Annotated in this window: 206 protein-coding genes and 6 pseudogenes (2 of these 212 only partly in view); 125 read left to right on the top strand and 87 right to left on the bottom strand. The window is 58.0% G+C overall.

Annotated features, from left to right (window positions below):
• On the top strand, positions 1 to 687 hold the 3' portion of the coding sequence (locus AC3ITY_RS25010; protein ID WP_489305624.1) for an IclR family transcriptional regulator. It extends 117 nt beyond the left edge of the window; 687 of the gene's 804 nt are visible here — the last part of the coding sequence; its start codon lies beyond the left edge, outside the window; its stop codon occupies positions 685 to 687.
• On the opposite strand, the gene AC3ITY_RS25005 is transcribed toward AC3ITY_RS25010, so the two are convergent.
• Positions 684 to 1736: an NAD(P)-dependent alcohol dehydrogenase gene (locus AC3ITY_RS25005; protein ID WP_489305622.1), complete on the bottom strand. Its 1053-nt coding sequence runs from the start codon at positions 1734 to 1736 to the stop codon at positions 684 to 686. The genes AC3ITY_RS25010 and AC3ITY_RS25005 overlap by 4 nt on opposite strands.
• A 203-nt stretch (positions 1737 to 1939) precedes the next feature.
• Here AC3ITY_RS25005 and AC3ITY_RS25000 point away from each other — a divergent pair, with 203 nt between their 5' ends.
• Positions 1940 to 2830, top strand: a complete 891-nt coding sequence (locus tag AC3ITY_RS25000; protein WP_489305620.1) for an AraC family transcriptional regulator — start codon at positions 1940 to 1942, stop codon at positions 2828 to 2830.
• A gap of 154 nt (positions 2831 to 2984) precedes the next feature.
• Here AC3ITY_RS25000 and AC3ITY_RS24995 read toward each other — a convergent pair whose 3' ends face one another.
• Positions 2985 to 4649, bottom strand: a complete 1665-nt coding sequence (locus tag AC3ITY_RS24995) for an electron transfer flavoprotein-ubiquinone oxidoreductase (protein ID WP_489305618.1) — start codon at positions 4647 to 4649, stop codon at positions 2985 to 2987.
• A gap of 548 nt (positions 4650 to 5197) precedes the next feature.
• On the opposite strand from AC3ITY_RS24995, the gene AC3ITY_RS24990 reads away from it, so the two are divergent.
• The 13 genes from AC3ITY_RS24990 to csrA all read left to right on the top strand — a co-directional run bounded on the left by AC3ITY_RS24990 (position 5198) and on the right by csrA (position 16596).
• Positions 5198 to 5947, top strand: a complete 750-nt coding sequence (locus AC3ITY_RS24990; RefSeq protein ID WP_007945693.1) for an electron transfer flavoprotein subunit beta/FixA family protein — start codon at positions 5198 to 5200, stop codon at positions 5945 to 5947.
• Positions 5948 to 5949: 2 nt separating this feature from the next.
• Positions 5950 to 6879, top strand: a complete 930-nt coding sequence (locus AC3ITY_RS24985) for an electron transfer flavoprotein subunit alpha/FixB family protein (protein WP_489305616.1) — start codon at positions 5950 to 5952, stop codon at positions 6877 to 6879.
• Positions 6880 to 7073: 194 nt separating this feature from the next.
• Positions 7074 to 7913, top strand: a complete 840-nt coding sequence (locus AC3ITY_RS24980; RefSeq protein WP_489305615.1) for a substrate-binding periplasmic protein — start codon at positions 7074 to 7076, stop codon at positions 7911 to 7913.
• Between the two features lie 9 nt (positions 7914 to 7922).
• Positions 7923 to 8279 (top strand): DUF4398 domain-containing protein, encoded by a 357-nt coding sequence (locus AC3ITY_RS24975; RefSeq protein WP_489305613.1) that lies wholly within the window; start codon positions 7923 to 7925, stop codon positions 8277 to 8279.
• Complete coding sequence (locus AC3ITY_RS24970) at positions 8276 to 9088, top strand: OmpA family protein (RefSeq protein ID WP_489305611.1); 813 nt, start codon at positions 8276 to 8278, stop codon at positions 9086 to 9088. The genes AC3ITY_RS24975 and AC3ITY_RS24970 overlap by 4 nt, the downstream gene beginning before the upstream one ends.
• Before the next feature lie 200 nt (positions 9089 to 9288).
• On the top strand, positions 9289 to 10728 hold the full coding sequence (locus AC3ITY_RS24965) for an aminotransferase-like domain-containing protein (RefSeq protein ID WP_008050371.1): 1440 nt from the start codon (positions 9289 to 9291) through the stop codon (positions 10726 to 10728).
• 80 nt (positions 10729 to 10808) lie between these two features.
• Positions 10809 to 11288, top strand: coding sequence for a translation initiation factor 2 (locus AC3ITY_RS24960; RefSeq protein WP_489305610.1), 480 nt, complete (start codon positions 10809 to 10811; stop codon positions 11286 to 11288).
• A gap of 166 nt (positions 11289 to 11454) precedes the next feature.
• A complete protein-coding gene (locus AC3ITY_RS24955; protein WP_223543541.1) occupies positions 11455 to 11709 on the top strand; it encodes a YkgJ family cysteine cluster protein in 255 nt (84 codons plus the stop codon).
• A gap of 96 nt (positions 11710 to 11805) precedes the next feature.
• On the top strand, positions 11806 to 12411 hold the full coding sequence (locus AC3ITY_RS24950; RefSeq protein ID WP_489305608.1) for an START domain-containing protein: 606 nt from the start codon (positions 11806 to 11808) through the stop codon (positions 12409 to 12411).
• A gap of 337 nt (positions 12412 to 12748) precedes the next feature.
• On the top strand, positions 12749 to 14842 hold the full coding sequence (locus AC3ITY_RS24945; RefSeq protein WP_489305606.1) for an LTA synthase family protein: 2094 nt from the start codon (positions 12749 to 12751) through the stop codon (positions 14840 to 14842).
• A gap of 201 nt (positions 14843 to 15043) precedes the next feature.
• Positions 15044 to 15859 (top strand): SDR family oxidoreductase, encoded by an 816-nt coding sequence (locus AC3ITY_RS24940; RefSeq protein WP_489305604.1) that lies wholly within the window; start codon positions 15044 to 15046, stop codon positions 15857 to 15859.
• 64 nt (positions 15860 to 15923) lie between these two features.
• Positions 15924 to 16256: a YnfA family protein gene (locus AC3ITY_RS24935; protein ID WP_008004345.1), complete on the top strand. Its 333-nt coding sequence runs from the start codon at positions 15924 to 15926 to the stop codon at positions 16254 to 16256.
• A 154-nt stretch (positions 16257 to 16410) separates the two neighbouring features.
• Positions 16411 to 16596 (top strand): carbon storage regulator CsrA, encoded by a 186-nt coding sequence (gene csrA, locus AC3ITY_RS24930; RefSeq protein ID WP_223456207.1) that lies wholly within the window; start codon positions 16411 to 16413, stop codon positions 16594 to 16596.
• Positions 16597 to 16601: 5 nt separating this feature from the next.
• Here the strand turns inward: csrA and AC3ITY_RS24925 are convergent, their stop codons facing one another.
• The 5 genes from AC3ITY_RS24925 to mnmC all read right to left on the bottom strand — a co-directional run bounded on the left by AC3ITY_RS24925 (position 16602) and on the right by mnmC (position 23971).
• Positions 16602 to 16829 (bottom strand): YheU family protein, encoded by a 228-nt coding sequence (locus AC3ITY_RS24925; protein WP_008017754.1) that lies wholly within the window; start codon positions 16827 to 16829, stop codon positions 16602 to 16604.
• A gap of 138 nt (positions 16830 to 16967) precedes the next feature.
• A complete protein-coding gene (locus AC3ITY_RS24920; protein WP_489305601.1) occupies positions 16968 to 18158 on the bottom strand; it encodes an osmoprotectant NAGGN system M42 family peptidase in 1191 nt (396 codons plus the stop codon).
• Between the two features lie 138 nt (positions 18159 to 18296).
• Complete coding sequence (ngg, locus tag AC3ITY_RS24915) at positions 18297 to 20045, bottom strand: N-acetylglutaminylglutamine synthetase (RefSeq protein WP_489305599.1); 1749 nt, start codon at positions 20043 to 20045, stop codon at positions 18297 to 18299.
• Positions 20046 to 20048: 3 nt separating this feature from the next.
• On the bottom strand, positions 20049 to 21821 hold the full coding sequence (locus AC3ITY_RS24910) for an N-acetylglutaminylglutamine amidotransferase (RefSeq protein ID WP_489305597.1): 1773 nt from the start codon (positions 21819 to 21821) through the stop codon (positions 20049 to 20051).
• 170 nt (positions 21822 to 21991) lie between these two features.
• Complete coding sequence (gene mnmC, locus AC3ITY_RS24905) at positions 21992 to 23971, bottom strand: bifunctional tRNA (5-methylaminomethyl-2-thiouridine)(34)-methyltransferase MnmC2/FAD-dependent 5-carboxymethylaminomethyl-2-thiouridine(34) oxidoreductase MnmC1 (RefSeq protein WP_489305595.1); 1980 nt, start codon at positions 23969 to 23971, stop codon at positions 21992 to 21994.
• 329 nt (positions 23972 to 24300) lie between these two features.
• Here mnmC and pap point away from each other — a divergent pair, with 329 nt between their 5' ends.
• The 3 genes from pap to AC3ITY_RS24890 all read left to right on the top strand — a co-directional run bounded on the left by pap (position 24301) and on the right by AC3ITY_RS24890 (position 28254).
• The gene (gene pap / locus AC3ITY_RS24900) at positions 24301 to 25824 is read left to right on the top strand and encodes a polyphosphate:AMP phosphotransferase (protein WP_489305593.1); all 1524 of its coding nucleotides are present in this window, start codon (positions 24301 to 24303) and stop codon (positions 25822 to 25824) included.
• 102 nt (positions 25825 to 25926) lie between these two features.
• Complete coding sequence (locus AC3ITY_RS24895) at positions 25927 to 27111, top strand: thiolase family protein (RefSeq protein WP_489305591.1); 1185 nt, start codon at positions 25927 to 25929, stop codon at positions 27109 to 27111.
• A gap of 183 nt (positions 27112 to 27294) precedes the next feature.
• Positions 27295 to 28254, top strand: coding sequence for a DMT family transporter (locus AC3ITY_RS24890; protein ID WP_489305589.1), 960 nt, complete (start codon positions 27295 to 27297; stop codon positions 28252 to 28254).
• A gap of 130 nt (positions 28255 to 28384) precedes the next feature.
• Here AC3ITY_RS24890 and AC3ITY_RS24885 read toward each other — a convergent pair whose 3' ends face one another.
• Entirely contained in the window at positions 28385 to 29779 is a 1395-nt protein-coding gene (locus AC3ITY_RS24885) for a class II fumarate hydratase (protein WP_489305587.1), read from the bottom strand.
• Positions 29780 to 29970: 191 nt separating this feature from the next.
• Between AC3ITY_RS24885 and AC3ITY_RS24880 the strand changes: the two genes are divergently transcribed.
• From AC3ITY_RS24880 to AC3ITY_RS24860, 5 genes are all read left to right on the top strand, one after another.
• Positions 29971 to 30495: a DUF2059 domain-containing protein gene (locus tag AC3ITY_RS24880; RefSeq protein WP_489305585.1), complete on the top strand. Its 525-nt coding sequence runs from the start codon at positions 29971 to 29973 to the stop codon at positions 30493 to 30495.
• A 12-nt stretch (positions 30496 to 30507) separates the two neighbouring features.
• Positions 30508 to 30807 (top strand): BolA family protein, encoded by a 300-nt coding sequence (locus AC3ITY_RS24875; RefSeq protein ID WP_090457159.1) that lies wholly within the window; start codon positions 30508 to 30510, stop codon positions 30805 to 30807.
• Between the two features lie 102 nt (positions 30808 to 30909).
• Positions 30910 to 31851 carry an oxygen-dependent tRNA uridine(34) hydroxylase TrhO gene (gene trhO / locus AC3ITY_RS24870; RefSeq protein ID WP_046042587.1) on the top strand — a complete coding sequence of 314 codons (942 nt, stop codon included), beginning with the start codon at positions 30910 to 30912 and terminating at the stop codon, positions 31849 to 31851.
• A gap of 36 nt (positions 31852 to 31887) precedes the next feature.
• Entirely contained in the window at positions 31888 to 32490 is a 603-nt protein-coding gene (locus tag AC3ITY_RS24865; RefSeq protein WP_489310990.1) for a DsbA family protein, read from the top strand.
• Complete coding sequence (locus tag AC3ITY_RS24860; protein ID WP_489305582.1) at positions 32483 to 34300, top strand: ABC transporter ATP-binding protein; 1818 nt, start codon at positions 32483 to 32485, stop codon at positions 34298 to 34300. The genes AC3ITY_RS24865 and AC3ITY_RS24860 overlap by 8 nt, the downstream gene beginning before the upstream one ends.
• Before the next feature lie 2 nt (positions 34301 to 34302).
• Here the strand turns inward: AC3ITY_RS24860 and AC3ITY_RS24855 are convergent, their stop codons facing one another.
• Positions 34303 to 39009 (bottom strand): hypothetical protein, encoded by a 4707-nt coding sequence (locus AC3ITY_RS24855; RefSeq protein ID WP_489305580.1) that lies wholly within the window; start codon positions 39007 to 39009, stop codon positions 34303 to 34305.
• A gap of 112 nt (positions 39010 to 39121) precedes the next feature.
• On the opposite strand from AC3ITY_RS24855, the gene AC3ITY_RS24850 reads away from it, so the two are divergent.
• Both AC3ITY_RS24850 and AC3ITY_RS24845 read left to right on the top strand, forming a co-directional pair.
• Positions 39122 to 41581 carry an EAL domain-containing protein gene (locus tag AC3ITY_RS24850; protein WP_489305578.1) on the top strand — a complete coding sequence of 820 codons (2460 nt, stop codon included), beginning with the start codon at positions 39122 to 39124 and terminating at the stop codon, positions 41579 to 41581.
• A gap of 76 nt (positions 41582 to 41657) precedes the next feature.
• Positions 41658 to 42419, top strand: a complete 762-nt coding sequence (locus tag AC3ITY_RS24845; RefSeq protein WP_489305576.1) for an iron-containing redox enzyme family protein — start codon at positions 41658 to 41660, stop codon at positions 42417 to 42419.
• Positions 42420 to 42557: 138 nt separating this feature from the next.
• Here AC3ITY_RS24845 and AC3ITY_RS24840 read toward each other — a convergent pair whose 3' ends face one another.
• The 5 genes from AC3ITY_RS24840 to AC3ITY_RS24820 form a co-directional block, all read right to left on the bottom strand.
• Complete coding sequence (locus AC3ITY_RS24840; protein WP_489305575.1) at positions 42558 to 43484, bottom strand: GGDEF domain-containing protein; 927 nt, start codon at positions 43482 to 43484, stop codon at positions 42558 to 42560.
• Between the two features lie 367 nt (positions 43485 to 43851).
• Positions 43852 to 44592, bottom strand: coding sequence for a YciK family oxidoreductase (locus tag AC3ITY_RS24835; protein ID WP_007999919.1), 741 nt, complete (start codon positions 44590 to 44592; stop codon positions 43852 to 43854).
• A 162-nt stretch (positions 44593 to 44754) separates the two neighbouring features.
• Positions 44755 to 45426 carry an N-acetylmuramic acid 6-phosphate phosphatase MupP gene (gene mupP / locus AC3ITY_RS24830; protein WP_007999922.1) on the bottom strand — a complete coding sequence of 224 codons (672 nt, stop codon included), beginning with the start codon at positions 45424 to 45426 and terminating at the stop codon, positions 44755 to 44757.
• 4 nt (positions 45427 to 45430) lie between these two features.
• On the bottom strand, positions 45431 to 46129 hold the full coding sequence (gene ubiG, locus AC3ITY_RS24825) for a bifunctional 2-polyprenyl-6-hydroxyphenol methylase/3-demethylubiquinol 3-O-methyltransferase UbiG (RefSeq protein WP_489305573.1): 699 nt from the start codon (positions 46127 to 46129) through the stop codon (positions 45431 to 45433).
• Positions 46130 to 46187: 58 nt separating this feature from the next.
• The gene (locus AC3ITY_RS24820) at positions 46188 to 47522 is read right to left on the bottom strand and encodes a TRZ/ATZ family hydrolase (protein WP_489305572.1); all 1335 of its coding nucleotides are present in this window, start codon (positions 47520 to 47522) and stop codon (positions 46188 to 46190) included.
• 108 nt (positions 47523 to 47630) lie between these two features.
• Here AC3ITY_RS24820 and mtnA point away from each other — a divergent pair, with 108 nt between their 5' ends.
• The 25 genes and pseudogenes from mtnA to AC3ITY_RS24695 all read left to right on the top strand — a co-directional run bounded on the left by mtnA (position 47631) and on the right by AC3ITY_RS24695 (position 79362).
• Positions 47631 to 48707 (top strand): S-methyl-5-thioribose-1-phosphate isomerase, encoded by a 1077-nt coding sequence (mtnA, locus tag AC3ITY_RS24815; protein WP_489305571.1) that lies wholly within the window; start codon positions 47631 to 47633, stop codon positions 48705 to 48707.
• Between the two features lie 364 nt (positions 48708 to 49071).
• Positions 49072 to 51726 carry a DNA gyrase subunit A gene (gyrA, locus tag AC3ITY_RS24810; protein WP_056727165.1) on the top strand — a complete coding sequence of 885 codons (2655 nt, stop codon included), beginning with the start codon at positions 49072 to 49074 and terminating at the stop codon, positions 51724 to 51726.
• Positions 51727 to 51818: 92 nt separating this feature from the next.
• Positions 51819 to 51899, top strand: a pseudogene (locus AC3ITY_RS24805) (outer membrane lipoprotein carrier protein LolA); the annotation flags it as partial.
• Positions 51900 to 51927: 28 nt separating this feature from the next.
• Complete coding sequence (gene serC / locus AC3ITY_RS24800) at positions 51928 to 53013, top strand: 3-phosphoserine/phosphohydroxythreonine transaminase (RefSeq protein WP_489305569.1); 1086 nt, start codon at positions 51928 to 51930, stop codon at positions 53011 to 53013.
• On the top strand, positions 53013 to 54107 hold the full coding sequence (gene pheA / locus AC3ITY_RS24795) for a prephenate dehydratase (protein ID WP_007939916.1): 1095 nt from the start codon (positions 53013 to 53015) through the stop codon (positions 54105 to 54107). Before serC ends, pheA begins: the two co-directional genes overlap by 1 nt.
• A gap of 13 nt (positions 54108 to 54120) precedes the next feature.
• A complete protein-coding gene (hisC, locus tag AC3ITY_RS24790) occupies positions 54121 to 55233 on the top strand; it encodes a histidinol-phosphate transaminase (RefSeq protein WP_489305567.1) in 1113 nt (370 codons plus the stop codon).
• A gap of 28 nt (positions 55234 to 55261) precedes the next feature.
• Entirely contained in the window at positions 55262 to 57469 is a 2208-nt protein-coding gene (locus tag AC3ITY_RS24785; RefSeq protein ID WP_489310988.1) for a bifunctional prephenate dehydrogenase/3-phosphoshikimate 1-carboxyvinyltransferase, read from the top strand.
• Entirely contained in the window at positions 57466 to 58155 is a 690-nt protein-coding gene (cmk, locus tag AC3ITY_RS24780) for a (d)CMP kinase (protein WP_007985391.1), read from the top strand. The genes AC3ITY_RS24785 and cmk overlap by 4 nt, the downstream gene beginning before the upstream one ends.
• 120 nt (positions 58156 to 58275) lie before the next feature.
• Complete coding sequence (rpsA, locus tag AC3ITY_RS24775; protein ID WP_007973639.1) at positions 58276 to 59967, top strand: 30S ribosomal protein S1; 1692 nt, start codon at positions 58276 to 58278, stop codon at positions 59965 to 59967.
• Between the two features lie 374 nt (positions 59968 to 60341).
• The gene (gene ihfB, locus AC3ITY_RS24770; protein WP_489305566.1) at positions 60342 to 60644 is read left to right on the top strand and encodes an integration host factor subunit beta; all 303 of its coding nucleotides are present in this window, start codon (positions 60342 to 60344) and stop codon (positions 60642 to 60644) included.
• Between the two features lie 253 nt (positions 60645 to 60897).
• Positions 60898 to 61941, top strand: a complete 1044-nt coding sequence (locus tag AC3ITY_RS24765; RefSeq protein ID WP_489305564.1) for an LPS O-antigen chain length determinant protein WzzB — start codon at positions 60898 to 60900, stop codon at positions 61939 to 61941.
• A 471-nt stretch (positions 61942 to 62412) separates the two neighbouring features.
• On the top strand, positions 62413 to 63690 hold the full coding sequence (tviB, locus tag AC3ITY_RS24760) for a Vi polysaccharide biosynthesis UDP-N-acetylglucosamine C-6 dehydrogenase TviB (RefSeq protein WP_489305562.1): 1278 nt from the start codon (positions 62413 to 62415) through the stop codon (positions 63688 to 63690).
• 63 nt (positions 63691 to 63753) lie between these two features.
• Complete coding sequence (locus AC3ITY_RS24755) at positions 63754 to 64803, top strand: NAD-dependent epimerase/dehydratase family protein (protein WP_489305560.1); 1050 nt, start codon at positions 63754 to 63756, stop codon at positions 64801 to 64803.
• A gap of 5 nt (positions 64804 to 64808) precedes the next feature.
• A complete protein-coding gene (locus AC3ITY_RS24750; protein WP_489305558.1) occupies positions 64809 to 66032 on the top strand; it encodes an oligosaccharide flippase family protein in 1224 nt (407 codons plus the stop codon).
• Positions 66033 to 66255: 223 nt separating this feature from the next.
• Positions 66256 to 67359: a hypothetical protein gene (locus tag AC3ITY_RS24745; RefSeq protein ID WP_489305557.1), complete on the top strand. Its 1104-nt coding sequence runs from the start codon at positions 66256 to 66258 to the stop codon at positions 67357 to 67359.
• 34 nt (positions 67360 to 67393) lie between these two features.
• Positions 67394 to 69319, top strand: coding sequence for an asparagine synthase (glutamine-hydrolyzing) (gene asnB, locus AC3ITY_RS24740; RefSeq protein ID WP_489305555.1), 1926 nt, complete (start codon positions 67394 to 67396; stop codon positions 69317 to 69319).
• 24 nt (positions 69320 to 69343) lie between these two features.
• Positions 69344 to 70480, top strand: a complete 1137-nt coding sequence (locus AC3ITY_RS24735; RefSeq protein WP_489305553.1) for a glycosyltransferase family 4 protein — start codon at positions 69344 to 69346, stop codon at positions 70478 to 70480.
• A 3-nt stretch (positions 70481 to 70483) separates the two neighbouring features.
• Entirely contained in the window at positions 70484 to 71728 is a 1245-nt protein-coding gene (locus tag AC3ITY_RS24730) for a glycosyltransferase family 4 protein (protein WP_489305552.1), read from the top strand.
• Entirely contained in the window at positions 71725 to 72582 is an 858-nt protein-coding gene (locus AC3ITY_RS24725) for a dTDP-4-dehydrorhamnose reductase family protein (protein WP_223456233.1), read from the top strand. Before AC3ITY_RS24730 ends, AC3ITY_RS24725 begins: the two co-directional genes overlap by 4 nt.
• Before the next feature lie 33 nt (positions 72583 to 72615).
• The gene (locus AC3ITY_RS24720) at positions 72616 to 73626 is read left to right on the top strand and encodes a polysaccharide biosynthesis protein (protein ID WP_223456234.1); all 1011 of its coding nucleotides are present in this window, start codon (positions 72616 to 72618) and stop codon (positions 73624 to 73626) included.
• The gene (gene wecB, locus AC3ITY_RS24715) at positions 73619 to 74746 is read left to right on the top strand and encodes a non-hydrolyzing UDP-N-acetylglucosamine 2-epimerase (protein ID WP_108215425.1); all 1128 of its coding nucleotides are present in this window, start codon (positions 73619 to 73621) and stop codon (positions 74744 to 74746) included. The genes AC3ITY_RS24720 and wecB overlap by 8 nt, the downstream gene beginning before the upstream one ends.
• A 19-nt stretch (positions 74747 to 74765) precedes the next feature.
• Positions 74766 to 75728 carry a UDP-glucose 4-epimerase family protein gene (locus AC3ITY_RS24710; RefSeq protein ID WP_489305549.1) on the top strand — a complete coding sequence of 321 codons (963 nt, stop codon included), beginning with the start codon at positions 74766 to 74768 and terminating at the stop codon, positions 75726 to 75728.
• 64 nt (positions 75729 to 75792) lie between these two features.
• Positions 75793 to 76818 carry an MraY family glycosyltransferase gene (locus AC3ITY_RS24705; protein ID WP_489305547.1) on the top strand — a complete coding sequence of 342 codons (1026 nt, stop codon included), beginning with the start codon at positions 75793 to 75795 and terminating at the stop codon, positions 76816 to 76818.
• 101 nt (positions 76819 to 76919) lie between these two features.
• A complete protein-coding gene (locus tag AC3ITY_RS24700; protein ID WP_489305545.1) occupies positions 76920 to 78914 on the top strand; it encodes a polysaccharide biosynthesis protein in 1995 nt (664 codons plus the stop codon).
• Positions 78915 to 79026: 112 nt separating this feature from the next.
• Positions 79027 to 79362 carry a ComEA family DNA-binding protein gene (locus AC3ITY_RS24695; RefSeq protein WP_489305544.1) on the top strand — a complete coding sequence of 112 codons (336 nt, stop codon included), beginning with the start codon at positions 79027 to 79029 and terminating at the stop codon, positions 79360 to 79362.
• Positions 79363 to 79484: 122 nt separating this feature from the next.
• Here AC3ITY_RS24695 and AC3ITY_RS24690 read toward each other — a convergent pair whose 3' ends face one another.
• Entirely contained in the window at positions 79485 to 81251 is a 1767-nt protein-coding gene (locus AC3ITY_RS24690) for a calcium-binding protein (protein WP_489305543.1), read from the bottom strand.
• A gap of 271 nt (positions 81252 to 81522) precedes the next feature.
• Here AC3ITY_RS24690 and AC3ITY_RS24685 point away from each other — a divergent pair, with 271 nt between their 5' ends.
• From AC3ITY_RS24685 to AC3ITY_RS24675, 3 genes are read left to right on the top strand one after another with little or no spacing between them, the layout of a single operon-like run.
• Positions 81523 to 83268, top strand: coding sequence for a type I secretion system permease/ATPase (locus AC3ITY_RS24685; RefSeq protein ID WP_489305541.1), 1746 nt, complete (start codon positions 81523 to 81525; stop codon positions 83266 to 83268).
• Positions 83269 to 83281: 13 nt separating this feature from the next.
• The gene (locus AC3ITY_RS24680) at positions 83282 to 84604 is read left to right on the top strand and encodes an HlyD family type I secretion periplasmic adaptor subunit (protein ID WP_489305539.1); all 1323 of its coding nucleotides are present in this window, start codon (positions 83282 to 83284) and stop codon (positions 84602 to 84604) included.
• Positions 84601 to 85986 carry a TolC family outer membrane protein gene (locus tag AC3ITY_RS24675; protein ID WP_489305538.1) on the top strand — a complete coding sequence of 462 codons (1386 nt, stop codon included), beginning with the start codon at positions 84601 to 84603 and terminating at the stop codon, positions 85984 to 85986. The genes AC3ITY_RS24680 and AC3ITY_RS24675 overlap by 4 nt, the downstream gene beginning before the upstream one ends.
• Before the next feature lie 91 nt (positions 85987 to 86077).
• Here the strand turns inward: AC3ITY_RS24675 and AC3ITY_RS24670 are convergent, their stop codons facing one another.
• A complete protein-coding gene (locus AC3ITY_RS24670; RefSeq protein WP_489305536.1) occupies positions 86078 to 87364 on the bottom strand; it encodes a GNVR domain-containing protein in 1287 nt (428 codons plus the stop codon).
• Positions 87365 to 87646: 282 nt separating this feature from the next.
• On the opposite strand from AC3ITY_RS24670, the pseudogene AC3ITY_RS24665 reads away from it, so the two are divergent.
• From AC3ITY_RS24665 to AC3ITY_RS24630, 8 genes and pseudogenes are all read left to right on the top strand, one after another.
• Positions 87647 to 87823 (top strand): annotated as a pseudogene (locus tag AC3ITY_RS24665) (SDR family NAD(P)-dependent oxidoreductase); the annotation flags it as partial.
• Between the two features lie 279 nt (positions 87824 to 88102).
• Positions 88103 to 88381 carry a hypothetical protein gene (locus AC3ITY_RS24660; RefSeq protein WP_489305535.1) on the top strand — a complete coding sequence of 93 codons (279 nt, stop codon included), beginning with the start codon at positions 88103 to 88105 and terminating at the stop codon, positions 88379 to 88381.
• A gap of 145 nt (positions 88382 to 88526) precedes the next feature.
• Entirely contained in the window at positions 88527 to 88823 is a 297-nt protein-coding gene (gene ihfB, locus AC3ITY_RS24655) for an integration host factor subunit beta (protein ID WP_108215432.1), read from the top strand.
• Between the two features lie 27 nt (positions 88824 to 88850).
• Positions 88851 to 89090, top strand: a complete 240-nt coding sequence (locus tag AC3ITY_RS24650) for a DUF1049 domain-containing protein (protein ID WP_489305533.1) — start codon at positions 88851 to 88853, stop codon at positions 89088 to 89090.
• A 612-nt stretch (positions 89091 to 89702) separates the two neighbouring features.
• A pseudogene (locus tag AC3ITY_RS24645) lies at positions 89703 to 89822 on the top strand (UDP-N-acetylglucosamine 2-epimerase (non-hydrolyzing)); the annotation flags it as partial.
• 193 nt (positions 89823 to 90015) lie between these two features.
• Entirely contained in the window at positions 90016 to 92010 is a 1995-nt protein-coding gene (locus AC3ITY_RS24640; protein ID WP_489305532.1) for a polysaccharide biosynthesis protein, read from the top strand.
• Between the two features lie 168 nt (positions 92011 to 92178).
• Complete coding sequence (locus AC3ITY_RS24635; RefSeq protein ID WP_489305530.1) at positions 92179 to 93156, top strand: NAD-dependent epimerase/dehydratase family protein; 978 nt, start codon at positions 92179 to 92181, stop codon at positions 93154 to 93156.
• Entirely contained in the window at positions 93153 to 94271 is a 1119-nt protein-coding gene (locus AC3ITY_RS24630) for a glycosyltransferase (protein ID WP_489305528.1), read from the top strand. The genes AC3ITY_RS24635 and AC3ITY_RS24630 overlap by 4 nt, the downstream gene beginning before the upstream one ends.
• An 8-nt stretch (positions 94272 to 94279) precedes the next feature.
• Here the strand turns inward: AC3ITY_RS24630 and AC3ITY_RS24625 are convergent, their stop codons facing one another.
• The 3 genes from AC3ITY_RS24625 to AC3ITY_RS24615 are packed head-to-tail and all read right to left on the bottom strand — an operon-like array spanning position 94280 to position 98245.
• Complete coding sequence (locus tag AC3ITY_RS24625) at positions 94280 to 95977, bottom strand: hypothetical protein (protein ID WP_489305527.1); 1698 nt, start codon at positions 95975 to 95977, stop codon at positions 94280 to 94282.
• Positions 95974 to 96885: a glycosyltransferase gene (locus AC3ITY_RS24620; RefSeq protein WP_489305526.1), complete on the bottom strand. Its 912-nt coding sequence runs from the start codon at positions 96883 to 96885 to the stop codon at positions 95974 to 95976. Before AC3ITY_RS24620 ends, AC3ITY_RS24625 begins: the two co-directional genes overlap by 4 nt.
• Before the next feature lie 10 nt (positions 96886 to 96895).
• Entirely contained in the window at positions 96896 to 98245 is a 1350-nt protein-coding gene (locus AC3ITY_RS24615; RefSeq protein ID WP_489305525.1) for a lipopolysaccharide biosynthesis protein, read from the bottom strand.
• A 608-nt stretch (positions 98246 to 98853) separates the two neighbouring features.
• On the opposite strand from AC3ITY_RS24615, the pseudogene AC3ITY_RS24610 reads away from it, so the two are divergent.
• The 3 genes and pseudogenes from AC3ITY_RS24610 to fabF all read left to right on the top strand — a co-directional run bounded on the left by AC3ITY_RS24610 (position 98854) and on the right by fabF (position 101497).
• Positions 98854 to 99190: pseudogene (locus tag AC3ITY_RS24610) on the top strand (ComEA family DNA-binding protein).
• 207 nt (positions 99191 to 99397) lie between these two features.
• A complete protein-coding gene (locus AC3ITY_RS24605) occupies positions 99398 to 100192 on the top strand; it encodes an SDR family NAD(P)-dependent oxidoreductase (protein WP_489305524.1) in 795 nt (264 codons plus the stop codon).
• Positions 100193 to 100222: 30 nt separating this feature from the next.
• Positions 100223 to 101497, top strand: coding sequence for a beta-ketoacyl-ACP synthase II (gene fabF / locus AC3ITY_RS24600; protein ID WP_489305522.1), 1275 nt, complete (start codon positions 100223 to 100225; stop codon positions 101495 to 101497).
• Here the strand turns inward: fabF and AC3ITY_RS24595 are convergent.
• From AC3ITY_RS24595 to rfbB, 6 genes are all read right to left on the bottom strand, one after another.
• On the bottom strand, positions 101494 to 102051 hold the full coding sequence (locus tag AC3ITY_RS24595) for a TetR/AcrR family transcriptional regulator (RefSeq protein ID WP_489305520.1): 558 nt from the start codon (positions 102049 to 102051) through the stop codon (positions 101494 to 101496). The genes fabF and AC3ITY_RS24595 overlap by 4 nt on opposite strands.
• A 166-nt stretch (positions 102052 to 102217) precedes the next feature.
• Positions 102218 to 102385, bottom strand: coding sequence for a DUF2897 family protein (locus AC3ITY_RS24590; RefSeq protein ID WP_007985427.1), 168 nt, complete (start codon positions 102383 to 102385; stop codon positions 102218 to 102220).
• A 140-nt stretch (positions 102386 to 102525) separates the two neighbouring features.
• Positions 102526 to 103890, bottom strand: coding sequence for an ethanolamine permease (eat, locus tag AC3ITY_RS24585; RefSeq protein ID WP_489305518.1), 1365 nt, complete (start codon positions 103888 to 103890; stop codon positions 102526 to 102528).
• A gap of 259 nt (positions 103891 to 104149) precedes the next feature.
• The gene (gene rfbD, locus AC3ITY_RS24580) at positions 104150 to 105019 is read right to left on the bottom strand and encodes a dTDP-4-dehydrorhamnose reductase (RefSeq protein WP_489305517.1); all 870 of its coding nucleotides are present in this window, start codon (positions 105017 to 105019) and stop codon (positions 104150 to 104152) included.
• Between the two features lie 46 nt (positions 105020 to 105065).
• The gene (rfbA, locus tag AC3ITY_RS24575; RefSeq protein ID WP_150726263.1) at positions 105066 to 105941 is read right to left on the bottom strand and encodes a glucose-1-phosphate thymidylyltransferase RfbA; all 876 of its coding nucleotides are present in this window, start codon (positions 105939 to 105941) and stop codon (positions 105066 to 105068) included.
• Positions 105938 to 107020, bottom strand: coding sequence for a dTDP-glucose 4,6-dehydratase (gene rfbB, locus AC3ITY_RS24570; protein ID WP_489305516.1), 1083 nt, complete (start codon positions 107018 to 107020; stop codon positions 105938 to 105940). The genes rfbA and rfbB overlap by 4 nt, the downstream gene beginning before the upstream one ends.
• A gap of 343 nt (positions 107021 to 107363) precedes the next feature.
• On the opposite strand from rfbB, the gene kdpF reads away from it, so the two are divergent.
• The 6 genes from kdpF to AC3ITY_RS24540 all read left to right on the top strand — a co-directional run bounded on the left by kdpF (position 107364) and on the right by AC3ITY_RS24540 (position 115461).
• On the top strand, positions 107364 to 107453 hold the full coding sequence (gene kdpF, locus AC3ITY_RS24565) for a K(+)-transporting ATPase subunit F (protein WP_007899818.1): 90 nt from the start codon (positions 107364 to 107366) through the stop codon (positions 107451 to 107453).
• An 8-nt stretch (positions 107454 to 107461) separates the two neighbouring features.
• Positions 107462 to 109156 carry a potassium-transporting ATPase subunit KdpA gene (gene kdpA, locus AC3ITY_RS24560; protein ID WP_489305515.1) on the top strand — a complete coding sequence of 565 codons (1695 nt, stop codon included), beginning with the start codon at positions 107462 to 107464 and terminating at the stop codon, positions 109154 to 109156.
• A gap of 10 nt (positions 109157 to 109166) precedes the next feature.
• Complete coding sequence (gene kdpB, locus AC3ITY_RS24555) at positions 109167 to 111233, top strand: potassium-transporting ATPase subunit KdpB (RefSeq protein WP_489305513.1); 2067 nt, start codon at positions 109167 to 109169, stop codon at positions 111231 to 111233.
• A gap of 152 nt (positions 111234 to 111385) precedes the next feature.
• Positions 111386 to 111931 carry a potassium-transporting ATPase subunit KdpC gene (gene kdpC, locus AC3ITY_RS24550; RefSeq protein ID WP_489305512.1) on the top strand — a complete coding sequence of 182 codons (546 nt, stop codon included), beginning with the start codon at positions 111386 to 111388 and terminating at the stop codon, positions 111929 to 111931.
• 131 nt (positions 111932 to 112062) lie between these two features.
• Entirely contained in the window at positions 112063 to 114714 is a 2652-nt protein-coding gene (locus AC3ITY_RS24545; protein WP_489305510.1) for a DUF4118 domain-containing protein, read from the top strand.
• Between the two features lie 48 nt (positions 114715 to 114762).
• Positions 114763 to 115461, top strand: coding sequence for a response regulator (locus tag AC3ITY_RS24540; protein WP_489305509.1), 699 nt, complete (start codon positions 114763 to 114765; stop codon positions 115459 to 115461).
• 166 nt (positions 115462 to 115627) lie between these two features.
• Here AC3ITY_RS24540 and AC3ITY_RS24535 read toward each other — a convergent pair whose 3' ends face one another.
• Complete coding sequence (locus AC3ITY_RS24535) at positions 115628 to 116665, bottom strand: patatin-like phospholipase family protein (protein ID WP_489305507.1); 1038 nt, start codon at positions 116663 to 116665, stop codon at positions 115628 to 115630.
• A 221-nt stretch (positions 116666 to 116886) separates the two neighbouring features.
• Between AC3ITY_RS24535 and AC3ITY_RS24530 the strand changes: the two genes are divergently transcribed.
• The 3 genes from AC3ITY_RS24530 to AC3ITY_RS24520 all read left to right on the top strand — a co-directional run bounded on the left by AC3ITY_RS24530 (position 116887) and on the right by AC3ITY_RS24520 (position 119006).
• Positions 116887 to 117165 carry a hypothetical protein gene (locus AC3ITY_RS24530; protein ID WP_008000319.1) on the top strand — a complete coding sequence of 93 codons (279 nt, stop codon included), beginning with the start codon at positions 116887 to 116889 and terminating at the stop codon, positions 117163 to 117165.
• Positions 117166 to 117265: 100 nt separating this feature from the next.
• The gene (locus tag AC3ITY_RS24525; RefSeq protein ID WP_489305506.1) at positions 117266 to 118024 is read left to right on the top strand and encodes a CHAD domain-containing protein; all 759 of its coding nucleotides are present in this window, start codon (positions 117266 to 117268) and stop codon (positions 118022 to 118024) included.
• Positions 118025 to 118208: 184 nt separating this feature from the next.
• Positions 118209 to 119006: an acyl-CoA thioesterase gene (locus tag AC3ITY_RS24520; protein WP_489305505.1), complete on the top strand. Its 798-nt coding sequence runs from the start codon at positions 118209 to 118211 to the stop codon at positions 119004 to 119006.
• Here AC3ITY_RS24520 and AC3ITY_RS24515 read toward each other — a convergent pair whose 3' ends face one another.
• On the bottom strand, positions 119007 to 119372 hold the full coding sequence (locus AC3ITY_RS24515) for a terminase (RefSeq protein WP_489305503.1): 366 nt from the start codon (positions 119370 to 119372) through the stop codon (positions 119007 to 119009).
• 288 nt (positions 119373 to 119660) lie between these two features.
• Positions 119661 to 120467 carry a TatD family hydrolase gene (locus AC3ITY_RS24510; protein WP_489305502.1) on the bottom strand — a complete coding sequence of 269 codons (807 nt, stop codon included), beginning with the start codon at positions 120465 to 120467 and terminating at the stop codon, positions 119661 to 119663.
• A gap of 237 nt (positions 120468 to 120704) precedes the next feature.
• Here AC3ITY_RS24510 and AC3ITY_RS24505 point away from each other — a divergent pair, with 237 nt between their 5' ends.
• The 3 genes from AC3ITY_RS24505 to AC3ITY_RS24495 all read left to right on the top strand — a co-directional run bounded on the left by AC3ITY_RS24505 (position 120705) and on the right by AC3ITY_RS24495 (position 123219).
• Entirely contained in the window at positions 120705 to 122126 is a 1422-nt protein-coding gene (locus AC3ITY_RS24505; RefSeq protein ID WP_489305501.1) for an MltF family protein, read from the top strand.
• A gap of 103 nt (positions 122127 to 122229) precedes the next feature.
• Positions 122230 to 122664 (top strand): DoxX family protein, encoded by a 435-nt coding sequence (locus AC3ITY_RS24500; RefSeq protein ID WP_046042643.1) that lies wholly within the window; start codon positions 122230 to 122232, stop codon positions 122662 to 122664.
• 246 nt (positions 122665 to 122910) lie between these two features.
• On the top strand, positions 122911 to 123219 hold the full coding sequence (locus AC3ITY_RS24495; RefSeq protein WP_046043367.1) for a hypothetical protein: 309 nt from the start codon (positions 122911 to 122913) through the stop codon (positions 123217 to 123219).
• A gap of 3 nt (positions 123220 to 123222) precedes the next feature.
• Here the strand turns inward: AC3ITY_RS24495 and greB are convergent, their stop codons facing one another.
• From greB to AC3ITY_RS24480, 3 genes are read right to left on the bottom strand one after another with little or no spacing between them, the layout of a single operon-like run.
• Positions 123223 to 123720, bottom strand: a complete 498-nt coding sequence (gene greB / locus AC3ITY_RS24490; RefSeq protein WP_007973570.1) for a transcription elongation factor GreB — start codon at positions 123718 to 123720, stop codon at positions 123223 to 123225.
• 34 nt (positions 123721 to 123754) lie between these two features.
• On the bottom strand, positions 123755 to 126259 hold the full coding sequence (locus AC3ITY_RS24485; RefSeq protein WP_489305499.1) for an ABC transporter permease: 2505 nt from the start codon (positions 126257 to 126259) through the stop codon (positions 123755 to 123757).
• Positions 126259 to 126942 carry an ABC transporter ATP-binding protein gene (locus AC3ITY_RS24480; RefSeq protein ID WP_489305498.1) on the bottom strand — a complete coding sequence of 228 codons (684 nt, stop codon included), beginning with the start codon at positions 126940 to 126942 and terminating at the stop codon, positions 126259 to 126261. The genes AC3ITY_RS24485 and AC3ITY_RS24480 overlap by 1 nt, the downstream gene beginning before the upstream one ends.
• 10 nt (positions 126943 to 126952) lie before the next feature.
• On the opposite strand from AC3ITY_RS24480, the gene AC3ITY_RS24475 reads away from it, so the two are divergent.
• The 3 genes from AC3ITY_RS24475 to AC3ITY_RS24465 all read left to right on the top strand — a co-directional run bounded on the left by AC3ITY_RS24475 (position 126953) and on the right by AC3ITY_RS24465 (position 129658).
• Complete coding sequence (locus AC3ITY_RS24475) at positions 126953 to 127558, top strand: arylesterase (RefSeq protein WP_008049055.1); 606 nt, start codon at positions 126953 to 126955, stop codon at positions 127556 to 127558.
• A gap of 55 nt (positions 127559 to 127613) precedes the next feature.
• Positions 127614 to 127907 (top strand): hypothetical protein, encoded by a 294-nt coding sequence (locus AC3ITY_RS24470; protein ID WP_003226812.1) that lies wholly within the window; start codon positions 127614 to 127616, stop codon positions 127905 to 127907.
• 776 nt (positions 127908 to 128683) lie between these two features.
• The gene (locus AC3ITY_RS24465; protein ID WP_489305497.1) at positions 128684 to 129658 is read left to right on the top strand and encodes a L,D-transpeptidase family protein; all 975 of its coding nucleotides are present in this window, start codon (positions 128684 to 128686) and stop codon (positions 129656 to 129658) included.
• A gap of 123 nt (positions 129659 to 129781) precedes the next feature.
• On the opposite strand, the gene oprI is transcribed toward AC3ITY_RS24465, so the two are convergent.
• A complete protein-coding gene (gene oprI / locus AC3ITY_RS24460) occupies positions 129782 to 130033 on the bottom strand; it encodes an outer membrane lipoprotei OprI (RefSeq protein WP_003199355.1) in 252 nt (83 codons plus the stop codon).
• Positions 130034 to 130673: 640 nt separating this feature from the next.
• Between oprI and AC3ITY_RS24455 the strand changes: the two genes are divergently transcribed.
• Positions 130674 to 130961, top strand: coding sequence for a GNAT family N-acetyltransferase (locus AC3ITY_RS24455; protein WP_007973562.1), 288 nt, complete (start codon positions 130674 to 130676; stop codon positions 130959 to 130961).
• Positions 130962 to 131032: 71 nt separating this feature from the next.
• Here the strand turns inward: AC3ITY_RS24455 and AC3ITY_RS24450 are convergent, their stop codons facing one another.
• Entirely contained in the window at positions 131033 to 132109 is a 1077-nt protein-coding gene (locus AC3ITY_RS24450) for a 3-deoxy-7-phosphoheptulonate synthase (protein WP_489305495.1), read from the bottom strand.
• A 187-nt stretch (positions 132110 to 132296) separates the two neighbouring features.
• The gene (locus tag AC3ITY_RS24445; protein ID WP_347908105.1) at positions 132297 to 132740 is read right to left on the bottom strand and encodes a PilZ domain-containing protein; all 444 of its coding nucleotides are present in this window, start codon (positions 132738 to 132740) and stop codon (positions 132297 to 132299) included.
• Here AC3ITY_RS24445 and AC3ITY_RS24440 point away from each other — a divergent pair.
• The 5 genes from AC3ITY_RS24440 to cysB all read left to right on the top strand — a co-directional run bounded on the left by AC3ITY_RS24440 (position 132739) and on the right by cysB (position 136693).
• Positions 132739 to 133125: a thioredoxin family protein gene (locus tag AC3ITY_RS24440; protein WP_150726281.1), complete on the top strand. Its 387-nt coding sequence runs from the start codon at positions 132739 to 132741 to the stop codon at positions 133123 to 133125. The genes AC3ITY_RS24445 and AC3ITY_RS24440 overlap by 2 nt on opposite strands.
• Positions 133122 to 134075 (top strand): putative 2-dehydropantoate 2-reductase, encoded by a 954-nt coding sequence (locus tag AC3ITY_RS24435; RefSeq protein ID WP_489305493.1) that lies wholly within the window; start codon positions 133122 to 133124, stop codon positions 134073 to 134075. Before AC3ITY_RS24440 ends, AC3ITY_RS24435 begins: the two co-directional genes overlap by 4 nt.
• A gap of 25 nt (positions 134076 to 134100) precedes the next feature.
• Positions 134101 to 135006, top strand: coding sequence for a 5'-nucleotidase (locus AC3ITY_RS24430; protein WP_489305492.1), 906 nt, complete (start codon positions 134101 to 134103; stop codon positions 135004 to 135006).
• A gap of 95 nt (positions 135007 to 135101) precedes the next feature.
• Complete coding sequence (locus AC3ITY_RS24425) at positions 135102 to 135605, top strand: universal stress protein (protein WP_056727114.1); 504 nt, start codon at positions 135102 to 135104, stop codon at positions 135603 to 135605.
• Positions 135606 to 135718: 113 nt separating this feature from the next.
• Entirely contained in the window at positions 135719 to 136693 is a 975-nt protein-coding gene (gene cysB, locus AC3ITY_RS24420) for an HTH-type transcriptional regulator CysB (protein ID WP_007998136.1), read from the top strand.
• Positions 136694 to 136709: 16 nt separating this feature from the next.
• On the opposite strand, the gene AC3ITY_RS24415 is transcribed toward cysB, so the two are convergent.
• The gene (locus tag AC3ITY_RS24415) at positions 136710 to 137192 is read right to left on the bottom strand and encodes a GreA/GreB family elongation factor (protein WP_223456276.1); all 483 of its coding nucleotides are present in this window, start codon (positions 137190 to 137192) and stop codon (positions 136710 to 136712) included.
• A 2-nt stretch (positions 137193 to 137194) separates the two neighbouring features.
• Positions 137195 to 137605: a hypothetical protein gene (locus AC3ITY_RS24410; protein ID WP_489305491.1), complete on the bottom strand. Its 411-nt coding sequence runs from the start codon at positions 137603 to 137605 to the stop codon at positions 137195 to 137197.
• 124 nt (positions 137606 to 137729) lie between these two features.
• Here AC3ITY_RS24410 and earP point away from each other — a divergent pair, with 124 nt between their 5' ends.
• Both earP and AC3ITY_RS24400 read left to right on the top strand, forming a co-directional pair.
• The gene (earP, locus tag AC3ITY_RS24405) at positions 137730 to 138872 is read left to right on the top strand and encodes an elongation factor P maturation arginine rhamnosyltransferase EarP (protein WP_489305490.1); all 1143 of its coding nucleotides are present in this window, start codon (positions 137730 to 137732) and stop codon (positions 138870 to 138872) included.
• Between the two features lie 48 nt (positions 138873 to 138920).
• A complete protein-coding gene (locus AC3ITY_RS24400) occupies positions 138921 to 139490 on the top strand; it encodes an elongation factor P (protein ID WP_007943632.1) in 570 nt (189 codons plus the stop codon).
• Positions 139491 to 139667: 177 nt separating this feature from the next.
• Here AC3ITY_RS24400 and AC3ITY_RS24395 read toward each other — a convergent pair whose 3' ends face one another.
• The 4 genes from AC3ITY_RS24395 to AC3ITY_RS24380 form a co-directional block, all read right to left on the bottom strand.
• Complete coding sequence (locus tag AC3ITY_RS24395; RefSeq protein WP_489305489.1) at positions 139668 to 140684, bottom strand: alpha/beta hydrolase; 1017 nt, start codon at positions 140682 to 140684, stop codon at positions 139668 to 139670.
• Positions 140685 to 140718: 34 nt separating this feature from the next.
• Positions 140719 to 141138 carry an organic hydroperoxide resistance protein gene (locus AC3ITY_RS24390; RefSeq protein ID WP_046031808.1) on the bottom strand — a complete coding sequence of 140 codons (420 nt, stop codon included), beginning with the start codon at positions 141136 to 141138 and terminating at the stop codon, positions 140719 to 140721.
• Positions 141139 to 141405: 267 nt separating this feature from the next.
• Positions 141406 to 141870 carry a MarR family winged helix-turn-helix transcriptional regulator gene (locus AC3ITY_RS24385; RefSeq protein WP_489305488.1) on the bottom strand — a complete coding sequence of 155 codons (465 nt, stop codon included), beginning with the start codon at positions 141868 to 141870 and terminating at the stop codon, positions 141406 to 141408.
• Positions 141871 to 141937: 67 nt separating this feature from the next.
• Positions 141938 to 142894 carry a LysR family transcriptional regulator gene (locus AC3ITY_RS24380; RefSeq protein ID WP_489305487.1) on the bottom strand — a complete coding sequence of 319 codons (957 nt, stop codon included), beginning with the start codon at positions 142892 to 142894 and terminating at the stop codon, positions 141938 to 141940.
• 111 nt (positions 142895 to 143005) lie between these two features.
• On the opposite strand from AC3ITY_RS24380, the gene AC3ITY_RS24375 reads away from it, so the two are divergent.
• A complete protein-coding gene (locus AC3ITY_RS24375; RefSeq protein ID WP_489305486.1) occupies positions 143006 to 143755 on the top strand; it encodes a sulfite exporter TauE/SafE family protein in 750 nt (249 codons plus the stop codon).
• On the opposite strand, the gene AC3ITY_RS24370 is transcribed toward AC3ITY_RS24375, so the two are convergent.
• Complete coding sequence (locus AC3ITY_RS24370) at positions 143745 to 144599, bottom strand: LysR substrate-binding domain-containing protein (RefSeq protein ID WP_489305485.1); 855 nt, start codon at positions 144597 to 144599, stop codon at positions 143745 to 143747. The genes AC3ITY_RS24375 and AC3ITY_RS24370 overlap by 11 nt on opposite strands.
• Before the next feature lie 95 nt (positions 144600 to 144694).
• Here AC3ITY_RS24370 and AC3ITY_RS24365 point away from each other — a divergent pair, with 95 nt between their 5' ends.
• Together AC3ITY_RS24365 and AC3ITY_RS24360 are read left to right on the top strand one after the other, a co-directional pair.
• Positions 144695 to 144910 carry a DUF1127 domain-containing protein gene (locus AC3ITY_RS24365; protein ID WP_007983517.1) on the top strand — a complete coding sequence of 72 codons (216 nt, stop codon included), beginning with the start codon at positions 144695 to 144697 and terminating at the stop codon, positions 144908 to 144910.
• Positions 144911 to 144974: 64 nt separating this feature from the next.
• Positions 144975 to 146204, top strand: a complete 1230-nt coding sequence (locus tag AC3ITY_RS24360) for a winged helix-turn-helix domain-containing protein (protein ID WP_489305484.1) — start codon at positions 144975 to 144977, stop codon at positions 146202 to 146204.
• A 101-nt stretch (positions 146205 to 146305) separates the two neighbouring features.
• Here the strand turns inward: AC3ITY_RS24360 and AC3ITY_RS24355 are convergent, their stop codons facing one another.
• Complete coding sequence (locus AC3ITY_RS24355) at positions 146306 to 147652, bottom strand: class II 3-deoxy-7-phosphoheptulonate synthase (RefSeq protein WP_489305483.1); 1347 nt, start codon at positions 147650 to 147652, stop codon at positions 146306 to 146308.
• Between the two features lie 150 nt (positions 147653 to 147802).
• Between AC3ITY_RS24355 and AC3ITY_RS24350 the strand changes: the two genes are divergently transcribed.
• Positions 147803 to 148558: a spermidine synthase gene (locus AC3ITY_RS24350; protein ID WP_108229894.1), complete on the top strand. Its 756-nt coding sequence runs from the start codon at positions 147803 to 147805 to the stop codon at positions 148556 to 148558.
• A gap of 47 nt (positions 148559 to 148605) precedes the next feature.
• Here the strand turns inward: AC3ITY_RS24350 and AC3ITY_RS24345 are convergent, their stop codons facing one another.
• On the bottom strand, positions 148606 to 149397 hold the full coding sequence (locus tag AC3ITY_RS24345; RefSeq protein WP_489305481.1) for a crotonase/enoyl-CoA hydratase family protein: 792 nt from the start codon (positions 149395 to 149397) through the stop codon (positions 148606 to 148608).
• Between the two features lie 422 nt (positions 149398 to 149819).
• On the opposite strand from AC3ITY_RS24345, the gene AC3ITY_RS24340 reads away from it, so the two are divergent.
• Positions 149820 to 151493, top strand: a complete 1674-nt coding sequence (locus tag AC3ITY_RS24340; protein WP_150726297.1) for a DEAD/DEAH box helicase — start codon at positions 149820 to 149822, stop codon at positions 151491 to 151493.
• Between the two features lie 186 nt (positions 151494 to 151679).
• Here the strand turns inward: AC3ITY_RS24340 and AC3ITY_RS24335 are convergent, their stop codons facing one another.
• The gene (locus AC3ITY_RS24335) at positions 151680 to 152447 is read right to left on the bottom strand and encodes a DODA-type extradiol aromatic ring-opening family dioxygenase (protein ID WP_489305480.1); all 768 of its coding nucleotides are present in this window, start codon (positions 152445 to 152447) and stop codon (positions 151680 to 151682) included.
• Positions 152448 to 152549: 102 nt separating this feature from the next.
• Here AC3ITY_RS24335 and AC3ITY_RS24330 point away from each other — a divergent pair, with 102 nt between their 5' ends.
• Positions 152550 to 153206, top strand: a complete 657-nt coding sequence (locus AC3ITY_RS24330; protein WP_489305478.1) for a thiopurine S-methyltransferase — start codon at positions 152550 to 152552, stop codon at positions 153204 to 153206.
• A 185-nt stretch (positions 153207 to 153391) separates the two neighbouring features.
• On the opposite strand, the gene htpX is transcribed toward AC3ITY_RS24330, so the two are convergent.
• Together htpX and AC3ITY_RS24320 are read right to left on the bottom strand one after the other, a co-directional pair.
• The gene (gene htpX, locus AC3ITY_RS24325) at positions 153392 to 154282 is read right to left on the bottom strand and encodes a protease HtpX (protein ID WP_007973520.1); all 891 of its coding nucleotides are present in this window, start codon (positions 154280 to 154282) and stop codon (positions 153392 to 153394) included.
• 317 nt (positions 154283 to 154599) lie between these two features.
• Positions 154600 to 155811 (bottom strand): pyridoxal phosphate-dependent aminotransferase, encoded by a 1212-nt coding sequence (locus AC3ITY_RS24320; RefSeq protein ID WP_007973513.1) that lies wholly within the window; start codon positions 155809 to 155811, stop codon positions 154600 to 154602.
• A gap of 226 nt (positions 155812 to 156037) precedes the next feature.
• On the opposite strand from AC3ITY_RS24320, the gene msrB reads away from it, so the two are divergent.
• From msrB to AC3ITY_RS24305, 3 genes are all read left to right on the top strand, one after another.
• Positions 156038 to 156433 carry a peptide-methionine (R)-S-oxide reductase MsrB gene (msrB, locus tag AC3ITY_RS24315; RefSeq protein ID WP_223456290.1) on the top strand — a complete coding sequence of 132 codons (396 nt, stop codon included), beginning with the start codon at positions 156038 to 156040 and terminating at the stop codon, positions 156431 to 156433.
• Between the two features lie 102 nt (positions 156434 to 156535).
• Entirely contained in the window at positions 156536 to 157021 is a 486-nt protein-coding gene (locus tag AC3ITY_RS24310; RefSeq protein WP_056727098.1) for a glutathione peroxidase, read from the top strand.
• Positions 157018 to 157479, top strand: coding sequence for a MarR family winged helix-turn-helix transcriptional regulator (locus tag AC3ITY_RS24305; RefSeq protein ID WP_489305476.1), 462 nt, complete (start codon positions 157018 to 157020; stop codon positions 157477 to 157479). The genes AC3ITY_RS24310 and AC3ITY_RS24305 overlap by 4 nt, the downstream gene beginning before the upstream one ends.
• Here the strand turns inward: AC3ITY_RS24305 and AC3ITY_RS24300 are convergent.
• Positions 157463 to 159826, bottom strand: a complete 2364-nt coding sequence (locus AC3ITY_RS24300) for a hybrid sensor histidine kinase/response regulator (RefSeq protein WP_489305475.1) — start codon at positions 159824 to 159826, stop codon at positions 157463 to 157465. The genes AC3ITY_RS24305 and AC3ITY_RS24300 overlap by 17 nt on opposite strands.
• Before the next feature lie 124 nt (positions 159827 to 159950).
• On the opposite strand from AC3ITY_RS24300, the gene AC3ITY_RS24295 reads away from it, so the two are divergent.
• Positions 159951 to 160841, top strand: coding sequence for an ATP-binding protein (locus AC3ITY_RS24295; protein WP_489305474.1), 891 nt, complete (start codon positions 159951 to 159953; stop codon positions 160839 to 160841).
• Positions 160838 to 161320 carry a GAF domain-containing protein gene (locus AC3ITY_RS24290; RefSeq protein ID WP_008002666.1) on the top strand — a complete coding sequence of 161 codons (483 nt, stop codon included), beginning with the start codon at positions 160838 to 160840 and terminating at the stop codon, positions 161318 to 161320. The genes AC3ITY_RS24295 and AC3ITY_RS24290 overlap by 4 nt, the downstream gene beginning before the upstream one ends.
• Here the strand turns inward: AC3ITY_RS24290 and AC3ITY_RS24285 are convergent, their stop codons facing one another.
• From AC3ITY_RS24285 to AC3ITY_RS24250, 8 genes are all read right to left on the bottom strand, one after another.
• Positions 161321 to 161506: a hypothetical protein gene (locus tag AC3ITY_RS24285; protein WP_489305472.1), complete on the bottom strand. Its 186-nt coding sequence runs from the start codon at positions 161504 to 161506 to the stop codon at positions 161321 to 161323.
• A gap of 6 nt (positions 161507 to 161512) precedes the next feature.
• A complete protein-coding gene (locus AC3ITY_RS24280) occupies positions 161513 to 165154 on the bottom strand; it encodes a transporter substrate-binding domain-containing protein (RefSeq protein ID WP_489305470.1) in 3642 nt (1213 codons plus the stop codon).
• An 8-nt stretch (positions 165155 to 165162) separates the two neighbouring features.
• Positions 165163 to 165789, bottom strand: coding sequence for a response regulator transcription factor (locus AC3ITY_RS24275; RefSeq protein WP_008002663.1), 627 nt, complete (start codon positions 165787 to 165789; stop codon positions 165163 to 165165).
• A gap of 246 nt (positions 165790 to 166035) precedes the next feature.
• The gene (locus AC3ITY_RS24270) at positions 166036 to 166428 is read right to left on the bottom strand and encodes a response regulator (RefSeq protein ID WP_489305468.1); all 393 of its coding nucleotides are present in this window, start codon (positions 166426 to 166428) and stop codon (positions 166036 to 166038) included.
• A 178-nt stretch (positions 166429 to 166606) separates the two neighbouring features.
• Positions 166607 to 167935, bottom strand: coding sequence for a deoxyguanosinetriphosphate triphosphohydrolase (locus AC3ITY_RS24265; protein WP_489305467.1), 1329 nt, complete (start codon positions 167933 to 167935; stop codon positions 166607 to 166609).
• 215 nt (positions 167936 to 168150) lie between these two features.
• Positions 168151 to 168495 carry a hypothetical protein gene (locus AC3ITY_RS24260; RefSeq protein WP_489305465.1) on the bottom strand — a complete coding sequence of 115 codons (345 nt, stop codon included), beginning with the start codon at positions 168493 to 168495 and terminating at the stop codon, positions 168151 to 168153.
• Entirely contained in the window at positions 168492 to 168881 is a 390-nt protein-coding gene (locus AC3ITY_RS24255; protein ID WP_489305463.1) for a phage holin family protein, read from the bottom strand. Before AC3ITY_RS24255 ends, AC3ITY_RS24260 begins: the two co-directional genes overlap by 4 nt.
• Position 168882: 1 nt before the next feature.
• Entirely contained in the window at positions 168883 to 169197 is a 315-nt protein-coding gene (locus tag AC3ITY_RS24250; protein ID WP_489305461.1) for an ElaB/YgaM/YqjD family protein, read from the bottom strand.
• Between the two features lie 328 nt (positions 169198 to 169525).
• Here AC3ITY_RS24250 and AC3ITY_RS24245 point away from each other — a divergent pair, with 328 nt between their 5' ends.
• The 4 genes from AC3ITY_RS24245 to AC3ITY_RS24230 all read left to right on the top strand — a co-directional run bounded on the left by AC3ITY_RS24245 (position 169526) and on the right by AC3ITY_RS24230 (position 172528).
• On the top strand, positions 169526 to 170734 hold the full coding sequence (locus AC3ITY_RS24245) for an ammonium transporter (protein WP_489305459.1): 1209 nt from the start codon (positions 169526 to 169528) through the stop codon (positions 170732 to 170734).
• A gap of 105 nt (positions 170735 to 170839) precedes the next feature.
• Positions 170840 to 171076, top strand: coding sequence for a glutaredoxin family protein (locus tag AC3ITY_RS24240; RefSeq protein WP_489305457.1), 237 nt, complete (start codon positions 170840 to 170842; stop codon positions 171074 to 171076).
• A gap of 172 nt (positions 171077 to 171248) precedes the next feature.
• Positions 171249 to 171566 carry a hypothetical protein gene (locus AC3ITY_RS24235; protein WP_008020364.1) on the top strand — a complete coding sequence of 106 codons (318 nt, stop codon included), beginning with the start codon at positions 171249 to 171251 and terminating at the stop codon, positions 171564 to 171566.
• Between the two features lie 71 nt (positions 171567 to 171637).
• Entirely contained in the window at positions 171638 to 172528 is an 891-nt protein-coding gene (locus AC3ITY_RS24230) for a pseudouridine synthase (protein ID WP_489305455.1), read from the top strand.
• Between the two features lie 84 nt (positions 172529 to 172612).
• Here AC3ITY_RS24230 and AC3ITY_RS24225 read toward each other — a convergent pair whose 3' ends face one another.
• A complete protein-coding gene (locus AC3ITY_RS24225) occupies positions 172613 to 172834 on the bottom strand; it encodes a YgdI/YgdR family lipoprotein (protein WP_090457042.1) in 222 nt (73 codons plus the stop codon).
• A 76-nt stretch (positions 172835 to 172910) separates the two neighbouring features.
• Positions 172911 to 173513 (bottom strand): molybdenum cofactor guanylyltransferase MobA, encoded by a 603-nt coding sequence (gene mobA, locus AC3ITY_RS24220; RefSeq protein ID WP_489305453.1) that lies wholly within the window; start codon positions 173511 to 173513, stop codon positions 172911 to 172913.
• A gap of 81 nt (positions 173514 to 173594) precedes the next feature.
• On the opposite strand from mobA, the gene moaB reads away from it, so the two are divergent.
• Together moaB and AC3ITY_RS24210 are read left to right on the top strand one after the other, a co-directional pair.
• Positions 173595 to 174134 carry a molybdenum cofactor biosynthesis protein B gene (gene moaB, locus AC3ITY_RS24215; RefSeq protein WP_489305452.1) on the top strand — a complete coding sequence of 180 codons (540 nt, stop codon included), beginning with the start codon at positions 173595 to 173597 and terminating at the stop codon, positions 174132 to 174134.
• Positions 174118 to 175344: a molybdopterin molybdotransferase MoeA gene (locus tag AC3ITY_RS24210; RefSeq protein WP_489305450.1), complete on the top strand. Its 1227-nt coding sequence runs from the start codon at positions 174118 to 174120 to the stop codon at positions 175342 to 175344. Before moaB ends, AC3ITY_RS24210 begins: the two co-directional genes overlap by 17 nt.
• Positions 175345 to 175408: 64 nt before the next feature.
• Here AC3ITY_RS24210 and AC3ITY_RS24205 read toward each other — a convergent pair whose 3' ends face one another.
• From AC3ITY_RS24205 to AC3ITY_RS24190, 4 genes are all read right to left on the bottom strand, one after another.
• Entirely contained in the window at positions 175409 to 175723 is a 315-nt protein-coding gene (locus tag AC3ITY_RS24205; protein ID WP_223449143.1) for a hypothetical protein, read from the bottom strand.
• 295 nt (positions 175724 to 176018) lie between these two features.
• Complete coding sequence (locus AC3ITY_RS24200; protein ID WP_489305448.1) at positions 176019 to 176678, bottom strand: response regulator transcription factor; 660 nt, start codon at positions 176676 to 176678, stop codon at positions 176019 to 176021.
• Positions 176675 to 177568: a sensor histidine kinase gene (locus AC3ITY_RS24195; protein WP_489310986.1), complete on the bottom strand. Its 894-nt coding sequence runs from the start codon at positions 177566 to 177568 to the stop codon at positions 176675 to 176677. Before AC3ITY_RS24195 ends, AC3ITY_RS24200 begins: the two co-directional genes overlap by 4 nt.
• Before the next feature lie 501 nt (positions 177569 to 178069).
• A complete protein-coding gene (locus AC3ITY_RS24190) occupies positions 178070 to 178540 on the bottom strand; it encodes a hypothetical protein (protein ID WP_489305447.1) in 471 nt (156 codons plus the stop codon).
• A gap of 464 nt (positions 178541 to 179004) precedes the next feature.
• Between AC3ITY_RS24190 and AC3ITY_RS24185 the strand changes: the two genes are divergently transcribed.
• Both AC3ITY_RS24185 and AC3ITY_RS24180 read left to right on the top strand, forming a co-directional pair.
• Positions 179005 to 179940, top strand: a complete 936-nt coding sequence (locus AC3ITY_RS24185; protein WP_489305446.1) for a chemotaxis protein CheV — start codon at positions 179005 to 179007, stop codon at positions 179938 to 179940.
• A 98-nt stretch (positions 179941 to 180038) separates the two neighbouring features.
• Positions 180039 to 180845 (top strand): MOSC domain-containing protein, encoded by an 807-nt coding sequence (locus tag AC3ITY_RS24180; RefSeq protein ID WP_489305445.1) that lies wholly within the window; start codon positions 180039 to 180041, stop codon positions 180843 to 180845.
• A gap of 84 nt (positions 180846 to 180929) precedes the next feature.
• On the opposite strand, the gene ppnP is transcribed toward AC3ITY_RS24180, so the two are convergent.
• From ppnP to AC3ITY_RS24140, 8 genes are all read right to left on the bottom strand, one after another.
• Entirely contained in the window at positions 180930 to 181214 is a 285-nt protein-coding gene (gene ppnP, locus AC3ITY_RS24175; RefSeq protein ID WP_007940055.1) for a pyrimidine/purine nucleoside phosphorylase, read from the bottom strand.
• Between the two features lie 69 nt (positions 181215 to 181283).
• Positions 181284 to 181826 (bottom strand): 3'-5' exonuclease, encoded by a 543-nt coding sequence (locus tag AC3ITY_RS24170; protein ID WP_223456895.1) that lies wholly within the window; start codon positions 181824 to 181826, stop codon positions 181284 to 181286.
• 71 nt (positions 181827 to 181897) lie between these two features.
• A complete protein-coding gene (locus AC3ITY_RS24165; RefSeq protein WP_489305444.1) occupies positions 181898 to 183859 on the bottom strand; it encodes an acetyl/propionyl/methylcrotonyl-CoA carboxylase subunit alpha in 1962 nt (653 codons plus the stop codon).
• A 121-nt stretch (positions 183860 to 183980) separates the two neighbouring features.
• Positions 183981 to 184778 carry an enoyl-CoA hydratase/isomerase family protein gene (locus tag AC3ITY_RS24160; protein ID WP_489305442.1) on the bottom strand — a complete coding sequence of 266 codons (798 nt, stop codon included), beginning with the start codon at positions 184776 to 184778 and terminating at the stop codon, positions 183981 to 183983.
• Positions 184775 to 185932, bottom strand: a complete 1158-nt coding sequence (gene atuD / locus AC3ITY_RS24155) for a citronellyl-CoA dehydrogenase (RefSeq protein WP_489305441.1) — start codon at positions 185930 to 185932, stop codon at positions 184775 to 184777. The genes AC3ITY_RS24160 and atuD overlap by 4 nt, the downstream gene beginning before the upstream one ends.
• A 24-nt stretch (positions 185933 to 185956) precedes the next feature.
• Entirely contained in the window at positions 185957 to 187573 is a 1617-nt protein-coding gene (gene atuC, locus AC3ITY_RS24150; protein ID WP_489305440.1) for a geranyl-CoA carboxylase subunit beta, read from the bottom strand.
• A 3-nt stretch (positions 187574 to 187576) separates the two neighbouring features.
• Positions 187577 to 188446: an SDR family oxidoreductase gene (locus AC3ITY_RS24145; RefSeq protein ID WP_489305439.1), complete on the bottom strand. Its 870-nt coding sequence runs from the start codon at positions 188444 to 188446 to the stop codon at positions 187577 to 187579.
• A gap of 12 nt (positions 188447 to 188458) precedes the next feature.
• Positions 188459 to 190261 (bottom strand): acyclic terpene utilization AtuA family protein, encoded by a 1803-nt coding sequence (locus AC3ITY_RS24140; RefSeq protein ID WP_489305437.1) that lies wholly within the window; start codon positions 190259 to 190261, stop codon positions 188459 to 188461.
• A 177-nt stretch (positions 190262 to 190438) separates the two neighbouring features.
• On the opposite strand from AC3ITY_RS24140, the gene AC3ITY_RS24135 reads away from it, so the two are divergent.
• The 4 genes from AC3ITY_RS24135 (at position 190439) to AC3ITY_RS24120 (ending at position 196103) form a co-directional block, all read left to right on the top strand.
• Positions 190439 to 191065 carry a TetR/AcrR family transcriptional regulator gene (locus AC3ITY_RS24135; protein ID WP_218494478.1) on the top strand — a complete coding sequence of 209 codons (627 nt, stop codon included), beginning with the start codon at positions 190439 to 190441 and terminating at the stop codon, positions 191063 to 191065.
• A 93-nt stretch (positions 191066 to 191158) separates the two neighbouring features.
• On the top strand, positions 191159 to 191953 hold the full coding sequence (locus tag AC3ITY_RS24130; protein ID WP_489305435.1) for a substrate-binding periplasmic protein: 795 nt from the start codon (positions 191159 to 191161) through the stop codon (positions 191951 to 191953).
• Positions 191954 to 192131: 178 nt separating this feature from the next.
• Complete coding sequence (locus AC3ITY_RS24125) at positions 192132 to 194804, top strand: hypothetical protein (protein ID WP_489305433.1); 2673 nt, start codon at positions 192132 to 192134, stop codon at positions 194802 to 194804.
• Positions 194805 to 195125: 321 nt separating this feature from the next.
• The gene (locus AC3ITY_RS24120) at positions 195126 to 196103 is read left to right on the top strand and encodes a GNAT family N-acetyltransferase (protein WP_489305431.1); all 978 of its coding nucleotides are present in this window, start codon (positions 195126 to 195128) and stop codon (positions 196101 to 196103) included.
• 126 nt (positions 196104 to 196229) lie between these two features.
• Here the strand turns inward: AC3ITY_RS24120 and AC3ITY_RS24115 are convergent, their stop codons facing one another.
• Positions 196230 to 196778: an RNA polymerase factor sigma-70 gene (locus AC3ITY_RS24115; protein WP_489305429.1), complete on the bottom strand. Its 549-nt coding sequence runs from the start codon at positions 196776 to 196778 to the stop codon at positions 196230 to 196232.
• Positions 196779 to 197158: 380 nt separating this feature from the next.
• On the opposite strand from AC3ITY_RS24115, the pseudogene AC3ITY_RS24110 reads away from it, so the two are divergent.
• Positions 197159 to 198661, top strand: a pseudogene (locus AC3ITY_RS24110) (AMP-binding protein); the annotation flags it as partial.
• A 202-nt stretch (positions 198662 to 198863) separates the two neighbouring features.
• Positions 198864 to 199565, top strand: a pseudogene (locus AC3ITY_RS24105) (phosphopantetheine-binding protein); the annotation flags it as partial.
• Positions 199566 to 199633: 68 nt separating this feature from the next.
• Here the strand turns inward: AC3ITY_RS24105 and AC3ITY_RS24100 are convergent.
• Positions 199634 to 199978, bottom strand: a complete 345-nt coding sequence (locus tag AC3ITY_RS24100) for a response regulator transcription factor (protein WP_489305427.1) — start codon at positions 199976 to 199978, stop codon at positions 199634 to 199636.
• A gap of 259 nt (positions 199979 to 200237) precedes the next feature.
• Between AC3ITY_RS24100 and AC3ITY_RS24095 the strand changes: the two genes are divergently transcribed.
• The 6 genes from AC3ITY_RS24095 (at position 200238) to AC3ITY_RS24070 (ending at position 207846) form a co-directional block, all read left to right on the top strand.
• Positions 200238 to 201107, top strand: a complete 870-nt coding sequence (locus AC3ITY_RS24095; RefSeq protein ID WP_489305425.1) for a fibronectin type III domain-containing protein — start codon at positions 200238 to 200240, stop codon at positions 201105 to 201107.
• Positions 201108 to 201578: 471 nt separating this feature from the next.
• Positions 201579 to 202070: a CS1 type fimbrial major subunit gene (locus AC3ITY_RS24090; protein ID WP_489305423.1), complete on the top strand. Its 492-nt coding sequence runs from the start codon at positions 201579 to 201581 to the stop codon at positions 202068 to 202070.
• 104 nt (positions 202071 to 202174) lie between these two features.
• Positions 202175 to 204697, top strand: a complete 2523-nt coding sequence (locus tag AC3ITY_RS24085; RefSeq protein WP_489305421.1) for a TcfC E-set like domain-containing protein — start codon at positions 202175 to 202177, stop codon at positions 204695 to 204697.
• Between the two features lie 50 nt (positions 204698 to 204747).
• Positions 204748 to 205968, top strand: coding sequence for a hypothetical protein (locus AC3ITY_RS24080; RefSeq protein WP_489305419.1), 1221 nt, complete (start codon positions 204748 to 204750; stop codon positions 205966 to 205968).
• A gap of 59 nt (positions 205969 to 206027) precedes the next feature.
• Entirely contained in the window at positions 206028 to 206765 is a 738-nt protein-coding gene (locus tag AC3ITY_RS24075) for a molecular chaperone (RefSeq protein WP_489305417.1), read from the top strand.
• A 268-nt stretch (positions 206766 to 207033) separates the two neighbouring features.
• Positions 207034 to 207846, top strand: coding sequence for an alpha/beta fold hydrolase (locus AC3ITY_RS24070; protein ID WP_489305415.1), 813 nt, complete (start codon positions 207034 to 207036; stop codon positions 207844 to 207846).
• Positions 207847 to 207877: 31 nt separating this feature from the next.
• On the opposite strand, the gene dsbG is transcribed toward AC3ITY_RS24070, so the two are convergent.
• From dsbG to AC3ITY_RS24050, 4 genes are all read right to left on the bottom strand, one after another.
• Complete coding sequence (gene dsbG / locus AC3ITY_RS24065; RefSeq protein WP_489305413.1) at positions 207878 to 208645, bottom strand: thiol:disulfide interchange protein DsbG; 768 nt, start codon at positions 208643 to 208645, stop codon at positions 207878 to 207880.
• Positions 208621 to 209475: a TlpA family protein disulfide reductase gene (locus tag AC3ITY_RS24060; protein ID WP_489305411.1), complete on the bottom strand. Its 855-nt coding sequence runs from the start codon at positions 209473 to 209475 to the stop codon at positions 208621 to 208623. The genes dsbG and AC3ITY_RS24060 overlap by 25 nt, the downstream gene beginning before the upstream one ends.
• Entirely contained in the window at positions 209475 to 211217 is a 1743-nt protein-coding gene (dsbD, locus tag AC3ITY_RS24055) for a protein-disulfide reductase DsbD (RefSeq protein ID WP_489305409.1), read from the bottom strand. Before dsbD ends, AC3ITY_RS24060 begins: the two co-directional genes overlap by 1 nt.
• A 123-nt stretch (positions 211218 to 211340) precedes the next feature.
• Positions 211341 to 212234, bottom strand: a complete 894-nt coding sequence (locus AC3ITY_RS24050; protein ID WP_223533335.1) for a tetratricopeptide repeat protein — start codon at positions 212232 to 212234, stop codon at positions 211341 to 211343.
• A 247-nt stretch (positions 212235 to 212481) separates the two neighbouring features.
• Here AC3ITY_RS24050 and AC3ITY_RS24045 point away from each other — a divergent pair, with 247 nt between their 5' ends.
• Both AC3ITY_RS24045 and AC3ITY_RS24040 read left to right on the top strand, forming a co-directional pair.
• Complete coding sequence (locus AC3ITY_RS24045) at positions 212482 to 213162, top strand: response regulator (protein WP_008020398.1); 681 nt, start codon at positions 212482 to 212484, stop codon at positions 213160 to 213162.
• Entirely contained in the window at positions 213159 to 214484 is a 1326-nt protein-coding gene (locus AC3ITY_RS24040) for an ATP-binding protein (RefSeq protein WP_489305406.1), read from the top strand. Before AC3ITY_RS24045 ends, AC3ITY_RS24040 begins: the two co-directional genes overlap by 4 nt.
• 64 nt (positions 214485 to 214548) lie before the next feature.
• Here the strand turns inward: AC3ITY_RS24040 and AC3ITY_RS24035 are convergent, their stop codons facing one another.
• The 9 genes from AC3ITY_RS24035 to AC3ITY_RS23995 all read right to left on the bottom strand — a co-directional run bounded on the left by AC3ITY_RS24035 (position 214549) and on the right by AC3ITY_RS23995 (position 221458).
• Complete coding sequence (locus AC3ITY_RS24035; RefSeq protein WP_489305405.1) at positions 214549 to 215451, bottom strand: metal ABC transporter substrate-binding protein; 903 nt, start codon at positions 215449 to 215451, stop codon at positions 214549 to 214551.
• Complete coding sequence (locus AC3ITY_RS24030; RefSeq protein ID WP_223456843.1) at positions 215452 to 216351, bottom strand: metal ABC transporter permease; 900 nt, start codon at positions 216349 to 216351, stop codon at positions 215452 to 215454.
• Complete coding sequence (locus AC3ITY_RS24025; protein ID WP_489305402.1) at positions 216351 to 217112, bottom strand: metal ABC transporter ATP-binding protein; 762 nt, start codon at positions 217110 to 217112, stop codon at positions 216351 to 216353. Before AC3ITY_RS24025 ends, AC3ITY_RS24030 begins: the two co-directional genes overlap by 1 nt.
• Positions 217109 to 218035, bottom strand: coding sequence for a metal ABC transporter substrate-binding protein (locus AC3ITY_RS24020; protein ID WP_489305400.1), 927 nt, complete (start codon positions 218033 to 218035; stop codon positions 217109 to 217111). The genes AC3ITY_RS24025 and AC3ITY_RS24020 overlap by 4 nt, the downstream gene beginning before the upstream one ends.
• A 35-nt stretch (positions 218036 to 218070) precedes the next feature.
• The gene (locus AC3ITY_RS24015; protein WP_489305398.1) at positions 218071 to 218646 is read right to left on the bottom strand and encodes a DUF6162 family protein; all 576 of its coding nucleotides are present in this window, start codon (positions 218644 to 218646) and stop codon (positions 218071 to 218073) included.
• Positions 218643 to 218972 (bottom strand): hypothetical protein, encoded by a 330-nt coding sequence (locus AC3ITY_RS24010; RefSeq protein WP_223456835.1) that lies wholly within the window; start codon positions 218970 to 218972, stop codon positions 218643 to 218645. The genes AC3ITY_RS24015 and AC3ITY_RS24010 overlap by 4 nt, the downstream gene beginning before the upstream one ends.
• Positions 218969 to 219511: a thiamine pyrophosphate-binding protein gene (locus AC3ITY_RS24005; RefSeq protein ID WP_223536665.1), complete on the bottom strand. Its 543-nt coding sequence runs from the start codon at positions 219509 to 219511 to the stop codon at positions 218969 to 218971. The genes AC3ITY_RS24010 and AC3ITY_RS24005 overlap by 4 nt, the downstream gene beginning before the upstream one ends.
• A complete protein-coding gene (locus AC3ITY_RS24000; RefSeq protein ID WP_223536668.1) occupies positions 219508 to 220710 on the bottom strand; it encodes a PepSY-associated TM helix domain-containing protein in 1203 nt (400 codons plus the stop codon). The genes AC3ITY_RS24005 and AC3ITY_RS24000 overlap by 4 nt, the downstream gene beginning before the upstream one ends.
• 289 nt (positions 220711 to 220999) lie before the next feature.
• On the bottom strand, positions 221000 to 221458 hold the full coding sequence (locus AC3ITY_RS23995) for a VOC family protein (protein ID WP_489305395.1): 459 nt from the start codon (positions 221456 to 221458) through the stop codon (positions 221000 to 221002).
• Positions 221459 to 221746: 288 nt separating this feature from the next.
• Here AC3ITY_RS23995 and AC3ITY_RS23990 point away from each other — a divergent pair, with 288 nt between their 5' ends.
• The 4 genes from AC3ITY_RS23990 (at position 221747) to AC3ITY_RS23975 (ending at position 225970) form a co-directional block, all read left to right on the top strand.
• On the top strand, positions 221747 to 222016 hold the full coding sequence (locus AC3ITY_RS23990; RefSeq protein WP_008054245.1) for a hypothetical protein: 270 nt from the start codon (positions 221747 to 221749) through the stop codon (positions 222014 to 222016).
• A gap of 101 nt (positions 222017 to 222117) precedes the next feature.
• Positions 222118 to 222732 (top strand): LysE family translocator, encoded by a 615-nt coding sequence (locus AC3ITY_RS23985; RefSeq protein WP_489305393.1) that lies wholly within the window; start codon positions 222118 to 222120, stop codon positions 222730 to 222732.
• Positions 222733 to 222938: 206 nt separating this feature from the next.
• Positions 222939 to 224096, top strand: a complete 1158-nt coding sequence (locus AC3ITY_RS23980; protein ID WP_489305390.1) for a cysteine desulfurase family protein — start codon at positions 222939 to 222941, stop codon at positions 224094 to 224096.
• 65 nt (positions 224097 to 224161) lie between these two features.
• The gene (locus AC3ITY_RS23975; RefSeq protein ID WP_489305376.1) at positions 224162 to 225970 is read left to right on the top strand and encodes an aminopeptidase P family protein; all 1809 of its coding nucleotides are present in this window, start codon (positions 224162 to 224164) and stop codon (positions 225968 to 225970) included.
• Positions 225971 to 225998: 28 nt separating this feature from the next.
• Here AC3ITY_RS23975 and AC3ITY_RS23970 read toward each other — a convergent pair whose 3' ends face one another.
• Positions 225999 to 226919 (bottom strand): LysR family transcriptional regulator, encoded by a 921-nt coding sequence (locus tag AC3ITY_RS23970; protein WP_489305374.1) that lies wholly within the window; start codon positions 226917 to 226919, stop codon positions 225999 to 226001.
• A 104-nt stretch (positions 226920 to 227023) separates the two neighbouring features.
• On the opposite strand from AC3ITY_RS23970, the gene AC3ITY_RS23965 reads away from it, so the two are divergent.
• The gene (locus AC3ITY_RS23965) at positions 227024 to 228022 is read left to right on the top strand and encodes a zinc-dependent alcohol dehydrogenase family protein (RefSeq protein ID WP_489305372.1); all 999 of its coding nucleotides are present in this window, start codon (positions 227024 to 227026) and stop codon (positions 228020 to 228022) included.
• Here AC3ITY_RS23965 and AC3ITY_RS23960 read toward each other — a convergent pair.
• The gene (locus AC3ITY_RS23960) at positions 228019 to 228609 is read right to left on the bottom strand and encodes a 2-hydroxychromene-2-carboxylate isomerase (RefSeq protein WP_489305370.1); all 591 of its coding nucleotides are present in this window, start codon (positions 228607 to 228609) and stop codon (positions 228019 to 228021) included. The two genes, AC3ITY_RS23965 and AC3ITY_RS23960, sit on opposite strands and share 4 nt — an antisense overlap.
• Before the next feature lie 36 nt (positions 228610 to 228645).
• A protein-coding gene (locus AC3ITY_RS23955; RefSeq protein ID WP_489305369.1) for an SDR family oxidoreductase crosses the window boundary here: on the bottom strand, positions 228646 to 228805 show its final stretch. It continues 569 nt past the right edge of the window; only the last 160 of its 729 coding nucleotides appear in the window; its start codon lies off the right edge, out of view; the stop codon is at positions 228646 to 228648.

Raw genomic sequence — 228805 nt, 5'->3', positions numbered from 1 at the left:
ATCGCCCGGCTGATCGGCACCACGCGCAGCACCACCCATCGCCTGGCCAGTTGCCTGGTGGACGAGCGCTATTTGCGGGTGGTGCCGCAAGTGGGTTATCTGCTGGGGCCGAAACTGATCGAGTTGGGCTTTCAGGCCCGTGAAGAGTTGCCATTGGTGACCCTGGCCGGGCCGTATCTGGATGAGTTGTCGGCCTTGACCGGCGACACCATTCACCTGGCGATTCGTGAAGGCGACGAAGTGCTGTACCTGCACAAGAATCCGGGGCGCAATGGCCCGGAAATGCGTTCGCGGGTCGGCCATCGCATGCCGTTGGCGCGCACCGGGATCGGCAAGGCGCTGATGCTCGATGATTCGCCGCAAGAGTGGCAGCGCCTGTTCGAAGTCAGCCTGCCGGTGGGTGGGAAAAACCAGTTCTGGCCGCAGCACCCGGAGCAATCCTGGGAGCAGTTCGAGCGGCGCATGGTCGAGTATGTGGCCGGCGGTTATGCCTTCGACCTGGAAGACAACGAACCGTCGATCCGTTGCGTGGCGGCGCCGATCCGTGATGCCAGCAAACGCATCGTCGCCGGTATCAGCATCGCCAGTACCGTGCCGTACATGCCGCTGGAAAAAATGGCCGAGCTGATTCCCCTGATCAAAGGGGTCACAACCCGGCTGTCGGCAGAGCTTGGTCTTAAGGTTTAAACCTTGAGGGTCGCCATGTCGATGACGAAGCGGTACTTCACGTCACCGGCGATCATGCGGGCGTAAGCCTCGTTGATCTGGCGGATGTCGAGCATTTCGATGTCACAGGTGATGTTGTGCTCGGCGCAGAAATCCAGCACTTCCTGGGTTTCGGCGATGCCGCCGATCAGCGAGCCCGCGAGCACGCGACGCCCCAACACCAGTTTGGCGGCATGTACCGGCGGCTCCACCGGTTCGATCAACCCCACCAGGATATGCACGCCGTCGAAACGCAGCGTATCGAGGTAAGGGTTGAGGTCGTGTTGTACCGGAATAGTGTCCAGCAGGAAGTCGAAGTGACCGGCGGCAGCCTGCATCTGCGCGTCATCGGTGGACACGATCACATGGTCCGCGCCCTGGCGGCGAGCCTCTTCAGCCTTGCTTGCCGAACGAGTGAACAGCGTCACTTCGGCGCCCATGGCCTTGGCGAACTTGATGCCCATGTGGCCCAGGCCACCCATGCCGAGAATCCCGACCTTGTCACCGGCCTTCACGCCATAGTGCTTGAGCGGCGAGTAGGTGGTGATGCCGGCGCACAGGATTGGCGCGGCGCTGGCCGGGTCCAGTGACTCGGGGATACGCACCACGAAGTGTTCGCTGACCACGATACTGTCGGAGTAGCCGCCCATGGTGTTGCTGCCGTCGACCCGGTCCGGGGTGGCGTAAGTCAAGGTCGGGCCTTCGAGGCAGTATTGCTCGAGATTGGCCCGGCAAGCTTCGCAACTGCGGCACGAGTCAACCATGCAGCCGACACCGACCAGATCGCCGATTTTGTGTTGGGTGACGTTCGCACCGACGGCGGTAACTTTGCCTACGATTTCGTGGCCGGGCATCAGCGGGTAAACGGCAATGCCCCACTCGTTGCGGGCCTGATGGATGTCGGAATGGCAAACGCCGCAGTAGAGAATCTCGATGGCAACGTCGTCGGCCCGTGGGCTGCGGCGTTCGAATTTCACGGGGGCGAGGGGAGTGGTGGCCGACTGGGCGGCGTATCCGATGGCGGTGTACATGGTGAACCTCGCAAAAGCGCTGACGGGTGAGGTGGCGCATTCTGGGCGCCGAACCCTGTACCGGCCATGGCGATTCCTCCGGGTGTCATGCCTATTCCTCCGGCATGCGGGTGTGAGCCGTCGCATTGGTCAGCGGATCTGCGATGATGCTTTCGTCCCTTTTTCCGTGACTTTTTTTGTGACTTTTTTTGTGAAGAGCCCCGATGCTGTTAACCCGTCACCTTGATGCCAATGCCACCCTGGTTTCGCTGATCGAGCCGTTGTCCACTCGCGACGGTTTTGTCCCGACTGCCTTGCCGGGCGTGCAGGTTCTGCGGGCCAGTTGCGATGTGGCTCGTGGGCCGCAGATCTACGAGCCGAGCCTGGTGATCATCGCCCAGGGCAGCAAACTGGCGCACCTGGGGCCGCGCACCCTGGAATATGGCGCGGGGCACTACCTGATTCAGGCGCTGCCGGTGCCGTTCGAGTGTGAAACCTTTGCCGCTCCGGATGGGCCAATGCTTGGGGTGTCGGTCGCGATCGACCGGGTGACGCTGGGCGAGCTGGTATTGGCGATGGGCCTGGCGCCGGGGCGGCATATTCCGGCGCAAACGCCTGAGTCCATGACCTCGGCAGTGCTCGATGCTGCGATGCGCGGTTGTGTCGAGCGACTGCTGCGCTGCCTGCACGATCCGCTGGAATGCCAGATCATGGGGCAAGCGCGATTGCGCGAGTTGCTGTTCGTCGCATTGCGCGGTCCGCAAGCCGATGTGTTGCGGGCGCTGGTGGAGCAGCAGGGGCAATTCGCCCGGATCGCGGCATCCCTCAGTCATCTGCATGCGCATTTTGCCGAACCGCTGAACGTCGAGACCCTGGCCAGTTGCGCGAACATGAGTGCGTCGACCTTTCACGAGCATTTCAAGCGCAGCACCTTGTTGTCACCGGTGCAGTATCTGAAGCGATTGCGTTTGCTCAGGGCGCAGCAGTTGTTGCTGGGCGAGGGGCTGGGCGTGGCGCAAGTGGCGCATCGGGTGGGGTATCAGAGCACGTCGCAGTTCAGTCGCGAGTACAAGCGGTACTTTGAGCGTAATCCCGGAGATGAACGCGCAGCCTGACTCGCCGCAACCCCCTGTGGGAGCGAGCTTGCTCGCGATGGAGTGTCAGTCAACATTAATGCTGAATGACACACCATCGCGAGCAAGCTCGCTCCTACAATCGCAGGCAACAAAAAGGCCCCCGTTTCGGGAGCCTTGATGTTCGCAGTTCGGCTTACATGTTCGGGTAAGTCGGGCCGCCAGAGCCTTCCGGCGTCACCCAGGTGATGTTCTGTGCAGGGTCCTTGATGTCGCAGGTCTTGCAGTGAACGCAGTTCTGGGCGTTGATCTGGAAGCGCTTCTCGCCGTCTTCCTTGGTGATCACTTCATACACGCCGGCCGGGCAGTAACGCTGTGCCGGCTCATCGTACAGCGGCAGGTTCTTGCTGATCGGGATGCTTGGATCGGCCAGCTTGAGGTGGCACGGTTGCTCTTCTTCGTGGTTGGTACCGGAGATGAACACCGAGCTGAGTTTGTCGAAGCTGATCTTGCCGTCCGGTTTCGGGTAGTCGATCTTCTTGCAGTCGGCCGCCAGTTTCAGGCAAGCGTAATCCGGCTTGGTGTCGTGCAGGGTGAACGGCAGTTTGCCGCCGAAGATGTTCTGGTCGAGCCAGTTGAAACCGCCACCAACGATGGCGCCGAACTTGTGGATCGCCGGGCCGAAGTTGCGGCTGGCGAACAGTTCTTCGTAGAGCCAGCTCTTCTTGAACGCGTCGACGTAAGTGGTCAGCTCTTCGCTGCTGTCCTTCTCGGCGAACAGCGCGTCAGCCACGGATTCAGCGGCGAGCATGCCGGACTTCATCGCGGTGTGGCTGCCTTTGATCTTGGCGAAGTTCAGGGTGCCGAGGTCGCAACCGATCAGCGCGCCGCCCTTGAAGACCATTTTCGGCAGCGAGTTCAGGCCGCCCTTGCAGATGGCGCGGGCGCCGTAGCTGATGCGCTTGCCGCCTTCCAGGTACTGAGCAAGCACCGGGTGATGCTTGAGGCGCTGGAACTCGTCGAACGGCGACAGGTAGGTGTTGCTGTAGGACAGGTCGACGATTAGGCCAACCACGACCTGGTTGTTTTCCAGGTGATAGAGGAATGAGCCACCGGTGTTCTCGGTGCCCATGATGTCCATCGGCCAACCGGCGGTGTGCACCACCAGGCCAGGCTGGTGCTTGGCTGGGTCGACTTCCCAGATTTCTTTCAGGCCGATGCCGTAGTGCTGGGCATCAGCGTCAGTGTCCAGGTTGAAACGCTTGATCAGCTGCTTGCCGATGTGGCCACGGCAACCTTCGGCGAACAGCGTGTACTTGCCACGCAGTTCCATGCCCGGGGTGTACAGGCCTTCCTTCGGATTGCCTTCGCGGTCGACGCCCAGGTCGCCGGTGATGATCCCGCGAACCACGCCGTTCTCGTCGATCAGCGCTTCCTGAGCGGCGAAGCCCGGGTAGATTTCCACGCCCAGGTTCTCGGCCTGCTGGGCCAGCCAGCGGCACAGGTTGCCCAGGGAAATGATGTAGTTGCCTTCGTTGTGCATGGTCTTGGGCACAAAGAAGTCTGGAATTTTCTGCGCGCTTTCAGCGTTCTTCAGCACGAAGATGTCGTCGCGGGTGACGGGGGTGTTCAGCGGCGCACCGAGTTCTTTCCAGTCCGGGAACAGTTCGTTCAGGGCCCGTGGTTCGAACACGGCACCGGACAGGATGTGAGCACCGACTTCGGAGCCTTTTTCGACCACGCAGACGCTGATTTCCTTACCGGCTTGCGCAGCCTTCTGCTTCAAGCGGCAGGCGGCGGAAAGACCAGCGGGGCCGGCACCGACGATGACAACGTCGAATTCCATGTATTCGCGTTCCACAGGTTATCTCCTACTCAAGGCTCAACAGTTTTTTTTCTAATTTGGAAGTCGGGTGTCGCATCCATGAATCCCAGCACAGCGCCGGGAGCGGACAATCGATTGACCACCTTTCTCTTTGGGTGGCGCATTATATCTACACCACTCTCAGCGTCCAATACAAACGTTTGTTTGAATTGGCTCAAAGCCAGAGAAATCAAAGTCACGCGCCTTATGAACGGCCATTTTGGCGTATTGACCGGAATAGGCGTTCCGGTCAAGATACGGGCGGTTTTGCGCTCGCCGTAGGCTGACTGTTGGTTTCAAGAGCACCTCTAAAGACAGGGCGATGGCAGTAGAGAGTGATGCGCTGCGCGGGTTTGATGCGCAGTTTACACGCCGCGATGTTGAATGACTCGTCAGTCACCACTGACGAACGGTCATTCAGATCATGAGTGATGGTCACTTGACAGCTTTGCCGGCGTTTTTGGAGGTGCCCTTGCGCCCGATGAGTATCAACCGCCAGGTTCGCCTAGGCGACTTTCTTTTCACCGGAGAGTAACGAGGAATCCATGAAGGTTCTTGTAGCTGTCAAACGCGTTGTGGATTACAACGTCAAGGTTCGCGTCAAGGCGGACAATTCCGGCGTCGATCTTGCCAACGTCAAGATGTCGATGAACCCGTTCTGCGAAATCGCCGTGGAAGAAGCCGTACGCCTGAAAGAGAAGGGTGTTGCGACTGAAATCGTCGTCGTCTCCGTAGGCCCGTCCACCGCTCAAGAGCAACTGCGCACCGCGCTGGCTCTGGGTGCCGACCGCGCCATCCTCGTCGAGTCCGCCGAAGACCTGACTTCCCTGGCCGTTGCCAAGCTGCTCAAGGCTGTTGTCGACAAGGAACAGCCTCAGCTGGTGATCCTTGGCAAACAGGCCATCGACAGCGACAACAACCAGACTGGCCAGATGCTCGCTGCATTGAGCGGCTACGGTCAGGGCACGTTCGCTTCGAAAGTCGAAATCAGCGGCGACAGCGTTGCCGTGACTCGCGAAGTCGACGGCGGCGCACAGACAGTTTCCCTGAAACTGCCGGCCATCGTCACCACCGACCTGCGTTTGAACGAGCCGCGCTATGCGTCTCTGCCAAACATCATGAAAGCCAAGAAGAAGCCTCTCGAAGTGCTGACTCCGGACGCTTTGGGCGTTTCCACCGCCTCCACCAACAAGACCGTCAAAGTCGAAGCGCCTGCTGCACGCAGCGCGGGTATCAAGGTCAAGTCGGTGGCTGAACTGGTCGAGAAACTGAAAAACGAAGCGAAGGTAATCTAATCATGACTATCTTGGTAATCGCTGAGCACGACAACAAGGTTGTGGCGCCTGCCACCCTGAACACCGTTGCTGCTGCCGCCAAAATCGGTGGCGACATTCACGTTCTGGTTGCTGGCCAGGGCGTTGGTGCCGTGGCTGAAGCCGCTGCGAAAATCGCTGGCGTGAGCAAAGTATTGGTAGCCGACAACGCCGCCTACGCTCACCAGCTGCCGGAAAACATCGCTCCTCTGGTTGCGGAGTTGGGCAAGGGCTACAGCCACATCCTGGCTGCCGCTACTTCCAACGGCAAAAACATCCTGCCGCGCGTTGCCGCTGCACTGGACGTTGACCAGATCTCCGAGATCATCTCGGTAGAAAGCGCTGACACGTTCAAGCGCCCGATCTATGCCGGTAACGCCATCGCTACCGTTCAGTCGAACGCTGCAGTGAAAGTGATCACCGTGCGTGCCACCGGTTTCGACCCGGTTGCCGCTGAAGGCGGTTCCGCTGCCGTTGAAGCTGTTGCTGCTGCCCACGACGCTGGTATCTCCAGCTTCGTTGGCGAAGAGCTGGCCAAGTCCGATCGTCCGGAACTGACCGCTGCCAAGATCGTCGTTTCCGGCGGCCGTGGCATGCAGAACGGCGACAACTTCAAACACCTGTACGCCCTGGCCGACAAGCTGGGCGCTGCCGTCGGTGCTTCCCGCGCCGCGGTCGACGCAGGTTTTGTACCCAACGACATGCAGGTCGGTCAGACCGGCAAGATCGTTGCTCCACAGCTGTACATCGCCGTCGGTATCTCCGGCGCGATCCAGCACCTGGCCGGCATGAAAGACTCCAAAGTGATCGTTGCGATCAACAAGGACGAAGAAGCGCCGATCTTCCAGGTGGCCGATTACGGCCTGGTGGCGGACTTGTTCGAAGCTATCCCTGAGTTCGAGAAGCTGGTCTAATCCGGCGGCTTGACTTATAAAGAGCCCGACCTTTTGGTCGGGCTTTTTTTTGCTCTTCTGTAGGAGCGAGCCTGCTCGCGAAGGACTCAAATGCGCCGCGTTTTTCCAGAATGAACGCGTCATCGTTAACGCTCATCGCGAGCAAGCTCGCTCCTACAAGGGGGCATAACCGGGTATGAGTGGAGTGTGTGGCCATGGATCTGCGCTGTGTGTGGAGCTTGCTGGGATTGACGCTATTGCCGGCGCTGTCTGTCGCCGCAGGCAAATGCGAACGCCTGGTGGTCACCGGCAGCCCGGACGCGCCACCGTACCTGTGGCAAGACCCGCAGAACCCCAAGTACCTGATCGGTGCCAGCGCTGATTTGCTGCAGCAAGTGGCGGGGGAGTTGGGGCTCAAGGTCGAACTGCTTTATGCCGGCAAACGCGCCCAGGCCCTGGACGAAGTGCGCAGCGGGCGCATGGATATGCTGGCGGATGCGACGTTGACCGTCAGCGAGCTGGAGACCCTGGATTACATCCATCCACCCTTGCTGGAAAACGACTATCTGGTCTGGACTCGCAAGGATTCGATGCTGATCTACAACGAAGCACAAGACCTGCACGGCCATCCCGGTGCCGTGTCGGAAAAGGCCCGATTGACCCCGCAATTCAGCACGTTTACCGGACAGCAGCTAACCCTCACGCGCACGTCCAATCTGACCCAGGCCTTTCAGAAACTTTTGTTGGGCGAGGTCGAATTTGTACTGGCAGGACGTTACTCGGGCATGGCGACCGCACAGACACTGGGCATGGCCGCTGATCTTATCGCGCGCTCGCAACCGGTCGACAAGCCTGGTCTGTACCTGGCGATTTCCCATGACTCGGCGTGCAACGATCCGTGGTTACGCGGACAGTTGGCCAAAAAGATGACAGAATTGCCCGCGTCCGGACTGACGGAGGCCGTGCTGATGCGCAATATCGAGCGCTGGAAAGCACAACGCTCACAACCACAGCCAACCCCCCCGCAACAACCCGTCAGTACCCCAAAACAGTAAGGATTTTTAGTGAGTATTCGACCTCTTTTCGCTGCCGTGGCCTTTGCCGCCCTGGCGGCTTGTGCAACCGATCCTGCGCCGAATGAACAGATTCGCCTGACCGAACAGGCACTCGAACAGGCCACGGCCGTGGGCGCCACGGCAGACGATGTGCCGGAAATGAAACTGGCCGAAGACAAGTTCAACCGCGCCAAGGGCAACATGACTGATCAATCCTTCAAAAACGCACGCATGCGGGCCGAACAGGCCGAGCTCGATGCGCGTCTGGCTGAAGCCAAGGTGTTGACGGCCAAGAGCGAGGAACAGTTGAACGTGCTTAACACCCGCATCGCTCGCCTGCGTAAGCAACTGGGAGATGCCGAATGAGCCTCAAGACTAAAGCCCTCGGCGGTTTGATCCTGGCAGGCTGCGCGAGCCTCTTTGGCTGCGCCAGCCAGCACAGCGAGTCCGCGTTGCAGCAGGCCAGTGTCGACTTTCAGAAGGTCAAGGAAGACTCCAATGTGCTGCGAATCGCCCCCAAGGACGTGATTCGCGCCGGTGAGTCCCTGGCCCGTGCCGATCGCCTGTCCAGCTATTGGGGCAGCGGTTCGGACGTGGTGCATTACGCCTACCTGAGTCAGCGCTATAGCGCCATTGCCCGGGAACACACCAATCAGGTGCTCAATGAAGAGCAAGCAGCGAAGCTCGAGCTGGAGCGGCAGCGCCTGCAATTGGCACTGCGTGAATCCAAACTGTTCAGCGTGCAGCAGCAAGGCAAATGGCTCGAAGAGCAGATACTGGCATTAACCACCACCCAGACCGACCGTGGTCTGGTGATGACATTGGGCGACATGCTGTTCGACACGGGCGAAGCGGAGTTGAAACCTTCGGCCAACCGTGTGGTGTTGAAGATCGTGCAGTTCCTGCAACTCAACCCCAAGCGGGTGGTGCGGATCGAAGGTTATACGGACAGTACCGGGGGCAAGCAGGAAAACCTCAAGCTGTCCCGCGACCGCGCACAATCGGTGGCTGACGTGCTGATGGACCTGGGCATCGACGACAAGCGCATCCAGGTCGAGGGTTATGGCGACGAGTATCCGGTAGACGCGAATGCGTCGGAACGGGGCCGGGCGCAGAATCGTCGGGTGGAAATTGTGTTTTCCGACGAAAAGGGCCAGCTCGGCGCTGCCCGCTAAGGGTTGCGTCGCTGGAAAGCCCGGCCTGCCATGCAGTGCCGGGTTTTTTTTGCCTGCCGATTACCGCACAAAACAGTACAGATTTTGCTGACACTGCACTGTACGGTCGACTATTGTGGCAACTGTCCCCGTACACTTCTAAACTGTTCCGGTATTGTTTTACACAAGAATAAAATGCCCGTGAAATCGAGTGCTGCGTCATGACCAATCTTTTGCTCTATCAACGTATTGCTCAACAACTGGCCGAAGACATCCGCCGTGGGGTCTATCAGCCGGGAGAGCGCGTGCCTTCGGTACGCAAGATGAGCTCGCAGCTCAATGTCAGCCATGCGACGGTGTTGCAGGCGTATGCCAATCTCGAAGATCAGGGGCTGATCCGCGCCCGGCCGCAGTCGGGTTACTACGTGCACCAGACGCCGGCACTCACTGCACCGACGCCGGACATCGCCCGGGTCGAGCGCCCCGGCCTGGTCACCCGCAGCAGCATCATTCAGCAAGTCCTGGTCGAATCCCGTCGTGAAGGTGTCTTCCCGCTGGGCGCTGCGGTGCCGAGTGTCGACTATTTGCCGGTGCGGGCACTGCATCAGCAATTGGCCAAGGTCACCCGTTTCCATAGCCCGCGGGCCTTCAGCTACATGTTCAGCCCCGGTTTCGAGCCGTTGCGCCGACAGGTGGCGATCCGCATGCGCGATGCCGGCGTGGTGGTCGATCCGTCGGAAGTGGTGATCACCCACGGTTGCGTCGATGCGCTGCAGATGTCCTTGCGTGTGCTGACCCGTCCGGGCGATCTGATCGCGGCCGAATCGCCGACTTATTACGGGTTGCTGCAACTGGCCGACCTGCTGGGCCTCAAGGTCATCGAGATCCCTAGCGATCCAGCCACGGGCATGAGCCTGGAAGCCCTGCAGCTGGCGGCCAACCAATGGTCGATCAAGGCGTTGGTGTTGACCACCCGTCTGAGCAATCCATTGGGCGGTACCATGCCGGAGGAGCGGCAGAAACAATTGCTGCGCCTGGCGTCGGACTTCGATATCCAGATTGTCGAAGACGATATCTACGGTGAGCTGATGTTCGAGCAGGGGCGCACCAAGTCCCTCAAGGCATACGATCGGCTGGATCGGGTGATCTATTGTTCGAGCTTCTCCAAGACCCTGTCGCCTGGCGTGCGGATCGGCTGGATGATTGCCGGCAAGTATCAGCAGGAAATCCAGCGTTTGCAGACCTTCAGCACGCATTCCGCGTGCAGCGTGACCCAGATGGGCATTGCCGCGTACCTGGAAAATGGCGGGTACGACCGGCATTTGCGCTTCATCCGTCAGGAATACCGGAAAAACCTCAGTGCCTTCCAGCTGGCGGTGCAGCAGTATTTCCCGGAAGGCACGCAGATGACCCGGCCTACCGGTGGCTTCATTCTGTGGGTCAGTCTGCCGGGGCGGGTCAACACGCAAGAGTTGCACGTGCGGGCATTGCAGCAGGGCATCAGTATCGCGCCGGGACTGATCTTCAGTAATACCGAGCAATTCAATCACTGCATCCGGCTCAACTGCGGCATCCCGTGGAACCGTGAAGCCGAGCGCGCATTGATGACCCTGGGCATGCTGGCCACCCAACTCTGCCAGGAGATGGCTGGCGGTTTGTAACAGGCTGCTACTGCGCTTGTCATGTGGGCTGCAACAGGCGAGCATATGCATCTCTGCCGTTTGCACCCACCGTGGGATACATGAAACCGACTTTTCCTGCCACCTGGCTTTTGCTCTGCCTGATTGCGAGTATTCAGCCGGCATCCGTCATGGCGGCTACCGAGCAGGATCAGACTACCGGCAGTTTCCATGTCACACCGATAGAAACCGCACCTGCGAAAAAAGCCTCGGCGACCAGTAAGCAGGCGACGCCCGTGAAAAAGCGTCCGCCCATTGCCTCCAAATCGAAACCGGCCAGCGATGTGGTAAAGACTGAGCTTCCATCTGCCAATCTGGACTTGAGTTTGCCCCGGGACATGGTTCAGGAGCTGAAGCCTGTCGGTACGGTGCCGTTGACCAGGCGTGAACCGTTGTTACCCCAGATGTTCGGTGACAAAAGCGGCAGCAGTCCGTTCCAGCTCAACGGCCGCCTGCTCAGCAATGAAATGCAGCTGCAACTGCGAAATGAAGAGCGCCGTGAGGTCGAAGGCGCGGCACTGGATTTCGAGTTCAAGCAGTAACCTCATCAGGATCCGCGAGCCGCAGGCCAGACGCTTTGTCGGAGACTGGCCGGTCATGCCCGTTTGCATTGAAAAACCCGCTCGCAGGTAATTTAAAACAACTGTTTTAGCGGGTACTCTGTGCCCCGTCCATTAACACATTGCTCGTCGCGAGGAGCTTGTCGTCATGAAATGCCGTGAGGGCTGTGGCGCTTGTTGCATTGCCCCTTCCATCAGTTCACCGATTCCCGGTATGCCCAACGGCAAGGCCGCGGGGCAGCGTTGCCTGCAACTTTCCTCCGATAACCTGTGCAGTATTTTCGGCCAGCCAGAACGGCCGGCGGTGTGTTCTGCCTTCGATGCCGACCCCGAGGTGTGCGGAAGTAGCAGCGAAGAAGCCATCCGGTTGATTGGCTGGTGGGAGCAAATGACGGCGGCGTGATGTGTGGGCTTGCACCTCCGATCACCTCCGAAAAACCTGAAGGTGATCGGAGGTGCAAGCCCAACGAACGGAACTTCAACAATAAGGAATAAGACTATGGGTTCGCTGCATCGTATGGCTGTGCTGTGTGGTTTGACGGTTGCGCTGGTTACCTCGACGGCCCAGGCAGAAGACTGGAAAGTCAAAAAAGACGAAGACGGTATCAAGATCTCCCTGAGTGAAGTGGCCGGCTCCGACTACAAGGCCTACCAGGGCGTCACGTTGATGAAAACCACCATCGCCAAGCTGCGTGCGTTGCAGGAAGACGTGCCCGGAGCCTGTGCCTGGATTCACGAATGCAAAACCCAGAAGCTGCTCAAGCACGAAGGTGACCAGAGCTGGACCTACACTCAGTTCAATACCCCGTGGCCGGTTACTCCGCGTGATTCGGTGTTGCATGTCACCACCATCGAAGGGGCTGATGGCAGCCTGACCCGCAAGCTCGAAGGCGTACCGAAATACATTCCTGAAGAAAAAGGCTTCGTCCGGGTCGCCAAGGTCGACGGTTTCTGGAAGTTCGTACCCAAGGGCGACCAGATCGAAGTGACCTATCAGGTGCACACCGAACCGGGCGGCAGCGTGCCGTCGATGGTGGCCAACAAGTTCGTGGTCGATGCCCCGTTCAATACCTTGAAAGCTCTCAAGGAACGCGCCGAGAAGTAACTGTGTCGTTCTTTTGAGGTGACTTCGTAACGCCCCGACTCGATCGGGGCGTTTGCGTTTTTGACCGGTGCGCAGGCTTTAATTTGTTTCTGGATATGCGTTGCACGAAATTTTCACCAGGTCTCCAAGACAATTCGCCGGCTCTCCCCTAACGCGCTGCCTATTGCTGAACGCAGGATGAAACAGTCGGAATGAGGGTAGTTATCAATGGCAATGCTGCCGTTGATCGTGCAACATTTGCGCACCGCGCAAACCCCCGGGCCTGGTACAGGCCGAAAAGAGGGCAAGGCGCAGCAGTATTTTTGAAACTTCAACTTCCAATGGGTCCTAAAACGACATGGCAATCCCGGACGCCCTGAATCAGCAGCGAGCTTCTAGTCGCCTGCTGCAACCGACCGTCAAATCGCATCTGGCCTACACGCTATTGTGTGCCCTGGTCATGATGGTCATGTTCAGCCTGCTGCGCGTCGCGCTGCTGGTTTACAACCGCTCGATGATCCTCGACACACCGGCCTCGACTTTCCTCGAAGCATTCGCCAACGGACTGCGTTTCGACCTGCGTCTGGTGGTCTATCTCAGTATTCCGTTGCTGCTGGCCTTGTTCAGCGCCCGGGCCATGGCGGCGCGCGGGCTGTTCCGTCTCTGGCTGACGATTGTCTCCAGCATTGCGCTGTTCCTGGGCCTGATGGAGATGGACTTCTATCGTGAGTTCCACCAGCGCCTCAACGGCCTGGTCTTCCAGTACGTCAAGGAAGATCCGAAAACCGTGATGAGCATGCTCTGGTACGGTTTCCCGGTGGTCCGTTACCTGCTGGCATGGGCCGTGGGCACCTGGATCCTGAGCCTGGCATTCAAGGGCGCCGACCGTGCGACCCGCCCTCGTGGCCCGTTCAGTGGCGGCAGCATCGGCACTCGCCAGGTTGCGCCGTGGTATGCGCGTATCGCGGTATTCGTTGTGTGTCTGCTGGTTTGCGTGGTCGCCGCTCGTGGCACCTTGCGTCAAGGCCCGCCATTGCGTTGGGGTGACGTCTACACCACCAACTCGATTTTCGCCAACCAGTTGGGCCTCAACGGCACCCTGCAGTTGGTTGCCGCAGCGAAGAGCCGGATGTCCGAAGAGCGTGACAACATCTGGAAGGCCACCCTGCCTCAAGAGCAGGCCCAGCAGATCGTGCGTGACATGCTGGTGCTGCCCGACGAAAAACTGGTAGAAGCCGACATGGCCGCTGTACGTCGTGACTACACGCCGCCGGCCGACAAGACCCTGCCGATCAAGAACGTCGTCGTGATCCTGATGGAAAGCATGGCCGGTCACTCGGTGGGTGCTTTGGGCGGGCCGGGCAACATTACGCCGTACCTCGACAAGCTGTCGAAGGAAGGCCTGCTGTTCGACCGCTTCTTCTCCAACGGTACTCATACCCACCAGGGCATGTTCGCCACCATGGGTTGCTTCCCGAACCTGCCGGGTTTTGAATACCTGATGCAGACCCCGGAAGGCAGCCATAAGCTGTCTGGCCTGCCGCAGTTGCTCAGTGCCCGTCACTATGACGACGTGTATGTCTACAACGGTGATTTCGCCTGGGACAACCAGTCGGGCTTCTTCAGCAACCAGGGCATGACCAACTTCATCGGCCGTAACGATTTCGTTAACCCGGTGTTCTCCGACCCGACATGGGGCGTGTCCGACCAGGATATGTTCGATCGCAGCCTGCAAGAACTCAAGGCGCGGGAAAACGGCAAACCGTTCTATGCCTTGCTGCAAACCCTGTCCAACCACACCCCATACGCCTTGCCGACGCCATTGCCGGTCGAACCCGTGACCAATCGCGGCAGCCTGAACGAACACTTGACCGCCATGCGTTACGCGGACTGGGCGCTGGGCCAGTTCTTTGAAAAGGCCCGCAAGGAGCCGTACTTCAAGGAAACCTTGTTCGTCATCGTCGGTGACCACGGTTTTGGTAACGAACAGCAGATCACCGAAATGGACCTGGGCCGCTTCAACGTGCCGATGTTGATGATCGCGCCGGGCATCCAGGAGAAGTTCGGTCAGCGTGACCACACCGTGGGCACCCAGATCGACATCGTGCCGACCATCATGGGCCGCCTGGGCGGCGAAACTCGCCAGCAATGCTGGGGCCGCGATCTGCTCAACCTGCCTGACGGCGATAAGGGTTTTGGTGTGATCAAACCTTCGGGTAACGAGCAGACCACGGCCATCCTCAGCGACGACCGGATCCTTGTACTGCCGAAGGAAAAGGACATGGCGCCAAAGTTGTATCAGTACGAAATGGGCGCTACGCCGCATGCCGAGATCATTGCGGATGCACCGGGTGCCGCTGAGTTGAAGCTCAAGCTCGAAGCGTTCCTGCAAACGGCGACCAAGAGTCTGCTGGACAACACCGCCGGTGTAGTTCATGGCACGCCGCAGTAAGTTGTGACGCAAAATAAAAAAGAGGCTCTTCAAGAGCCTCTTTTTTTTTGCCTGGCGGGTCTTTATCTTTTTTTGTTGCATTAGTTGCTTCAAAGGCTCCCGCGGTTTGCTTGGGCCATTCAGCAATCTGATGGAGCGTGGGTCGGGCAATTTCCTTCGCTACACTCGGTGCATCTTCCGAGAACAACAAGGCTGTTTGCTATGCAAAATCGCATGATGATCACTGGTGCAGGCTCGGGCCTGGGTCGCGAAATCGCGCTGCGCTGGGCGCGTGAGGGCTGGCAACTGGCCTTGTCGGACGTCAGCGAGCCCGGCTTGCAGGAAACCCTCAAGCTGGTCCGCGAAGCGGGCGGCGACGGTTTTATCCAACGCTGTGACGTGCGCGATTACAGCCAGCTGACGGCGTTCGCCCAGGCCTGCGAAGTCAAGTTCGGCGGCATCGATGTCATCGTCAATAACGCGGGCGTGGCGTCTGGCGGGTTCTTCAGTGAGTTGTCCCTTGAGGACTGGGACTGGCAGATCGCGATCAATCTGATGGGTGTGGTCAAGGGCTGCAAGGCTTTCTTGCCACTGCTGGAAAAAAGCAAAGGCAAGATCATCAACATCGCGTCCATGGCCGCGCTGATGCAAGGCCCGGCGATGAGCAACTACAACGTGGCCAAGGCGGGCGTGGTGGCGTTGTCCGAAAGCCTGCTGATCGAGCTGGCGCATCAGGAAGTCGGCGTGCATGTGGTGTGCCCGTCGTTCTTCCAGACCAACCTGCTGGACTCCTTCCGCGGCCCGACTCCGGCCATGAAAGCCCAGGTCGGCAAGTTGCTGGAAAGCTCGCCCATCAGCGCCGCCGACATCGCCGACTATATCTACCGGCAGGTCGCCGCTGGCGAGTTCATGATCCTGCCCCACGAACAGGGCCGCATGGCCTGGGCGATCAAGCAGAAGAACCCGCAATTGCTCTACAACGAAATGACCGTCATGGCCGACAAAATGCGCGCCAAGGCCAGGCAATCGGCAAGCTGATCTTGCCCGCAGGCGACGCTGTGGTTAGGGTGGCCGCCATCGGCCATCCTCGCGAGACGCTTGCATGCTCAATTACCTGTGGTTTTTCCTCGCCGCGCTGTTCGAAATTGCCGGTTGCTTTGCCTTCTGGATGTGGCTGCGCCAGGGTAAAAGCATGTGGTGGGTAGTGCCGGCGCTCCTGAGCCTGACCCTGTTCGCCCTGCTGCTGACCCGGATCGAAGCCACCTACGCCGGCCGCGCCTACGCCGCTTACGGTGGCATCTACATCATTGCCTCAATCGGCTGGTTGGCCGTGGTCGAGCGAATTCGTCCGCTGGGTTCGGACTGGCTTGGTGTGGCGCTGTGTGTGATCGGCGCGAGCATCATTCTGTTCGGGCCGCGATTCTCCGCGTCCTGACAGATCGGCCCGACAATCAACCGACCTGTCAGACCTTTCCGTAAGTGGCGTGCGTCAGGGGCTGTCAGTCCGGTCTGGTTTGCTGTCGGAGCATTGTAGGCGTGCGGCGGGCCGGGCATCTTCAAGGGCCAGTAACCCCTGAAGGACACTCCTCATGCTCGTACTCACTCGCATTGTGGGCGAAACCATTTCCATCGGTGACAACATTACCGTGCGTGTTCTCGCGATCAACGGAAGCAATGTTCGCTTTGGCGTTGAAGCGCCTCAGGACGTCAATGTGCACCGCTGCGAAATCTACGAACGCATCCAGAACAAACTGGCGAAAACCAAGGAGCGCTGAAGGTCTCAGTCAAACAGGTGCTTGGGCACGTCGTGCTTGAGCATTAACTGGCATTGCTCGCTTTCCGGGTCGAAGACAATCAGTGCCTGGCCCTTGGTCAAGGCCTGGCGCACGCGCAGTACGCGGGTTTCCAGTGGTGTGTCGTCACCATTGTCCGTGCCGTCGCGGGTCACGAAATCCTCGATCAGGCGGGTGAGGGTGTCGACTTGAAGTTGGTCATAGGGGATCAGCATAGGCACCTCGGTTGGATCAATGGCGCGATGCTACGGCGATTGGGCGAGGACGGCCACCCCGGGATCTTGTGTTGTCTGGTATGACGCCTTCGCGAGCCTGCTCGCGATAGCGGTATACCTGACGATGAAGATTCTGGATCAGTTCTCCGACCGCTGCCCCACCAGGCTGTCCACCGACGGCACCCGCGTATCGCTTTCCATCTGCGTGTCATGTTCGAGCTGATGGCTGAAGCGGTCCAGTGAGCCCTTGGCCGGTTGTGCATCGCTGGCAAACACGGGAGGGCTGAGGATGTACGCACCGAGCAGGCGGCTCAGGGCGGCGAGGCTGTCGATGTGGGTGCGCTCGTAACCGTGGGTGGCGTCGCAGCCGAAGGCAAGCAGGGCGGTGCGAATGTCGTGGCCGGCGGTCACCGCCGAATGTGCGTCGCTGAAGTAGTAGCGGAACAAGTCGCGGCGTGCCGGCAATTCGTTGTCGCTGGCCAGGCGCAGGAGGTGGCGCGACAGGTGATAGTCATACGGCCCGCCGGAATCCTGCATCGCGATGCTCACCGCGTGCTCGCTGGAGTGTTGGCCGGGCGCCACCGGTGCGATGTCGATGCCGACGAATTCACTGACATCCCAAGGTAATGCAGCCGCGGCGCCGCTGCCGGTTTCCTCGGTGATGGTGAACAGCGGATGGCAGTCGATCATCAGCTCTTCGCCACTGTCGACGATGGCTTTGAGCGCCGCCAGCAGCGTAGCCACCCCGGCCTTGTCGTCGAGGTGACGGGCGCTGATGTGGCCGCTTTCGGTGAACTCCGGCAATGGGTCGAAGGCGACGAAATCGCCGACGCTGATGCCCAGCGACTCGCAGTCGGCACGGGTGGCGCAGTAGGCGTCCAGGCGCAACTCGATGTGATCCCAACTGATCGGCATCTCGTCAACGGCGGTATTGAACGCGTGCCCGGAAGCCATCAGCGGCAAGACGCTGCCGCGGATCACGCCATTGTCGGTAAACAGGCTGACCCGGCTGCCTTCGGCAAAGCGGCTGGACCAGCAGCCGACTGGCGCGAGGGTCAGGCGGCCGTTGTCCTTTACTGCTCGCACCGCCGCGCCGATGGTGTCCAGGTGGGCGGAAACGGCGCGGTCGGGGCTGTTTTTCTTGCCCTTGAGTGTGGCGCGGATGGTGCCGCGACGGGTCAGCTCGAAGGGAATGCCGAGTTCTTCAAGGCGTTCGGCGACGTAGCGCACGATGGTGTCGGTGAACCCGGTGGGGCTGGGAATGGCGAGCATTTCCAGCAGGACTTTTTGCAGGTAACCGAGGTCCGGCTCGGGGATTTTGCTGGTCATGGAAACTCCTGATGAATTATCGCCTGTACGGCCGCCATCGTCGGAACGCCGCCCGGAGCAAGCTCGCTCCTACAGGGGAATGCGATCAAATGTGGGAGCGGGCTTGCCCGCGATGGCGTCAGTGCTGGCACCGCATAACTAAAAGACCACCGGCTGACTATGCGGAAACAACAAATCCACAAACCGCTCCGCCGTGGGCTGCGGTTCGTGGTTGGCCAGCCCGGCCCGCTCGTTGGCTTCGATAAACACATAGTTCGGCTGGTCAGCGGCGGACACCATCAGGTCGAGGCCGACCATGGGAATGTCCAGTGCCCGGGCCGCGCGGATGGCGGCGTCCACCAGCGTCGGATGCAGGATCGCCGTGACGTCTTCAAGCACGCCGCCGGTATGAAGGTTCGCCGTGCGCCGTACGAACAGGTGTTCGCCGGCCGGCAGAATGCTGCTGTATTCGTAACCGGCGGCACGCAAGGTGCGCTGGGTTTCCTGGTCCTGCGGGATCTTGCTTTCGCCATCCGTGGCCGCTTGTCGCCGCCGACTCTGGGCTTCGATCAATGCACCAATGGAGTGCTGGCCGTCGCCGACCACTTCGGCCGGCCGGCGAATGGCGGCGGCGACCACTTCAAAACCGATCACCACAATGCGCAGGTCCAGGCCCTCGTGGAAACTTTCCAGCAGCACGCGGCTGTCGAAGTGGCGAGCGGCTTCTATGGCTTGCTGCACCTCCTCGATGGTGCGCAAATCCACCGCCACCCCTTGGCCCTGTTCACCATCCAGTGGCTTGACCACCACGCGTTGGTGTTCATCGAGGAACGCCAGATTGTCATCGGCGTTACCCGCCAGTTGCTGCGCCGGCAGTTTCAACCCGGCAGCCTTGAGGACTTTGTGGGTCAGGCTTTTGTCCTGGCACAGGGTCATGCTGACGGCGCTGGTCAGGTCGCTCAGGGATTCACGGCAGCGTACCCGGCGCCCGCCATGGCTGAGGGTGAACATCCCGGCGTCGACGTCATCGACGTGCACATCGATGCCACGACGGTGCGCTTCCTCGACAATGATCCGCGCGTAGGGGTTGAACGCGGCTTCCGGGCCGGGCCCGAGAAACAGCGGCTGATTGATGCCGTTCTTGCGCTTGATGGCGAAGGTCGTCAGGTTGCGAAAACCGAGTTTGGCGTAAAGGCTTTTCGCCTGGCGGTTGTCGTGCAGCACCGACAGGTCGAGGCAGGCGAGACCGCGACTCATGAAGTGTTCGATCAAATGCCGCACCAGTACTTCACCGACACCCGGCCGCGCACAATGCGGGTCGACCGCCAGGCACCACAGGCTGCTGCCGTTTTCCGGATCGTTGAAGGCCTTGTGGTGGTTGAGGCCCATGACGCTGCCGATGACCGCGCCGCTGTCCTCGTCTTCGGCCAGCCAGTACACCGGGCCGCCCAGATGGCGCGGAGTGAGCAGGGTGGCATCGATCGGCAGCATGCCGCGGGCCTGATACAGCTGGTTGATCGCCTGCCAGTCGGCATCGCTTTGCGCGCGTCGAATGCGAAAACCGCGAAACACCCGGGTCGCCTGACGGTAGTCGCTGAACCACAGGCGCAAGGTGTCGGACGGGTCGAGGAACAGCTGCGTCGGCTCAAGCCCCAGTACTTGCTGGGGCGCGGCGACGTACAGGGCAATGTCCCGCTCGCCGGGCTGCTCGTTGAGCAACTCCCCGGCCAGGCTCGCGGCATCGGCAAATGTGTGGCCGATCAGCAAGCGGCCCCAGCCGCAATGCACGGCAATCGGTGCCCCGCCGAGTTCACAGCGATCCTCGGCCAGACGTGCCTGCAAGCGTTCGTAGGAAGGCGACTGGCCGCGCAACAGGCGTTGGCTGATAGCCGTGGCGTGAGGTTTCATCGGTCAGATTCCTTGTTCGCTGAGCCACAGGTTGAGGGCCGCCAGCTGCCACAGCTTGGAGCCGCGTAGCGGCGTCAATTGCCCCTGTGGATCAGTCAGCAGACGGTCGAGCATCGCAGGGTTGAACAGGCCGCGATCCTGGCTGGGATCGAGCAGCAACTCGCGCACCCATTCCAGCGTATCGCCCTGCAAATGCTTGAGGCCCGGCACCGGGAAGTAACCTTTCTTGCGGTCGATCACTTCACTGGGAATCACTTGTCGCGCGGCTTCTTTCAAGACTTGCTTGCCGCCGTCCGGCAGCTTGAAACGCCCCGGAATCCTTGCCGAAAGCTCCACCAGGCGGTAGTCGAGAAACGGCGTGCGCGCTTCCAGGCCCCAGGCCATGGTCATGTTGTCGACCCGTTTGACCGGGTCGTCCACCAGCATCACCGTGCTGTCCAGACGCAAGGCCTTGTCCACCGCCGCATCGGCACCGGGCTGGGCGAAATGGTCTTTGACGAAGTCACCGGCGGCGTCATTCGCGGTCAGCCATTTCGGTTGCACGGTGGCGGCGTAGTCGTCGTAACTGCGGTCGAAAAACGCTTCGCGGTACGCGGCGTACGGATCACTCGCGCCGTCCACCTGCGGATACCAGTGGTACCCGGCGAACAGTTCATCGGCGCCCTGGCCGCTCTGGACGACTTTGCAGTGTTTGGCCACCTCCCGGGACAACAGGTAGAAGGCGATGCAGTCATGGCTGACCATCGGTTCGCTCATGGCGCGGAATGCGGCGGGCAGCTGTTCGATGATCTCTTTTTCATCGATACGCAGTTGATGGTGCTGCGTGCCGTAGTGTCGGGCGATCAGGTCCGAATACTGGAACTCGTCACCACGCTCGCCGCCGGCATCCTGAAAGCCGATGGAGAAAGTCGACAGATTGTCCACGCCGACTTCCCGCAACAGGCCCACCAGCAAACTCGAGTCGACTCCACCGGACAGCAGCACACCGACATCCACCGCTGCACGCTGACGAATCGCCACCGCTTCGCGGGTGCTGTCGAGCACACGGTCGCGCCAGTCTTCGAGGGTCAGATCCGTTTCGTCGGGGTGAGGGCCGTAGGGCAGGGTCCACCAGGTTTTCTGCTCGGTGCGGCCATCGGCTTCGATGCGCATCCAGGTGGCCGGCGGCAGTTTTTCAATGCCCGCCAGCAAGGTGCGCGGTGCCGGGACCACGGCGTGGAAATTCAGATAGTGATTGAGCGCCACAGGATCGAGGAGCGGGTTGATGTCGCCGCCCTTGAGCAATGCCGGCAGGGCCGAGGCGAAGCGCAGGCGCTGGCCGGTGCGCGACAGGTACAGCGGTTTCACGCCGAGTCGGTCGCGGGCGATGAACAGGCGTTGGGCATCGCGCTCCCACATGGCAAAGGCAAACATGCCGTTGAGTTTTGGCAGCAAGGCTTCGCCCCAGGCGTGATAGCCCTTGAGCAACACTTCGGTGTCGCCACCGGAATAGAAGGCGTAACCCAGGCTTTCAAGTTCCGCGCGCAACTCCGGAAAGTTGTAGATCGCCCCGTTGAAGGCCAGGGACAAGCCCAGTTGCGGGTCGAACATCGGCTGCGCCGAGCCGTCCGACAGGTCCATGATTTTCAGGCGCCGATGGCCCAGGGCTACCGGCCCCTGGCTATGAAATCCCCAGGCGTCGGGGCCGCGAGGGGCCAGGTGATGGGTGATTCGTTCAATGGCTGCAAGGTCTGCAGGTTGTTGATCAAAACGTAACTCGCCAGCTAATCCGCACATAAATTCCTTACCGGTTTTTCCGTTGGGGAGGGTCGATCGATACCGCGCCGAAACAGCGGGTACTCAGAAAGTGACCCTCCTCGGTAAGGGGAGTTTTAGATCGATGAGTTATATGCGCGACTGACCGCGGCCGAATGCCCCTGTGAGGGCGACTTCGGCTGTTGTATCGACTACTTGCCCCGGATCAGGCGCCGCAGGGCAAACCGATTGGGATGACAGGCCTCGGCCACGCTTCTGGGCAACGGCAGGGGCTCGTTGTTCAGCCAGGCCGCCAGCAGTTCTCCGGACAGCGGCGCGGTGATCAGGCCGCGGGAGCCGTGGCCGCTGTTGATGTACAAACCGTCAAGCCATGGGCATTCGACGTCCGGCACCTGCCGGGCATCCTTGCCCAGCGCTGCATAAGCCTGAGTAAACGCCTGGGTGTCGGCCAATGGGCCGACGATTGGCAAGTAGTCGGGGCTGGTGCAGCGAAATGCAGCGCGACCCTGGAGACTTTCAGGTGCCAGTTTATCGGCCTGTAAACGCTCGACCAGATCGAGGGAAATCTCTTCGAGCATGGCCAGATTGCCCAGGTGTTCTGCCGTGGTCGGCGTAAGGTCGTCGCTCTTGAAATCGAAACTGGCCCCCAGGGTGTGTTCGCCCAAACGCGCGGGGGCGACATAGCCTTCGGCGCACACCACGGTGCTCAGGGCCTGGCTTTGCGGGGTTTGCGCCAGGCGGGTGATTTGCCCGCGAATGCGTTTGAGCGGCAACTCGGCGCTCTCGGGGAAACGCCGGATTTCGGCGGCCCCGGCGAGTACCACCACGGGGGCATCAGCAAGCAAGCGTTCGCCGTCCCAGGCTTGCCAGCGGCCCTCAACCTTGCGCAGTTCCAGCGCATCGTGATGGGTGAGCAATTGAATCTGTGGATGCGCAGCCTGCCACTGGCACAGCGCCGGTGGGTGGACCCAGCCGCCTTCGGGATAGAACAGGCCCCCCTGTGCCAGCCCGATACCGGCCACGGCCTGTGCCTCGGGTTGATCCAGCAGGTGCAGCAAGTCCGCTGGAAACGCCGCGGCCAATTGCGCCTGGCGTTCGGCCTCCTTGGCATTGAAGGCCAGTTGCAACACGCCGCAATCGTCCCAGTCGCGACCCCGTTGCAAGTGTTCGAGCAGGCGTCGGGTGTAGCCGAATCCGCTGACGATCATTTGCGACAGCGCCGTGCCGTGGGCGGATAACTTCAGGTAGAGCACGCCCTGCGGGTTGCCCGAGGCTTCCCGGGCGATGTCGTCGTGACGCTCCAGGACTGTCACTTGCCAGCCCCGCGCGGCGAGGCTGGCGGCGCTGGCACAACCGGCCAGGCCGGCACCGATCACCAGAGCCTGGCGCTCGCCGGTCAGCGGGGCCGGGCGGGCGAACCAGGGTTTATCCAGGGCCGGGGCCGGCGCTTCCTGGGGCCAGCCGAGGAACTCACCGCGCAGGATTTCCCATTTGTGGCCGATGCCGGGGGTACGTTTCATCTTGAAGCCGGCGGCGTTGAGCAGGCGTCGCACCCAACCGGTGCTGGTGAAGGTGCTGATGGATGCACCGGGAGCGGCCAGGCGAGCCAGCTCGGCAAACAGTTCGGCGGTCCACATGTCGGGGTTTTTCGCCGGGGCGAAACCGTCGAGGAACCAGGCGTCGATTCGGGCATCGAGTTGCGGCAGTTGCTCCAGTGCATCGCCGATCAGCAGCGTCAGGGTCACGCGGCCGTGGTCCAGCGTCAGGCGCTGAAAGCCCTGATGGATGGCCACGTACTGCTCAAGCAGTTGATCGGCAAACACCTTGAGTTCCGGCCACAGCGCCAGGGCCCGTTGCAGGTCGGCCGGGCTCAACGGGTACTTCTCGACGCTGACAAAATGCAGCCGTGCACCGGCCACGGCGTGTTGCTCGAACACCTGCCAGGCGCACAAAAAATTCAGCCCGGTGCCGAACCCCGTTTCCCCGATGACCAGCCGCCCGCCCTCGGGCAAGGCCGCAAAGCGTTCCGCCAAACGGTTCTGTTCGATAAAGACATAGCGGGTTTCGTCCAGCCCCGACTGGTCGGAGAAATACACATCGTCGAACACTCGCGAATACGGGCGACCTTGGTCGTCCCAGTCGAGCTGGGCGTGGGGCAATACAGGTTTCATGGCAGGCTCGGCAACGGCAAGGCCGCCATTCTAGCCGATCGACGGCGTGGTGCTTGATCCGTGGCAAGGCATGCACTGACCATGTCATCGAAAATCGATGACATGGCGAAGCTTTTTGTGGCGAGGGAGCTTGCTCCCGCTCGGCTGCGAAGCAGCCGCCATCTGGTAGACCTGGTCCCAATGCGGGTTTGCAGACGTCGGGACGGCTTCGCCGTCCAGCGGGAGCAAGCTCCCTCGCCACAGGTTTCGTATCTGCTCCATGAATGGATTTCTTCCCCGCAGAAGAGGTCCGTCCGCTAGTCTTGCTCACATCTGGAAGGGAGCCGCTCATGTTTGAATCCGCCGAAATCGATCACGCCATCGACAAAGAAATCTACGACGCCGAAGTCCCGGCCCTGCGCGAAGCGTTGCTCGAAGCGCAATTCGAATTGCAGCAGCAACGCCGCTTTCCGGTGATCATTTTGATCAATGGCATCGAAGGTGCCGGCAAGGGTGAGACGATCAAGGTGCTCAACGAGTGGATGGACCCGCGCTTGATCGAGGTCCGCACGTTCGATCAGCAAACCGACGAAGAGCTGGCGCGGCCGCCGGCCTGGCGGTACTGGCGGATGCTCCCGGCCAAGGGGCGCATGGGGATTTTCTTCGGCAACTGGTACAGCCAGATGCTGCAGGGACGGGTCCATGGTGTGTTCAAGGATCCGCGACTGGACCAGGCGATCAATGCCGCCGAGCGCCTGGAAAAGATGCTCTGCGATGAAGGTGCGCTGATCTTCAAGTTCTGGTTTCACCTCTCCAAGAAGCAAATGAAGGCACGCCTCAAGGCGCTGGCCGACGACCCGCTGCACAGCTGGCGCATCAGCCCGCTGGACTGGCAGCAGTCGCAAACGTACGACAGGTTCGTGAAGTATGGCGAGCGGGTGCTGCGCCGCACCAGCCGCGACTATGCACCCTGGCATGTGATCGCCGGGGCGGATGCCCATTATCGGAGCCTGGCCGTGGGGCGGATTCTACTGGCGGGCCTGCAGGGCGCATTGCAGCGACCGACGATCCATCCGGAAAAGGTCAGCGCCGCGCCAGTGTTCCCCAGTGTCGATCAAGTGAACCTGCTCGACAGCCTGGACCTGACCCTGCACTTGGACAAGGAAGATTACGAAGAACAGCTGATCACCGAGCAGGCGCGGTTTTCCGGGTTGATGCGTGACAAACGCATGCGCCGCCACGCGCTGGTGGCGGTGTTCGAGGGCAACGACGCGGCCGGCAAGGGCGGGGCGATCCGCCGGGTCGCGGCAGCACTTGATCCGCGCCAGTACAGCATCGTGCCGATTGCCGCGCCCACCGAAGAAGAACGGGCGCAACCGTATCTGTGGCGCTTCTGGCGGCACCTGCCGGCCCGGGGCAAGTTCACCGTGTTCGACCGTTCCTGGTATGGCCGGGTGTTGGTGGAGCGCATCGAAGGTTTTTGCAGCCCGGCAGACTGGCTGCGCGCCTACAGCGAGATCAACGATTTCGAGGAACAGCTCACCGACGCCGGTGTGATCGTGGTCAAGTTCTGGCTGTCCATCGACAAACAGACGCAACTGGAGCGCTTCGAGGAGCGCGAAAAGATTCCCTTCAAGCGCTTCAAGATCACTGAAGATGACTGGCGCAACCGTGAAAAATGGGATGACTATCGCGCGGCGGTCGGTGACATGGTCGACCGTACCAGCACCGAGATTGCGCCATGGACTCTGGTGGAAGCCAACGACAAGCGCTGGGCACGGGTCAAGGTGCTGCGCACTATCAACCGGGCACTGGAAGAGGCTTTCGAAACATCCGACCGACAAGAGCACAAGACGCGTAAGGACAAGGATTGAAGCGATGGTTACGCATACGCGAGGTGAATGATTGTCGCGGTCGGTGAAGAGCTGGACTTATGCTCGGTCCACTCTCAACCGATAACAACAATGAGGTATGCCATGCGTGAAGTGGTGATCGTCGACAGCGTGCGGACCGGCCTGGCCAAATCCTTTCGCGGTAAATTCAACATGACCCGCCCGGACGACATGGCGGCACACTGTGTCGATGCACTGTTGGCGCGCTCCGGTATCGATCCGGCGAGCGTCGAGGACTGCATCGTTGGCGCCGGCTCCAACGAAGGCGCCCAGGGTTTCAATATCGGTCGCAATGTCGCGGTGCTGTCGCGCCTGGGCATCGGCACGGCCGGCATGACTCTCAACCGGTTCTGTTCCTCGGGCTTGCAGGCGATCGCCATTGCCGCGAACCAGATCGCTTCGGGTTGCAGCGACATCATCGTCGCCGGTGGCGTCGAGTCCATCAGTCTGACCATGAAAAGCGTCAACACCGACAATCTGATCAATCCGTTGCTCAAGGAACAGGTGCCGGGCATCTACTTCCCGATGGGCCAGACTGCTGAAATCGTCGCGCGTCGGTACGGTGTCAGCCGTGAGGAGCAGGACCTGTACGCGCTGCAAAGCCAGCAGCGTACCGCAGAGGCTCAGGCCGCCGGGCTGTTCACCGATGAAATAGTACCGATGGCGGTGAAGTATCGCGTCGAAGACAAGACCACAGGTCAGGCACAGATCCTCGACGGCATCGTCGACTGCGATGATTGCAACCGCCCAGACACCACCCTGGAAAGCCTGGCTGGATTGAAACCGGTGTTCGCCGAAGATGGCTCGGTCACGGCGGGCAACTCTTCGCAGCTGTCCGACGGCGCGTCCATGACCCTGGTGATGAGCCTGGAGAAAGCGCTGGAACTGGGGCTCAAGCCGAAAGCGTTCTTCCGCGGCTTTACCGTGGCCGGTTGCGCGCCGGACGAGATGGGTATCGGCCCGGTGTTTTCGGTACCGAAACTGCTCAAGGCCAAAGGCTTGCGGATTGACGATATCGACCTGTGGGAACTCAACGAAGCGTTCGCCTCGCAGTGCCTGTACAGCCGCAACCGACTGGAAATCGACAACGCCCGGTACAACGTCAACGGCGGCTCGATTTCCGTCGGTCACCCGTTCGGCATGACCGGCTCGCGCCAGGTCGGGCATCTGGTTCGTGAATTGCAGCGACGCAATCTGCGTTACGGCATCGTCACCATGTGCGTGGGTGGCGGGATGGGGGCAACCGGGCTGTTTGAAACGGTGCGTTAAGCCTCCATATTTCTCGTTGTCAGTTAGACAGCCTGCTCGCGATGGGGGCACCACGGTCAAAAAACATCACCTGAAGATTACGACCTGCACAGTTTCATTCGCGGCCAGACCGAAACTGTGCCTGTGTACGCCACCGCTGCGAGCCTAGAATGACGACTCCTGTCAGTTGGCGTTGGGGTTCACATGCACATTTCATCGGGTCGCTGGGGTTACGGTCTGTTCCTGGCCTTGTTGACCGCGCTGTTGTGGGGAATCCTGCCGATCAAACTCAAGCAGGTGTTGCTGGTGATGGACCCGGTGACGGTGACCTGGTTTCGCCTGCTGGTATCCGGCGGCTGCCTGTTCATTTACCTGGCAGCCACCAGGCGCCTGCCCAGCCGCAAAGTGCTCGGACCTCGTGGTGGCTGGCTGGTGCTGATGGCGGTGCTCGGCCTGGTCGGTAACTATGTGTTGTATCTGATGGGCCTGAACCTGCTCAGCCCCGGCACCGCGCAACTGGTGGTGCAGATGGGCCCGATCATGCTGCTGATCGCCAGTCTGTTTGTGTTCAAGGAACGTTTCAGCCTGGGGCAGGTGATTGGCCTGCTGGTGCTGCTGATCGGCTTTGCGCTGTTTTTCAACCAGCGCTTGAGTGAGTTGCTCACGTCGCTGACCGACTACACCGCCGGCGTGCTGCTGGTGCTGTTGGCGTCCACGGTCTGGACCTTCTATGCCCTGGGGCAGAAGCAATTGCTGACGGTGTGGAATTCGCTGCAGGTGATGATGGTGATCTACCTGTTTTGCGCGGCGCTGTTGACGCCGTGGGTGCATCCGCTCGAAGCGCTGCAATTGAACCCGTTGCAAGGTTGGCTGCTGCTGGCGTGCTGTCTGAATACCCTGATTGCCTATGGCGCGTTTGCCGAGGCCCTGGCCCATTGGGAAGCTTCCCGGGTCAGTGCAACGCTGGCCATTACGCCGTTGGTGACCTTTGCCGCGGTTGCCATGGCTGCGTGGCTGTGGCCCGACTATGTGCATGTCGAGACGATCAATGGTCTGGGATATGGCGGCGCGGTGCTGGTGGTGCTGGGGTCGGCGCTGGTGGCGTTGGGGCCATCGTTGATTGCCGGATTGAAGGCGCGGAAGGTGCGAATGGCAGCCAGTTAGACCGCGTCATCGTTCATCGCGGGCAAGCCACGCTCCCACAGGTTTCGAGTCGTTCATCAACTTTGTGGACGACGCAAAACCTGTGGGAGCGTGGCTTGCCCGCGAAGACGGACTATCAGGCGCTAAAGATTCAGCCCTTGGCCCCAGCCTCCAGCATATTTTCCGGCCTCACCCACGCATCGAACTCTTCGTCCGTCAGATACCCGAGCTGCAACGCCGCCTCGCGCAAGGTCAGTCCTTCGCTGTAGGCCTTCTTGGCGATCTCCGCCGATTTGTCATAGCCGATGTGCGGGTTGAGCGCCGTCACCAGCATCAGGCCACGCTCCAGGTGTTCAGCCATTTTTTCCACATCCGGCTCCAGACCGGCCACGCAGTGCTGCTGGAAGTTGCTGCAGCCATCCCCCAGCAAACGGATCGATTGCAGCAGGTTATGGATGATCACCGGTTTGAACACGTTCAGCTGCAAGTGGCCCTGACTGGCGGCAAAGCCGATGGCGACGTCGTTGCCCAATACCTGGCAGGCCAGCATAGACAGCGCTTCGCACTGGGTCGGGTTGACCTTGCCCGGCATGATCGAACTCCCAGGTTCATTGGCCGGCAGCCTGACTTCGGCAAAGCCGGCGCGCGGGCCGGAACCCAGCAGGCGCAGATCGTTGGCGATTTTCATCAGCGTCACGGCGAGGGTTTTCAGCGCGCCGGACATCGTGGTCAGCGGCTCATGGCCGGCCAGCGCGGCGAACTTGTTCGGCGCGGTGATGAACGGCAATCCGGAGAGGGCGGCCAATTCTGCGGCGATGGCCTCACCGAAGCCGTGGGGTGAATTCAGTCCGGTGCCGACGGCCGTTCCGCCCTGGGCCAGCTCGCAGACCGCGGGCAGTGCGCTGCGGATTGCCCGCTCGGCGTAATCGAGTTGTGCGATGAAGGCCGAGATTTCCTGGCCGAAGCTGATCGGTGTCGCATCCATCATGTGGGTTCGGCCGGTCTTGACCAGCTTCATATGGCGGGCGGCCAGCTCGGCCAGCCCGCCGGACAGTTCGCTGATCGCCGGCAGCAAGTGCTGTTGCACCGCCTGGACGGCCGCGATGTGCATGGCGGTGGGGAAGCAATCGTTGGAGCTCTGGGAGCGATTGACGTGATCGTTGGGGTGCACCGGGGACTTGCCGCCACGGGGGTTGCCGGCCAGCTCATTGGCGCGCCCGGCGATCACTTCGTTGACGTTCATGTTGCTCTGGGTGCCGCTGCCGGTTTGCCAGACCACCAGCGGAAACTGGTCGTCGTGGTCGCCGGCGAGCACTTCGTCGGCTGCCTGCTCGATCAGACGGGCGATATCGGCGGGCACGTCGCCGTTGCGATCATTGACCCGCGCCGCGGCTTTCTTGATCAGCGCCAGGGCATGCAACACAGCCAGCGGCATGCGTTCGTTGCCGATGGCGAAGTTGATCAGCGAGCGTTGCGTCTGAGCGCCCCAATAGGCTTCATCCGGGACTTCAACCTGGCCGAGGCTGTCGGTTTCGATACGGCTCATCTTGCTCACTCCTGTAGGTCCGATTTCGCAGTTTAGGCCGTGATCGACGGCCGTGGTTCCATCAGTCTGAATTTGACCATTCAACCCCTCTAAATCAGGTGCGACAAGGCTTGGGGTTGAGCGACACACTTTTTTAGGCGCAGAATGGACGCCCTTGGGGTCTTACCTCGCCAGCTAGAAAAGGAAACTCGATGACTCGTCTTCGTGCCATCTGTACCGCCGTTGCTTTGGTCTGCGCCAGCGGCCAGGTTCTTGCCGACACCGCCAGCCATAACGCCAGTGCCGAGGCTTTCCTGACCATGGCGCACGCTGACAAACTGGGCACCCCGGTGTACATGCAAGTACAGCAGATGTTTGCCCAGCGTTTCGAACAGACCAAAGCCCCTGAGTCGAAAAAGGCCGTGCTGGAAACCTACCAGGCCAAGGCCAACGCCGCTCTGGACCAGGCCATTGGCTGGAACAAGCTGAAGCCGGACATGGTCAAGCTCTACACCACCAACTTCACCGAATCCGAGCTCAAGGACCTGGTTGCGTTCTACCAGTCGCCACTGGGCAAGAAAGTCCTGGAAAAAATGCCTCAGCTGACCCAGCAATCGGCCCAGATGACCCAGGCCAAGCTGGAAAGCGCAGTGCCGGTGGTCAACAAGCTGTTGGCTGACATGACCGCCGAGCTGACGCCGAAAGACGCGGCCGCTCCAGTCAAGAAAAAGCCTTAAGCGGAGTTCGGTATGACCATGCAACAACGCATCGAATCGACGCTGGGCCTGCTTCAGCCCGAGCATCTGCAAGTGCTGGATGAGAGCCACATGCACAGCCGGGGGCTGCAAACCCATTTCAAGGCTGTGGTGGTCAGTACGCAGTTCGAAGGCCTGAACCGGGTCAAGCGCCACCAGAAGGTCTACGGTACGCTCGGCGAGCTGATGGGCGAGTTCCATGCGTTGGCGCTGCATACGTACACGCCAGAGGAATGGGCACAGATCGACGCGGCTCCGGCCTCGCCGACCTGTGCCGGCGGCAGCAAGCACTAAACCCCGGTTTTTTGTTAGAATGCCCAACGCGCCGCTAACCCGGCGCGTTTTTTTTCGCATCCGGTTCACCCCTTACGAGGGTAGCCACCTGGAGATTTACCCATGACACAACAGATTGTCGTGGCGGCACTGTATAAGTTCGTCACCCTGGAAGATTACGTCGCCCTGCGCGAGCCCCTGCTGCAAGCGATGGTCGACAACGGCATCAAAGGCACCCTGCTGATTGCCGAAGAAGGCATCAACGGCACCGTGTCCGGCAGCCGCGAAGGCATCGACGGGCTGATGGCCTGGCTCAAGAACGACCCGCGCATGGACGACATCGACCATAAAGAGTCGTACTGCGACGATCAGCCGTTCTATCGCACCAAAGTCAAACTCAAGAAAGAAATCGTCACCCTCGGCGTGGAAGGCGTGGACCCGAACAAAAAGGTCGGCACCTATGTCGATCCGCAGGACTGGAACGCGCTGATCAGCGACCCGGAAGTGTTGTTGATCGACACCCGTAACGATTACGAAGTCTCGATCGGTACCTTCGAAGGCGCCATCGACCCGAAAACCACCAGTTTTCGCGAATTTCCCGATTACATCAAAGCCAACTTCGACCCGGCCGTGCACAAGAAGGTCGCGATGTTCTGCACCGGTGGCATCCGCTGCGAGAAGGCGTCGAGCTACATGCTCAGCGAGGGCTACGGTGAGGTTTTTCACCTCAAGGGCGGCATCCTGAAGTACCTCGAAGAGGTGCCGCAGGAAGAAACCAAGTGGCAGGGCGACTGCTTCGTGTTCGACAACCGCGTGACCGTTCGTCACGACCTGAGCGAAGGCGACTACGATCAATGTCATGCCTGCCGCACGCCGGTGAGCGTGGAAGACCGCGCGTCCGAGCATTACGTGGCCGGCATCAGTTGCCCGCATTGCTGGGATAAGCTGAGCGAGAAGACCCGTCGTAGTGCGATCGACCGGCAGAAGCAGATCGAACTGGCCAAGGCTCGTAACCAGCCTCACCCGATCGGCTTCAACTACAAGCAAGCATCCTCCGAGGCCTGAACCATGTCTGCGCGCCTGCTCTATGTGATGGACCCGATGTGTTCCTGGTGCTGGGGCTTTGCTCCGGTTGCAAACGCATTGGTAGAGCAAGCGGCGGCCGCCGGTGTGGACGTGCATCTGGTGGTGGGTGGTTTGCGCACCGGCAGTGGCGCGGCGCTGGAACCGACCACCCGGCGCTACATTCTTGAACACTGGCAGGCGGTCACCGAGGCTACCGGCCAGCCGTTCAAGCGTGAAGGCGCGTTGCCTGACGGTTTTGTCTATGACACCGAACCTGCCTGCCGGGCGCTGGTGACTGCACGCAACCTGGCGCCGGATTGTGCGTGGAAACTGCTCGGGCTGATTCAGCACGCCTTTTACGCTGAAGGTCGCGATGTCACGCGCGCCAGTGTCCTGGTGGAGCTGGCAGAGCAGGCCGGTCTACCGCGAATTGAATTCGCCGCCGCGTTCGACCGTGCCGGTACGCACGCCGCGACATCTGCCGATTTCACTTGGGTCCAGGACCTGGGCATCGCCGGTTTTCCTACGTTGCTGGCTGAGCGAAATGGGCAGTTGGCGTTGTTGACCAATGGCTATCAGCCGTTGAGCGAGTTGTCCCCGCTGCTCGGCCGCTGGCTGGAGCGCGCTGCCTGTGCATGACCTGCCCGATGATGTTGCTACCGCTAAACGTGTCGACCGTCTGAGCTGGGCGGAAATCCGCCGCCTGGCCCTGCATCACAAGAAATCCCTGTGGATCGCCAACGGCGTGGCCGTGCTGGCGACCTTGTGCAGCGTGCCGATTCCCTTGCTCCTGCCGTTGCTGGTGGACGAGGTGTTGCTGGGGCACGGTGATGCTGCGCTGAAGATCATGAACCACGCGCTGCCCGAAGGCTGGCAGAAAGCCGCGGGCTACATCGGCCTGATGCTGGTGGTGACCTTGACCCTGCGATGCATGGCGTTGCTGTTCAACGTGGTGCAGGCGAAATTGTTCGCCGGGTTGGCCAAGGACATCGTCTACCGCATTCGCATTCGCCTGATCGAACGTCTCAAGCGTATTTCCCTGGGCGAATATGAAAGCCTGGGCAGCGGCACGGTGACCACGCACCTTGTGACTGATCTGGACACGCTGGACAAATTCGTCGGCGAAACCCTCAGCCGTTTCCTCGTGGCCATGCTGACCCTGGTTGGCACGGCAGGCATTCTGATGTGGATGCACTGGAAGCTGGCATTGCTGATTCTGCTGTTCAACCCGCTGGTGATCTACGCCACGGTGCAGTTGGGCAAGCGGGTCAAGCACCTGAAGAAACTCGAGAACGACAGCACTTCGCGTTTTACCCAAGCGCTGACCGAAACACTGGATGCGATCCAGGAAGTTCGCGCCGGCAATCGCCAGGGGTTTTTCCTCGGTCGCTTGGGGCAACGGGCCCGGGACGTGCGTGACTATGCGGTGAATTCGCAATGGAAAACCGATGCGTCGAACCGGGCCAGCGGTTTGCTGTTCCAGTTCGGCATCGATATTTTCCGGGCCGCGGCGATGCTCACGGTGCTGTTTTCCGACCTTTCAATCGGCCAGATGCTCGCGGTGTTCAGTTACCTGTGGTTCATGATCGGTCCGGTGGAGCAACTGCTGAATCTGCAATATGCCTACTACGCTGCCGGCGGTGCGCTGTCGCGGATCAACGAACTGCTGTCCCGAGCCGATGAGCCCGAATACCCGGGCGGCGTCGACCCTTTCGTCGGTCGCGAGACGGTCGGGCTGGAAGTACAAGGGCTGAGCTTCGGTTACGGCGATGAGCTGGTCTTGAACCAGATGAACCTGTCCATCGCCCCCGGCGAAAAGGTCGCGATCGTCGGCGCCAGTGGCGGCGGCAAGAGCACGCTGGTGCAACTGCTGCTGGGCCTGTATACGCCGCTGGCCGGAACCATTCGCTTCGGCGGTTCGACCCAGCAGGAGATCGGCCTGGAAACCGTGCGGGAAAATGTTGCCGTGGTCCTGCAGCATCCGGCGCTGTTCAACGACACCATCCGGGCCAACCTGACCATGGGCCGCGAGCGCAGTGACGAGGCCTGCTGGCAGGCATTGGAAATCGCCCAGTTGCACGGCACGGTCCGGGATTTGCCCAATGGCCTGGACAGCATCGTCGGGCGCTCCGGGGTACGGTTGTCCGGCGGGCAACGTCAACGCCTGGCCATTGCCCGGATGGTTTTAGCCGAGCCCAAAGTGGTGATCCTCGACGAAGCCACCTCGGCGCTGGACGCCGCCACCGAATACAACCTGCACCAGGCACTGGCGCGGTTTCTGAGCAACCGCACCACGTTGATCATTGCCCACCGCCTTTCGGCGGTAAAACAGGCTGACCGCGTGCTGGTGTTCGACGGCGGGCAAATTGCCGAGGATGGCGACCACCAGCAACTGATCGCCGAGGGTGGGTTATACGCCAAGCTGTATGGGCATTTGCAGCAGTTGTAGATTTATTTCCACAGCACTTGGAGCGCGTTTTCCCCACCGTCGTAGCCGAACTGTTTCATCACGATCGAGCACGACTCGCAAGGAGGCATCGTCGTGGCGATATTGACGGATTTGATCGCCTTGGGGTCGGGGTATTTTTCCCGAATCACGCGGATCAACTTGCTTTCGCTGTCCAGTGACGTCGGTTTAATCGACTGCGCTGGCTTGTAAGTGGCGATATCCTTGATGGTCGCCGGCACGGCCAGCAACTTGCCTTCAGCGGTCACATCGAGGGAGGTATGGGGAAAGCTCTGATTCATGTCGATATTGAAGTAGGTCGATCCACCGACCGGAACCGAATCCGCTCCAAGATGCTGTTTGAACAGCGGCAAGTGGCCGGTTGCTTGCTGGGCACCGGAAACGCTGACGTAGATTTCCCGTTGCCCACTGCTGGTCATGACGTCGGCGTAGGCAATGTTTCTCGGATTGAAGGGGCGTTGGCGCTTGGGGGTCAACTGATGCAGCTTCTGCATGGTCTGGTTGATCCTTAGCGCGCTGTTCGCGTTACTGGCGTCGATCGTCGGCGACATGAACAGCGTATCGAAAATACTGGCGGTGCTTTGACGAAAGTCCTCCGGAGCGTCCTTGCTCCTGCTCCAAGTCGTGTCTCCTTCAGGCAGTCGAGTGACGATCATTCGGGTTGAATGATCGAACATCAGCGCTTCTCCAGGGCTGGTGTCGACCTTCAGGAATTTCATGTTGCCCGCAGGGTTAGGGGCCATTCCGATCGGAATGGCGATCTCGTCCATGGTTTTCATGGCGAGTTCAAGGGCTTCTTTGCTGTGGATGCGTGCGATGTTGTTGGCGCTCAATGACCCGGTGTACACCGTTAGCAGTTCCGCACCCAGGGTGCCTTCAGCCATGTCAGCCTTGAACAAGCGTTTCAAAGTCAGCGGTTCACTCAGGCTTTGTCCCGTGGGCACTGTCGCGACGTAATATTTGTCGGTGTTGATTCGGCTGAAGACATAAGTACTCGATTCATCGATGGATGGCACCAGAATGACTCCGATCCGGTGCGGGTCCTCGGCGCCCTCGTAAACCCCCTTGACCTCGATACGGCCATAAATGCCTTTGCGGAACATCAGGCTGGCCGGCATCTCGCGGCGCGGCACCAGCCACTTCCTGGCAAAGCCAAGTTCGGTGATGTCACCTGTGTAAAGTGTCGGGATGTTGTCGATGATCTGATAAAGATTTCCCTCATGGGTTACAAACTGACCGTCATGGCCTGGCCGGCTAACCGCATCGGACACCCTGTCGCCAAACCAGGGCGCGTAACCTTTGGTTTCGTCGAATGAGCCGACTTCCGGCGTCGGGGCGGGCGTCCCAGTCACAAAGCTGCTGAGGCATTCGCTGCCGTTGTTTGGCGCGCGGCGCGGCCGGCAGGGGACTAATGTCAATGCGCTGCTGTCATCGATCATCTCGATGCGGCGCAACTCTTCGCCATCCAGGCGGTAGGGGACGTCGTCGATGAAGACTGTCGTGCGCCCATCGATGTCGAACTGGTAGCGGGCGTGCGCCTGTTCCGGGAGTTCGACAAAGACCAGGTCGTCGGTTTTTTTCACGGTATCGTAGCTTGAGCGACCGAGTGACAGTTCATGGTGCTGCGGCGTGAGCCGGGGGCCATAGGGGCGGGTGGACAGCGGGTCAAGCAAGTAATGGTGGCCGTCGATCTTTCGCACCGGAACATCCTCGATGCCTTTGACAATGCCCAGTCGGTCGGCATTCTTCAGAGGTTTCCAGCGTCCCGGTTCGGTGGCCTGGGGCAGGCTGCTGACAAAGTCATAGCTATCGGCCTTGCCAGCGAGTTTTTTCAATTGGAACATTGCCCGTTTTTCGAGATAGACGACTGCACGTCCTGCGCCTTTTATGCTCCTGCCAGTGAGCCGCAGCAGATCCACTGAGCCGTCCAGGGGGTTGAGGTTTTTCAAGCTCGAAGTCAGCAGTTTTCCGCTCAACTGCACCATTCGCGGCAGCGTCGAGCGAATCCCCAATCCGCCGGCTCGCACGGCCAGCCTGATGCTTCCTGCGGCGAACTTTCCCAATGGAACCGCAAATGACACGATATCGAGCACTAAGCCGATTGCGCCGAGAACGCGATCACCGAATTTGTCCGATTGAAGGTCTTCGATGCTACCCCAGAATGGTACGAATTCCTTGAGGTTGTGAAGCCAGTGCTTTTCGTCGCGGTCGCGTTCGAACTGCGTGACGCCCAAGGCTTCGCGACGGAGATTCTGTTCATCAACATAAAACAGGTGGGTTGCGATGAAGGAGGCAATTTGCCGCGTACGGGCAGAGGTCAGTGTGAGATTGGGAGAAATGTCGTGATGTGCCGACGGCGTTGGAGTAGGGGGGAGGGCGTCGCCGAGTGGGTCAAGGATCGCGTTACAGCTGGCTCCTGATTTCGCAGGTGTGCCGGTTGTATGGGCATCCCGGTCGAATGGCAGGGGGCGTGCGAGTATGGCGATGTAGTAGTCATAGTCCTCCTCGACAAGGCGGTTGCGGAACAAAAACTTGCCACGGACACCCCCGACATGCGCGGTTGTCACATCGGGGCGCGGTCGTATGACGCCAGCACGGGGCAGGCACTCATAGAAGCGCACGGCGTTCCCGTAAGTGGCTTGCAGCACAAACCCCATGCGCGCCCTGAGCGGCAGCGTGTGTGCTGCGGTTTCTTCGTCGGCCTTACGCCCGGTTTGATCCCGAAGGCTGAGCACCCTGACTTCACCGTGCTCCAGCGCCTTGCGATCGCTCCACGGCAGTGTGACCAGCACGCTTTTGATCAGGCCTTCGTAGGCTGTTTTCGATTTGGCCAGATAGCTTTTGAATTGCTCGTCGAACAGTGCGTCAATATCAGGCAGGGTGCGGATGCCTGGGAAAAAAAGTCTAGGGTGAACATCGGGATCTACCGAACCCGATTCAAACTTGCGGTCAGAGGATAGTCTTATCCAATGCCTCGCGGTCGTGCCGTTGCTACTGATGAACCACTTGCGATCGGGGCTCAAGCCGCCCGACGCGTAAACTTCCAGCAGCGACCAGGTTTTCTGCGGTACGTCCGGGGTATCCATGATGCTGCGCTCAACGCGCCCGCCCGACCGGTACAGGTCGCGCATCACGCGGATGCTCATGGGGGCTATCGTAAATTCGGTGGCCAATGCCAACTCTAATTGTTGTTCCGCCAGCTTCAACCGATTTGGGGGCGCGATATCGAGTTGGACAATCGCCTCGTTCAACTGCGCCTTGTGGTCCTCCAGCGCTTGCAAGGCTTTCAGTCTGCTTTCCTGAACATCGCCAGTTTGCGCGCTCGCTTCCACTGCACCGGTCGCCTGCGCCCAGGTCAACGCCGCTGGAATACGCGTCAGGGCGATCAACTGGAGCAGGGCGTCGCTGGCGTTCTGGCTTTTCTTCAACGGCAGATCGGTGATTTGCTGGAAGGTCAGTCGTTGCAGCAGGGTCGGGTCCAGTGCTTGAGCGAGATGGGCGCCGTGAACGAAATTGACCCAGACGATAGAAGTGGCATAGGGCAAGTCGTGGGGAATGTCGCGCACCTGGAATTCAACTGGAAACCTGGCTTGACAGAGCCTTCCCAGCAGCGCTGTTTCGGTCGGTGTTGTCGTGCGAAGTGAGTCTTCCAGGTGTTGCCGGAAGTTCTTGAGGATATCCGCGTAGCTTTTGCCGTGGTTGGCGCGTTGTTGCCATTGATAGCCGGCAATGCTCCGGGACGGATCGGTGTGCGGCAGTTCGTACCACAGTCGCAACGCTTCCAGCAGCAGCTTTGCGCCGATGTCCGGCACCGTTTCTTCGTCGGATTTGCTGCCGTACCAGTTGAGCGTCCCCAGCAGGCGTTGGGCCAGGTCGCGTGCCTTAGGAGTGTCGAGCAAGCGCTCAAGGCAGGCGGTGGGCTGGGTGGCCAGTTGCTGTGGTGTCATGGGGGGCGTGATCTCACTGGCCAGGGCGTCGATGACGGAGCCGGCTTCATCTGTGAGAATTTCGCTGATGACGTTGTGAATCGCAGTGTGATCGTGCGGTTCAATCAGTTCACTGATTTGCAGTCCCTGTTCCAGGTTCAATCGGTGAATAGCACGTTTTTCCTCTACCTCTTCAATCAGTCGGGTCAGGGAGTCCGTGTTTTGTTCAGCTGGCAATGCGAGGCCGTAATATTTCAGGAACTGCGATAGGGGCAACACACTGTCGGTGCGTATGTGTCCACCTATGTTCACAAGTGCTCGTTGAAAGGCTCGAATCTGGCTGGCGGCATTTGTTACATCCCCAACTACGTGCGTTGCGAGGGAGCCATCGCGGCGCAGCGTCGAGAAAACACACTGATCGGCGATGCCGTCAACTTCTGTCAGCAGTTCTTTGAGTGGTCGAAGATGGTCAGACAAAGCCCTGTCGCCGGCCGCTTCGAACAATGCGAGTAGAAGCGTTTTCGCTCGCTCGTACTCAAAGGCCAGGGGCGAATCTGCATGGGGTGACAGGTAGTATCCACGCAGTTCCGAGGCTTTCGCCTTTACGGCTCGTAACGCGGTCAGTATTGCCGCGTACTCGGCCTGTTGGCCGGCATGCCGTTGAACCAGGGTGGGCGCAGCAGTTGCAGTTTGCATGAGAAAGCGGCTCTTGAATGGATGAGAGCCGCCAGTCTCAAAGTTTTGTTCGCTGCGGATGCGGTACATATGTAGTGCATGTTGTACCGTGTCTGGCTTGCCGGAAGCGATATCGCCCCCTAGTCTAGCTAAAGCGATTTCGTCCGGAAGACGAGCAGGCAGTGCTAATGCAAGGGACCACATGAATCAAACGCGGACTCTCGGAACGCCACGGTTGTTGGGCATCGTCTGGCCATTTATCGCCGTTGTGGTGTTTCAAGCCTTGTTGGGCGGCGTTAGCCTTTACGTGCTGTCGGCGGTTCGCGGCTATGTTGCCGGCGAAAGCCTGTGGTCCAAGGGCCAGAAAGACGCCATCTATTACCTCAACCTCTACGCCGACAGCGGCGACGAAGTGATTTTTCGTAAATACCAGAACGCCATTTCCGTGCCTCAGGGCGGGCATGAGTTGCGTGTGGCGCTGGATCATCAACCGCCGAATATCGAGGCGGCACGTGTGGCGATTCTCAAGGGGGGCAACCATCCGGATGACATCACCAGTGTGATCTGGCTGTACCTGAATTTCCGGCACTTCAGTTACCACGAGAAAGCCATCGACCTTTGGAGGGTGGGCGACGCCTATCTGGTGCAACTCGATGCCATTGCGCGGGAGATGCATCAGCGCATCACCACCAGGCAGGCCACCGATGCCGATATCAAGCACTGGAAGGATCAGATATTCGTCATCAACGAAAGTGTGACACCGGCGGCGAAGGCCTTCAGCGATGCCTTGGGCGAAGGCTCGCGGATGATCCTGCGACTGTTGCTGGTGACCAACCTCGCCACCGCCCTGGGCTTGATTGCATTGGCCTTGATGCGCACCCATAAACTGCTCAAGCAGCGCCATGCCTTCGCTGATGCGCTGCAGCTGGAGAAAGAACGGGCGCAGATCACCCTGCAATCGATTGGCGACGGCGTGATCACCACGGATGTATCAGGTGCGATTGCCTACATGAATCCGGCGGCCGAGGCGTTGACCCACTGGAAGGCCGAGCAGGCGACAGGTTTGCCGCTGGCGGCGCTGTTCAACCTGCTGGACGAAAATGCCCAGACCGATGGGTTCACCCTGATCGAGCATATTCTGAGCGGCCAGCTCAGTGGCGGCAGTGAACACTCCAAGCTGATTCAACGCCTGGACGGCAGCACGGTGTCGGTCACGCTGGTGGGCGCGCCGATCCGCAATGCTGGCAAAGTCAGCGGGACGGTGCTGGTGCTGCATGACATGACCCAGGAGCGGCAATACATCGCCAATCTGTCGTGGCAGGCGACCCACGACGCCTTGACCGGGCTTGCCAACCGCCGAGAATTCGAATATCGCCTGGAACAGGCGCTGCACAACCTGACCCGCTACGCGGGTCGCCATGCCCTGATGTTCCTCGATCTGGATCAGTTCAAACTGGTCAACGATACCTGCGGCCATGCGGCGGGCGACGAACTGTTGCGGCATATCTGTGCCTTGTTGCAATCCGGGCTGCGCGAAGGCGATACCCTGGCGCGCCTGGGCGGCGACGAGTTCGGCATCCTGCTGGAAAACTGCGCACCGGAAGCGGCGGAGAAAATTGCCGAGAGCCTGCGCCAGACTGTGCAGAATCTGCATTTTGTCTGGAAGGGCCGGCCTTTCGTGACCACTGTCAGTATCGGGCTGGTCCATGTCGCACAGAATCCGACGACGCTCGAAACCTCGCTACGTGCTGCTGACATGGCGTGTTACATGGCCAAGGAAAAGGGCCGGAACCGGGTCCAGGTCTATCATCCGGATGACTCGGAATTGTCCCTGCGCTTCGGCGAAATGGCCTGGGTGCAGCGTTTGCACATGGCGCTGGAGGAGGACCGTTTCTGCCTGTACGCCCAGGAAATTGCCCCCTTGGGTCATGTCAATCAGGGCTGCGGGCACATTGAAATTCTGCTGCGATTGCATGATGAAGCCGGGCGGATGATCTTGCCTGACAGCTTCATTCCGGCTGCCGAGCGTTATGGCCTGATGAGCTCGCTGGATCGTTGGGTGGTGCAGAACGTGTTCAAGATCATTGCTCAATGCCGGGCCGAGCAAGGCCCCGGGCCGCTGGCCATGTGTGCGATCAATCTGTCAGGCACGACGATCGGGGATGAGGCGTTCCTGGGCTTCTTGCGCCAACAGTTTGTGACGTATTCAATTCCGCCTGAAATGATTTGTTTTGAAATTACTGAAACCAGCGCTATTTCAAATCTTGGCAGCGCCATCCGATTCATTAATGAACTCAAAGGCTTAGGGTGCCATTTTTCACTGGATGATTTTTGTGCCGGAATGTCCTCATTCGCATACCTGAAACATTTGCCTGTAGACTTCCTGAAGATCGACGGGAGTTTCGTAAAGGATATGCTGGACGACCCGATTAACCGCGCCATGGTCGAAGTGATCAATCATATTGGCCATGTGATGGGTAAACGCACGATTGCCGAGTTTGTCGAAACACCCCAGATCGAGCAGGCATTGCTGGAGATCGGGGTGGATTACGCTCAAGGGTATGTGATTGAACGCCCGCAGCTGTTTACCTGCGATAGCTTGCTGAGTCGTCCTGCCAGGCCTCAGCCGCTGTTGTTCAAGGCGCCTGGCACGTTCCGTTGAAACTCCTGCCGATCTCACAATCACAATCAAAAGGAGCTCGACAGTGATCGACACATTCAACCGAACCGGACCGCTCATGGAAGCTGCAAGTTATCCTGCCTGGGCCCAGCGCCTGATCCAGGATTGCAGCGAGAGCAAGCGCCGGGTTGTCGAACACGAACTGTACCAACGCATGCGAGACAACAAGCTCAGTGCGAAGACCATGCGCCAGTACCTGATCGGTGGCTGGCCGGTGGTCGAACAGTTCGCGTTGTATATGGCACAAAACCTGACCAAGACCCGCTTTGCCCGTCATCCCGGCGAAGACATGGCCCGTCGCTGGCTGATGCGCAACATCCGCGTCGAACTGAACCACGCCGACTACTGGGTGCACTGGAGTCGCGCGCACGGTGTCAGCCTGGAAGAGCTACAGGCCCAGCAGGTTCCCCCTGAGCTTCACGCCCTGAGCCATTGGTGCTGGCACACCAGTTCAGCCGACTCGCTGATCGTCGGGATTGCCGCCACCAACTACGCCATCGAAGGGGCGACCGGGGAATGGTCGGCGGTAGTGTGTGCCAACGGTATCTACGCCGCCTCGTTCCCCGAGGAAGATCGCAAGCGGGCGATGAAGTGGCTGAAGATGCATGCCCAGTACGACGATGCCCATCCATGGGAAGCCCTGGAAATCATCTGCACATTGGCGGGCACCAACCCGAGCAAATCCCTGCAGGTGGAGCTGCGCCAGGCCGTTTGCAAGAGTTACGACTACATGCACCTGTTTCTCGAACGTTGCATGCAATTGGAGCACGCAGAGCGGGTGCCAGTCGTGCGTGAGCGGATGGCACTGGCCGAAGGCTGATTCAATCGCTGCTTGAAAAACAACTGTGGGAGCGAGCCTGCTCGCGAATACGGACTGTCAGTCAACATCATCGTTGAAGGTCAGATCCCATTCGCGAGCAGGCTCGCTCCCACATTGGTTTGTGTTGTGGCTGAAAAATCAGCCCGCCATCTCCAGCCGGTTACGACCTTCGCGCTTGGCCACATACAGCGCGCTGTCTGCCCGTCGCAACAGGCTTTCGGCAGACTCGCCGGGCAACAGGGTCGAACAGCCGAGGCTGACCGTCAGCAGGATCCTGTGGCCATCGGCCAGGTACTCTTCAGACTGCGCTGCAAACCGCAGCCGCTCACCGACCAACGACGCGGCCTCGCGGCAGGTGTTCGACAGCAGGATCAGGAACTCTTCACCGCCATAGCGGAACACCATGTCCACGTTGCGCAGCTGGTTTTTGATCGTGGCAGCGACCGCCTTGAGCACGTCATCGCCAGTACTGTGGCCATGGGTATCATTGACTTGCTTGAAATGATCGATGTCCAGCATCAGCACCGACAACGGTTGCAGATGGCGCCTGGACAGTTCGATTTCCCTTTGCAGCGTCTGGTCCATGGCGATGCGGTTGCCGGTGCCCGTCAGCGGGTCGCGCAGTGCGCTTTGGGTGGCGGTACGGTAAAGCAGCGCATTGCGCATCGGGAAAAGCAGCGCAGCCAGCAGTGATTCGAGATTGCCCTGTTCCTGTTCGCTGAAACGCTGATTGCGACGGAAAGTCAGCTCACCCAGGTGTTCGCCTTCGTGGCTGAGGCTGTAACTGATGGAATGATGGCCGCGTTGGCCGAACTCCAGGCGCAGGTCACTGCTCTTGTGCAGGTAGCACAAGGCGTCCAACGGCACCAATCGCTGAATTTCGCGATAGAAAGTCCCAAGAATGCGTTGCGGCTCCAGACTGGTTTGCAACTGCAGGCTCAGTTGCTGGCGCAATTGCGCAAGACTGACAGGCCTTTCCAGAAGAGGCGGCTGCTGACCAAAGCCCAGGCGCTGCAATTTGGCGCTATCGAAGTCAATTGCGTTGGTCTGGGAAGGTGGTTTCATAAGGCGTGCGCCCCTAAGCAGTAAGGCTGTCTTACAAGCAGGGTGAGAGCGGCTTAGGGCTGCGCGTCGTACTGGTCCGTCAGTCCCGTAGGACATTTCGTACAAGTTTAATCCGCTTTGTAGAAGATGAGTAATCTCTGCACTCAAGCTTCACCCCCGTCTGCTTTCACGTTGCGTGTCTGAGCAAACTTAGAGCGAAAGTCGTGCCATTCGGTTCATCTGAATAAAATCTGTATTAAATCAATTGGTTGTGGCTTGTCTGTTGCCTGTGTAGCGCTGCGTCCGACGTTTGTTTGACAGGTGCCTGGCTCGAGTTCGAGCGCCGCGACAGGAAGCTGACGCGGCACTAAAAAGCGACGTGCGGTCGTTACTGGGCGTTGAACGCCTGGCCATTGATACCGGTGCTGTCCGGGCCCATCAGGTAGAGGTAGACCGGCATGATCTCCTCGGGCGTCGGGTTGTTCAGCGGATTTTCACCCGGGTAAGCCTGGGCGCGCATGCTGGTGCGGGTAGCACCCGGGTTGATGCTGTTGGAGCGTACCGGGGCCACGGTATCGACTTCGTCAGCCAGGGTTTGCATCAGGCCTTCAGTGGCGAACTTGGAGACACCGTAAGCGCCCCAGTACGCACGTCCCTTGCGGCCGACGCTGCTGGAAGTGAACACCACCGAGGCGTCCTGCGACAGCTTGAGCAGCGGCAGCAGTGTGCTGGTGAGCATGAACATGGCATTGACGTTGACTTGCATGACCCGCATGAAGTTTTCGCCGGAAAGCTGCTCGATCGGCGTGCGCGGGCCGATGATCGAAGCATTGTGCAGCAGGCCGTCGAGATGCCCGAATTCGCTTTCGATCATGGCCGCCAGCTCATCGTATTGATGGGGCAGGGCGGTTTCGAGGTTGAACGGGATCACCGCCGGTTGTGGATGGCCGGCGGCTTCGATTTCGTCGTAGACCTGGGTCAGGTTGGCTTCGGTCTTGCCCAGCAACAGCACGGTTGCGCCGTGGGCCGCGTAGGTTTTTGCCGCTGCGGCGCCGATGCCGCGTCCTGCGCCGGTGACCAGAATGACCCGATCCTTGAGCAGCTCGGGGCGGGCGGAATAATCAAACATAAAAAACCTCAACAAATCAGAGTTCGGGCGACCGTTGCACGATCACTGTAGGAGCGAGCTTGCTCGTGATGTTCGTTAACGCTTACGCGAAAAGCCTGACAGCCCGCGGCGTTCTCATTTGTTTCGCGAGCAAGCTCGCTCCTACAGAGGTCAACGACAGACTCAGCAGCTACAGAGGGCGCTATCCAAAACCTTGCGCAACTCCAGCGGATGATCGACCACCACATCCGCACCCCAATGCCGCGGATTATCATCCGGGTGGATATAGCCAAAGGTCACCGCAGCAGTCTTGGTGCCGGCATCGCGGCCCGACTCGATGTCGCGCAAGTCATCGCCGACGAACAGTACGCTGGCCGGGTCCAGGTCGAGCATCTTGCAGGCGAGTATCAGCGGTTCCGGGTCCGGTTTGCTGTTCTTCACATGATCCGGGCAGATCAGCAGCGCCGAACGTTCAGCCAGCCCCAACTGTTGCATGATCGGCTCGGCGAAGCGCAGCGGCTTGTTGGTGACCACGCCCCAGATCAGGTTGGCTTTTTCGATGTCGGCCAGCAATTCAGCCATGCCGTCGAACAGCTTGCTGTGCACCGCACAACCCACGAGGTAGCGTTCCAGAAACTCCAGGCGCAGCTCCTCGAAACCCGGCGACTCCGGGTCCATGGCGAAGGTCACCGCGACCATTGCCCTGGCGCCGCCGGAAATCTCGTCGCGGATGTGCTTGTCGTTCATCGGTGGCAAGCCGCGGTCGGCACGCATCGCCTGACAGATCGCAATAAAGTCCGGCGCGGTGTCGAGCAGGGTGCCGTCCATGTCGAAAAGAACTGCTCTGATTGGCATCGGCTTACTCCTCGCGCAGGGTCTGGATCATGTAGTTGACGTCCACGTCGGAGGCCAGTTTGTAGTGCTTGGTCAGCGGGTTGTAGGTCAGGCCGATGATGTCCTTGACGGTCAGGCCGGCCATGCGGCTCCAGGCGCCAAGTTCGGAGGGGCGGATGAATTTCTTGAAGTCGTGGGTGCCGCGCGGCAGCAGCTTCATGATGTATTCGGCGCCGACGATGGCGAACAGGTACGCCTTCGGGTTGCGGTTGATGGTCGAGAAGAACACCTGGCCGCCGGGTTTGACCATGCGGAAGCAGGCACGGATGACCGACGACGGGTCCGGCACGTGCTCAAGCATTTCCAGGCAGGTGACCACGTCGAACTGCTCGGGCATTTCCTCGGCCAGGGCTTCGGCGGTGATCTGCCGGTATTCGACGCTCACGCCCGACTCCAGTTGATGCAACTGGGCAACCGCCAACGGCGCTTCGCCCATGTCGATACCCATCACGGTCGCACCGCGTTGGGCCATGGCTTCGCTGAGGATGCCGCCGCCGCAACCGACGTCGACGACTTTCTTGCCGGCCAGGTTAACCCGCTCGTCAATCCAGTTGACCCGCAGCGGGTTGATGTCGTGCAGCGGTTTGAATTCGCTTTCGCGGTCCCACCAGCGATGGGCCAGGGCCTCGAATTTGGCGATTTCGGCGTAGTCGACGTTGCTCATGGTTTAAGTCCTCTAAAACTTGAAAAATCCTGTTGCCCCGGATTGCGTTCCAGGGTGCTTACGATTCGGTGCGGCCGCTGATGCGCTGGCCCCAGGCCCTCGCGACAGCGCCAAGCTGTTGTTCATCCAGGCGTGTCAGGCGACGGTCGTCGAGCAACTGCTTGCCGGCAACCCAAAGGTGTTTCACGCAGTCCCGGCCGGTGGCGTATATAAGCTGCGAAACCGGGTCGTAGACCGGCTGCTGGGCCAGGCCGGAGAGATCGAAAGCCACCATGTCCGCCGCTTTGCCGATTTCCAGCGAGCCGACTTCGGCCTCGATACCCAATGCCCGGGCACCATTGAGGGTGGCCATGCGCAAGGCGCGATGGGCATCCAGCGCGGTGGCCGATCCGGCGACAGCCTTGGCCAGCAGGGCCGCGGTGCGGGTTTCGCCGAGCAGGTCCAGGTCATTGTTGCTGGCCGCGCCATCGGTGCCGACTGCGACATTGACCCCGGCCTCCCACAAACGCTCGACCGGGCAGAACCCGCTGGCCAGCTTCAGGTTCGACTCGGGGCAATGAATCACATTGCTGTTGCTTTCTACCAGCAGTGCCAGGTCTTCATCGCTGATCTGGGTCATGTGAACCGCCTGGAAACGTGGCCCCAGCAAGCCCAGGCGCGCCAGGCGGGCCAGCGGTCGTTCGCCGCGTTGCTCTATCGATTGCTGCACTTCGAAGGCGGTTTCATGTACGTGCATGTGAATCGAAGCGTCCAGCTCTTCGGCAATCACCCGGATTTTTTCCAGGTTTTCGTCGCCCACGGTGTAGGGTGCATGGGGGCCGAAGGTGATTTTGATGCGCTCGTGGTGCTTGAGATCGCCAAACAGCTCAACGCCCTGACGAATGGCTTCGTCCGCGGTAGCGGCGCCCGGAATGGGGAAATCGAGGATCGGAATCGCGATTTGTGCGCGAATGCCGCTGTTGTGCACGCGCTCGCTGGCAACCTTCGGGAAGAAGTACATGTCAGAGAAACAGGTGATGCCGCCTTTGATTTGCTCGGCGATGGCCAGATCCGTGCCGTCGCGCACGAAGTCCTCGTCGACCCACTTGGCTTCGGCGGGCCAGATGTGGTTTTCCAGCCAGGTCATCAATGGCAGGTCATCGGCCAGGCCGCGGAACAGTGTCATCGCCGCGTGCCCGTGGGCATTGATCAGGCCGGGGCTGAGCAGCATGTCGGGCAATTCGCGGGTTTCGGTTGCGTTAAGCTTCAGCGCGACGGAACGTGGACCGACAAACACGATGCGTCCATCACGGATGCCCACGCCATGTTCCTTGAGGACAACACCAGCGGGTTCGACGGGTACCAGCCAGGTCGGCAGCAATAACAGGTCGAGCGCAGCGGCAGTGTTCGGCATCGAGGGTCGGTTCCAGTGTTTTTGTAAGGGATGGCGAAGTATACCCGAGCGTCTTCGCGGGGGGATCGCTATAATCGGCGGCTTTTGTTCATGAGTGCGGGGTGAGGGATGCGCGATCGACTGTTGGCTGCGGAAAAGGTAAAGGCCATCGATTGGCGTGATGGCGCTCTCCATCTGCTGGATCAGCGTATTTTGCCGTTCGAGGAAACCTGGATTGCTTACACCAGCGCTGCTGGCGTGGCCGAGGCCATTCGCTCGATGGTGGTGCGTGGCGCGCCGGCCATCGGCATTAGCGCAGCCTATGGCATCGTACTGGCGGCCCGCGCCCGGATTGCCGAAGGTGGCGACTGGTACGCTGCGCTGGAAGAGGATTTCATGCTGCTGGCCGATTCCCGTCCTACGGCGGTCAACCTGTTCTGGGCGCTGGGTCGCATGCACGACCGGCTTGATCGCCTGAAAGACAATGCCGATCCGCTGGCGGTGCTGGAAGCAGAGGCCATCGCCATTCACGAAAGTGATCGCGAAGCCAACCTGACCATGGCCCAACTGGGTGTGGACCTGATCCGCAAGCATCAGGGCAACGCCCAGGCGATCCTGACCCACTGCAACACCGGCGCGCTGGCCACGGGCGGCTTTGGCACCGCGCTGGGGGTGATTCGTGGTGCATTCATCGAGGGTATGGTCGAGCAGGTCTATGTCGACGAAACCCGCCCATGGCTGCAGGGCTCGCGACTGACCGCGTGGGAGCTGGCCAATGAAGGCATTCCCGTGACCCTCAATGTCGATTCCGCCGCGGCGCATATCATGAAGACCAAAGGCCCTACCTGGGTCATCGTCGGCGCGGACCGGATCACCGCCAATGGCGATGTGGCCAACAAGATCGGCACCTATCAACTGGCCGTCAACGCCATGCACCACGGCGTACGCTTCATGGTGGTGGCGCCGAGTTCGACCATCGACATGAACCTGGCCAGTGGCGATGACATTCCGATTGAAGAGCGTGATGGTCGCGAGCTGCTGGAGGTCGGTGGCAAGCGCGTCGGGGCCGACGTCAATGCCTTTAACCCGGTGTTCGACGTGACGCCGGCGGACCTGATCGATGCGATCGTCACCGAAAAAGGCATCGTCGAACGCCCGGATACAGCGAAAATGGCGCAGTTGATGTGTCGTAAGCGTCTGCATTGATAATCTTTGGTGTCTGGTAAGCCGCCATCGCGAGCCTGCTCGCGATGGGGCCGTCAAACTCAATGAATCAACCCGAATCAGCCACAAATTCTCCATTCAACACGGCTCTAAGCCTCTCTCGTCCCCTTCAAGCCTGTCACCGGTCAACTAACTACTCTCCATGCGCATCTGGGGGATAGGTGCGTGGCGGCTCTTGTGATAACATCCGGCGGTTTCCAGGGTTGCCCCAAGTGGCGACCCGTACTGCGCAGATCCATGGCATAACTCGTTGATTTGTTGTAAGCCAATGCATGGCACTGAGCCTGCAGCGGCGAGCTTCGTTGGTCCTGACGAAGTTTCACCAGAAAAAGGAATCAGGCTTCTCATGGGCGAACTGGCCAAAGAAATCCTCCCGGTCAATATCGAAGACGAGCTGAAGCAGTCCTACCTCGACTACGCGATGAGCGTAATTGTCGGGCGGGCACTGCCGGATGCGCGCGATGGCTTGAAGCCCGTGCACCGGCGCGTGCTGTTCGCGATGAGCGAGCTGGGCAACGACTTCAACAAGCCGTACAAGAAATCTGCCCGTGTTGTCGGTGACGTGATCGGTAAGTATCACCCGCACGGTGATACCGCGGTGTACGACACCATCGTTCGGATGGCGCAGCCATTCTCCCTGCGCTACCTGCTGGTAGACGGCCAGGGCAACTTCGGTTCGGTGGACGGCGACAACGCCGCGGCCATGCGATACACCGAAGTGCGCATGACCAAGCTGGCGCACGAGCTGCTGGCTGACCTGCATAAAGAAACCGTGGACTGGGTGCCGAACTACGACGGCACCGAAATGATCCCGGCGGTCATGCCGACCCGTATTCCCAACCTGCTGGTCAACGGCTCCAGCGGTATCGCCGTGGGCATGGCGACCAACATTCCGCCGCACAACCTCGGTGAAGTCATCGACGGTTGCCTGGCGCTCATCGACAACCCTGAGCTGACCGTCGACGAGCTGATGCAATACATCCCCGGTCCGGACTTCCCGACCGCCGCGATCATCAACGGTCGCGCCGGCATCATCGAAGCCTACCGCACCGGTCGCGGGCGCATTTACATGCGCGCCCGCTCGATGATCGAAGACATCGACAAGGTCGGTGGCCGTCAGCAGATCGTCATCACCGAACTCCCATACCAGCTGAACAAGGCGCGTCTGATCGAGAAGATCGCCGAGCTGGTAAAAGAGAAGAAGCTGGAAGGCATCACCGAACTGCGCGACGAGTCCGACAAGGACGGTATGCGCGTCGTGATCGAGCTGCGTCGCGGTGAAGTGCCTGAGGTCATCCTCAACAACCTCTACGCCCAGACCCAGCTGCAAGCGGTGTTCGGTATCAACATCGTCGCGCTGATCGACGGCCGTCCGCGGATCCTGAACCTCAAGGACCTGCTGGAAGCCTTCGTCCGTCACCGCCGCGAAGTGGTGACCCGCCGTACCGTGTTCGAACTGCGCAAGGCGCGCGAGCGTGGTCACATCCTTGAAGGTCAAGCGGTTGCCCTGTCGAACATCGATCCGGTCATCGCCCTGATCAAGGCGTCGCCTACGCCATCGGAAGCCAAGGAAGCGCTGATCAGCACGCCTTGGGAATCCTCGGCCGTGGTGGCGATGGTTGAACGTGCCGGCGCCGATTCGTGCCGTCCGGAAAACCTCGATCCGCAATACGGTCTGCGCGACGGCAAGTACTTCCTGTCGCCAGAACAGGCGCAAGCCATTCTGGAACTGCGTCTGCACCGCCTGACCGGTCTGGAACACGAAAAACTGCTGGCCGAGTATCAAGAGATCCTCAACCAGATCGGCGAGCTGATCCGCATCCTCAACAGCGCCACGCGCCTGATGGAAGTGATCCGCGAAGAGCTGGAAGTGATTCGCGCCGAGTACGGCGACGTACGTCGCACTGAGATCCTTGATGCGCGTCTGGACCTGACCCTGGGTGACATGATCCCGGAAGAAGAGCGCGTCGTGACCATTTCCCACGGTGGCTACGCCAAGACCCAGCCATTGGCTGCGTACCAGGCCCAGCGTCGTGGCGGTAAAGGCAAATCGGCAACCGGCGTCAAGGATGAGGACTACATCGCTCACCTGCTGGTTGCCAACAGCCACACCACGCTGTTGCTGTTCTCCAGCAAGGGCAAGGTGTACTGGCTGAAAACCTACGAAATCCCTGAAGCGTCCCGCGCTGCCCGTGGTCGTCCGCTGGTCAACCTGCTGCCGCTGGATGACGGTGAATACATCACCACCATGCTGCCGGTCGAGGAATACACCGAAGGTCACTACATCTTCATGGCCACCGCTAACGGCACCGTGAAGAAGACCCCGCTGGAATCCTTCAGCCGTCAACGCAGCGTCGGCCTGATCGCGCTGGAGCTGGACGAAGGCGACGTGCTGATTTCCGCGGCCATCACCGATGGCGAGCGCGAAGTGATGCTGTTCTCCGACGGCGGCAAGGTCACCCGCTTCAAGGAATCCGACGTTCGCGCCATGGGCCGTACCGCCCGCGGTGTGCGTGGCATGCGTCTGCCGGAAGGCCAGAAGCTGATTTCCATGCTGATCCCGGAAGAAGGCAGCCAGATCCTCACCGCTTCGGCGCGTGGCTACGGCAAGCGCACGGCGATCACCGAGTTCCCTGAGTACAAGCGTGGCGGTCAGGGCGTTATCGCCATGGTCAGCAACGAGCGTAACGGCCGTCTGGTCGGTGCGGTCCAGGTGCTCGACGGTGAGGAAATCATGTTGATTTCCGACCAGGGCACCCTGGTGCGCACCCGTGTCGACGAAGTGTCCAGCCTGGGTCGTAACACCCAGGGCGTGACCCTGATCAAACTGGCCAACGACGAAACACTGGTCGGGCTGGAGCGGGTTCAGGAACCGTCGGAAGTCGAGGGTGAAGAGCTGGAAGGTGAAGAGGGTGAAGGGTTTGTCGGTGAAGTCGTGATCGACGACGTTGCCGAAGACCAGCAACTCGACGCCGCCGCTGACGAAGAACCACAGGAATAAGCGGGTAAACAGGGGGCGGATGAAAATTCGCCCCCTTGTTGTTTGTCCGTACGGAAATACTGAAATCCCATGTAGGAGCGAGCTTGCTCGCGATGGTCGTCAACGATAACGCAGGGCGTCTGGTGCACCCTTGTGCTCTCAGGTTTTTCGCGAGCAAGCTCGCTCCTACAGTGATACCACCAAATCAGAGCGAGATTGGATGTGAGCAAGAGAGCCTATAACTTCTGTGCCGGTCCTGCGGCGCTTCCCGAAGCTGTCCTGCAGCGCGCCCAGGGTGAACTCCTCGACTGGCACGGCAAGGGTCTGTCGGTCATGGAAATGAGCCATCGCAGCGATGAGTTCGTGTCCATCGCCACCAAGGCCGAGCAGGATCTGCGTGATCTGCTGAATATCCCCTCGAACTATAAAGTGCTGTTTCTGCAAGGTGGCGCCAGCCAGCAATTTGCTCAGATTCCTCTGAACCTGTTGCCGGAAAACGGCTCTGCCGACTATATCGACACCGGTATCTGGTCGCAGAAGGCCATCGAAGAAGCTTCGCGCTACGGCCACGTCAATGTTGCCGGCACCGCCAAGCCTTACGACTATTTCGCCATTCCCGGCCAGAACGAATGGAAGTTGTCGAAAGACGCGGCCTACGTTCACTACGCGCCGAACGAAACCATCGGTGGCCTGGAATTCCAATGGATTCCCGAGACCGGTGATGTTCCGCTGGTGGCCGACATGTCTTCGGACATCCTGTCGCGCCCGGTGGATGTTTCGCGCTTCGGCATGATCTACGCCGGCGCCCAGAAAAACATCGGCCCGAGTGGTATCGTCGTCAACATCGTTCGCGAAGACCTGCTGGGTCATGCGCGCTCCATTTGCCCGACCATGCTCAACTACAAGGTCGCGGCCGATAACGGTTCGATGTATAACACCCCGCCGACCCTGGCCTGGTACTTGTCCGGCCTGGTGTTCGAGTGGCTCAAGGAGCAAGGCGGCGTCGAGGCCATCGGCAAGCTCAACGAAGTCAAACAGCGCACGCTGTACGGCTTCATCGATGCCAGCGGCCTGTACAGCAACCCGATCAACAAGTCGGATCGCTCGTGGATGAACGTGCCGTTCCGCCTGGCTGATGATCGTCTGGACAAGCCGTTCCTGGCGGGTGCCGACGAGCGTGGCCTGTTGAACCTCAAGGGCCACCGTTCCGTGGGCGGCATGCGCGCCTCCATCTATAATGCTGTCGACATCAACGCCGTCAACGCGCTGGTTTCGTACATGGCAGAGTTCGAGAAGGAACACGGCTAATGTCTGAGCAAGAACTCAAGGCACTGCGCCTGCGCATTGATGCCCTGGACGAAAAGGTCCTGGAGCTGATCAGTGAGCGTGCGCGCTGCGCCCAGGAAGTCGCGCGGGTAAAGATGGCCTCGCTGGCCGAAGGCGAAGTGCCGGTGTTCTATCGTCCTGAGCGCGAAGCTCAGGTGCTCAAGCGTGTCATGGAGCGCAACCAGGGGCCGCTGGGCAACGAAGAGATGGCGCGGTTGTTCCGTGAAATCATGTCTTCGTGCCTGGCGCTCGAGCAGCCGCTGAAAGTGGCTTATCTCGGCCCTGAAGGTACTTTCACCCAGGCGGCGGCCATGAAGCACTTCGGCCACGCGGTGATCAGCAAGCCGATGGCGGCGATCGACGAAGTGTTCCGTGAAGTGGCGGCCGGTGCGGTGAATTTTGGCGTGGTGCCGGTGGAAAACTCCACCGAAGGCGCGGTCAACCACACCCTCGACAGCTTCCTGGAACATGACATGGTGATCTGCGGCGAAGTCGAGCTGCGTATCCACCATCACCTGCTGGTCGGTGAAAACACCAAGACCGACAGCATCAGCCGTATCTACTCCCACGCCCAGTCACTGGCCCAGTGCCGCAAGTGGCTGGACGCCCACTACCCGAATGTCGAGCGCGTGGCGGTGTCGAGCAACGCCGAAGCGGCCAAGCGGGTCAAGGGTGAGTGGAACTCGGCGGCGATTGCCGGCGACATGGCGGCCGGCCTGTACGGGCTGACCCGATTGGCCGAGAAGATCGAGGATCGCCCGGACAACTCCACGCGCTTCCTGATGATCGGCAATCAGGAAGTGCCACCGACCGGCGACGACAAGACGTCGATCATCGTTTCGATGAGCAACAAGCCGGGTGCGCTTCACGAGTTGCTGGTGCCGTTCCACGACAACGGCATTGACCTGACGCGTATCGAGACCCGTCCGTCGCGCAGCGGTAAATGGACCTACGTGTTCTTCATCGATTTCGTCGGCCATCATCGCGACCCGCTGGTCAAAGGTGTGCTGGAAAAGATCAGTCAGGAAGCAGTGGCACTCAAAGTGCTGGGTTCCTACCCGAAAGCAGTTCTCTAAGGGGCGGTAGCAAATGAGTGGCAATTTCCTCGCTCTGGCACAGCCGGGCGTGCAACAACTTTCGCCTTACGTTCCGGGCAAACCCGTGGACGAACTGGCTCGTGAGCTGAATCTCGATCCAGCCAGCATCATCAAGTTGGCGAGCAACGAAAACCCGTTGGGCGCCGGCCCCAAGGCGCTGGCGGCCATCCGCGACGCGCTGGCCGAGTTGACCCGCTATCCGGACGGCAACGGTTTTGCGCTCAAGACCCTGCTGGCCGAACAATGCCGTGTCGAACTGAATCAAGTGACGCTGGGCAATGGCTCCAACGACATTCTTGAGCTGGTGGCGCGCGCCTATCTGGCGCCGGGCCTGAATGCCGTGTTCAGCGAGCATGCATTCGCGGTCTACCCGATTGCCACCCAGGCGGTCGGCGCAGAGGCCAAGGTGGTTCCGGCCAAGGATTGGGGGCATGACCTGCCTGCAATGCTGGCAGCCATCGATGCCAACACCCGCGTGGTGTTCATCGCCAATCCGAACAATCCGACCGGGACCTGGTTCGACGCTGAGGCGCTGGACGAATTCCTGCAGGATGTTCCGGAGCATGTGCTGGTCGTACTGGACGAGGCTTACATCGAATACGCCGAAGGCAGCGATCTGCCGGACGGCCTGGACTTCCTGGCGGCTTATCCGAACCTGCTGGTTTCCCGTACCTTCTCCAAGGCCTATGGCCTGGCGGCACTGCGCGTGGGTTATGGCTTGTCCACGGCGATAGTCGCAGACGTGCTGAACCGTGTACGTCAGCCGTTCAACGTCAACAGCCTGGCCCTGGCGGCAGCCTGTGCGGCGTTGAAGGACGAAGAGTATCTGGCGCAAAGCCGTCAGTTGAACGAGTCCGGCATGCAGCAACTGGAAGCCGGTTTCCGTGAGCTGGGGCTGAGCTGGATTGCGTCGAAAGGCAATTTCATCTGCGTCGATCTCGGTCAGGTCGCGGCCCCGGTGTTCCAGGGCTTGCTTCGTGAGGGCGTGATCGTGCGTCCAGTGGCCAACTATGGCATGCCGAACCACCTGCGCATCACCATTGGCCTGCCGGCAGAGAACAGCCGCTTCCTTGAGGCGCTGACCAAGGTTCTGGCTCGTGGTTGATGTTACTGCGCTGCAATCTGCTGAACCTATGATCGGTCGCCTGGTGGTGGTCGGTCTCGGGTTGATCGGCGGTTCGTTTGCCAAGGGTTTGCGTGAAAGCGGTCTGTGCCGCGAAGTGGTCGGGGTCGATCTCGATCCACAATCGCGCAAGCTCGCGGTCGAGTTGGGTGTGGTGGATCGCTGCGAGGAAGATCTGGGCGTTGCGTGTCAGGGCGCCGACGTCATCCAGTTGGCAGTGCCGATCCTGGCCATGGAGAAAGTGCTCGCGCGTCTGGCGGGCATGGATCTGGGGCAGGCGATCCTGACCGATGTCGGCAGTGCCAAGGGCAATGTGGTGCGTGCAGCCACCGAAGCATTTGGCAAGATGCCGTCATGCTTCGTGCCGGGGCACCCGATTGCCGGTTCGGAGCAGAGTGGGGTGGAAGCCTCCAACGCCGAGCTGTTCCGTCGCCACAAAGTGATCCTGACGCCGCTGGATCAGACCGATCCGGTAGCCCTGGCGGTAGTCGACCGTTTGTGGCGCGAATTGGGCGCCGATGTCGAACACATGCAGGTCGAGCGTCACGACGAAGTACTGGCCGCGACCAGCCATCTGCCGCACTTGCTGGCGTTCGGTCTGGTCGATTCGTTGGCCAAGCGCAATGAAAATCTTGAGATCTTCCGTTACGCTGCGGGCGGTTTCCGCGATTTCACGAGAATCGCCGGAAGCGACCCGGTCATGTGGCACGACATCTTCCTCGCCAACCGCGAAGCTGTCCTGCGCACACTCGATACATTTCGCAGCGATCTCGACGCCTTGCGCGACGCGGTCGATGCAGGGGATGGGCACCAATTGTTGGGCGTTTTCACTCGCGCCCGGGTTGCCCGCGAGCATTTCAGTAAAATCCTGGCCCGCAGGGCCTATGTGGACGCTATGAATTCCAACGATCTGATTTTCCTGGCTCAACCTGGTGGCCGCCTGTCCGGTCGGATTCGCGTACCGGGTGACAAATCGATTTCCCACCGTTCGATCATGCTCGGCTCCCTGGCCGAAGGTGTCACTGAAGTCGAAGGCTTCCTCGAGGGCGAAGATGCCCTGGCGACCTTGCAGGCTTTCCGTGACATGGGCGTGGTCATCGAAGGTCCGCACCACGGTCGCGTGACCATTCACGGCGTTGGCCTGCATGGTCTGAAGCCGGCGCCAGGTCCGATCTATCTGGGCAACTCCGGTACTTCGATGCGTCTGCTGTCCGGCCTGTTGGCTGCGCAGAACTTCGACAGCACCCTGACCGGCGACGCTTCGCTGTCCAAGCGCCCGATGAATCGCGTGGCCAATCCGCTGCGTGAAATGGGCGCGGTGATCGAAACCGCCGCTGAAGGTCGCCCGCCGATGACCATTCGTGGTGGCAACAAGCTCAAGGGCCTGACCTACACCATGCCGATGGCCAGTGCCCAGGTTAAGTCCTGCCTGTTGTTGGCCGGTCTGTATGCCGAAGGCAAGACCACGGTTACCGAGCCTGCTCCGACCCGCGACCACACCGAGCGCATGCTCCGTGGCTTCGGCTACCCGGTAGCGGTCAACGGTGCGACCGCATCGGTCGAGTCCGGCAATAAACTGACCGCGACCCACATCGAAGTACCGGGCGATATTTCGTCTTCGGCGTTCTTCCTGGTGGCGGCGTCGATCGCTGAAGGTTCGGAGCTGGTGCTGGAGCACGTCGGCATCAACCCGACCCGTACCGGTGTGATCGACATCCTGCGCCTGATGGGCGCCGACATCACCCTGGAAAACCAGCGTGAAGTGGGTGGCGAACCGGTGGCTGACTTGCGCGTACGTGCAGCTAAACTCAAAGGTATCGAGATTCCCGAGGCGCTCGTCCCGCTGGCGATCGACGAGTTCCCGGTGCTGTTCGTCGCCGCAGCCTGTGCCGAAGGGCGCACCGTGTTGCGTGGCGCCGAAGAGCTGCGGGTCAAGGAGTCGGATCGCATCCAGGTCATGGCTGATGGTTTGCTGGCGCTGGGCGTCAAGTGCGAGCCGACCCCGGATGGCATCATCATCGACGGCGGCCAGATCGGCGGCGGTGAAGTGCACGGTCATGGTGATCACCGTATTGCCATGGCGTTCAGCGTTGCTTCGCTGCGCGCCAGTGCGCCGATCCGCATTCATGATTGCGCCAACGTCGCGACGTCGTTCCCGAATTTCCTGGCGCTGTGCGCGCAGGTCGGTATTCGCGTGGCACAAGAGGCACAGTCGTGATCAACATTGCACCGGTCATCACTATCGATGGGCCAAGCGGGTCGGGCAAGGGCACGGTAGCCGGGATTCTGGCCAAGCGCCTGGGCTGGAACCTGCTGGATTCCGGTGCGTTGTACCGATTGCTGGCCTTCGCTGCGCATAACCATGGTGTTGACCTGACCAACGAAGAGCTGCTGAAGAAACTCGCCGCTCATCTGGATGTGCAGTTCATCGCGGCGACGGACGGTCAGTTGCAACGCATCATTCTGGAAGGTGATGAAGTCAGCGATGTCATTCGCACCGAAAGCGTCGGTTCCGGCGCTTCCCAGGTGGCTGCGCTGCCCGCTGTACGCGAGGCGCTGCTGCAGCGCCAGCGTGCTTTTCAGGAAGCGCCGGGCCTTGTGGCGGATGGTCGCGACATGGGCACAGTGGTTTTTCCCGACGCGCCGCTGAAGATTTTTCTGACCGCCAGCGCCGAGGAACGGGCGCGCCGTCGATATTTGCAGTTGAAGGGCAAGGTCGAGGGTGTTAGTCTGTCGAGTCTGCTAGATGAGATACGTGCGCGCGATGAGCGTGACACCCAGCGAGCGGTAGCCCCGCTCAAACCGGCGGCTGACGCCATACAGCTGGATTCCACGGAATTATCCATCGACCAGGTGCTGGAACGCATCATGAGCGAGATCGCCATTCGCGATATCGCCGGGTGACCAAGAAGGCCGCAGGGGACCAGTCATAGTCCTGCGGTGGCTTCTTTTAAATGAAACTAACCCACACCGTCTGGGGTGTGGAGATGGGCGTATTCTTCGCCCTCATCAACAGGAATTAAAATGAGCGAAAGCTTTGCGGAACTCTTTGAAGAAAGCCTAAAAACCCTGAACCTTCAGGCAGGCTCCATCATCACCGGTGTTATCGTTGATATCGATTACCAGGCTCGCTGGGTAACCGTTCACGCTGGCCTGAAGTCTGAAGCACTCATCCCGCTTGAGCAGTTCTACAACGACGCTGGCGAACTGAACATCAACGTCGGTGACGAAGTTCACGTTGCTCTGGACTCGGTTGAAGACGGCTTTGGTGAAACCAAGCTGTCCCGTGAAAAAGCCAAGCGCGCTGAATGCTGGATTGTTCTGGAAGCAGCCTTCGCAGCCGAAGAAGTGGTCAAGGGCGTTATCAACGGTAAGGTTAAAGGCGGCTTCACTGTCGACGTTAACGGCATCCGTGCGTTCCTGCCAGGTTCTCTGGTTGACGTCCGTCCAGTGCGCGACACCACGCACCTGGAAGGCAAAGAGCTGGAATTCAAGGTCATCAAGCTGGACCAGAAGCGCAACAACGTTGTCGTTTCCCGTCGTAGCGTCCTGGAAGCCGAGAACTCCGCCGAGCGCGAAGCTCTGCTGGAATCCCTGCAGGAAGGCCAACAAGTCAAAGGTATCGTCAAGAACCTCACCGATTACGGCGCATTCGTCGATCTGGGTGGCGTCGATGGCCTGCTGCACATTACCGACATGGCTTGGAAGCGTATCAAGCATCCTTCCGAAATCGTCAACGTTGGCGACGAGATCGATGTCAAGGTTCTGAAGTACGATCGCGAGCGCAATCGTGTTTCCCTGGGCCTGAAGCAACTGGGCGAAGATCCATGGGTTGCTATCAAAGCCCGTTACCCAGAAAGCACTCGCGTTACCGCGCGTGTAACCAACCTGACCGACTACGGCTGCTTCGCTGAGCTGGAAGAAGGCGTTGAAGGTCTGGTACACGTTTCCGAAATGGACTGGACCAACAAGAACATCCACCCTTCGAAAGTCGTACAAGTCGGCGACGAAGTGGAAGTTATGGTTCTGGACATCGACGAAGAACGTCGTCGTATCTCCCTGGGCATCAAGCAGTGCAAATCTAACCCGTGGGAAGATTTCTCTGGCCAGTTCAACAAGGGCGATAAAATCTCCGGCACCATCAAGTCGATCACCGATTTCGGTATCTTCATTGGTCTGGACGGCGGCATCGACGGTCTGGTTCACCTGTCCGACATCTCCTGGAACGAAGTGGGCGAAGAAGCCGTTCGCCGCTTCAAGAAGGGCGACGAGCTGGACACCGTTATCCTGTCGGTTGACCCAGAGCGCGAGCGCATCTCCCTGGGTATCAAGCAACTGGAAAGCGATCCGTTCTCCGAGTACGTTCAAGAGAACGACAAAGGCGCCATCGTTAAAGGCATCGTGAAGGAAGTTGACGCTAAAGGCGCCATCATCACTCTGGCCGACGATATCGAAGCGACTCTGAAAGCCTCCGAAATCAGCCGTGACCGCGTTGAAGACGCGCGCAACGTTCTGAAAGAAGGCGAAGAAGTAGAAGCCAAGATCATCAGCGTTGACCGCAAGAGCCGTGTAATTCAGCTCTCGATCAAGTCGAAAGACGTTGAAGACGAGAAAGAAGCAATCCAGAGCCTGCGCGACAAGCCAGTAGCTACTGATGCTCCTGTGGCCACCACTCTGGGTGACCTGCTGCGTGCACAAATGGAAAAGCAGAACTAAGTTCTGACTTTCTGTAAAAAAGGGCGACTTCGGTCGCCCTTTTTTGTGCCTGGATTTTACCTGGGTTGAACAGAATATTGGCCTGCAGAGGAGGGGGCGTGGAAACTCAGGGCGATTAACGTTGTCTCTTTCTTTAATCGGATCAATCGTTTATTTGCAGCTAGTCTTGTGCCTGAAGGCGAACGACGGTCGGGCGGGGTGCCTGGCATAAAAATGTGAATGAAAAGGTTCGTCGTGATTGCCGTACTGTACATTGGCGGGTTATACGACTAATGCAAGGACCCATGCGGTACGCGGGGGCTGTTCAAAATCTTCCGGGCGTGCAAAAGCATCTTTGATGCGCTGATCTAGCTGGCTGAAAAAGAAGGGAAAATATGACGAAGTCGGAGTTGATCGAACGAATTGTCACCCATCAAGGGCTGCTCTCATCAAAGGATGTGGAGTTGGCCATCAAGGCCATGCTTGAGCAAATGTCGCAATGCCTGGCCACCGGCGATCGCATCGAGATCCGTGGCTTCGGGAGTTTCTCACTGCACTATCGCGCACCGCGCGTGGGGCGCAATCCGAAAACCGGTCAGTCAGTCAGCCTTGATGGCAAGTTCGTTCCGCATTTCAAGCCCGGTAAGGAGTTGCGTCATCGGGTGAATGAGGATGAGGAGGGTTACAGTAACGATTAGTTGGCGAGACAGCAGTCGCTTCAGGCGATTCGTAATCACAGGAATTGTGTTGTTTTTATCAATTGCATGCCTGCTCTTTGTGCTAGAAAACCAGCAGCTTGTTGTCGTCTCCTGGGGGGTGGTAATCCTGGTATCCTGCGCGATCGTTGAGAGGGGAGGGATTTTGGGTATTAAGATTTTTCGTTGATGACTCACAAATGGTCTACATTCATGGAAGTAATGTAATTATTTAAGTATGAAAGGCTAAAAACATATGCATGTCGACTCAAATAAAAAAACCGGTCTCGATGATTTTGAGTTTCAAAGATTTGTGTGCGCTATTTTTCGGCAAAAGTTTGTTATTTTAGCTTTTACGATTCTAGGTGCTGTACTTGCAGCAGCCTATGCGTTTCTTGCTACGCCAGTCTATGAGGCGAAGGTGTATTTGGTGCCGCCAACTCAGAATGATGTTGCTAACTTTAATTATGGTCGAATGAAAGAGTCGGAGTTAGTGCCTTACAGTGTTAAATTTGTCTATGACATTTATACGCGGCGTTTGCAGGCAGAGTCGTTGCGTCGAGATTTTTTTCGCAAGGTTTATCTTCCGAGTTTAACTGCGGACGAACGCAAGAGCTCCCAAGATGCCTTGTATTCGAAATTTTCTCAGGTACTTCGTGTGGTTCCGCCGCTCAAGGAATCCTCTGACAGATATTCTGTTGTCGTTCAAACTAATAACCCTGAAAAAGCCAAGGCATGGGTCACTGCGTACGCTGAGCAGGCTGGGGATTTGGCCAAGAGCGAAATGATCAAGAACGTTGCAACTGAATCTGAAGTTCGCGCACGTAATCTGGAGCAGCAAATAAGTGCCGCCAGAGATAGGAGTCGCAATGAGAGAGAGGACTCGATTGTCAGGCTGGGGGAGGCGCTGCGGATAGCTGAGTCAATTGGTCTGGAGCGGCCCCCTGCAATCACGGTGAACCAATCAGCTATTGCGGGGGGAGAAACAGGCCAGCTTACGTACATGCGTGGCTCGAAAGCGTTAAAGGCTGAAATAGAGAATCTACAGGCTCGCAAGTCGGATGACCCGTTTACGGATCGCTTGCGTGATCTGCAGGTTAAATACAATTTTTTCAAGGGGTTGAGGGCTGACGCTGCGCTTGTAGCTGTCTATCGGCAGGATGGGGTGGTCGAACTGCCAGATTACCCTGTCAAGCCTAATAAGGTGCTGATCCTGATGTTGGGTGTGATTTCTGGTCTGATCCTCGGTTTAGCCTTCGTGTTGTTTCGTGGATTCTTTACCGCAAAACCGAATAGCTGAGTTTCGGTTCGGGATCTGTTTTGTATCAGTGCTGCGTCACCCAGAGGGGAGGCGTAGCTTTTTTTTAGGGAGAGCGTTAACTGATCGTCAAGTCGAAAAACAGCTTTTCTGCCGGGTTTACTATTCTGGCAGTCATGTCAATGTCAGTTTTGACAAGGTTTTTCTCAGAGGTTTACCTTCTCGACAGGCTCGCTTCTTTTCAAGGTGCGGGATGTGATCGAGCGTGTGTCCGCTAGCGGTGATCGTAAATTGAATGCTGCGTGCACACAGCCCTCTGCAGCCCAGGGTGCCTAGCGGCTACGCAAGCGGAAAGTAGGAAGCTTCTTACGTTTCTTGTTGAAAACGCTTATGGTTCCCAGCGGAGCTTTCGGTATAATTTACAGTTTACGCAGCTATGGCGCTGATTTTTGAGGCGCGAGATGTAAAGTGGTTTGCGATCGACTTAATATTGATGAACGGCAAGGGTAGACAATGCTTAAACTCGAAGATGTAAAGCTGGCTATAGTGGGTCTCGGTTATGTGGGCTTACCGCTGGCGGTTGAGTTTGGCAAAAAAATGCAAGTAGTTGGATTTGATATCAGTCAACGGCGCATCGAAGCATTGAAAGCAGGTCATGATACTACTCTCGAGGTATCCGACGATGAGTTGCGCTCGGTATCAGGATTGAGTTTTAGCTGCGCAATGGATGAGTTGTCTACATGCAATGTATTTATTGTTACCGTGCCTACCCCGATTGATGACCACAAAAGACCGGATCTTACGCCGTTGGTTAAGGCAAGTGAGTCCATCGGTCGTGTTTTGAAAAAAGGCGATATCGTTATTTATGAATCAACAGTCTATCCTGGTGCGACCGAGGAGGATTGTGTTCCTGTGCTGGAAAAAGTATCCGGTCTGAAGTTTAATGTTAATTTTTATGCAGGCTATAGTCCGGAACGGATAAATCCGGGCGACAAAGAACATCGTGTCACTACCATAAAAAAGGTCACTGCCGGATCCACTCCAGAGGTAGCGGATCTGGTCGATGCGCTATATAACACCATTATTGTTGCTGGCACTCATAAAGCCAAAAGCATCAAGGTTGCCGAGGCAGCGAAGGTTATTGAAAATACCCAGCGCGATTTGAATATTGCGTTGATCAATGAATTGGCGCTCATCTTTAACAAGATGGGTATCGATACTCAGGCGGTTTTGGAAGCAGCGGGGACGAAGTGGAATTTCTTGCCATTCCGTCCGGGCCTGGTGGGTGGGCATTGCATTGGTGTAGATCCCTACTACCTTACTCACAAAGCACAGTCCATCGGTTATCATCCTGAGATCATTTTGGCGGGTCGCCGTTTGAATGATAGTATGGGGGCCTACGTCGTATCGCAACTTGTCAAGGCGATGCTCAAGCGCAAAATCCACGTTGATGGTGCACGCGTTTTGATCATGGGCCTGACATTCAAAGAGAATTGCCCGGACCTGCGCAATACTAAAGTCATCGATATTGTGAATGAGCTTGCAGAGTTTAATATTACTGTTGACGTGTATGATCCGTGGGTAGACGCGGCTGAAGCAATACACGAGTACGCGATCACGCCTATCAGCCAGCCACAGGTTGAATCCTACGACGGCATTGTTTTAGCTGTCGCACATAACGAATTCGCTGCCATGGGTGCTGAAAATATTCGGAAATTGGGTAAGGCTGAACATGTGCTCTATGACCTCAAGTACTTACTGGATGTCTCCGAGTCAGATCTGCGTCTTTAAATTTCAGGGTGTCTGAATGCCCGGATTCGTTACCGCTGATTAAAATACAAAGTTGAGAATTAGATGACCCAATTCGAAAAAATCAAGGCTGAAATCCAACGATCCCCTAAAGTTTGGCTGATTACGGGGGTGGCCGGATTTATTGGCTCCAATATACTGGAGGCGCTGCTGCAATTAGATCAGCGGGTTGTAGGGCTTGATAATTTCGCAACCGGACACCAGCGTAATCTCGACGAAGTGCAGTCGGTAGTGAGCCCTGAACAATGGGCGCGATTTGTACTGGTAAACGGCGATATCAGAAATATCGAAGATTGCAGAAAGGCGATGACTTTTCCTGCTGCCACCAATATTTCTGTGGACTATGTTTTACATCAGGCTGCACTCGGGTCCGTTCCTCGTTCGATCAATGATCCAATTACAACGAATAGCACCAATATTGATGGTTTTCTGAATATGCTGGTTGCGGCAAAGGATGCGCAGGTTAAGAGTTTTACCTACGCCGCTTCCAGTTCAACTTATGGCGATCATCCTGCACTTCCAAAAGTGGAAGGCGTTATCGGAAAACCTCTTTCTCCCTATGCTGTCACGAAGTATGTAAACGAACTGTATGCCGAGGTTTTTTCGAGCACATACGGTTTCAATACTATCGGACTACGCTATTTTAACGTTTTCGGTAAGCGGCAGGATCCAAATGGCGCTTATGCAGCTGTTATTCCTAAATGGACAGCGGCCATGATCAATAACGAAGAGGTTTTCGTTAATGGTGATGGTGAAACGAGTCGGGATTTCTGTTTCGTGGAAAACGCGGTCCAGGCCAATATACTGGCTGCTTGCGCAAGTCCCGAGGCAAAAAATAATGTATACAATGTCGCCGTGGGTGACAGGACAACTTTGAATCAGGTTTTTGCTTGTATCAAGGGTGCGTTATCCTGCGTCGGTGTCAAGTCTACATCTGAAATGGTCTATCGGGATTTCCGAGCAGGCGATGTAAGGCACTCGCAGGCTAATATTGATAAGGCAAAACAATTATTGGGTTACAGTCCACTTTTCAATGTTGGAGAGGGGATGTTGAAGGCGGCAAATTGGTATGTCTCGTTCTTTGCTAGAAGTTGACTCCTGTGATTAAAGAGATCTGTGCGCTCACTGTTCTTGCAAACAAACTTTGTATGTTTGTATTGCTTTTCAGCCTGGCACGAATTTTTGGGGTCGAACTGTACGGCATATTTTCTTACCACTACGCGATCGTAACAGGTATCGCGGCAGTTGTAGGTGAATGCTTGAGCGTGGCGTTGAGTCGTTATGCGGTCTTGAATGCCGAGAAAGTAGATTACCGAACTTCCCTAAGTCTCATGGCATGGGGCGGCATTGTTGTGGGTGCCCTTTGTGTCGTTGTGTTTTCAGTTTTTCCGGCTCCCGCTTCATCCTATGAAACGAGCACGGGCTACTTAATGGTCGGAGCGTTTTTCCTGGGCTTCGCTTGTGTTTGCAATTTGACCATAACTGGACTGATGTTTTCCCTTAATACCTCAGGGAAGTGGGCGGCTGCGTTGGCTGCTCACGGGCTGCTTGGACTGCTGCTGGTACTTGTCATTGCCAGGATCGGGGACCGAATAGAGGGGGTCGTTCTAGCACTTGCAGTCTGTACGTTGATCGCTCCTGCCTGCGGCTTCTTTATGATTAAGAAAAGCAAATTCGGTCAGGAGAATGGGGGCGGGCAGGAGTCCTTCGCGTTTCGTAAAATAATGGCTTTGCTTTCTGCCTCAGGGGCGCCGGCAATTGTCGGAAGTATGCTTTTGCAGGCGCCTGTCCATATCGTGTGTTTGATGATATTTGCCAGTTCAAGTTTGAATGTGTCTGAGGTTGGTTATTTTAATCTTTTCTTCCTGTTTTATATTCTGGTGACCGCACTGCCAGGCTCGCTTACGTCCTATGCAATTGTGAGGTTGGCAGGGCGTGGCAATAGCACCAGTAAGTTGTATCTCATGCTTGGGGTGTCAATTTCAGTTTGCCTGCCCTTGTTGATGATCGTTTCACAGGACTACTGGTTATGCTTCCTCGGTAGTGCTTTTTGCAGTAAAAATGATCTACTGACTTATGCGGTGCTGGCGGGCGGCATAGGTCTTACGACAACGATTGTCACTCAGATATTACATAGCAAAAATATGACCAGAGTTGTTTTTTTGAGTAGTTGTATCTATGCCGTTGTTTATTTGTTGTCGACGCTATTTGTGGGGCTCAAAGGTGACATGTTAGCGGTTGATCTTTTCAGGTCTTTTGTATTGGCGCTAACGGTTCAAATTATTACGCTTTTGGCCCTTGGCGGGCGTAGGCTAATACAGTGACAGGTGCTCTTGGTGCAGGTTGTTTGTGCGCGAGGGGCATGGCTGAAAGTAACATGGGGGCCAGTATTCAATCTGGTTTGCAGTCCTGTTGTTTTGTCTTTGTCGGTTAAGACTAATGGTCATATTTCTGGTTTCGACATGCTTACTGATTTTGATCGCGCAATGCGTTCTGTGTCTGATATCCAAGAAGTATCTGGTTGCATTGTACGCCGTGTGTTATTCGGTGCCATTTCTTGGTCTTGTGAGCTGCCTGTGGGGCGAGACTATTACGCTATGGCCTATCGGAGACTATGATTTTTACCTGGATGATTTGTTGGTTTACAGGCTCTCGCTCGTCTGGTTTCTTGGCGTCCTTGGCGGACTGCTTGCCTATCTTCTGTCGCTCCTGGTGCCTGGCAGAAGCCTGGAGCCACGCCAGACTGCTTTTTTCTCCGCGACGGACTTCAAGTTGGCGGGATCGATCTTTCTTACGTTGGCCATCTTTTTTATTGCTTTCAGGTTCATCAACGCAGACGCGCTACTCGAGATGTTCGCAGGCGTAGAATCGGTAGTGGTTTTTTCGATCATCGCGATTACCGCATTGGCATTCGCCTTTCCATCGAGGTTGATGTTCTTGGTTTCGGTGGTGCTGGTGATGTCTTATTGTGTTGCCAACGCGATGACCGGAGATCGTGATTTTGTCGTGCTGGTTGTAGCCTATATTCTTGGTTTGATGTTTCGTTATAATAAGTTTGTCAAGCTGAAGGTGTTGTTATTGATCACGGCTTTTTTGGTGTTTGTCCTGGTCTCTGGTGTGCTTGTTTCAATGAGTCGTATGGATGTTGATTTAACATCGGATAATATTACTCAGTATTTTTTGTTCAACTCATGGAACGCGATAATTCTGCCGCTGGTTCAGCAGTTGACCAGTTTCTGGGATGGCGAGCACCTGCGATATGGTCAGACATATCTCGATATGTTCCTTTCGTTGGCTCCTTCTCCAATCTACTCGGCCTTTGGTGTAGAGAAGCCCATCATGGTGGATAATCCAGCCCTCTGGTATTACATAACCGGCCTCGGTGGAATACATGTTGCGGGTGTGGCTTTTGAGAACTTCGGCTTGTTCGGTGTTTTTCTCAATGGATTCATAAGTGTCTGCTTCTTGCGTTTGATTGATTCGCGCTGCCGTGACGACGACTTCTTACGAATTTTTCTATATATGCTTTGCGCGGCATCGGTTATGCATTGGGTTTGGTATGGTGAAATTTACTTGCTGAACTCGTTGGTTTTTTATGTGATGTCATTAGGTTTATTCTTCGCGATGAAACTCGTTCGGGTTTTGAAGTGAGTTTAAAGATTTTCACTGGAGTGAGAAAGTAGGTATGTGCGGAATTGCGGGAGTTGTCGGCTGGAAGCTGGATCAGCAAAGCGCCGTTGCCGTTGGCAAAATGGTGGATGCTCTGATACATCGCGGGCCTGACGATGGAGCAGTTTGGTCAGATGCCGATAGTGGGGTTTCGCTGGGCCACCGGCGGCTTTCCATTCTGGAGTTGTCGGTACACGGCAGTCAGCCGATGGTTTCCGATAGTGAACGGTTCATTATCATCTTCAATGGCGAAATATATAATTTTAATGAGTTGCGTGAAAAGCTCATTGAAATGGGTCTGAAACGTGTTTGGCGTGGTCACTCTGATACTGAAGTTTTATTGGCGGCGATAGAAACGTGGGGTGTGCAAAAAACCCTCGAGAATCTGGTGGGTATGTTTGCCTTTGCCGTCTGGGACAAGGTTAACAAGACGATTACATTGGCACGAGACAGGATGGGGGAGAAGCCCCTCTATTATGGCATCGTCGGCAGCCGCTTTGTTTTTTCCTCCGAGTTGAAGGCAATCAAGGCGGCATTTAGGAGCGAGTTACGAATTGACCGTCATGCATTGGCGAAGTTTGTAAGATACGGCTATGTTCCCGCACCTGAATCAATCTATGAAGGCATTAAAAAACTGGCGCCAGCGCATTATTTGAGTATTGATTCTTTTTCTTGCCTGCAGACACCTGTTTCGTATTGGTCGTTACCGCAAACCAGTGAGTTAAGGCGTGAACTGTCTCGGGCCAGCGACAAAGAGGTTGTGGACGTTGTCGGTGAACGATTGTCTGCCGCTGTAAAATCGCAAATGATCGCCGATGTTCCTCTGGGGGCATTTTTGTCCGGAGGGGTCGACTCAAGCCTGATTGTTTCGTTGATGCAGTCGCAAAGCACTTCGAGTATCAATACTTACACGATTGGTTTCAAAGAGCCTGAGTTTGATGAGGCGCCTTATGCAAAGGCGATTGCCAAACACTTGGGGACCAATCACACCGAATTTTATCTGGGGGCCGATGACGCCGTTTCCATAATTCCGCATTTACCGGAAATATACGACGAACCTTTCGCTGACTCCTCTCAGATCCCAACTATCCTGGTCTCCAGGATGACAAAGCAGCATGTATCGGTTGCACTGTCCGGAGACGGCGGAGACGAACTTTTCGCCGGCTATCCTCGCTATCAAATTACTGCTGGCTTATGGGCGCGGATAGAAAAGCTGCCATTGCCGGCACGGCGAATCATGGCTTACTCTCTGCGGTCGCTTTCGTCCCGAGGATGGGATAACGTCTGCTCTGTTTTGCCAGGCGCCCTGCGAGCAAAAGTGAATGGTCGGCGTATCTACAGAATGTCCGAACTACTCGCCTCGGAGAATCTGGCGCAAATGTACACTGGTTTGATGTCGCAATGGCAACCTACAGACAATGTGGTACTGGGTATTGACGGTCAGGATCAGGGCGACGTCTCTTGGGAGTCGATGGGCGATTACATCGAACAAATGCGCCGCTGGGATGTTTCTCAGTACCTGCCGGATGATCTGCTCGTAAAAGTCGACCGTGGTGCCATGAGCGCGAGCCTCGAAACCCGAGCGCCCTTGCTCGATCATCGAGTCGCGGAACTGGCGTTTTCTTTGTCTTCAGAGCAGTTGATCAAAAGTGGCGTCGGGAAATGGCCGCTTCGCGAACTGCTTAAGAGATACGTGCCTACCTCGTTCTTCGATAGACCAAAGGCGGGCTTCTCTATTCCACTGGCGCAATGGTTGCGTGGGCCACTGAGAGAGTGGGCAGAGGACTTGCTGGCTGAGGAGCGAATCAGGAGTGAGGGCTATTTCGATTGTCAGAAAATTCGCTCGGCGTGGCTCCAGCATCAAAACGGAACGTACGATCGTAGTCTTCATTTGTGGAATATTCTGATGTTCCAATCCTGGCTTGATAAAAATAGTCGCTAATTCAGATTGAGCAAAAGGTTTTCCATGAAGATAGTTTTCAATGCGCTCTCTGCCCGCTTAGGTGGAGGTCAGACATATCTGATTAATCTTTTTCAGTTCGTACCCTTCGACGAGGATCTTGATATCCTCGTGTTCGCCCCTTCGTCACTCAAGCTGCCGGATCACCCAAGGATCCGTCGAGTCGAACCTGCCTGGCCGACAGAAAATCCGCTTGTCAGAGCCTTGTGGGAAAAGTGGGTGTTACCCGGTATCTTGAAGGCTGAAAACGCTGACCTGCTGTTTTGTCCCGGGGGAGTAGTGAGCACTCGTGCACCAGCAGATTGCAAGGTTGCGACGATGTTTCGGAACATGATTCCCTTTGATTTGCGCGTACGAAAAAGTTTACCGTTCGGGTTGCAACGGGTCAGAAATTGGTTGTTGAACCGCATTATGCTCAAGAGCATGTCTGAGGCTGACTTGACGATCTTTATTTCAAATTATGCACGAGGTGTCATCGAATCGCTTACCAAGGTTAAAAACGCCGTTACTATCCCTCATGGAATTGGTTCTGTATTTCGGACACACGGCAAAAGTACTGTTCGCCCGGATTTTTTACCAGGGAAAGAGTACATTTTATATGTGTCGAGATTTGACGTTTACAAGCATCATTTTCAAGTAGTCAGTGCTTACGGGAAACTACCAAAAGAGCTTCGCGAAAGGTTCCCGCTGATTCTTGTCGGGGAAACAAATCTGCCGGAAGCCGAGCGCGTAAAGGCTCTGGTTTCAACGCTAGGTCTGGAAGACCAGGTCCTGCTACTGGGCGCTATTCCTTATCAGGAACTTCCGCCTCTGTATCACCACGCTTATCTGAATCTTTTTGCCTCGTCGTGCGAGAACTGCCCGAACATACTTCTTGAAGCGCTCGCTTCAGGTCGGCCAATGATCTGCTCCAATGTTATGCCCATGCCGGAGTTTGGCGCAGACGCAGCATTGTATTTTTCGCCGTTTGATTCCCAAGACATAGCAGACGTACTGACAGAGGCTTTAACAAAACCGGAACTCTTGAAAAATCTGGCCGTTGCAGCGGTTGCGCAAAGTGATAAGTTTGATTGGGAACAAACCTCAAAAAAAACGTGGTCCGAGTTGCTGGCATTGGCCAAGTTGCGCAAAGTGGGTGTTTGATAAATGAGAGTTCTTGTGGTGTCGCAGTATTTTTGGCCTGAATCATTTATTATCAACGATCTGGTCAAGAACTTGTCTGCTCAGGGGCATATCGTAAAAGTTCTTACCGGCAAGCCGAATTATCCCGATGGCGTTGTGTTCGACGGCTACAATGCCTCCGGATATCAGGAAGAAAGTTACGAAACGACAGTTAGCGTATGCCGTGCGCCGCTTAGACCTCGCGGCTCTTCGGGCGCAAAAAACCTGATACTGAATTATTTGTCTTATATCGTAAATGGGCTGAAATTTTACCCGGATGCTGTAAAGGGCGAGCGTTACGACGCAATTTTTGTGTTTGCACCTTCCCCGATTACGTCGGTCATTCCCGCCATCTATTTGAAATGGAAGCTCAAGAGTCATCTGGCTGTATGGGTTCAAGATCTCTGGCCAGAGAGTTTGAGTGCGACGGGATTCATCAGGAATAAATCGCTCTTGCGCGTGGTAGGGTGGATGGTCAGAGGCATTTACGCCTGCGTTGACACTTTACTCGTTCAGTCGAGGGCATTCCGGGAGCCGGTTGCTCGCTATGCTGATCCCGGCAAGGTCGTGTATTACCCAAATTGTTATCAGGATACTCCGCCAGGCTCCGAAGAGACCCGGATTCCTGCATCGCTGCTTTCGGAGCTCGAAAACCATTTCTGTCTCGTTTTTGCTGGCAACCTGGGGACCGCACAATCGGTCGAAACCCTGGTTGAGGTAGCAGACAGGCTTCGCCATCTATCCAATCTCCGAATTGTGCTGGTCGGCAGCGGTAGCATGCTGAGCTGGATCGAAAGCCAGAAAAAATCCCGATCATTGGACAACCTTGTCCTCGCCGGCCGGTATCCGCTAAGTGAAATGCCACATTTTTTCAGTCGAGCCACGGGATTGTTGGTGACGTTGAAGCAAGATGAGGCGTTCTCCTATACCATTCCCAGTAAAGTCCAGGCTTACCTGGCAGCGGGGAGGCCGATTGTCGCCGCGCTGGATGGCGAAGGGGCTCGGGTCATTCAAGAGGCCAATGCAGGCCTGACGAGCCCGGCGCAAGATGCCGAAGGTATGGCCAGGTGCATTGAGCAACTTTTCCACATGAGTTCGGATGAACGGGAATCACTGGGGCAGTCGGGCAGGGCGTACTACCTCGAGCATTTCGAAATGGAGCGTCAAAGCCAGCGTCTCGTCGAAATCCTCTGTACCAGGATCAATGAATTGAAAGGTAGCTCAAAATGAAAGTTCTAGTGTTAGGGGTCACCGGGATGCTGGGTAGCACGGTGTTCAGGCAATTCCATGGAAACCCACGCTATGAGGTGTGGGGCACTTTACGTAATCCAGGTGGCGCAAAATACTTTTCAGACGAAACTCGCAGTTCGTTAATCAGTAATGTTGACGTGCTGGACCAGGACTCGCTGGTTTCGGTGCTGGCACGGGTCAAGCCGGATGTCGTCATTAACTGCGTCGGCTTGATCAAGCAGCTGGCCGATGCCAAGGATCCCCTTTCAGCGCTTCCCATCAATGCCATGTTGCCGCATCGCATTGCCAAGTTGTGCGAACTGTCTGGCGCTCGCTTGATTCACATCAGTACCGACTGCGTGTTTTCCGGACGTAAAGGGCTTTACACTGAAGAGGATGTCTCCGATGCGGAGGATCTCTACGGCAAGTCCAAGTACATTGGCGAGCTTCATGCCCGGCCGAATGCAGTCACTCTCCGGACTTCAATCATCGGTCACGAACTGGGAAGCCAGTACTCGCTGGTGGATTGGTTTCTATCCCAGAACGGGTCCGTCAAGGGCTACGAAAAGGCCATTTTTTCGGGGCTTCCTACCGTGGAGCTGGCGCGTGTCATTCGAGATTATGTGATCCCGAACCCGGAGCTCAAGGGCCTTTATCATGTTTCGGTGGCACCTATTGATAAATTGTCTCTGCTGAAATTGGTGGCAGAAGTTTATGAAAAGGAAATCGATATCGTCGCTGACAGTGATCTTTCTATTAATCGTTCGCTGGACTCATCAAAATTCCAATCCGCGACCGGTTACGTTCCACCTTCATGGTTGGAATTGGTCAAATCAATGCGCGCAACGCGTTGATCATTAAATACAATCAAGTCTTGGATGGTAGTTATGTTTGATAATAAAATTTTGATGATCACGGGCGGCACAGGGTCATTTGGTCATACAGTGTTGAAGCGTTTTCTTGATACCGACGTAAAAGAAATTCGTGTATTCAGCCGCGATGAAAAAAAACAGGAAGATATGCGCATTGCTCTGTCGAACGACAAGGTGAAGTTCTATATCGGTGATGTTCGTGATCGCGATAGCCTGGATCAGGCCATGGTCGGTGTGGATTACATTTTTCACGCTGCAGCATTGAAGCAGGTGCCTTCCTGCGAGTTCTACCCTATGGAAGCCGTGCGTACTAACGTCATCGGTACCGAAAACGTTCTGAATGCCGCGATTGCTTCGGGTGTTAAGCGCGTTGTCGTACTAAGTACCGACAAGGCTGTTTATCCAATCAATGCCATGGGTATCTCCAAGGCCATGGCTGAAAAACTGATGGTGGCCAGGTCGCGGATGATTCCGGCAGCGGGACCTGTGATCTGCGCAACTCGTTACGGCAATGTCATGGCCTCGCGCGGGTCAGTGATTCCGTTGTTTATCAACCAATTGCAAAATGACGAGCCGCTGACTGTCACTGATCCGAACATGACACGCTTTCTGATGTCGCTGGAGGATTCTGTCGACCTGGTGCTGCACGCTTTCGAGCATGCCGAGCAAGGCGATATTTTCGTTCAGAAAGCACCTGCCTCGACAGTCGCGGACCTGGCGCAAGCGCTCAAGGAGCTGTTCTCTCGTGACAATACTGTCAAGGTCATTGGCACCCGTCATGGCGAAAAACTCTACGAGTCGCTGATTTCCCGTGAAGAAATGGCCAAAGCCGAAGACATGGGGCGTTACTATCGAATTCCAGCGGATAATCGCGACCTGAACTACAAGAAATTCTTTGTTGAAGGTGAGCAGGAGATTTCCGATCTTGAAGATTACACCTCGCATAATACCGAGCGTCTTGATGTTGAAGGCGTGAAGAAAGTTCTTTTGAATCTGGAATACATTCAGGAGAAACTTGATGCTTAAGGTCATGACGCTGGTCGGCACGCGACCAGAGCTTATCAAGATGAGTCGTGTCATTGCTGAGCTGGATAAGCAGGTCAACCATGTGTTGGTCCACTCCGGCCAAAACTACGACTTCGAATTGAATCAGGTATTTTTCGACGATCTTGAAATTCGAAAGCCCGATTACTTTCTGGGCGCCGCCGGCGATACGGCTGCCAAGACCATCGCCGAGGTGATTTCCAAGGCGGATGAAGTATTTGAAGTTGAAAAGCCGGACGCGCTTTTACTCTATGGCGATACCAATACCTGTCTTGCAGTCATTGCCGCCAAGCGCCGCAAGATTCCCGTATTCCATATGGAAGCCGGCAATCGCTGTTTTGATCAGCGAGTTCCCGAGGAACTCAATCGCAAGGTGCTCGATCACCTGAGCGATATCAATATGGTTCTGACCGAGCATGCCCGGCGTTATCTGATCGCTGAAGGGATTCGTCCTGAAACCATCATCAAGACCGGTTCGCATATGGAGGAAGTGCTCGACTACTACATGCCGAAAATTCTCACTTCCGACGTGCTGGTTCGAGAGGGGCTGGAGCAGGATAAATTCTTCATCATCAGCGCTCACCGAGAGGAAAACGTCGATACGCCGGAAAACCTCCGGGATTTGCTCAAGACGCTGCGAGCCTTGGCCGACGAGTATAAGTTTCCGATCATCGTGTCCACTCACCCCCGTACCCGCAAGCGTCTGGAGGCGATAGGCGAATCGCTGGATCACCCGTTGATCCGCTTTTCCAAGCCGTTCGGTCTGCTTGACTACATCAAGTTACAGATGTCGGCGTTTTGCGTCCTGTCCGATAGTGGCACCATCACTGAAGAGGCCTCTCTGCTGAACTTGCCTGCCATTACCATCCGTAATGCACATGAGCGTCCGGAGGGGATGGACGAAGGGACACTCATTATGAGTGGCCTGAAAGTGGATGGCGTTCTCAATGCCGTACGTGTGGTGACCAGTCAGCATGATCGTGATCAGCGTGTCATCCCCGTGGTCAGGGATTACCAGGCGGGTCCGGTGTCCAAGCAGGTGGTTCGGGTCGTATTGAGTTACACCGACTACATCAACCGTACTGTCTGGTCGAAACCCTGAGCGGCGTCGAGGTTTGAAAATGCGTGTTTTGTTGACAGGTGCCACTGGTTTCGTAGGCCGTGCAGTCCTGGGCCGGTTAGCGGCTTCTGAAGATCTGGAACCGGTGGCCGCCATTCGCGGGCATGCCCTGCCTGACTGTCCGGCGCGCGTTACAACTGTTCAAACTGTCGGGCTCGAAAGTGATGCCGATTGGTCGCAAGCGCTGGATCGGGTGGAGGTCGTCATTCACAGCGCGGCGCGTGTCCATGTGATGAATGACACCGAGTCCGATCCGCTTGTAGCGTTTCGCAAAGTGAATGTCGAAGGCACGCTGAATCTTGCCCGGCAGGCAGCTGGCCAGGGGGTTCGACGTTTTGTGTTCATCAGCTCGATCAAGGTGAATGGTGAAGGTACGCCGCTCAATGAACCCTATCTTGCAGATGCTCCACCCGCGCCAGCGGACCCCTATGGCGTTTCAAAAATGGAGGCCGAGCAAGGGTTGCGCGAAATCGCGAACGATTCAGGGATGGAGGTCGTGATTATTCGTCCTGTGCTCGTTTACGGCCCGGGTGTCAGGGCCAATTTCCTGAACATGATGCGCTGGCTGGACAAGGGCGTTCCGCTGCCATTCGGGGCTATCCATAATCGACGCAGTCTGGTCGCGCTCGACAATCTTGTTGATTTGATAGTGACCTGTATTCGTCACCCTGCTGCAGCGAATCAGATTTTCCTTGTTAGTGATGGGGAAGATCTGTCCACTACGCAGCTGTTGAGGCGCATGGGGCAAGCGCTGGGCAAGCCTGCACGGTTGTTGCCTGTTCCGAGTGTGCTGCTTGAGCGAGGAGCGCAGCTTTTAGGCAAGCAGGCTTTATCGCAACGGCTTTGCGGGTCGTTGCAAGTCGATATAAGCAAAACTCGAAAACTGCTGGGTTGGACTCCTCCCGTCAGCGTCGATGAAGCTCTGGTGTCGGCTGCGAACTACTACAAAGACAGGCAGCGATAAGCTGGCTAACGGCAGTGCTGGTTCAATTGCAAAATTGATTTTGGCTGTTTCAGGAAGTTGATCTTTGAACACAATTTGGTTGTTGGCTGCTGTGGTTGGTGTTTCATTTTTGGCCACGGGTGCATTGCGCAAGTATGCTTTGGCACGCAGTTTGATAGATATTCCGAATTCACGAAGTTCACATTCGGTCCCGACACCGCGCGGTGGAGGTGTGGCCATCGTCCTGAGTTTTCTGATTGCGTTACCGGCACTTGTCTGGGTAGATGACATGGCCTGGCCCATGGCGTTGGCTCTACTTGGAGCCGGTGGGTGGATTGCAGTCATAGGTTTTCTTGACGACCACGGACACATTGCTGCCCGGTGGCGCCTGCTGGCGCATTTCGCTGGTGCCATCTGGGCATTGTTCTGGATCGGCGGCATGGCCCCGATCAATGTGTTCGGTTACGAAATAAGTCTGGGATGGTTTGGTTATGTCATCGGGGCTTTTTTTCTAGTCTGGATGCTCAACCTCTATAACTTTATGGATGGTATTGATGGACTGGCGAGTGTCGAAGCGATTTGCACCTGTGTCGGCGCTTGTCTGGTGTATTGGATTGGCGGTCATGTGAGTCTATCCATTGCCCCGTTTGTGCTGACAATGGCCGTACTCGGTTTCCTTGTCTGGAATTTCCCGCCAGCGCGTATTTTCATGGGCGATGCCGGGAGTGGTTTTCTAGGCATAGTGCTGGCGGTGTTGGCCCTGCATGCCGCATGGACTGCACCGGTGTTTCTGTGGGCATGGCTTATCCTGTTAGGCGTATTCATTGTTGACGCCACTTTTACCTTGCTGCGACGCCTGTTGCGTGGTGACAAGGTCTATGAGGCTCATCGCAGCCATGGATACCAGTACGCTTCACGGAGATTCGGCAGCCATCGTGTGGTCACAGTCGCAATAGCCGCTGTCAATTTGTTGTGGTTATTGCCGGTCGCTATATTGGTCGTCATGCAGTACCTGGATGGTGCAACAGGATTGATTCTTGCCTATGTGCCTTTGGTGGCGCTGGCATTCAAATTCCACGCTGGCGAGTTGGAAATCGCGAACAATGCGTGATGGTTGCTCTGGCTATCACGCAATGCCTTGTCCACAAGAGATACCAAAAGCTGTAGTTGCGGTATCAATGCCAGGAGCTTCAAGAGGTGTTTAGAGGGGTTATGGATAAGATTCGGGCACATTTATTAAGTCTGCCAAGACGACATAAGCGCATTCTGCAGGTTCTGACTGATATTTTTCTGGTCTGGTTTGCCTTGTGGATGGCGTTTGTTGTACGTCTGGGGCTGGACGAGATGGTCAACCCCCTCACTCAGCATGTTTGGCTTTTTGTCAGCGCACCTGTCGTGGCAATTCCCCTGTTCATCCGCTTTGGCATGTATCGCGCGGTGATGCGGTACTTCGGAAATGATGCGCTCATTGCCATTATCAAGGCCGTCACATTATCGTCCCTGATCCTGGGCGTCTTGCTGTACTGGTACAGCAATCATCAGAACGTCGTTCCCCGCTCGATCATATTCAACTACTGGTGGTTGAGTCTTATCATGATCGGGGGATTGCGCTTCGCCATGCGCCAGTATTTTATGGGTGATTGGTTCAGCGCGGTTCAGCATGTTCCGTTTACGAGCAGGGATGATGGCCTGCCAAAAGTCGCGATTTACGGTGCAGGGGCCGCCGGCAATCAACTCGTTACCGCCTTGCGAATGGGGAGGGTCATGCGACCTGTTGCCTTTATCGATGACGATAGCGGTATTGCCGATAGGGTCATTTCGGGGCTGCAAGTATATAAACCTAAACATATCCAACAAATGATCGACAACACGGGCGCTCAGGAAATTCTCCTTGCCATCCCCTCATCCAACCGTGGTCGCCGCCGCGAGATTCTTGGTTTTCTCGAAGGTTTTCCGCTGCACGTTCGAAGTGTCCCGGGATTCATGGATCTGGCCAGTGGCAGGGTCAAGGTCGACGACATCCAGGAAGTAGACATTGCTGACCTGCTCGGCCGCGATGCTGTTCCGGCTCAGGGGGATTTGCTCGAACACTGCATCAAGGGGCAGTCGGTTCTGGTCACAGGTGCTGGAGGCTCCATTGGCTCCGAACTCTGCCGTCAGATCCTGGCGCTCGGGCCCACGACACTTTTGCTGTTTGAGCATAGCGAGTTCAATCTCTACAGCATCTTGTCCGAACTGGAACAGCGAATTGCACGAGAGTCATTGTCGATCCGTCTTTTGCCAATTCTTGGGTCCGTGCGCAACCAGGAAAAACTTCTGGATGTGATGAAATCCTGGCGTGTGGATACGGTGTATCACGCCGCGGCCTACAAACACGTGCCAATGGTCGAGCATAATATTGCCGAAGGCCTGCTAAACAATGTGATCGGTACGCTGAATACAGCACAGGCGGCACTTCAGGCAGGTGTCTCCAACTTTGTACTGATTTCGACTGACAAGGCTGTGAGGCCTACCAATGTAATGGGCAGTACCAAGCGTCTTGCCGAGTTGACGCTGCAGGCGCTCAGTCGAGAGATGGCACCGGTAATGTTCGGTGACACGACCAACGTTTCTCGGGTTAACAAGACGCGCTTCACAATGGTGCGGTTTGGGAACGTTCTGGGATCGTCCGGTTCGGTTATTCCGCTATTTCACAAACAGATCAAGTCGGGGGGGCCTCTGACGGTCACCCACCCCAAGATTACTCGATACTTCATGACCATTCCCGAAGCCGCGCAGCTGGTTATTCAAGCGGGTTCCATGGGGCAGGGCGGTGATGTTTTCGTTTTGGACATGGGGGAGCCAGTGAGGATTGTCGAGCTCGCCGAGAAGATGATCCATTTATCTGGTTTGAGTGTCCGTTCGGAAAAAAACCCGCATGGCGACATCTCTATCGAGTTCACGGGCCTGCGTCCGGGTGAAAAACTATATGAGGAATTGTTGATCGGTGACAACGTGGCTGCCACTCAGCACCCGATGATCATGACTGCCAACGAGGATTATCTGTCCTGGGATGTGCTGAAGGTCAAGCTGAGCGAATTGCTCCGCGCCGTTGATCAAGACGATTATGCGCGTGTTCGCCAGTTGTTGCGCGACACGGTTAGCGGCTACTCCCCGGATGGTGAAATCGTCGACTGGATCTACCAGCAGCGACGCCTCGAACCCTGATTGTTTAATATTTTGCAATGTACATATTTTTGACAGTGACATTACATAGCCTAAGTTTGAGGAGCAGCTTCGGAAAAGCTGCTTTCTAAAACGCCGTAATGGAGCTTCAATTATGCGTACAGGCTATTTCTACTCTCTGGTTTTTGCCCTTCTCACCAGTGTTCCCGCCGTTACTTTCGCTGCTCCAGCGACCAGTCCCGAGGTGCTCAAAGCACCTCAGGTACTGGATGTGGCCGCCAAGGGGCAAGTGGGCAAAATCGATCTTAATCGTGCCGATTCAGCAACGCTGCAGCGTGAACTGTCGGGTGTAGGCGAGGCCAAAGCCAACGCGATTGTTGCATATCGTGAAAGCAATGGACCATTTGCGTCGGTAGATGAACTGCTGGAAGTGAAGGGGATCGGTAAAGCGCTTCTGGACAGGAATCGCGAGAAGATCGAATTGAACTAAGCGAGTAATTGAACGAAAAAGGCCGATCATTGATCGGCCTTTTTATGTGTTACGGGTTTCAGTTGGGCTGATGCTATTGTCTGTGAATCGTTGACCTGTCGATGTCTTCGCTTACCATGGATCTAGCTCAAGTAAAAGTCAGTGGCATTCAACACGGTAGTCTGGCCGAGTAGCGTGATATTTCCACCGTGAGCGCCATCACCCGCTGTGTCGAACGTTACGACCAACCCACTCTCTTGCAGCGTCTGAGTTACAGCCTTGTCAGCCGTCCAGCCGTAGATGTAGAGGGTGTCTTCACCTTGTTTGAAGTCCTGGATGGTATCTGAGCCAGTGCCTGCGTTGAATACGAAAACATCTCGCCCTTTTCCGCCGATCAGGAGATCGTTGCCTGTGCCACCGACGATAAAGTCACCGCCAGCTCCTCCCGCCAACACGTCGTCGCCATCTTGCCCATACAGTGAACAATTTGCATTCGAATGGGACTGAATGGAGTCGTTGCCGCTGTTCATCCCGGTTACGCTGCCGGCCAGTTCTGCCCCGAGTGTGCCCGTGTAAAGGATCTTGTCCGCCGTGCTTGTGCCATGAATTTTTTCTGCATAGCCGGATCCGGGGTTGCCGGCAACCGTTGTTGTATTAAAACCTTTGAGCGGATCCGCATTGAACAAAAATGTAGCGTCGCTGGAGGTGAGCAAGGTAGTTCGACCGTCTATCAACATTCCGCCGTCAAAACGTGCATCTCCATCGATGTCATAACTTAGATAAACGCCATCTGCAGTCAACTTCTGGTCGACTCTGAAATTGAACTCCTGCTCTGAAATCTTTGTCCGCCCTGTGCCACCGGTGCCGGTCACGCCGAGAAATACTAGTTGGTCCGTACCTGTACCGAAACTATCGATGACGTCATTAACGCCGTCGCCCTTGGAAAACGCATACTGGTCTGCACCGCCTCCGCCAGAGATGTAATCGTCGCCCGTACCGCCCACCAGCAGGTCGGAATACAGACCGCCGATCAGCACGTCGTTGCCTTGATTGCCGTAAAGCTGGCCACCGGAAAATCGCAAGGCGAGGGTATCATCACCCGCGCCACCGATGAGTGTGGCAAAAATCGGGCTGCTTGTACTGCCATCATATGAAATGAAATCCGCGCCGGAAGTACCGGATATTGTGGCTCTTCCGTTGTTGATGATGGCGTCGCTGTCTGTGAAGTGTGTGACGCTGGGGTCACCGGGAGCGCTCTCTACCGTATAGGTAAAGACTCCACTAAGTGAATTGGAAATACTGTTGAGCAACGTATCGCTTAAACTGTCGTTACTGGTATAGAGCTTATGTTCCGAAGTGATCATCTGGGCCGCATAAAGATTGGCCAGGCGCAGGGCATCTGCGCCGGTTTCTGCCCATCCGCTCGTCTGCGAGTTATTGGGGATGAAGTACTCAATATCGGAGGCATTCATCATGTCCATTACACCGACGCGTTCACCCGTGCGAATATCGGTGTAGTAAACGTTGTAATCTGCGTCCTGGATCTCCCACTTGTTGGTCGTGGTATTAAAGATTTCAATGTAGGTATGACCTTGAAAGAAACCTTGAGAGTCCGAGTAGGTCCAGATACTGCGTTTTTGCAGGCCGAGCTCCGCGCATAAGCCACTGAACACGTTAACGATATTGCCACACAGCAGTTCTACGGTTTCGGCAGTCGGGTCGCCGATGACGGTTTTGTAAATTTGCTCGGCTGTGTAAAAGGGGTCATTGCCATGCACGGCCCACCAAGCGCCATCGGAGTGAACGGTATTGGTGGCCAATAGTTCGCGGGCTGTATCTTGAATCAGCATGCCAGTTGCAGCAGCTTGTTCTCGGACGATATTTGCGAGTAAAGCGAAATAATTGATCAAAATAGACTCCGCAACGATTGGGTGGCCGTTTCCTGTATCTGAATCCATCGTGGATAGAATCGGCGACCGTGATTTTTCGTATGTTACATTTTTTTGCTGCGTGTTTTAAGCAGCATCATTCACTTAACCGAAGCGATCAATCGCCGGATATCGGAAAGGTGTTGAGCGCTGTACGTGAAGGGTTGGCGATTTCATTCAGTCGACTGTGCCCGGGTGGTACACTCGCGCGCTTTGCAAAGCCCGATCAACATTACACATTGGCAGCTTCGAGATGACGCATGAGACGCCCGATAACAACCTCCAGGCGGCCTTGAGAGCCTGCAGATCCAGTTTCATGTCGGTCGGCTTTTTCAGTCTCTTCATCAATGCGCTGATGTTGGTTCCGACCTTCTACATGCTTCAGGTCTATGGGCGAGTGGTTACCGGCGGAAGTCTGGCGACCCTGGCCATGCTCACTATTATCCTCATCTTGCTGCTCGTGACGCAGGGGCTTTTGGAGTGGGTACGCTCGAGGATCATGATTCGTGTCGGTACCCGGCTCGATGTACTGCTCAGCCACGATGTCTACAGAGCCAGCTTCAAGCGGGCATTGGACAGTGGCGGTGCGGACTCTTCGGCACAGCCGCTCAGTGACCTGACCGGGTTGCGCCAGTACATGGCGGGTAACGGCCTGTTCGCTTTTTTCGATGCGCCGTGGTTGCCGATTTACATCGCGGTGCTGTTCCTGTTTCACCCATGGTATGGCTGGATGGCTATCGGTTGTGCGTTGGTCTTGCTGATGCTTGCCTATATCAATGAACGGCTCACGGGCAAAGTTCTCGCAGAGGCTAATAAGGAGAGCATTGGCGCGACGCTTCAGACCACCAGGAACTTGCGCAATGCCGAAGTGATCGAGTCCATGGGAATGCTTGACGCCCTTATCTCACGCTGGAGTCTGCGTCAAAAGAATGTGCTGTTGCTGCAATCCCGGGCTAGCGACCGCAGTGGAATCATCACAACGATTTCAAAAACTTTCCGTATGCTCGTACAGTCGCTGATTCTCGGCCTTGGCGCTTACCTCGCGGTCAGCCATGAGATCAGCCCAGGGCTCGTGATTGCAGGTTCAGTGCTGTTGGGGCGTGCTCTGGCGCCGCTGGATCTGATTATCGGCAGCTGGAAAGGGTTTATCGCTGCCCGCTCGCAATATGCGCGGCTCAACCGCGTTTTCGACCAGCAAAAGGCTGAGTCCGAACGCATGCAGTTACCTGCTCCCGTCGGTCATGTAACGGTAGAAAACCTCACATTAGGTGCACCTGGCTCGAAGACGCCGATCATCAAAGGCATCGGATTCAGTGCGCCGGCAGGGACAATGATCGGTATCGTCGGCTCCAGTGCCTCGGGCAAATCTACGCTTGCCAAGGCCTTGATGGGGGTATGGAAACCGCGGGACGGCGTGGTCCGCCTGGACACCGCTGACATTGCCAGCTGGGACAAAAGTGAACTGGGCCAGTATCTCGGCTATTTGCCGCAAGACATTGAGTTGTTCGAAGGCAGTATCAGCGACAACATTGCTCGCTTCGGTGTCGTTGACTCAAGCAAGGTGGTACTGGCCGCCAGAACCGCGGGCGTACACGAAATGATACTGATGCTGCCCGACGGCTACGATACGGTCATTGGCGGTGGGGGCATCAACCTGTCGGGCGGCCAACGGCAACGAATCGGGCTGGCCCGGGCCATTTATGGCAGCCCGCGGCTGATCGTTCTGGATGAGCCGAATGCTCACCTGGATGAGGTCGGCGAGCGAGCGCTGGCGTTGGCGCTGCAACAGATAAAGCTGACGGGCGCGACGGTTTTCGTCATTGCTCATCGCACATCGATTCTGGCCCAATTAGACCGCCTGCTGGTAATGAACGCAGGCAAGATCAGTCTATACGGTCCACGGGATCAGGTAATCGCACAACTCGGCGCGCAACCGTTGAGCGCCCAGCAGAAGTCCGCCGTTCAGGCCGGCACAGACGTCGCTCCGATCGGCGTTTGACAGGAAGCTATCGATGAATCCCACGTTCACTCCTCTCTGCGATACTTTCGCGGATCTACCCATGTCCGACGGTTCGATACGCCGGACAGGATTGCTCATCGTGTTTGTGACATTTGGCCTGTTTGGCGGTTGGGCGGCGTTCGCGCCGCTTGATGGCGCTGCTTACGCGCCAGGTGTCGTGACCGTACAGACTTATCGCAAGACGGTGCAGCATCTGGAGGGCGGTATTGTCAAGGATCTGCTTGCCCATGACGGCGATATCGTGAACAAGGGTGACCCGGTCATCGTCCTGGATGACGCACAGTTGCGCTCCGAATATGAGATGACCCGCAGCCAGTTGATTGCCGCCAAGACCATGGAAGCGCGCTTACTCGCGGAGCGCGATAACCTGTCGGCCATCGCGTTCCCCAACGCCGCCGAATTCGACAGTCAGCGTAGTGTTGAGGCGCGCTACGGTGAGACGCAAGTCTTCAACGCGCGGCGCACTTCTCGACAGGGGCAAATCTCGGTACTGCAAGAGCGTATCCGGCAGTTGAACCAGCAAATCAATGGAACCGACGCCATGATCGGAACCAAGACCAACCTGCAGGAATCCTACAGCGGCGAAATTGCCGAACTGAAAGAGTTGCTGGCCCAGGGTTTCGTCGACAAGCAGCGCATGCTGGAACAGGCGCGCAAACTTGATTTGCTCAAGTCTGAAGTGGCCGATCACCGCTCGACCAATATCAAGACCAGGTTGCAGATCAACGAAACGCAGCTCCAGATCCTTCAAATCGACAAGGACTTTAGCGCTGATGTAGCCAAACAGTTGGCAGAGACTCAAACCAAAGCCTATGACCTGCAGGAAAAAACTTCGGCATTGGAAGACCGTCTGGGCAGGGTGGTTATCCGCGCTCCGGACGACGGGATGATCATTGGGATGACGGTTCACACCATTGGTGGCGTTGTACGCGCCGCGACCCCCTTGCTGGATATCGTGCCTTCTGTTTCCGATCTGGTCGTGGAGGCCCAGGTTTCGCCCAATGACATTGATCGAATTGCTATCGGGAAGGTGGCGGACATCCGCTTCAGCGCTTTCAATAGTGCCACGACACCGGTCATCGAGGGACGTGTAACGAGTATTTCCGGTGATCGCCTGGTCAACGAGAAAACCAGTGCCCCTTACTATTTAGCCAGGGTAAGCGTGACCCAGGCTGGCGCGCAAAAACTGGGTGATCGCAAGCTGTTGGCGGGAATGCCGGCAGATGTGTTCATCAACACCGGAGAGCGCACCATGCTGCAATACCTGATGCAGCCGGCACGTAACGTCATCGCCCAGTCGATGATCGAGGAATGATCGTGCGTCTGTTTCCCTGTCTGATTTTGGGATCACTGGCATTGCCTGCCCACGCCATCGAACCTGAGTTAGCCGAACCCTCTGGTGTCACGCTGCGCCCCAGCACTATCAGCAAGCAGGACTACTCAGTCGACTTGATGCAGTTGTACCGCGAATCGCGTCTTGAAGATCCTCGGGTAATCGCTTCTTACTCCAAGGCCCAATCGGGTGTCGAACAGGAAAACCAGGCGTTTGGCAGCCTGTTGCCTTCTTTGACTGCGAACGCAGGCTTCAACCGTATCAAGCAGAACAATCTTCAGGTCGATCAGGCATACGACAGTCGCAATTATACGGTGGGGTTGACTCAACCGTTATACAACAAGGCTGCCTGGGAAAATTACCAGCACTTCAAGAGCCTGTCCAAACAAGCAGACTCCGAGTCCAGAGAGGCTCAGGCGGAAGCCACCGTTGATCTTGCGCAGCGTTATTTTGCTGCATTGGCTGCCGATGATGAACTTGAATTGGTGCAGGCCGAACGCAAGGCTACTCAGAAGAACCTCGACAGGGTCAGTGCGCTATACAGTAAACAGTTGGCGATGATCACTGATGTACTGGACCTCAAGTCTCGAGTCGATGTTCTCGCCGCTCAAGAAGTCGATGCGCGTAACCAGGCCAGTCTGAGCCGCGTGGCGCTGTCGGAAATCATCGGCCGTCCAGTCAAGGAGAAGCTGAGTCGGGTGCGCAATGATGTCGAGTTGAAGGTTTCGACCGATAGCCTGGAAAGTTGGGTGGACCTGGCAATCACAGCAAATCCGTCGATCAAGGCCAGTGAGAGTGCGCAGGAAGCTGCCGAGGCGGCTTTGCGTGCCGGCAAGGGCGGTCATTACCCTACGGTCAATCTGAATCTGAGCGCACAGCAGACCAACGAGGGTTACAACAATTCGTTGGCGCCGCAGACTGATAGCTATGTGGCCGGCGTCGGGGTGCAGATCCCGATCTACAGCGGCGGCTCAACGTCCGCGCGGGTAAGGCAGTTGTATCAAGACCAACTGACAGCTGAGCAGCAACTGGTTGCAACTCGTCGTCAAGTGGTCAAGGAAACGACGAGTGCATATTTGAACGCCGACTCAAGCGTGGAAAAAATTCGCGCCAATCGCAATGCTCTGGCCTCGGCTGAGCAATCACGCATTGCAGCAGAAAAAGCGTTCACCTATGGCGTGGTAAATGCCTTTGATGTGTTGAGCGCGGTACAAAACGAATTCGAGGCACGCCGCAATTTGCTGAAGACGCAGTATGACTTCATCACCAATCTTTTCATTCTGAATCGCTGGGCGGGAAAGTTGTCCGAAGAAAGCGTTGAAAGTGTAAACGTTTGGCTGAGTAGTAATGTTTATACGAAGTAGTCGCCGCTGAAACGATGATCATTTGAACGAGGGCGGCCCCCAAAGCCGGGAGCCTTTCCAGTCCCGGCTGCTTGAAGACTACAAATAGCCCCTAGCCTTGGCGATGAGTCGAGCGGAGTGAAAGCAAGCTGCGGCGAATGATGGCGACACCTAAGCCGAGCATCACTCCAAAGATCAAGGAAAACCCTACGATCAAGGCTTTCTTTGGTTTTATCGGGGCTTGAGGTTCTGCTGGATCCTTATCAATCTTCACCAGGTCAAATTGATCGAAGTCGACTTTCAGTTGCTTGAGGTGTGTCAATTCGCCACGAATGTCTGCGAAGTCCTTGAGGAATAGCTCAGGTTTATCTCGTTCCTTCAGGATCGTTGCTTCGCGGTTGGTAGCCAGCAGGCTGAGTTCTTTCTGAATGTCATCAACGCGTGGTTCAGTAAAATCATCAGAGCGACGGGCTACCAGGGTGGCGCGCTCTGCTTCAAGTGCAGACTGCCCCAAAAAGTACAGTGGTATTTTCTGGTTGTTCACTTCGGTGCGGATCATATTGCCTTGGCGTGCCTGCTCGCCCTCGCCTAGCGCCGACGGCGTAGTGGGCTTGAGAATGCCGAGATTTTTGGCAATGACGATGGCTTCATCAAGCTCCTTGATGCGATTTTGACGGCGGCTTTGCAACTGTTGACGGAGTGCTTTCAATTCGTCTTGAAGCATTTCTTTCTTGAGTTGATCTTTTTCGAGCAAACCGGCGATCTTCGAGTCTTTCTCCGCTTCATACGCGGCTGTTTTGGCGAGCAACTTTTTTTCTATCTGAGCTGTCCGGTTGGCAATCAGCGTTTTCAAGTTTGAAGCCACTTTTTCTTTTTCGCCTCTCACGACGTAACTCGTAAAATCTTTTACGATGCCTACACCATCTACTCCTTGCGGATAGTTAAGGCTGAATTCAATTTCTTCGAATAGGCTATTGCTTTTTTTGGGATCAACTTTATAAAGTGAAAATGCTTTTTTGTTAAAGTTATCGAAAGTTTCTTCAATGGATTTTCCCGGCTCCTGTAAAGGCGCGAGATACTGGGGGTTGGCTTTGAAAAACTTCAGTCGAATATCATAAGATTGCATAGCGGCGCCGACATTTGTCAGTGCGTCTTTTGGAAGGATGTTGTATAGCCCAGACTCATTCAATTCATCCAGGTCGGCCAGGGCGACCGGTCGGATGTACGTTTCAACTTGGTATTCCGCAGGGGCCCAGATAACGTAGACGATGGCGGCGGTGACAGTGAGTCCAGTAAACAATAAGACAATAGCCCTTTGATTCCAAATGCTACGGAGGAACTCTTTTACCTCAGTTGATTCTTGTTGGAAGCTAGCTACTGCATTTGCTTTGATGTTCATTGTGCGCTCAAATTTTAATCGACAGACGCACAAAATTTCCAGGAAATTACCGTCATGTAGATTTGAAAGATTATAGATGATGGCTTTTTGATATCTTCCATCATTTGTTGCCAAACGGCAAGAGTAAGAATCACTACCGCTCTCGGCATCGAGCAGGCAGGTGTGTGGAGTAGCCGATCCAGCCTTTTTTGGAAAGAGAGGGCGCCCTGATGCGCTCGATTTCGTGACGATGTGATTTGGGTGCAATTGCGTTACAGGCTCCCAACATTGCTTCAGTTGCGTTTATTTTTCGAGCGCTTCAACGCCACCTGCAGCGCGAGCAAGGCCTGTGTATTGAACCTGCCCCAATCGTTGAATGCTGAACTCGATGGCTCTGGGGTCAAGGTCCAAGCCGTGTTGCCTGGGGTGAGGCGCACCGACATCCGGGAACGCTCCGGTATCGATGTTTCACAGATCCCGGGCAAGTCGAAACACGTTGAAGACGAGAACGAAGCAATCCAGAGCTTGCGCTACAAGCCAGTAGCTACAGACGCTCCCGTGGCTACCACTTCGGTCGCCCTTTTTTGTGCCTGGATTTTACCTGGGTTGAACAGGATATTGGCTCGCAGGGGGGGATTGCAGAAACCCAAGGCTCTTCAGGTTGTCTCTTTCTTTAATCGGATCAATCGTTTATTTGCAGCTAGTCTTATGCCTGAAGGCGAACGACGGTCAGGCGAGGCGTCTGGCATAAGGATGTGAATGAAAAGGCTCATTGTCGTGATTGCTGTACTGACATTGGCGGGTTGTACGACTAATGCAAGGACCCATGCGGTACGCGGGGTCAGTGGCGTCGAGATCGATTGCTCGGGGCTGGGGTCGGGGTGGGATAGGTGTCAAAAGCGAGCTGACAGGGAATGTAGGGGGGCAGGTTACAAGGTGGTGGCAAGGTCCGACGATGCCAAGGATGAAGACGAATACTTCTTTGGCTTCAATCCTGCGGGTTTGTTGACACGGACCATGTTGGTTATCTGTAGGTGAGCTGGGTGCCGGGGCGCGGACGCTTCTGTATCGGGCGCTCATGCAGGGAGAAAATGCGGTAAATGCAATGGGCTGTTCAAAATCTTCCGGGCGTGCTAAAACCTTTGAAGCGCTGATCTAGCTGCTTGAAAAAGAAGGGAAAAATATGACGAAGTCGGAGTTGATCGAACGAATTGTCACCCATCAAGGACTGCTCTCATCAAAGGATGTGGAGCTGGCCATCAAGACCATGCTTGAGCAAATGTCCCAATGCCTGGCCACCGGCGATCGCATCGAGATCCGTGGCTTCGGCAGTTTCTCACTGCACTATCGCGCGCCGCGCGTGGGGCGCAATCCGAAAACCGGTCAGTCAGTCAGCCTCGATGGCAAGTTCGTTCCGCATTTCAAGCCCGGCAAGGAGTTACGTGATCGGGTGAATGAGGATGAGGAGGAAGTGTCGTGATAGTAAACGGAGTTTGGGTTGTTACTGATGCCTAATATTAAACGCGTAATTCTTGCGGTTTTGTTCTTGCTATTGATTTTAGTGGTCTTGGTGTTCGTCCTGGAAAATCAACAAGCCATTTCGATGGTGTTTCTTGGGTGGGCAGGGCCTGCATTGCCTGTGTCGGTAATTGTAGTGCTGTCACTCTTGGCAGGGATGGTGTTGGGGCCTCTATTGTTTTGGCTATTGCTTAGGATCAGGAAGGTGTCACGGACGTCAGCCAAGTAAATTATAAAGAGATGAGTGTTCGGTTGGTAGCTCAGTGATGTTTTTCTGGGTGTGGATAATTCATGGCTTTCTATTTGTCTGAGGTCGTAATAAGTTTAGTGACGGATTTTTGGTTTGTGCGTCCGTAATGTTTTTAGTTGCGGTGTATTACGTGAGTATTGTCAGTTGTTTTTCAGTGCTTTTATGGTTTGAGAGATCTTGGTGCTCCTGGTGTGCATGAGAAACGTTTAATTCGTGTATGCGGACTCTACTGGTATCTTTATATTTTTGGGCTTTATAAATAATTTGATGTTGAAAGCTTGTAAGCAACGGTCGCTACAGGGAGACCAAACTACCCTGATGGTAAAGTTGTGAAAAGGGTGGTTTGTTCGTGGGGCACTGAGTGAGCGTTATACGTCAAAGATTGATGTGGTCCGTGTTCTATTGTATCCCCTGGGGCTAAAATCTAATATTTAATTACTCGTCTTTTGTCTTGGTAGAGTTGTAGTGCTTTTCGAGGCTGTTTAAAGGAGGGAAAATAGATTAATTGTTTTGTTTTTCCCTTCGGCCTTCTGGATGTGTCTGGTATCAAAGAACTCCTGTTGAAACCGGATTTCATTAAGGGGCAGTTGAATGCTTAAGGTTGTGACTCTGGCTGGTACTCGACCCGAACTTATTAAAATGAGTCGTGCAATCTTTTAGTAGGATAAGCAATGGAATCATATCTTGGTGCATTCAGGTCAAGTCAGCGATATGGCAGCTTGGGCCATATAATTGCTTATCTTCCATTGGTCGTCCTGGCTATGGTATTTCATACGGGAGAGAAAGAAAAATTCAGACCAGGCCCAGATGTTCGACTCTTACTGGTGTAAAATGGCAGCCGTACGGGAATGAGCGCATTCAAAGCGTCATAAAAACAGGTGTGGTTGGAGCGTTCGAAGGGGTTATGGAAAGATTCCGGGCTTTGTTATTAGGTCTTCCGCGCCGCAGTAAACGACTGATCCAGGTTGCTGCTGATGTCGCGTTGGTGTGGCTAGCCCTGTGGATGGCATTTGTTGTCCGATTAGGCATCGATGAGATGGTCAACCCGCTCACTCAGCATCTCTGGCTTTTTTTGAGTGCGCCGTTTGTAGCCATTCCACTTTTCTTTCAATTTGGAATGTATCGCGCAGTCATGCGCTATTTTGGTAATGATGCCCTTATTGCGATCGTCAAAGCGGTAAGTTTGTCATCGTTAATTCTTGGCGTTGTCGTGTATTGGTATAGTAATCATCAGAATATTGTACCACGGTCAATAATTTTTAATTATTGGTGGCTAAGCGTGATCATGATCTGTGGTCTTCGACTGTTCATGCGTCAATATTTCCTTGGTGATTGGTTTTCCGCAGCTCAACATGTTCCTTTCACCAACCGGGATAACGGATTACCTAAGGTGGCCATTTATGGAGCTGGTGCTGCCGGAAATCAGCTTGTGGCAGCTTTGCGTATGGGACGAGCCATGCGTCCGGTCGCTTTTATCGATGACGATAGAAGTATTGCCAGTCGAGTTATTTCTGGCCTGAAGGTTTATAAACCAAAGCATATCCTGGAGATGATTGAAGCTACTGGTGCGCAGGAAATATTATTAGCGATACCATCCACATCTCGTGGGCGTCGTCGAGAAATACTTGGTTTTCTGGAGGGATATCCCCTTCATGTTCGCACTGTCCCGGGTTTCATGGATTTGGCTAGCGGACGCGTAAAAGTCGATGATATCCAAGAAGTAGATATCGCCGACTTATTGGGGCGTGATGCAGTTGCTGCCCAACATGAATTACTCGAACATTGCATCAAGCAACAGGTCGTACTTGTTACCGGGGCTGGTGGGTCTATAGGTTCTGAGTTATGCCGACAGATATTGTCATTGCAACCCGCGGTCCTCTTATTGCTCGAACATAGTGAGTTTAATCTCTATAGTATTTTATCGGAGCTTGAGCAACGAATTGTTCGGGAGTCGTTGTCTACGAAAATTCTTCCGATCCTTGGGTCGGTTCGTGATAAGGCTAAAATTTTAGATGTGATGTCAACATGGCACGTAGCGACCGTCTATCACGCGGCGGCTTATAAACACGTTCCGATGGTCGAACATAATATTGCCGAGGGTGTACTCAATAATGTAATGGGTACACTTAATACGGCCCAAGCCGCAATCCAGGCAGGCGTGGCTAACTTTGTATTGATTTCGACGGATAAAGCTGTTCGACCTACAAATGTCATGGGTAGCACTAAGCGTCTTGCCGAGCTGACGCTTCAAGCTCTCAGCAAGGAGCCAGCACCGGTACTATTTGGTGACACTGCAAGCATATCTAGAGTCAATCGAACCCGATTTACGATGGTCCGTTTTGGAAACGTTTTAGGTTCTTCCGGCTCGGTAATACCATTATTTCACAAGCAAATACAATCAGGCGGCCCGCTCACAGTTACTCATCCTAAAATCACTCGTTACTTCATGACCATTCCAGAGGCGGCGCAGCTGGTTATTCAGGCGGGCTCTATGGGGATGGGGGGTGATGTTTTCGTGCTGGATATGGGCGAACCGGTAAAAATTGTTGAGTTGGCAGAGAGAATGATTCATCTGTCAGGTTTAAGTGTTCGTTCAGAAAAAAATCCACACGGTGATATCTCCATTGAGTTTACTGGGTTACGCCCAGGAGAAAAACTCTACGAAGAACTGCTGATTGGTGACAACGTAGTTGCAACGCAACACCCGATGATCATGAGTGCTCACGAGGATTATTTGGCCTGGGAAGTCCTCAAGGTCAAACTGACGCATCTGCTTGCGGCGATTGAGGAGGATGATTACTCCCTCGTTCGACAATTACTGAGAGAAACAGTCCATGGATACACCCCTCAAGGAGAGATAGTGGATTGGATTTACGAACAGCGGCGTCTTGATCATTAAGCCGGTTATATTACGGATTTTAACTGAAAAAAATCTTGGATTCATGGCGGGCTGAGAAGGCGTGCTGAATAGATGTATTATATGTTTTTTAAGCTGTTTTATGTTTTTGATGGCGTTGGTTCGAATACTAGGGCTTGAATTGTGTGTGCATTTAAGGAGTGAGTCATCTTGAATCTTGAGATAAGTGATACTGAGTGCGAAGTTCACGCTACCATTGAGCAGCGTATCGTGGTGATAGGCGGAACCGGCTTTGTTGGTCAGCATTTACTCAATTCTTTAGTTGATTGCAGCAAAGAGTTCGAAATTATTTTCGCGGTCCATCGAAACGAACCACATTGGTTAACAGAGTCGCCTATACAGGTTCGACATTTTGACTTGGATGATAGCGCGTCGTTAGAGAAGATTTTGAATTGCGGCAGCATCGTTTTGAACCTGCTGCGGCCAGACGGCACCGGATGGTTCTTGTCTGCGATCAAGAATATTTTGCACGCTTGCGGTAATGCACGTGTTAAACGTTATATCCATGTTTCAAGTATTGACGTTTTTGGAGCAAGCCAAGACGGCATTTGTACTTCTGCGTCACAGATCGTGCCTATCACGCCTTATGAGCGTGAGCATGCAGCTGCTGAGAAGCTTGTGAGCGCTGTCAATGCCGAGCATTTCGAAGCCTTGATTTTGCGCCTTGGCGCGGTATTTGGTATCGGTGGATTAAATGTTGTTTCATTCGTAAATGAAGTTTCGAGTGCCCCCGGCTGGAAACTCGCATTACGCCGTTCATTGTACGGTGCGCGGCGAATGCATTTGGTCAGTGTTGAAAAAGTAGTCGAAGTTTTATTGTTTATTACAACTGCGGCACCAATAATTCAGGGGGAAATTATTGTCGTGACTGAAGACGCCGACGCTGATAATAATTTCGCTTATCTCCAGGATTGTTTGCTGGAAGTATTTAACCGTACTGCAGCATTGCATATACCTTACCTTCCCCCGCGAGTACTGCGTTTGGTATTAAATGCCAGGGGGATTAGTAATACCGATCCAATGCGCCGCTTTCATGAAGATCGATTGTTGCAACTTGGATTGTCTGATTCTGCACTGTTCACCAATCGCCTTAAAGGTTACTTGAGTCACTTGAGGGCAACGGTATGAATGTTTTATTGGTCAATATTTCTCTTGATGCACAACGTGGAGGGGGAACAGCGGAGCGCACGAGACATTTAGCCAATACCCTTACGGATAAAGGCTGTCGTTGTCAAGTCATCGCGATGTCTGGTGATTCCTGGCAATCAGAATTTAATAGTCGAGGTGTTAAAACCTACATTACTGGAAAAATTGGTCACCGCCTTCCAATCCCATTGGTCAATTTTATACGTCTGTGGAAAGCGGTGAAGTCTGCTGACATTATCCATATCATGGGCTATTGGAATTTGCTGAGCATTATTACCGGCTTCTTCGCCTGGATCGCGCGGACTCCTTATGTGCTTTGCCCCGCGGGTGAATTTGCTTCCATCGGAAAGCCTCGCCCAGTTATGAAGCTGTTTCATTTGTTGCTTGGTAAATCGCTTATAAAAAGGGCGTCGGGGTTTATTGCAATTACTCAGTTAGAACGGATACTAATTGCAGAAGTTACAGGCTTTTTACCAGATAGTATCCCGGTATTTCCGAATGGGGTGGCGGAGCCCGCGTTAACTCCAAAGCGTACACTGCAGTATCTGCCTGAACAGCCGTATATTTTATTTATGGGTAGGCTTGCCCCTGTCAAAGGCCCTGACTTGCTTATTAAAGCCTATCTCTCCACAACGGCAGCTCACCATTATCCTTTAGTGCTTGCCGGGCCAGACTTTGGAATGCAAGCCGAGCTTGAAGCCTCTTTGATTGGTCATGAAATAGCTCATCAGATTCATTTTATTGGATTTCTCAATGAGGCCCAGCGAAATGAAGCTTATCAACATGCATTGATGCTAGTCATTCCCTCTAGATCGGAAGCTATGTCACTTGTTGCTCTGGAAGCAGGGATTACAGGTTTGCCGGTATTACTGACAAGTACATGTGGCTTTGACGAAGTGCAGACGATCAACGGGGGAAGCGTAGTAGAGCCGACAGCCGCTGGTATCAGTAGAGGGCTTCAGATCATGTTTTCAGAGATCGACGATTTGACGCTTAAAGGGCAGCGACTAAAGTCGTTTGTGATCGACCATTATAGTTGGCATGTAATTGTAACTAATATGGTCGATTATTTTGAAGGTTTTACTCAGGATAATTAGAGTGGTTGTTAATGTGAAAGGTTGATGGGTTGCTTTTGTTTATTTAGCATCCATCTCAGTACGATTAATCCCATAAGAAAAGCGGTTATCTCAATCACGAAAAATAGAAATGCTCTGGGGAAATTAATTTGCACTATTAAGTATGCCATTGCAACGCCAATGGTAGCACTTGTCATTGCATTATTTAGTAATCGCTTGGCGGCAAGCTCGATGCTATAACCCAAGAAAAATAATAGAGCCATGCCAGCAAAAAGCACGAGATAATTGCCGCTGTAATACAGTACTGCTATAGGGCCAGGGATTGTCATGAATGTAAAATTTTCTGATCTTTCATACTGTGCATTAGATATTCGCTGGTATATTGCTTGTGTGCCTTGTGCTGGATCTTCTTTTAAACCTCTCATGAAAAGATCTAAATCCAGGCGATGTTCGCTTGTTACTGCTAAAACTCCTTCAGCGCCAATCCATCGGTCTACGATTAGCTTGCTCAATTCGTTTGCTATTTGTTTGAACTTCAGTTCGGGTGATAGTTGATATGGGGCGACGTACGGTTCTGGGGTGACGTCGTGTGTTAAAGCTTTTTCGGGTAGTTCCAACGACGTGGAATTGCTCCCGGATTCTTCCGGATGTTCTGTCGCGAACGTGGAGTTACTCCCAGACTTTTCCAGATTTCCTGTCGTGGACGTGGAATTATTCCCGGACTCTTCCAGACTTCCTGTCGCGGACGTGGAGTTGTTCCCAGGCTTTTCCAGATTTCCTGTCGCGGACGTGGAATTGCTCTCGGATTTTTCCAGATTTTCTGTCACGATGGTTTTTTCTGTATAGGGTACTGCCTTTGCAAACGAAGAAAGGCGGTCAACTGATACGGAAATTATCGAAAATGCAAACAATAAAGCGGTCGTCGAAAAAATCTTTATCCAGCCAATTTTTGATATGTTCCACTCTAATTTTTTCCCTTGTATCAGGTAAGCAATAAAAGGGACCGAAACATGAAGGATCATTTGTGCACGACTGCCCATCGAAATTGATGTCAGTGCACCCTCAATAATGACGATATAAAAAAGCATGTTGGGGGTTAATTTGCCGTTTTTTACCAACCAGTAAGCCAAGGTAAAAAGAGCAATAGAGTTGCCCCAGGCGACCATGAAGGAAAAGACTACGTAGATATAACTATGCAGCTTTAAAGTTGGTTCGTATCCAACTTTGATGATCGAATAGTAATAGTTGAAAATTAGAGAGGCAATTGTGAAGATGATTGCCATGCCCAAGAGTGTTGATAAGTGCTTTGTGTTTATATTGGTTTCTAGTTCTTTTCTTTTTTTCAAGCCGGCCACGACAATGAAGTAACAGATAAGCAGGGCGCTAAATGCTGTGATCAATACTACAATGGCGTTGTCCCATGCAGCTGGCGATTCATCAAAACCTCCTATAGGCTCAATGAAATTGTTTCCAGTGAGCAAATGTAAAGTGATTTTTGCCCAGCAACCTAAAGTCAAAAAAGAAAATAGAAAAAATATGAAGTAGCTTTTTGGTCGGTTTGTAATCGTGGCGTATATTATGGCAATGCTCAGCGTGCAATAGGTTGCAAATAAAGCGATCATGCCTGGGTAATAGAAACCTGCCCATATGCTAAGTAAAGTCACTGTGGCGACAATCCATTTTGTTGTCGCTTTATTATCTAAATAGCCTTCTGAGATTCCGTTCATTTTTTTACCGATGCGGATTTATAAATACCGATTACGTAGCTGATCATCTTGCGAGAAAATATTGATGAAGGGCTTAGTGTTGCGGCCCGAAACATCTGCTTTAAACTGATGAGGTAACGGCCGGAGAAACCGTGCATGAATCCTGAAAGCAGATAGGCGTTTGCCATCGCCCTTTTTTTCCAGCGATGAAACCTTTTGGGTAAACCATTCGTATTATAAAAATCTTTAATAACGGTAACTGGCTCATCTGATCGTTGAGCGCTGGAGGGATTATAGGTAGTCGACCCAGAGTGAATGCGGAAATCTGCCAGCGCCTCCGGGACGCGGATGAATGGGCCGTGTTGACAAAAACGTAGAAAAAAGTCCATGTCCGGAATGTTTCTTAACCCAGTATTCCAGTCACCCACTAGCGCCCATGTTGTCCGTTTGAATAGCGCACCCGGACCAGGCAAACATTGGAAATTGGCAATGAGCAGGTTTTCAGAGTATTCGGGGGCTGTAATGGTCCTAACATAGTTTGAGTCTTCGTCGATCACGCAAAAGTCCGGGTATGCCAATACTGCTTCAGGTGACAACGCCATTCGCGAAACTATCGTCTCGATTGCATTAGGATGTAATCTGTCGTCAGCACTTAGATAGCCCAACAAATCACCGGAGCTTTGTTTCCATCCAAAATTCATGGCAGCGCTTTGCCCTGCATTTTCTTGTCTGAAATGCGAGAACTGCATAGGATGATTCATCAGCAGATTCGGAGTGTCATCTGTTGATCCATCATCAACCACAATCAGTTCGACATTTTGATAAGTTTGTTTTTTGACGCTATCAATGGCATCCAGCAAATATCGAGCAGTATTGTACGTGGGGATGACAATAGTGACTTTCGGTAATGTCGTCATTTTATCTTCCATGGAGATTCTCTTAGTGAAAATAGGATTGGCTGAATTTAAATATTGATTTAAAGCTTGCGGTGGTTTTCAAGTTGAATATACGATTTACATAATGGATCATCAGGGTGGACTGGATAATGCTGCCCGAGCTATAAACGATCGCTAATCCAATTATGCCGAAATATATGAACGCCACACTTCCTCCGGCGATCATCAATACACCGCTGACAATAGAGATCCGCATTGCGATATGTTGTTTTTGCAGCATGACCAAAACCATGCCGGCGGTTCCCGCAAAGGTCTGAATAACTTGAGCGAAACCGAGAATGATAAATATAAAGTAAGCTTCTGAATACTCCTCAGGCCAAGCTATCGCAATAATGAGTTGACCTAAAACGGCAAATAATAGATAGCCCGTGATTGCCATTCCCGTTGCTGCGCCCGCACCGATACCCATCACTTTTTGCAAGTAACGTTTTTTCCGTCGAACCCACAGGCGCCCAATTGATGGTGCGATGACTGTATTGATTACTGCCAGGGGAATTAGCACCAAGGCAGCAAGCCGTGATGCCAGGCCATAGATTGCCACATCAGCGGTGCTGCCAAAGAAAGCAATGATCCACAAGTCTGCTTGAGCTACGATAAATAGCACGCTTGTAGTAGTAAGGTTAGGTATGGTTTGCCATAGTATTTCGGAATAACCTATAGCTTCTTTGGTTTCCCCATCATGACTATTATGCCAGCGCCACAGGGAGTATCCACCCAGCAATGCGGTACATAAAACACCAAGAACTCCCGAGAAGAGAAGGGTGTCCAGTGAAAGTGTTATTTTTGACTGCCAGGCAATAATGACGGTAGCAGCACTGGCGACACCAGCGCCAACCACCAGGAAGCTCGCCTGAACAAAGTGTCCTAAAACCCGGTGTTGCTCGGATAGTAAAGTTACCGTGGCGGCTAGCATCATGCTGATTGAGATAAGTGGCGCTAATTTCTGCAGAGCGCCTACCAACTCAGAGTGCAACAGGTTTTCCAGTACTGTAAGTGTTATCCAAAAAGTAAACGCGAACAGGCTTGCCGCTGAGCATCCAATGATTAAGGTGCGCCGTAAAGTTTGCTTTATCCTGGCAGTGTCTTTATCACCCATAGCTCTGGAGATAATAGCTGGAGCTGTAATGCTTAAACCTAACTGACCCAAAGTGGCAAGCGCTGCTATTATGGACTGGCATAAAAAAAACAAGCCCACGGACTCTTGCTTCATAGTGAGTGGCAGCAAAATTCCGGTCAAAGCCCCCGTACCAAGCAGGAGAAATCGACCGATGATGGCTGCAGCACTCGCAGCCACTGGAGAGGATAGAGCGCTGATATTTTTCTTCGCAGCCATTTATTGAGATTTCGCAGCAGGTCATAAGGCAGCTGCCGATTTTCACGGTTTTTCAATGCCCTGTCTACAGCCATGGTCCTCCAGTTCTAACCGATCGGCGGAGGCTGCGATTTCTGCCGTGGTTGACCAAACTTGCTCGCCTGGAAGATGCTGCGGTTGGTGACTCGGCAATCCACAGGCTATTTTGGCAATTCTAAAGGGGGAGGAATCAGTTCCATCCACTGCCTCTTCACGGAGCGCTGTCTGGTTTCAATCGTGCCATTGACCTATTGATGGCGCATCTTCTCAAGACGCTACACGCGACTCTTATAGTTAATCTTTCCCTTTTTATTTAATTTCCGGTATTGCTAGATAATTTATTCGGAAAGATTGGCGATTTAAGTAAATTCTGTTCAGACACTCTTCGTTCATCACACAGCTGCTGGAATCGTTCTGCAAACTCCTGCGTTTACATTGAAGAAAGTTATCTGGCCAAACTCATTCATCTCGACCTTTGATTGTCTCACATCCCGCAACAGACACACTTTTGACATCCTCCTACGTTGCCCGGTTTGAGGAAGCCGTTTCGGAAAAGCTGCTTCCTCAACCGATGTCATGGAGCGCCATTTATGCGTACGGGCTATTTCTACCCCCAGGTTTTTGCCCTGCCCACCAGCACCTCTTTTACTGCGAATGCCGCGCCTGCAGGGAAGCCGGAGCCTACCAAGGCTCCGGTGGTGATGAAGGCTTCAGCGAATGCGCAATCTGGCACAGTGGATCTTGACAAGGCCGATGCGCCGACGTTGCAGCGTGATTTACCCGGTGTTTGGGGAGACCAAGGCTCCGTCGATTGTTACGTATCGCGAGAGTAATGATCTGCTTGTGTCCTTCGACGAGTTGTTCGAAGTGAAGGGTCTCGGCAAGGCCCTGCCAGATAAGAATCGCGAGAATTCTCGGTTGAACTAAGCTTGTAGATCAGCCTTGGAGGCCGGTCATTGACCGGCCTTTTTTCATTTTGGTGACTGCTGCGAAGCTTTGCCTTCCGTCGGCGATGAAAAAATTACGACTATCATATACTGATTAAATTATGCGTATAATAAATGCTCCGCTCGTCCAGGCGCGCTGAGACTCAGGCGCTTATCTATCCCTCTGGCATCTCCCAGGAGCAAAGTCATGACGTCCATTCAGTCCCAAGGCACCGCCCTCGTCACTGGTGCATCTTCCGGTATCGGTGCGATTTACGCGCAGCGGTTAGCAGCGCGAGGTTTTGATTTGTTGCTGGTCGCTCGTGACCAAGAGCGGCTTGAAGTCGCGGCATGCGCGTTGCGCAATGCTCATGGGGTTCAGGTGGAGGTGCTCAAGGCAGATCTGACGCAGAAGGACGACGTGCTGAAAGTTGAACAGCGTCTGCGCAGCGATTCGAGCATCAGCCTTTTACTGAACAATGCCGGCGTGGCCGCGGATGGCTTGTTGGCCAACGCCAATACCGATCAACTGGAGCGAATGATTCAGTTGAATGTTACAACGGTGACGCGATTGGCATCGGCCGCGGCTGCCAGTTTTTCCAAGGCGCGCCGGGGTACCATCATCAACATTGCTTCAGTGGTAGCGCTGTTTCCCGAACGCTTCAACGCCACCTATAGCGCCAGCAAGGCCTATGTATTGAGCCTGAGCCAGTCGTTGAATGCCGAACTCGATGGCACCGGGGTCAAGGTTCAGGCCGTATTGCCTGGGGTGACGCGCACCGAAATCTGGGAACGCTCCGGTATTGATGCTTCGCAGATTCCGGCCGAGATGGTCATGGAAGCGGGCGAGATGGTCGATGCGGCACTGTCGGGTCTGGATCAGGGCGAGTTGGTCACCATTCCTTCGCTGCCGGATCCCGCTGACTGGGATGCCTTTGTTGCGGCACGCCATGTGATGGCGCCCAATCTTTCCAAGAGCAAAGCCGCTGCGCGTTACAAATGAAACGCCCCTAATCGACTGAGGTATTGCGGTATGAATGATCGTCGTGTGGTTGTAACGGGCATGGGCCTGGTATCGCCGCTGGGGAGCGGTGTCGAAGTGGTCTGGGAGCGGCTGCTGGCCGGGCGTTCCGGCCTGCGTAACTTGCCGGATGACGTGGTTGCCGATCTGCCGGCCAAAGTTGGCGGTGCAGTGCTTGCGCTGGCTGACGATCCGGAGGCGGGGTTCGATCCGGATCGGGCAACCCCACCCAAGGAACAGAAGAAGATGGATCGCTTCATCCTGTTCGCCATGGAAGCGGCGCGTCAGGCACTGGAGCAAGCCGGCTGGCAAGCATTGGACGCCAATGCCCAGGAGCGCACGGCCACCATCATCGGTTCAGGTGTGGGTGGTTTCGGTGCGATTGCCGAGGCGGTGCGCACCACCGATAGCCGTGGTCCGAGACGTTTGTCTCCATTCACCATCCCTTCATTTCTGGTCAACCTCGCGGCAGGTCATGTGTCGATCCAGCATGGCTTCAAAGGGCCATTAGGCGCGCCGGTCACGGCATGCGCCGCCGGGGTTCAGGCGATTGGCGACGCGGCGCGGCTGATTCGTGCGGGGGAGGCGGATATCGCGGTGTGCGGTGGTGCGGAAGCGGCGATCGATCGGGTTAGCCTTGCCGGGTTTGCGGCTGCTCGTGCCTTGTCCAGCGCTTACAACGAAACGCCTGAGCGCGCTTCGCGACCTTTCGACAGTGGTCGCGATGGATTTGTCATGGGAGAAGGGGCCGGGCTGCTGGTCATCGAGTCTCTGGAGCATGCGCTGGCGCGGGGCGCCCACCCTCTGGCGGAGCTGGTCGGCTACGGCACCAGCGCCGATGCCTATCACCTGACCGCCGGCCCCGAGGACGGCAGCGGTGCGCGTCGAGCAATGTCGTTGGCATTGGCACAGGCAGGTGTTTCACCGGCTCAGGTTCAGCATCTGAATGCTCATGCAACCTCGACTCCAGTGGGGGATCTGGGTGAACTGGCGGCGATCAAGGCGTTGTTCGGTGCACAAAATGGTATCGCTGTGACATCGACCAAGTCGGCGACCGGGCATTTGCTCGGTGCAGCGGGAGGACTCGAAGCGATCTTTACGCTGCTGGCGATCCGTGACCAGATCGTGCCGGCGACCCTCAATTTCGAGAACCCGGACCCTGCCACTGAAGGTGTCGACATCGTTCATGGCAAAGCGCGGCCAATGGCCATCGAGTACGCGTTGTCCAATGGCTTCGGATTTGGCGGGGTCAATGCCAGTGTGTTGTTCAAGCGTTGGCAGGGTTAATCCTGCGAGTGCTTGAGGTGATCGCGTGCGACGTCGAGAATCCGTTGGGCAAACTCGGCGTCGGCGACGCTGCGCGATAACAGCAACGCGCCGACCAGCGTAGACATGATGACGATGCTGCGTTCGGTGGTGCGCTCTCCGTCAAGGGTGTGCTGGATCTGATCGAGTCGCGCCTGGAGTACGACGTCGCTGGTGGGACTCGGTTGACCACGCAGCCCCAGTTCCGAAGAAATGGTCAGCAGCGGGCAGCCTTCCTGAGGTGAGGTTTGATGCCATTCGGACAGATAAGCGTCGATGAAGGCTTCAAGAGGATGCTCCTCGGCGAAGATTTGTGCGCACAACTCGTCGACTTGTACGCCAGCCTCTTGCAAGGCTTTCTCTACCAGTTCGTCTTTTGACTTGAAATGCGAGTAAAAGCCACCGTGGGTCAAGCCCAATGCCTTCATCAGAGGTTGCAGTCCGGTCGCGCCTATACCGTCGCGTCGAAATCGCGCTGAAGCTTCCTTGATTATGCGTTGGTGGGTCTGGGCTTTATGGTCCTGCGAGTAACGCATCTGATATCTCCGCATCAATGCGGCCATATTAACCAATGAAAATTGCATGGTGACTGTACTTCTACTTCTTAAAATCATGCAGATGCATCGATATGGGCACTAAGCGGCATGATTTCAGGAGATTTCACGCAAAAACAAACCCCGCCGTTCAAGGCGGGGTTTTCAGTCAGCGGTCCTGCGCTTCCTTGGCGTCCATTTCCGCATTGCGTTCGGCGACGCGCTTACGTTGCTCTTCGGTCAGTTCGACCTTGTTGGCGGTGTCGCGCAGCAGCATCAGACCACCAACAATCGAGCCGATGGCAACGACCAGAATCAACCAGGCATACCAGGGCATAGGACTCTCCTTGAAAGCAGGCGGTCGGCGAGGGGTCGCCAACCGATCGTGCATAGCACTTTGAGTGATGGGGTTTCATCGCAGTTCCATCGCTATCACTCCCATTCTATGCCTGTTGTTCAAGGTTCACTCGAACGCATTCAATGTCCGGTCAGCATCGCATCCGCCGGTGCGTTGGCGCGCAATTGCGCCGTGAGCATGAAGTACACGAAACCTGCCGCCATGAAGCCCAGGAAGATCAGGCCGATCAACGTGTTGAACCAGGCCATCGCCACCAGGCATACCACCGCCAGCATCAGTGCAATGAACGGCACCAGCGGGTAGCAGGGGGCGCGGAAAGTGCGTTCCAGGTTCGGCTCGGTTTTACGCAGTTTGAACAGGCTGAGCATGCTCATGATGTACATCACGATGGCGCCGAACACGGCCATGGTGATCATTGCGGCGGTCAGCGTCATGCCGCCGAGGTTGATCAAGCCGTCGCTGTAGATGGCTGCAATGCCGATCACGCCACCGGCGATGATCGCCCGGTGGGGGGTTTGAAAACGCGACAATCTGGCCAGGGACGCCGGCAGGTAACCGGCCCGGGCGAGGGCGAAGAACTGCCGCGAGTAGCCGAGGATGATCCCGTGAAAACTCGCCACCAGGCCAAACAGGCCGATCCACACCAGCATGTGCAGCCAGCCCGAGCTTTCGCCGACCACGGTTTTCATTGCCTGTGGCAGCGGGTCGTTGATGTTCGACAAGGTGCGCCAGTCACCGACGCCACCGGCGAAGAACATCACGCCCATCGCCAGCAGCACCAAGGTCAGAATACCGCTGATGTAAGCCTTGGGAATCGTGCGTTTCGGGTCCTTGGCTTCTTCGGCGGCCATGGCTGCGCCTTCGATGGCGAGGAAGAACCAGATGGCAAAGGGGATCGCCGCGAACATCCCGGCAATCGCCGGAGCACCGAATACGTCGGAACCGGCCCAGCCATTGAGGGCGAAATTGCTGAAGCTGAATGCCGGGGCGACCACGCCCATGAACACCAGCAGTTCGGCGACCGCCAACACGCAAACCACCAATTCGAAGGTCGCTGCCAGTTTCACGCCGAGGATGTTGAGGCCCATGAACACGATATAGGCACCGACTGCCGCGTGCTTCGGGTCCAGGGCTGGAAACTGGACATTGAGGTAGGCGCCGATGGCCAGGGCAATCGCCGGTGGGGCGAAGACGAATTCGATCAGTGTCGCCAGTCCGGCGATCAAGCCGCCTTTCTCGCCAAAGGCACGACGACTGTAGGCAAAGGGACCGCCAGCGTGAGGAATGGCGGTGGTCAGTTCGGTGAAACTGAAGATGAAGCAGGTGTACATGGTGGCGACCATGAACGAGGTCACCAGAAAACCCAAAGTCCCGGCCACGCCCCAACCATAGCTCCAACCGAAATACTCTCCGGAAATCACCAGCCCGACCGCAATGCCCCACAGGTGCAAGGTGCCCAGCGTGGGTTTGAGTTGTGTGTTCATGGGTTTGCTCCCTGAGTGGTTTGGAAAGCTCGGGGGAGGCCAGTGCAGCGGGCGTGCCATTTAGCGATTGTACGTCGTAATGGGCTGAAAGCTGTCGTATCGGGGATGTTCGCCACTGGATGCACGAATTTTGTGCGTCAGTCAGGGGCGCAGTTGTTGCAAATGCGGCTTTCGCGAGCAAGCCCGCATACCCGCTCCCCAACACCGCTGCAACACGCAGGTTTGGTATTTCAATGCAGGTGCGGGCAGCGGTTGATGCTCAGGCTTGCTGAGTGAGGCACTCGCGCAACGCGGTTTGCCAGTCTGGTTGACTGACACCCCAATCACGCTGCAAGCGACTGCAATCCAGGCGCGAGTTGAGCGGCCGGGCTGCGGGTGTCGGGTAGTCGCTGGACGGGATCGGCAACAGGTCGGCGCAGGGTTTGCCCTGTTGTCGCAATGCTTCGCCGATCGCCTGGGCGAAGCCAAACCAGGAGGTTTCACCTTGAGCGCTCAGGTGGTAAGTACCCCAGTTGGCAACGTCGTTCGCCTGCCAGCGTTCAATCAGGGCGAGGGTGCTGTTGGCGATTGTACCGGCCCATGTAGGTGCGCCGATTTGATCGGCGACTACGCGTAACTCCGGTTTCTCTTGGAGCAAACGCTGCATCGTCAGCAGAAAGTTGCGGCCATGAGTTGAATAGACCCAACTGGTACGCAGGATCAGATGCTTACCTTGCACGTCCCTGATGGCCTGCTCACCGGCCAGTTTGCTCTTGCCGTACACCCCGAGCGGATTTGGCGTGTCGTCCTCGTTGTAAGGTCCGACTTTCGTCCCGTCGAATACATAGTCCGTGGAGTAATGTATCAACGGGATGTCGAGAGCCAGCGCTTCTTCGGCAAGGATGCCGGGAGCTACCGCGTTTATGGCAAAAGCTGATTGCGGCTCGCTTTCTGCCAGATCAACCGCTGTATGGGCCGCAGCGTTGATGATCAGATCGGGCCGGACGTTTTTCACCTGACGGCGAATCTGATCGGGTTGCGCTAGATCGAGCTGATCGCGACCCAATACGATCAGTTCGCCGGCAGCCCCCAGCCGCCGTTGCAATTCATGTGAAACCTGACCGTGTCGGCCATTGATGAGTATTTTCACGGGAACAGTCCAGTCTCGTTACCGGACGTATCGGGCTCGTACAGGTTCATTGCTCTTCCCCTGCCAGTTTGGCCAGGTACTGACCATACCCGGTTTTGCCAAAGTACCGGGCGCGCTCCAGCAACTGTTCGCGGTCGATCCAGCCATGTTCATAGGCGATCTCTTCGAGACAGGCGACCTTGAGGCCTTGGCGGTGTTCGATGGTCTGCACGTACTGAGAGGCTTCGAGCAAGCTATCGTGGGTGCCGGTGTCGAGCCAGGCGAATCCTCGACCAAAACGCTCGACCTGCAGATCGCCACGTTGCAGATAGGCATTGTTGACGTCGGTGATTTCCAGCTCGCCGCGAGGCGAAGGTTTCACCGCCTTGGCGATCTCGATCACATCGTTGTCGTAGAAATACAGGCCGGTAACGGCATAGCTGGATTTCGGCTTTTTCGGTTTCTCTTCGATCGAAAGCGCACGGCCATCTTTGTCGAAATCGATCACGCCGAAGCGCTCGGGGTCTTTGACCCAGTAACCGAACACGGTGGCGCCGGAAGTGCGTTTTGCCGCGTTCTGCAATTGTTCGCCAAAGTGCTGGCCATGGAAGATGTTGTCGCCCAGGATCAGGCACACAGGGTCATCGCCAATGAACTCTTCGCCAATCAGAAAAGCCTGGGCCAGACCGTCCGGTGATGGCTGCTCGGCAAAGCTGAAGTTCACCCCGAACTGGCTGCCGTCGCCCAGCAGATTGCGATACTGGGGTAGATCCTGCGGGGTGGAGATCAGCAGGATATCCTTGATGCCGGCCAGCATCAGCACCGAGATCGGATAGTAGATCATTGGTTTGTCGTAGACCGGCAACAGCTGTTTCGACACTCCAAGCGTAATCGGGTGCAGGCGTGTGCCCGAGCCACCCGCCAAAACGATGCCTTTCATCATGCGAGCAGCTCCTTGGGATTGATGGCGCCAAGGCGCTCACCCTGGTAACTACCGTCTTGAACACGGCGGCACCATTGCATGTTGTCCAGATACCATTGAACGGTTTTGCGCAGGCCGGTTTCGAAGGTTTCTTCGGGTACCCAGCCCAGTTCGCGTTCAATCTTGCTGGCGTCGATTGCGTAGCGCAGGTCATGACCAGGGCGATCCTGGACGAACGTGATCAGGTCGGCGTAATTCGCAACGCCCTCTGGCTTGTGCGGTGTCAGTTCTTCAAGCAGGGCGCAGATGCCACGCACCACGTCGATGTTCTTTTGTTCGTTGTGCCCGCCGATGTTGTAGGTCTCGCCGACGGTGCCGGTGGTCACCACTTTGAGCAGTGCCCGGGCGTGATCTTCGACGAACAGCCAGTCGCGCACTTGCAGGCCATTGCCATACACCGGCAGCGGCTTGCCGGCCAAGGCATTGAGGATGACCAGCGGAATCAGTTTCTCGGGGAAGTGGAACGGCCCGTAATTGTTCGAGCAATTGGTCAGCAGCACCGGCAAGCCATAGGTTCGCTGCCAGGCTCGGACCAGGTGATCGGACGCAGCCTTGCTGGCGGAGTAGGGCGAGCTCGGCGCGTAGGGCGTCGTTTCCGTAAACAGATCGTCGACACCGTGCAGGTCGCCGTAAACCTCGTCAGTGGAAATGTGATGAAAGCGGAAGGCGCTTTTCTCAGGCTCCGGGAGGGCTTGCCAATAGGCGCGGCTGGCTTCGAGCAGGCTGTAGGTGCCGACGATGTTGGTCTGGATGAATTCCGATGGCCCGTCGATGGAACGATCGACGTGGGACTCCGCTGCCAGGTGCATGATTGCGTGAGGCCGGAAGCGCGCCAGCACCGCACTGACGGTCGCCTGATCGACAATATCGGCCTGAACGAACTCGTAGCGAGTGTCGTTGGCAATGCTGGTCAGCGATTCGAGATTGCCGGCATACGTCAGTTTGTCCAGGTTGAGCACATCATGCTCAGTGTGTTGAATCAGCTCGCGGACAAGGGCCGAGCCTATGAAACCGGCTCCGCCGGTAATAAGGATACGCACGTTGGGCCAGCCTTTTTCAGTAATGCGAATAGCGGTAGCTTGCAGGCGCGAGCGGGGAGGTGCAAGAGTTCTTGACCCCATTCGGTTGCGTCGCGCCAATCGGGCGGGATTATCCACGACTTGCACCAGTCACTCACTACTCTTGCGCACAATTTAGAGTTCTACCTGCGACATTCCCGGTTTTTCCGCACCGGAGCTCCTCCCCGCACCCTGTAACCCCGGCGTAAACCCACTCTTTACGCTTTCTTTATGCCTGGCGCGCCCCCTCGATCTCGTTCCTTTACAGCCTCCTTTCCGACAATGACTCCACACGCGGCAATACGCCGTAACACGGAGAACTTCCATGAGCGTTCTGGACGGGGTGTCGCTGCTGCTCGCAGTGGGGCTGTTCATCTATCTGTTGGTTGCGCTGTTGCGCGCGGACCGGAACTAGGAGCGGCTATGCACAGTTATGACTATTGGCTGATCCTCGGTTTTTTTGCCCTGGTTTTGGTCCCGGCGCCGTTTCTCGGGCGCTTCTACTACAAGGTAATGGAAGGTCAGCGCACGTGGCTGTCGCCGGTCCTCGGGCCGGTCGAGCGTGTCTGCTACCGGCTGGCCGGGGTTGACCCGAAAACTGAACAGAGCTGGCAGAAATACGCTCTGGCCTTGCTCGCCTTCAACCTCGCGGGTTTCCTGCTGCTGTTCGCGATCCTGCTGTTCCAGGACCACCTGCCGCTGAATCCGCAGAACCTGCCGGGTCAGGAGTGGACGCTGGCGTTCAACACCGCCGTCAGCTTCATGACCAACACCAACTGGCAGGCTTACAGCGGCGAAGCGTCCCTGAGCTACCTGAGCCAGATGGTTGGCCTCACCGTGCAGAACTTCGTCAGCGCTGCCACCGGTCTGGCGGTACTGGTCGCGCTGTGCCGCGGCATCGGTCGAAAATCCACCCAGTCCCTGGGCAACTTCTGGGTCGATATGACCCGCGCCACCCTCTATGGCTTGTTGCCGCTGTGCCTGCTGCTGGCTCTGTATCTGGTCTGGCAGGGCGTGCCGCAAACCTTCGCACAGTATGTGAATGCAGTGACGATGCAGGGCGTCGATCAGGTGATTCCCCTGGGTCCTGCTGCCAGTCAGATTGCGATCAAGCAATTGGGCACCAACGGTGGCGGTTTCTTCGGCGTGAACTCGACGCATCCGTTCGAGAACCCGACGGCTTGGAGCAACCTGTTCGAAATGGCCTCGATCATTCTGATCCCCATCGCGCTGGTGTTCACCTTCGGCCATTACGTGAAGGACCTGCGCCAGAGCCGCGCGATCATCGCCTGCATGCTGGCGTTGTTCCTGATCGGCGGCGCCACCTCTCTATGGGCTGAATACCAGCCTAACCCTGCCCTGAACAACGTCGCCGTCGAACAGACTGCGCCGCTGGAAGGCAAGGAAGCGCGCTTCGGCACTACCGCCACTGTGTTGTGGTCGGTGACCACCACTGCAGCGTCGAACGGTTCGGTGAACGGCATGCACGACAGCCTTAACCCGCTGAGCGGCATGGTGGCGCTGGTCAACATGATGGTTGGCGAAGTGATCTTCGGCGGCGTTGGCGCCGGGCTCTACGGCATGTTGCTCAACGTGCTGATCGCAGTGTTCCTCGCCGGCCTGATGATCGGCCGCACCCCGGAATACCTCGGCAAGAAACTGCAAGCCAGGGAAGTGCAACTGCTGGTGGTGACCCTGATGGTCATGCCGATTGGCGTGCTGGTGCTCGGCGCGATTGCCGCCAGCCTGCCTGGCCCGGTGGCCGCAGTGAGCAACCCTGGGCCTCATGGATTCAGTCAGCTGCTCTACGCCTACACCTCGGCCAGCGCCAACAACGGTTCCGCCTTCGCTGGCTTCGGCGCCAACACACCCTTCCACAACCTGATGCTGGGCCTGGGCATGTTGATCGGTCGCTTCGGCTACATCCTCCCGGTCCTGGCCCTGGCCGGCAGCCTGGCGATGAAGAAAACCGCGCCGATCGGACAGAACAGCTTCCCGACCCACGGCCCGCTGTTCGTGACCCTGCTGACCGTGACCATTTTGCTGGTGGGTGGTTTGACCTTCCTGCCGACCCTGGCGCTGGGTCCTATCGCTGAACATCTGAGTATGGGCTTCTAAGGAATCCATCATGAATATGCACGTTCCTGCTTCAAAACCTGCGTCGCCGACCAAGTCGGTCGAAGTGCCAAAAACCGCGATCTCGGCCCTGTGGCGCCCGGCGCTGGTGCAAGCCTTCGTCAAGCTCGACCCAAGGCAATTGCAGCGTGCGCCGGTGATGCTGGTGGTCGAACTGACGGCGATCCTGACCACCGTGTTGTGCTTCACTCCCGACACGGCAGTACCGACCTTCGTTGCCGCACAAATCGCTGTGTGGCTGTGGTTCACCGTGCTGTTCGCCAACTTCGCCGAGGCCTTGGCCGAAGGTCGCGGCAAGGCCCGCGCCGACAGCCTCAAGGCCGGTAGCGAAGGCCTCAGCGCCCGGCGCAAAACCGGCAACGGCAGCTTTCAGGTGGTGCCCGCCGCCAACCTGCGCAAAGGCGATGTGGTGCGCGTCGAAGCAGGGGAGATGATCCCCGGTGACGGCGAAGTGATCGAAGGCATCGCGGCGGTCAACGAAGCGGCGATCACCGGTGAATCGGCGCCGGTGATTCGCGAGTCCGGTGGCGACCGCTCAGCCGTTACCGGCAACACACGGCTGGTGTCCGACTGGCTGCTGGTGAAGATCACTGCCAACCCCGGCGAGTCGACCCTGGACCGCATGATCGCTTTGGTCGAAGGCGCCAAACGGCAGAAAACCCCGAACGAAGTGGCGCTCGACATCCTGCTGATCGGCCTGACCCTGATTTTCCTGCTGGTCGTGGTGACCCTGCAACCGTTCGCCCACTTCGCCAACGGCAGCCTGCCGCTGGTGTTCCTGGTGGCGCTGTTGGTTACGTTGATTCCGACCACCATTGGCGGTTTGCTGTCGGCCATCGGTATCGCCGGGATGGATCGCCTGGTGCGCCTGAACGTGATCGCCAAATCCGGTCGTGCGGTGGAAGCAGCGGGGGACGTGCACGTTCTGCTGCTGGACAAGACCGGCACCATCACCTTCGGTAACCGTCGTTGTTCGGCGGTGTATGCCGCGCCTGGCGTGACAGCCAGGGAGCTGGCCGAAGGCGCACTACTGGCGTCGCTGGCCGACGACACCGCGGAAGGCAAGTCAATAGTCGAATACCTGCGCGGCACCCATCCGCAACCGGAACCGTCCGCTGAGGTGCTGACAGCCGTGCCATTCAGTGCCGAAACCCGCTTGTCCGGTGTCGACTATCAGGGGCGCGTGTACCGCAAGGGCGCGGTGGATTCGTTGCTGGCGTTCGTTGGCCGCAAGCGTGCTGACCTGGCACCTGCCTTGTCCCGTGAAATCGACAAGATCGCCCAAAGCGGCGGCACCCCGTTGCTGGTGTGTGCCGACGGCAAGTTGCTCGGGGCGATCCACCTCAAGGACGTGGTCAAGCCCGGTATCCGCGAGCGTTTCGCCGAGTTGCGCAAACTGGGGATCCGCACCGTCATGGTTACCGGCGACAACCCGTTGACCGCTGCCGCCATCGCCGCTGAAGCGGGTGTGGACGATGTGCTGGCCGAAGCCACGCCGGAGAAAAAACTGGCGCGCATTCGTCACGAGCAAAACGACGGTCGCCTGGTCGCCATGTGCGGCGACGGCGCCAACGACGCCCCGGCCCTGGCCCAGGCGGATGTCGGCATGGCAATGAACGACGGTACGCAAGCGGCCCGTGAAGCGGCCAACATGGTCGACCTCGACAGCGACCCGACCAAGTTGCTGGACGTGGTGCAAATCGGCAAGGAGTTGCTGGTCACCCGCGGTGCGCTGACGACCTTTTCCATCGCCAACGACGTGGCCAAGTACTTCGCGATCCTGCCGGCACTGTTCGCCGCGATCTATCCGCCACTGGGTGTGCTCAACGTGATGCATCTGAGCAGTCCGCAGAGCGCGATTCTCTCGGCGATCGTGTTCAACGCCCTGATAATTGTGGTGCTGATTCCGCTGGCACTGCGCGGAGTGCGGGTTCACGCGGCAAGTGCGGCGGCGTTGCTGCGGCGCAATCTGCTGATCTACGGCCTGGGCGGGATCCTGGTGCCGTTCGTGGGCATCAAGGCGATCGACATGCTGTTGACGGCGTTGCATTGGGTTTAAGCACACTCACACACCCACCCACTGTAGGAGCGAGCTTGCTCCGGGCGGCGTTCCGACGATGGAAGTTAACGATAACGCGTTCTGTCTGCATGAGCGCAGTGCCCTCCGGTTCTTCGCGAGCAAGCTCGCTCCTACAATTAGAGGATTTTGAAATGTCCACATTGATACGCCCGGCCCTGAGCCTGCTGGTCCTGATGACGCTGATCACCGGCGTCGCTTATCCACTGGTGGTCACGGGCGTGGCCCAGGTTGCATTCCCGGATCAGGCCAACGGCAGCCTGGTGCGGGATGCCGAGGGCAAGGTTCGCGGTTCCTCGCTGATCGCCCAGGATTTCGTTGGCGACGCCTGGTTCCACCCGCGTCCTTCGGCCGGTGCCTTTGCCACCGTGTCGAGCAGTGCCAGCAACCTGGCACCGAGCAACCCGGCGCTGGCGACGCGGGTGATCGACGATGCCAGCAAACTGCTGGTGCCAGGCCAGGGACCGGTGCCCCTGGCGCTGGTCACTACGTCTGGCAGCGGTCTCGATCCGCACTTGCCACCGGCGGCGATTGCCTATCAACTGGCGCGTGTCGCGACGGCACGCAACCTGCCGGTGGCGACCCTGCAGCAACTGCTGGATGCCCACATCGAGCAGCCACTGGTAGGCCCGCCGGTGGTGAATGTGCTTGAGTTGAATCTGGCGCTGGAAAAACTGTAAATCGGCGGTGCAGCCATTCGCGAGCAGGCTCGCTCCCACAGGAGTATGCATTCCAATTGTGGGAGCGAGCCTGCTCGCGATGACGGCCTCACAATCACCACAACAACATCTGAAAAAAGAGATTCCCAAGCATGAGCAACTCCGGCCGCGCCGACGCGCTGTTAGCAGACCTGCCCCGCGATGGCCGTGGCCGGCTCAAGGTGTTTCTCGGCGCCGCGCCGGGTGTCGGCAAGACCTACGCCATGCTGCAAGCGGCCCACACCCAGTTACGCCAAGGGGTGAAAATCATCACAGGCGTCGTCGAAACCCACGGTAGGGCCGAAACCGAAGCCCTGCTCGGCGGCTTGCCGCAGCAGCCGTTGGTGCGATCCGAGTACCGTGGCGTGTTGCTCGAAGAAATGGATCTCGACGGTCTGCTCCTCGCCAAACCGAAGTTGGTGTTGGTCGACGAACTGGCGCACACCAACGCTCCGGGCAGCCGTCACGAAAAGCGCTGGCAGGACATTCAGGAACTGCTCGCCGCCGGCATTGACGTGTACACCACGGTCAACGTCCAGCACCTGGAAAGCCTCAATGACCAGGTGCGCGGCATCACCGGCGTGCAGGTCCGCGAAACCCTGCCGGACTGGGTGTTGCAGGAAGCCTATGAACTGCTGCTGATCGACTTGCCGCCACGGGAGCTGCTGGAGCGTCTGCGCGATGGCAAGGTCTATGTGCCGGAGCAGGCGCGGGCGGCCATCGACGCGTTCTTTTCCCAGACCAACCTGACGGCCCTGCGCGAGCTGGCGATGCAAACGGCGGCGGCTCAGGTCGATAACGATCTGGCCCAAGGGTATCGTCAGTTGGGGCAAGCGGCGCCGGCCGTGCGCGGGCGTTTGCTGGTTGGGGTCGACGGCGATGCCCAGGCCGAGCGCCTGGTACGGCATGCCAGTCGCGTGGCCCAGCGGCGGCACCTGCCCTGGAGCCTGGTGCACGTGGACAATGGCAGCGTGCGTGACGAGCAGTCCCGCCTGCGTCTGCAAAGCGCCCAGCAACTGGCTGAGCGGCTGGGAGGCGAAGTGGTGTTGCTGCGCGCCGGTGAAGTGGCGAAAACCCTGATCCAGCATGCGGCCGAACGCCGGGCCAGCCTGGTGCTGGTCGGCCAGTCCCGGCCGCGGTTGCGCCGACGTCTGTTCGGGGGCGGGCTGGCGGCACGGTTGCTGCGTAATGCGCGCGGACTGGAGATCAACGTTCTCGACAGCGATCATCAACAGCATCAACCCCATCAGCGGTCGATGCATTCACTGGTCTGGTTCGACTACGCATTGGTCGTGGTCGCGACGGTTCTGGCCAGCGCCCTGGCCTGGGCCGTGGCGAGTGTTCTGCCTTTGCCGAACATTTCCCTGGTGTTCCTTGCAGCGGTGTTGCTGGTGGCAGTGCGCAGCAGTCTCGGACCCGCGCTGGCCTGTGCGGCGCTGTCTTTCCTGACCTATGACTTCCTGTTCATTCCGCCGAATTTCTCTTTCAGTATCCAGCGCGAAGAAGACGTGCTGACCTTGTTGTTCTTCCTGCTGATGGCGGCCCTCACCGGCAACCTGGCGGCGCGCCAGCGCAGGCAATTGCAGGCACTGCGCGATACCCAGGAAGAGACCACCGAATTGCTCGACCTGTCACGCAAGCTCACCGCCGCCACCGACCGCCAGGCTGTGGTCAGCGCGGCCGCCCAGCACCTCAACGGTTGGAACGATGTACAACTGTGCCTGCTCAATCGCGACGGGCAAAGCAGCTGGAAAGTCGAAACCGGTGGCCCGCTGGAGTTCACCGAAGCCGAGCGCGCCGCCGCCGATTGGGCCTGGCAGCACGATCAACCCGCGGGTGCGGGCACCGGTACTTTGCCGTTCGGCCGCTGGTGGTGGTGGCCATTATCGGTGGAGGACGGCCCACTGGCGTTGCTTGGTGTGTGCGCCAGGGAAGGCCAGACCCTGAGCGGCCAGCGCCGACGCTTGTTGACTGCGCTGAGCCAGCCGCTGGCCCAGGCGCTGGCCCGGGCGCAACTGGCCGATGATCTGGAAGCGGCGCGGCTGCACGGCGAAACCGAGCAACTGCGCAGCGCCTTGCTGGCGTCGGTGTCCCACGATTTGCGCACTCCGCTGACGTCCATGCGTGGCAGTATCGATAGCCTGCTGGCCTTGGGTGAAGCGATCCCGCTGGAGGATCGGCGTGAGTTACTCGAAGGCACCCGCGATGAAGCCGAGCGCCTCGACCGCTACATTCAAAACCTGCTCGACATGACCCGCCTCGGCCACGGTGCGTTGAAGCTGGCGCGGGATTGGGTGTCGCCAGCGGACATCGTCGGCAGTGCGCTCAATCGCCTGCGGACAGTCCTTGCGTCGCTGCAGGTCAGCACTGACGTGTCGGCCGAGTTACCGTTGCTGTATGTGCATGCCGCGCTGATCGAACAGGCACTGATCAACGTGATGGAAAACGCCGCGCGGTTTTCGCCGCCCCACGGGCGTTTGCAATTGCGCGCCGGGGCCGATGACAGTGAGCTGTTTTTTTCAGTCAGCGATGAGGGCCCGGGGATTCCGGAGGCGGAACGGGCGAAGATTTTCGACATGTTCTATACCGCGGCGCGGGGTGATCGCGGCGGGCAGGGTACCGGGCTGGGGCTGGCGATTTGTCAGGGCATGGTCGGTGCCCATGGCGGGCGCATCAGCGTTACCGACGGCATCGAGGGGCGCGGCACTTGCATCATATTGCACCTGCCGTTGCAGGCACAGCCGGGATACGAAAGTGAAGCCTGATCGAGCTTGCGCTAATCTCTTGCCACTTCTTTGTGTTGATGTGAATTCATGAGCCAGACCGCAACCATTTTGGTCATCGACGACGAACCGCAGATCCGCAAATTCCTGCGCATCAGCCTCGCTTCCCAGGGCTATAAAGTGCTGGAGGCGGGCACCGGCAGCGAAGGGTTGGCGCAAGCTGCGTTGAACAAACCGGACTTGCTGGTGCTCGATCTCGGCTTGCCGGACATGGACGGCCAACAGGTATTGCGCGATTTTCGCGAGTGGTCGACGGTGCCGGTGCTGGTGCTCTCCGTGCGCGCCAGTGAAGGGCAGAAAGTCGAAGCCCTGGATGGCGGCGCCAATGACTACGTGACCAAGCCGTTCGGCATCCAGGAGTTCCTGGCGCGGATTCGGGCGTTATTGCGCCAGGCACCCGCAGGCGAGATACAACAAGCAGCGTTGACCTTTGGTCCGTTGACGGTCGACCTGGCGTATCGCCGGGTGCTGCTCGACGGAGTCGAAGTCGCGCTGACCCGCAAGGAATACGCCGTGCTGGCGCAACTGGCGCGGCATCCGGGGCGGGTGATCACCCAGCAGCAATTGCTCAAGGACATCTGGGGACCGACCCACACCGAAGACACTCACTACTTGCGTATCGTGGTTGGGCACTTGCGCCAGAAACTCGCGGATGACCCGACCCAACCCAGGTTCATCGTGACCGAGGCAGGGGTGGGGTATCGGTTGTTGAGTGAGGGCAGCCTTTAGTTTTGTGCTGAATGATCCGGCCCCATCGCGAGCAGGCTCGCTCCCACATGGGATCCTGGTCAGACACACATTTTGTGAACACCAAAGATTCACTGCGGGAGCGAGCTTGCTCCGGGCGGCGTTCCGACGATGAGGCCCTTACATTCAATCGAGAGTTTTCAGGCGCTCAGTTCTGCTCATTCTCATACCTGTCCAGCGTATCCCGCGCAATCTCCCGTCCCAGCGCGATCAGCTCCGGCGCCTTGTAGAACTCGAAAAACCGACACACGCGCTTGGGCACGTTGATCAGGATGTCCGGTGGGTACCCGGCAATCTTGTACTGCGCCAGCGACGTCTGCATCACCTCGAAACTCTGGTTGATCAAATCCAGCAAGGACGCCGGTCCGACGTTGTCGATGATGAACGAACCGGTGGCGGAGCGGGGGGCGCCACTGGCTTGCGGAGCGGCCGCGGGTTGCTGCGCCTCGGGCTCGGCGGATTCGATCCACGGATTGAAGTCCGCACCTTCGGCCTTCAAGGCTTCCTGTTCCAGAACCAACAATTGTTCAGCCTGTTTGCGCCGGAACGGCAGCTTCGAGCCGACGGAGTTGATCAGACTGTCGAAGCGGGTCTTGAAGGCGGCGGGACGCTGGATGACTGGCAATTGATAGTGGCGCTGGTTGGTGGAGTTGAGGTTGACCGCGATGATCAAATCGCAATGGCTCGACACGACGGGCACGATCGGTAGCGGGTTGAGAATGCCGCCGTCGACCAGCATGCGGTTGCCCTGCATCACCGGGGTAAACAGGCTGGGAATCGCTGCCGAGGCGCGCATGGCCTGATGCAGGCAACCTTCCTGGAACCAGATTTCCTGCTGGTTGGTCAGGTCGGTGGCAACCGCGGTGTAGGGGATGCGCAAGTCTTCGATGTTGATCTCGCCGACGATCTTGCGGATCTGCCCGAAGACTTTCTCGCCACGAATCGCCCCCAGACGAAAACTGACGTCCACCAGACGCAATACGTCGAGATAGTCCAGGCTCTCGATCCAGTCGCGGTAATCCTTGAGTTTGCCGGCGGCGTAGATCCCGCCCACCACCGCGCCCATGGAGCAACCGGCGATACAGGCAATGTCATAGCCGCGCCGTTCGATCTCTTCAATGACCCCGATATGTGCATAACCCCGGGCTCCACCCGAGCCCAATACCAGTGCGACACGCTTTTTCATGGATCGCCCTCGTTTGAATGATTCAACAATGCACCCATCGAGGGGCATGCTTCAATCGCCATGGTCGTTCGATGGGGCAAGAGCGTCGTATTTTCGACACTCCATGGCGGCACATGGTTATTCTCGTCAGCGCTATAGTTTGCACAGCGGACCAACGGCACTTTTCAGGTGCCACAACGTCTTACCTGCACGACTGTTGACCTATCTTTGAGGAGTGAGTGATGAAAGCCTGGATCTGCGTGCCATTGATTGCCCTGGCGCTCGCCGGTTGTGCCGGCAAAACTGCTTATCGCGACAGTTGCGGTAGCAACCTGGATGCTGCATGGCATGAACTGGACCTGGCCAAGGCCGAAGGTTTTGCCGGGACCGTCAGTTACTCCAAGGCCCTGTCGCTGTTGACCGCAGCCAAGACCCAGCAGCAATTCGAGGGGTTCGAAGGCTGCACCACCAAAGCCGAAAAGGCCCGCTTCTATATTCGTGAGTCGCGCGCGGGGCGTTGAAGGCAAAAAGCAGCTGCAGGCTCTAAGCTATGAACTGCAAGACTCATCGGGTTTGCAGCTCGAGGCTTGCAGCCTGGCGCTGTTTACGGAGTAAACCCCCATGATCGATCGGTTGGTGGCTCAGGTTCTGGGCCTGGAAGTTCGTCTGCTGGCCTGTCAGGCCCGCTTGAAAGAGCGTACAGACCCTGAAGCGTTACACGATCTGCGCACAACCATGCGTCGGTTGCGCAGCCTGTTGCGACCCTTGCGCGGGCAGCCCGGTGTCGAACAACTTGAAGCGGCGGCCTCCCGGGTGGGCGATCTGAGCACGCCATTGCGTGATCGCGAAGTGCTGGCGGCGTACCTGCTCCAGCACCATCAACCCCAAGCCGCACAGTGGCGCATGGCGCAAATGGCCGAGGCCTATCCGGCTGTGGCGGCCAGTCCCGAGCTCGCGCAGATGTTGATCGTCCTCGATGCGTTTCCGCGTTTTCTGCGTGCCGCCCAGCGCCAGGGATTGCTCAAGGGCCTGCGCAAGCGCATCGAAAAACGCCTGGGCCAGCAGTGGAAAAAACTCGACGAGGCCCTGCACGATCCGACTCATGACCGACATCGGCTGCGCCTGCTGATCAAGCGCGTGCGCTATGGCATCGACGCTTACCCCGAGCTGGACCGTTTGCCGAAAGCGGCCATACCCCGACTGAAATCGGCCCAGGGCGCGCTGGGTGACTGGCACGATTGCGTGCAATGGCTGGCCATGGCTGAACGGGAAGCGGATTTGCAGCCCTGTGTTGCCGTGTGGGAAGCCACCATGGCCGAGGCCGAAAGCCGCGCGGACCGGGTACTGGAAAAACTCAGTCGCGATTGCTTCAAGTCCTGAGACCTCTCGAGATCCATTGTGGGAGCGAGCAGGCTCGCTCCCACATGGGCAACATTGAGCCCATGGATTTTGTGTTAGAGCCGAGCACGGCTCATCTGTCAGTCAATTTGGCCGGAATGGGTGCTGTATAGCCTTCGCTGGCTGGTTAAGATCCCTTCATCTTTTTCCGATCCCAGAGGTTTTCATGCGCTTTTCCGAACTGCTCGACGCTGTCCGCAGCCAACCGCTGGAGCTGTCTATCCCGGCCTCCTGGGCCCAGGGGCGAGCCAGTTTCGGTGGCCTGGTGGCTGCTTTGCAGTACGAAGCCATGCGTGCCCGGGTTCCGGTAGATCGTCCGGTGCGTTCGTTGGCAATCACCTTCGTCGGCCCGGTTGAACCCGAGGTACCGGTCAGTTTTGAGGTCGAGGTGCTGCGCGAAGGCAAGGCCGTCAGCCAAGTGCTGGGCCGGGTGATGCAGAAGGGCCAGGTGGTGACGTTGATCCAGGGCAGCTTTGGTGCCTCGCGCCCCTCGGAAGTGGCGGTGGCCGCTGAACCGGCACCGGAAATGAAGCACTGGGACGAATGCCAGGAATTGCCTTTTGTCGAAGGTGTCATCCCGGAGTTCATGCGGCATTTGGCGATGCGCTGGAGTGTCGGCGGGCTGCCGTTCAGCGCTAGTACATCCCGGCAAATGGGTGGCTGGGTACGCTTGCGCGGTGATGTAAAGGAAGAGGCCATCAGCGAGGCGCATATCCTGGCGCTGGTGGACGCCTGGCCACCGGCCCTGATGCCGTTTTTGAAGAAACCGGCGATGGGCAGCACGCTGACCTGGACCATCGAGTTCGTGCAACCGCTGTTGGAACTGAACACCCTGGACTGGTGCAAATACCTCGTCGAAACCGAGTACGCCGCCGACGGCTACGGGCATGCCGCCGCCAAAATGTGGAGCGTGGATGGCCGGTTGATCGCCATGAGCCGGCAGACGGTGACCGTGTTCGCCTGATCAGTGACGGCGGTGGCGCTCACGCCAGGCGCGCCACCAGCCACCGCTGAGGAAGAACCGCGGAAACGTCAGGAACTGCTCGACCAACAGACGCGATACCGCATCCTTGCGATCACTGAAGGGTTCGGCGACTTGGGTCTCCAGGCTGTGGCCGTGGCGTTGCAAGGCCAGCGCCGCCATCACACCGATCACGCCGATGGCGATGTTTGCCAGGCTCAGGCTGAACACCCCGGACACGATCAGCAGAAATGCCACGATGAACAGCGGCACCGCGATCAGGTGCAACACCAGATTGGTCGGGTGCTGATGATTGTTCGGGTACGCTCGCCATTGCCAGGCGGGAAGGTTGGGGTGACGTTTGCCCATGATGCTGATCCTCGATCCATGTTGAACACATGTAGGAAGAATAGGCCCGGTCAATGCTGGCGGCGAATCAAGGCTGGCTATTGGCTTGATAGGTGTCATGGTCTGGATTGATGTTGCCGGTTCCGGCCTCATCGCGGGCAAGCCCCCACATTCGTCCGCATTCTAATGAAAGAACTCGGTCACCTGTGGGAGCGGGCTTGCCCGCGATGAGGACATGACATCCAACATCGTTGTTATCTGAAAGTCCGCTATCGCGGGCAAGCCCGCTCCCACAGGGATTTATGTTAATCAGGAGATCAATGGCAGCCCATAAAACGCCCGCGCACAGGCTGTAGTGTGCGCCGCCAGATCTTCCTGGCTTTCCCCCCGATGCAGCGCCACTTCGCGCAATACTTCGGTCAGGTACGCCGGCTCGTTCCGCCCGTTTTTCGGCTTGGGGCGCAGGCTGCGCGGCAGCAGGTACGGTGCATCGCTTTCGAGCATCAGGCGTCCGCGCTTGATCTCCTTGACCAGCGGATGCAAATGCGTGCCCCGGCGCTCGTCGCAGATCCAGCCGGTAATGCCGATGTGCAAGTCCAGGTCGAGATAGCTGAACAGTGCCTTCTGTTCGCCAGTGAAGCAGTGCACCACCGCGGCCGGCAGTCGGTCGCGGAAGTCGCGCAGGATTTCCAGCAAACGCTGGCTGGCGTCGCGCTCGTGCAGAAAAACCGGCAGCTGCAATTCGACGGCCATGGCCAGATGTTCTTCGAGGACTTTCTCCTGTTGAGGGCGCGGCGAGAAATCACGGTTGAAATCCAGCCCGCACTCACCCACGGCCACCACATTCGGCTCCATGAGCAAGCTGCGCAAACGTCGGGCGCTGTCGGCGTTCCAGTCGCTGGCGCAGTGAGGGTGAATACCGGCGGTGGCGAACAGGCGCTGGGCGCTTTCGTCCAGTTGCTGGCACAGCTCAAGGGCCTGTTCACTGCCCTCGACACTGGTGCCGGTCAGCACCAGTTGGCACACGCCGGCCGCGTAGGCGCGGTCGAGTACGGCCTGGTGTTTGTCGGCAAAACTGGCGTTGGTCAGGTTGACGCCGATATCGATGAGTTTCATGGTGCTACCTCGGCCCAAAGGCCGGAAAGCATATCAGAGCCGTGGATTTATAAGAAAAGCCAAGAACTACAACGGGTTAACGCTGTCTCTTGAGCCGCGGACCAGGCCGGGTTGGTAGTTTTGCCATCATTGTGCCAGTCTTTCGCACTTTGCTGGCGCCTTGGGCGCTCTGTTTTTGTCGCCGCGCTTGATGGTTTTCGTCATTGAAGCGGGCCTCATATTCTTTCCGGAGAGTGGATGATTCGTCCCTCGGTTTTGCTACTGCTGTGTTGTTCGCTGCTACTGCCGATGACGGCGGTCGCGCGTCTGCCCGGGCCGCTGCAAGCCGTACCGGCCAGCAAGGTCCGCGACCTCGCGGAAATTCGCAGCAGCCGTGTACTGCGGGTGTTGGTCAACCAGAGCCGCAACAGTTCCGGCGAAGTCCAGGGGCAGGCGATCGGGGTCGAATACCATCGCCTGAGAGCGTTCGAGCAATACCTCAACGGCCACGCCCGTGACGGCCAGGAAATCACCCTCAAGATCATTCCCAAGGCCAAGGATCAACTGCTTGGCGCATTGCAGCGCGGGGAGGGCGACCTGGTGGCGCCAGGCGAGTTGCTCGATCTGCAACCCGGCTTCGCCGTCAGCACCAGTGAGCCGATTGCCAGCAACATCCCGTTGGTCCTGGTGGGCATCAAGGGCGAACGCCGCTACACCAGGCTTGAACAGCTTTCCGGCAAGACCCTGGCGTTACCCGCCGGCAGCGCCGCCGGAGATGCCGTCAGCCAGATCAATCAAAAGCTCGCCTTGCACAAACTGCCACCGGTCACAATCGAATGGGTCGATCCGAGCCTTGCCGTCGAGGATGTGCTGGAGATGGTGCAGGGCGGGATCTTCCACCTGACCATCGTCGAGCAGCCGATCGCCGAACGCTGGGGCAAAATCCTGCCCAAGCTGCGTTTCGACAAGCAGGTACTCGTCAGTGATCCAGGGGAAGAGTTCTGGTTCGTGCGCCGCGATGCCTCGATGTTGCGGGCCAGCATCGATCGCTTCCTCACCGTCTACAAAAAACCATCGGATCAGGACGTCGCGTTCCTGCGGATCTATCGTCGTCTCTATCAAGTGCACTATCCACTGGCCAAAGCGGACCGGCAGCGTCTGGAAAAACTTCGCCCGGTGCTGCAGAAACACGCTGATGCCCAGGGCATGGACTGGCTGAACCTGGCGGCGCTGGCCTTCAAGGAGTCAGCCCTGCAACCTGCCGCCCGCAGTGATGGTGGCCCGACCGGTCTGATGCAGATCACGCCTTCTGCGGCGCAGCGGGTAGGGGTCAACAATATTCAGGATCTTGATGGCAATGTGCAGGCCGGGGCCAAGTACCTGGCGATGATCCGGCGCAAGTTCTTTGCCAGCCCGAAACTCAACGAGCGCGAACGCATGGCCTTCGTGCTGGCGGCCTACAACATCGGGCCGGAGCGGGTCCAGGGCATGCGCGCCGAAGCGCGGCGGCGAGGCTTGAATCCCAACCAGTGGTTTTTCCAGGTCGAACGCATTGCCATGGAGCAAGTGGGTATGGGGCCTGTCAGCTATGTTAATAGCGTGAACAAGTATTACTTGGCGTTCGACCGGGAGCGCGAGTCGTTGGAGCCCCAGGAGCAAAAAGTTGCCTCACGAAAATGATCAACTAATCTGATTGTTATGGCGGGTTTTTTGCGCTTTTAACATGTGAATTACTGATTAATATAGCGGCCAACCAACACACACTTACAAGGAATGAATCAGCATGAGCACTCTGATCAACAAGGTACTGTCTACCCGCGCTGGCTACGGCCTGACGGTTCTGCGCATCGTGGTCGGCATTATTTCCGCCGCTCACGGCTCGCAGAAACTCTTCGGGGCATTCGGTGGCTATGGTCTGGCTGGAACCGCGCAGTACATGGAAAGCCTCGGACTGACGCCGGGTTACCTGATGGCGACACTGGCGGGCGGCATCGAATTCTTCGCCGGCCTGGCCCTGATCATCGGCTTGCTGGTTCGCCCGGCCGCGCTTGGCCTGGCCTTCCTGTTGCTGGTCGCGATTTTCTCGGTGCACATCAGCAACGGTCTGTTCATGGCCAACAACGGTTATGAATTCGCCCTGGCCTTGCTCGGTGGCAGTATCGCTGTATTGATCGAAGGTGCGGGCAAACTCTCGGCGGACCGTGCCATCGCTGGTTGACCGCTCTGGCTCAACGAAAAGGCCCGCATTGTCGGGCCTTTTTTGTTGAGCGTCATTCTTGACACTGTCCAGTCAGCTTCTCTAGGATGTTGCTCATGCGCCGATTTAAACAGCTACTTGCGGGGCGCCAGGTGACTCATCCAGTTACCGATAGAAGCCAGAACAGGCTTCGAAATACCGCTAAAGCGCTGGTTCGGTGTTGCCTCTCACCTGCCATGCAGACTTTTGAGGCAGAGACACGACACAATGAATGCACTAAACGCTGTTGTACGTCCCGCGCCGATCACGGCACACCTGACCCAGCGCAATCCAAAAATCCTGCTTGGTGGCAAACATCAGCCGACGCTCTTGCGTTATCTCGATGGTTGGCCACGTCGTACCGGCGGTCCTGCTGCCTTCCTGATCCAGTTTGTCGAAGACGGTGAGTCGCTCGCTCGTTTCGCCGACGACAGTTTCGACCTGGCGGTGATTCAATCCCCCAGTCTCGAAGATGCGCCTGAAGTGATCCGGCAACTGACCCGCGTTGCCCGGCAAGGGTTGATTACCCGGCGTTAAAGCTCACGGGTAGTCGATTGCCACAATGTACACACACTGTTCACCGGTAGGTGTCTGGACCCGAACCTCGGCGTCCAGTGCCTTGCCGATCAGTGCGCGGGCCAAGGGCGAGTCGATGCTGATCAGGCCCTGTTTGAGGTCCAGTTCATCCGGCCCGACAATGCGGTAGCGCGACTCTTTGCCATCCTCGTCCTCGATCGTGACCCAGGCGCCGAAATAGACCTTGTTCGGATCGCTGGGTTTTTCGCTGACAACCTTGAGCGCTTCCAGACGTTTGGTGAGAAAACGCACGCGGCTGTCGATCTCTCGCAGCATCTTTTTGCCGTAGGTGTATTCGGCGTTCTCCGAGCGATCACCCTGGGCCGCGGCTTCGCTGACAGCCTGGGTAACCTGGGGCCGACGTACATGCCACAGCTCGTGGAACTCGGCGCGCATCCGCGCTTCACCCTCGGGGGTGATCAGCGCGGTGCCAGCGGTGCGGGGAGGGCGGTAACGGCTCATGACAGCTTCTTGTGGTGAGGATGGCAGGAGTCTATCAACCCTCGCGCAGGACTGTCAGCGGGCTGACGTTCAATGCCCGACGGGTGCCGAACACCCCGGCACCACCAATGAGCACGGCGCCCAGCAGTGGCAGCAGCAACAGCCATGGGTGCGGATGCCACGGCAGGTCAAAGGCGTAGCGATAGAGCACCCAACTCACCACTTCCGAACCCAGTGCCGCCAGCAAGCCACTGACTGCGCCCAGCAAACCGAACTCGATACGCCGAGCCTTGACCAGCAATTGCCGCTCCGCCCCCAGCGCACGCAGCAACGCGCCCTGGCGAATGCGCTCATCCAGCGTCGCTTGCAGGCCGGAGAACAGCACCGCCATCCCCGCTGCCAACACGAACAACAACACGTACTCCACCGCCAGGGTCACTTGGGCGAGGATGCTGCGCAGTTGCTCCAGTAAGGCTTCGACCTGCAGGATGGTTACCGCCGGGAAAGCGCGGGACAGGTCGACAATCTGCTGATCGTGACCCGATGCCAGATAGAAACTGGTCAGGTAGGTCGCCGGTAGATCCTTGAGGGTGCCGGGCTGGAAGATCATGAAGAAGTTCGGTTGGAAGTTGTCCCAGTTGATCTCCCGCAGGCTGGTGACTTTCGCCTCGCGGTTGACCCCGCCAACGCTGAAAACCAGATGGTCGCCGAGCTTGATTTTCAGGCTTTCGGCGACCTTGCCTTCTACCGACACGCCGGGAACATCGTCCGGCGTCTGTTCGTTCCACCAATTGCCGGCCGTGAGTTTGTTGCCCGACGGCAGGTCCGCGGCCCAGGTCAGGCTCAGGTCGCGCTGGATTGCCCGATCACCTGCCGATTCCTTGGTGACAATTTGTTGCACCGGTTCGCCGTTGATGCTGATCAAGCGCCCCGGAACCACCGGGTACAGCGGTGCCGATTGCGCCGACACGGCGATCAGGTGATCGATGAAGGCCTGTTTGTCCGCCGGCAGGATGTTCAGCGCGAAGTAGTTTGGCGCGTTTTTCGGCAGCTGGTTCTGCCAGGTGTCCAGCAACTCGCCGCGCAGCAGCGCAATCAGTGCCATCGACAGCAGAATCAGGCCGAATGCCAGGGACTGGCCCGCGGCAGCAAGCGGATGACGCAGCAGTTGGCCCAGTCCCAGGCGCCAGGGCAAGGATGCACGAGCCAGCATGCGCCGCAGACTCTTCAACAGCAGCAACAACAAGCCGCCCAGCACCAGCGCTGCAATCACGCCGCCGCCGAGCAGGGCAAAGGTCAGCATCAGGTCCAGGCTCAGGCGCCACATGATCAGGGCGAGTGCGCCCAGCGCTGCGCCGTAGACCATCCAGGTGCTGGAAGGGATCGGCAGCATGTCCCGACGCAGCACGCGCAATGGCGGAACCCGGCCCAGAGCCGCCAGTGGCGGCAAGGCGAATCCGGCCAGCGCCACCAGTCCAGTGCCGATCCCGGCAACGGCCGGAAACAGCCCGCCCGGAGGCACGTCGGTCGGCAACAAGTCATGCAGCAGGGCAAACAGCCCCAGCTGTGCGAGCCAGCCGATGAGGGCGCCACTGATGCTGGCCAGCAGCCCGAGCACGGTCAGTTGCAGGCTGAACAACACCATGGTTTCCCGGCGTGACAGCCCGAGGCAGCGCAGCAAGGCACTGGCATCGAACCGGCGGGTGGCGAAACGGGTTGCCGACAGCGCCACCGCCACGCCGGACAGCAACACCGCCACCAGGCTGGCCATGTTCAGGTAGCGTTCGGCTTTGCCCAGGGCGCCGCCGATCTGCCGGTTGCCGTCGCGGGCGTCCTGCAAGCGCTGGTTGGCGGCAAGGCCCGGTTTGATCAGTTGCCGATACGTCTCGAGTGCCTGAGCATTGCCTCGCCATAATTCGCGATAACTGACCCGGCTACCGGGTTGCACCACGCCGGTTGCCGCAAGGTCGTCGAGGTTGATCAGCACTCTCGGCGTCAGGCTGTAGAAGTTGCCGGCGCGGTCGGGTTCGTAAGTCAGCACCCGCGCCAGTTTCAGGGTTTTCATGCCGACATCGATGCTGTCGCCGATCTTCAGGTCCAGGGCGGTCAGCAGGCGCGCCTCGACCCAGGCTTCGCCGGGTTGCGGTCCGCCACCGACGGTTTCCGCGGCGAAGGGTGCGGGCGCGCTTTTCAATTCGCCGCGTAGCGGGTAGGTGTCGTCGGCGGCCTTGATGCTGGACAGCTGGATGCTGTTGTCGGTGGCGATGACGCTGGAGAACTCCACCACTTGAGCGTGTTCCAGACCCAGTTCGGTGCCGCTTCTTATCTGTTCGGGGCGCGCAGGCGAACTGCCTTCGAGCAGCAGGTCGGCACCGAGAAATTCGGTAGCGCGCAGCATCATGGCGCCGTTCAGCCGGGCGCCGAAATAGCCGATGGCGGTGCTGGCGGCCACGGCCACCAGCAAGGCGAAAAACAACACGCGCAACTCACCGGCGCGGGCATCGCGCAGCAATTGGCGGATGGCGATACTGAACAGGCGCAACAGCGGCAGACGTGCCATCAAGGCTCCAGAGGGGCGACCAGCAGGCCGGCTTCAAGACGGATCAGGCGCCGGCAACGATGGGCCAGGCGTTCATCGTGAGTCACCAGTACCAGGGTCGTGCCGCGCTCTTGGTTGAGCTCGAACAGCAAGTCGCTGATGCGCTCGCCGGTGTGGCTGTCGAGGTTGCCGGTCGGTTCGTCGGCGAACAGCACATCGGGCTCGGCGGCAAACGCGCGGGCAATCGCCACGCGTTGTTGCTCGCCTCCGGAGAGCTGGCGCGGCGAGTGAGTCAGGCGTTGGCCCAGCCCTACCCGTTGTAGCAATTGGGTGGCGCGTTCGCGGGCGTCTTTGCGGCCATCGAGCTCCAGCGGAAGCATGACGTTTTCCAGGGCATTGAGGCTGTCGAGCAGCTGGAATGACTGGAACACAAAACCCACATGCTCGGCGCGGATGCGTGCACGCTGGTCTTCATCGAGGTTGCTCAGGCCTTGCCCTGCAAGAGTGACTTCGCCGCTGCTCGGCAGGTCGAGACCGGCAAGCAGGCCCAGCAGGGTGGACTTGCCAGAGCCGGAAGCGCCGACGATGGCCAGGCTATCGCCCCTGTTCAGTTCCAGGCTGAGTTGGTGCAGGATGGTCAGTTCACCTTCCGCGCTGGGAACCACTTTGCTAAGGTCCTTCGCGATGAGAATGCTTGCGCCCATGGAGAGTCCGATGCGTGTCTGGTTTTTGAGTGCTGGCCTGGCCTTGATGTGCATGGCCCAAAACGCAGCGGCGGGTACAGTCCTGATCGTTGGCGATAGTATCAGCGCCGGTTTCGGGCTGGATACCCGGCTGGGGTGGGTGTCGCTGCTTGAGCAACGGCTCAGGCGCGAAGGTTTCGACGACAAAGTGATCAATGCGTCTATCAGTGGCGACACCAGTGCCGGAGGCCAGGCGCGCCTGCCCGCGCTGCTTGCAGAGCATAAACCGGAACTGGTGATCCTCGAGTTGGGCGGCAATGACGGCCTGCGCGGGATGCTGCCAACTCAATTGCAACAAAATCTTGCTTCGATGATCGACAGCTCCCGGGCCAGCGGTGCCAAGGTGCTGTTGCTCGGGATGCAATTGCCACCCAATTACGGTGCGCGTTACACCAAGGCGTTCGCCGAGGTCTACAGCAACCTGGCCGATGAGAAAAAGATCCCGCTGGTGCCGTTTTTCCTCGACGGCGTGGGCGGCCATCCTGACTTGATGCAGGCCGACGGCATACATCCGGCGGCCGGGGCCCAGGACAAGTTGCTGGAAAATGTCTGGCCTACTCTAAAACCGCTGTTATGACACTTTTCTAGAAGAAGGCTTTCGGCTAAGGTGGCGCCCCGATTTGGAGCCCCCGATGCCGCGTCCCGCCTGGTCACTATTTGCCTACCAACTGATCGAGCCTGACGAACAGCTGGATCTGTTCGCCTGCCAGGAAGTGCGGGTGCATCTGGTGACCCGTCAGCTGGAGTTGGGCGGTTCGGCGGACCGGACCCTGTGTGGCAGTCTGTTGCCGGCGCAACCGCGCTGGTCGAGTGTTGATCGCCGGGTGTTTCAGGACCAGCGGCTGTGTTCGTTGTGCCGGGCCATTCTTGAGTCGCAGAAACGGGGTACGTCGCCGATCTGGCCGGAGTTGCGGTTCGAGCTTTGATCCGTCAGGAGTCGAGGCGGCCTGACAGCCGGCCTGTCTTTTGTTGACCGCGTACATATCCGTTTTTTTGGTAACGGCGGCATATGGTTTAGCCCTTACGGCGAGTCACTTTTTTTACAAGCGCCTAAAAAAATAACCCAAAAATCACTCGTCCCTTACGTACGGCCCCTCGCCAAGGCTCGGGGCTCCTTCGCTCCGGCATTCATCCGGGGGCATTGCCCTCCGGTCGGCTTCGCTCGACCTCCTCTCGATGTGTTCGGCTGCGCCGAACGGCGCTGCGCGCCCACCCCCGGATGAACACCTCCACTCAGCCTTCCGAGGGGGCGGGTGGATCAAGATCAAGAGCTGTAGGCGAGCTAACGCTCGGCCTGATGAGTGGTGAAGAGCGAAGGTGTACGCCGATCCGCTTTTGCTCTTCTGTGGGAGCGACGGTGCGGCGGGCCCACGGAGCAGGACCGGAGCGAGGGCATGCCGAGCCTAGGCGAGGCACCGAACGTCAGGGGCAAGAGCCCTTGGTTACTTGGGGCTTATCCAAGTAACCCGCATAAGGGCGGAACCATTAGCGGCAGTTACCGCAAAAACGGATATGTACACCCTCAAAAATCCACGCCGCCTGCCACACAGCCATCACAAGCAAGCTCGCCCCCACACGGGATCGAGGACAATCTCAAAATCGCCTAGCACTGCCTGCAATCGGGCGATCTCCCCGAAATAACGGATGGCGGTGTACAATCGCGTTCTTATACCCTCAGTTGATCATGCGAAGGATTTTCCGGATGTTGTCGCGCTTTCCTGCCGTCACCCGCTGCCTGACTCTTGCCGCCCTCTTTGTAGCCGGTCCAGTCGCAGCATTGGAGTTTCCCCTGCCACCGCCAGGTGAGGACATCATCGGCCAGGTGCAGGTGATCAAGGCCAAGTACGAAGATACCTTCGCCGACCTTGGTACCGCCTACGATCTGGGCTACACGGAAATGGTCGCGGCCAACCCGGGAGTCGATGCCTGGTTGCCAGGCGCCGGCACGGAAATCATCCTGCCGACCCGCTTCATCCTGCCACCAGGCCCGCGTGAAGGCATCGTGATCAACCTGGCCGAGTACCGCCTCTACTACTACCCGAAAGGCAAGAACGTGGTGTACACGTTCCCGCTGGGTATCGGTCGTGAAGGCTGGGGCTCGCCGATTGCCCACACCAGCATCACCGCCAAGACACCGAACCCTACCTGGACGCCTCCGGCTTCGATCAAGGCCGAGCACGCAGCAGACGGTGATCCGCTGCCCAATGTCGTGCCGGCCGGCCCTGACAACCCGCTGGGGCCGTTCAAGTTCACCCTGGGCACGCCGGGCTACCTGATCCACGGTTCGAACAAGAAGTTCGGTATCGGCATGCGCACCAGCCACGGTTGCTTCCGCATGTTCAACAACAACGTGCTGGAAATGGCGGGCATGGTACCGGTCGGTACGTCGGTGCGGATCATCAACGACCCGTACAAGTTTGGCCTGAGTGGCGGCAAGGTCTATCTGGAGGCGCATACGCCGCTGGACGACAAGGGCAACCCGTCGGTGGTCGACAAGCACACTGCAGTCATCAATGCGATGCTCAAGCGCGAAGACATCACCAACAACCTGCGCATGAACTGGGATGTGGTGCGTGATGTGGTCGCCGCTGAAGACGGCCTGCCGGTAGAGATCGCTGTGCCGGGTAACGGCGTCGTACCGATGGTGTCGAGCACTCCGGTCGACCCGCTGCAGTGACGCTGGAAAAGAGCCCGTCGGCGCGGACCGCGTCGACGGGTTTTTTATTGCCTGGAGAAACGCCGGGCAATAAAAAAGCCGACCCAAAAAATGGGTCGGCTTGATAACAATCCCGAAGGATTATTACTTGCGGCTAGCTTTGTCCAGCATGCGCAGAGCACGCTCGTTAGCTTCGTCAGCAGTCTGTTGTGCTTTTTGAGCAGCAGCCAGAGCTTCATCAGCTTTACGGTAAGCTTCGTCTGCACGAGCCTGGGAGCGAGCAGCTGCGTCTTCAGTAGCGGTCAGACGTGCTTCGGTTTCTTTCGATGCGCTGCTGCAACCGGTAGCCAGAACTGCGGCCAGAGCCAGAGCAGAGAATTTCAGAACGTTGTTCATCGTGTTCCCCTTCAAGGACTTTCTATTAAGTAGCTATCTCCTCCGATTGAGGAAATAGCCGGCGTACATACTACCCATTACTTGTAGTAAGTAAAACTGACGTGACGCAAGAAGCAAAAAAAATTGTAGGCGTTGATTCTTTTTCGAGCAACTTTTAACTGAATTGTTTAAAAAGTATCCAGCTGCAAGGCCCGTGGCTGAGCGAGCACGCGAGAAAAAGTTCCTGTGGCAGGGTGCTCTTTTTCCTGGTCCGGCTAAAGTCCGCCTACATGGATTCGTCTACACTTTTGTTCGGCTTTTGTGTGGCGCCTCTCAATATCTTTCTCGATGTTCAGGTGACTTTAACAACGGGCGCTCGTCTTAAGTCTCAACATCCGGCAATGTACAGGCTATCGACCTGGAGTGATCTTCGGTCGAGCCAATCCTGCGTGATCCGGAGCAGCACCCGCCAACCCGCACGATGACGAGCGCACCTTGAGCATTTCTGCCAATGGTGCCTACTATTTGTACGTGCTCGGTAGCGCGAGATCGGTGCAGCTCTTCTCGGTGTCCATTCAGGCACGGGGTGGCGTAGATGTTCCTTCGCCGGAAAAACATCGGTAAGGTAGGGGTCAAAATTCCAGACCCGCGAGGAGTAGTGATGAGCGAGGCGTTGTCCATCCACCATGACCAGGCTGGTCATCAGTTCGAGACCAATGTGGACGGTCATCGTGCCTATCTGACCTATATGGATCTGGGGAAACAGACCCTGGATATCTATCGCACCTTCGTGCCCAACGCATTGCGTGGTCGCGGTATTGCGGCAGCCTTGACCGAGAAGGCGCTGGAGTACGCTGACGAAATGGGCTACACGGTCATTCCATCGTGCTCCTACGTCGAGCGCTACATGGAGCGTCACCAGCGGCATGCGGCCAAGCTGAGTCAGTGACCTTCAACAAAACGAACGCATAAAAAAACGCCGGGTTCAGCCCGGCGTTTTTTTGTGTGCTGCAAAAACGATCAGCTGCGATCGCGTTTAGGCAGCACATCCTTGAGCTTGGCATGCATGCTGCGCAAGGTGTTTTCGGTCGCAGTCCAGTCGATGCAGGCGTCGGTGATCGACACGCCGTACTGCAGGTCGGCGAGGTCTTTCGGGATCGCCTGGGCGCCCCAGTTCAGGTGGCTTTCAACCATCAGGCCGATGATCGACTGGTTGCCTTCGAGGATCTGGTTGGCGACGTTTTCCATCACCAGCGGTTGCAGGGCCGGATCCTTGTTGGAGTTGGCGTGGCTGCAATCGACCATGATGTTCGGCTTGATCTTCGCCTTGTTCAGCGCCTGCTCGCAGAGCGCAACGCTGACCGAATCGTAGTTCGGCTTGCCGTTGCCGCCGCGCAGCACCACGTGACCGTAGGCATTGCCCTTGGTGGTCACGATCGACACGCCACCTTCCTGGTTGATGCCCAGGAAGCGGTGCGGGCTGGAAACCGACTGCAGGGCGTTGATCGCCACGGTCAGGCCGCCATCGGTGCCGTTCTTGAAGCCGACGGCCGAGGACAGGCCGGAGGCCATTTCACGGTGAGTCTGGGATTCGGTGGTGCGCGCGCCGATGGCCGACCAGCTGATCAGGTCCTGCAAGTATTGCGGGGAGATCGGGTCGAGGGCTTCGGTGGCGGTCGGCAGGCCTTTTTCGGCCAGGTCCAGCAGCAACTGGCGACCGATGTGCAAGCCGTCCTGGATCTTGAACGAGTCGTCCAGGTACGGGTCGTTGATCAAGCCTTTCCAGCCCACGGTAGTACGTGGCTTCTCGAAATACACGCGCATGACCAGATACAGGGTATCGGACACTTCGGCAGCGAGAGCCTTCAGGCGCTCGGCATATTCGTGGGCGGCCTTGATGTCGTGGATCGAGCAAGGCCCGATGACGACGAACAGGCGGTGGTCAGTGCCATCCAGAATGTTGCGAATGACTTCGCGGCCCTTGGTGACGGTGCGCAGTGCGGCGTCGCTCAGGGGAATATCGCGCTTGAGCTGATCGGGAGTGATCAGAGTCTCGTTGGAGGCGACGTTTAGGTCGTTGATCGGTAAATCAGCCATCGTTTACTCGTCAGGTCACGGGTGCCGGCCGCCAGCGAACCCGCGCGGCGGAACACAGCAAATTAAGCGCGTCGGGGAGCCGAACCTTAGCGCGTTACACCGTGGCTCGACAATGGGCAGACGCCGGTTTGGTGGGCTTTCGCAGTCAGTTTCCCTGCCATGAGGGGCAAACCGATCAAGAACACCCCTATTCCAGCACCGGCTGCGCAAAAGCCTTGCGCACCGAATCGTGAGAGAACTCGTCGGCATGCTCCTGGACCCATTCGAGGGCCAGGGCCTGGATATCCTGCAAGTCTTCGTGGGCGTCATGCAGGCGGCAGTAGCGTTCTATCTGGCACACCTGCTCGCCCATTCGGGCGCTGAACAGCGTTTGTTCATCGACGAAGGCGATGCCCACCAGGTAACCGCGCTTACGTCGCAGGCACCAGGCGACATAGCCCAGGTAGCGCATGTCCGGGTTCACGGTCGGCATGCGTACCTCCAGCGCCGTGCCGTGGCGCCACGCGCGGTGATAATTGCAAGCCATGCCCCCGAGGCTGATAGTGTGCAGCTGTCGTCGCGAAATACATTCAGGTTTCAGCAACGTTAATTCGACGGGCACTTCGTCAGGGTGAGGAATAAATCGTCCCATGAACACAGACTCCATGTGTCGGCCATCTGACATTGTTCCCTCCAGTATAGTGGTCGAATTGGAACTGACCGATTTTGACGTCGACCAACGACTGCTGGCGATGAGCGGTGTATCGCTGGTCATTTTCACCAGTGTCGGCTGCGCCAGTTGCCGTTTTGCCCGCGAGCAATTGCCGACACTCGACCTGGCAGTCGATCGACTGTGCTGGATCGATGCTGGCAACAACGGCGGGGTGGTCGAGCGTTATCAGGTCTTTCACTTGCCGGCGCTGTTTGTCGTTCGCGACGGCGAATTCTTTGGAGCGCTGAAATCGCGCCTGACCGACACCGAGCTCAATAGGGCCGTGCGCCAGGCGCTGAGTCGAACAGCAGAGGAGTTGCCATGATGGGGACAGTTGCCAGGCCGACGATCGGCATTATCGGGACCGGCGCAATCGGCGGTTTCTACGGAGTGATGCTGGCGCGTGCCGGTTTTGATGTGCATTTTCTGCTGCGCAGCGAGTTTTCCGCGGTGGCTGAGCATGGGCTGCGGGTCGATAGTGCGCCCCACGGGGCACTGACATTGAACCCGGTACAGGCTTATTCGAACGCTGAAGACATGCCGCCCTGCGACTGGCTGCTGGTGGGCGCGAAAACCACCAGCAACGCCGACCTGGCACCTGCCATCCTGCAGGCGGCGGCACCGAATGCCAGGGTACTGCTGCTGCAAAATGGCCTGGACGTCGAAGACAGCCTGCGCGCGTTGCTCCCCGATTCGCTGCATGTGCTTGGAGGGCTGTGCTACATCTGCGTCCATCGCGAGGCGCCGGGTGTCATTACCCATCAGGCGCTGGGCGCGGTGCATGTGGGTTATCACAGCGGTCCCGCCGATGGGCCGGCACGCAGCGCAATTGTCGAGGAGGGCGTCGGGCTGTTTCGCAGCGCCGGCCTCGATTCCCTGGCCATGGCGAATTTACATCAGGCACGTTGGCAAAAACTGGTCTGGAATATCCCTTACAACGGTCTCTCGGTTTTGCTGGGAGCGAGCACCACACCCTTGATGGCCGATGCTGACAGTCGTGTGCTGATCAAGGCGCTGATGGCTGAAGTGGTGCAAGGCGCTGTTGCCTGCGGGCACGACGTACCGGCAGGGTATGCCGAGCATTTGTTCATGGTGACCGAAAAGATGCCCGACTACTGGCCGAGCATGTACCACGATTACTTGCACAAGCGACCGCTGGAACTGGCCGCGATCTACGCCCGGCCTTTGGCGGCGGCGAAGGCATCCGGGTGTGAGATGCCACGCATCGAGGCCTTGTATCGCAGTTTGAGTTTCATTGATCGACGCAACACCTGAGTCGACCGACCTGAGGGGGAAGGGCATGCCAAAGGCAATTGACGACAAGCTGGTGCTGGCGATTTCTTCGCGGGCGCTGTTCGACCTGAGCGAAAGCCACAAGGTCTACCTGTCGAGTGGCGTCGAAGCCTACCGGCAGTATCAGATCGAACACGAAGACGAAATCCTCCAGCCCGGCGATGCTTTCCCGTTGGTGCAGAAACTCCTGAACCTCAATAACAGCCTCGGCCGCGCCCGGGTCGAGGTGATTCTGGTGTCGCGCAACAGCGCCGACACCGGGCTGCGGGTGTTCAACTCGATTGACCACTACGGACTGGCGATTTCCCGGGCGGCCTTTGTCGGCGGGCGCAGTCCGTATCCCTACCTCAAGGCCTTTGGCTGCGACCTGTTTCTCTCGACCCACGCCGAAGACGTACGCAATGCACTGGACGCCGGGTTCGCGGCAGCGACCATTCTGTCGGGTGGTGCCAGCCGTGCGGCCAGCGACGAGTTACGCATTGCCTTCGATGGAGACGCGGTGCTGTTTTCCGATGAGTCGGAGCGCATTTATCAGGCCGGTGGTCTGGAAGCGTTCCAGGCCAGCGAGCGTCAGGCCGCCCGCGAGCCGTTGCGCGGAGGGCCGTTCAAGGGGTTTCTCGCGGCCCTCAACCTGTTGCAGCGTGAGTTCCCGGAGGACGCCTGCCCGATCCGTACCGCGCTGGTCACGGCGCGATCGGCGCCGGCCCATGAGCGGGTGATTCGTACGTTGCGCGAATGGGATATACGGCTGGACGAGTCGCTGTTCCTCGGCGGCCTGACCAAGTCGGCCTTCCTCGAAGCTTTCGCGGCCGACGTGTTTTTCGACGATCAGGCCGGCCACTGCGAATTGGCCCGTGAAGTCGTCGCCACCGGTCATGTGCCCCATGGCATAAGCAACGAGCAAAAGGTTTAAGCCCGCCGTTCAATGCGTTGCGCGGGACGTCGTAGTCGCCAAGGCACTGCTAAGCTGAATCAAATCTCCGCCATGTTGGCAGTCGAGGAGGTCATATGATTCGTTCGATGCTGTATGCCACTGATCTCGGCCTGTACGCGCCCGTGGTGATGCAGCATGCCCTGGAGCTGGCCCGGACCTTCAATGCCAGTTTGTATGTCGTGCATGCGGTTGAACCCATGGGGTTGTTTGCCGAATCGGTGCTGCAAAGTTACCTCGATGAACAGGCGCTGAACGAGTTTCACAGCCAGGGCCTGAATACGGTGATTGCCAGTATCGAGCAGCGGGTGCTCGACAGTTTTCGTGAAGAGCTGGGGGATGAGGGGGAGCATGACCTGGAGCGGATTCAGGCGGTGCGGGTGCTGCAAGGCGACCCATCGCAGGTGATTCTGGACCAGGCGCAGAAACTCTCCGTGGATTTGTTGATCGTAGGTAGTCACAGCCACGGTGCCGGTGCGGAAACGCCTTTGGGCCGAACCGCCGCCCGTGTGTTGCAACTGTCCAAGGTGCCGGTCTATCTGGTGCCGCTGGTGCAACGTCGTCGCCAAGGGGATCGCTAGAACACGAATAGTGGCAACTTGATAAAAAAGTTCTAGATTTATTCTTCATGCCATTAATATAGTTATATACCGTCGCTGATGCCCGTGGCGTCTACCTGCTTTGAGGGATTCATATGAAGCTTCAACAATTGCGCTACATCTGGGAAGTGGCGCACCACGACCTCAACGTTTCCGCTACAGCCCAAAGCCTTTACACCTCTCAACCGGGTATCAGTAAACAGATCCGTCTGCTGGAAGATGAACTGGGCGTCGAGGTTTTTGCCCGCAGCGGCAAGCACCTGACCCGCGTTACCCCGGCCGGCGAGCGCATCATTACCACCGCTGGCGAGATTCTGCGCAAGGTTGAAAGCATCAAGCAGATCGCCCAGGAGTTCTCCAACGAGAAGAAGGGCACCCTGTCGATTGCCACCACTCACACCCAGGCGCGTTATGCGTTGCCGCCGGTGATCAGCAATTTCATCAAGCAATACCCGGACGTGGCCCTGCACATGCACCAGGGATCGCCGATGCAAATCGCCGAAATGGCCGCTGACGGCACCGTGGATTTCGCCATTGCCACCGAAGCGCTCGAGCTGTTCGGTGATCTGGTGATGATGCCATGCTACCGCTGGAACCGTTGCGTAGTCGTGCCTCAGGGCCACCCGCTGACCAAGCTGTCGAAACTGACCCTCGAAGCGCTGGCCGAGTACCCGATCGTGACGTACGTGTTCGGTTTTACCGGCCGTTCGAAACTGGACGAAGCATTCAGCCATCGCGGCCTGACGCCGAAAGTGGTGTTCACCGCTGCCGACGCTGACGTGATCAAGACCTATGTCCGCCTGGGTCTGGGGGTGGGCATCGTGGCGAAAATGGCCGTCGACAGCAAACTCGACAGCGACCTGGTAGTGCTTGATGCCAGTGAGTTGTTCGAGTCCAGCGTGACCAAGATCGGCTTCCGCCGCGGCACCTTCCTGCGGGGTTTCATGTGCGACTTCATCGAGAAGTTCGCGCCGCACCTGACCCGCGAAGTCATGGCCAAGGCCATTCAATGCCACAACAAGCAGGAACTGGAAGAACTGTTCGACGGCGTCGAACTGCCCGTTCACTGATAGCGTTTCCTGCCGGTTAAACCACCTCGGTGACAGCGAACTGTTGCCGAGCGCCCGCCACCATAATCTCCACCTCATCGCCCTCGAACTTGCCCAGCAGGCTTTTGCCCAGCGGTGAGCGCGGGGTGATGACGGTTATCAGTTGCCCCACCAGATCGACCTTCAATCCGGCTGCATCGGGGGCGAGAAACAGCCATTGTTCGCGCCCCTTTTCGTCCTCGAGCCCGAGCAGCGCGCCCACTTCGATGCCCCGCTGATCGTCATACGGACGCAGGGCCAGGTTCTGGCAGAGGCTCAGTGACTGGCGAATTTCTTCGACCCGCCTGGCTTGCCCGGCCGCGAGATAGGACGCTTCCAGCCCCAGGGTGTCGTACTTGTTCTCGGCGATGTTTTCTTCGTGGGTCGCCGTTTCGTAGGCGGTTTGCGCGGCCCGTTCGGCGATGTCGAGATCGATCCGCAGTTTGTCGAGAATCAGTTGGTGGACGGTATGCTTATTCATGATCAATCGCAGAATTGCAGGACGTTGGCGCGGCTTTTTTCGCTGGGTGCAGTCCGGTCCTGTTGCAGCCAGAACTGACAGCTTGGGTTGGACAGGTTGCGACTGCTGCTGTGCGCCTGATCGAGTCGTTGCTGCTGCTCGTTCTTGTGCAGGTTTTCTTCATATTGGTCGAACAGCGGGCTCTGTGGCGGAATGTCCGGCACCGATTGGGCCACCACAGGTGGTTTGGCCAGTTGCTCCACAGCTGTCGCCACAGACGCCAATTGCTCGCTGAAAAGCAGGCGCGAAGCGAGCCAGCAGGTCAGCACGATGGCAATGAATCCCAGCCACATGCCGAGGGCGATGCTGCCGGTGAGTTGCAGGGCGTTAAGGCTGATCGGGAAGGATCGGCGTGGAGTGGGGCGGTGGGGCATGATTGCCTCTTGGTGAAAGGTCACTGGCGAGTGGCGATTGTCGCATGAAGAATAATCGCCGTCGGCTCTTCTGCACGGGGTAATTTATGCGGACAATCGGCGCCTTTGCCAACGGGAGCCTGGAATGCCTGAAATGAAAACCCGCTGGGATATTTTTTGCACCGTGGTCGACAACTTCGGCGACATCGGCGTGACCTGGCGACTGGCCCGGCAACTGGTGGCCGAACATGGGCTGGCAGTGCGTCTATGGGTCGATGACCTGCGAGCGTTCGAGCGCCTGTGCCCGGAAATCGACATCCACGCTGCACAGCAGTGGCATCACGACGTCGAAGTGCGCCAATGGCCCGCCGAGTGGCAGCCGACCGAAGCCGCCGATGTGGTGATTGCTGCATTTGCCTGTCAATTGCCGAGCGCCTATATGGACGCCATGGTCGAACGGGAAAAGCCGCCGCTGTGGATGAATCTCGACTATCTGAGCGCCGAGGACTGGGTCATCGGCTGCCACGGCTTGCCCTCGGTGAAGTACAAAAGCGTGCAGAAGTTCTTCTTCTTCCCTGGATTCCAGAAGGGCACCGGCGGACTGCTGCGTGAGCGAGGGTTGCTGGAACGGCGTCGGCAATTTCAGCAAAACCCGCAGGCTCAAAGAGAATTCCTGCAAGGTTTGGGGATTGATCCTGCGCCTGGCACGCAGTTGATTTCATTGTTTGCCTACGAAAACACCGGTTTGGCCAGTTGGCTCGATGGGATGGCGAGCGATTCGACGGCCACTCATCTGCTGGTACCGGAAGGGCGGATTCTCGGCGATGTCGAGCGTTGGCTCGGTGTGCAGGGTTTGGCGGCCGGTGCCGTGCATGTGCGGGATGCCTTGACCGTGCAGGTGCTGCCATTCGTCCGCCAGGACCAATACGATCGGTTACTGTGGTGCTGCGATTTCAATGCTGTGCGCGGCGAAGATTCCTTCGTGCGCGCTCAATGGGCGGGCCGGCCATTTCTCTGGCACATTTACCAGCAGGAAGAAGACATCCACCTGGACAAGCTCGAAGCCTTCCTCGAACTTTACGTAAGGGGGTTATCTGCGCCTGCGCGGGAGGCGATCAGCGGTCTTTGGCGGGCGTGGAACGCTGGTGAAAAAATAGCCGACCACTGGCAATTCACCCGTAAACACTGGCCAGAGCTGGAAAAACACGCCGAGGCGTGGTGTCTGGAACAGGCCTTGCAGGCCGATCTTGCCACGGCGCTGGTACAGTTTTATGGAAATTGGATATGATACGCGGCCTAGATTTTTGTAAATCCCATCCAAATTCGGATATTCGCAATGAAAACTGGTAAAGAACTGAAACCCGGGACCGTGATTCGTCTCGAAAACGATCCTTGGCTGGTTCAGAAAGCTGAATTCACCAAGTCCGGTCGTAACAGCGCGATCATGAAGACCAAGCTGAAGAACCTGCTGACCGGTTACAAGACCGAGATCGTTTACAGCGCCGACGACAAACTGGACGACGTAATCCTCGACCGCAAAGAAGCGACCCTGTCCTTCATCAGCGGCGACACCTACACGTTCATGGACACCACCGACTACACCATGTACGAGCTGAACGCTGAAGACATCGAAGCCGTTCTGCCTTTCGTTGAAGAAGGCATGACCGATGTTTGCGAAGCGATCTTCTTCGAAGAGCGTCTGGTTTCCGTAGAGCTGCCGACCACCATCGTGCGTCAGGTTGACTACACCGAAGGTTCCGCTCGCGGCGACACTTCCGGCAAGGTGATGAAGCCTGCCAAACTGAAGAACGGTACCGAGCTGTCGGTTGCTGACTTCATCGAAATCGGCGACATGATCGAGATCGATACCCGCGAAGGCGGTTCCTACAAAGGCCGTGCCAAATAAGCACAGCTTGAGGAATGAAAAAGCCCGACCATTGAGTCGGGCTTTTTTGTGCCTTTCAGAATCTGCGTTGAACCTCTGTGGGAGCGAGCCTGCTCGCGAAGGCGGTTTGCCAGACACATCATCATTGCCTGACACGCCGCCTTCGCGAGCAGGCTCGCTCCCACAGGGGGTACTGCGTTATTTCTTCAGGTGTTGTTTCAGCTCTTCAGAAGCCTGCAGCATCGCCGAGCGCACCGCAGGCACCTGGCTCACCACGTTGAGCAAACCGTAGTCGTGGATCATGCCGTTGTAGCGAACCGCAGTGACCGGCACACCGGCCTCGTCCAGATTGCGGGCGTAGGCTTCGCCTTCGTCGCGCAACACGTCGGCACCGGCGGTCTGCACCAGGGCAGGTGGCAATCCTTTCAACTGGGCGGTGGTCGCGCGCAATGGCGAGGCGTAGATCTCGTTCCGCTGATTGGCGTCGGTGGTGTAGTTGTCCCAGAACCACTTCATCATGTTTTTGGTGAGAAAGTGCCCCTCGGCAAACTGGTTGTAGGACGCCGTTTCGAAGTTGGCATCAGTCACCGGCCACAGCAGCACCTGGAACTTGATCGCCGGAGTGCCCTTGTCTTTGGCCATCAGCGCAACCACCGCCGCCATGTTGCCGCCGACACTGTTGCCGGCTACCGCCAGGCGCTGGCCATCGACATTGATCTCTTTACCGTGCTCGGCCACCCATCGGGTTGCGGCGTAAGCCTGGTTGATCGCCACCGGGTAATGCGCTTCCGGCGATGGCGTGTAGTTCACGAACACCGCCGCTGCACCCGAACCCGTCACCAGGTCACGCACTAGCCGTTCGTGGGTCGGGAAGTCCCCCAGCACCCAGCCACCGCCGTGGAAGAACATGAACACCGGCAGCTCGCCATTGACCCCGGCCGGCCGGACGATGGTCAGGCTGATCGGTTGGCCGTCGACTTGAATGGTCTTCTGGCTGACATCGGCTTTTGGCAGCGTCAACTTGACCCCGGCCTGCGCGCCTACCAGAACGGCGCGGGCCTCGGCGGGCGTCATTTGCTCCATCGGCTTGCCGGTGCCGGCGTTCAGAACGTCGAGGAATGCCTGGGTGTTGTGTTCAACCCCGGTACCTGCAAACGCGTTGCTGATGGACAAGGCGAGAAGGGTACCGGTCAAGACTTTGCTGAAAGTGTTCATGTTCGTTTCCTGTTCGGGCCTGGGTAGCCAGCGCTTAGACGGTTACGTGCAGACGCACATCGACGTTGCCACGGGTGGCGTTGGAATACGGGCAGACCTGGTGGGCCGCGTCGACCAGTGCTTGTGCGTCGGCTTGTTCAAGACCCGGCAGGCTGATGTGCAGGTCGATGTCCAGACCGAAGCCGCCAGGGATCTGGCCGATGCCGACGTGGGCGGTGATCGAAGCGTCGTTCGGGATGCTGCGCTTGGTCTGGCTGGCCACGAATTTCAGGGCACCGATAAAGCAGGCGGAGTAGCCGGCGGCGAACAGCTGCTCAGGGTTGGTGGCTGCACCACCGGCACCACCGAGTTCTTTCGGCGTGGCAAGTTTGACGTCGAGGATGTTGTCGCTGGAAACCGCACGACCGTCACGGCCACCGGTGGAAGTTGCGATTGCGGTGTAGAGAGTTTGCATGGTGAAAGCCTCGTTCGGGGTTTTGTGTTGTTGCGCTAAATGTTTGCGCGCTAAGTAAGTGCGGAATGAATGTATCGCGCTAATGTTTTGCGCGCAAGATAAAATTTCGAAGGAATTTGAAAAAAACGAAAGGGCGATGGGGTAGTTTTGGTTGTAAGCGTTGAGTTAGAGCTATCGAGGGGGGATTTTTTCAGCGGGAATTTTTTCAGGAGGAGGTGGCGAGCCCGATTTTTCGGGTGCCGCTCCCACAGGAATGGATGATGCGCTTTAGATCAGGCTGTCTTGCAGGTGACGACGCAGTTCTTGCAGTTCCGCTTGCAGGTTTTGCAGGCGCTCCACGGTCATCCCGCTGGCGCCGAGGATGCACTGGGGAACATCACGGGCCTTGTCGCGCAATGCCCGGCCCTGTTCGGTGAGTTCGACGATCACCACCCGCTCATCTTCACGGCTGCGGGTTCGGCTGAGCAGACCTTCGGCTTCCAGGCGCTTGAGCAGCGGCGTCAACGATCCAGGATCGGTCAGCAACCGCGTGCTGATTTCACCTACCGTTAAACCGTCCCTTTCCCACAACACCATCATCGCCAGGTATTGCGGGTAGGTCAGGCCCAGCGCTTGCAGCAAGGGTTTGTAGACCTTGGTCATCATCAGCGAAGTGGAATGCAGGGCGAAGCAGGCCTGATTGTCCAGCAGCAGGTTGTCGCAGTTGTCCGGGGTGTTGCGCTCGGTGGTCATGTCGAAGCCTTGATCTGTGATCTGAAGAATCTAGCGGGCGAATCTTTAATGCGCCAGATAATTTTGATCAGTGCCGTTGCAAATGGGTTTGCAACACCAGATCCCAGGGCGGAACGGGGCTGAAGCGGGTTTTCAGGTACTCCAGCAATAAGCGACTGCGGGAGTTGGGTTGCTGTTCCAGGCGCAAGGCATAGATGCCGGCGCTTTCCGGTTTCGGCAGGCCGCTGTCGCAGAACAGCGGCAGCAACTCACCGCGCAACAGGTACTCGCTGGCCAGCCAGGTCGGCAGATGCGCGATACCCAGTCCGGCCAATGCGCCGCACACCAGCGCCTCGGCATTGTTGGCGCTCATGCGGATCCGCGCTGGCCGGTGCAACTGCATTTGTCCGTCGTGCTCGAAACGCCAGGCGAAGGGCGGGGCCAGGCCATCCCAGTCGAGTCCATCGTGTTCAATCAGCTGTGACGGCTCGGTCGGCACGCCGCGCCGCCGCAAATAATCGGGGCTGGCGCAGGCGATGCGCACTATGCTCGCCAGTGACGTGGCCACCAGCCGGGTGTCGGCCAATTGCCCGGCGCGCAGCACCAGATCGACCTTGCCGAGGTTCAGGCCCTGCATGTCGACGAAGCTGTCGATCAAGTGCAGTTGCACATCGAGCCCGGGGTAGAGCATCAGGAAATCGGCAATCACCGGTGCCAGGTGCCGGCGACCAAAGGCTGCCGGCGCATCGATACGAATCAGGCCTTCCGGCGCGCTGCTCAGGGACACCGCCTCGGCCCGGGCCAGGCGCAACTCGGCGACGATCCGCCGTGCGCGCTCGGCAAAGGCCAACCCCGCCGGGGTGGCACGTACAGCATGAGTGCTGCGCAGGAGCAATTGACTGCCGACCGCACTTTCCAGGCTGTCGATACGCCGTGCCACGGCCGAAGGGGTCAGCGGATGACGGCGCGAGGCGGCGGAAAAACTGCCGGTTTCCAGCACGTCGAGGAACAAGGTCAGTTGGTCGGTCAGTTGATTGGGGTTCATGGCAGGTTTGCGCCTGTGCGAATTTGGCACAGCCATTGTGCGTTGCTGTGCGTTTCCGTGCCAGAAGCAACTGCGTAGGATCAAAGGCCTGACGGCAACGGGGAAAAGGCTGTGATTGAGTTATTGATGTATCTGCTGTTCGGCGCTGCGTTGGGCACACTCGGCGGGTTGTTTGGCATCGGCGGCGGCCTGATCGCCATTCCGCTGCTGGGCGTGCTGTTCGGACTCGATCAGCAGATAGCCCAAGGCACCGCGCTGGTGATGGTGGTGCCGAACGTGATGCTGGCGCTGTGGCGCTATCATCAGCGCAACCGGATCGAGCTGCGCCACGCGTTACCGCTGGCCATCATGGGGTTCTGCTTCGCCTGGCTCGGATCGATCTGGGCGGTGGGCATTGATGCGCAAACCATGCGCATAGGCTTTGTCGCGTTTCTGATCGCGCTGTCGGCGTACAACCTCGTTCGCATGTTCGCCGCCAGCGCTCCGCCGGCTTCGCAGATGAACTATTCATGGCCCTGGCTGGGCATGCTCGGCGCTGCATCCGGCACGATGGGCGGGTTGTTCGGCGTTGGGGGCGCGGTGGTGGCGACACCGGTGCTGACCAGTCTGTTCGGCACCAGCCAGGTGGTTGCGCAGGGGTTGTCGTTGGCGCTGGCCTTGCCGAGTACGGGGGTGACACTGGTGACTTACGCCGCGCACCATCAGGTCATCTGGGTGATCGGCTTACCCTTGGCGGTCGGCGGGCTGATGAGCATCAGTTGGGGCGTGAAGGTTGCCCACGCATTGCCGGAGCGGCTGCTGCGCGGGCTGTTTTGCGGGTTCCTGGTGTTCTGTGCGGTGATGCTCGCCTTCAAAGTTTGAAGCCATCGATGATGTGCTCGGCCAGGCACTCGGTTATCGGCGACGGGTTATGCAGGTTACGCACGAGCATGATGCTGGCCTCGGGCAGCAGCGGCAGGTCCTCGGCCTCACCGAGGATGCGCATGTCCGCGGTGATCAGGCTTTCAAGCTGCGCCGTGACGGCCAGGCCGGCGCTGACTACTGCCATGATCGCCGACAGGCTGTCGCTGTTGTACGCCACCCGGTAATCACGCCCCCGGGCATCCAGGGCATTGCAGGCCCACAGGCGGCAGAAGCAATCACTGTTGAACATCGCCAGGGGCAGCGGCGTCTGTTCGTGAGCGCTGTAGCATTGCGCCTCGGCCCAGACAAAACGTTCCTTGCGCAATAGTTGACCGATTTCGCTGCCCGGTTCGCGGGTCACGATGGACAGGTCGAGGTCCTGGCGCATCAGCAGTTGTTTTGATGATTCGCAGTGCACTTCTATCTGAATCAGCGGGTAAGACTGGGCAAACCGGCGCAGAATCCCCGGGAGGAACCGCATCACATAATCGTCCGGCGTGCCGATGCGCACGGTGCCGACCATGTCGGGCTCACGCAGGGTGTTGAAGACCTCACTGTGCAACTTGAGGATCCGCCGCGCATAGCCCAGCAATACCTGGCCTTCGGCCGTCAGCCGCACCTGCCGCCCGTCGCGCTGGAACAACTGGCGCTGCAGCACATCTTCTTCCAGTCGTTTCATCTGCATGCTGACGGCTGACTGGGTGCGGTTGACCATTTCGCCGGCGCGGGTAAAGCCGCCCTGGTCGGCGATGGCGACGAAGGTGCGCAACACTTCGGTATCGATACTCGGGTAGGCGGACATCCATCAATCTCCGAGATATGTTACATCAGAAACATTCGTTGGATTGATCTTAGACCCGGCGCGAGACTGGAGCCATCCAAACGGAGGGCAACAAGATGAAAGGTCAACATGAGTTCCATGGTGCAGAAAAACACTCGATTCACGTGATATCCGATCTGCTGCACAAGGTCGGCCGCTGGTACGAACTGCATCGCGAGCGCGAACTGCTGGCGAGCTTGAGCGACGAAGCACTCAAGGACATCGGCATGAGCCGTGCGGATGTGGAGAACGAGTCGATCAAACCGTTCTGGAATGACCCGATGCATAAATGATGAAGGCCACGCTACACAAACCCCTTACCGGTGAGGTAGGTTGCGAGCAGACAAGGAGGCACCCATGCCCGCAACATTGTCCTTTACCCTCAAACAGGCTCGGCGTCTGGCGCTGGCCGCCCAAGGGTTCAACGGGCGGTCGCCGCCAGCGGCGATCAAGGCTATTGCGCTCAATCGCCTGATCGAACGGCTGGGCATTCTGCAGATCGATTCGGTCAATGCATTGGTGCGTTCGCACTACCTTCCGCTGTTTTCCCGTCTCGGCAATTATTCCTCCAATTTGCTCGACCAGGCTGCCTGGAGTCAGGGCCGGCGCCGTACGTTGTTCGAGTATTGGGGTCATGAAGCCTCGTTGTTGCCACTTTCCATGTACCCGTTGATGCGTTGGCGCATGCAGCGTGCGAGCCGTGGCGAAGACATTTATCAGCAATTGGCGCGCTTTGGTCGTGAACAGCAAGACACCATTCGCAAGGTGCTGGCTTCGGTCGAGGAGCAGGGGGCGCTGGGCGCCGGGAGCCTGTCGACCCGTCAGGAACGAGCCGGTCCCTGGTGGGACTGGAGCGCGGAAAAACACGCGTTTGAATGGTTGTTCGCTGCCGGTGAAGTGACCGTTGCCGGACGGCGCGGATTCGAAAGGCTCTACGATCTGCCGGAGCGGGTGATTCCTTCAGAGGTGCTTGCACACCCCGTCCTGAGTGAAGACGACGCCCAGCGCGGCCTGTTGCGGCATGCGGCAATGGCCTTGGGGGTCGGTACGGAGAAGGACTTGCGTGACTATTTCCGCTTGAACCCTGCGGACAGCCGCCCACGTTTGGCCGAGTTGGTCGAGGCCGGGGAATTGTTGACCTGCGAAGTCCAGGGCTGGCGGCAACCGGCCTATTGTCTGCCCGAGCCAAAAGTGCCGCGCAAAGTCGTCGCCAGTGCATTGCTCTCGCCGTTCGATTCGCTGATCTGGGAGCGCAGCCGGACCGAGCGGCTGTTTGATTTCCGCTATCGATTGGAGATCTACACGCCGCAGGACAAACGGGTGTACGGCTATTACGTCCTGCCGTTTTTGCACAACGAGCGGATTGCTGCACGGGTCGATCTGCGCGCCGAACGGGGGGCGGGCCGTTTGGCAGTGCATGCCGTGCATGAAGAGGAAGCGGGGCTGGATGAGGAGGGGATGCTGGCGTTGGCGGTCAATCTGCGGCAGATGGCGGATTGGCTGGGGTTGGCGCAGGTTCAGCTCAATTGCCCGCGGGCGAGTGCGGCAAGGTTGCGGGTGGCACTGGCACAGATTGATGGTGACTGAGCTGGCCTCTTCGTCGGATCGCCGCCCGGAGCAGGCTCGCTCCCACAGGGGAACGCGGTCCAATGTGGGCGCGAGCCTGCTCGCGATAAGGGCGCCGGGATTTAGCGCCGAACCTGCTTCAGAGTCTCGGCAATCAAAAACGCCAGTTCCAGCGACTGATCGGCATTCATCCGTGGGTCGCAATGGGTGTGGTAGCGATCCGACAAGCCATCCTCGGTGATCGGCCGCGCACCACCGATGCACTCGGTCACGTTCTGCCCGGTCATTTCGATGTGGATACCACCGGCATAACTGCCTTCGGCTTCGTGCACCTGGAAGAACTGCTTCACCTCGCCAAGGATCTGCGCAAAGTCGCGGGTCTTGTAGCCGCTGCTGGCCTTGATGGTGTTGCCGTGCATCGGGTCGGAACTCCACAGCACCTGCTTGCCTTCGCGCTGGACGGCGCGGATCAGCTGCGGCAAGTGATCGCCGACCTTGTTCGTGCCCATCCGCGCGATCAGGTTCAGGCGACCCGGATCGTTCTGCGGGTTGAGCACGTCGATCAAGCGAATCAGGTCGTCGGGGTTCATGCTCGGGCCGACCTTGACCCCGATCGGATTGTTCACCCCGCGCAGGAATTCGACGTGGGCGCCGTCGAGCTGGCGGGTGCGGTCGCCGATCCACAGCATGTGGGCCGAGCAGTCGTAGTAATCGTTGGTCAGGCTGTCGCGACGCACGAAGGCTTCTTCGTAGTTCAGCAGCAGCGCTTCGTGGGCGGTGAAGAAACTGGTTTCGCGCAACTGCGGCGAACTGTCCATGCCGCAGGCGCGCATGAACGCCAGGGTCTCATCGATGCGGTCGGCCAGGTGGCTGTATTTTTCCGCCAGCGCCGAGTTGGCAATGAAGTCCAGGTTCCACTTGTGCACCTGATGCAGATCGGCAAACCCGCCCTGGGCGAACGCGCGCAACAGGTTCAGGGTGGCGGTGGACTGGTGATAGGACTGCAGCAGGCGTTCCGGGTCCGGTACGCGGCTTTTTTCGTCGAAACCGATACCGTTGACGATGTCGCCGCGGTAGGCGGGCAAGGTCACGCCATCGATGGTTTCGTCGTTGGCCGAACGCGGTTTGGCGAACTGCCCGGCCATGCGCCCGACCTTGACCACCGGGCAGCCGGCGGCAAAGGTCATCACGATTGCCATCTGCAACAACACCTTGAAGGTGTCGCGGATTTTCGCCGCGGAGAACTCGGCGAAGCTTTCGGCGCAGTCGCCACCCTGCAACAGAAACGCGCGGCCCTGGGTCACCTCGGCAAACTGACGGCGCAACTCCCGGGCTTCGCCGGCAAACACCAGCGGCGGATAGCTGGCCAGGGTCTGCTCGACCTGCTGCAAATGCGCGGCGTCGGGGTATTGGGGTTGTTGCTGGATCGGCAGGGCGCGCCAGCTGTCAGGGCTCCAGGGTTGGCTCATCACGGTCTCTAGTGTTTTCGCTCGGACGTCCATGTTATCAGCAAATTAGTGCGTGACCTGTTCCCGTCGCTTCGCCGACAATCTCGCCTTTGCCGCTCTCTACACGCGGTGTTATTGCGTTGCCGGCCCCGGTGACGATCAGGAGATGAAATGACTGAGGAGCGCGTCGAGCATCTGCTCGCCGAGGTACAGGACGAGTTCGGCGTGATTCGTGTGCTGGAAGTGGCCGATTACCGTTTTCTCGAGTTCGGTGATGCCATCGAGCAAAGCTGCGTGTTCACGGCCGATCCGAGCTGGCTCGAGTACGACTACACCCGGGCGATGCTGATCGGTGCGCTGTGCCACGAGCAACCGGAAAGCGCGCTGTTTCTCGGCCTCGGTGCCGGGACGCTGACCCAGGCCTGCCTCAAGTTCCTGCCGCTGGAAGATGTCGAAGCCATCGAACTACGCCCGGATGTACCGCGCCTGGCCATTGAATATCTGGGGCTGGATGATGATCCGCGTCTGTACATCCGTGTTGGCGATGCGCTGGAGCTGCTGGACACCGCCGAATCGGCGGACCTGATTTTCGTCGACCTTTATACCGATGTCGGTCCGGGTGTCGGTCATCTGGCCTGGAGCTTTCTGGAAAACTGCCAGAAGCGATTGAATCCGGGTGGCTGGCTGGTCATCAATCAGTGGGCCACCGACGATGGCAAACCCCTGGGCGCCGCCTTGTTGCGCGGTTTGTACCATCGACATTACTGGGAACTGCCGGTGAAGGAGGGCAACGTGATTCTGATCGTGCCGTCGGAGCTGGACCAGGAACTGGACATGGATGGCCTGATCGCCCGCGCCGAAGCGCTGGCGCCGCGGTTGGGGTATTCGCTGGATTCGTTGATCAAGTGCATTCGTCCGGCGACATGAGTTGTCTCTGATGGCCCGCGAACGGGCCATCAAAACCAGTATGAAAATCAAAGCCCTTTGAAGACCCCAGGCCGCCGCTCCACCATCGACCGCACACCTTCCTTGACGTCCTCGCTAGCCATCAACTTCTTGACTAGCAGCGGCAACGCCTGTGCCGCGGCGGTTTCCCCTTCATACCGGGCCTGTCGCGCAGACATCAGCGTCGCCTGCACCCCAAGCGGTGCCTGGCGGGCGATCCGTTCGGCCAGTTCAATCGCCCTGGGTAGTAAGTCCTCACTGGCCATGACTTCCTGCACCAATCCCAGGTGCAGGGCATCACGGGCGTCGAATTCATCACCGGTCAATAACCAGCGCATGGCATTTCCCCAGCCGGAGACTTGATGCAGACGCAGGGTGGCGCCGCCGAACGGGAAGAGCCCGCGTTGCACTTCCATCTGCGCGAACCGGGTGTTGCTGGCGCACAGGTTGATGTCGGCGGCCAGCATCAATTCGATGCCGATGGTCAGGCAATAGCCTTGGGCGGCGACAATCACCGGTTTGCTGACCCGGGGACCTGCGAACACCCCCCACGGATCACAGCCGCCGGGCGGAGCCTGCCAGCCGTCTGCGAGCGTGGTGCCGGCATTGACCAGGTCGAGCCCGGCGGTAAAATGCTCGCCATGAGCGAACACCACCGCCACCCGCGCCTCGCTGTCGGCTTCGAACTCGCCATAGGCCAGACTCAACGCGTTGAGCAGGTCGAGATCGAAGGCGTTGCGCTTGGCCACCCGATCCAGGCCGATCAGGAACACATGACCATGCCGTTCGCGGCTGACTCGACTGGAGCTGGGCTGATTCATGGAGCGATCCTCGGGGTGGGAAAGGCGTGCCAGACCGGCGGTCTGCACGGCAAAGGGTGAACCGTTTTAGCGCCGTCACCCGCATGGCCGGGCCTTTGAAAAGTAGACGGCTGATCGATTATTCGCAAAGCCTGTGACACAACGGCGTATCCGGTGGATTTTCGATAAAAAAAGCTCCCTTTTTGAGCGAATTCCGGTATAGTGCGCGCCGGCCTTTAACCGGGCCGCGTTTAGGTAGCGCAATTCCCCGAAGCCAGCTTCGGCTGCACGTCCGCCCAGCGGACTCTCCCTTGACGATTCTTTTCATTCATTCGTTTTCGCAAATCCCCGCCGACAAAGCTGCCAGGGCGACTCTTGAGTCTCAACACGGCACGCGCAGCTTTGGAGCATGGGTCTTTGCGGATGCACTTAGAGGCAGACCCATGACCCAGGAAACCGGCGGCTTCGCCGCTTTTAATCTTAATCCGAATATTCTTGCAGCCGTCACCGCGACTGGCTACGAAGAGCCATCGGCTATTCAGCAGCAATCGATCCCGATCATCATGGCCGGTCACGACATGATTGGTCAGGCGCAAACCGGTACGGGTAAAACCGCTGCGTTCGCCCTGCCGATCCTGCATCGCATCGATCCTGCAAAGCGCGAACCGCAAGCCCTGATCCTGGCCCCAACTCGTGAGTTGGCGCTACAAGTTGCAACCGCTTTCGAAACCTACGCCAAGCAAATGCCGGGCGTAACTGTTGTGGCTGTCTACGGCGGCGCGCCGATGGGCCCACAGCTGAAAGCAATCCGTAATGGCGCACAGATCGTTGTCGCCACTCCGGGCCGTCTGTGCGACCACCTGCGTCGCGACGAAAAAGTACTGGCGACCGTGAACCACCTGGTTCTCGACGAAGCCGACGAAATGCTCAAACTGGGCTTCATGGACGACCTGGAAGTTATCTTCAAGGCCTTGCCTGTCACCCGTCAGACTGTATTGTTCTCGGCCACCCTGCCGCAGTCGATCCGTGCCATTGCTGAACGCCACCTGCGCGATCCGCAACACGTGAAGATCCAGACCAAGACCCAGACCGTTACCGCGATCGAACAGGCTCACCTGTTGGTTCACGCTGACCAGAAGACTTCTGCCGTTCTCAGCTTGCTGGAAGTGGAAGATTTCGACGCCCTGATCATGTTCGTGCGTACCAAGCAAGCGACCCTGGATCTGGCCAGTGCCCTGGAAGCCAAAGGCTACAAAGCCGCTGCGCTGAACGGTGACATCGCCCAGAACCAGCGTGAGCGCGTGATCGATTCCCTCAAGGATGGCCGTCTGGACATCGTTGTGGCGACCGACGTTGCTGCTCGTGGCCTGGACGTTCCGCGCATCACTCACGTGTTCAACGTTGACATGCCGTACGATCCAGAGTCCTACGTTCACCGTATCGGCCGTACCGGCCGTGCCGGTCGCGAAGGTCGTGCACTGCTGCTGGTGACTCCGCGTGAGCGCCGCATGCTGCAAGTGATCGAGCGTGTAACCGGTCAAAAGGTTGCTGAAGTTCGCCTGCCGGACGCTCAAGCCGTTCTGGATGCGCGCATCAAGAAGCTGACCAACAGCCTGTCGCCGCTGGTTGCTGATGCCGAATCGACTCATGGCGATCTGCTGGATCGTCTGACCGCCGACATCGGTTGCACCCCGCGTGCCCTGGCCGCTGCTCTGCTGCGCAAGGCTACCAACGCTCAAGCGCTGACCCTGGCTGCTATCGAGAAAGAACGTCCACTGGTGCCGAACAATGCACCGCGTGGCGATCGTCCAGAGCGTTCCGGTGATCGTCCTGAGCGTGGTGACCGCGAGCGTCGCGCTCCGATGCCACTGGGCGAAGGCCGTGCACGTTGCCGTACCGCGCTGGGCGCGCGTGACGGTATCGCTGCCAAGAACCTGCTGGGCGCCATCCTCAACGAGGGTGGTCTGGCGCGTGAAGCGATCGGTCGCATCCAGGTGCGTGACAGCTTCAGCCTCGTCGAGCTGCCGGAAGATGGTCTTGAGAAGTTGCTGACCAAGCTGAAGGACACTCGCGTTGCCGGTAAGCAGTTGAAGCTGCGTCGCTACCGCGAAGATTGATCCGCTCTCGGGCTGATTGATCGAACATAAAAAATCCCCGACTGGTTCGGGGATTTTTTTGCCTGCTGTTTTGTGTTCGGCGTTCGAATTGTGTTGCAGCCATCGCGAGCAGGCTCGCTCCCACATTGGAATGCGATCCCCTGTGGGAGCGAGCCTGCTCGCGATGGGGGCGACTCGGTCCTTGGGTTAACCGAAGCGGTAAATGTCCATGCCCAGCGCACCCATGGTGAACCCTTGGTGAGCAACGCTGAACTGCCCCCCGGCAGCGCGGGCAAAGTACAACGGCAACAAGTGCTCATCACTCGGATGATTGCGTACAGCGTTTGGCGCCTGCGCGCGATAGTCGTGCAGCGCGGCTTCGTCATTCGCTGCGAGTTTCTCGATCATCCAGTCGCGAAATGCCTGGGCCCAGGGCTCAACGCTCTCGGGGCCGGCATGCCAGTCCAGTTCCCGCAGGTTGTGGGTGATGCTGCCGGAGCCGATCAGCAGGACGCCATGCTCGCGCAGGCTGGCCAGCGCGTGGCCAACACGGGTCTGCAGGGCGGGACCGCCACGGGTGGGCAGCGAAACCTGGACAATCGGGATGTCTGCTTGCGGGTACATCAGCGATAAAGGCACCCAGACGCCATGGTCGAAAGGCCGATTGCTGTCGATACGAGCAGCAAAGCCAGCGGTTTTCAATACCTCGGCAACCTCTGCGGCGAGTCGTGGATCGCCGGGAGCCGGGTACTGGACCTCAAACAGCGCTTTGGGGAAGCCGCCGAAGTCATGCCAGGTTTCCGGTTGTGGATTGCCGCTGACCAATAGCTCATTGCTTTCCCAGTGCGCAGACACAATCACGATGGCTTTTGGCTTCGGTATTTCGGCAGCCAGGCGGGCGAGTGCCGGCCCGCTGGCACCGGGTTCCAGGGCGAGCATGGGGGAGCCGTGGGATATGTACAGGCTGGGGAACATGAATGAGCTCCTGAGAGTTAAGATGCAACATCTTCAGTCAGATCATTAATCTAAATCTAATATAAGTTTTAGGGTGTTTTGATCGAATTTTCGGGGTTAATTATGCAGCCTGAGTTTTGGCACAAGAAATGGGCGGCGAACCAGATCGGCTTTCACCTGCCGCAGGTGAACCCTCATCTGAAGCGGTTCTGGCCAGCGTTAAGCCTTGAAGACGGTGCGCGCGTGTTGGTGCCGTTATGTGGAAAAAGCCTGGATTTGCTATGGCTCGCCCATCAAGGCCATGAGGTCCTGGGAGTCGAACTGTCGGAAAAAGCCGTCGAGGAGTTTTTCAGCGAACATGGCTTTGATCCGGCCGTCAGCGAGCAGGGGCCGTTCAAGGTTTATCGGGCAGGTTCCATTGAACTGTGGTGCGGCGATTTCTTCGAGCTGACGGCAGGCGATGTGGCTGATTGTTCTGCACTTTATGATCGCGCGGCGTTGATCGCGCTGCCGGCGGAAATGCGAGAGCGCTACGCTGCCCATTTGAAGCGGATACTGCCGAGGGAGTCCCATGGCCTGGTGATTACCCTGGACTATGACCAGGCGCAAATGCCCGGCCCACCGTTTGCTGTACTCGATGATGAGGTGCGGCGGTTGTTCGGGGACTCATGGGTGCTGAAGATCCTGGAAGATCAGGATGTGTTGAGCGAGAGTGGGAAGTTTCTGGAGGCAGGTGTCACGCGGCTGGAGGAGCGGGTGTATCGGGTTTCCAGTCGGTAGGAACGGTTAGCTGCACTGGCCCCTTCGCGAGCAAGTCGAATCGTCGCACCGCCGCTCCCACATTTGACCGCGATCCCCTGTGGGAGCGGGCTTGCCCGTGAAGAGGCCCTGAAAAACACCGAAACATTCCAGCAGACAAAAAAGGCCCGCATCGCTGCGGGCCTTTTACTTTGCTGTGGAGTGTATTAGCCCCGACGACGAGCCAGAGCGTCGATACGCTCTTCCAGCGGCGGGTGGCTCATGAACATGCGAGCGAACCCTTGCTTGATGCCACCGTTGATACCGAAGGCGTTCAGGGTATCGGGCATGTGCACCGGCAGCCCTTGTTCCGCCCGCAGGCGTTGCAGGGCGCCAATCATTGCGGCGGTACCGGCCAGGTTTGCGCCGGCTTCGTCGGCACGGAACTCGCGCTTGCGCGAGAACCACATGACGATGGCGCTGGCCAGGATGCCCAGAACCAGTTCGGCGAAGATGGTCGCTACGTAGTAGGCAATGCCTTGGCCTTCTTCGTTCTTGAAGATCACCTTGTCGACGAAATTGCCGATGATCCGTGCGAAGAACATCACGAAGGTGTTCACCACGCCCTGGATCAGCGCCAGGGTAACCATGTCGCCATTGGCTACGTGGCCGATTTCGTGGGCCAGGACGGCTTTCACTTCATCCGGCGAGAAGCGCTCGAGCAACCCCTGGCTGACTGCGACCAATGCGTCGTTCTTGTTCCAGCCGGTGGCGAAGGCGTTCGCCTCGTAGGCCGGGAAGATACCGACTTCGGGCATCTTGATCCCGGCTTCGCGGGACAGTTGCTCGACGGTTTGCAGCAGCCATTGCTCGTGGCGGGTGCGTGGCTGGGTGATGATCTGGGTGCTGGTGCTCATCTTCGCCATCCACTTGGAGATGAACAGCGAGAACAGCGAACCGGCGAAACCAAAGACCGCACAGAAAATCAGCAGCTGATTGAGGTTGAGGTCAACCCCATTGGCCGCCATGAACCCGTTGAAGCCGAAAAGGCTCAGGGTGATGCTGGCAATCAGCACGACCGCCAGGTTAGTGGCCAAGAACAGCAGGATGCGCATCATGGTTGTAGAAATCTCCTCATACTAAAGATGTAGCGTACTGCGGGGTATATAAGGTGCTGCACCGGGGTATTCAACCGGGTGACTATTTCAAACTGTGTCCTACGGCAACAGTCTAGCTGCTTGCAGGGCATTTCCGACGAGTATGCGGGAAGAGTTTGTCAGTCAATTCATGTCGCAGGCCCCCGCCTTTGTTAGGCGCGAGCAGGCAAGGCGCTATCCGGCAACGGGCAAAGGGGCTGCCAGTCGCGGAGTGCAAACAAATGTTGCCGGATCAATCACCGTGCGACGTGCAGGAGCGTCGCACGGTGACTGGCCGCTTACTGGCGGTAGGACTTGAGGAAGCCGCCGATGCGTCCGATGGCCATCTCCAGGTCATCGACACGGGGCAGGGTCACGACGCGGAAGTGGTCTGGCCATGGCCAGTTGAATGCGGTGCCTTGAACCACCAGCAACTTCTCGGAGAGCAGCAGGTCGAGAACGAACTTTTCGTCGTTATGGATCGGGCAGACCTTGGGGTCGATCCGCGGGAACGCATACAGCGCCCCCATCGGTTTGACGCAGCTCACGCCCGGAATGTCGTTGAGCAACTCCCAGGTGCGATTGCGTTGCTCCAGCAGGCGGCCCTGCGGCAGCACCAGGTCATTAATGCTTTGATAGCCACCGAGGGCGGTCTGGATCGCATGCTGGCTCGGCACGTTGGCGCACAGGCGCATGTTCGCCAGCATGTCGATGCCTTCGATGTAGCTCTGGGCGTGGTGTTTCGGGCCGGAAATGGCGATCCAGCCGGAACGGAAGCCGGCCACGCGATAGGACTTGGACAGACCGTTGAAGGTCAGGCACAGCAGGTCCGGCGCCAGGGAGGCGGTGCAGATGTGCACGGCGTCGTCGTAGAGGATCTTGTCGTAGATCTCGTCGGAGAACACCACCAGATTGTGCTGGCGGGCCAGTTCCAGCATGCCCAGCAGCACTTCCTTGGAATACACCGCGCCAGTCGGGTTGTTCGGGTTGATGATCACCAGTGCCTTGGTGTTCGGGGTGATCTTGGCCTTGATGTCGGCCAGGTCTGGCCACCAGTTGGCTTGCTCGTCGCACAGGTAATGCACCGGATTGCCGCCGGACAGGCTCACGGCTGCGGTCCACAACGGATAGTCCGGCGCCGGCACCAGCACTTCGTCGCCATTGTTGAGCAGGGCCTGCATCGACATCACGATCAGTTCGGAAACGCCGTTGCCCAGGTAGATGTCTTCAATGCCGACGCCTTCTACCTGCTTTTGCTGGTAATACTGCATCACGGCCTTGCGCGCACTGAACAGACCCTTGGAGTCGCTATAGCCCTGGGCGGTCGGCAGGTTGCGGATCACGTCCTGGAGGATTTCATCCGGTGCTTCGAACCCAAAAGGCGCCGGGTTGCCGATGTTCAGCTTGAGGATGCGATGGCCTTCCTCTTCCAGGCGTTTGGCGTGCTTGAGCACCGGGCCGCGAATGTCGTAGCAGACGTTGGCGAGCTTGTTCGATTTGCTGACCTGCATGGCGATGTGTTCCCGAAAATGAACGATCCAGACGGCGTTTGGGCAACCGTGCTGGGAATCCTGCGTATTCACACAGGCCTGACGCCTTGAGATGCAGCACCCATATTTCCGTTTGAATGCGCGTGGTCTGGCTGCCAGACTGGCGTTTGACGAGGCGCAATCATACGTGCCGCCCGATCCGTGGAAAAGGTACAGATCGGGCTTTTTCAGCCGCTGAGGTGTGATCATGGAAAAGTTGGAAAAAACCCTGGAAGAATGGAAGGCGATGCTCGATCCAGAGCAGTACAACGTGTGCCGCCTCAAAGGCACCGAACGTCCGTTTTCCGGCAAATACAACGCCACCAAGACCGACGGTGTCTACCACTGCATCTGCTGTAACGAGCCGCTGTTCGACTCCAGGACCAAGTTCGATTCCGGCTGCGGCTGGCCGAGTTTCTATGCGCCGATCGGCGACAGCGCCATGACCGAAATCCGTGATGCCAGCCACGGCATGATCCGCACCGAAGTGGTCTGCGCCAAATGCGACGCGCATCTGGGGCATGTATTCCCTGATGGTCCGCCGCCGACGGGCCTGCGTTATTGCATCAATTCGGTGTGCCTGGACCTGGTACCGCGCGAGTAAGTCCCCGAAGCGATCCGATGATCGCTTTCCCGATATTTAAATTGCACACAATTCAATTGCTCGCTATTTTGTTATCTCTGCCATTCACTTGGAACCTCAAACATGAGCGACAACCTGCTGAGCATCCCTTGCACCACCATCAAGGGTGAGCAAAAGACCCTGGCGGATTTCGCCGGCAAAGCCGTGCTGGTGGTCAACACGGCCAGCAAATGCGGTTTCACTCCGCAGTACAAAGGCCTGGAAGAGCTGTGGCAGACCTACAAGGACCAGGGCCTGGTGGTGCTCGGTTTTCCCTGCAACCAGTTCGGCAAGCAAGAACCGGGCAACGAAGGGGCGATCTCCGAATTCTGCGAGCTGAACTTCGGTGTCAGCTTCCCGCTGTTCAAAAAGATCGACGTCAATGGTGCCGACGCCCATCCGTTGTTCGTGCAATTGAAAAAGCGCGCACCGGGGGTGCTGGGTTCCCAGGGCATCAAGTGGAATTTCACCAAGTTCCTGATTGGCAAGGACGGGCAACTGGTCAAGCGCTTCGCCCCGGCGACCAAGCCGCAGGACCTGACCCGCGAGATCGAAGCCCTGCTCAAATGAACACCTTGTCAGTCGATTCCCTGAAGCTCGACAGCCAGCTGTGTTTCAAGCTGTACGCGGCTTCCCGGGCGGTGATTCGCGCCTACAAGCCAATGCTCGATCAGTTGGGCCTGACTTACCCTCAGTACCTGGCGATGCTGGTGTTGTGGGAGTGGCAGGAAGCGGCCCCGGAGCAACCGACCGTCAAGGCATTGGGCGAGCGTTTGGCCCTGGATTCCGGCACGCTGACACCCTTGCTCAAGCGCCTCGAACAACTGCAACTGGTGCAACGTCAGCGTTCAGCGCGCGATGAGCGTGAAGTGCATCTGAGCCTGTCGTCGGCCGGCATGGCCTTGCGCGATCAGGTCGGGCCACTCAAGGCGCGCCTGTTGTGCGACAGCGGGGTCGATCTGAATCGTCTCAACGACTTGCGCGATGGCCTCGATCACCTGTTGGGGCAGATCAAGGCACTGTCGTAGCGGGGATCCACAAATCCAGCAGGGCGGCCAGTTCTTCCCGCCGGAAGGGTTTGGCCAGGTAGTCGCTCATGCCTGCGGCACGACAGCGTTCGCGCTCCTCTGACATGGCGTTGGCCGTCAGGGCGACGATGGGCAGTTGAGGCCAGCGTCCGCTGCGGCGGATTTGCCGGCTGGCTTCATAGCCGTCCATCACCGGCATGTTGCAGTCCATCAGCACCAGGTCGAAACTCCGTTGCTCGAGTTGATCCAGGGCCTCTCCACCATGAGCCGCGGTGGTGACCTCGCAGCCCAGTTTGCCGAGCATGCCCTTGGCCACCAACTGGTTGACCGGATTATCTTCCACCAGCAGCACGCGCCCGCGGCGTTGCGGGCATTGCGTGTCGAGTCGGGCCTCGTTGATCGGGTGGGTTTGCGGTTGCAGGATCCGCCGCAACGTCTGAAGCAGCGTATTGCGGGCCAAAGGGCGGGCCTGTTGTTGCAAGGGGGCGAGGGCGTTGGCCTCTTCGCTGGGCATGAAATTGCCATAAGCGGTGATCAGCAGGATCGGTGCGCTGAGGGTGGGGCGCAAATTGAACAGGCATTCGGGGCAGTCGGTGATGAGTACGTCGGCTGCCAGGCCAAGCAGTGGGTCATCCATGGAGCGCCGTTCATAGTTCAGCCCCCAACCAGGCAACAGGCTGTTCAACAGTTCGCCTAGCCCGCTACTGGCGGCCGTGATGGCGATGACTTTGCCCTTGAGCAAAACAGCAGGCATTGCACGGGTATGGCTGGGCAATGGCAAATCCGCGCAGAACTGGCTGCCAAAACCCGGCTCGGAGCTGATCGTCAGGCGCCCTTGCATGGCTTCGCAAAGGTTGTAGGTCAGGGCCAGGCCCAGCCCGGTGCCGCCAAACTGGCGGGTAATACCGGCACCGGCCTGGGTGAAGGGCTGCAAGATCTTGACCTGGGCATCCTGGGGGATGCCGATGCCGGTGTCGCACACTTCGATTCTGACGCCGTCGCCGAACGTCGACAGGCGCACGTCGACCCGCCCGAAACGGGTGAATTTGAGGGCGTTGGACAGCAGATTACTGACGATCTGCCGCACCCGGGTCGGGTCACCGAGCACCAGTGCCGGGAAATGCGGATCGATCAGGCAGGTCAGTTCGACGCTGGGGGCGGCGTTCTGCGACAACAGGTTGGCGGTGTCTTCGATCAGCGAACCGAGGTCGAAGGGGATGTGTTCGAGTTCGAGTTGGCCGGCATCGAACTTCGACAAATCGAGAATATCGTTGAGCAGTTCCACCAGCACTTTGCCCGAGTCATGGGCGATCGACAGTTGCTGCTGTTGTTCGGCATTCAGCGGCCCGTCGAGGGACAACGCGATCATCCCGAGCAAGCCATTGAGGGGGGTGCGGATTTCATGGCTCATGTTGGCCAGAAACACCGAGCGGGCTTCGGCCATGTCGAGGGCGGTACTGCGGGCGGCTTCCAGTTCCTCATTGGATTGGCTCAGCCGGGCATTGATCGCCTTGAGTTCGGCAGTGCGGGCCGAGACGATGTTTTCCAGTTGGCCGAGGTACTCGGTCAGGCGGTTTTCCGCGTTGCGCCGCTGCTGGATTTCGGTGGTGATGTTCTTGAATTGCTGGTTGGCAACTTTGACCAGCACGCCGATCTCATCGTTGGCGTGCCCGGCGGGACACTCCAGTGAGGTCGGCTCGGTGCTGCTCGGGTCGCGACCGCTGAGTTCACGGATGACCCGCACCAGGGGTTTGGTCAGCATCACATAGAACAGTGCCAGCAGGATGCCGGACAGCAGCAGGCTGCGGGCGAACCCATTGAGCAGGGTCACTTCGGCCCGGCGCAGGAACCGGTCGCCGAAGGCGTAAGTGTCGACGTTCAGCCGCAGCGTACCCAGGGATTCGTTGGGTAAATGATCCAGGTAAAGTCGGTCTTCGAACTGTCGATTGGCGCCGAACAGGAAGTCACTGAGCATCCGGTAACCATTTTCCACACCGGGTCGCTTGACGTTGGCCAGCACAATGCCGTTGTTGTCAGTCAGTTTCGCGCCAATGATCGCCGGTGAACGCAGCAGGCCCAGGGTCAGTTCCTTGGCGAGTTCGGCGTCGATGTTGTAGGCGATTCGCGAGGCCGGGTTGTGGCTGATTTCCAGTAATGAAAGGATTTCACGATTGATGGAGGCGTCTTCACTGGCATAATCGATGCCTATTTGCAGCAGGCTGAGCAGCGTGCCCAGAATGAAACCAACCAGCACGGTAAGCCGGGCTTGCTTGAATGACAGCCGGTTGGTGAATTTGATATCCATGGGGGGGTGAACCACTTCTGTTTCCTTTCGCTGCTCAAGCATAGCCGATCATGCCTGCCTACTGATGCTCTCGCGAGGCCTGTACTGCGGGGGGCAGCCGCTTGTGTGACGCTGTGTTTCGTCGCTGTATCACCATCATTACTGTGAACGTGCCCGAGGAGAAGTCGTGGATTCCCGATTGAATGCTTTTCTTGAACGCGCCGATGCCGTTCTGGCCCGCATCGAGCCGTTGCTGCCGGCACCGCGGCCAGCCATCGACTGGACGCAAAGCCTGGCCGCGCGCTGGCAGCGTGAGTCGCGCGGTGGTTATCTGATGCCGCTGGAGGTCAGCCTCGACATGCGTTTGTCGGACCTCATCGGCGTCGACCGGCAAGTCGAGCAGCTTGGGCGCAATACCCAGCAGTTCCTCGACGGCATGCCGGCCAACCACGCCTTGCTCTGGGGCTCGCGCGGCACCGGCAAGTCATCGCTGGTGCGCGCCTTGTTGGCCGAGCACGCCCAAGCCGGTTTGCGCCTGATCGAAATTGAGCGTGATCACCTGGCAGACCTGCCGCGAGTGGTCGAACAGATCGGCAAGCTGCCCCAGCGTTTCGTGCTGTTTTGCGACGACCTCTCGTTCGAGTCGGGCGAGGGTGATTACCGAGTGCTCAAAAGCGTCCTTGATGGCTCGCTGGAACAGGCACCGGACAACGTTTTGCTGTACGCCACCTCCAACCGTCGCCACCTGGTGCCGGAAAAGGAAAGCGACAACGAAAACTGGAAACGGGTCGACGGCGAACTGCATCCGAGCGAGGCGGTGGAAGACAAGATCGCGCTGTCGGACCGCTTCGGCCTGTGGCTGTCATTCTATCCGTTTACCCAGGAACATTTCCTCAACGTCGTCGAGCACTGGATCGGCCAGTTGGCCGGCAAGGCCGGACTGGCGTGGCAGCGCAGCGAAGAGCTGGACATTCTGGCGGTACGCTGGGCCACCGGCCGAGGCAATCGCAATGGGCGTTGCGCCTATCAATTTGCCCGTTATTGGGTCGGGCTGAAGCTGTTGGAGCACAAGGCATGATCGATTTACAAAAAAGCGGCCAGGGCCTCGAAGGCTACGGCATGCTGCACGCGCAGCTGGAATCATTGCTGGCGGACGAGCGGGATTTCATCGCCAATGCCGCACAGTTCTCGGCGTTTCTGTTCAACCAACTCGATGACTTGAATTGGGCCGGTTTCTACCTCAACCGCAATGAAGAGCTGGTGCTGGGCCCGTTTCAGGGGCAGATCGCTTGCGTGCGAATTCCGTTCGGCCGCGGCGTATGCGGGACGGCGGCAGCCACCTTGCAGACCCAGCTAGTCGAAGATGTGCATGCGTTCCCTGGTCACATTGCCTGTGACAGCGCCTCGAACAGCGAACTGGTGGTGCCGCTGGTCAAGGACGGCCGATTGATCGGAGTGCTCGACCTCGACAGTCCGAAGCTCGCCCGCTTCACTGCGCAGGACCAGGCCGGAATCGAACAGCTGGCGGCGATTTTCCTGCGCCTGACTGACTGCTGATCAAGACGCCAGGCCGGCGTTGGCCAGCAAGCCCGATGTGGTGCAGCGGGCGTTAGGGTGAAACAGGTGTAAACCTATTTCAGGACTAGACACGTCACCACCCAGGGCAATGGCCTGCCAGTAGCTGATCCAGACATCGCGCTTGCGGGTTTCTCCATGACGGTCAACACCCTGCTGAGGGTCCAAGCATAGTTAAGGCTCTTTCATTTTGCCTTCGTCGTAATGCTCGATCTGACGTAGTAACGCGCCCTCCAACTCAAGCATGGCGCGCTCCATGGATTTGCAACATCCGGCTATTTTTTTGCGATCGAAATCCTCATGACAGGCTGCTTCGAGCGCCTCGCAGCAGTTGATCAAGCGGGAGGCCTGCACTATCCGGGCCGCGCCCTTGATTTTGTGGGCAATGTCCTGCAACGCCTGCGTATCCCCGGAGCTGGATAGTGGCAGCAGTGTTTGCAGATCCTGGCGATTGCTACTCACCAACTCGTTGAGCAGTCGCCGGTTCAACATCGGGTTGCCTCCGGTCATCAGTTTCAACCCGTGCAGGCTGAACGCCGGGGTTGCATGGGTGGGTTCAATGCCTTCCACCCATTGACTCAAGGCACCGAGGCTGAGGGGTTTGAACAGGCAGTCGTCCATTCCGGCCTGTTTGCAGCGTTGTATTTCTTCCGGTTGGGCGTTGGCGGTAAAGCCGAAAACGGTGCAGGGGGGACGATGGTTTTGTCGTTCATGCTGGCGAATGGCACGGGCCAGCTCGTAACCGTTCATGACCGGCATGTTGCAATCGGCGATCACCAGATCAAACGGTTGGTCTTTCCATGCCTGAAATCCCTCCTGTCCATCGGCCGCGACGGTAAATCGATGTCCAAGAAACTCCAGTTGCTGGCACGTGAGCAAACGATTGGCCGAGTGATCGTCGACTACCAGAACATTCAATGGGGTTGTGGCGACGACGATTTGCGCCTCCGCCACCTGGGCTGACTGTTGCAGCGGCAACGATTCCAGCTGCAGCAACACCTCCACCTGAGTGCCGACGCCCGGCTCGCTGCGCAATTGCAGACTGCCGCCCATCATCTCGCAGAGGTTGTGGCTGATTACCAGTCCCAGCCCTGCGCCCCCCCTGGCCGATTGTATGGCGTTGTCGGCCTGAGCGAAGGGTTCGAACAGGCGTTGTTGATCCTGTTCGCTGATCCCGATACCACTGTCGTGAACCTGCACCCGCATTTGTACGCGCTCATGTTGCGTTGCCGGGTGCAGGTCGACAATGACCCGGACCTGGCCTTGCTCGGTAAACTTGATGGCATTGCTGACCAGATTGGACAGCACTTGCTTGAAGCGCAATGGGTCCAGCAACACATCGAAGGTCGGGTTGGCCGATGAAAACTCCAGCACCAGCTCGAGTTCTTTCTGTCGGGCCAGGCCTTCGAAAATCCGCACGACCGAGGCCACAAGTTCACCCGGATTAACGCGCTCCGGGCTCAGGCTCAAGCGTCCTGATTCGATTCTGGCAATGTCGAGAATATCGCCGATCAGTTCCAGCAAGCCTTTCGCCGAGTTGTACGCGACATCGATGGCCGGACGCTCCGGGTGCTGATGATCAAGACGCTTGAGTGCCAGTTCAAGCATGCCAATGATTGCATTCATCGGTGTGCGGATCTCATGGCTCATCGTGGCCAGAAACGTGCTTTTGGCCCGATTGGCGTTATCGGCGCGCTCTTTCGCGCAACGCAGATCATCGAGCAGTTGCCGCCGTTCGCTGATGTCGATCCAGCCACCGATAATGCCTTGCACTTTTGCGCTGGAATCCCGATAGGGAAGAATCCAGTGATAGATCGTCAGCCGCCGGCCACCAATGTGCAGCTCGCGATCGACAATCAACGGTCTGCCCTCGGCCACCACACGCTGGTAGTCAGCCTGGTACTCCCGGGCTTCGAACACATTGCTCATCGATCCCTGCATGACGCTTTTGCCAATGACATCTTCACGCCTGGCGCAGAACGCTTGCAGGTAACTGTCGTTGCAACTTTGCAGCAGCCCCTGGCGATCACGTACGTAGATCGGATGGGGCGTGCCATTGACCAGCGATCGCATGAACTCGAACTGATCGTTCAACGCACGCTCGGCGGCCTTGCGCTGCTTGATCTGGCGTCGCATGTAGTCGTTCCACGCAATGGAAATCAGCAATAGCACGCCTGCACCGATGACAATTTGGTAGAACAGCCTTTGATAGTTGCGCCAGGTACTTTGCGAGGACGCCGAATAGCCGCGCCAGCGACTGTTGATGATGCCCAGTTCCTCCGGCGAGATGCTCAATAACGCTTTGTCGAGAATCGCATTCAGCTCTTTGGCGCCCCGAGCGGTGGCAAGGGAAAACGCCGCCTGCTCGGTGCCAATGGTGGTGCTGATTTGCAATGTGTGCTCGAACAGCCGCGAGGAAATGAAGTAATTGGCAATGACCAGTGAGTTCACCGCGCCCTCGGCCTGGCCTTCGGCGAGTGACTCTACGGCGCTGAATGTATCCGGGGTTTCGATCAACTTGATCCGGGGAAACTCTTTGCGCAGGTAGTCCATGAGTGGATTGCCGCGGGCAATGGCCAGACGCTTGTCCTGTAACTGCGCAAGGTTGGTTGGGCTGTCGGCGGCTTTGCGGGTCAGCAGGACGTAGGAATTTTCCAGAAAGGGGCGGGTAAAGTTCAGTTGGGTTTGACGTTGGGCGCTGGGAAGCAACGCTGCGATCACATCGGCCTTGTTGTCCTTGATCTGTTTGATCATTTCGTCATCGCTTCGACTGCGCCGGATGTCAAAGCGCAAGCCGGTGCGCAGCCTGATCAGCTCAAGCAAATCCGCGGTGACCCCGCGAAAGTTGCCATTGCTATCGAAAAACGTCAGTGGCGCAAAGGCTTCGTTGACGACGACGCGCACAATCGGGTGGTGTGCCAGCCAGCGTTCTTCCCGGTCAGTGAGTTGCAGCTTTTGATCGGTCAGCAGAATGTCGCTACCGGCACTCCAGCGTTTGGCGATGTTTTCTCGTTCACTGGAAGGGATGGCCGTGATCATCGCGTTGATGATGCCGAGCAGTTCGGGGTTGTTCCTGTTAACGGCGAAGCTGAAACCATAGGCTTCATGTTTGCCGAAGTTGGCCATGCGGATGTTGTTCAAGTACCCCTTGTTGATCATGTAGTGAGTTGAAATGGTGTCACCGAGAAACACGTCCGCCTGATCGAAAGCAACGGCATTGATCGCATTCTGGTAGGACGGATAGGACGTGATGATCGCCTTCGGGTACAACGCCCTGACTTCCGCCAGCGGCAAGTAGTGATACACCATGCTCAGGCGCAATCCGGCCAAGCCATTGGTGAGGGATCGGGTTTCCCCTTCGCGGGTCACCAATACGGGTTGGTCGACGGCATAGGGTATGGACAGTGCAATGTCGGCATTGCCAGCTTCGAATCCATTGGCGGTGCCAAGCAGATCGACTTCGCCGTTCTTCAGCGCAGCGATCGCGGCCCCTCGGGAATCGAAACGCTGAACCGTGACGGGCAAACCGGTTACTTTTCCCAGGAGACCAGCGTAATCGGCGGTAAACCCTTCATAGTCCTGACCACTGGTGGTCAGGTCGAAAGGAGGATAGTCCGGGGCCGACGTACCGAGCCTTAGTTGATTTTTATGTTTTAGCCATTGTCGCTGGGACTCATCCAGCCGAGCCTCCAGTGCCCCGGCCTTCGAGCGGCTGAGCAGCGTGTAGTGTTCATTGCCCAGTGCCCCGAACAACGAGGTGCTCACGCATAGACCTGCGGTCACTTGAATCAGATAGACCTTCAAACGGCTGGGCATCGAGGTTCTCACACTAGCGCGTTACGTTTTGCCATCTCGATCAGTTCAACCAGGGATTTGGCTTTGAGTTTCTGCATGAGGCGCTTTTTGTAGGTGCTTACGGTCTTGTTGCTCAGAAACATGCCCTTGGCAATTTCCTTGTTTGTGCGACCTTGGGCAAAAAGTTGCAAGACCATCAGCTCCCGGTCGTTTACCGATTTGAACAGTTCCAGTTCGATACAGCGTGTTTCATCTCCGCGGACGGGGTTCAAAGCCTCGCTCGGGAAATAGTTGTAACCTGCAAATACCGCTTTTATGGCGCTGACCAGTTCACTGATGTCCTCTTGTTTGCAGACATAGCCAGATGCACCGGATTGCATGCAACGAATACCGAAAAGTGTCGGGCATTGTGCTGTCAGTACCAGCGTTTTAAGGGGGGTACTCATTGCGTTGAATCGGGATAGCACTTCCAGGCCATCCAGTTTTGGAATGCTGATGTCGAGAATGACCAGGTCTGGCATGCATTCGCGAACCATTTGCATGGCGTCGACCCCATTGTCAGTTTCGCCGACGACTTTGTAACCTTCATGTTCCAGTAACATTCGAACGGCAAGGCGGATAACCGGGTGATCGTCGACAATAAAAACGGAGTTCATAATCAAATCCCATGCGAGCTCAAATAAAGCGCGCACCATAGCTCAGATACTTGAACGGACGCATGAACTGTCCGAGCTATAGCAGCAATATAGGAAAAATCCTACAGATTAAAAGGAATGGGACTACGTATTAACTAGGTCTCTTATTAGGAAGGCTGAAAAAAGTCCAACGCTCGGGTGTGCTTTAAAAGGAAGTTGTTTATAGATTTTGCACTGTGTGTTTGTCGGCTTTTATATGTATTCTTTCTATAGTGGTGCTGAGGTCAACAAGTCTCTAAATTCAGAATGTTTCAATGGTTTTATCAAGTAACCCAATAATGGCAGCGCGTGTTCAATGGCCGTTTTTTCAAGTTCATCCAGTTCAGAGGTCGTCAGGCTACTCAGAATGATCGCCTGCCTGATCAGCCCTCTCTGGCTGGCGAACCGGACCAGATCGAGTCCCGTCAGATCGGGCAGGCATTGATCGCATAAAAGGATGTCGAACGGTTGATCGGCCTCGAGCATTTGCTGCATGGCGCTTTTGGCGCTGTCGGTGGTAGTCAGTCGGGTGAAGCCATAACTTTCCAGCAGGTATTGAGTGGCTATTAGTTGGAAGGGGTGGTCTTCCACCACGAGGATGCGTAGATCGTCTTCGGCCATGGGGCGTACTTCATCTGTCGAACAGAAGGGAGGGCGATTGTTTCGCGAGAGTGCCGGGCATGCGATCAGTTTGCTCGCCATGTGCTGTAGGGCGATTCGACGAAACTTGAGCGCTGTTGGATGTTGAAGGGGGGATCAGCCATAACGAATGCCGTAATGGCTGATCAATCGATACACCTCAGTGGCTGGCGCGGCCGGTCATTTCCAAGGCCATGTCACTGGCATAGCTGTCGGTCATGCCGGCGATGAAATCAATCATGCGCAAAAACGAAATGTGCAACGGGCCGTGGGGATCGGGTGCATTGTTACCCAGCAGGTCAAGGATGCGACGGCTCTTGAATGACGGAGTCCGACCGTTGTGCTGCTCCAGCGCGGCACCGCAAAAGGCATTGAGCAGGATTTCCAGCGTGGTGTAGGCGCCGATCTCGTGTAGGGTCTTGCGCTTGTCCTGGAAGATTTTCTTGCGGGCCATGTCCTTGGCATTCAGCACGCAACGCTTGGCGGGACCGTGCATGTGTTCCACCAGATCGCCGGGCAGTGTACCGGCCAACAGCGCCTCCTGTTGCTCGACGAAGGCGCGGGCCGCGGCATTGGTCAAGTGCTCGATGGCTTTGCCGCGCAGGATCGCCAGTTTGCGTCGACGTGAATCGCCGGGACCGAGCTGGCGGTAGGTCTCCGGCAAGTCATCGCCTACCAGACCCAGCAGCAGGGACTCGACTTCAGCGTATTCCAGCAACTCCATTTCCAGGCCGTCTTCCAGGTCGATCAGCGCATAGCAGATGTCGTCTGCGGCCTCCATCAGGTACACCAGCGGATGCCGCGCCCAACGTTGCTCCTCCAGTTGCGGCAGGCCGAGTTTATGGGCGATCTGCTCCAGCAGCGGCAGCTCGCTCTGATAACACCCGAACTTGTGTTTCTTGTAGCCCAACGAGTCGGCGTGCCTGGCCGTCCATGGATACTTCAGGTACGTGCCCAGCGTTGCATAAGTCAGTCGGGTACCGCCGTCGAACTGGTGATACTCCAGTTGAGTGAGTACCCGAAAGCCTTGGGCATTGCCTTCGAAATTCAGGAAGTCATTGCGCTCGGCTTCACTCATTGCATCCAGCCAGCCACGGCCGGCGGCTTGCTGGAACCAGTGACGGATCGCGTCTTCACCAGAATGGCCGAAAGGCGGGTTGCCGATGTCGTGTGCCAGGCAAGCCGATTGCACCACCATCCCCAGGTCGCCGGGTTCGCACCAGTCGGGCAGGGCGCTGCGGATGGTTTCGCCGACCCGCATGCCCAGTGAGCGACCCACGCAACTGACTTCCAGTGAGTGGGTCAGGCGCGTATGAATGTGATCATTGCTGGACACCGGATGGACCTGGGTCTTGCGCCCGAGGCGACGGAAAGCCCCCGAGAAAATGATGCGGTCGTGGTCTTTGTGAAAAGGGCTGCGGCCGAGCTCTTCAGGGCTGTGCAGAGGTTTTCCAAGGCGTTCGCGGGTAAGCAGGGTGTGCCAATCCAAGGCGGGGTCTCTCCGTCAGGTGACTGATGGCCTAGCTTCCCGGTTCGCGCCATGACCTGCAAGCGGAACTACAACCTGGCGGCGTCGATATCGAGGCCTCCTTGCAAGATTTTTTTTGGAGGGTGCCTGTTGACCGGGTAGGCGCACAGGATTGCACCCCTCGATAGAGGGGGGCATCCCGTCGACATGGCAAGAATACAGCCAGAAAAAGCTGATCAGTCTTTGCGTGAGGAGCCCTGCATGATCAGTTTGATCAGCGGCCCCAGTGTGGTGCCGAGGCGGATCAGCTGGGTCAGGCTGCTGAGGCCGCCACCGTTCTTCGCACCCTTGCCGGTCAGAAAGCCCAGCAAGGTGACAGCGGCCACGCCCCAGAGTGGAGCGTGCTTGATGCCGAAGCCGTCCTGCAGGTTTTGCGTCATCCCGCGCACCCGTTGCAAGGGTTGCAGCAGTTGCGCGGACTCGTGGCGGATTTCCTGACGATGCATTTCCATGCGCAGGCGGATCAGGGCCTTGCGCATTTCCGCGCGCGAGCTGTTGTGTGGTAGTTCAGGCAGGCTCATGGCAGCAGGCGCTCCCTATCGTTGGCCAGCTCTTCCAGCGTGCCATTGAAGGGCGAGGACTCATCGAAAATCGCCGCTCTCAAGCGCATTCCACAGAATATGGCGGCGAGGGAGTAGAACACACAGAGCCCGATGATGGCGGTCAGGCGATACGTGTCCCAGAACACGATAAGCACCAGCGTCGACAAACCCACCAACAGCAGCAACGCAAACACCAGGGCCAGGCCGGCAAACAGCAACAGGCTGACGGTGCGGGCTTTTTGTTCCTGCAATTCGATGCCGAACAGTTCGACATGGCTGTGCAGCAACCCAAGGAAGGCAGCACCCAGGCGCCGCGATGAGGAGCTTGCTCCCGTCACGGACGGGCCAGATTCACCGATCGCCATATCAGCGCCGGCTTGCCAGCAGGCCGATCAGGAAGCCCACGCCGGCCGCGATCCCGACGGATTGCCAAGGGTTGGCCTGGACATAGTCTTCCGTGGCAGTGACAGCCGCCTTGCCGTGTTCGCGCAGGGAGTCTTCGGTCAGTTTCAGGGTTTCACGGGCACGCAACAGACTGTCGTGGATCTGCTCGCGCAACTCGTCGGCCTGATCGCCGGCCAGGTTCGCGGTGTGCTCCAGCAAGCGTTCGGTGTCACTGACCAGTGTCTGAAAGTCGTTCATCAGGATTTCTTGAGCAGTCTTTGCCTGGGGGCGGGCCATGGTGGATCTCCTTAAGTGGCTTTCTGATGCGTTCGAGTATGAGCCTTCGGCGAAGGTTCAGTACAAATGACTGGTACAACTTTTGCTGGGTCGTGGTGCGCCGGTTCGCACCATTGCGCTATTGCCGGGCATGATTTCAGTAAAACCGTAGGACCAACAATCAAAAACTCGCGTAAACGTCCGGGGCGCGTTTTTCCTGGGCGGCGTCCGTGCGCCAAAGTGGTTCAACGAGATCAGTGCGCTGATGTCCTGAAGCTGCAACTTGGTGCATGGGCAGCCATCGCGAACTGCTTTGGTGCTTTTTTCTGCCATAAGGTCTGCCCATTCCATGGAAAATCTGCAAAGCGCTGTGGACACCCTGGTCCATAGCTCCAACACGCTGTTCATTCTGATCGGTGCGGTCATGGTTCTGGCCATGCACGCCGGTTTCGCCTTTCTTGAAGTCGGAACCGTGCGACAGAAAAACCAGGTCAATGCGTTGTCGAAAATCCTCAGCGACTTCGCTGTTTCGACACTGGCCTACTTCTTTATAGGCTATTGGATTTCTTATGGCGTGACGTTCATGCAGCCAGCGGCCGTGCTCAATGCCGACCATGGTTATGGACTGGTGAAGTTTTTCTTCCTGCTGACCTTTGCCGCGGCGATCCCGGCGATCATTTCCGGAGGGATCGCCGAGCGCGCGCGGTTTGTTCCCCAGCTGTGTGCAACCGCGTTGATCGTCGCGTTCATCTATCCGTTCTTCGAAGGCATTGTCTGGAACGGCAACCTGGGTTTGCAAGCCTGGTTGCTGGAGCGATTCGGCGCCGGTTTCCATGATTTCGCCGGCTCAGTGGTGGTGCATGCCATGGGCGGTTGGCTGGCACTGGCGGCGGTGCTGTTGCTCGGGCCGCGTAATGGCCGCTATCGCGACGGTCGGCTGGTCGCGTTCGCGCCATCGAGCATCCCGTTTCTGGCGTTGGGCTCGTGGATCCTGATCGTTGGCTGGTTCGGCTTCAACGTCATGAGCGCGCAAACCCTGCAAGGTGTCAGCGGACTGGTGGCGGTGAACTCGTTGATGGCCATGGTTGGCGGTACGGTGGCGGCGCTGATTGTCGGGCGCAACGACCCCGGCTTTCTACATAACGGCCCGTTGGCGGGGCTCGTGGCAATCTGTGCCGGTTCCGACCTGATGCATCCTGTGGGGGCGCTGGTCACCGGTGTTGTTGCGGGGGCGCTGTTTGTCTGGTGCTTTACCGCGGCCCAAGGCAAATGGCGCATCGACGATGTGTTGGGTGTGTGGCCGTTGCATGGCTTGTGCGGCGTGTGGGGCGGCGTTGCCTGCGGCATTTTCGGCCAGACCGCTTTGGGCGGGCTGGGCGGAGTCAGCTTGATCAGCCAGTTGATCGGCACGGCACTGGGCATCACTGTGGCACTGGCCGGCGGGTTTGCGGTGTATGGCGTGATCAAGGCGCTGCATGGATTGCGCCTGAGTCAGGAAGAGGAGTATTACGGCGCGGACCTGTCGATCCACAAGATTGGCGCCGTGAGTCAGGACTGACAAGGGTCTCTTTATCGTCGGTGGCATCAGGGCAGGGGGCTCAATGACTCGACGGTTTTTCGGGGCAGGCCTAGAATGGTCACTTCATTTTCTGGTTGAGCGCTCATGCTTCCCGAATGTCAGCTGTTCGGCACCCTTGGATGCCATCTCTGTGAAGTAGCCGAAGCCATGTTGATGGAGTTCGTCGAGCGCGGCCTGCTGGTGGAACTGGTGGACATCACTGAGGATGAAACATGGTTCGCAGCCTACAGCCTGCGTATTCCGGTGTTGCGACGAGTCGATACCGGTGCTGAACTGGGCTGGCCGTTCAGTACCGATCAGGTGGTGGCGTTCCTGCGTTGAGCGGCTCTTGCGCTGGCGGTATGTCCCGCCTGTCGAACTTTGCTATTGATCCCCTTGGCTTATTCGGTGTTGATCGGATACTGTATGCGTATACAGTTATTCGCGGTGCCTGCCTTGCCGTTCCTGATTTTCGGGAGTGAGCAGGCAAGCCCGGGCGTCAGAGGGATGAATCGTGGTCAATGTCGAACAGTTGAAGAACAGCGTGAACCGGATGTCTGCAGACGTCGTGCGCGAGGCTGTCCTTGAGTTGCGTCTGGATGGTCTGGTGACCGAGGGGAAAACACCCTTCAACAAAACGCATTTCAATACCTGTTTCGCAGAAATCGAAGCCTTGTTTCAACGCGCGGGTTATCACCGGCAACTCGATGTCGTGGGTTATCAGGGATTGTTGTACGCCCTGTATGACCCTGCCCGCTGGGAGGCAGTCGATGTGCTGCGCTGGCTCAAGGAGTACACCGAAGCGGCGGCGCGCACACAGATCCCGGCTTGAGGAATCTTCTCTAGGCTCCTTCCCCCTGCTGTTGGATAATGCCGCCCTGCACTGAGGGTTAGAGCTTTCGTATGTCCACTTCATCTTTTTCCGCGGCACACAGTCAGGCCAGTACGCTCTACTTGCCACCAGGCTCGTGGCAAACCGTTGTCGATTGCCTGTGCGAGCATTTCAGCGCCATCGGTCGTGAACAATGGCTGGACAGAATCGCCCGTGGCCGGGTCCTCGATGGGCAGGGCATGCCGATTGCCCTCGATCTGGCCTACAGGGAAGGTTTGCGGATTCATTATTTTCGCGAAGTGCCGGATGAAAAGCCGATCCCGGTGATCGAGTCGATCCTGTACGCGGACGAGCATCTGGTGGTGGCCGACAAACCGCATTTCCTGCCCGTGACGCCGGCTGGCGAATACGTCGAACAGACGCTGCTCAGGCGCTTGATCCGTCGCCTGGACAATCCGCACCTGGTGCCATTGCATCGTATCGACCGGCATACCGCAGGGTTGGTGCTGTTTTCCGCCAATCCGCAGAGTCGTTCGGCTTATCAGTCGTTGTTTCCAACCCGGCAGATCGAAAAGCGCTACGAGGCCATCGCGGCGCCGTTGCCTGACCTGGCTTTCCCGTTGGTGCATAAAAGCCGACTGGTCGATGGTGAACCGTTCTTCCGCATGCAGGAGTGGCCAGGGGCCAGCAACACCGAGACTGCGGTCGAAGTCCGGGAGAAACAGGGGGATCTCTGGCGTTATGGTCTTTACCCGGTGACGGGCAAGAAACACCAGCTGCGGGTACATATGGCGGCGTTGGGAGCCGCTATCTGCAACGACCCGTTTTACCCCGAGGTGCTTAAGGACGCGCAGGATGACTACGCCAATCCTTTGAAACTGCTGGCTCAGGGCCTGAAGTTTATCGATCCGGTCACGGGGCAGGAGCGAGAGTTCGAGAGTGAAATCACCCTGCAATGGTGATTAATAAGCAACTCTGAAGCGCTGTCCTTCAGGTATGAAAAAGCCCGCATCAAGCGGGCTTTTCTGTATCCGGCAGTGCCAGGATTACAGCTCTTTAACGGTACGAATCTGGTCTTTGTTGATGCGGGTCTGTTTGCCGTCGAGCTGTTCGAATTCGTAGAAACCGGAATCCTTGTCGAACTGTGGCGTGTCGACGGCCTGGATTTCGCGACCGTCATTCAAGGTGATCACCGTAGGCGATGCACAACCGGCGAGAGTGGCGAGGCCGAGTGCGAGCATGAAAGTGGCGAGGGTCCGTTGAGTCATGTGTGTGTCTCCGAATAAGAAATCTTTGGTTACTGAACTTGAGACGTGAACCGTTTTCGCAAGTTCCTGATTAATCTCAGTCTGACACAGTGTCATGACCGCTTAAAAGTTCCGGCGTGTTGAGGTTTGCCAGCCGAGGGTCCTTGTCGGGGCATTGCAGCGCGGTTGCGCCGAGCTTGCGCATCAACCGGCCAGGGCTGCGCTCACCTTCGTTCCAGGCATTTTCAATTGCTGCCCTGTGTAGCACAGGAATCACACACAACAACGGTTCCCAGTGGTCATCATGGCGCACCATCAGCGGCTTGTCCGGATGCAGGTTGGCGGCCTCGCGCATATTGCCGATCAGCGCCGCATCGATGCCCGGAACGTCACAGGGCAGTACCAGCAGATGGCTATGGCGAGCAGCTTTCAGGCCTGCGCGAATACCGGCCAGCGGCCCGGGGAAGTCACCTTCATCATCGTGGACCAACTGGTCGGCGTAGGGAGCGTACTTCTCAAGGTTGCGATTGCAGGAGATGATCAGGTCATCGCTCAGCGGGCGGGTCTTGCGATGCAGATGCGCAATCAGCGGTTCGCCCTGCCAGTCCAGCAACCCTTTGTCCCGACCACCCATACGTTGGCCGCGACCGCCCGCCAGGAGCAGAATGGAGCAGGGTGGCAATTGTGAATTCGTGGTCATGGCAGGCCTCCATGGGGGCGGCGAAAAAACGGAGCGCTGTGATATAACACCGGGCTGTTTCTCCTACAACTGGACGAGCCTATGAAAGCCAAGGCTGATGTACCTTTCGCACCGCTGAATATTGCAGTGCTGACTGTCAGCGATACCCGCACACTGGAAACCGACACCTCAGGTCAGGTCTTTGTCGACGGCTTGACCGCTGCCGGTCATTACCTGGCAGCCCGGGTGTTGCTCAAAGATGACCTCTACAAAATTCGCGCGCAAGTCGCCAACTGGATTGCCGACGATGTCGTGCAGGTGGTGCTGATCACCGGCGGCACCGGTTTTACCGGGCGTGACAGCACGCCGGAAGCCGTCGGCTGCCTGCTGGACAAACAGGTTGACGGATTTGGTGAACTGTTCCGCCAGATCTCGGTTGCCGATATCGGCACTTCGACCGTTCAGTCCCGGGCGTTGGCCGGTCTGGCCAACGGCACGCTGGTTTGCTGCTTGCCGGGCTCGACCAATGCAGTGCGCACCGGTTGGCACGGCATACTGGCCGAGCAGCTGGATTCGCGGCATCGGCCGTGCAATTTCGTACCTCATTTGAAACAGGCAGCGCCTTGTGATTCCCGTGGGTAAGCCTGGCAAGTCTGGCAGTCTGATGCCTGTCGAGCAGGCGTTGGCGCGCTTGCTGGAAATGGCCGAGGCCTCAAGGATTGTCGAGCGTGAACGCTTGCCGTTGGCGCAGGTACAGGGGCGCGTACTGGCTGAAGATCTGGTGTCGACGCTTGATCTGCCGCCCTGGCCCAACAGTGCCATGGACGGTTATGCCTTGCGCATGGCTGACTGGACGGGAGAGCCGCTGGTAGTCAGTCAGAAGGTGTTTGCCGGTCAGGCCCCCGATCCGTTGCAGCCAGGAACCTGTGCACGCATTTTCACCGGGGCGCCTGTTCCCGCCGGTGCCGATTGCGTCGAAATGCAGGAGAACGCCGAGGTTCAGGCCGATGAGCGAGTACGTTTCACTCAAGCCTTGACCCCAGGTCAGAACATCCGTCCGCAAGGCCAGGAAACCACCGTCGGTGAGCTGATTCTGCCAGCAGGTACGCAGCTGGGGCCGATCGAACAAGGATTGGCTGCCTCCTTGGGATGCGCTGAGCTCGAGGTGGTTCGCAAGGTGCGTGTGGCAGTGCTGTCTACCGGCGACGAATTGATTGAGCCGGGGCAGACACTGGGGCCGGGACAAATCTACAACAGCAACCGGGTGTTGTTGTGTAGCTGGTTGCTGCGTTTGGGGTGTGAGGTCGTCGACGCGGGAATTCTGCCGGACAATCTGGAAACCACTCGCTCCCGATTGGGTGAGTTGAAGGATGTCGACCTGATCCTCTCGACCGGTGGCGTATCGGTAGGAGAAGCCGATTTTCTGGGCATCGCCTTGCGTGAAGAGGGCGAATTGACGTTATGGAAACTCGCCATCAAACCCGGTAAACCGCTGACGTTCGGGCATTTTCGCGGTGTACCTGTGATTGGCTTGCCGGGCAATCCGGCATCGACCCTCGTGACCTTTGCGTTGTTGACCAGGCCCTATCTCTTGCGTCGTCAGGGTGTAAAAGATGTTGAGCCGCTGAAGGTGCAGGTGCCGGCAGGGTTTGACTGGCTCCAACCCGGCAATCGGCGTGAGTATTTGCGCGCACGGCTGGAAAACGGCAGGGCGACGATCTACAAAAACCAGAGTTCCGGTGTGCTGCGCAGCGCTGCCTGGGCTGATGGACTGGTAGAAGTCCTGGAAGGTCGCACGCTGGTTCAGGGCGAAAGCGTTTACTTCATTCCGTTGAGCGAAGTCCTGAGCTGATAGCTACAACGGCTTTGTCACACAAGACCCGGTTGATTGAACCGGGTCTTGTGTCGATGGCAACTCAATGCGCCAGAAACAATGAAATAACCTGTTCGAAACGGCTGTTGGCGATCCAGCCAAGGAGGCCGAGGATCACGGCTGTTCCGCCGGCGGAATAGGCAAGCCTGTGTTTGATGGATTTGACGTCACCCCGGACTTCGTCCATGTCCCTGCGTATGTGCTTGAGGTGTGTTTCCAGCTCGGTGACGCGAGGTTCCATATCGACTTCTCCCGTGGTTTTTGTGCTGTTGCTGCATTCAGCTCGATGGCCTGCAGTTTTATTATCCGTGAGCGGCAAGACCGAAATGGCCGGTGATGCGAGGTTTTGGCATTGCATGGCACGTCCTTGTGATGTCCTGCAGCCCAAGGTCTACCAATTCAGATTTGTGGTCAATTGAGCCGATTCCTCACGTTTTGTAAGAAAAATCCTGCCGTGTGGGGGGATCAAGACTGTCCGACTGGAAGTAATTCGTTTTCTTGCGACTTTTAACGGGGGGGCTTCTGGCGTCGACAGCATGTTTATTCGTGCGCGCCTGCCCTGGAAGGGGACAACCTGCGTTTTTCGGTTCGCCCAGCGGCGTTACTCGTGCATCTGCCTGACGATTCGCCGCTGTTACGTGCCGGTGAACTGCCTAGTCATCAAGGCTGATGATTTGTTCGCGCACGGCAAACAGCACCAGGCCGGCGACATCGTAGATCTGCAGACGCTTCATGATCTGCGAGCGGTGGGTTTCGACGGTCTTGACGCTCAGCCCCAGGCCGTTGGCGATCTCTCGGGTGGATTTTCCGCGAACGATCAACCGCAGGATTTCCAGCTGACGTGCCGTCAGGTTGTGCGAGTCGGCAGGTTCGGGTTGGTGCTTCTGGTTTCGGGTCAGCGCTTGGTTGATCACCGTGTGGGCAATGGCCGGGCTCAGATAGCGCTCGTTGTTGCGCAAGGCCTCCAGCGCGTGTTCGAGTTCGGTCGCCGTGGTGTCCTTGAGCAGGTAGCCATGGGCTCCGGACTCCAGCGCCCGCATGATCAGGGCCGGGTCGGTGTGCATCGAGAGGATCAGGACCTTGCTCTGCGGGCGCACTCGCTTGAGCTGCTGCAAGGCTTCGAGGCCGCCGGTCTGGCGCATCGAAATATCCAGCAGGACAATATCCGGGGACAGATGCTCGACCATTTCCAGCAACTGCGAGCCGTCACTGGCCTCACCGATGACGGCATAGCCGGGCAGATCCATTACCAGGGCGCGCACGCCAGCCCTGATCAGCGAGTGGTCATCCACCAGTAGTAAATTACAAGTCAATGCATAACCTTATTCGAACTGGCCCGTTCGAGCGCACGGGGCGCCCAGGGAAAAAGAGCTTCGATTTGAGTGCCTTTGCCCGGCTCGCTGGTAACGGTCAGTGTGCCGCCCAGTTGATCGATCCGTTCCGACATCCCGGCCATACCGCGTTGCCCTTCACGAGCTGGGTCTGTTGCGGGCGCAAAGCCCTGACCGTCATCGCTGATCTGCAACTTCATGCCTTGGGGCAGGCGCTGCAGGCACACCAGCAGATTTTTGGCCAGGGCATGTCGCAGGATATTGGTGACCGCTTCCTGGGTGATACGGAAAGCCGCCACGGCCATTTCCTCCGGTATGCCGGTCAGGCGCTGCTGGCATTCCAGGCTCCAGTGCACCGGGGTGTTGGCCAGGGTCTTGAGCAGGTGTGCCCGCAGACTGGCTTCCAGACCGAGGCTGGTCAACTGCCGGGGATTGAGAATGGCGGATACGTCACGAACTTTGGTCAGGGTTTCTTCCAGCGTGTCACAGAGGACCGAACATTGCTCCTGGAGTTCTTCGGGCATCCGGCGTTTGAGCCAGTCACTTTGCAGTTTGGCGGCGGTCAGCAATTGACCGATGTCGTCATGCAGTTCCCGGCTCAGCCGGTGGCGCTCGTTTTCCTGAACCTGCAACAGTCGGTCGGCCAGTTCCTGAGGCTGGAACTTGATGGATTTGCGCGAGAGGCAGTACTGCACGGCAACACTGGTCAGCGCCGCAACGTTGAGTACCAGCAATGACAGGGGCAACGGGATGGACAAGACATAGATCAGTAGACTGCCGAGGGTCGAGCAGGCGCATAGCAACAGCGTGAATGTGCGTGCATATGCTCGCAAAGGTGGCCACATGGCGGTTGACTTGAGGCTGGCGTGCATAGCGGATGGAGCCAATGGATGTTCGCTGCGGGCTGGCCGGTCATGCTGGCTGACAGGCCCCTGTTTTTAATGTGGAGCGCCGACTTCAACGGGATGTACTTTTTGTTGGAGAGTTCAGCTCCGAACCGGAGCGAGCTGTATCCGGCTGAATCCACACTGCCATTAATTGGCGTCAACTAACAGGCGGCATAGTAGCACTTAAGATACCGTTGGTCGCGTCCGTATGTATGTCCGAAAAGTCAGGAGTCCAATCGTCTGGACGACGGTTCCATAATGGAACAAGTTGGTTGTTGCCGTCGCAAAATACCGATTGCTCCTGGGTTTTGTTGTTGATACCAGGCAATGTCCCGGTCAAGACCCGCGCGCAATTGTCGATGGGCAATAGTGGTTGTTAATAGATGTCGCTTATAGCTATGAAATATTCATCTGCGACATGTGCGCACTCAAGTTACAGCGCGGTATTGATAACCAGAACACGCCATATGGCATGGTTTGGCAAGTTCAGGCCTGTCGTTCCGAATAGGATACGAGGGTGAACGGCCTGGAGTTGACCGGTGGTCGAAATCGGCTTTGCCCGACCTGAAAGGCAAAGGCTTCGATCAGGGTGACCTGCTCGCTGTCGTCGAGACTGAGCTGTCCGGTGGACTGGTCGATGAGTTCGAGTTGCCAGGCAATCAGGGTCAGGCAGTCTTTCAGGGCACTCAGCGCCTCGTCATGCAGGCTCATGGTGTTCTGGGCGTGGTTCAGCAGGCCATGAATATGCAGAGAAAATTCAGACACGGCCGCCAACGCCAGGGCATCGGCCTTGTTGGCCAGCTTGAGCAGTATGCTGAGCATGCAGTCGATGGCGTCCTTGTCATTGCTGATCAACTGCAGATGACTCAGGCATTCCTCGGTTTTAGCCAGGAGTGTTTCAGCTTCGACGAGAAACTCGGGGAGCCGCTGGGCCCACTCTTTACGGTCGTTCGGCATACTTATCTCCACAACGTCATTTCAAATGAGGGGGATATGGTGTGTGTCGACAAGGGCGGTCGGGACCCCGGCATTGCCGAGTCGTCGGGTGAACGAGCTGCGGCTGGCCCGGAGGCAGGCTGGGGAACACGAGAGGGTGGTTGGCCACTGACTTGCGATCGCACACAAAAGCCTGACTCCGTTCATGCAATGAGAATGGCGTCACATTAATGGCTATTGGATATTGCGAATATCAGGTTGCACCTGATTGTTGATAGGGGAATCCCTTACACAGGGGAACTTTTCGCGCGAACCAGGGTCGCGTGACGCAGAAGTGCAGCAGATGGAATCACGGTGCCAGTAAAGCATGATGTTAATATGACATCAATGCCCGGGCGTGGCATTTTAGAGAGGGTCAAGCTTCGGCAAAAACAGCCGATAACCTTCCTTAAGTGGATTCATCCGAACAACACCAGGAGTCATTGATGGCCGGCATTCTCGACACGGTAGACCAACGCACGCAACTGGTGGGTGAGAATCGCCTGGAAATCCTCATGTTCCGGCTCGCCGGACGGCAATTGTTCGCGATCAACGTCTTTAAAGTGCAGGAAGTCTTGCAGTTGCCAAAATTGACGCTGATGCCGCAGCGCCATCCTTTTGTGTGCGGCGTGGTCAATCTGCGTGGCCAGACCCTGCCGGTGATCGACCTGTCCCAGGCCATTGGCATGCGCCCGTTGGTGCCGGGGCCTGGCAGCACGATTATCGTCACCGAATACAACCGTTCGGTGCAGGCCTTCCTGGTCGGTGGCGTGGATCGGATCGTCAACATGAACTGGGAAGCCATCCTGCCGCCACCGAGCAGTGCCGGCCGCCAGCACTACCTGACGGCCATCAGCAAGGTCGATGATCAATTGGTGGAAATCATCGACGTCGAAAAGGTCCTGGCCGAAATCGTCCCGTACAACGCCAAAGTCTCCCGCGACAAGCTCGATGATCCGGTGCTGGAACGTGCCCGTGGCCGAGAGGTGCTGCTGGTGGATGACTCGAACGTGGCCCTGACGCAATTACGCGATACCCTGGGACAGCTCGGCGTGAAGATGCACATCGCCAGCGACGGGTTGAAGGCCTTGAACATGCTCAAGGCCTGGGCCGATACCGGCGTACACATGACCGACAAACTGCTGATGGTCTTCACCGATGCGGAAATGCCGGAAATGGATGGCTATCGCCTGACCACCGAGATTCGCAACGACCCGCGCCTGCGTGGCTTGTACGTGGTGCTGCACACCTCGCTGTCCGGCAGCTTCAACGACTCGATGGTGAAAAAGGTCGGCTGCGACAATTTCCTCTCCAAATTCCAGCCGGACAAACTCGTCGACGTCGTGCGCCAGCGCCTGATGCTTGACGAAGTACCGGCCTGATCAGGCCTGCACAACCTGTGGGAGTGTTTGCTCGTCAGCCTTTGATTCGGCCGTAAAGCTCGTATAGGGTGGGGTTTTTATCTACTAGGGAGCTGGCCATGTTGCGTCTGAGCGCGCTGTATCGTTATCCGTTGAAGTCCGCCAAGGCCGAGACCTTGCAAGCGATCGGTCTCGATAAACTCGGGCTGGACGGCGATCGCCGCTGGATGCTGGTGGACGAGGCCAGCGGGCGCTTCCTGACCCAGCGTGCGGTGGCGCAGATGAGCCAGTTGTCGGCTTTGTGCAATGCCGAAGGCAGCTTGACCCTCAGCGCGCCCGGCCATTCGCCGATCGATATTGCCTTGCCTGGTAACGATGCAGAACTGCGTGGCGTGACGATCTGGCGCGATACCTTGCGAGTCCCCGATGCAGGCGATGAAGCAGGGGCCTGGGTCAGCCAGTTCATTGGAAAACCGACTCGCCTGGTGCAAGTGCCGCTGGATCGGGCGCGGATGACGGAGGCCGGCTACGGCAAGGATGACGACCAGGTGGCGTTCGCCGATGGCTATCCGCTGTTGCTGATTGGCCAGGCCTCTCTCGAGGACTTGTCGCAACGGGTCGGGCGTCCGTTGGAAATGCTGCGTTTCCGACCAAACCTGGTGATCGAAGGCAGTGAAGCGTTCGCCGAGGACGGTTGGAAGCGTATCCGTATCGGCGAGGTCGAGTTCCGCGTGGTCAAGTCCTGTTCGCGCTGCATCCTGACCACCATCGACCCGCAAACCGGGGAGCGCAGCGACGACCGCGAACCCTTGGCCACTTTGCAGAAATACCGTTCCCAGGCGGACGGCGCAATGTTCGGCCAGAACCTGGTCAACGACGGCAACGGTCGACTCGAAGTCGGCATGCCGGTGGAGATCCTCGAGTAATTTTGCGCAGAATAAAAAATGCCCGTGTCGAAAAACACGGGCATTTTTTATTGCGGCGACTTTTTTGGTTGAGGCCCCGCAGGCTTAGCCGCGGTATTCGCACAGGTAAGCGGTGTCGACGGCAACTTTCAGCTGGAACTTGCTGTTGGCCGGCACGTTGAACTGGCTGCCGGCAGCGAAGGTTTCCCAGTCGCTGCTGTCGGGCAGTTTGACGGTCAATGCGCCGCTGACCACGTGCATGATTTCACGCTGGCTGGTGCCGAATTCGTACTCGCCCGGAGCCATGACGCCGATGGTCGCTGGACCTTCTGCGGTGCCAAAGGCGATCGACTTGACGGTGCCGTCGAAGTACTCGTTGACTTTAAACATGGGCGATTCCTCGAAAAGGGCTAAAAAGGGCCGGCCAGTATGCACAAGGCCCCGAGTGTCGTCACCTGTCTAAAGCGGAAGAACCAGCGGCAGCAGGCGTGCGGTATTGCGCGCATCTTCCAGCGCCCGGTGTTGCTGGCCGGTGAACTGCAGGCCGGCCAGTTGCAGGGCGCCGTTGAGCCCCAGCGGGCGTTCCAGGCGTCGGGCCTTGGCAAAGCGCTGTTTGAGGTTCATGTGCGGCACGTTGGCCAGCATGCTGGCGAGTCCCAACTGCTGCCAATCCTGGAGCAGTTGTTTGCGATCGTAATCGCCCCAACTGGCCCAGCCTTCAAGTCGTGTGTGGTGTTGGCCGAGCCAGCGTTCAAACGCCGGCCAGACTTCGCCCAGCGGTTGCGCGGCATCGATGTTGGCTTGGGTGATGTGCGTCAGCTCGCGGCAAAACGGCGTCAGCAACGGCCGCCGCAAAGGCCGGACGAAGCGCTGGAACTGGTCCAGTTCGCGTCCTTTGCGGTCCACCAGGGTGGCGCCGATTTCAATGATTTCCATATCCGTTACGGGCCAACCCCCTTCATCGGTGGTGGCCTCCAGATCAATGACCAGCCAATGAGGCATTGCAGGGTTCCTGGTATCCGCGTCCTGATAGGCTTTGAGCGTAGCCAAACCCGGCGGTTCCGCCTAGCGGCTTATTCGACCTCCAACAGAATCTGCCGGTTTTTCACCTGATCCCCGATTTTGACTTGCAAGCGTTTCAGAACACCGTCGATGCCCGACTTCAATGGGTGCTCCATTTTCATCGCCTCCAGTACCACCAGCAGTTGGCCCTTGGTCACCTGGCTGCCTTCGTTGACCAGGACGTCGACAATCGCGCCGTCCATCGGCGCCTTGAGGGTGCCAGAGCTGACACTGGCCTGGCCGGTAACTTGCGCCTGGGTGCGATCCACGAACTGCAGACTGCCCGGCCGGGTAAACAGCCAGAGACGCCCGGCCTCCAGGCGATAAGCGTGGCGTTGGCGAACGCCTTCGATTTCGAGGGTGGCCCAGCGTCCGTCGCTGTGGATGATCTTCAGTTCGAGGCTGCGCTCGGCGACCTGAATGCGCAACGGCTGGCCCGGGATCGCCTGCAACGCTACCGGCCAGTCCTGATCTTCAAGGCCGATGCGATAGTGCAGCGGCACGCTGGCGTTGTTGCGCCAACCGCAAAGTGGGGCCGGGTGAGCCTGTGCCGCTGCCTGATAGAACAGGGCGGCGGCGATGGCCAAGTGGTGTGTGCTTGGGGTTTCGGGATGCAGGCAGGCGTGGTCGGCGAAATGCTGCGCGATGAAACCGGTACTGAAATCACCGCGGGCGAACTGCGGGTGTTCCAGCAGGCTGGCAAGCAGGCACTGATTGCTTTGCAGGCCGAGCAGCACGCTGTCTTGTACCGCCCGCAGCAGTTTGCGCCGGGCTTCTTCGCGGGTGGCACCGTGGGCGATGAGCTTGCCGAGCATCGGGTCGTAGAAGGGACTGATGACCTGGCCTTCGATCAGGCCGTGGTCGATCCGTACGCCGTCCTGCAATGCCGGCTCCCAGGCCACGACGCGCCCGGTTTGCGGCAGGAAACCCTGGGCCGGGTCTTCGGCATACAAGCGCACTTCCATGGCGTGGCCCGTGAGTTGCACCTGTTCCTGGCGCAAGGGCAGCGGTTGCCCTTCGGCGATGCTCAACTGCCAGGCCACCAGGTCCAGCCCGGTGATCAGTTCGGTCACCGGGTGTTCCACTTGCAGCCGGGTGTTCATCTCCAGGAAATAGAACTGCCCGCGCGCATCCAGCAAAAACTCCACGGTGCCCGCACCGACGTACTTCACCGCTCGCCCGGCCTTGAGCGCCGCTTCGCCCATGGCCTGGCGCAGCTCAACGGTCATCACCGGGCAGGGGGCTTCCTCGATGACTTTCTGATGCCGGCGCTGTACCGAACAATCGCGCTCGCCGAGGTAAATCAGGTTGCCGTGCCGGTCACCGAACAACTGGATCTCGACGTGACGGGGTTCGACCAGTGCCTGTTCGAGGATCAGTTCGCCGCTGCCAAAACCGTTCAGGGCTTCGGAGCGCGCGGTGCGAATCTGTTCCAGCAAATCGCTGGCGTCGTGCACCAGGCGCATGCCGCGTCCACCGCCGCCAGCGCTGGCCTTGATCATCAACGGATAGCCGATGCGCTCGGCTTCGCGGCTCAGGGTGGCGTCGTCCTGCCCGGCGCCTTGATAACCGTTGATGCACGGCACACCGGCTTCGATCATGGCGATCTTCGACAGACGCTTGCTGCCCATCAGTTCGATGGCCTCGGGGCTGGGGCCGATGAAGGTGATGCCGGCGTCCCGGCAGGCAAGGGCAAACCCGGCGTTTTCCGAGAGGAAACCGTAGCCCGGATGGATCGCATCCGCGCCCGTGCGCCGGGCCGCGTCGAGGATGGCCGGGATGTTCAGGTAAGACTGTTGCACCGGGGCCGGACCGATGTTGACCGCCTCGTCGGCCATCTGCACGTGCAGTGCATTGGCGTCGGCGTCGCTGAACACGGCGACCGTGCGATAGCCCAGCGCCTGGGCCGTGCGCTGGATGCGGCAGGCGATTTCACCGCGGTTGGCGATGAGGATTTTTTTGAGTCCGGGCATGGGTTGTTCCCTTGGTTTTGCGATGTCTGTTCGGGCCTCTTCGCGAGCAAGCCCGCTCCCACAGGGGAATGCATGCCAGTGTGGGAGCGGGCTTGCTCCGGGCGGCGTTCCGACGAAGCTTCTAAATGGCCCATCCCGGTTTGCGCTTTTGCACGAAGGCCATCGTTCCCTCGATGCCTTCGGCTCCGGTCACTGCCTCGCTGAACCATTCAGCCGCTTGATCAAGCAACTCATCCGACGGCTGTCCGGCACTGGCCAGCAACAGTTTTTTGGTCATCGCATTCGCCCCCGGCGCACAACACAACACATGGGCCAACACCTCATCGAGACGTTCGGCCAGGGCCTGCGGATCATGCTCGACAAAATGCACCAGCCCCATGCGCCGTGCCTGGTGACCATCAAAACGCGCCGCCGTCAGGGCCAGACGCCGGGCCTGGGTCAAGCCGATGCGCTGCACCACGAACGGCGCGATCTGCGCAGGCAACAGGCCGAGGCTGGTTTCCGGCAGGCCGAATTGCGCCTGGTGATCGGCCAGGGCGATATCGCTGACACAGGCCAGGCCGAGACCTCCGCCGAGCACCGCCCCCTGCAGCACCGTGATCACCACTTGCGGTGCGTGTTGCACCTCCTGCAATAGCGCACCGAACACCCGGTTCAAATCCCGGTGCGCAGTCGAGCCTTGAGCGCGGGCATTGGCCATGTCCTTGAGGTCGCCGCCGGCACAGAAGTGCCCACCGACGCCGCCGATCACCAGTGCGCGAACCCCTGGTTTATCGCGTACCGCGGCCAGCACCGAGCGCAATTCGGCGACCATTTGCAAGCTCATCGCATTGCGGCATTCCGGGCGGTTGAGGGTGATGTGCAGCACGCTGTTGTGCAGTTCCAGCAGCAAAGTCTGGCAAACCGGCAGGTTGTTCATTTCTTTTTCCCCGGCAGAATGCCCATGAGTTTGCAGATGATCCCCAGCATGATTTCGTCGGCGCCGCCGCCGATCGACACCAGCCGTACATCGCGGTAAGCCCGGGCCACCGGGTTGTCCCACATGAAGCCCATGCCGCCCCAGTATTGCAGGCAACTGTCGCTGACTTCGCGGCCCAGTCGCCCGGCCTTGAGCTTGGCCATGGAGGCCAGGCGCGTGACGTCCTGGCCTTTGATGTATTGCTCGGTGGCCTGATAGACCAGCGCCCGCAGGCATTCGATTTCGGTTTGCAGTTCAGCCAGGCGGAAGTGGATCACCTGATTGTCGATCAGCGCGTTGCCGAAGGTTTTGCGCTCCTTGCAGTATTCGATGGTGCTGTCGACGCAGTACTCCAGGCCCTTGATCATGTTGGCCGCGCCGAACAGGCGTTCCTCCTGGAACTGCAGCATCTGCATCATGAACCCCGCGCCTTCATGACCGATGCGGTTGCGCTGCGGTACGCGCACGTTGTCGAAAAACACTTGGGCGGTTTCCGAGCTGCGCATGCCGAGCTTGTCCAGGTGCGAGCTCAAGCTGATGCCCGGCGTGTTCATCGGCACCATGATCAGCGACTTGTTGATGTGCGGTTTGTCGTCCGAGGTGTTGGCCAGCAGGCAGATGAAGTCGGCGCACGGCGAGTTGGTGATCCACATCTTGCTGCCGTTGATCACGTAATCGTCGCCGTCCTTGCGCGCCGTGGTTTTCAGCCCGGCGACGTCGGAGCCTGCGCCGACTTCGGAGACGCCGATGCAGCCGACCTGCTCACCGCTGATGGCCGGGCGCAGGAATTCGTCCCGTAGTTCATCGGAACCGAAACGTGCCAGCGCAGGCGTGCACATGTCGGTCTGCACGCCGATGGACATCGGAATGCCGCCGCAATGAATGGTGCCGAACTCTTCGGCGGCGACGATCGAATAGCTGTAGTCGAGCCCCATGCCGCCGAATTTTTCCGGTTTGGAAATGCCCAGCAAGCCGAGGTCGCCGGCCTTGCGGAAGATTTCGTGGATGGGGAAGCGCCCGGCCTTTTCCCATTCCTCGACGTGGGGGTTGATCTCGTGCTCGACGAACTGGCGAACGGTGCGGCGCAATGCTTCGTGTTCCTGGGTGAAGATCATTTTTATTGTTCTCCTTGAGCGGGCCTAGAGCCGGGCTATGCCAAAACTGTTGGCTTGCAATGGCCGCACCTGGGCCTCGTGACAGATATCCAGCAGATAACCAAGCAAGGTCCGGGTATCGCGCGGGTCGATCAAACCGTCGTCCCAGAGGTTGGCGCTGCCGTAGAGCGCCGTGGACTGGCTGTCGAGTTTCTGCGCGGTGACCTGTTCGAGCATGTCGAGCATTTTCGGATCGGGCACCAGGCCGTCCTTGGCCTGTTTGGCCTCGGTGACGATGCGCAATACTTTGCCCGCTTGCGCGCCGCCCATCACGGCGGTACGGCTGTTGGGCCAGGCGAAGATGAACCGCGGGTCGAGGCCGCGACCGCACATTGCATAGTTGCCCGCGCCGTAGGAGCCACCGACGACGATGGTCAGCTTCTGCACCCGGGCGTTGGCCACCGCCTGAATCATCTTCGCGCCGTGCTTGATCACGCCTTGCTGTTCCGATTCGGTGCCGACCATGAACCCGGTGGTGTTGTGGAAAAACAGCAGCGGCGTCTGGCTCTGGTCGCACAGCTGGATGAACTGGGCGGCCTTGCTCGCACCTTTTGGCGTGATCGGGCCGTTGTTGCCGATGAAGCCACAGGCGCGGCCCTGAATTTTCAGATGACCGCACAGGGTCTGCTGATCGAACTCGCCCTTGAATTCAAGAAAGTTCGAAGCGTCGGCGAGACGGGCGATGATTTCGCGCACGTCGTAGGGTTTTTTCGGGTCATCCGGGATCAGGCCCAGCAGTTCGTCGATGGGGTAGAGCGGTTCCTCCCAGCGACGCTCGGGGAGTGGGGGCAACTGCTCGTTCCACGGCAATAGGCTGACGATCTCGCGTACCTGGCGCACACCGTCGGCGTCGTTTTCAGCCAGGTATTCGGCGGTGCCGGCGGTTTGTGCGTGCATCTCGGCGCCGCCCAGTTCTTCATCGGTGGCGACTTCGCCGGTGGCGGCCTTGAGCAATGGCGGGCCGGCGAGAAACAGCTTGGCCTTACCGCGCACCACCACCACGTAATCCGACAGCCCCGGCTGATAGGCACCGCCCGCCGTGGCAGAACCGTGCACCACGGTGATCTGCGGCAACCCCATGGCCGACATTCGCGCCTGATTGGCAAAGCTGCGCGCGCCTTCGACGAAAATCTCCGCCGCGTAATTGAGGTTGGCACCGCCGCTTTCGGCGAGGGTGATCACTGGCAGTTTGTTTTCCATGGCGATCTGTTGCAGGCGCAGGGACTTTTTCAAGCCGCTGGGGGAGATGGTCCCGCCCTTGATTGCGCTGTTGTTCGCCACCACCAGCACGCGCACGCCGGACACATAGCCGATGCCGGCGATCAAACCGCCACCGGCGGAGCTGCCATCCTTGTCGTCGTGTAGCTTGTAGCCGGCCAGGCTGGCCAGTTCGAGAAACGGCGCGCCGGGGTCCAGCAGCAGATTGAGGCGCTCGCGAGGCAACAATTGGCCGCGTTTTTCGAACTTCGGCCTGGCTTCGGCAGCCTTGTTCAGCAGGTTCTGTTCAAGCACGCGAACTTGCTCGATGGCGCTCAGCATCGCCGCACGGTTCCGGGCGAACGGTTCGCTGTGGGGATCGAGTTGCGACTGAATCACCGGCATGGGTTATTCCTTGTCCTTCAGCACGTCGGGAAGGTACGCGCGGTGAAAACCGTTGTACGACTCGCTGTTGGTCGCCTTGTGGATCGGCCAGGCACGGCCGCCGAGGCTGGCGGCGCCGTCGATGCGCAAGGTGCTGCCGCTGACGAACGCCGCGGCGGGGCTGAGCAGGAAAACAATCGCCGCGCTGACTTCCGATTCGGTGCCGATGCGCTTGAGCGGCACGTGTTCACGCAGGGTCGGGATCACGGCCTTGAAGGCGCCTTCGTAGGTGTCCATGCCGCTGGAGGCAATCCACCCCGGTGCCACGGCGTTGACCCGCACCCCGGCATGACCCCATTCGTACGCGGCGGTCTTGGTCAGGTTGTCCATGCCCGAACGTGCCGCGCCGGAGTGGCCCATACCCGGCATGCCGCCCCACATGTCGGCGAGCATGTTGACGATGGCGCCGCCGTGCTTGTTCATGGACTGGTTGAACACTTCCCGGGCCATCAGGAAACCGCCCACCAGATTGGTGCGCATCACGGTTTCGAAACCCTTCTGATTGATCGAGGCCAAGGGCGACGGGTACTGCCCGCCTGCGTTGTTGACCAGGCCGTGAATGGGGCCATGCTTGCGGATCAATTCGCTGACCAGGTGCTGCACCAATTCTTCCTCGCGGATATCGCAAACCGCCCAATCGGCCTTGCCGCCGTCCTCGGCGATCTCCGCCGCAACGGTTTTGAGCTTGTCGGCCCTGCGCCCGACAAGCAGCACATGGGCACCGAGGGCCGCCAGTTCGTGGGCGGTGCAGCGGCCGATGCCAGTGCCGCCCCCGGTGACGATGATGTTTTGACCGGCAAACAAATCGGCTTTGAAAATCGAATCGTAGGCCATGACGGCAATCCTCTAGTTGAACTGGTCGGCGATGCGCTGCGGCACCGGGATCTGGATTTCCAGCAGCTGCTGGGCGAAGGCCTTGCCTTGCGGATCGATGCGCAGGCTGGCGACACCGCCGCCGCCGAGGGCGTTTTCCAGCAGGAAATTCAGGCTGTGGCTGGCGGGCAGGTACCAGCATTCGACCCGTCCGTGGATTGGATCGAGGACGTGGCCCATCCAGTCGACGATCACTTCCGGGGTCAAGGCTTCGGCAATCCATGGCAGGAATTCGGGCGCGCGGGCCATGACACCGATGTTGCTGTGGTTGCCCTTGTCGCCAGAGCGGGCGACCGCCAGTTTGACCAAGGCCACGCTGGCGTCGGCCAGGCCAACCGGTTTCGGTGGTGCGAGCGGGGCTGGCAGGTCCAGCGGGTCGAGCACATCGAGGGCGGGCAGGGCACACGGTTGGCGCCGGCCCATGAAATCAATGTCCAGCGTGCAGGCGGTTTTGTCGATCAGGAACGAGAACAGCCGGATCAGCGGATACACCGTCGGCCGGCCACCGACAATGCCGGTCAGCCCTGGCGCCATGCCGGTGGCGGCCTGGGCGATTTCCCGGGAGAACACGATCAATGCCTGCTTGTCCGGATGGCGCACCGCGAGTTTGATCACCACTTCGCGGCTGTCCTGACGCTGGCCGTGGGGACCGTAGGTGGCCTCGCTGCCCAGCAACTCGATACTCACGTCGCTGTAGGGTGCCCAGCCGCGCTGGCGGAACATTTCCGAGGTCTTGTTGATGATCGCATCACCGACCCGCCGGGCCTTGTCGACGGCATCGATGCCGGCGATCAGGCAACTGGCGGTGCAGCGAAAACCATCGGGGTACGTGGCGCTGACCTTGTATTGAGCCGTTGGCGGCAGGCCTTTGGCGCCGTGCACCTGCACCGCGTTCTTGCCCTGTTGCAGCAGTTTGACCTGAGTGAAATCGCACACCACGTCGGGCAGCAGATACGCCCGCGGGTCGCCGATTTCGTACAGCATCTGTTCGCCCACCGTCAGCGGCGTGACCAGCCCGCCCGTACCTTCGGGTTTGCTGACGATGAACTGGCTGTCGGCGCTGACTTCGACGATGGGAAATCCGATGTGTTCGTAGTCGGGCACGTCGCGCCAGTCGGTGAAGTTGCCGCCCGTGCACTGGGCGCCGCATTCGATGATGTGCCCGGCCAATGCCGCCTGGGCGAGCTTGTCGTAGTCGTGCCACGACCAGCCGAATTCATGCACCAGCGCGGCGCTGACCACCGCACTGTCGACCACGCGCCCGGTGATCACGATGTCCGCCCCCAGGCGCAAGGCTTCGACAATGCCGGGTGCGCCGAGGTAGGCATTGGTCGAGACGCACATCGATGGCAGGGGCGCGCCGCTGAACATTTCATGAATGCCCAGGTTGCCCAGCTGTTTGAATTGTGGCTGCAGGTCATCACCCAGCAGCACGGCGATCTTCAGCGCCACCCCGGTCTTGTCGCAGGCCGCTTGCAGGGCGGCGGCGCAGGCTTGGGGATTGACCCCGCCAGCATTGCTGATGACCCGGATGTTTTGCTGCGCGAGCTGCGGCAGCAAGGGCGTGAGTACTTCGATGAAGTCGCCCGCATAGCCGGTCCGGGGATCTTTCATCCGCGCGCCGGCCATGATCGACAGGGTGATTTCGGCCAGGTAATCGAAGACCAGATAGTCCAGATGCCCGTGTTCCACCAGTTGCGCGGCAGCGGTCGAGGTATCGCCCCAGAAGGCGCTGGCGCAACCGATGCGAATTGTTTTAGGCGCAGTCCATTCCATAACCACCTCCAACCGAAGTGCGTCGACATTACCAAGCAAGCGCTTGGTTTGTAAATGACTTCATTTTCTTCTGCCCAAGCGCTTGCTTGGTTGCATCCATGCGCTTAAATTGCCCGCGCAACCCCGCTGTTTTCGGGGGATCGGCGTTACTGATTGATCGACTGTAGGAGAGAATGGGTGGACGAGCAAAAAGCCCTGAGGGTCATGCGCCAATTGGTCGACGACGGCCAATTGACCGACCCGGACAGCGCCCGTGGCAAGCTGCTGCAAGTGGCGGCCCACCTGTTCCGCAACAAAGGCTATGAACGCACGACCGTGCGCGACCTGGCCGGTGCCGTGGGCATTCAGTCCGGGAGTATTTTCCATCACTTCAAAAGCAAGGACGAAATCCTGCGCGCCGTGATGGAAGAAACCATACGCTACAACACCGCGTTGATGCGTGCGGCCATCGCCGAGGCCGGCAATGTGCGCGAGCAGGTGCTGGCGCTGATCCGGTGTGAATTGCAGTCGATCATGGGCGGCAGCGGTGAGGCCATGGCCGTGCTGGTCTACGAATGGCGCTCGCTGTCCGAAGAGGGCCAGGCCAAGGTCCTGGCGCTGCGGGATATCTACGAAGACATCTGGCTGCAAGTACTGGGCGAAGCCAAGACCGCCGGTTTTATCCGCGGCGATGTGTTCATCACCCGACGCTTTCTGACGGGCGCATTGTCCTGGACCACCACCTGGTTTCGCGCCGACGGCAGCATGAGCCTCGATCAGTTGGCTGATGAGGCGTTGATTCTGGTGCTGGAAGACCGGCAATAAGCTTGTGTTGGCCAGCATTAAACTGGCTAACTGGACGAAACCGCCTAGCTTGAATGCATTGATGTTGTTTTATTGGGGAGTGGGGTCGTTTTGATGGGTTCGCCAATTCGGTCAGCCTCGCGGCTGTTGCTATCGATGTTTGCGGCATCAACGATGATGCCGTCCCAGGCTGCGCAACTGGTGCGCATTGGTGCCGCGCACTTTCCGCCCTACACCGTGCGCCCGGAATCCGGGGCCGATACCGGGTTGTTGCCGCAACTGGTCGAGGCCCTGAATGCATTGCAAAGTGACTACCAGTTTGTCCTGGTGCCCACTTCCATTCCCCGGCGCTTCGGTGACTTCAAGCAGGGCCGGGTCGACATGGCCATCTTCGAAAACCCCGCCTGGGGTTGGGAAGAGATCCCCCACACGGCCGTCGACATGGGCCTGGAGGACGCTGAGATTTTTGTTGCGCAACGCCTGCCCGATCGACAGCAAAGCTATTTTGCCGACCTGAACGGCAAGCGTCTGGCACTGTTCAGCGGCTATCACTACGAGTTCGCCAACTTCAATGCCGACCCCCTGTACCTCGCGAAAAACTACAACGCCACGCTGACCTATTCCCATGACAGCAATCTGCTGATGGTATTACGCGACCGGGCCGACATCGCCCTGGTCACGCGCTCCTACCTGAGCGATTACTTCTTGCGCAATAAAAAAGTCGCCGATGAATTGCTGGTGTCCCAGCGCGTTGACCAGATCTATCACCACTACGCCATTCTGCGTCCGACCGCGCCCATCAGCGGCGAGGCCTTCGGCAAGTTGTTGCAAGGCTTGCGGGACAACGGCCAGATGCTGAAGATTTTCGACCCGTACAAGATTGCGCTGGTGCCGGCGATCCGGGAATAAGGCGACATTGCAGGATGGATACGTTTTTGACCGCGCCATTCGTCGAACAAGTTCTTTTTTTAGAGCAAAACTGTCAACTTTGACAGTAGCCACAACCTTCTTGCCGAAGTTTAGATAGCCGTATGGTCCCGTGTGGAAGCGGGGGCGGTTAACCCTATATCTGCAAGGAAGATTCGACATGGCGCAAAAATTGTCTGAAAAAGTTCCCAAAGAACCGCGTTCCATTGCGGAGTTACCACTTCCGATAGTTGCACACGCCTCTTCCAACAGCACGCTCGATCCCATGCTGGTGCTGCAAGGTGCCAAGGTAACGGTTGCATTTGAGGGGATGAGTCGTGACCACAAGATTCAATTGTATTGGGCCGGTCCGCCAGGTCCAGGCCAGCCGACGCTACCCGTCCAGGATGGCAGTGACAGCGGCAGCATCGATATTGAGATCGACGTCTCTGTGGTCGGTGCCTGTATTGGCAGGACCGTGCCTATCAGGTACACCGCTACACATAATGGTAAGACTGAAACGTCCCTGACGCTTGGGTTGACGGTGCAGCAATTCGAATCGAAAGATTTGCCGGCACCGGAGTTTCTCGATGTGTCGACTGAACATGGCGCTCGTTGGCTGGACCTGCGCAAGTTCGCCGGCGATGTCAGGCTTCATCTGAATCCCTGGCCGCTTATGGCGCAGGGCCAGCGGCTGTGGATTCTAGCGGTCGGCAATGAACACCATGTCGGCAACTACAGGTTCCAGTGGGTGCTGGAAAATCATCGGGTGACTGCGCTGGACATTCGACTGGGTTTCAGGGAGGTGTTGTCCCGCCTTTGGGCGGGGGGGAATGAAGACTACTCTTCAATAACCTTGCAAGCGACTGTCACTTTCGACGCTGCCCTGGGTGAACAGCCAGCAGATCCGACGGTTTCCTTGCTCCCGGCAAATGCCCTTGAACTCAGGTTCACTACTGAAAATCTGCGAGTGGGTGAACCGGAACTGCACTTGCTAGCGCCGAGCGTGCTGGAGGCCACGGAATGCGGAGCAGAAGGGTGCCTGCTAAACCCGATCAACGCAAAAGACGGCGCGACGATTCGCGTGGCTTACGAGGGGATGGCACAGACCGACTGGGTGTGTGCCTATTTCGAGGGGACTGCTGGTGCCGGGACTCCGTCGCTGGCTTGTAAGTACGGATCGAACAATGGTTTTGTCGATTTCCAGGTACCGGCTTCGGCGATCAGTGCCAACTTGTGTAAATCGGTCACTGTGCGCTACACGGTCTTGCGTGACACATTGTGGCCATCCCTGCCGTTAACTCTCAAGGTGCTCAATCTCACTGATTTGCCCACGCCAGAGGTGACCCAAGTCACTGGGGGCGAGTTGGATCTCAGAACGTTCTCGGGAAACGCCGAATGCACAGTGGCCCCGTGGTGGTTTATCACCGAAGGCCAGCCGACCTGGTTATGGGTAACGGGTGAATTGGAAGATGGCACGCCTTACAGCTTCGATGTCTTGATCGGGCAAGGGCTTCCCGCGTCGGGTGAGGATGACGGTGTCACCAGTTACTTGCCGCGTCACGAGTTGGAAAAACTGGCGGATTGCAGCAAGTTCCAGGTGCGGTTCGCGGTCAACTTCAATGGCCAGATCGATCATTCCAGCGCGGTCAAGTTCCCGCTGCGGGAGCTGACGGTGCATCAGCAAGACCTGAACCTGATCCCGCCGATAGTACTTGAGGCGGCGAGGAATTTCCTCAACCCGGAAAACGCGAGAGAAGGCGTCACTGTGCAAGTGGAGTATGACCGTATCAGTCCTCGCCACACGATTCAGCTTTATTGGGTACGGCCGGATGGCACGAGTTTGCCGATCGAGGACAAACTGGGTAATGGCGTGCCAGGTTATGTTGAGTTCAAGGTGGCGCTCAATGAGGTGATCGCTTGTATCGGCAAGACCGTGTCCCTTCATTACACCGTGACAAGTCAATGCAAGCAGGCAACCTCTTTGGATCTAAACCTGAACGTTCTCGTGCCTAAAAACTGGCCGAAATTAGTCTTGATTCAGGCGACCAATAGCATTTTGGACTTAAGTAACTTTATCGGTGATGCCACGGTCAAGGTCAAACCATGGGCCCCGTGGATGGTAGAAGGTCAAAGAATCTGGTTGATCGGCACGGGCACCCATAAGAACGGTGCGGTTCATACGTTTGAGGTCACTAGCGGGGACGCTGTGACTGCAGATGAAGTGATGGATGGTTTAGTCAGAACAGTGAAACGTACTGATCTTGATGTGTTGTTGGATAATAGTGACTTGAGGTTTACTTGTTATATTTCATTGGATGGCAGTCATGTTAGATCTGAAGCAGTTGTATTGCCTATTCTGCATCTGACAGTTCGGGCGGTGCCTGAAATTCATTACGAAAACTTTGATGGTCAGCCCAATCAGTTTATCAGTGGTGGGCAGAGCATTGATAATCCCGCTTTAAAGATGAGGATAAGGCTATTGGCGGGTTCATATGGAAGGGCTGGGATCATGACATTTGGGAACCCTGTTTCAGGTATGTTATCCGGACCCGCAATTGTAATGTCCTATACGTTAGATCACGCCATTCCGGAACAGCGTTTGTGGTTGGATTTCCGAGTGCCGTATCGGCGTGTCAGGTTTGCCTATACTCATAATCATCGGCCCGCGAGAGTCATATTTTATGATGAGTCTTATAATGTAATTGATGAATTGCATTTTCAGGGGCAATTTAATGGTGGGCTGCTGCACAATTGGGTTGATGTGTCTGCTCCTGTCGGAAAGTGCATTTTGTTCATTGAGTTAGTGCAAATGGACTATTCCTTTCTGGATTATTTCACTCTGTGGAAATGATGTGGGTTTTTTCACTCTGTTACATGAGTAATGATAAGTGTTCCCCCTAACCGCAAGCCCTCAGTTTTTCGGTTTTCGGATTAGGGGTATTGATAAGGTGCTCTTTGCTTCAGTCTTCAGATTGTTGCTGTGAAATGGGCTTGTCATGGCAGCGCGTTCGGTCTTTCACTCCGTTGTGATTGCAATTGGCAATCTGGATGGACGATTAAATTTCCAACGGTGATCTACGTCTATTGTTGAACCGTCGATGATTATCGTGAGCCCGATAATGCCCAATCTGAATGACCTGACCTGACCTGACCTGACCTGACCGCCCTGGCCTTGCCGACCGGCTGCCGTCTTGTAGCCGATGAAACTGAAAGCCGGCTGAGCTTCAACCTTGAAGGCCAACCGCTGATTCAACTGCGGCTGACCCGCGATCCGGAACTGCGGTTGCAAGTAGAGGAAGGTTTCGGCCGTCTTGACCGCCACACAATCTGGGCTGCCTGCTACTGGCTATTAGCCCGTGATCCTGCCTGCCAGCGCTTGACCTGGCAACTCGATGAAGCCCCAACCGAGGCATTGCTCAGCGGTTTGCTGATCCCGACGGAAACGGCCGGTCAATACCGTTGCGAACGCACGCTGTTCTGGCAGTTGCCACAGCCCTGGCTGACGCAGGCGTCGAGCAGCTATCCGCAGCAAATGGTCATCAGTGGCGGCAAGCGTCATCCATTGCGACCGATCAAGCCGCGAGGTGAAGTTTACCGGCGTTTTGATGCGCGCCTGGGGATGTGGATTTCCCTGCGTACGGTGGATATCGATCTGGACCTGGCCCGTTTCAACCGCTGGCAGAACAGCCCGCGTGTCGCGAGTTTCTGGCAGGAGGAGGGCAGCCTCGAACAGCATCGCCAATACCTGAGCAAACTCGAAGCCGACCCGCACACGCTGACGCTCATCGGTTGTTTCGACGATCAACCGTTCGCTTACTTCGAAGCCTACTGGGCCAGGGAAGATCGCATCGCACCGTTCTACGAGGCCAGCGATTACGACCGTGGCATTCACATGCTGGTGGGTGAAGAAAACCACCGCGGTCCGCACAGGGTGGCGAGTTGGTTATCGGCACTGGTGCATTACCTGTTTCTTGATGATCCGCGCACGCAGCGCGTGGTTGCCGAGCCGCGTGCCGATAACGCGAAGATGATCGGTTACATGCAGGAGCAGCTCTTTCACTGGGAGAAAGAGTTCGCCTTCCCGCACAAGCGCGTGGCCTTGATGGTGTTGGGGCGGGAGGGGTTTTTTGATCGGTGCAGACTGGCTTGAGATTCAAGATTCGTTGCGGTCTTGAGTCAGCCTTCGCGAGCAAGCCCGCTCCCACATTTGTCCTGTGTTCGCAGGACCCTGTGGGTGCGAGCCTGCTCGCGATGGGGGGCGCTGAAATATCGGATCTTATTGGCGAGCAGCCGTATCGCCACGGTTACCCGACACCTTGCGGCAGTGCACCAGAGCATCACGGATCATGAAGTTCACCAGGGTCGGCGAGACGCCGAGTTCCTTGGCGATGTCCTTTTGCGGTACGCCGTGCAGGCGATACATCTCGAAGGCGTAGCGGGTACCGCTCGGCAGCTCGGTCAACACATCGGCAATGTGCTCCAGTGTCGAGAAATTGATGTGCGAGGTTTCCGGTGACGCACCCTGGGTCACCACATTCAGCCCTTCCTCTTCAGGGCCGGAATACTTCTGCTCCAGCGCCTGCTTGCGGTAGTGGTCGATCGCCAGGTTGCGCACGATCTGGAACAGGTAGCTGAGCTGAGCCTTGATCGAACTGGTGATGGGCGGGGCCGATTGCAACCGGAAGAATGCATCCTGCACAACATCTTCGGCACGTGAGCGACAACCGGTAATTCGGGCTGCGATCTTCACCAGAATCAGTCGATTGTCGGCGAATGCCTGAAGTAGCGGTGTATCGCACCTGCTTGTGGATACTGGTTCCATCATGGACATCACCTTGCTGCCAAAAGGTTAGTGGGACGGCGAATGAACCGGGGGGGCCGTCCTACAGATCGAGCGCCAAATTAGGCTTAATGATAATTATTGTCAAATGAGAAAATAACTAATTCCCTTCAGAATGCAGAGTGATAACTGCGACACGCCGACTCACTTCCGTCCGCTTCGTGTTCCAGCCAGCGACTATTTATTTCAAGACGTCATCCGTTCTCAAGGATGAATTGCACAGCGCAATCCTCATCACCCCGTAGGAGCGAGCTCACTCGCGATGGTCGTCAACGATGACGATGGGCGCCTGACACCCCGCGGCGTTCTCCGGATTTTCGCGAGCAGGCTCGCTCCTACCAAGCCGAATTCAGGCAGGAAACCTGTTGCAGCAAATCGACGGGGCGCCGCCGTTGCTGTGTGTCGATACCCTCGACGGTGCACTGGCCGAGCGCTGGGTCGCGGCGCACTTGCAGGACGATCACATCGCCTTCCTGCAATACACCTCCGGCTCCACCGCGCTGCCTAAAGGCGTGCAAGTCAGCCACGGCAATCTGGTGGCCAACGAATTGCTGATTCGCCACGGTTTCGGCATAGACCTGAACCCCGACGACGTCATCGTCAGCTGGCTGCCGCTTTACCACGACATGGGCCTGATCGGCGGCCTGTTGCAGCCGATTTTCAGCGGCGTGCCCTGCGTGTTGATGTCCCCGGAGTATTTCCTCGGCCGGCCGTTGCGCTGGCTGGAGGCGATCAGCGAATACGGCGGCACCATCAGCGGCGGACCGGATTTTGCCTATCGCTTGTGCCGCGAGCGGGTCAGCGAGTCAGCCCTGGAACGGCTCGACCTGAGTGGCTGGTGCGTGGCGTATTCCGGTTCCGAGCCGATTCGCCTCGACACCCTGGAACGCTTCGCCGACAAGTTCGCCACCTGCGGCTTCAGTGCGGACAGTTTCATGGCCTCCTAAGGTCTGGCCGAAGCCACCTTGTTCGTGGCCGGCACAGCAAGCGGCCAAGGCATCGGCAACCTGCGGGTGGACGATCAGGCCCTGGCGCAGAACCGTGTCGAAGCGGGCGAGGGCAGCCCGATCATGAGTTGCGGTATCAGCCAACCGGCGCACGCGGTGCTGATCATCGATCCGGTCTCGCTCAGCGAACAGGCCGACAACGTCGTCGGCGAAGTCTGGGCCAGCGGGCCGAGCATCGCCTCAGGCTACTGGCGCAACCCCGAGGCGTCCGCCAAGACCTTCGTCCGGCACGCCGGGCAGACCTGGCTGCGCACCGGGGACCTGGGCTTCCTGCGCAACGGCGAACTGTTCATCACCGGGCGCCTGAAGGACATGCTGATCGTGCGCGGGCACAACCTGTACCCGCAGGACATCGAGCAGACCGTCGAGCGCGAAGTGGAAGTGGTGCGCAAAGGCCGGGTTGCCGCCTTTGCCGTCACGGTCGAGGGTCAGGAAGGTATCGGCATCGCCGCCGAAATCAGCCGCAGTGTGCAGAAAATCCTGCCACCGGAATCCTTGATCAAAGCCATTCGCCAAGCCGTCGCCGAGGCGTATCAGCAAGCGCCGAGCGTGGTGGTGCTGCTCAATCCGGGCGCGCTGCCCAAGACCTCCAGCGGCAAATTGCAGCGCTCGGCGTGTCGCAATCGCCTGGCGGACGGCAGTCTCGACAGCTACGCGGTATTCCCGTCGGCCAGCAACGAAAGTACGGGTAATAGCGAGTCGGGATCGGCGGTACAAAGCTTGATCGCGGGTATCTGGCGTGAGCAGTTGCAAGTGAAGCAGGTGGGCGTCGACGATCATTTCTTCCTGCTCGGCGGCAACTCCATCGCGGCGACGCAGGTAGTGGCGCGCCGGCGACTGCGAACTGCACTTCTATTCGATCAACTTCGACGCCGCCACCGAGCGCTTGCTGGTGCCGCTGCTCAGCGGTGCGCAAGTGGTGCTGCGGGCTCAAGGGCAGTGGGACGCAGAAGAAATCTGTGGCCTGATCCGACGTCATCACATCAACGTCCTCGGTTTCACGCCGAGCTACGGCAGCCAGTTGGCGCAATGGCTGGCAACGCAAAATGAAACCCTGCCGGTGCGCATGATCATCACCGGCGACCTGGTGCGCCAGCGCGCCGACGGCCTGGTGGAATACCTCGGACGCATCGACCATCAAGTGAAGATCCGTGGTTTCCGCATTGAGCTGGGCGAAATCGAAGCACGCTTGCATGAGCAAGCGGAAATCCGTGACGCAGCGGTCGGTGTGCAGGAAGGCGTCAACGGCAAGCACCTGGTTGGCTATCTGGTCGCGGCCGATGCTTCGCTTGATTCAAACGAGCGACTGGAGCGAATCAAGCTGCGACTGCGTGCCGAACTGCCGGAGTACATGGTGCCGCTGCATTGGTTGTGGCTGGACAAACTGCCGCTCAATGCCAACGGCAAACTGGATCGCAAGGCGCTACCGGCGCTGGAGATCGGCCAGATTGGGAGTCAGGATTACCAGGCGCCGCGCAATGACCTGGAGCAAACCCTGGCTGCAATCTGGGCCGAGGTGCTGAAGGTCGAGCGAGTGGGCGTTCGCGACAACTTTTTCGAACTCGGCGGACATTCATTGCTTGCCACGCAAATCGCCTCGCGGGTGCAGAAAACCCTGCAACGGGATGTGCCGCTGCGGGCGATGTTCGAGTGCAGCACGGTGGAGGAATTGGCCGGGTATATCGATGGATTGGCGGCGAGTGAGATCACCGAGGAGAAGGTGGATCGATTGAATGACCTGATGGCGGAGCTGGAGGGGCTCTAAAGGTCAAAAATTCCCGGAAAATCCGGATGCTGCCCCACGGGCACGTCCGGAGCCGCCGGAACATAGTTTCATAAGCTACTGGCGCTTGGACCCCGCCCTTCTTTCTGAGGGGCAGGCTGCCTGGCTTCTGCCGGGCCCTCCCGGTCCTTCAATTCGATCAGTCCCATTTCAAGCGCTTTGACCAGCGCCTGCAAACGTGAGCTGACGCCGAATTTTCGCAGGATATTGCCGATGTGATAGTTCACCCCCGCTTCAGACCGAGCAAGAATCCGCGCGATCTCCCAGGATGACTTGCCCATTGCACACCACTCCAGGATTTCGCGCTCTTTGGCGGAGAGTGCGGGGTATTTGTAGGGCTCGGCCATGGGGAACACTATTTTGGCTGGGAACTGGACTGAGCTGGCAGTATTCATGATAGGTCTCCCGTTGGGATTCGTCTTGGGTGGGGCTGAGTTACTGCGAGAGTCTGTTATAGCGCGATTTGGGGCGGTTGGAACCTGTTAGAAATAACAGGTGGCGCGGATTATTTTGGTGGATGGAACGAATTTGTAGTACATGGTTTAAGTGTTTTCAACTAGTAGATTTGTCAGTTTTGGTTACCTAGATTTGATGCTTGAATGGTGCTGCGGTTAAAAATTTAATGCGGGTTCGGTAATCTATAAGGTGGCTGTCATGAATACTTCGGTCTCTGTTTCTGGTTTAGTGTCGCCTAGTCTAGATGTTAGTGCTGTCAAGGCTGTTGGGGCTGAATTTAGACTTGATAGTGTAGGGCGGAGAGAGATTGCGTTTACTTTGACTATTTTTCCGGGGAGTAATGGTACACTGTGGTGGACTAGGTGGAATGAAAATTCAGATGTAGTTGAAAAAGTAGGGGATTTTCATGCAGGTGTTCATCCTCTGACGTTTACTGATTTACTTCCTATAAAAAACTACCAATTTTTCATGACCGGGGTCGGGTCTCCTCCGCCATCTTTAACTGTCAAAACGTTAGGAGCTAACCCTACTCCTCCGAATCATTTCACTCCTTTCTATCAATCGGAGAATGAAGTTTACTTCTTTTGGGATGGAGGCGAGGTCGATACTGGTGAACCGCGCTATGAAATACGGCGAGACGGAGTGCTGCTCGAGGTAGTAGATAAACCTCCCTACAGGGATAACACTCCAATGCAAGGGCGTGATCATAAGTATTGCATTCGAACAGTTGATGAAGAGTTTCTTTATTCGGACCCTGTGTGTGTTGTCGTGAAATTTGAAGACTTCACAGCACCCACAGACCCCTCGAGCGTAAGAACCTCTAATCTTGGTCTTACCTTGAGTTGGGACGAGTCGTACGATAGTTCTGGTGATATCACCTATATCGTCGACCAAGGCATCGGAAATGAATTGGGACGTACGAAAGAAGTCGAGTTTGCTGTTACCGGCCTGGAATTGGGGAAACGCTATGAATTTGGCGTGACGGCTACCGATAAGGCCGGCCATCTATCGAATCGAGTTACAGTCCATTATCCGGCGCAGGGTATTCCTCTGAAGGGCAAACTGTAACGCTCCGATGCTGGTAGCTCCATGCGTTTAACCAAATCCCGATGCCTGTGCATCGGGATTTTTTTGTGCGCCGGTAGAGGCACGTCAAACGGGTGATGATCGTCCGGTTGATTCTCACATAAAAGACCTCTTTCAGCCCCGGTACTCCCCCGGGGTCTACCGCCCTGCCTCCTCGATGAACTCGTCCCGACATCCCTGAAGAGCTTCAAAACACTCTCCGACAACACTTACGCAACAGGCCAGCGACACTCGGCCCTCTTTCATTATCCGCGCGCGAAAGCGTTTAAATCGCAGAGATTTGTCCTACAGAACCTTCAGATAGTTCTTGCATACCGGTACTACAAAAAACGAGAAGATGCGCGCCGTTGAAACGCAACATCATATTTACTGATGTTGATCAATAACCCGGTGCTAACTTTTGTCGCTTGGCCAAAGCACGCACTATTAATCAGATGTTTAAAGGTGAACCCAATGTTCAAGAAAATTGCAATTTCTGCCCCGGTGCTTGCTTTGGCTTTTGTTTCCTCGGCCGCCATGGCTGCTCCACAAACTCACAACGTTCAAGTCTTCGCTGATATCCCGAGCGCCGACTTCTATGTGCAGCCAGTCAACCACGACACTGTAGTCATGCCTCAGCAATTGCTCTGGAATGCTACAACTTCCCAGCTGGAAGGCATCAGCCGTGACTTCAAGGCGAAAAGCGCCGTTGGCGGCGCTGGCCCAGCCATCCAGGCAACTCTGCTGGACCCGGCGGTCATGACCTCTGGCACAGATGATATTGTGTTGGACGTCAAGTTCAATAACGTTCAGTTGGTTTGGGGCAGTGCGGAAGATGTTGTTGCTGCTGGTGCTGCGAACAGTGAAATCATCGCTCCCCTGAGCATTACGCCAATCGTACCTGGCGGCGGTTACAAGGAAGGTAACTACACCGGGAACGTTCGTGTGATGTTCGACGCGCCTTGATGGTTGTTGGATAAGTTCTAACTATCTGTATGTTCTTTATGTGGCCGGCGCAGCCGGTCGCATTCTTCCTTGCACATGCAAGCGCTAACTTGAGATATTGATCAATGTTTTCGATGACTCCTATCGCAGGAGCGCTTGCGCTTATTATTTGCGCAGGTGCGCTTGCCAGTGAAAGCCAACCTGCGAATAAGTCCGTAAGTTTGCTGCAACAGGCTGAAGGTTTGCCTGCAGAGTTTCATGAATTCTTTTTTGATGTTCCATTGGCTGTTCGAGTCGAAGTCGATCAACAGTTCCTGGGTGAAGCCATGATCCTGTTGACCCGCGATGAGCGAGTGACGCTGATCAACTTTACGGATACACGCAACAGTGACCTTACTGCGAGCGAGCGTGATGAGTGGGCTGCTTTCTTGACGCAGGGCGCGGCGTTGGGTGCCTGTAAAAGTGGCTGCCCTCGGCAATTGCAGTCGGTTCACTACAGTCTGGAAGACTCCATGGTGTCGTTGGTGACGGCGAACGCTGAGCGCGATCCGCAAACCCGACTGTTTCATGATCAGCCTGAAGGCGGCAGCCACGGTATGATTGTGCGCAATCAACTGAACATCAGCGGCGGTCAGCAGCAGAATATCGCCGGCCGTTATGGCCTGGAGGCAACCGCGAGCCAGGGCAACTGGACGAACACGTTTAATGCTCAGCTGTCGCGCATGTCAGGAACCGATACGGGCATCAAGCATGCTGTCCATGAGTTGCATACCCAACGGGAACTGGAGGGCACCTTCATCCGTGCCGGGTATTTCACGCCCAGTGCCCAAGGTCTGACTCGGTCTGTGCGCACCATCGGGCGAGGTCCCGATACGGTAATGGGGCTCATGTACGGCAGTTCCGACAGCCTGGCGATCGACAACGCCAACCCTAGTCTCTATCCCATTACGGTGACCGCCAACCGCCAAGCGATGGTGGAAATCTATCGCAACGGTGTGCTGATCAACAGTCAGCAAGTGGCGAGCGGTCTGCAGACTCTCGATACGCGTCCGCTGCCCGGCGGAATCTACGAAGTGGAAGTACGCGTGGTCGAAGACGGTCAAGTGATTACCACCACTTCGGAGCTTATTTACAAGCCCAATAATTGGCGCAACCCGGAAAATCGCTGGCGCTACAACCTGTTCGCCGGTCGCGAGAGCAAACTGCTCAGCAATTGGCAGGAGCGCGATGACGGTGAACTGACGGCAGGCGCAGCCTTTAACTTCTTGCTGCATCCGCGAGTGGTCCTGGGGCTTTCCGCCCGTCAGGTAAAGGAGCAGATGCAGTTGGGCACCTCTGCCGACTGGACGGTGGGCGAGAAAACTTCCCTTTACACCAGCCTTTCCCAGACCAAGGGGGAAGGCACGGGGATGGAGGTGCAAGGTGTGCATCGCTACAACGGCGGCAGTGTGGTGTTGCGCCATCAGCGTAGCTGGCTGGACACCCGTAATACTTACGAAGTGCTGCCGGACGGGAGCCACATCCGTCAACGCAACACCTACAACGGACAAACCAGCAATACCTCGCTGTCAGTGAATCAGCGCCTGAACAGCAGGAGTTCGCTCAGCGCGCAAGTGTCTCAAAGCCAGGGTTACAACGAAGGATTGGGCATCGACCTGAGCTGGACCCGCAACGCGCAGTTGTTCGGCAACAGCGCGGACTGGCGCGTGGCGGTGTTCGATCGACCGGGCACGGTGGGCACTGCCGACCAGCGAAACCGCGGGATCGATATCAGCTTGCGCATGGCTCTGGGTTCCGACGGTCACCAGGTGACCGGCAGCGTCGGTCAACGTACATCGCGTGACGGTGGACGGGATCCCAACGCGTCCGTCACCTATCGTCGCGACCTCAAGGATCACGTCCTGCAAAGTGTTGCTGCAACCGTCAGCAAGGATGTGTACGGGACAGGTCAGGCGGGCACGGCTGATTTCAAGACTGACCAGGTCAGCGGTTCGATGCATGCGCAACGATCATCCTTCAACGGTCAGATCAGCGGCGGTTTGAATCTGGACAGTACCTTGGCGGTCAGTGGCAAAAAACTTGTATTGAGTAGCCAGACCTCGACCGGAGAGGCGGGAATGATCATCGATGTCGAGAGCGATCTCGATGATATCGAACTGCGGGCCGACGACTTCGCCGGTACCCACGCCACATTGCGGCCGGGGCGCAATTTTATTCCCGTTTCGGCGTACAAGAACGGCACGGTGAATTTTGATTTCAAGGGCACTGATGTTCCCGCGGCGGCAATCCAGCCTGCGCGCACCACCTATCACTTGAACAAGGGTGGGGTGGATTATCGCCAGGTGCGCATTCTGAAGACTGTGACCGTGATGGGGCGCCTGTTGGATGCCAGTGGAAAACCGTTGAAAGGCCACCACGTCATCAACCATGCCAGTCGTGGCGTCAGCGAAGTCGATGGGTTCTTTTCAATGGAACTTAGTGAGAACTCTCCTACACTTGAAGTGCGGCACGACAGTCAGTTGTTATGCCAGTTCAGGCTCGATCCGGCCTCCCAGCGTCGAGAGAATGATGTGCTGATGGTAGGGGATCTGCGGTGTCATCCGGACACCTTGGCCGAAGCTGCTTATAAGTCTGAGAAAGCCAGTTGATGGGCTCTTATACAACAGCAGCGAGAACATGGCGTACACAGGACAGTCAAATGAACAAGTTAATCAACCGTCTGGTGCTGGGATCGGCACTTTGCGGGTTTGCAAGTTTAGCCAATGCCGCTGTATTGGAGGTACAAGCCGAGATCAGGCCGGATCCGATTAATCCGGGAATCGCGGAGATTATCAATAACACACCTGTTACCGGGTACTGCACGGAATTTCCGGGTAATTGCAACAGTAGGGGAATTCGAAGTAACAGCTTTCCTATTGTTTTTACGTCGTCAGGGGTCATTCCCAAGGATCATGTGATCCCCTTTGGTTTTCCGGCGACATGGCGCAGGTTTACTGTCGAACATGCGGTGATTCCTGGCGAAACGGCGGAGGTCGAAATTCGCATTGCCGGAGTGGGGACCCGTTATCGCTTGAGTGATACAGCACGAGCAATCATCGGAGCTCCGGGGGGAATGCCTGTGTTTGATACTCACGCCTTTCTCTGGCAACCCTCGTGGGCTGAGGCAATTGCTCCCTGCCAGCAAATAAATGCTACTTCCCAGGGGGCTGATCCTAACGGAAGAGACTTTACGGCATTCTGGTTGACACCGCAGAACGTCACCACTTGCTCAAGGAGTCCGAAATACAACATTCCCGGCATGTCCTTGCAACGGCTCGATGTACATTATGAGTTGCGGGCTGTTCGACCGGAGCAGTTGATAAGTGGCGACTATCAAGGGACGTATACTTACTCCACCAGCGGCGATTTCGATATGGGTGTCTTGAACCCCAATGACGCTGCAATGACATTCAATTTAAATCTGGCGGTAAAGCAGGACGTCAACGTCAAAATGTCCGCCGACAGTGTTGCCCTGGCACCCAAGGGTGGCTGGATGGAGTGGATCACTCATGGAAGACGAGCCGAGAAAATATTGGGTGACTTGCGGTTTTTCATCTTGACTTCTTCGCCATTTAAAATGGATCTCACCTGCGATCGAATGGGACCTGTAACCTGCCTGATACGCAACGGTACCCACGAAGTACCTGTCAATATCAGTGTCAGCCTGCCCAGTCCTTGGGTGGACGGTTCAGACCAGCCGGTAGTACGGCGTCCGCTGACGATAGGCGGTGCTGGCCTGGAGCATCTGAAGCCTACAGGTTTGCCCACTCGAGAACCCAGCCTGCTGCATTTTGAAGTGCCTGCAGATTCAGTTGCAACAATGCATGACGATAGCAGTTATCGAGGAACCGTTTTTATAACTTTTGATTCCGATATCTAATCGCAGTAGCAAAGCCTGAGGCTGACTCAGGCTGTTGTCCCAGTACGAGGCTTTATCTCATGAAATCCATTTATATGTTGTTGTGCACATTTTTTTTCAGTCTGTGTGCGCACGCCGGCCCCAGCCTGCAAATTGGTACCTTCTATGACTTTATGAAGGGCAATCAAAGTACCTATCTGAAACGTATTCATAACGGTGGTACTTCAACGGCGTTCGTCAAGATCGAGATCAAGGAGATTTTTTATCAGCAGAATGGAAACTCCCGCGAAGAGCCCTTGAAGAGTGTCGATGGCAGCACCCGTGACGGTCTGGTCGCCAGCCCGGCCAGGCTTATCGTCCCGGCCAAAGGGACTCAGGGTACTCGCCTGCTGTATACCGGCGATCGAAGTAAAGAGCGCTATTTTCGGGTTCGTTTTTTACCCGTCGTTCCCGAAAAGGAAGACAAGTTCGCCGTCTCGGACACTGAGCGTGAAACTTATGAAAAGGAAATGTCTGCCGGTTTCAACGTAATGGCCGGTTATGGCATGGTGTTTTTTGTGCGCCCGGCCAATACCCGTTTCGATACCAAAATAGACAACACTGCTAATCGCTACCAGTTGAAAAACAATGGCAATAGCGTCGTTGTCATCGACTCGTTCAAGGACTGCGCGGCCAAGAACGAAGATGATTGCAAGCCGACCAAAAAAGTACACTTGATTCCAGGTCATGATTTCGCGTTCGACAAACAAGCGGGTCGAGTCTATCGCTATAACCTGATCGAGGACGAAAAGAAAACACCTGTGCAAGTGAAGGGGTAGTTAGCGTTTATGAGTCATGTTTCCCAAACCAGACATGCAGGCAAGTGGGGCATGGATCAGCGCTGGGATAGTTCGGTTTACGTGGCCACTGTCATTTTGACTATGGCCACGCTTGCTTTTGGGGGCTGATTACCAGTTATCGAGGGCCTGGCGGCCAACTACATCACCGGGGAGAAGGCGGTGGCACAAACGCACACACTCCAGCGATTGACGAGGGACTGTCAGCCACTCAGTCTTCCGGCTCCATTTTTACTCGCGGAGACAGTCGATGCCCTACGTAACGATAGATGGACAAGCCCTTCATTACATCGATCAAGGCACCGGCCCGGCGGTACTGCTGGCCGGTAGTTACCTGTGGGACCAGGCCATGTGGGCTCCGCAGATTGCCGCGCTGTCGCAACAGTATCGTGTGATAGCCCTGGACCTCTGGGGACACGGCCAATCCGGGCCGTTGCCTGTCGGTACGACATCGCTGGATGACCTGGCACGTCAGGCATTGGTCTTGCTCGACCACCTGGACATCGAGCGGGTCACACTGGTCGGCCTGTCGGTGGGCGGCATGTGGGGCGTGCGCCTGGCGCTGTCGGCAGCGCACCGGCTCAATGGCCTGGTGTTGATGGACACCTACGTCGGCGCCGAACCGGAGCCGACTCGCCAGTATTATTTTTCACTGTTGAAGCAGATCGAAGAGGCGGGTGTCATCACTCCAGCGCTGCTGGATATTGTGGTGCCGATTTTCTTCCGGCCGGGCATTGATCCACAGTCGGCGCTCTACCGGGATTTTCGTGCTTCCCTGGCGACTCTACCCTCGGATCGCCTGCGTGAAAGCATCGTGCCGATGGGGCGGATTACATTTGGGCGGGATGACCAGTTATCGCGTCTGGGCGAACTGGACGCAGCGACCACATTGGTGATGTGCGGCGATCAGGACAAGCCTCGGCCACCGAGTGAAGCCCGTGAAATGGCCGAGTTGATTGGCTGCCCGTGGGTGCTGGTGCCAGAGGCGGGGCATATTTCCAATCTGGAGAATCCCGGGTTTGTGACTGAAACTCTGTTGGCATTTTTGGCCGGCAGGGCTTAGTCGAATCTACCGACGCCATCGCGAGCAGAAGTCACTTCGGCCCGAGAATCTTCGCCAGTTTGTCCGGCGAAGGCGCGCCTTGCTGCTGTTGCAGATTACCCTTGTCGTCCATGTAGAAAATCGCCGGCGTCGCCTGCAACTCCAGCTCTTCCATCAATTGCATGTTGGCCGCGAACTTTGCCTGAATCGCTGGCGGCACTTCCTTCAAGGCTTTGAGCGAACTGTCCTTGCCAGCGGCTTCGTGTTCCTGCAGGGCTTTTTCCGGATCTTTGGCCGCGAGCAGTGCGGCGGATTTGCCCGGGCTGTCCTCGCGGATGATGCCCACCATGATGTGGCGCAACTGCACCTTGCCAGCCTTGACCCACGGCCGGGCCTGCTCCCAGAACATGTTGCAGTACGGGCAGTTCGGGTCACTGAACAGGTACACCACGCGCGGCGCATCCTTTTTGCCGTCGCCGATCCAGTTGCTGGTTTCGAACTTGGCCCAGACTTCCTTGGCCATCGGGGCATACACCAGTTTCTGCAAAGGTGCGCTGCTCAGGTCATTGCCCTCGGCGTCATACAGGTTGCCCAGCAACACGTGTTTGCCATCCGGGGTCAGGTACAGCGCCATGCCGCGGTTCTGGTATTGCGCGGCATAACCGCGCAGGCCGTCGGGGGCGTCGAACTGGCCGACGATTTTCGCGCCCTTGGCCTCGATTTTCTTGATCGCATCGGGCAACTCTTCGGCCTGCACCGATGGCAGGTGCAACAGGGCAGCACCGAGGCTCAGTGTCAGCAGGTGGCGGAGGCGGGGCATGGCAATTTCCTTGAAGAGGTGGCGGGTACGGTGTCGAAGTTTTCCAGCGCGCGGGCCAGGCTGGCTTCCGACAACTCGCCCAGATGGCTGCCCAGCAGGCGACCTTCGGGGTTGTAGAACAGCGTAGTCGGCAATGCCATGGAACCGACGGCCTGGCTCAGACGCCCGCTGCCGTCGAACAGCACGTTAGACAGGCTCAGGCCCTGGGTTTCCAGAAAGGTCGCGACGCTTTGCATGCTTTCCGCCTGATTGACGAACAGGAACGTCAGGTCCGGCCGTTGTTGCTGGGCGTTTTCCAGCACCGGCATTTCCCGGCGGCACGGCGGGCACCAGGTGGCCCAGAGATTGATCACCAACGGGCCGCCCTTGTAGTCGGCCAGTTGCACGGTTTCGCCAGCGGCGTTGCGCAGGGCGATTTCCGGCAGGCGTGTGCCTTGTTCATAAATCGACAGGGAGAACGTCGCCAACAGCCAGAACGCCAGGCCACTGGCCACGCCATAGCCCAATGGACGGCGCAGCCCCGGGCGACGCCAGCCGCGATACAGCGTGGCGAGCAAAACCACGACCACCCCCGGCCAGGCGAGAAAACCGCCATCGCGCAGGTCTATGACCTGCCACGGATCATTGCGATAGTGCACCCAATAGGCCGCCACGAAACTGATTCGGGCCGCCAGCATGCCTAGTAGGAACAGGCTGAACAGCACCGACTCGGGGTTTTCACCACCACGCTTGGCGACCCGCCAGCCGACAAAAGTGGCCAGCGCCAGCGCACTGATCAGCAGCAAGTGATTAAGCGCGATGGCAAAGGTGCCGAGGGTGAAGGTCAGCATTAACGGGCGTCTCGGGTGTTGGTCCAGCGTTGCAGGAAAGTATCGGCATCGACCTCGCCGGTGATGCGCTGGCTGCGCCGCTCTTCACCGTCCACGCCAATCCACAGCAGGCTCGGCGGCCCTGGCACTTTGTAGCGGCCGAGCAGTTCTCGGCTGGCGGCATTGTCGGCGGTGACGTCCAGGCGGAGCAAGCGCACATCGCCCAAGGCTTCGAGGACACGGGTTTTGCCGAAGACCTGTTTTTCCATGACCTTGCACGACACGCACCAGTCGGCGTAGTAGTCCAGCAGCACCCACTGGCCCTGAGCCTGCGCGGCGTCGAGTTCCTGTTGCAGTGCCTGCGGATCCTTGATGGTGGTGAAGGCATCGTGGCCAACCGGCACGGCGGCCACAGCCTGGTTCGAGGCGCGGTAGATCTGCAATGGCTTGAACGGATCATCGCCGCCACCGGCCGCACCGATCACCAACAGGCCACCCCATAAACCGAGCAGCAACGAACTGGCGCCAAACAGGTGCGCGATACGGCCAAAACCTTCGGACTGTTTCCAGGCGCTGTAGGCCGCGATCAGCAGCAGCGCGCCGCACAAGCCGACCCACAGGGATTCGTCCAGCACCGGGCGCAGCATCAGCAATGCGGTGGCGAGGAACAGGAAGCCGAAAATGCCTTTGATCAGGTTCATCCAGGCGCCAGGCTTGGGCATGAAGCGATTGCCGACGGTCACCAGCAACAGCAGCGGCACACCGATGCCGATGCCCATGGCAAACAGGATCAATCCGCCATGCAACGCGTTACCGCTTTGCGCGATGTAGAGCAGGGCGCCGGCCAGCGGTGCGGTCATGCACGGCCCGACCAGCAGACCGGACAGCGCCCCCAGCACCCCGGCACCGATCAGACTGCCGCCGCGCTGATTGCGCGAGACGTTTTCCAGGCGATCACGCACGGCCACCGGCAGTTGCAGTTCGAAGAAGCCGAACATCGGCAGCGCCAGCAGCATGAAAATCGCCGCGAAACTCCCCAGCAGCCAGGGGTTCTGCAACCAGGCTTGCAGGTTCGCCCCGAGGGAGGCGGCCAGGACACCCATCGCCGCATACACCAGCGCCATGCTGATTACGTAACTGCTGGCCAGGGCAAATCCACGTTTGGGCGTGGCGCCGCTGCCGACGATCAACCCGGCCAGGATCGGCAGCATCGGCAATGAACAAGGCGTGAAGGCCAGCAACAGGCCCAGGCCGAAGAACAGCAAAAGGCTCCAGCCCAGCGCCCGTTGTTGCAGGCTGCTGGCCAGCGCCTGGTCCGGTGCTTCAGTGGCCGCATTCAGTGCATTGGTATTACCCAGGTCGACGACTCTGGTTTGTGGCGGATAACACAAACCGGCATCGGCGCAGCCCTGGTAACTGACCTTGACCTGACCACTGGCACCCGCCGGAATCTTCAGTTCCAGGCCCTGACGGTAGACTTGCTGTTCACCGAAAAACTCGTCGCTGTGGGCTTCACCTTCCGGCAACGCAGGATGCTGTTCGACAGACAATCCGTCGAACTTCAAGCGTTTCTGGTACAGGTAATAGCCGTCGGTGATCTGCCAATAGAGCTGGGTTTCACCGGATTCCAGACGTTCGGAAGTGAAGGCGAAGGCTTTGTCGACGGAAAGAAAGTCGGGTTTGGTTTCAAAAGGATTGTTGCCAGCCTGGGCCTGACTCAGGCTGGCAAACAATGCCAGCAGCAAGAAAACGAAGTAACGCATCGACAACACCTGGGGCTTACATAATTCATGCACGATGATGGTCGTCGATTAACCGGGTGTTAACTCAAAAAAGTCGAGCGTGCGCATGGACTGATACAACATGGCGTTACTGGCCAGGCCGAGTCACTTGATATCGCTATAGGTCAACCTGTACTCGGACATTGGCGGATGATCGACCTCCCACTGCCGGGCAAAGACTTTGGCGGCGGTGATCTGATCGGCTGTCATGATTGTTGCAACGGACTGGAGGTCCTGTGTGGCCAGGGTATGCACGGACAACTCCCGGGTGGTTTCGGCGATCAGCCAGAACAAACCGTAACTTTTGACCAGATCCTCCGTGAAGCCATATTCGTCAGTGCCATCTTCAGTGGTGTAAAAACCACCGAGGGCACGGCCATAGTTCAGCAGTCCGTAGACATCATTGCGCTGTGCGCGTTTTTCAACCAATTGACGCCTGACAGGGAGATCCCAAAGGGCTGGCGGTCGATTGGCAGACCAATGCATGGCCCTGGAGAAACCACTGTCAGCGGCTTTTTTCAGCAAGCCGTGGATGGCGGTATCTCTCTCTGTCTCGTCAAGAATGAGCGTTTTGTCCTCCTCGTACTTGATCGCGAGAATGAACTGGGCCTCCATTGATCCGGCATCGGCCGCTTTTTTAAGCGTCGCAATGTTCTGGTCCAGTTCGTACAGCGCAAGCATGGCGTCGGCATTGCCTTTATTCGCCTCTGCCTGAGCCAGTTCCTTGGCTTTTTTCAGCGAGTCATCGTCGCCCAGCCGCATCAGGGCGTACACGTGATTTTGCGCCGCGGCCAGTCCATACCACTTTTTCGCGTCATCGGTCAGGCCCTTTGCCCGGCGCCTGAAGACTTCGCCCAAGGCGTATTGCGCATCCCGATTGCCAGCCGTTGCGCCGATAGTCAGATAGGTTTGCGACTGGGTGAACTCGCCCAGGTTGTACAATGCCAGCCCCCTGGTCGTGGCTTGTGTTGGCAGCTCGGTCACCTGGGTGGTTTGCATTTCCAGCCCGTCAGGCAGATTGAACAGTGACTTGAGCGCGGGTTCGTGGGTATACATAGTGGGTACCTGTGATGAATTGAATGTGAGTGCTACCCGACACAGACTATTGAGATGGGTGGGTATGGATGCGGTACATATGTATTGCATTCAATCAATCCAGGCGCGCCATCGTTACCCTCTGGTTCTCAGGCATAATCCGGGGTTAATCGGCGGTGTATTCAATCTCCATATTTGCGAAGGTTTCACCATGCACGTACTGGTTTGTGAAGACGACGAGCTGATCGCCAGCGGCATTGTCGCCGGCCTGACCGCCCAGGGCCTGACCGTGGAGCACGTCGCCACGGCGTCCGCCGCCCGGGCGATGCTCAAGGTGGCGGAGTTTGACGTCATGGTGCTCGACCTCGGGTTGCCGGACGAAGATGGCCTCAAGCTGCTGCAGCAGTTGCGCCATCAAGGCCTGGAGTTGCCGGTCTTGATCCTCACCGCCCGGGACTCGGTCACTGACCGTGTCGATGGCCTGCAAGCCGGTGCCGATGATTACCTGCTCAAACCATTCGACCTGCGCGAACTCGCTGCGCGCCTGCACACGCTGTTGCGGCGGGTGGCGGGGCGCAGCGTCAACCTGATCGAGCATGGTGCCCTGACCTACGACCCGAGCAGCCGCGAAACCACGCTCGCGGGGCAGCCGGTGGACCTGTCGCGTCGCGAGCAGTCATTGCTGCAAGCCTTGCTGCATAACCGTGGCCGCGTGTTGTCCACCGAGCAACTCAAGGACAGCGTCTACGGTTTCAACGACGAGCTGGAAAGCAATGCCCTCAACGTCCATATCCATCACCTGCGGCGCAAGCTCGGCAACGGCATTGTCGAGACGGTGCGTGGCCTGGGCTATCGCCTGGGGCCGGCTGATGGCGGAGAAGAATCGAAGTGATGAGTCTGCGTTTGCGCCTGAGCCTGACGCTCGGCGCCGCATTTGCCTTGATCTGGGCCCTGGCCGCGGCCTGGATGCTCAGCGATTTGCGCAATCAAATGATGTTTTCCCTCGACCAGCGCCTGGTGGCATCGGCGCGCATGGTCGCCGGCCTGATGGAGCAACTGCCGCCCGTGCCGAGCAAGGGCGAGGGCACCCACTTCAGTGCCGAACAACTGAACATACCGGGGGGCATGGCCTGCCAGGTCAGCTCGTTGCGCGGTGAAATCCTCGCCCGCAGTCACACCGAACCGCAGCAGACCCTGGAGGCCGAGAAACTGGGTTTTCACGACCAGATGATCGACGGCGCGCCGTGGCGCAGTTTCACATTGGCCCGGGGCGATCTGCGCATTACCACCGCCGACCGGCAGATCGAGCGCGAGGCGTTGAACATGTCGATCCTGCTGGCCGCTTCGGTGCCGGTGGGCGTGGCGCTGCTCGGTTGCCTGTGTTTGCTCTGGCTGGGCATCGGCCAGGGGCTGGCGCCGCTCAACCGCATGCGCGACGCCTTGATGCGCCGCAGCGCCGACTCCCTCGAACCCTTGCAGATCCAGCCATTGCCCAGCGAGCTGCAACCCTTGCTGGAAACCCAGAACCAGTTGCTCCAGCGCATCGGCAAGACCATCGAGCGCGAACGTCGCCTGACCGGTGACGCGGCCCATGAACTGCGCAGCCCGCTGACCGCAATCAAGACCCACCTGCAAGTGGCACGGATGACTGAAGGTAGCGCCCGGGATCAGTCCCTGGCCCGGGCCGAAGAGGGGGCGGACCGCATGCACCGGACCCTCGAACAATTGCTGTTGCTGGCGCGCGTCGAGGGCAGTCTGTCGTTTGATGACGGTGTGCAATGCAACGCCGAGCAAGTGGCGAAACTGGCGATTCAGGACGCGGCGAGCGGCGATCGCCAACGCATCAGGCTTCTGGCACCGGGCAAGGTCTCCGCCGCGCCGGTACAAATGCCCGCCGTGCTGTCGATTGCCGCGCTGCGCAACTTGCTCGACAACGCACTGCGCCATACCCCTGCTGACAAATCCGTGGAGTTGAGCCTGGAAACCAGCGGCAACCGTGTGCAGTTCGTGGTGCGCGACCATGGGCCGGGGATTCCCGAAGAAGACCTGCAACACCTGACCCAGCGCTTCTGGCGTAACGGCCAGAGCACCGGTTGTGGTCTGGGGCTGGCGATTGTCCAGGCCATCGTTCAGCGTTGCGGTTGCACGCTGCATTTCGATAGCCGGCCGGACGGCTTGCGGGTCGAGCTGACGATGCCGCTGCAACCGGTCTGAAAACACCACAAAACCCTGTGGGAGCGAGCCTGCTCGCGATGAACGATAACTCGGTCTAACTCAATTACACACCACTCAGCCCCTTGATCAGCAAATCCACATTTCCCTCCAGTTCCGCCACCGGATCCTCGGCATCGGTACTCAACACCACCAACCGGCTACCCGACCCGGCAATCACTGCTTTCAGCGCATCCGACGGCTGGCGATGATGCAACACCACCGCCACGTCATTGTCCTTGAGCGTCGTGCCCAACTGCTTTAGCGCCACCGGTGTCCATTCGGCATCGGCGCGTGCGTCCTGGCCGATCAATTCCAGGTTGAGACTGCTGATCAGGTAGCCGAAGTGATCGCTCAGGCTCATCACAATGAGGTTGTCCGCATTGGCCAGGCGCGCTTCGCTGGCGGCACTGAGCTGGAGCAAACGCTGCTTGAGCGCTGCCAGGTTCGCGTCGATTTTCGGCTTGGCCTCGGGGGCCAGGCGTACCAGGTCCGCCGCCATCACATCGGCCATGCGCCCCATGTTATTGCTGGAGAACCACGGCTGACTGTTCAACCCGTCGACCTTGTTGGCGGGCTGTACGGCTATGCCGGGCAGGGCGCCGTCCACCGGGCGGGCGGCGTCGACTTCGACGATGCGGATATTGCTGCGCCGGGAGATCGGGTACAGCGGGTCATCCGGCCACAGTGAGCGCAGGCCGATCACCGCATCGGCATCGTTCGCCAGTTTGGCTAGCGCCGGGGCGCCACGGCCGGTGAAATAGGCGGTCTGGCGGCTGCCGGGCAGGTTGGCCGGGGCCGCGCGTTCGAGGCTGACATCGGTGCCCTTGAGCAAGACTTCACCCAGACCATAGGTAATCGGCAAGGAGGCCAGCACACGCAGCGGTTTGCCGTTGTCGGTGGCGATGGCCGTTGTCGCCAGCCCGCACAGGGCGACGGCGAGGGTCAGTTGGCGCAGTGAAAAAGTCATTTATCCAAGGTTCCCTTTCAGACTGGGGACGACGCCGCGCGCGAGGGCGGCCAGGGCGAAGGCGATACCGGCCACGAGGATGATCGCGGCGCCGGACGGGATCGGCAGGTCAAAGACAATCGGCGCGAGAATCCCGCATAGGGTGCTGACCGTGGCGATCAACACCGAACACCAGAAAAAGCCCTTCAGCGATTGGCTGAGCAGGCGTGCCGCGGCGGCCGGAATCACCAGCAGGGCGCCCACCAGAATCGCGCCGATGACCTTCACGGCGGCAACGGTGATCAGCGTCACCAGAATCACGAACAGATAGTCCAGGGCCCTCACCGCCACCCCACGCACCGCCGCCAGTTGCGGATTGAAACTGGCGAGCATGATGCGGTTGTACAAAGGCAAGGCCAGGGCCATGACCAGCGAACCGACGATAGCGAGCACCAGCAGGTCATTGCCGTTGACCGTCAGCACCGAGCCGAACAGCACGTTTTCCAGAATGTGCACGTTGATCTTGCCCGCCAGAATCAGCAGCAGGCTCGCGCCCAGGGCGAGCGACACCGAGAGAAACACACCGATCAAGGTGTCCGGCGCCAGTCCGGTGCGGTTGCGCAGGTAGTTGAGCAGGATGCCGAACAGCAGGCAGTAGCCGAACAGACTGCCGTAAGGCCCGGTGTAGGGTTCGCCGAGCAGGATGCCGATGGCCACGCCGGTCAGCGCAGCGTGACCGACCGCCTCGGAGAAAAACGCGAAGCGCTTGACCACCACCAGCGTGCCCAGGCCTCCCAGCACCGGGCCGATCAGCAGTCCGGCGATCAAGGCGTTGACCACGAACCCATAGGCCAGTGCCTCGGGCAGATAACCCGATGACGCCCAGCCCTGGACCATCAGGCGAAAAGCTTCGTAACTCATCAGGCAAAGCTCCGTGGGTGGGTCGAGAACAGGGTCAACAGACGCTCCGGTGTCAGCGCCTGTTGCGGCGTGGCGTCGAACAGCACCCGGCGATTGAGCCCGGTGACGTCATCGGCCAGGCGCCCGACCGCTTCCAGGTCGTGCTCGATCCACAGCACGGTGATGCCCGCCGCTCGCCAGTCGCCGAGCAAGCGTTCGAACACGCGGATGCCGGCTTCATCGAGGGCGGACATCGGTTCGTCGAGCACCAGCAGTTGCGGAGGCGGAATCAGCCCCTGGGCCAGCAACACCCGTTGCCGTTCGCCGCCGGACAGCGCGCCCATGCGGCGCTTGCGTTTGTCCTGCATGCCGACCCGCTCCAGCGCCTCGCCGATCGCCGCCGCGTAGTGTTTGCTCAAGCCGAGAAAGGCCGGGCGCCGCTGGCACATGGCGGCCATGAAATCGTCGATGGTCATCGGCAAACCCCGGTCGAACTCCAGCGCCTGTGGCACATAGCCGATGGTCCCCGGCTCGGCGGGCCAGTGCAGGCTCAAGCGACCCTGGTGCGGCATCTGCCCGAGCAGGGTCTTGATCAGCGAACTCTTGCCACCGCCGTTGGGGCCGACCAGTGCGTGCACGCTGCCGGACTGAACCTGGAAGGTGACGTTGTCAAGGATGGTGGTGCGCCCGAGGGTCAGCCTGATGTCGGAAAAATCCAATGTTGGCCCCGCTCCCACAGGGTATTCGGCGTTTGGGGCGATGAGCGTTTCTTTCGATGTCATGCCCCCGACTCCTGAATCGCCCGCACCACGGTGTCGAGGTTGCCGGTCATTTCCTTTTCGTACTTGTCGGCGGTGTATTCGCCGTAGGAAATGTGCGACAGCGGATACAGCTTCACCCCGGATTCGCGCTGGATGGTATCGACGTAAGTGGAAGGAAAGTCCATCTCCGAGAAGATCACCTTCACGTCCATCGCACGCAGTTGATCGATGGTTTTTTTCAGCTGGCTCGGGCTCGGTTCGATGCCATGGGCCGGTTCGACCACGGCCGTCACTTCCAGTCCGAACTCACGCAGCAGGTAGTCGTAGGCCGCGTGCACGGTTGCCACCCGCAGTTCGGCGTTCGGTGCCTGGGTCAGTTTGGCCAGGGCATCGGCGCGCATCTTGCGCAGGCGCTTGCCGTAGGCGCGGGCGTTCTCGGTATAGGTCTTGGCATTGACCGGATCGAGCTTGCCCAGCTCCCGGGCGATGTTGTTGACCTGGGCAATCGAGGCGCTGATCGACAGGAAGGTGTGTGGATTGACCACCTTGCCGGCGCCGCGTGCGGCCACGCCGGTGGCGGCCAGCAGCGGCACGTTTTCGTTGGCTTCGATCACTGGCACGTTCGGGGTTTCGCTGGCGGCGATCATGCGGTCGGCGAAGTCGTCATGGCCGACACCGTTGAGCACGATCACGTCCAGCCCGCTGATGCGCTTGATGTCTTCGGCGCGGGGCTCGTAGGCATGCGGGTTGAAACCCGCCGGAATCAGCGGCACCACCTCGGCCTTATTGCCGACAATGTTCGCCACGTAGCTGTAGTAAGGATGCAGGGTGATGCCGATGTGCAGGCGCTTGGCTTCGTTGGCGATGGCCAGTGATGGCAGCAGGCAGGCGAGCAAGCCGACCAGCAGCAGGCGCAAAAAAGAACGGTGAGATGAATTGGGCATGGGAAAGCGGTCTTTTCTCGGAAAAAGGCGAGGGTTCAGTGCCGGTGCTGGCGGGTCACGCCGGCATCGAATTGCGCGACGACCTGCTGCCAGCCGGCGCTTTCGAGCGCGGCGTCGCTGAGGTCGGTCGGGGCCGTGAGCCTGTTGTCGCGGTTGAGCCAGATGTCCGGTGCGGCATCGGCGGTTGCGCTCAGGCGTAGCAGAAACGAACCCGCGACTGTCGGTGTCTGGCTCTGGCCGAAATAGGCCTTGGCGTCTAGCAATTGCCAGGCATGGCCACCCCGACTGACGGAGCTGGCGTCCCGGGCAAACGGCGCAAACCCTTCCTCGGCCAGCGCCACGGGTGTCGGCAACGCTTGCTGTTCCTGGCGCAGCAAATGAATCTCGTCCAGCGTCACCCGCAAATCGGCGTAGATACCTTGCTCGGACGCACTGAGGTCACGGCGTGCATCCAGTTGATGGCTGCTGACGCTGCTCACTTCATGAGATTCACCACGCCAGAGCACCACCGAGCCGGCCACCGCCAAAATCACCAGGCACAGCATCAGAACGTAGAGGGTTTCGTGACCGGCTCCGACCGGGCGCACGACTTGGGTCGTTGGAGTGTTCATGGTGCCTCGATGTCCGCTTGGTCGATTTCCACGACGTGACCGGGGCCGGCATCGAACAGCACATAGAACTCGGCGCCGGGTTTCTTGAAGGTCAGGGTCGAATCAGGCCCGAGCTTGCCCGGCACCAGAATGGTTTCGTCGTAGCCGATCACATCGAGGGTCACGCCCGGTGCGCCGCTACCGTCGGAAAAACCGCCGGTGCACTTGATCTGCTCCGCGTCGATGGCCTTGCATTCGCACATCGGGTTGTGGGCCAGGGCGCTGGCGCTGAAACCGGCGCAGAGCACCAGCAACACGGCGTTGAGCGCGCGAAGAGGGTTGATCATGGTTTGCCTCCTTGTTTGTTCAACCAGGCGATGGTGGCGGGGGAGGCCTGGCTCAACGGAATGGATGCTTGATGCATGGCGCCGTCCCAGCCTTCCATGGTGATCCACAGTTCGGCGTCGGCCGTGGTCTTTTCCGGGATGGGTAGCGACGCGCCCATGCGGTACGGGGCACCGAAGAAAATCACCCCGGCGGCGCGCAGGCTGCGGGGCTTGCCAATGCGCAGGTAAGTGGCCTTGACCTGGCCGATACAGGCCTCGCACAGCGCTGTGTTAAAACCCTTCATGTAGCCGGCGGGGCCTTCGAGCATCGGCGCTGAATTGCGCAATTCCGCCAGGCGCAGGCTCCAGGGGCCGACCCGGACTTCGCCGACTTCCCGTTCGCCAAGGCCACTGTCGCCGCGCATCAATGCCTCGTCGGCGAAGTACTTGGGCATGAAACCGAGTGGAATCAGCAGCAACAGGACGTTCAGGTGAAAGCGCCATTTGTGCCAGAACACACTCAGGCGCGAGGGTTGCGGGGCTGCAATGTCTTTGCTCACAGACTGGCCTCCGACACTTCGTTGCTCGTGGCCGGTTGCGCCGCGGTGTCGCGCTGTTTCTTGTTGCTGCGTTTGAAGGCATTGGCCGTGGCCAGCGCCGTGCGCTTGGTCCAGATCAGCAGACCGCTGAGCAACATCATGCTTAACAGCAGGCCGAAGAATGCCCAGATCAGCTTGATCCACAGTCCGCCGAAATCGCCGGTGTGCAGCGGGCGCATGGACTCGGTGACGAACTCCAGGGCCGAACGGTCCGAGATCAGGCGCGAGGCGGCGATTTCGCCGTTGTACGGGTTGATCGTGGCGGTCTGGAACATCAACGGATACCAACCGCGTCCGCCGACATCCAGGTGGCTGTAGGCATTGCCCGGCAGGCTGACGAAACTGGCCTCCAGCCCGGAGATTTCCTGGGTGGCGATTTCAATCGCGCGATCAAGGTCGATACGCGGCGGGGGCGAGCCATCGGCTGACAGCGGCACCGCTTCGCGGGACATCGCCGGGATGATCTTTTCCGTGGAAATGGAAATCTGGTTATCGGACAGCAATGCCTGGATCAGGAACCAGGTGCCGGTGACGGAAATCACCGCGATGAACCAGATCGACCAGATGCCGCTCAAGCGGTGAAAGTCGCCCCAGAAAATCCGCGCACCGTGGCGAAAGCGCAGGGTCGGGCGGAAGAAGCCTTTCCAGAAGCGTTTGTAGACCACCAGCCCGGTGATCAGCGACGCCAGCAATGGCAAACCGAGAAACGACACCAGGTACCAGCCCCAGCTGTAACCATTGGTGAATGGCACCAGCCACCAAGCGTGCAGGGCGCGGGTGAAGGCGCGGAAGTTGAATTCCGGCGCGACACCCTGGATCACGCCGCTGTACGGATTGACATAAATCACCACCGAGCGCCCGTCGGGGTAGCTGACTTCGACATCCAGGGCGAAGTGCGACTCGTCGGGGCGGCTGATGCTCTGCACCACGGTCTGCGGTTCGGCCCTGTTGATGGCCTTGATGACCTGCTGATAGCTGAGCAGCGGAGCATCGTCCGAGGGCTGGCTGGCGCGCATTGGCGGGTTGGCCAGCCAGACGATCTCCTGGCTGATGACGGCCAGGGTTCCGGTCACACAGACGATCAGCACGAAAAACCAGATCGGCAATGCCAGCCAGCTATGGACCAGGAACCAGATTTTTGAACGGGACTTCTTTGACATGTTGGAGTTCTTGGCTCGATGAGAGGCAGCTCGGCTGCGGGCTTCGCAGGGATGAGCGCCATGAAGGTCCAGTCGAGGCTTGTGCCTACGCGAAAGGACTGCATCTATGTAGGACGGATGAGCAGGGGAAATCCCGAAAGGGGAAATGAAAGAAAATATTTCTCATTGCCGACAGGTCGCGGGCGGGCTTGCTTGCGCAAGTGATTAGCAAGTCGGCGGTGCTGTTGCAGGCGGGGCCCCTATGGGAGCGAGCCTGCTCGCGAAGAGGCCCGCTCCGGCACCAAGGATTTCAACCCTGGGCAAACATCTCCTTCGCCCGTTGCTCGATCTGCGCCTGGGTCAGGTCTTCCTTGCGCGTGGCCAGGAACCACAGGTGCCCGTAGGGATCCTTCAAGGTGCCCGAACGGTCGCCATAAAACTGATCCTTGACCTCCGATACAACGGTTGCGCCGGCATCGATCGCCTGTTTGTAGGACTTGTCGACATCCGTCACGTACAAATGCAGACCCACGGACGGCGAATTGTCCGGGTTGCTCAGCGGCCCTTGATCACACGGTGTGCCCAGCATGATCGGACAATCGCCGATACGCAGTTCAGCGTGGCCGACACTGCCACCGGGCATGTCCAGGCGCATGATTTCAACGGCGCCAAAAGCTTTTTTGTAGAAGTCGATGGCTTCGGCGGCTTTGTTGATGCCCAGATAGGGGGTGACGCTGTGATACCCCTCTGGTATGGGTTTGACGCTCATGATGGATCTCCTTGTTGTTGTTTTGTGAATCGAAAGTACCTGTGCCGTTATACGACCGAGTAAATATAGGCCAGCCTCTTTCGCCTCACCGAGTGCCCGACGAGCAGCAGCGCCATTCAAGTGCCATCAAGCCGGCTCCAACCAGTGCGCTCCCGGCCCGCGTTCTCCCGGCAATCGACAATGATCGCCATTTCTTGATAGCCACTATTGAAAGCGTTGATTTCTGCTGCCCGGGAGGCACGGGTAGCCTGTGTTCATTGCCTCGAACCCAGTCGCCAGGACGCCAAAATGAAACCGATGATTGCCACTTTGCTGATGCTCGCCGTCTCCGTACTCGCCGGATGTGCCAGCCATGTTTCCCCGGAGCTTCGGCCTTACACGGCTGAAGAAAGCAAGGAACTGGCGCTGGAGGCGCTGAACCGCCGCGGTTTGTCCTTCGACGAATACCACGCGAAAAAAGCCGAACTGCTCGGCCAGCCGCAAAAGTCGTTCAATTTCGACAACCAGGGTGAAATGAACGCCGGGCGATCTGTACAGCTTCACGGTCGTCCAAGCTGAAGCAAAACTGTACTGCTCCAAGTTTCGCGTAACTGTCCATGGGTTTCGTCCAGGGTGTGCGATAGGGTCAACACCTGACCGACCCTGACGGACTGCCACCCATGACGCTCTCTCTCGACCTGCTGCTGGGCTTCGCCCTGTTTGCCCTCGTCACTTCGATCACGCCCGGCCCGAACAACACCATGTTGCTGGCATCCGGGGTGAACTTCGGCTTCAACCGCACGATTCCGCACATGCTCGGCATCACTTGTGGCTTCTTTGTACTGGTGGTGGCGGTCGGTTTTGGCCTTGGCGCGGTGTTCCAGACTTACCCTTTGCTCTACACCGTGCTGCGTTATGCGGGGGCGGCGTATTTGCTGTATCTGGCGTGGAAAATCGCCCATTCCGGGCCCATGTCGGAAAGTCAGCAGGGCGAGGCGAAACCGATCAGCTATCTGGGTGCCGCCGCGTTCCAGTGGGTCAATCCCAAGGCCTGGATCATGGCCATTGGCGCCATCAGCACCTACACGCCGATGCAGGGTTACTTCTCGAATGTGATCGTGATCGCGGCCGTCTTTGCGATAATCAACCTGCCGAGTGTCGGTGTCTGGGCCGCTTGCGGCACGCTGTTGCGCAACGTTCTGAAGGATCGCCGCTGGCTGCGCCTGTTCAATTGGGGCATGGCTGCGCTGCTCGTGGGTTCGCTGTATCCGCTGTTGCTCGAAAGCTTTAGCTGACGCATTGCTTCAACCGCTTGCCCGATGCCTGTTAAGCTGACTTTTCAGGAGCGTTCCTACGCACTTTTAAATGAAGTAGTTCTTCTTTAACGGCATCCGATCAGGTATTGGTAGCGTTCTGAAAACAGCGCGCAGCTCACAAGGCTGCGCTTTGCCGTTTGCAGTCACGAGCTTCCTGATCCCGGAACACGCTCTGCGAGTCTTTTATGAATAAACGTCCGTTGTATTTCGATTACGCCGCCACCACGCCGGTGGATGAGCGGGTCATCAAGGTGATGGTCGAGTGTCTGGGCTTTACCGGCAATTTCGGCAACCCGGCCTCCAGCTCCCACGTCTTCGGCCAGCAGGCCCGGCAATCGGTCGAACAGGCGCGACGCCAGGTCGCCGAACTGGTCGGCGCGACGCCCGGGCAGATCGTCTGGACCTCCGGCGCCACCGAATCCAACAACCTTGCGCTCAAAGGCGTGACCCAGGCCCGCGGCACTGGCGGCGGCCATATCATCACCAGCCAGATCGAACACAAGGCCATTCTCGATACCGCCAGGCAACTGCAGGATGCCGGTGTCGCGGTGACCTATCTGGTGCCGGACGCCGAGGGCCTGATCACCGCGCAAGCGGTCAGCGAAGCCCTGCGCGAGGACACCTTCCTGGTGTCGCTGATGCTGGTCAACAACGAACTGGGCACTCTCAACGACATTCCCGCCATCGGTCAGGTCGTGCGTGATCGCGGGGCGTTGTTCCATGTCGACGCCGCACAGGGCGCGGGCAAAGTGGCGATCGATCTCGCGCAGTGGCCGGTGGACCTGATGTCGCTTTCCGCGCACAAGCTCTATGGCCCCAAAGGTATCGGCGCGTTGTACGTCGGTCCGCGTGCACAACAACGATTGCAGGCGCAGATCCATGGCGGCGGGCATGAGGGCGGTTTGCGTTCCGGCACGCTGGCGACCCATCAGATCGTGGCTATGGGCGAGGCCTTTGCACTGGCGGCGGCTGCGTTCGATGAAGAGAAAGCCACCATCGTGCGTTTGCGTGAACGCTTGCTCGAGCAATTGCAGAGCGTTCCCGGCGTACTTCTCAACGGCAGCCCGACCCGGCGCATTCCCCATACCCTGAGCCTGACCTTCAACGAAGGCGAGTTCAACCCGGCGGCGTTGCTGGCCTCGATCGCGTTTTCCGCGACCTCGGCCTGCAATTCCGCGAGCAATACCCCATCCCATGTACTGCTGGCCCTGGGGCACGATGCCCGTTCGGCCGGTCGTACCATCCGCTTGAGCCTCGGGCGTTTCACCACCGAGCAGGACATCGACCAGGCGGTTCAACTGATCAAGGCAGCCTGCGCCAGTGCTCCGGCATTCTGGCAATAGGGCGACGAAGCGCCGACGTTGATCGGTACTCAACAATAATGAACAAGTGATTAGCAGGAGACACGATGAATACGCAGCTTTCGATCAATGGATCGGTGCCCCAGCGCCTGGCGCAAACCCGCGAACTGATGAGCCGGGAGGGCATTCACGCCTTGCTGGTGCCGTCGGCCGACCCGCACCTGTCCGAATACCTGCCGGGTTACTGGCAAGGGCGCCAGTGGTTGTCGGGTTTCCATGGTTCGGTCGGCACCCTGATCGTGACCCCGGACTTTGCCGGCGTCTGGGCCGACAGCCGTTATTGGGAGCAGGCGACCAAGGAACTCAAGGGCAGCGGCATTGACCTGGTCAAGCTGCAACCGGGTCAACCCGGACCACTGGAATGGCTGGCCGAGCAAACCCCCGAGGGTGGTGTTGTCGCGGTCGATGGCGCGGTCATGGCCGTGGCTTCGGCACGGACCCTGAGCAGCAAACTTGAAGAACGCGGCGCCCGTCTGCGCACCGACATCGACCTGTTGAGCGGCGTCTGGAGCGACCGACCAGGCCTGCCGAACGAACCGATCTATCAGCACCTGCCTCCACAGGCGACCGTCAGCCGTGGCGAAAAACTCGCCAAACTGCGTGAAACCCTTCAGGCGCGGGGTGCCGACTGGCATTTCATCGCCACCCTGGATGATATCGCCTGGCTGTTCAACCTGCGTGGCGGCGACGTGTCGTTCAACCCGGTGTTTGTTTCTTTCGCCTTGATCAATCAGCAACAGGCCACGCTGTTTGTCGCCTTGAGCAAAGTCAGCGCCGAGTTGCGCGCCATCCTCGAGCAGGACGGCGTGACCTTGCGCGATTACAGCGAAGTCGCTGCTGCACTGCGTGCCGTGCCGAGCGGTGCGAGCCTGCAAGTCGACCCGGCGCGGGTCACGGCGGGGTTGCTGGACAACCTCAACAGCGGGGTGAAGCTGATCGAAGGCCTGAACCCGACTACCCTGGCCAAATCGCAAAAAAGCCTGGCCGATGCCGAGCACATCCGTCAGGCCATGGAACAGGACGGCGCAGCGCTGTGCGAATTCTTCGCCTGGCTGGACTCGGCACTGGGGCGTGAGCGCATCACCGAGCTGACCATCGACGAAAAACTCACCGCCGCCCGTGAACGTCGTCCGGATTATGTGTCGCTGAGTTTCAACACCATCGCCGCGTTCAATGCCAATGGCGCGATGCCGCACTACCATGCCACCGAAGAAGAACATGCGGTGATCGAAGGGGATGGCCTGCTGTTGATCGACTCCGGCGGCCAGTACCTGGGCGGCACCACTGACATCACGCGGATGGTTGCGGTGGGCACACCGACCGATGAGCAAAAGCGCGATTGCACCCGCGTGCTCAAGGGCGTGATTGCCTTGTCCCGCGCACAGTTCCCGAAAGGCATCCTGTCGCCGCTGCTCGATGCCATCGCTCGTGCGCCCATCTGGGCGGAAAGTGTCGACTACGGTCACGGCACCGGTCATGGCGTCGGCTATTTCCTGAACGTCCACGAAGGTCCGCAAGTCATCGCTTATCAGGCCGCACCTGCACCGCAAACCGCGATGCAACCCGGCATGATCACGTCCATTGAGCCGGGCACCTATCGTCCGGGCCGTTGGGGTGTGCGGATCGAAAACCTGGCGATGAACCGTGAGGCAGGCAAAAGCGAATTCGGCGAGTTCCTGAAGTTCGAAACCCTGACCCTGTGCCCGATCGATACGCGCTGCCTGGAAACCTCGCTGCTGTCGGACGAGGAAAAGCAGTGGTTCAACGCCTACCACGCCGAAGTGCGCGAGCGCCTGAGTCCGTTGGTCGAGGGTGCTGCACTTGAGTGGCTGAACACTCGCACCGCGGCTATCTGATCGGGTGCAGCTATTGGTTCCTGTGTAGCTATTTGTTTAGGTGCAGCTCAGGCGCTTTATCCAGCGCCTGAGCCATATAGTCGACAAAGGCTTTGACCCTGGCGGATTGGCGACGATTCGCCGGGGATACGGCATAAATTGGCAGCGAAAACGTACTGTAATCCTGCAAAATCGCGCTCACCCGGCCGGCGCTCAGGTCTTTGCTGAATAGCCATACCGGTGACAGTGCAATCCCCAATCCCCCCAGCACCATTTCGCGGATCGCCTCGGAATTGTTGCTCTGCGCATTGCCCTTGATCCGCACTTCGTGGCGTTGGGCGTCTTTTGTGTACAGCCACAGGTTTTGACTGCTCAGCAGGTTGAACATCAGGCAGTTGTGCCTGCCCAGTTCCTGCGGTGTTTGCGGTTGGCCGTTTTGCCTGAGGTAGTCAGGTGATGCGACGGTCACACGGTGGGTACTGCCGACAAGGCGAGCGATCAGGCCACTGTCGTTCAGGGCTCCAATCCTGAAAGTCACGTCCAGCCCTTCGCTGACCAGATCCTGGTTTTGATCGCTCAGTTGCAGGTCTATCTGTACGTCAGGGTAGTGTTTGAGAAAGTCCGGCAAGCGGGGGGCGATCTGCAAGCGTCCGAAACTGACCGACGAGCCGATTTTCAACGGTCCGGCGACCCTTTCCCGACCGGATTGAAAGCTATGTTCCGCCGCGTCCACGGCGGCGAGGATGAGTCGGCATTCGTTGTAGTACCGCTGACCTTCGTCCGTCAGGGACAACTTGCGGGTACTGCGGGCAATCAGCTTTCCGCCCAATCGGGTTTCCAGTGCTTGCAACACTTTGCTGATGGTCGGCTGGCTGGTCTGCAACTCCCGGGCAACGGCGGAAAAACTGCCCCGCTCGACCACCCGCACGAAAATCGCCATTGCATTGAGTTTGTCCACGGGATCGCTCATTGATGCTGTAATGGAATGGTCACTATAGCGACATGGCGTCTTATCGGCATGAATTGAGCAATACAAAATCAGTCCTGCATTCACTACTGATGGGACATGGCGAAATGACTGACTCACTGAATATGCGCGCTCTGATGGTCGACTCGGCCAATGCGCCGTTACGTTTGGTTTCCATTGCACGGCCCGTGCCGCAGGCGGGGCAGGTACTGGTCAGGATCAAGGCCAGCGGTGTCAATCCGCTGGACGGCAAAATCCGCTCCGGGCAGGCGACCCATGCGGCTCAACCATTGCCGGCGATAGTGGGGATGGATCTGGCCGGAACCGTAGCGGCGTTGGGGGAGGGCGTCAGTGGCTGGCTGCCGGGGGATGACGTGTATGCCATGGCCACCGGTATTGGTGGTATTCAAGGTTCATTGGCCGAGTACGCGGTGGTCGACGCGCGACTGTTGGCTCGCAAACCACACAACTTGAGCATGCGTGAGGCTGCCGGTTTGCCGCTGGTGCTGATCACCGCTTGGGAAGGTCTGGTCGACCGGGCTCGTGTTCGGCTCGGGCAGAAGGTATTGATCCATGGTGGCGCCGGTGGTGTTGGTCATGTCGCGGTGCAAATCGCCCGCGCTTTTGGCGCAGAAGTTTTTGCCACGGGCTCTGCCGGGCAGCAGTCGATTATCGAAGGGTTCGGCGCGACGTTTATCGATTACCGCAAGTCTTCGGTTGAAGACTATGTGGCTGAGCATACGGCCGGTGAGGGCTTCGACATTGTCTATGACACAGTGGGGGGTGAAACGCTGGATGCGTCATTCAAGGCGGCACGGATGTATCACGGTCATGTGCTCAGTTGCCTAGGGTGGGGGCAGCACAGCCTGGCACCGCTTTCCTTTCGCGGGGCGACTTATTCTGGTGTCTTCACTTTGCTGCCGCTCCTGACCGGCAAGGGGCGTGAGCATCACGGCGAGATTCTGCACGAGGCGGCGCGGTTGATTGAGGCGGGCAAGCTCGCGCCGTTGCTTGACCCGCACTCGTTCACGTTGGAGTCCGCAGAAGCCGCCCATGTGCTGCTCTTGTCAGGAGCGGCAAAGGGGCGGTTGGTGGTCGAGATTTAACTCAGGGCCTCGAGTACGAAGTCCAGTCGATCCTGGCCGAAGTACAGCTGGTCATCGACAAACATGCTTGGTACGCCGAATACGCCGCGCTGCACCGCTTTCTCGGTGTTGTCCTTGAGCGTTGCCTTGACTGTTTCGTCGGCGGTCAGTGCCAGCACCTCGTTGGGATCGAAACCGTTGTCGCTCAGCACCGCGGCCACGGTTGCCGGGTCACTGAGGTTGCGGCCATCGACCCACAGGGCCTTGAACAGGCAGTCAATGAAGGCGACAAAACGCTCGGGGTGGTGCAACTGAATGCCGGTCACGGCACGCATCAGCATCAGGGTGTTGATCGGGAAATGCGGATTGAACTTCAGTGGTACGCCGTAGCGCCGGGCATAACGGTCGAGGTCCTGAATCATGTGGCGGCCCTTGGCCGGAATGGTCGCCGGGGAGGCGTTGCCGGTGGCCTTGAACACACCGCCGAGCAGGATCGGGATGTAGATCAGTTGGCTGTCGGTTTGCTCACAGATTGCCGGTAGCTGGGTATACGCCAGGTAAGTGGTGGGGCTGCCCAGGTCAAAAAGGAATTCCACGCTTTTGCTCATGGTCGATACGCTCTGCTTATTGTTGTAGGGGAGGGCTTACCAGCGTTCGCTCCAGGGGCGCAGGTCCAGTTCGAAGGTCCAGGCGTCGCGGGGCTGGCTGTGCAGGTACCAGTAATTCTCGGCAATGTGTTCGGGGTTGAGGATGCCGTCCTGATCCTTGGTCGCGTATTTCTCTGGGAAGCTGTCGCGGATGAAA

This window comes from Pseudomonas sp. GL_091 (assembly GCF_057837725.1).
The sequence above is the reverse complement of the archived record's forward strand: the minus strand, read 5'-3'. Positions and strand labels throughout refer to the sequence as shown.

Coding starts and splice junctions, on each gene's coding strand:
- AC3ITY_RS25005 (WP_489305622.1), bottom strand. CDS start 1,736: ATGTACACCGCCATCGGATACGCCGCCCAGTCGGCCACCACTCCCCTC.
- AC3ITY_RS25000 (WP_489305620.1), top strand. CDS start 1,940: ATGCTGTTAACCCGTCACCTTGATGCCAATGCCACCCTGGTTTCGCTG.
- AC3ITY_RS24990 (WP_007945693.1), top strand. CDS start 5,198: ATGAAGGTTCTTGTAGCTGTCAAACGCGTTGTGGATTACAACGTCAAG.
- AC3ITY_RS24985 (WP_489305616.1), top strand. CDS start 5,950: ATGACTATCTTGGTAATCGCTGAGCACGACAACAAGGTTGTGGCGCCT.
- AC3ITY_RS24980 (WP_489305615.1), top strand. CDS start 7,074: ATGGATCTGCGCTGTGTGTGGAGCTTGCTGGGATTGACGCTATTGCCG.
- AC3ITY_RS24970 (WP_489305611.1), top strand. CDS start 8,276: ATGAGCCTCAAGACTAAAGCCCTCGGCGGTTTGATCCTGGCAGGCTGC.
- AC3ITY_RS24965 (WP_008050371.1), top strand. CDS start 9,289: ATGACCAATCTTTTGCTCTATCAACGTATTGCTCAACAACTGGCCGAA.
- AC3ITY_RS24960 (WP_489305610.1), top strand. CDS start 10,809: ATGAAACCGACTTTTCCTGCCACCTGGCTTTTGCTCTGCCTGATTGCG.
- AC3ITY_RS24955 (WP_223543541.1), top strand. CDS start 11,455: ATGAAATGCCGTGAGGGCTGTGGCGCTTGTTGCATTGCCCCTTCCATC.
- AC3ITY_RS24950 (WP_489305608.1), top strand. CDS start 11,806: ATGGGTTCGCTGCATCGTATGGCTGTGCTGTGTGGTTTGACGGTTGCG.
- AC3ITY_RS24945 (WP_489305606.1), top strand. CDS start 12,749: ATGGCAATCCCGGACGCCCTGAATCAGCAGCGAGCTTCTAGTCGCCTG.
- AC3ITY_RS24940 (WP_489305604.1), top strand. CDS start 15,044: ATGCAAAATCGCATGATGATCACTGGTGCAGGCTCGGGCCTGGGTCGC.
- AC3ITY_RS24935 (WP_008004345.1), top strand. CDS start 15,924: ATGCTCAATTACCTGTGGTTTTTCCTCGCCGCGCTGTTCGAAATTGCC.
- csrA (WP_223456207.1), top strand. CDS start 16,411: ATGCTCGTACTCACTCGCATTGTGGGCGAAACCATTTCCATCGGTGAC.
- AC3ITY_RS24925 (WP_008017754.1), bottom strand. CDS start 16,829: ATGCTGATCCCCTATGACCAACTTCAAGTCGACACCCTCACCCGCCTG.
- AC3ITY_RS24920 (WP_489305601.1), bottom strand. CDS start 18,158: ATGACCAGCAAAATCCCCGAGCCGGACCTCGGTTACCTGCAAAAAGTC.
- ngg (WP_489305599.1), bottom strand. CDS start 20,045: ATGAAACCTCACGCCACGGCTATCAGCCAACGCCTGTTGCGCGGCCAG.
- AC3ITY_RS24910 (WP_489305597.1), bottom strand. CDS start 21,821: ATGTGCGGATTAGCTGGCGAGTTACGTTTTGATCAACAACCTGCAGAC.
- mnmC (WP_489305595.1), bottom strand. CDS start 23,971: ATGAAACCTGTATTGCCCCACGCCCAGCTCGACTGGGACGACCAAGGT.
- pap (WP_489305593.1), top strand. CDS start 24,301: ATGTTTGAATCCGCCGAAATCGATCACGCCATCGACAAAGAAATCTAC.
- AC3ITY_RS24895 (WP_489305591.1), top strand. CDS start 25,927: ATGCGTGAAGTGGTGATCGTCGACAGCGTGCGGACCGGCCTGGCCAAA.
- AC3ITY_RS24890 (WP_489305589.1), top strand. CDS start 27,295: ATGCACATTTCATCGGGTCGCTGGGGTTACGGTCTGTTCCTGGCCTTG.
- AC3ITY_RS24885 (WP_489305587.1), bottom strand. CDS start 29,779: ATGAGCCGTATCGAAACCGACAGCCTCGGCCAGGTTGAAGTCCCGGAT.
- AC3ITY_RS24880 (WP_489305585.1), top strand. CDS start 29,971: ATGACTCGTCTTCGTGCCATCTGTACCGCCGTTGCTTTGGTCTGCGCC.
- AC3ITY_RS24875 (WP_090457159.1), top strand. CDS start 30,508: ATGACCATGCAACAACGCATCGAATCGACGCTGGGCCTGCTTCAGCCC.
- trhO (WP_046042587.1), top strand. CDS start 30,910: ATGACACAACAGATTGTCGTGGCGGCACTGTATAAGTTCGTCACCCTG.
- AC3ITY_RS24865 (WP_489310990.1), top strand. CDS start 31,888: ATGTGTTCCTGGTGCTGGGGCTTTGCTCCGGTTGCAAACGCATTGGTA.
- AC3ITY_RS24855 (WP_489305580.1), bottom strand. CDS start 39,009: ATGTACCGCATCCGCAGCGAACAAAACTTTGAGACTGGCGGCTCTCAT.
- AC3ITY_RS24850 (WP_489305578.1), top strand. CDS start 39,122: ATGAATCAAACGCGGACTCTCGGAACGCCACGGTTGTTGGGCATCGTC.
- AC3ITY_RS24845 (WP_489305576.1), top strand. CDS start 41,658: ATGGAAGCTGCAAGTTATCCTGCCTGGGCCCAGCGCCTGATCCAGGAT.
- AC3ITY_RS24840 (WP_489305575.1), bottom strand. CDS start 43,484: ATGAAACCACCTTCCCAGACCAACGCAATTGACTTCGATAGCGCCAAA.
- AC3ITY_RS24835 (WP_007999919.1), bottom strand. CDS start 44,592: ATGTTTGATTATTCCGCCCGCCCCGAGCTGCTCAAGGATCGGGTCATT.
- mupP (WP_007999922.1), bottom strand. CDS start 45,426: ATGCCAATCAGAGCAGTTCTTTTCGACATGGACGGCACCCTGCTCGAC.
- ubiG (WP_489305573.1), bottom strand. CDS start 46,129: ATGAGCAACGTCGACTACGCCGAAATCGCCAAATTCGAGGCCCTGGCC.
- AC3ITY_RS24820 (WP_489305572.1), bottom strand. CDS start 47,522: ATGCCGAACACTGCCGCTGCGCTCGACCTGTTATTGCTGCCGACCTGG.
- mtnA (WP_489305571.1), top strand. CDS start 47,631: ATGCGCGATCGACTGTTGGCTGCGGAAAAGGTAAAGGCCATCGATTGG.
- gyrA (WP_056727165.1), top strand. CDS start 49,072: ATGGGCGAACTGGCCAAAGAAATCCTCCCGGTCAATATCGAAGACGAG.
- pheA (WP_007939916.1), top strand. CDS start 53,013: ATGTCTGAGCAAGAACTCAAGGCACTGCGCCTGCGCATTGATGCCCTG.
- hisC (WP_489305567.1), top strand. CDS start 54,121: ATGAGTGGCAATTTCCTCGCTCTGGCACAGCCGGGCGTGCAACAACTT.
- AC3ITY_RS24785 (WP_489310988.1), top strand. CDS start 55,262: ATGATCGGTCGCCTGGTGGTGGTCGGTCTCGGGTTGATCGGCGGTTCG.
- rpsA (WP_007973639.1), top strand. CDS start 58,276: ATGAGCGAAAGCTTTGCGGAACTCTTTGAAGAAAGCCTAAAAACCCTG.
- ihfB (WP_489305566.1), top strand. CDS start 60,342: ATGACGAAGTCGGAGTTGATCGAACGAATTGTCACCCATCAAGGGCTG.
- AC3ITY_RS24765 (WP_489305564.1), top strand. CDS start 60,898: ATGCATGTCGACTCAAATAAAAAAACCGGTCTCGATGATTTTGAGTTT.
- tviB (WP_489305562.1), top strand. CDS start 62,413: ATGCTTAAACTCGAAGATGTAAAGCTGGCTATAGTGGGTCTCGGTTAT.
- AC3ITY_RS24755 (WP_489305560.1), top strand. CDS start 63,754: ATGACCCAATTCGAAAAAATCAAGGCTGAAATCCAACGATCCCCTAAA.
- asnB (WP_489305555.1), top strand. CDS start 67,394: ATGTGCGGAATTGCGGGAGTTGTCGGCTGGAAGCTGGATCAGCAAAGC.
- AC3ITY_RS24735 (WP_489305553.1), top strand. CDS start 69,344: ATGAAGATAGTTTTCAATGCGCTCTCTGCCCGCTTAGGTGGAGGTCAG.
- AC3ITY_RS24730 (WP_489305552.1), top strand. CDS start 70,484: ATGAGAGTTCTTGTGGTGTCGCAGTATTTTTGGCCTGAATCATTTATT.
- AC3ITY_RS24725 (WP_223456233.1), top strand. CDS start 71,725: ATGAAAGTTCTAGTGTTAGGGGTCACCGGGATGCTGGGTAGCACGGTG.
- AC3ITY_RS24720 (WP_223456234.1), top strand. CDS start 72,616: ATGTTTGATAATAAAATTTTGATGATCACGGGCGGCACAGGGTCATTT.
- wecB (WP_108215425.1), top strand. CDS start 73,619: ATGCTTAAGGTCATGACGCTGGTCGGCACGCGACCAGAGCTTATCAAG.
- AC3ITY_RS24710 (WP_489305549.1), top strand. CDS start 74,766: ATGCGTGTTTTGTTGACAGGTGCCACTGGTTTCGTAGGCCGTGCAGTC.
- AC3ITY_RS24700 (WP_489305545.1), top strand. CDS start 76,920: ATGGATAAGATTCGGGCACATTTATTAAGTCTGCCAAGACGACATAAG.
- AC3ITY_RS24695 (WP_489305544.1), top strand. CDS start 79,027: ATGCGTACAGGCTATTTCTACTCTCTGGTTTTTGCCCTTCTCACCAGT.
- AC3ITY_RS24685 (WP_489305541.1), top strand. CDS start 81,523: ATGACGCATGAGACGCCCGATAACAACCTCCAGGCGGCCTTGAGAGCC.
- AC3ITY_RS24680 (WP_489305539.1), top strand. CDS start 83,282: ATGAATCCCACGTTCACTCCTCTCTGCGATACTTTCGCGGATCTACCC.
- AC3ITY_RS24675 (WP_489305538.1), top strand. CDS start 84,601: ATGATCGTGCGTCTGTTTCCCTGTCTGATTTTGGGATCACTGGCATTG.
- AC3ITY_RS24670 (WP_489305536.1), bottom strand. CDS start 87,364: ATGAACATCAAAGCAAATGCAGTAGCTAGCTTCCAACAAGAATCAACT.
- AC3ITY_RS24660 (WP_489305535.1), top strand. CDS start 88,103: ATGAAAAGGCTCATTGTCGTGATTGCTGTACTGACATTGGCGGGTTGT.
- ihfB (WP_108215432.1), top strand. CDS start 88,527: ATGACGAAGTCGGAGTTGATCGAACGAATTGTCACCCATCAAGGACTG.
- AC3ITY_RS24650 (WP_489305533.1), top strand. CDS start 88,851: ATGCCTAATATTAAACGCGTAATTCTTGCGGTTTTGTTCTTGCTATTG.
- AC3ITY_RS24640 (WP_489305532.1), top strand. CDS start 90,016: ATGGAAAGATTCCGGGCTTTGTTATTAGGTCTTCCGCGCCGCAGTAAA.
- AC3ITY_RS24630 (WP_489305528.1), top strand. CDS start 93,153: ATGAATGTTTTATTGGTCAATATTTCTCTTGATGCACAACGTGGAGGG.
- AC3ITY_RS24625 (WP_489305527.1), bottom strand. CDS start 95,977: ATGAACGGAATCTCAGAAGGCTATTTAGATAATAAAGCGACAACAAAA.
- AC3ITY_RS24620 (WP_489305526.1), bottom strand. CDS start 96,885: ATGGAAGATAAAATGACGACATTACCGAAAGTCACTATTGTCATCCCC.
- AC3ITY_RS24615 (WP_489305525.1), bottom strand. CDS start 98,245: ATGGCTGCGAAGAAAAATATCAGCGCTCTATCCTCTCCAGTGGCTGCG.
- AC3ITY_RS24605 (WP_489305524.1), top strand. CDS start 99,398: ATGACGTCCATTCAGTCCCAAGGCACCGCCCTCGTCACTGGTGCATCT.
- fabF (WP_489305522.1), top strand. CDS start 100,223: ATGAATGATCGTCGTGTGGTTGTAACGGGCATGGGCCTGGTATCGCCG.
- AC3ITY_RS24595 (WP_489305520.1), bottom strand. CDS start 102,051: ATGCGTTACTCGCAGGACCATAAAGCCCAGACCCACCAACGCATAATC.
- AC3ITY_RS24590 (WP_007985427.1), bottom strand. CDS start 102,385: ATGCCCTGGTATGCCTGGTTGATTCTGGTCGTTGCCATCGGCTCGATT.
- eat (WP_489305518.1), bottom strand. CDS start 103,890: ATGAACACACAACTCAAACCCACGCTGGGCACCTTGCACCTGTGGGGC.
- rfbA (WP_150726263.1), bottom strand. CDS start 105,941: ATGATGAAAGGCATCGTTTTGGCGGGTGGCTCGGGCACACGCCTGCAC.
- kdpF (WP_007899818.1), top strand. CDS start 107,364: ATGAGCGTTCTGGACGGGGTGTCGCTGCTGCTCGCAGTGGGGCTGTTC.
- kdpA (WP_489305515.1), top strand. CDS start 107,462: ATGCACAGTTATGACTATTGGCTGATCCTCGGTTTTTTTGCCCTGGTT.
- kdpB (WP_489305513.1), top strand. CDS start 109,167: ATGAATATGCACGTTCCTGCTTCAAAACCTGCGTCGCCGACCAAGTCG.
- kdpC (WP_489305512.1), top strand. CDS start 111,386: ATGTCCACATTGATACGCCCGGCCCTGAGCCTGCTGGTCCTGATGACG.
- AC3ITY_RS24545 (WP_489305510.1), top strand. CDS start 112,063: ATGAGCAACTCCGGCCGCGCCGACGCGCTGTTAGCAGACCTGCCCCGC.
- AC3ITY_RS24540 (WP_489305509.1), top strand. CDS start 114,763: ATGAGCCAGACCGCAACCATTTTGGTCATCGACGACGAACCGCAGATC.
- AC3ITY_RS24535 (WP_489305507.1), bottom strand. CDS start 116,665: ATGAAAAAGCGTGTCGCACTGGTATTGGGCTCGGGTGGAGCCCGGGGT.
- AC3ITY_RS24530 (WP_008000319.1), top strand. CDS start 116,887: ATGAAAGCCTGGATCTGCGTGCCATTGATTGCCCTGGCGCTCGCCGGT.
- AC3ITY_RS24525 (WP_489305506.1), top strand. CDS start 117,266: ATGATCGATCGGTTGGTGGCTCAGGTTCTGGGCCTGGAAGTTCGTCTG.
- AC3ITY_RS24520 (WP_489305505.1), top strand. CDS start 118,209: ATGCGCTTTTCCGAACTGCTCGACGCTGTCCGCAGCCAACCGCTGGAG.
- AC3ITY_RS24515 (WP_489305503.1), bottom strand. CDS start 119,372: ATGGGCAAACGTCACCCCAACCTTCCCGCCTGGCAATGGCGAGCGTAC.
- AC3ITY_RS24510 (WP_489305502.1), bottom strand. CDS start 120,467: ATGAAACTCATCGATATCGGCGTCAACCTGACCAACGCCAGTTTTGCC.
- AC3ITY_RS24505 (WP_489305501.1), top strand. CDS start 120,705: ATGATTCGTCCCTCGGTTTTGCTACTGCTGTGTTGTTCGCTGCTACTG.
- AC3ITY_RS24500 (WP_046042643.1), top strand. CDS start 122,230: ATGAGCACTCTGATCAACAAGGTACTGTCTACCCGCGCTGGCTACGGC.
- AC3ITY_RS24495 (WP_046043367.1), top strand. CDS start 122,911: ATGAATGCACTAAACGCTGTTGTACGTCCCGCGCCGATCACGGCACAC.
- greB (WP_007973570.1), bottom strand. CDS start 123,720: ATGAGCCGTTACCGCCCTCCCCGCACCGCTGGCACCGCGCTGATCACC.
- AC3ITY_RS24485 (WP_489305499.1), bottom strand. CDS start 126,259: ATGGCACGTCTGCCGCTGTTGCGCCTGTTCAGTATCGCCATCCGCCAA.
- AC3ITY_RS24480 (WP_489305498.1), bottom strand. CDS start 126,942: ATGGGCGCAAGCATTCTCATCGCGAAGGACCTTAGCAAAGTGGTTCCC.
- AC3ITY_RS24475 (WP_008049055.1), top strand. CDS start 126,953: ATGCGTGTCTGGTTTTTGAGTGCTGGCCTGGCCTTGATGTGCATGGCC.
- AC3ITY_RS24470 (WP_003226812.1), top strand. CDS start 127,614: ATGCCGCGTCCCGCCTGGTCACTATTTGCCTACCAACTGATCGAGCCT.
- AC3ITY_RS24465 (WP_489305497.1), top strand. CDS start 128,684: ATGTTGTCGCGCTTTCCTGCCGTCACCCGCTGCCTGACTCTTGCCGCC.
- oprI (WP_003199355.1), bottom strand. CDS start 130,033: ATGAACAACGTTCTGAAATTCTCTGCTCTGGCTCTGGCCGCAGTTCTG.
- AC3ITY_RS24455 (WP_007973562.1), top strand. CDS start 130,674: ATGAGCGAGGCGTTGTCCATCCACCATGACCAGGCTGGTCATCAGTTC.
- AC3ITY_RS24450 (WP_489305495.1), bottom strand. CDS start 132,109: ATGGCTGATTTACCGATCAACGACCTAAACGTCGCCTCCAACGAGACT.
- AC3ITY_RS24440 (WP_150726281.1), top strand. CDS start 132,739: ATGAACACAGACTCCATGTGTCGGCCATCTGACATTGTTCCCTCCAGT.
- AC3ITY_RS24445 (WP_347908105.1), bottom strand. CDS start 132,740: ATGGGACGATTTATTCCTCACCCTGACGAAGTGCCCGTCGAATTAACG.
- AC3ITY_RS24435 (WP_489305493.1), top strand. CDS start 133,122: ATGATGGGGACAGTTGCCAGGCCGACGATCGGCATTATCGGGACCGGC.
- AC3ITY_RS24430 (WP_489305492.1), top strand. CDS start 134,101: ATGCCAAAGGCAATTGACGACAAGCTGGTGCTGGCGATTTCTTCGCGG.
- AC3ITY_RS24425 (WP_056727114.1), top strand. CDS start 135,102: ATGATTCGTTCGATGCTGTATGCCACTGATCTCGGCCTGTACGCGCCC.
- cysB (WP_007998136.1), top strand. CDS start 135,719: ATGAAGCTTCAACAATTGCGCTACATCTGGGAAGTGGCGCACCACGAC.
- AC3ITY_RS24415 (WP_223456276.1), bottom strand. CDS start 137,192: ATGAATAAGCATACCGTCCACCAACTGATTCTCGACAAACTGCGGATC.
- AC3ITY_RS24410 (WP_489305491.1), bottom strand. CDS start 137,605: ATGCCCCACCGCCCCACTCCACGCCGATCCTTCCCGATCAGCCTTAAC.
- earP (WP_489305490.1), top strand. CDS start 137,730: ATGCCTGAAATGAAAACCCGCTGGGATATTTTTTGCACCGTGGTCGAC.
- AC3ITY_RS24400 (WP_007943632.1), top strand. CDS start 138,921: ATGAAAACTGGTAAAGAACTGAAACCCGGGACCGTGATTCGTCTCGAA.
- AC3ITY_RS24395 (WP_489305489.1), bottom strand. CDS start 140,684: ATGAACACTTTCAGCAAAGTCTTGACCGGTACCCTTCTCGCCTTGTCC.
- AC3ITY_RS24390 (WP_046031808.1), bottom strand. CDS start 141,138: ATGCAAACTCTCTACACCGCAATCGCAACTTCCACCGGTGGCCGTGAC.
- AC3ITY_RS24385 (WP_489305488.1), bottom strand. CDS start 141,870: ATGACCACCGAGCGCAACACCCCGGACAACTGCGACAACCTGCTGCTG.
- AC3ITY_RS24380 (WP_489305487.1), bottom strand. CDS start 142,894: ATGAACCCCAATCAACTGACCGACCAACTGACCTTGTTCCTCGACGTG.
- AC3ITY_RS24370 (WP_489305485.1), bottom strand. CDS start 144,599: ATGTCCGCCTACCCGAGTATCGATACCGAAGTGTTGCGCACCTTCGTC.
- AC3ITY_RS24365 (WP_007983517.1), top strand. CDS start 144,695: ATGAAAGGTCAACATGAGTTCCATGGTGCAGAAAAACACTCGATTCAC.
- AC3ITY_RS24360 (WP_489305484.1), top strand. CDS start 144,975: ATGCCCGCAACATTGTCCTTTACCCTCAAACAGGCTCGGCGTCTGGCG.
- AC3ITY_RS24355 (WP_489305483.1), bottom strand. CDS start 147,652: ATGAGCCAACCCTGGAGCCCTGACAGCTGGCGCGCCCTGCCGATCCAG.
- AC3ITY_RS24350 (WP_108229894.1), top strand. CDS start 147,803: ATGACTGAGGAGCGCGTCGAGCATCTGCTCGCCGAGGTACAGGACGAG.
- AC3ITY_RS24345 (WP_489305481.1), bottom strand. CDS start 149,397: ATGAATCAGCCCAGCTCCAGTCGAGTCAGCCGCGAACGGCATGGTCAT.
- AC3ITY_RS24340 (WP_150726297.1), top strand. CDS start 149,820: ATGACCCAGGAAACCGGCGGCTTCGCCGCTTTTAATCTTAATCCGAAT.
- AC3ITY_RS24335 (WP_489305480.1), bottom strand. CDS start 152,447: ATGTTCCCCAGCCTGTACATATCCCACGGCTCCCCCATGCTCGCCCTG.
- AC3ITY_RS24330 (WP_489305478.1), top strand. CDS start 152,550: ATGCAGCCTGAGTTTTGGCACAAGAAATGGGCGGCGAACCAGATCGGC.
- htpX (WP_007973520.1), bottom strand. CDS start 154,282: ATGATGCGCATCCTGCTGTTCTTGGCCACTAACCTGGCGGTCGTGCTG.
- AC3ITY_RS24320 (WP_007973513.1), bottom strand. CDS start 155,811: ATGCAGGTCAGCAAATCGAACAAGCTCGCCAACGTCTGCTACGACATT.
- msrB (WP_223456290.1), top strand. CDS start 156,038: ATGGAAAAGTTGGAAAAAACCCTGGAAGAATGGAAGGCGATGCTCGAT.
- AC3ITY_RS24310 (WP_056727098.1), top strand. CDS start 156,536: ATGAGCGACAACCTGCTGAGCATCCCTTGCACCACCATCAAGGGTGAG.
- AC3ITY_RS24305 (WP_489305476.1), top strand. CDS start 157,018: ATGAACACCTTGTCAGTCGATTCCCTGAAGCTCGACAGCCAGCTGTGT.
- AC3ITY_RS24300 (WP_489305475.1), bottom strand. CDS start 159,826: ATGCTTGAGCAGCGAAAGGAAACAGAAGTGGTTCACCCCCCCATGGAT.
- AC3ITY_RS24290 (WP_008002666.1), top strand. CDS start 160,838: ATGATCGATTTACAAAAAAGCGGCCAGGGCCTCGAAGGCTACGGCATG.
- AC3ITY_RS24280 (WP_489305470.1), bottom strand. CDS start 165,154: ATGCCCAGCCGTTTGAAGGTCTATCTGATTCAAGTGACCGCAGGTCTA.
- AC3ITY_RS24275 (WP_008002663.1), bottom strand. CDS start 165,789: ATGAACTCCGTTTTTATTGTCGACGATCACCCGGTTATCCGCCTTGCC.
- AC3ITY_RS24270 (WP_489305468.1), bottom strand. CDS start 166,428: ATGGCCGAAGACGATCTACGCATCCTCGTGGTGGAAGACCACCCCTTC.
- AC3ITY_RS24260 (WP_489305465.1), bottom strand. CDS start 168,495: ATGAGCCTGCCTGAACTACCACACAACAGCTCGCGCGCGGAAATGCGC.
- AC3ITY_RS24255 (WP_489305463.1), bottom strand. CDS start 168,881: ATGGCGATCGGTGAATCTGGCCCGTCCGTGACGGGAGCAAGCTCCTCA.
- AC3ITY_RS24250 (WP_489305461.1), bottom strand. CDS start 169,197: ATGGCCCGCCCCCAGGCAAAGACTGCTCAAGAAATCCTGATGAACGAC.
- AC3ITY_RS24245 (WP_489305459.1), top strand. CDS start 169,526: ATGGAAAATCTGCAAAGCGCTGTGGACACCCTGGTCCATAGCTCCAAC.
- AC3ITY_RS24240 (WP_489305457.1), top strand. CDS start 170,840: ATGCTTCCCGAATGTCAGCTGTTCGGCACCCTTGGATGCCATCTCTGT.
- AC3ITY_RS24230 (WP_489305455.1), top strand. CDS start 171,638: ATGTCCACTTCATCTTTTTCCGCGGCACACAGTCAGGCCAGTACGCTC.
- AC3ITY_RS24225 (WP_090457042.1), bottom strand. CDS start 172,834: ATGACTCAACGGACCCTCGCCACTTTCATGCTCGCACTCGGCCTCGCC.
- mobA (WP_489305453.1), bottom strand. CDS start 173,513: ATGACCACGAATTCACAATTGCCACCCTGCTCCATTCTGCTCCTGGCG.
- moaB (WP_489305452.1), top strand. CDS start 173,595: ATGAAAGCCAAGGCTGATGTACCTTTCGCACCGCTGAATATTGCAGTG.
- AC3ITY_RS24205 (WP_223449143.1), bottom strand. CDS start 175,723: ATGCAATGCCAAAACCTCGCATCACCGGCCATTTCGGTCTTGCCGCTC.
- AC3ITY_RS24195 (WP_489310986.1), bottom strand. CDS start 177,568: ATGCACGCCAGCCTCAAGTCAACCGCCATGTGGCCACCTTTGCGAGCA.
- AC3ITY_RS24190 (WP_489305447.1), bottom strand. CDS start 178,540: ATGCCGAACGACCGTAAAGAGTGGGCCCAGCGGCTCCCCGAGTTTCTC.
- AC3ITY_RS24185 (WP_489305446.1), top strand. CDS start 179,005: ATGGCCGGCATTCTCGACACGGTAGACCAACGCACGCAACTGGTGGGT.
- AC3ITY_RS24180 (WP_489305445.1), top strand. CDS start 180,039: ATGTTGCGTCTGAGCGCGCTGTATCGTTATCCGTTGAAGTCCGCCAAG.
- ppnP (WP_007940055.1), bottom strand. CDS start 181,214: ATGTTTAAAGTCAACGAGTACTTCGACGGCACCGTCAAGTCGATCGCC.
- AC3ITY_RS24170 (WP_223456895.1), bottom strand. CDS start 181,826: ATGCCTCATTGGCTGGTCATTGATCTGGAGGCCACCACCGATGAAGGG.
- AC3ITY_RS24165 (WP_489305444.1), bottom strand. CDS start 183,859: ATGCCCGGACTCAAAAAAATCCTCATCGCCAACCGCGGTGAAATCGCC.
- AC3ITY_RS24160 (WP_489305442.1), bottom strand. CDS start 184,778: ATGAACAACCTGCCGGTTTGCCAGACTTTGCTGCTGGAACTGCACAAC.
- atuD (WP_489305441.1), bottom strand. CDS start 185,932: ATGATCTTCACCCAGGAACACGAAGCATTGCGCCGCACCGTTCGCCAG.
- atuC (WP_489305440.1), bottom strand. CDS start 187,573: ATGCCGGTGATTCAGTCGCAACTCGATCCCCACAGCGAACCGTTCGCC.
- AC3ITY_RS24145 (WP_489305439.1), bottom strand. CDS start 188,446: ATGGCCTACGATTCGATTTTCAAAGCCGATTTGTTTGCCGGTCAAAAC.
- AC3ITY_RS24140 (WP_489305437.1), bottom strand. CDS start 190,261: ATGGAATGGACTGCGCCTAAAACAATTCGCATCGGTTGCGCCAGCGCC.
- AC3ITY_RS24130 (WP_489305435.1), top strand. CDS start 191,159: ATGGGTTCGCCAATTCGGTCAGCCTCGCGGCTGTTGCTATCGATGTTT.
- AC3ITY_RS24125 (WP_489305433.1), top strand. CDS start 192,132: ATGGCGCAAAAATTGTCTGAAAAAGTTCCCAAAGAACCGCGTTCCATT.
- AC3ITY_RS24115 (WP_489305429.1), bottom strand. CDS start 196,778: ATGATGGAACCAGTATCCACAAGCAGGTGCGATACACCGCTACTTCAG.
- AC3ITY_RS24100 (WP_489305427.1), bottom strand. CDS start 199,978: ATGAATACTGCCAGCTCAGTCCAGTTCCCAGCCAAAATAGTGTTCCCC.
- AC3ITY_RS24095 (WP_489305425.1), top strand. CDS start 200,238: ATGAATACTTCGGTCTCTGTTTCTGGTTTAGTGTCGCCTAGTCTAGAT.
- AC3ITY_RS24090 (WP_489305423.1), top strand. CDS start 201,579: ATGTTCAAGAAAATTGCAATTTCTGCCCCGGTGCTTGCTTTGGCTTTT.
- AC3ITY_RS24085 (WP_489305421.1), top strand. CDS start 202,175: ATGTTTTCGATGACTCCTATCGCAGGAGCGCTTGCGCTTATTATTTGC.
- AC3ITY_RS24080 (WP_489305419.1), top strand. CDS start 204,748: ATGAACAAGTTAATCAACCGTCTGGTGCTGGGATCGGCACTTTGCGGG.
- AC3ITY_RS24075 (WP_489305417.1), top strand. CDS start 206,028: ATGAAATCCATTTATATGTTGTTGTGCACATTTTTTTTCAGTCTGTGT.
- AC3ITY_RS24070 (WP_489305415.1), top strand. CDS start 207,034: ATGCCCTACGTAACGATAGATGGACAAGCCCTTCATTACATCGATCAA.
- dsbG (WP_489305413.1), bottom strand. CDS start 208,645: ATGCCCCGCCTCCGCCACCTGCTGACACTGAGCCTCGGTGCTGCCCTG.
- AC3ITY_RS24060 (WP_489305411.1), bottom strand. CDS start 209,475: ATGCTGACCTTCACCCTCGGCACCTTTGCCATCGCGCTTAATCACTTG.
- dsbD (WP_489305409.1), bottom strand. CDS start 211,217: ATGCGTTACTTCGTTTTCTTGCTGCTGGCATTGTTTGCCAGCCTGAGT.
- AC3ITY_RS24050 (WP_223533335.1), bottom strand. CDS start 212,234: ATGCAAACCACCCAGGTGACCGAGCTGCCAACACAAGCCACGACCAGG.
- AC3ITY_RS24045 (WP_008020398.1), top strand. CDS start 212,482: ATGCACGTACTGGTTTGTGAAGACGACGAGCTGATCGCCAGCGGCATT.
- AC3ITY_RS24035 (WP_489305405.1), bottom strand. CDS start 215,451: ATGACTTTTTCACTGCGCCAACTGACCCTCGCCGTCGCCCTGTGCGGG.
- AC3ITY_RS24030 (WP_223456843.1), bottom strand. CDS start 216,351: ATGAGTTACGAAGCTTTTCGCCTGATGGTCCAGGGCTGGGCGTCATCG.
- AC3ITY_RS24025 (WP_489305402.1), bottom strand. CDS start 217,112: ATGACATCGAAAGAAACGCTCATCGCCCCAAACGCCGAATACCCTGTG.
- AC3ITY_RS24020 (WP_489305400.1), bottom strand. CDS start 218,035: ATGCCCAATTCATCTCACCGTTCTTTTTTGCGCCTGCTGCTGGTCGGC.
- AC3ITY_RS24015 (WP_489305398.1), bottom strand. CDS start 218,646: ATGAACACTCCAACGACCCAAGTCGTGCGCCCGGTCGGAGCCGGTCAC.
- AC3ITY_RS24010 (WP_223456835.1), bottom strand. CDS start 218,972: ATGATCAACCCTCTTCGCGCGCTCAACGCCGTGTTGCTGGTGCTCTGC.
- AC3ITY_RS24000 (WP_223536668.1), bottom strand. CDS start 220,710: ATGTCAAAGAAGTCCCGTTCAAAAATCTGGTTCCTGGTCCATAGCTGG.
- AC3ITY_RS23995 (WP_489305395.1), bottom strand. CDS start 221,458: ATGAGCGTCAAACCCATACCAGAGGGGTATCACAGCGTCACCCCCTAT.
- AC3ITY_RS23990 (WP_008054245.1), top strand. CDS start 221,747: ATGAAACCGATGATTGCCACTTTGCTGATGCTCGCCGTCTCCGTACTC.
- AC3ITY_RS23985 (WP_489305393.1), top strand. CDS start 222,118: ATGACGCTCTCTCTCGACCTGCTGCTGGGCTTCGCCCTGTTTGCCCTC.
- AC3ITY_RS23980 (WP_489305390.1), top strand. CDS start 222,939: ATGAATAAACGTCCGTTGTATTTCGATTACGCCGCCACCACGCCGGTG.
- AC3ITY_RS23975 (WP_489305376.1), top strand. CDS start 224,162: ATGAATACGCAGCTTTCGATCAATGGATCGGTGCCCCAGCGCCTGGCG.
- AC3ITY_RS23970 (WP_489305374.1), bottom strand. CDS start 226,919: ATGAGCGATCCCGTGGACAAACTCAATGCAATGGCGATTTTCGTGCGG.
- AC3ITY_RS23965 (WP_489305372.1), top strand. CDS start 227,024: ATGACTGACTCACTGAATATGCGCGCTCTGATGGTCGACTCGGCCAAT.
- AC3ITY_RS23960 (WP_489305370.1), bottom strand. CDS start 228,609: ATGAGCAAAAGCGTGGAATTCCTTTTTGACCTGGGCAGCCCCACCACT.